Origin of the sequence: Rhizobium sp. P44RR-XXIV (assembly GCF_001999485.2) — a bacterium.
Lineage (GTDB): Bacteria > Pseudomonadota > Alphaproteobacteria > Rhizobiales > Rhizobiaceae > Rhizobium.
Map to the genome: position 1 here is coordinate 690,461 of NZ_MPVZ02000029.1, position 230,686 is coordinate 921,146.

Sequence of the window (230,686 nt, forward strand, 5' to 3'; positions counted from 1 at the left end):
CACGCAAGCACATGATGCGTTGCCGCTGCGGCTCGGTCTTCCGCTTCGAGCAGGATACGGTCTATGCACCCGGCGGCGAGCCGCGCCGTTAAGGCAATTATGCCTGAAAACAAAAAAGCCTCGCATCGGCGAGGCTAAGCTTGTGCCGCTCCGGGGAAATCGGAAGCGACGCGGCGTTTTTTAATCGCGGTCATTCATTCCGACTAGGTCAGTTTTGGCGATAACGGTACGCTTTCATAAAAAATGGCCGCAAATTTACCACCACCGCCTTCGTCTCTTCGAAGGTTGTGTAGGGCACCGATATATTTTCCATGGTTGCGCGAACAACGCAATTAAAAACATCGTAACGTGCATATGTGTTCAGCTACCGTTCATTTTCGTGAAGGCAAAAGGCATCTGCCGCAACGCCTTGCGGTCCTCGAGGCCCGGCTTCCGATTGGCTTGCCAATCTGATCGTCGGGCCTCGTAGATATTGAAAGAGCTTGGAAATTCCCATGCGGCTGCTTCTCGCCTTCATCGATTGGATTCAGCGTCGCCGTCGACAGCGGCTTGAGGCCGAGACGATTCAATATTCGGCCGATGACCCCTGGGTTTTGCAGCAGATCGAAAAGTTCGAGCGTGAGTTGAAGCGGTAAGGGATCGTGGAGATCCGGCTTGCGTGCCTAGCGGCCAGGCGACAGCAGGCGCGGCTGTGGGCGGATGAAACTCTGCCTGCCATTCTTCCAGCCAGCGATCGGTTGGCGAATCTCGCGAACCAGCGACAATGGATCGGCCGCATCCACCACCACGATGTCCGCAGTTGCACCCGGTTCCAGCCGATAGTCGCGCCGCATCAGTCGCGCGGCATTGATCGTCACCATGTCGAACGCCCGCGCAATGTCATCGTCACGCGACAGCTGCGCCAGATTCGCGAATAAATTGGCCATGCGCGCAAGTGAAGCGTCGCCGTAAGGGGTGAACGGGTTAAGGACATTGTTTGTTGCGGCGGTCACGTTGACGCCATGGTCCATCAGCAGCATTGCCGGCGCCAGGCCACGCGGGATCAGATGATCAGCACCACGGCCGAGCAGGAAGATGTCCGTCGCCGGCAAAGTCGTCACGGCTACCCCAGCATCGGCGAGGCGCCTGGCAAATTCGCTGACCGTTGGCGTCGGCATGGCGGAGAGCTTCGTGGCGTGGCCGATCGAAACACGGCCACCATAGCCACGCCGCTCGGTTTCCGCCAAGACAGCGGGGATTGCCGAGCCGGACGGGTTCAGGTCGAAATCAAGATGAAAATCGACATCGACGCCGTGACGTTCGGCAAGGTCGAATATCCGCGAGATATGGGCTTGAGGATCAGGGTCGGTGTAGGGGCAGCCGCCGATCAAATCCGCTCCGCTTTCAAGCGCATGATCCAGCATCTCTGACGTTTCAGGCTCATTGGTCAGCCCTTCCTGTGCGAAGGCGCAGATCTGGATATCGATGGCCCAGGCATAGGCGCGTCTGATCTGCTTGATCGCTTCGAACGATCGAAAACCGGCGCGCCGATCGATTTCCACGAAAGTCCGCATCGCGGTGGTGCCATTCATGATGGCATTCTCGACCACGCGGGCAGCGCGCGTATAGACGTCCTCGATCGTAAAACCGAGCTTCGCTTTGGCAGTCTCGCGAACGGCTTCCTCAAGCGTGCCTTCACATATGAGGCAACGGTCGAGAATGCAGGCCTTGTCGAGATGGATGTGGCTATCGGCAAAGCCACCGAATGCGAAGCCGCCGCACATATCGTGACGTGGCGCGTCCGTGGCCAACGTCCGTTCAATGGCGGCAATCTTGCCGCCTCTAACCCCAATTTCGAAACAACCCTCCTGTCTGGCGATGCGGACATTCGAAATCACCAGATCGAGCATGAAGCTACCGCTGTTATTGGAGGGTGGGGTGGTTGTCTTGTCTCAGCTCCGCAGAACCGCGCCATCTCTGGCGACAAGCTTGCCGGCCTTGTAGACCGAGCGTCCCTTCGGAACAGCGACGACAGCCTCCGGCACATGCTCAGCCTTCAACGTTACAAAATCGGCTTTTGCGCCGATGTGCAAGCCATAGTCTTCAAGCCAAAGCGCTCTGGCGCCGCTTTCGGTGACGATGTCGAAGGCGGCTTTCAATTCGTCATCCGTATAGAAGCCGGAACGATAACCGATCATCATCGCACGCCCCAGCATGTCACCGTCGCCATAGGGCCACCATGAGTCGCGAATATTGTCGCTGCCGCTGAAGACGGTGACGCCGGCGGAGCGGAGCAGGGCGACGGGAGGAAAAGAGTAACTGCCCGGCGCATTCGTCATGATGGCAATGCCACTTTCGGCAATCAGAGCCGCCGCACGCTTTGCCGCCTCGCTTGGGAGATCGCCGAGCCCATAGGCATGGCTGACGGCCACATGTCCGCCCATGGAGCGCGCGCGTGTGCGGGCGCAGATCTGCTCGATGGTGAACAGGCCGAGCGTGCCGCCATCATGGAGGTGGATATCGACACCGACGCCATGTTTCTCGGCGACACCGAAAACGACGTCGAGATGCCTTTCGATATCGCGATCGAAGCTTGCGGGATCGAGTCCTCCAACGAGATCGGCACCCATCGCAATCGCCTCGTCCAAAAGCTGCGGCGTTCCCGGGCTCATCAAAATGCCGCTTTGCGGGAAGGCGACGAGCTGGATATCGATCAGTCCGCGATATTCCTCGCGCACGGCCAGTATCGTCTCAAGCGATTTCAACCCGACGGAACCGTCCACCATGACATGGCTGCGCATATGCGTGCTGCCGTTGGCGATGCAGAGGTCGAGCTGGCTTCTTGCTCGCACGTCCATGGGAGCGGCCTGCGCCATGTTCTCTGCCTGAAACGCCACGCGTTCGTGAACGTCGAAGCCGTTGGTGCACGGCTTATGCGGTATCCAGGCGTCACCATAAAAGCTGGTATCGAGATGAATATGGCCCTCGACGAAACCCGGGACGACCAATGCACTCTCAAGTTCCACGATCTGGCCGGCCTCGACCGCCGATCCCGTTGGCTCGATCGCCACAATGCGGCCGTCCGTGACGCCGATATCCCTGATCGAGCCATTGGCGAGCTTGGCGCGGGTAAAAAGCGTCTCGATCACGCTCAAATGCTTCTCCTTCACTGCTGAAGCTCAATCGCTCGGGTCTGGTCCCGATATGGGTAGCCTTTAGCGCTCGAAGGCTTCTCTCAGGCCGAAGCTCTTGCGCTCGCGCAAATCGAGGTCGGCTTCGATATGCGCGATATGGTGAAGCATCAGATGGCAGGCGGTCTCGACGTCTTTGCGCTCGAGCGCATCGATAATATCGCCGTGCTCTGAATGACCGCAGCTCGAAACGCTGGATTGACCATACAGCGCGATCACAAGCGAAGAGCGCGCGACCAGCTCTTCCATGAAGCGCTGCATTATGAGGTTGCCCGATATCGAGGCCAGCATCAGGTGGAAATCACCGGATGCCTTGATTTCGGCGCGGCGGGCGGGCTGACCCCGCTCGCTCATCAAGCGGCCTTCTTCCACAAGCAGCTGCCTTAACTGCCTGAGCTGGACCGGGGTAATCCGCTCGGCCGCGGACCTCAAAATGCCCGGCTCGACCAGGCGGCGGGCTGCGAATATCTGTCCGGCCTCTTCCGGGGAAGGGTAGGCGACAAAGGCGCCCCTGTTCTTCTCGACGCTGACAAGGCCCTCATAGGAAAGAGCCTGCAAGGCAGCGCGCGCCAGCGTGCGGCTGACGTTGAACAAGTTGCCGACATCGCTTTCGGATAGCTTGGTGCCGGGCGAAAGTCTGCGCTCGACGATCGCATCGCGAATTGCGTCGCGAATCTGCTGGGCACCATTTTCCGTGGAATCGCTGGGCGCCTGAAGCGCATCTGCTGAAGAGTTCATGAAGTCGCCGACCCGGTATCTCAAGCGAATGATATCGCGGTTTTCCACGGAAGTTAAATGAAATCTGGCGCAAACATGACGTCAAATTGTATACAATTGCCTGCATATATCGAAGACAATGGCCTATTAAATGGGCAATTGATAGCTTGCCTAATAAAGGGCAAATATCTGCGGTCTCGATAAAAGTATCGGAATTACAAATATTTAGTGCAGCGCAACAAAACTGGCATGATTGATGCAGTGTCTTTCCCATACAAAAGGGGAAGATGATGTCGAAAGCGGCAGAGATAGATATAGCGTCCGTTTCGAAGGTCTACGGCACCACGACGGCCGTCCATGCGATCAGCTTGAAAATACCGGCAGGGTCCTATTGCTGCTTTCTCGGCCCTTCCGGCTGCGGCAAGACATCGACGCTGCGCATGATCGCGGGACATGAAAGCATTTCGTCGGGTGACGTCCGCCTTGGCAATATCGTCGTCACCGATTTCCCGCCCGCCAAGCGCGGCACGGCAATGATGTTTCAGTCCTATGCGTTGTTTCCGCATCTCGACCTTATCGACAACGTCGCCTTCAGCCTGAAGATGAAAGGCGTCGACAAGGAAGAGCGCCGCGCCAAGGCGCTGGAAATGCTGAAGCTCATGCAGATGGAGGCCTATGCCAACCGTCGCCCGGCGCAGCTTTCCGGCGGCCAGCAGCAGCGTGTTGCGCTCGCCCGCGCCCTGATCACCGATCCCGAGGCGCTGCTGCTGGACGAACCGCTCTCGGCACTCGACCCCTTTCTGAAGATTCGCATGCGCGCCGAACTGAAGAAGCTGCAGAAGACGCTCGGCATCACCTTTGTCCACGTCACGCATAGCCAGGAAGAGGCGATGGCGCTCGCCGATATCATCGTCATCATGAACGATGGGCGCATCGAGCAGGCTGGCTCCCCGCGCGAGGTTTTCGAGCGTCCGGCGACCGCTTTCGTCGCGCGCTTCATGGGCGATCATAACGTGCTGTCCGGGCGAGTGACGCTGAGCGAGGACGGCATCATCACCATGACGGCGCCGGAAGGGCAGAGCTTCTCCGTGCGAGGAACCGGTCGTCAGGTGGGAGAGGCGGTCGATATCGGCATCCGCACCGATCGGGTCCGCCTTTCCTCATCCGCCGGCAAGGGTCTCGGGTTCAATGGCGTCGTTTCCAATGTCGAGTACCGAGGCGCGACCGTGAAGATCACGGTCATCGGCGCCGGCAGCGACGATTTCACCGTGATCGCAAGCGACGACGACGTTTCAGCCAAATTCCTATCGGTCGGCGATGCCGTCTCCCTGAGTTGGGCTCTGGGGGATGCCATCCTCCTCGGCCGCATTTCCGCATGACTCCTAAACATCAAAAAGAGGGAACAGACATGACGAATGAAACGAAGACTACCAAGGCGACAAAGGGCATTTCCCGCCGCTCGCTGCTGAAGGGCGGAGCTGCCGCCGCCGGCGCGGTTGTGGGCTCTGGCCTCATCACCGGCTTTCCCACAGTCTGGGCGCAAACGAAAATCACGCTGCGCCAGTTCGGCACCGGCGTTTCGAACATCAATGCGATTGCCGAGAAGTGCAAGGCCGACCTCGGCATTACCCTGGAGATGACCGCGACCGATTCCGACGCCGCAGCGCAGCGCGCCGTCACCCAGCCTGATAGCTACGACATCGCCGATATCGAATACTGGATCGCCAAGAAGGTATTCCCGGCTGGCGTTCTGCAGCCGATGGACGTCAAGAAGCTCAAATATTACGACAAGATCGTGCCGCTCTTCATCAACGGCAAGCTGAAGCCGGATAGCGTCATCGCCCAGGGCACGGCGCCGCACACGGTCGGCTTCGTCGAAGCGCAGGGCTCGAAGAAATTCGCCAAGGAACCGACGCAGTGGATGACGATGGTTCCGACCATCTACAATGCCGATACGCTCGGCATTCGCCCCGACTTGACAGGCCGCCCGATCACCAGCTGGGCCGATATTCTCGATCCGGCCTTCAAGGGCAAGACCGCCATCCTCAACATCCCGTCGATCGGTATCATGGATGCCGCGATGATCATGGAAGCCGCCGGCAAGATCAAATATGCCGACAAGGGCAACATGACGAAGGCAGAAATCGACAAGACGATTGAATTCCTGATCAAGACCAAGGGCGACGGCCAGTTCCGCGCCTTCTGGAAGTCGTTCGACGAAAGCGTCAACCTGATGGCATCGGGCGAAGTCGTCATCCAGTCGATGTGGTCGCCGGCCGTCGCCGCCGTCCGCTCGAAGGGCATCGCCTGCACCTTCCAGCCGCTGAAGGAAGGCTATCGCGCCTGGGGCGGCGGTCTTGGCCTCGCCTCGCATCTGAAGGGCGCCCAGCTCGACGCCGCCTATGAATATATCAACTGGTACACGTCCGGTTGGGTTGGCGGCTACCTCAACCGCCAGGGCTACTATTCCGCCTGCATGGACACCGCCAAGAACTTCATGTCGGCCGACGAATGGGGCTACTGGATCGAAGGCAAGCCGGCACAGGGCGATATCCTGTCTCCGGAAGGCAAGGTCATGGAGAAGGCCGGCGCCGTTCGCGACGGTGGTTCCTTCGAAGCCCGCATGGGCGCTGTCGCCTGCTGGAATTCGGTCATGGACGAAGATCGCTACATGGTCCGTCGCTGGAACGAGTTCATCGCCGCCTAAGCTGCATATCCGTCATTTCCTCTCCCCGCCTATGCGGGGGGAGGCCCATCAATGGAGAGCCGGACCATGGCGACGATCGCTTCCTCGGACGCGGAGCAGGAAACACAGAAAGCTGGACGCGGAATTGGGGTGCCCGCCTGGGCCGTCGCCTATCTGCAGGCTACTCCGCTCTTTCTGATCCTCGGCTTCTTCTTCCTTTTGCCGATTGCGATGATCGGTATCGTCAGTTTCTGGGACTATGACTTCGCCAGCCTTTACCCGGCCTTCCTGACCACGAACTACACTGACACACTGGGTTCATGGGTTACGTGGAAAACCTATCTCAACACATTGAAATTCACTGTCATTGTCTGGGGGCTGACGCTCTTCATCGGCTTCTGGGTCGCCTATTTCCTCGCCTTCCACATTCGTCGCACGTCGACGCAGATGATCCTTTTTCTAGTCTGCACCGTGCCATTCATGACGTCGAACATCATCCGCATGATCTCATGGATACCGGTGCTCGGGCGCAATGGGCTGGTCAATTCGACCTTGATCGAGATGGGCATCATCCCGCAGCCGATCGAATGGCTGCTCTACTCCGATTTCGCCGTGGTACTGGCCATGGTGCATCTCTACACCCTGTTCATGGTGACGCCGATCTTCAACACGCTGATGCGAATTGACCGCTCGCTGTTCGAGGCCGCACGGGATGCGGGCGCCAGCGGGTGGCAGGTGCTCTGGAATGTGGTGCTCCCACTTGCCAAGCCCGGCATGGCGATCGGCAGCATCTTCGTCGTCACCCTCGTCATGGCGGATTTCTCCACCGTCCAGGTGATGTCCGGCGGCCAGAGCGCTTCCATCGCCTTGATGATGAAGAACCAGATGTCCCTGCTGCAATATCCGGCTGCGGCCGCCAATGCCGTGGTGCTCCTGATCGTCGTCCTGCTGATGGTCGCAGCCATCCTGCGCATCGTCGATATCCGCAAGGAGCTTTGAGATGAACCGGGAAAAGCGCAGCCTGGAATTCTATGTCCTGGCGATCTTCTTCACCATTTTCGTGCTGTTCCTCTACGGCCCTCTGTCGGCGATCGTCATCCTGTCCTTCCAGGGGCCGGACGGCGGTCTGACCTTTCCGTTGAACGGCGTGTCACTGCACTGGTTCGCCAATCTCTTCGAGAAGCAGGCGGTCGGCGATTTCGGCGCGTCGTTCCAGCGATCGCTGATCCTCGGCGTCATGGTGATGATCGTCACCGTGGTCGTCTCGCTTTTGGCGGGCCTTGCCTTTCGCCGCAGGTTCCGTGGCTCGACATTTCTGTTCTATGCTACGGTCGCCAGCCTCGTAGTGCCCTCGATCATCATTTCACTCGGGATCGGCGTCGTCTTCCAGCAGGGTGGTCTTGGGCCTGCCTGGTATTCCTCGGCCTTCGGCGCACATCTCACCTGGACCTTGCCTTTCGGCGTATTGATCATGTTCGCCGTCTTCAACCGCTTCTCGCCGGCATATGAGGAGGCGGCTCGGGATCTGGGCGCCACGTCGTGGCAAACCTTCCGTTATGTCGTGCTGCCGATGATCGCACCAAGCCTTATCGGCGTCGGCCTGTTCGGCTTCACGCTCTCCTATGACGAGTTCGCCCGCACACTGATGACCTCGGGCACCTACAACACCCTGCCGCTCGAAATCTATGGGATGACGACCAACGTCACCACGCCGGTGCTCTATGCGCTTGGAACGGTGACGACGTTGTTTTCCTTCACCATCATTCTCCTGGCACTCGGGATTATGACCATGCTTGGCCGCCGCCAGGCCAAGAAAAGCTGAGATCATGCGTTTATTGCTTATCAATCCGAATACGACGGCCTCGATGACCGAGAAGGCCGCGATAGCGGCCCGCGCAGTCGCGGCCTCCGGCACCGAGATCATCGCGGCCACGTCGCAGATGGGGCCGGCCTCGATCGAAGGCTATTACGACGGGGCTCTCGCCGTACCCGGCATGCTGCGTGAATTGAAAGAGAGGCAGGGCGTCGGTTACGATGCCGCGATCATCTGCTGTTTCGACGATACCGGTCTCGAAGCCGCCCGCATGTTCTGCGACGTGCCCGTTGTCGGGCTTTGCGAGTCGGCTGTCGCGACAGCGGGCTTTCTGGCACAGCGGTTCAGCGTGGTGACGACGCTCGAGCGTTCGCGCATCCTGATCGACAATCTCGTGCAGCGTTACGGCATGGGTGCTCGCGCCAAGGTACGTGCTTCCGATATCCCCGTGCTGGAACTTGAGAAGGCGTCTCCTAGCGCCATTGGAAAACTGCGAGCGGAAATCGAGAGAGCCCTAGTCGAAGACGGTGCGGAGGCAATCGTGCTCGGTTGTGCCGGGATGACGGATCTTGCTCGCGAGCTGCAGGATATCTACGGCGTCCCGGTGGTGGACGGCGTGGCGGCGGCGGTCAAACAGGCCGAAGCGCTGGTGTCTCTCGGCCTGTCCACCAGCAAGCGCAGTTCCTATGCTTCGCCTTTGCCCAAGCCTTTTTCCGGCGCAATGAGCGGCTTTGCTCCGATGCCGGCCTAACTGGCAAGCGCTGTCGGCGCGGCGGCGTCAATTTTTCAAACGGGGTCAGAACGTCGGCTTCGGCAGCTTCCTCTGCCGGGCTTCGCGCAGGTGCTTGTAAACGGTCGGCCGCGAAATGCCGAGCACCCGCGCAAGATAGGGGACGAGATTGCGGATGGAGAAGTAGCCCTCCTGTTCCAGCATCTCGACGAGGGCAGCATGGTCCTCCTTCGCCAGTGCAGAAGCGGCCAGCCCTCGTTCGCCGAGAAAGTCCGCGATCGCGGCATTGACGGTTTCCTGCCAGTCTGCGCGGAATAGTGCAGACGGCTGCGGACCGACATCCTGAAAAGCCGCCAGAAGACCTAACGCATCACGAGCCGCCTCGATCGGCGCAATATCGAAATTGATACAGAGCAAGCCGAATGGCTCGCCTGCCTCGTCGCGCAAAACAGCAGTGATCGACTTGAGCTGGCGACCATCGAAATTCGTCTTCCGATAGGGGCCGATGACATCGAGGCCGAGCGACCCGATATCCTTCAACTCGGCAAGGGAGGAGCCGCCGACTTCGCGCCGCGACAGGTTGTTGGCGATATGAGCAATCGTCTGCGTTCTCAGGTCGTGAAGGACGACCTCCGCATGGGGCTTGAGCAGGATTGCAATGGCATCGGCGACGGAAGCGAAGCGCAGCAAGTCCTTAGAACCGGTTGATTGGTCATTGCCTGTGCCTGTCTTTCGCGCCATAGCCTCTTTCCTTCTGATTATTTACATTCACTCTATATTTGACAATTTGTAAATGCGCTACTAATTGTCGGGCTATAGTAAGGGCCGACACGAATGCGTGGCGACCACCATTGGAGAATGTCGCCATGCCGCTGCTGCCGGATTTCAAGCTCGAGACTCATTTTTCGAAGTGGGAGTTCAGCGCCCGCTATCACATGACGGCCTCGGACGCTCAGAGCATGACGATGGCCGAACTGCTTGACATGGCGACATCGGAGCAGCGGTCCGCCTACGACAATCTCTGGCTTGGTTATACGGAGACCTTCGGCGATCCGGCCCTGCGCGACATCATCGCCGGGCTTTATCAGCAGATGCAGCGCGCTGATATTCTATGCTTCGCCGGCGCGGAGGAGGGCATCTACATCGCCATGCATGCGCTTCTCGACAAGGGCGATCATACGATCATCGTAACCCCCAACTATCAATCGTCCGAAACGATACCCCTCAGCATTTGCGACGTCTCAGCGGTGGCGCTTGATCCGGAAGACGGCTGGTCGCTCGATATCGATGCAGTCAGCAAGGCGATCAGACCCAATACCAAGCTGATCTCGATCAACTTCCCGCACAATCCCACGGGCAAGGTGCTGGAAAAGGAGAGGTTCGACGCACTGGTGGATCTCTGCCGGCGGCATGGCATCTGGCTATTCAGCGACGAAGTCTATCGCGGCCTGACCGTCGACAACAAGCCGGTATCGCAGGCCGCTGCCGATGCCTATGAGCGGGGCCTCTCGCTTGGCGTCATGTCCAAGGCCTATGGCTTGCCGGGCCTGCGCATTGGCTGGATTGCCTGCCGCGATCACGCGCTGATTTCGAAGATGGAGCGGATGAAGCATTATCTCTCCATCTGCAACTCCGGGCCGAGTGAGAGCCTGGCGAAGATCGGCTTGCTGAATGCCGACAGGATTCTCAATCGCAATAATCGGCTGATCGCTTCCAATCTCGGAAAGCTGAAGGCTTTGTTTTCAGAGTTCGAGGATCTTTTCGAGTGGTATACGCCTGATGGCGGCTGCGTCTGCTATCCACGCTACAAAGGTGTGGATGGTGTCGAGACCTTCACGCGCAATCTGGTGGAGCAGGCAGGCGTGCTGCTCTTGCCGGCCAGCCTCTATCGTTCGGAACTCACTGCAACGCCGGACGACCGCTTCCGCATAGGGTTCGGCCGCGCCAATATTGATGAGGGAATTGCGGCGATGCGCTCCCATTTGTTGCGCAATCACTCCTAGCGATTGTCTCGCCGGTTCTCTGGCACCGCGAAATCGGGACAAAAAGAGAACATATGGTGCAAATCGACGATCGACGCTAGAATATCGTCACCTCAGATCGAGAGTGACGAATTTGGCGCAGAGAACTGGCAAAGCTGACCTGCCGTTGCATGGCGGCCGCGTGCCGCGATGGCTTGGGGAGAGGATGACGCGACTGGGTGCCGTCATCACAGAGGCGATCGTGCAGCACTACGGCCGTGACGAACTGTTTCGCCGCTTGGCCAATCCATTCTGGTTCCAGTCCTTCGGCGCCGTCATGGGCATGGACTGGCATTCCTCCGGCATCACCACAAGCGTGCTCGGCGCGTTGAAGCGTGGCCTGACCCCGCTTTCGGGTGAACTCGGCATCCATGTCTGCGGCGGTCGCGGCTCGCATTCGCGTAGGACACCGGAGGAGTTGCTTCACATCGGAGATAGGGTCGGGATCGATGGAACATCGCTTGCCAGCACCAGCCGGCTGATCGCCAAGGTGGATAGTGCAGCGCTCCAGGATGGCTTCGATCTCTATCTGCATGGCTTCATCGTGGCCGATGACGGCAAATGGGTCGTCATCCAGCAGGGCATGAACGGCGACCGTCGACAGGCACGGCGCTATCACTGGTTATCCGAGGGGCTGACCAACTTCCTGGATTCGCCTCATGCCGCCATCGAGGGGCGGGAGCAGGGAGAGATCATCAATCTCGCCGATCGGCGGGCCGAACATTCCCGCAACCGCCAGCTCGATCTGCTTGCCTCGCTTGGTCCCGATAAAATCATTCGTGAATTCAATGTGCTGGAAGGACAAGCTCCAGCAATCAGGAGGGAGGATGCTCAACCGATGCTGCCATACCTCATCATGCCTGCGCATCATGATGTCCGCCAGGAAGATGTGAACATGCGCCGCCTGCATGGAAATCTCGCGGCTGCCGCCGATCGCGGCCCGGTGGATTTCGAGGGTTTGCTGCTGACGCCCGGCGTCGGCGCACGGACGGTGAAAGCTCTGGCGATGGTGGCTGAGGTCGTTCACGGCGCGCCCTGCCGCTTTTCCGATCCCGCACGCTTCTCGCTAGCCCATGGCGGCAAGGATCGGCATCCCTTTCCGGTGCCATTGAAGGTCTATGACGAGACCATCAGCGTGATGAAATCTGCGGTCAGGAAAGGGCGGCTTGGCCGAGATGAGGAGCTGTCGGCCCTGAAGCGGCTGGACGATCAGTCGAGAATTTTGGAGCGATATGTCACTGGACCTGATCTCAAGGAGATCGTCGCCGGCGAATTTGACAGATCGTTCTCCTATGGCGGCCGCAGTGTCTTCGGCTGGGAGCCTCCGGCAAATTCCGAGGACGACGCCGTGGCGGCGGAAAATAAGCCGTTGCAATAAACGGTTGCGGAACTCAAACTACAACCGGGATTTTCGCGATTTTGAAGCCGGGGGAGGCAGCAGGTAGCCCATGTTCAATCTTTTCAAGAAAAAGAAACCCATGGTCGTTGTGGCCACACTGAACGCACGCCTGCAACCGGATGATCGAGCCGACATTGAAGACGCTCTCGATGCCGCCATGGCGAAACACAAGCATGGCGTACGCGTCGTCGGCGGCGGCACCTTGATGGCCCCCGACGGCGAAGTCAGCGAATGCGATATTGAGATCGAGTTGGATGACCCATCCGATGCGACGATCGAAATGGTTATGCGCACCCTTGAGGCCATGCTGGCTCCAAAGGGCTCGCGGATGAATATCCCGGATCAGAACCGGCGGCTTGATTTCGGCCTGCAGGAAGGGTTGGCGTTATATTTGAACGGTACCGACCTGCCAGACGAGGTCTACCGTGATTCTGATGTCAATCATGTTTTTGCGGAATGCCAGCGCCTGTTGCAAGGCATTGGAGCGGTCAGCAGCCATTGGCAAGGACCGGAAGAAACCGCCTTTTACATGTACGGATCAGATTTCAAAATCATGCGCGAACGGCTTGCGCCATTCCTGAATACCTATCCGCTGTGCCAGCAATGCCGCGTTGAGCAGATCGCCTAGCCGTTTCGGCATTGACGCCCACAAGCGCTTGGGGGCGAGGCAGTCCCCCAATGCTAATTACGGCAGCGTGTAGCCGATGACATAGTCGCCGGGCTTGGTGCCAACCGAGCCATGGCCACCGGCCACCATGACGACATATTGCTTGTTGTCGCTGGCTGTATAGGTCATCGGCGTCGCCTGGCCGCCCGCGGGCAGGCGTGCCTGCCAGAGCTGCTTGCCGGTCGTGACGTCATAGGCTCGCAGATAGTCGTCGACTGCCGCACCCAGGAAGGCGACGCCGCCCTTGGTGATGATCGGGCCGCCGATGCCGGGAACGCCGACCTTGATGGGCAGCGGTAGCGGCGTCATGTCGTAGATGGTGCCGTTCTTGTGCTTGTAGGCGATCTTGCCGGTCTTCAGATCCACGCCGGCAACATAACCCCAGGGCGGTGCCTGGCAGGGAACGCCAAGCGGGCTGAGAAACGGGCCCATATAGACGCCGTAAGGGGAGCCCTCATTGCGGTTCAGACCCTGTTCGCTACCCTTGTCTCCCTCTCCCTTCGGCGGGATCTCGGCGCGAGGCACCAACCTCGAGGTGAAAGCCAGATAGGTCGGCATGCCGAACATGATCTGCGCTCCGGATCGACCGCGACGCTGCCCCAATTGAAGGTGCCGAAGTTGCCGGGATAGATGATCGAGCCACGCAGGGACGGTGGCGTGTATCGGCCGTCATATTGATGCAGATGGAAGGAGATGCGGCAGGCGAGCTGATCGAACAGCGAGACACCCCACATATCCTTTTCCTGAAGCGGCGGCGGCGAGAAGGTCAGGTCCGAGATCGGCTGCGTCGGAGAGGCGTGATCCTCCGGAATGGTGCCGCCCGGTGCCGGAATTTCCTTGAAGGGTATGATCGCGGCACCCGTGCGACGATCCAGCACGTAAAGGTCGCCCTGCTTGGTCGAGGCGACCACCGCAGGGACGACGCTGCCGTCGGCCTTGGTCAGATCGAAGAGCACGGGCTGCGCCGGCACGTCCATGTCCCAGAGGTCGTGATGGACGAACTGCTGCACCCATTTCAGCTGGCCGGTGTTGATATCAAGCGCGACCACCGAGGAGGAGAAACGCTCGACATTGGCGCTGCGTCCCATGCCGAGCTGGTCAGGCGTCTGGTTGCCGAGCGGGACATAGACCATGCCCAGCGCCTCATCGGCGCTGGAGACCGACCAGCTGTTTGGCGAATTGGTGGTGTAGGTCTGTCCGGCGGGTAGCGGCGCCGTCTGGTCGGGATTGCCTGAATCCCAGTTCCAGATGAGCGCGCCGGTTCTGGCGTCGAAGGCGCGGATGACGCCTGATTGTTCCTGGGTCGAGTAGTTGTCGTTGACAGCGCCGCCGATGATGATTTTGTCAGCCACGATCAAGGGCGGCGATGTCGAATAGTAGTAGCCGGCCGGATTGTATTTCATGCCGGTTTCGAGATGCAGCGTGCCCTGATCGGCGAAGCTGGGGCATACTTTACCATTGGCTGCGTCAAGCGCGATCAGCCGGGCGTCGGAGGTCGGAAGATAGACGCGATCGGCGCAAGGCGCGCCGGCAGCCACGGCCTTGTCGTGATAATAGGAGACTCCTCGGCAAGTCTGATGCTGGCGATTGGGGTTCATGCCGGCATTGGCGTCGTAACGCCATTTCTCCTTGCCGTCTTTCGCATCGATGGCAATCGCCAAACTATGCGGCGTGCACAGAAAGAGCGTGTCGCCGATCTTGAGCGGCGTGACCTGATAGGTGGTTTCGCCAATATCGTCAGCACGTTTCACATCACCGGTCTGGTAGCGCCAGACCTCCTTGAGATTTGCGACATTCTGCGCCGTGATCTGGTCGAGAGGCGAGTAACGCTGGCCGAAAGATGTGCGCCCATAGTGATGCCACTCGCCATCGGGCACATCGCCTCCCGTCGGCGCATTCGCCGTCACCGTTGTCGGCAGATCGCCAGATAGGTCGTGGGGATTTGTCGTCATCGAGTAAACAGCGATCAGGACGGCAATGATCAGGGTTGCTGCCAGCGGCCAAGGATTGGCGCCATAGTGGACACCATCAAGGCTGCGGAACCCGAGTGGACGCCTGATCCATGGTGTCAGCAGCCATAGACCGATCAGGATGATCAATCCGCCGCGCGGACCGAGCTGCCACCAGTCGAAACCGACTTCCCATATTGCCCAGGCAAGAGCCGCAAGCACGAAAGCCGCGTAGAGCCAGAGAGCTGCGGCCTTGCGCATGGCAAGCAGGATACCGGTCACCAGGAAGGCGAGACCGGCGAGAAGATAGAAGACGCTGCCGCCAAGCAGCACGAGCCAAAGGCCGCCACCACCGAGCGCTAGGCCAACGAGTGCCAGAATGATGGATGTTATGAGTATGGCCATGATCCGCTCCAGTCTATCCGCCGATTTGACAGTGATTGATCGCAGGCACTTAGAGCTCGGCTTCACCCCTATTGGGTCAGGCACCGAACGAAGTTGAAATACATAAAAAGTGCGTTGGCTACGACGGCCGGCGTCGTGTCCGGTGCCAATTGTATCGATACATCAGATCTCCGATCCAATTCGGAGACTGAACGCCTGGATTGCAACAATGGCGCAATCCAACCAGTCGTTCAAGTTCGATACCACGACGCCCAAATTCATTAACGGACGTAGTTAATTTTTTAACAATTGTGCGGATACTAACGGAACAAACCATGGAATCAAGGGTTTCCGTGCCAAGCCGGAGGACTAGAGATGAATTTGAAGATCGTCACTGCGCAGTCGGAAGTCGAAACCGACGACACCGGGACCTATCCAGATGGCATGGTTGAGCGCAGCCACATCGAGTTCTCCGCAAGTCACGAGCAGCAGCATCGTAAGTCTCACGAACGTGACTATGGTGCGCGCAAAGTCATGAGACCCATTCCTGTTGGTCTGGTCTGATTTGACTGGCAGCGACTGCTGATCAAGCCCGTAGGGCGGTCTCAAATATAGAGCGGCGCCATCCTGCGCCAGGCGCCGGCGCGATGCGCTCGGCCATCCCAGACATGCAAACGATGATCGATCTGTTTGCTGGCCAGGAGATGGCTCAAATGGCGGTTGTTGGCTAGAAACGGATCGGCATCGCCGATCGTCAGAACGATATCGACCTGCCGCAGCTTTTCCAAATGCCAGTCCGAGCCTAGTCCGGGCAGGAAATGCGTCGGTGTGTGGAAATAGATGTCGTCGTCGTAATAGCCGTCGAAGAGATCACTGAAGGATTCCACCTGCATCGTCAGGTCGTAGCGGCCCGAGAAGGCGACGAGTTTACGAAAGAGGTGAGGGTGGCGAAAGACCAGGCTTGCAGCCTGGAAGGCCCCGAGGCTGCAGCCATGGACGATGGTGCAATCATGCGGGTTCTTTTCCGCCATCAAGGGCAGGACTTCGTTCAGGATATATTCCTCGAAAGCCCTGTGACGGCGAATGCGCTCGGCCGGATGGCGAGCCGAACCGTAAAAGGTTTCGCCGGCGAGCCCCTCGATACAGTAAAGCTGAAGATGTCCCGCGTTCAATTTTTCCGCGAGGCTGGCCACGATCCCGATCTGCTCATATTGCCAGAAGCGCCCGTCTCTCGTCGGAAACATCAGGACTTTGGCGCCTGCATGGCCGAACACCAGCAGCTCCATGTCTCGTTCCAGCCGCGGGCTGTACCAGCGCAGATATTCTCGGTTCATGACACCTTGAAAAATTGCCCTACCTTGTCTCGCAGAATTGCGTTCTGCTCCTCCATGCCAGTGTATTCGAAATGGCCGGCGTCGAGAATGAAGATTTCGTTAAACTTCTGCGTCGCATTTGCGACGGCGAACTGACAGGGCGGCGCAACTGCAGGATCGAAAAGAGCGGGAGCAATGAGCATCGGCACCTTGATGCGGCTTGCAGCGATCGCGGCATCGAAAAAGCGCAGCGTCTCAAACACGCTTCCGTGTTCCTTCTGATAAGCTTGGACCGAGTCGGCGCTGCCAACGGTGGGCAAGGTCAGCCAAGCCTTCCGATCGCCAAAGGTTGGCACCACCAGATGGCCGCGATCGATCCGTGCATCGAAAGGAATTGCGAGGCCGCCGAGACCGCCGCCGAAGCTGATGCCACTATAGCCAATATGGCCGGCAATCCAGGGATAGAGCGTCTCCAGCGCCGAAACCGCAAGCCAGAGATCTTCGACACAGCCGCCGATGACATAGGTATCGCGGCTCTCTATACCATGGAGAACATGGCCCGGCGCATCCGCCGGAATTTCCGCAGTGGCGCTGAGGGACAGGCCGCGTGAACAGGGAAACAGCACCGCCGTCTCTTTCAGAGGAAGATCAAAGTCGGGCTGGTCCCTGCCGCCATAGCCATGCCCGACAACAAGGCCACGACTGACCTGCCCATGCCTTGGAATGAGAAGCCAGCCGTTGATTTGAATTGAATCGGTCGAGGTGTAGCTGACATCGAAGACATGCCACTTGTCATGGTGCAGTTTGCTATGGCGAAGCCTTGGCTGCGGGTCGACTGCAATGGCGGCGGTGTAGCGCTTCTGCCAGAAATCATCGAACCCATCAGGCGCTTGCGGCGGTTCGATGGCTCGCAACTGCTCCGGCTTAAGGCCATAGGTGGGATCGAAGGCGAAGGGATGGATTGTCGGTATGCTCATGGGAGAATTGTCGCGTGAATGCCTCAGCGGCGCAAGATCGTGATCGGCGGCCCGCCACTGCGTCTGCTACTTGCGGTGTCTATGGCGCCGGCCTGTCGATGCGGTATAGCACATGTGGCCGCAGAATATGTCCCGGCGGCACTGTGATATCGTCAAAATCCCCATCCTCGACGCGAACCATGCCGATCTTTTCCATCGCCTGCCGGGAGGGAAGATTGATGTCCGAGGTGTAGCCGATGAGGCAATCGGCCTCCAACTGCCGCCAGGCAAAATCAATCCAGCAACGGCTGATCTCCGTGGCGTAGCCCTGGCGCCAATAGGCGCGCCCGAGAATCCAGCCGATCTCCAGCGGGAAATCACCGGGCACTTCCGGTCCGGGACGCGACAGACCGCCGCCGCCGATCAGCGCGCCATCGACCTTCCGTTCGACGGCCAGGAAACCGTATCCGTCCTGTGCCAATTGTTCATTGGCTTCATCGATCAGCTCATCCGTCTCAGCCGCCGTCAGCAGGCTCGGATAATAGTATTTCCTCACTTCGGCATCGGCATTGATGGCGGCAAAGGGCTCGCGATCACGATCCTGCCAGGGCCTTAGAATGAGCCGGGAAGTTTCGAGAGTAAGCATGGCGACCCTTTACAGCGAATAGTTGATATAGCGGTGCTTTAAACGGCATGTTGCGCAAAGCTAAAGAGCTTCGCCGCATCTCCATCCACGAATTCGCTCTGAATGTCCACCGACGCGTGCATCCGGCCTGCCTGGACAACGCGCGAGAAGCGTCATGGGCGGCCAGGTCACAAGCAACGAAAAGATCATGCAAAATGGCTCGCTTTCTTGCCGACCAAGGTCGCATCCGCGTCCCCGTTGAGATATACTGTCGCAATGATCAGGATCTCAGCAGCACTTGTCGGAATCTCGATAGCAGGCCCGGTATTGGCGGGACAGGGTCAGGTTGTTCAATCCGGCGATAAAATCCAGGATTGCTCGAATGCCGCGGACCAGGTGCTGTCAAAAACAAAAGGGCGGCTGCTATCCGTCAAGCCGCGTGAGAACCGCTGTATCGTCACAGTAATCGTTCCGCATAGCGGCAATCGGCCAGAAAAGATTGTCGTTCCCGTCGATTTTACTGATACTGATAGTAACCAGGACAATGGGCAATAGCCGCGAGCGGTAAAGGGACCGCATGAAAATGGGCGAAATTATCCAGTTCAGGCCCTTAATGCGTTACGGTAAGCGCCCTGACGCACAGGCTCGCCTGGAAAGGGAGCTGCAAATTCCCTTTACGGCAATGCCAAAGCTCGAGGTGAGCCGTCCTCGTACAAATGTGCAGAAAATCTCGGTACCCAACGCAACATCCAGGCCGAACTTTCCGCTGAGTGGGATAGCCATCGTCGTCGGTTCGATTCTTGTCTATGCCCTGGTGATTTCGCACGTGGTCGGCCAGCCGCATTATTCGGCGCGCGCAAACCTTATGCCACAGGTTTTCGTGCAATATTAGGTCTTCGCGACGGCCGCCACTTCGAGCTTCGTAGTTTTCGCCGCGATTTGTTTCCTTCACTTAATATTCACGAGCCACCGCCAAGACCTGTTGCGAAACACAGAGTCGGTCGTGCGTGTGGGAGAAATATTTAGGTCTGTTCGTTAAGTGAAGATTCTACCAAATCTGGTGTAATCTGGGCCAGATGTTTGTTTGCGGAGTGCATTTCTTGTGGCGGCTTAAAATTCAACAGCTGCAATGGATAGGGGCAATAGCCGTTATCATGGTTTGCTTGATAATGGCTGGCTCGACGATCGCCTTCAGCTTGTCGGATTACAACAACTACAAGCGAGGTGTAACAGAGTTCAATCGGTTTCATGTCGCCTTGCACACCGCCGCCGCGATCTCGCGGGAACGTGGACCTGCAAACAGCCTTATGGGCGCATCCGACGAGCAACGGCCTCAATTTACCGCGGCACTCAACGAGAGCCGCAAAGAGACCGACCGAAATATCGCCAGCGTCGAGACACTTTTTCGGACGGAGATAGATGCGTCGCCGGAGATGCGCAGCGCGTTCATGGCGGTTAAAGCTCAATTGGGCGCCGGCAGGAGTGCTGTCGACGCGGTGGCGGCAACCCCGCGCGGCGAGCGCAGTGGTGCAAAGATAGCCGAAGCCATCCAGGCAATGTTCCGTGCTGCGGACCGTGCTCAGGACTATCGCGACGTTGCGGGACGATCGATCATCGCTTTGGCGCCCGAGACCGGTGCCGAAGTGATGTTGACCTCGATGGCCGGAACGCTAAGGGAGCGAGCCGGACGAGTGGGATCCTATGTCGTCATGATGATGACTTCGGAAGGGCAGGCGCGCTCGCATTACCGCGCCGCATTCGACAGCGAATTGAACCGGTTGTTCGAGGTGAACGCGCTTCTGAAGACCTATGCGCCCGCCACCCTTGAGTCCAAGGCCATTGCGCAATTGCTGGATCAGGTAACGGTAAACTACTTCTCCGGCTCATTGCCCTATGCCCAACGGGTTGCATTTGGATTGAATGGTAGCAATTCGCCAACGCCGGCTGAATTTACCGCGAAGTACGTTCCCGGGATGAAATCTACCGAAGTCCTGCGCGAATTGATCGAAGAGACAGCGCTCACTTCTCTCGAGACCGCGCGCGAGAAAGCCTTCAACGCCATGCTGGTTTCGACACTTCTGGCCGGCGTGGCGATATCGGTGGTCGTCGGCTTGGCCTATCTGCTCGGGCGATCGCTTTTCCGGCCGATGCTTGCGGCTATACGGCAGATCGACGATATCGCGGCCGGTAATCTCTTGCAGCCAACGCCGATGCCTCACGCAGGGCATGAAGTGCGCGAGATGTTCCAGCGGCTCGATCTGCTTCGGGAGCAACAGCGCCTCAAGAGGCATTTGGAGATGGAGCGCAAATCGATGACGGAGGAGCTTCGGCGTCTCTCGCAGACGGATGCACTCACCGGTCTCCTCAATCGCCGTGCCCTTGGTGAGGCGGTGGGGGAATTGCTGACTGTGCCGAGAGACGGTTCCCTCGGCATCGGCGTCATCATGTTCGACATCGACCATTTCAAGTCGATCAACGATCGCTATGGCCACCTTGTCGGAGACCTGGTTCTTCAAAGGGCAGCGGAGACCCTGGCCCCGTGCCTTCGCTCGCAGGATCTGTTCGCTCGCTATGGCGGCGAGGAATTCATCATCGTATTGACGGACGTGACCGAGGCATCCGCACAGGCAACTGCGGAAAGGCTGCGAGAGACATTGGCGAAAACGATCATCAACGACGAACATCAGCTGACCGTCACAGCCAGCTTCGGCGTCGACTGGCGGCCCCAATGCACATTCGACCACTGGGAAGAGTTAGCCATTGTAGCAGACAGGCGGCTCTATCAAGCCAAGCGCAATGGCCGCAATTTGGTTTGCTCTTCCGACGTGCCTGCGGAAAAGACGACGGCGCCGACCGTGGGAGGTGGCGATCATGGCTCAGGTGGCGCGGACGCAGCATGATCGAGCCGCAGGCGTTCAGCGCTGCGGAGAGCGGTGTTTAATCCGACCAGATACATCCGCCGGTCGCGATTTCAGTTCAGTAGGTCAATGTGACGACCACCGTATCGGTGTAAACGCCCGGAGATGGCGTCGTTTGCGGCGGCACACGACCATAAACCGTGAGAAGTTGAGCCGTTCCGTTTCCTGTTCCAGCGACGGTGCTCCCGGGCGTGCTGGCGTCTCCCCATGGCTGCAGCCGATTTAGATCCTTGTAGAGGCCATAAGTTACTGTCTCCGCTCCCTTCGCCATCTTCCGCGCCGTCGGCGCTGCATTCGCCGTGCCGCCGTTCAGCGAGATCGTATAGGTCGTGCCCGGCGTGCAGGTTGCAGTCACCGAGCCCGTGGCATCGACGTTGGCTCTCAAGACGCCTTGCGTGCCAAAATCGATATTCTGAATATTGATCAGGCAGTTAGCAGCAACGCTCGCATTGACCGTGAAGGGGGCCGATCCCAATGTTCCCGACGGAGCAGCGCAGGTGGTGGCACTGCTGTAGCTATAAATGAAAGCGGTGTCGGCAGCCGAGAAACTCGATGTAAACGCTCCCGTTGCTGCCGTCGGTTGATTGCCCAGAGCCGAGGCGTACACGGTAAAGCTACCCGAAGCCCCGATCAGCGAACCTCCGCTGAGCAAAGCCATCGTCAGGGCATAAGCTGGCGCACGCGATGGATAGGACCAGGTACTCGAACCCCAGACCACACTGTAGCCGGTATCGGAATAAAGCTGATAGTTCAATGGATTGGTTCCATTCAACATCTGCCGCGCGACTGCCGAAGTTGCGCCACCGCTGCCTGTGCCCATATTCGGGCAGATCAGCAGGCGTTTGCCGATATCCAGCAATCCCCCAGTGCAACTGGCGGTCAATGTCGAGGTGGTATTAACGGGGTTGTTGGACAGGGTATCGACAGCACCAAAATTTACGTTGGCGACGCTGAAACTGCAGCTTTGCGCGAAGGCCAACGACGGTAGCAACAGGAAGAGCAGAAAGGCAATCGAACGAAACACTTTTCCAGCTCCCTCTCAAAAACACCTGACATTATCGATAACAACCTGCTGTCCCCGATGCGGCTTGTAGGCAAACTGGGCGTGGCATTTCGTTCCGTCCTCCAGCGACACCTCGATGGTGTTTTGCCCATGCAGGCCGCGGATATAAGCTTGGCCGTCATAGCCGATGACGAACTCCTCATCCGCGCCCTGCAATTTGCCGCTGAGCCCCGCCCGCAGGAATGCACCGGTCTTATCCTCGATCGTGACCAATGCAGCCTGCGGCGCTTCGGCCACGCCGAACTTGACGACGACACCGCTGCGGTCCGCCGGGACGACAATTTCCTTCGTTGCCGGCACGTCGGCATCGACTGGAAGATTCTTCGGATCGATAGACACCGTGTTCGGTTCATAGGAGTTGAGGTTAGGCACCAGGATCCGGCCGCTTTGACCGGTTTTACCGACGGGCCTGTTCTGCTGTTGAACTTCAACATCTGGGGCACCGACATCGACAACAGCGAAGGCATCGTCGATGCGGTTCGTTGCAAAGACGCTTCCTCCGGCGACGGCGATGGCGCCATCCATTCGTGCCGTCGCGCGTGCATCCTTATCCTGCTGTTGAACGCCGGCCTCGAACTGGGCAAATGGCGCCCGATAGCTGACTGCCGCCTCCCGGTTGGTATCCTGACCTTCGGATGTACGCAGCCGCCAGCCGAAACTGCCATTTTCCTGCTGTAGCGACTTCGAGACATCGGCGACGACATCGAGACCGTTCGGGCCGCTCTGAACGCCGGTGTTCGCGTTGATGTTGCCGCCGAAGGGGACTGAAATACCGGCAAAGATGCCGAAATTGCTGCGGTCCTCAAGGTCGGTGAATGCAGTAGCGTAGAGCGTCATGCGCTTGAACGTCTGACTATAGGAAAGACTGGCGATATTGCTCTTGGTGCGATCGGCGCTTTCAAGCCGCGTGTAGGAAAGGTTGAGGCTGGAAAGATCGAGCGGCGTCGGTACGCTGAGGGTGACCTGATCTAAGGCACGCGGCACGCCGGCGCTGAATATCGTAAATTCTCCCGAGGTGCTGGCCGTTGGTTTGGCGGAAACGGATGCGATGTCATCGTAATCGTCGAAGGCACGCTGCATGCGCGCATAGAAAGACCATCTGGCATAGTCCAGTTCCAGCGAGGCATTCAGTAGCGCGCCGGACCGGTCGCCGCTCTTGCTTCCCGCTCCCGCGACCGATGCCACGCCCCAGGTTCCTACCGGAAAGGCGACACCCACACCGCCGTTCAGCAGATCCGTGCCGCCTTCAAAATGCCCCTCCAGTGTCAGCCAGTCGGTCAACCCGTAGCGAGCGGTGGCGACGCCCATGATCCGGCCGTCATAGTCGTCCGATTCCGTTCCGAAATTGCGCCGGGGAGTGCCGAGCTCCGCGGAGAAATCCATAAGGCCACGCCGCAAGAGCAGATTGGAAGAATAGAACGGCAATGTCTGGGTCGTTTCCCGCCCGAGGCTGTCGCGCAGCACGACGGTTGCCTGTCCTCCGCCGGAGAAGACAGGCAGGTTGGTAACCTCGAACGGTCCGGCGGGGACGTCGCCGGAATAGGTCCTGACATTCTGCGTATAGATCTCCAGCGTCGAGGGAACGGCCGCACTTCCTGCGAAAGCGGGCAGGGGTTCGGTCACCAGATCGGCGCGCAGCGCAAAATTGCGTTGGAACTGGATGCCGCCGAAATAGACCGGCCGCGTCCATGACAGGCCGCCGGTGGTCAGATCGCCGGCGCGATAGGTGACCAGATTTTTCGGGTCCGAATAGCTCCAGGTGGTATTGAGGCGCGTCACGCCGTCGAGGCTGCCGTTGGAATAGCCGGCGAGGAAAGATTGGCTGAGCGTGCCGTATGGGCTGAAGATTCGGGCATCAAATGAGCCGGATATCCCCTGGAAGATGTCTGTATCGCTTTTCAACAGACTGTTGGAGCTGGCAAAAAGCGAGTAGTTGAGCACAGCGCCGTAGCCCGATTGCGGTGTCGGGATCTTGCTCTCCTCCTGTTGCCTGACATTGATCACGTGGGGCGCACGTCCCTTGTCGGTCGCCTGGACATAGAGCCGCTGGGTTTGGTCATCGACCTGATATGACAGGCCGGGCAGGGCACCGAGTTCGATAAGCTTGTTTTCGTCGGCGTCTGCTGGGGGCTTTATGCCGACTTCGCGCAGTTCCTCGGCCGTTGCTGCGAGCGAACCATTCGGGCGCTGTTTGAAATTACCGATCATCTTCATCGAAACATTGTTGATGAATACTTCAAGGTAGACGTCACGCGTGCCGGCGGGCTGGTCGGCGGTTACAACAGCTGCCGGCAGATTTGGGACTTCCTGAGCACGCAGCACCGAAACCGAAAGAAGGATGCTTACAAGAACGGTGCCGGCCCTAACGCTTGGTAACGGCGATGTTCGCATTGAACGGCCCAAGATCGCTCTGGCCTTGCAAGGTGACAACGCTGGCGGATAAAGGCTTTGCGGTCGCGATGGGCCATTGCATCGTCGCGCCACTCAGGACGTAGCCGACTAGGCCGTTGCGGCTACCGATTTTTGCAGCTCCCTGTGCGAGTGTTACGTTCGACAGCCGGAAACGGCTGCCGCCGTTATTCTTGCCTGTCAGAACCAGGCTGTTGCCTTGCTTGCTGACGTTCCACGAGACATCGGCCGGCTTCACATCGGCCTTCTTGAAGAAAATGGGGATAGAGTGGCGCATGATCAGCGTTACCGTTCCGGCACGAGCGCGCGCTGGATCCGGCAGTTCATCAACGATGACGCGATAGGTCTCCTCCGACCGCACCGGGGCTTTGCTGGTGCGAACCACCCGCACGACATATTGGCCGTTGGCGCTCATCTTGGCCGAAGGCGGGCTGGCAACAACGTCCCTTGTCGGCTCAAGCTTCTCTACGCCGCCCGTCTGGCTCCACTTGAAGATGCGCATCTGGACATTGATGGGATGGTCCCCGTCATTGGCGAGATTGAGGACTGCGGTACCGGCCGGCGCAATAAGCTCAAGACTGGTGGGCGCCACTCTTAATGACGCAGCGTTTACGCCATAGGTACTCAGTAGCAGAAACGTAGTCGCAGCAATGCGTGGCAACCTGCGTTGCATGGTAGCCTCCTGGACCTATCGGTTTTTAGTAAGTGACGGTAATCGCCACTATGTCGGTGTAGACACCGGGAGCCGGTGTTGTCTGCGGAGGAACCCGCCCATAGACGGTAGCGTTCTTGACGCTGCCGTTACCGGTGTCCGATACCGTGTCTGTACCGATCGTCACACCCCATGGCTGCAGGTGCGCACTATCACGATAGAGACCATAATTTATCGTCGCCGACGCCGGACCCGTCATGACGCGGACGGCTGTTGTCGCGCCAGATCCTGAACCAGCGCTCAGGCCGATATTGTAGGTCTGCCCTGTTGTGCACTGGACGCCTATGGTGCTCGTCTGGTCGATGTTGGTGGCGATGACGCCATTGGTGCCAAAATCGAGATCACTGGCGGTCTGGATCACGCATTGAGCCTGAATGGTGATGCGAACATTCATATTGCCGGTCGCAGTGGCGGCCATGGCGGATGGTTCTGCGATGATCATAGCGGCACCCAAAAGAACGGCGCCACGTAGTGCTCTCAGCATTCGCAATCCCCCTAACCACATTCTCGAAAACATCAGAATATAAGAAACTAATCATATGTTATCGATTCTGGCAATGAGGTAGAAACCGAGTGTACGTGGTGAGGCAGTATCAAAGAGCCAAGGTGGCAGTATAGGCCAAATTTATTTAGCGCATACTTGTATATAAACGCTATTTTTGAGAAATATGGTTAACGTTATGTCGATTCATCAGTCTTGCGATTCAACAATTACAGCGGGAATACCTTTTTGACTTCTAGCGACCGCCGACTTTCAACAGTGATAATAAATAGAATGTGATTCCATTCGATCGCGACAAAGAGATTACGCTCTGAGCAGTATATGTCGCATATTCTCGGCGCCTTCATGGAATGAATGGGTAAACCGTAGATCTTCAGTTACTGGTCAGTCCCAACATTGCCGTATCCGATCTCTCGCGGCTGTCGCTGGAGCCGGAAAGCATCGCGTGGCTTACGGCGTCGATCATCGCATATTTCTCGGCCTGATAGTTCCAGTATTCCGATACGAACGTATGGGATAGCCAAAAGCCGCTCTTCCCGGGCGCACCTACCCAGCCGACACTGCCGAATTCGGCTGCCCGCTTGAACAGTCGCTTCAGATGCGTTCTGGAAATCATGAATTGGCTCTGCATTACCTTCATCGACAGTGGGCCGATCAGTACTTTGTCGGCGGCAAAATCGATCGAGGTTATCCGTGAAATGAGGTAATCCATGACCGCACCACCCGATGTCGCCCAATTGAACAGGCTGAACGTCACGCCAGGATTGCGAAGAATATCACTATCCATGATGCGCTTGGCGATGATGGGATGCATCCGCCAGATGACATCCGGATCTATGGCGACCTTGGCCATCCGGTTGCCGCCGTCGAGCGTGTCGAGCACGATGAGATGCGTCTGAAGCCAACGCGCCATATATTCACGGGTAAGCGCAGATGGCTCAAACAGCGTGATGCGGCGGTCCGAGCTGCGCGGCACAGGCTGAATAAACTTGTAGGCCTGCATTTCCTTGAGGAAGGCGGCTGCCGTGTTGCGGCTGGCAAGGCCATGTTTCACCGCAAAGTCGATGAAGCGGCTACTATAAAGCCCGGGTATCGGCTCATCGGGATAGCCGAGAGACAGCGAGAAGCCGGCATGCGCAAGAAGCCATCGCTGTTGAGCCGCCATAATCGAGGCTATGCGAGGATTCTCGCTGTAAATAGCCATAAGCTCATGCGCACTATGCAGTATAGCCGAAAGAAAATGTCCGTTACGACCAAGCTCATTTGCCGTTAATACCATGGGCGCCGCAGTTCATTGCCTTGAGGTTCATAAAGGAATCGTGGTCAGTCCCCAGCTCCAGCCACAGCATAATAAGATCACAAGATCATTTGCTTGTCTGCTGACACTCCCGATTAACTTTAAGGATAAAGCTTAATGATGCGATCCTGCATCAGGTGCTTGCTCGGAAATCTCGGAGAAACCGGCCGATTCCCGAATTGTATCAATGACAATTTAGAAATTGCTTCCCGACGCGCTGCCGCGATTATCGCGCTGAAGCGAAGTGAAGGCATCCCCTGTAATGTTGACGATTTTTGGTTATCGCGGGTCCATTAATGTGCGCAAGGTTCTATGGCTTTGCGCTGAACTCGGTCTGAACTACGGCACCGAAGATTGGGGCGGCGGCACACGCCCGACATCGTCTCCGGAGTTTCTGCGCCTCAATCCGGCCGGTATGGTGCCCGTCATCGATGATGGCGGTTTCATCCTTTGGGAATCGAACACGATACTGCGCTACCTTGCGGCGAGCCGCGGTCGCACGGATCTCTTGCCGGATGATCTGAAGCAGCGCGCCTCCATCGAGAAGTGGATGGACTGGCAGGTTTCCGATTTCAACAATAGTTGGCGCGTCGCCTTCCAGGCTTTGGTGCGCAAGAATCCGGCATATCAGGACAAGACCGCTATCGCTCAATCCCTGGACACATTTTCCGATCTGGTCGGCCGTGTCGCCGCGCAGATCGATCGGAGCGGTGGTTATGTCTGCGGCGGCAGTTTTACGCTTGCCGATATTCCCATAGGCCTCTCGATCCATCGCTGGCGAGCGCTGCCGGCGGCAAGGCCAGACCTCCCCATCATCGAGGATTACTACGAGCGGCTATGCTCGCGGGCGGGCTTCAGGGAATTCGGATTGAATGGCGGCCCATGAATCGTCTGTGTTGAACCGGTCAATCAGTCATTTCCATCAACATTTCTTTGCAAAAGGTCTGCAATTAGCCATGTTTCGGTAAAAGCCGCGCCACAGTTCTCGCCAAAATGGCCAGTTGAGATCTTGTCAAAAGGAGCGGTCGATGGATACGCAGCCTGTGGGATGGTGGAATGGCCAAAGCGAGGCGACCCGAAGGCTGGGCTCGGCGCTTGCGGTTTGCGGAACGGTGGTTGGTGCTCTCTATCTGATCGTTGAAACCGCCCCGACGGAGCGCGCCATGCGGTTCTTCGATGAGAGCGGTCGCATCGCAATCAGCAGCGCAAAATCCCTGCAGCATCCTGCGCCAAACGAGTTGCAGGTCGCGATCGATGCAAGCCCAGCGCGGCAATTGATGACCGTGCCGGTCCCGACCCCATCTCCATTGGCGTTGGTGAAAACTCCAGCGCCGGCGAAGCACATTGCCTCGCGTTCCGATACGGCCAAGGCCAAGGTCGCTGCTTCCGGCGATGTCGCACGGTTCGACCGTTGCCTGCCGCAGTGTGAAACACGCGACCCCTTGATTGCCGGAGGTCCGGAATATGCCCAGGCCGAGCCGCCTTTGGTGGCCAACGAACCGCCTCCGGTTGCGGAGGAAAAAGTAGGTTTTCGCCCGCTGGCCGGCGCGCGCCACCTGTTAAGCCGAGCTGTGGATGCTCCTGTCATCATGCTTCGCCGCAGCCGACAGGCGCTTGACGATGTCGCGAACGCAGACTGGTAAATCGACAACTTCGGAAACAGATATCAGCACCCGTTGCCGTATTTGAACGGCAACGGGTGCTTTTATTTCTGCCATAACCAGCCGTGTCCATGGGATGGCGATTACAGTCCACCAGCACTCGCGGTGCTGCGCAGCAGCCGGCAAAGGCTGACAAGGCCAGAGTCAAAATTGCCAGAGGCCGTCACCTGACGACAGGCAATCAGCATGCGCTTCTGCTCGGCGCTCGACATCGTGTGGAAAGCGGTCAGGGTGCGGGTGCTTGAGCCCGTACTTCCTGAGCCGAGCCCGAAGCCGCCCGTGCCGTTCGTTCCGCCAGTTGTCACTCCAGTACCACTGCCCGAACCAGTACCAGTGCCTGAACCAGTGCCTGTGCCAGTCCCTCCAGTACCGCTACCTGAGCCACCGACTCCCACACCGACCCCGACGCCAACTCCGGATCCGCCGAGCGAAACGCCAGCACCGGCATTGACGCCGCTGGACCCACCGACAGAGGCTCCGAGGCCTGCGTTGACACCGGCAGTATTGGCCGATGCGCCGACGCCGGCATTAATGCCGTTGGATCCGCCGACGGATGCACCGACACCCGCATTGACGCCACTTGTTCCGGATACCGAGGCACCCAAGCCGGCATTGACGCCATTCGCGCCGCCAACGGAAGCGCCGGCACCGACACCAAGCCCCTTGGAGCCTAGGCCGGCACCCAGGCCCGCATTGATCCCACCAATGGAGACGCCAAGACCCGCGCCGAGCCCACCACTGCTTCCGGACCGGCCGCCACCGTGATCCGTTCCGCCGCCGGGCTCTGCATAAGCAGTCGAAGTCAACAGAAGAAATGCGGATGCGACAATCGCTATCCGTGAAGATCCTACTCTCATGACTAAACTCCGTTTCAGTTTTGGCTGCTTGAATAGCCAGTTTCTGATATTCGGAGCGCGCGCGCCGTAGAGTTGGAATGAATGGACAAACTTATTGTTCTTTCCTCCCAAGACCAACCTGCAGTATAATCTAATTTAGTAATGCTGCAATAACATTTTACACGAATGCCTTGCACAATGACAACGCTACCAACCTCCAACCGGTAGAGATGCCTTATTTTGCAACAGGGCTATTATGCTTGAGTATTAAAAACGAAATCTATTCTGAAGGAGCGAGCGACTATGCGCGCTCCGCCCAGATCTTTGCCAATTCAACAAGCGTCTTGACCGACTTTTCCATATCCTGCCGACTAACCCATTCAAGCGGTGAGTGAAAGGCATGGCCGCCGGCGAAAAGATTGGCGCATGGAAGCCCCATGAAGGAGAGTCTTGAACCGTCAGTACCGCCGCGAATACTGCCGCGCACCGGCGTCATGCCGGCGCGCCTGATTGCCTCTACGGCATAATCGGCGATCTGCGGATGGCGATCGAGGATCACCTTCATGTTGCGGTACTGATGCCTGACTGTGAATGTGTAGGAAGAGCCGGGATAAGCAGTCATGACGTCCTTGACGATCTGCTCCAGTATCGCCTCCTTGACGGCGAGCCCTGCGTCATCGAAGTCACGAATGATGAGGCCGAGCGAGGCCTTTTCCATTGAACCGCTGACACCGGTCGGATGAATGAAGCCATCTCGGCCAGCCGTCGTTTCGGGAGCCAGGTCCTTCGGCAACCTGTCTATGATCGCGCCGGCAATCTTGATGGCGTTTTCCATCTTTCCCAAGGCGAAACCTGGATGGATGGCTACACCCTGGATCACGATTTCGACGCCATCCGCCGAAAAAGTCTCATCCTCGATATGCCCGGCAGTTTCGCCATCGACCGTGTAGGCGAATTCCGCGCCGAGCTTTTTCAGATCCACCTTGTCGACACCGCGGCCGATCTCTTCATCAGTCGTGAACAGGAGCTTGATCGTGCCGTGGCGGATGTCGGGATTGTCGACGAGATACTGAGCCGCCGTCACGATTTCGGCGAGGCCCGCCTTGTCGTCGGCACCCAGCAGCGTAGTGCCGTCCGAGGTGATGATGTCGTTGCCGAGCTGGTCGCGCAGGGCAGGGTGCTCATCGACGCGAATGATTTGCTGAGGGTCGCCCGTGAGCCTGATGTCGCCGCCGCCATAGTTTCGCAGGACCTGCGGCTTGACGTTCGTGCCCGTGAAATCTGGCGCGGTATCCATATGAGAGCAGAAGCAGATCACCGGAACCGGCTTGTCGACATTGGATGGAATGGTCGCGTAGACATAACCGTGCTCGTCCAGATGCGCATCCTTCAAGCCGATCGCCAGCAATTCTTCGACCAGAATCCGCCCGAGGTTCTTCTGCTTTTCCGTGGACGGCTGTGTGGTCGAAGACGCATCGGACTGCGTGTCCACGACGACGTAACGAAGGAAACGATCGGCGACGGTATCGGTCATAGGGTTTGGCTCCGGTATGGTTTTGGCCTTGCGCTGACAGCTATAGCCGCCGAAGACGTAGGCGTGAATCCATTATTGTAAAAGAAAATCGACGATCCTGGGGACGATGCAGATATCCGCCGACGGCCACTGCGAAACAGCGACGCCAGCCAAATGAAAAGGCCGCCCCGTCTTGTAACGGGGCGGCCTTATATTCATCCGGCTGTAAAACCTTACTCGGTCGCGGTCAGCGTTACCGAGGTGCCGGTCGCTGCGACGTTGAGGCCGAGCTGACCCGTCACGCTCACGGTCTGAAGCTGGATGGAACCAGCCGTGCCACCGACGAGGATGTTCGTGCCGACGCCGGCACCCACGGTCGCTTCAACGGTTGCACCTTGATAGAGGCCACTCAGAGAGCCGCGATGATAGCCGGCTGTCGGTGCGAAGACGAGCCAGACAAGCCGGCTGCGAGTCGTAAAGCCCAGATCGACGCCCATCTTCCTGATCGCGCCGGTGTAATGATCAACGCGTGCGCGTCCGACCGTCGAATGGAAGGTGCAATCCACTTCCTTCGCCGAGCCGAGGACGTAGCCGACACCGCCACCGATTTCGCAATCGAGGTAGCCGATCTTGACGCCGTTGCGCTGGTCGGTATCGTCCTCGCGGTAGGTCTGCAGGTCCGCCGCGCGTGCCACTGCCGTGCCGGCGACAATCAACGATGCGGCTGAAAACGCCAGTGTCAGAATTTTTCTCATCTGTTTTCTCCTTGTCAGAGTATTTATGGGTGGCGGGCACCCTCGGGTCGAGCCGATAGAATCAACCTCTACCTAACGCTTGTAATCGCAGAACGATCCCAAAAATAAGGCGGCTATCGTCATGATCCCTCAAACAATATAGGGAGCGGCGGCTGCAGTGGCAGCCCCTTGCCTTTCACGTTTTGCAACCGACTGAATCGCGCCGCGTCAAATCGGCCACGCAAGACAGACGAGTCCCTATTTTTCCTTGATCACGCTTCCTGCAGCAGCTTCTCTTTGGCTGTGAAAGCAAAAACGTCGACCGGTTCGCCAAGACCCTTGAGCGGGAAGGCGCCCAGGCTTTCCATATCGCGCTGGCAGCCAGCCATTTCGACGAAGGCCTTGGACAGCAACACCGGCCGTTTCACTTCCTTGGTCAGCGTTTCCAGGCGCGAAGCGATGTTCACGGCTGGACCGATGACGGTGAAGTCGAGACGGGTGCGCGAACCGATATTACCGTACATCACGTCACCGACATGAACGCCGACGCCATAGCGAAGCACTTCGCGACCGTTCTTACGATTTTCCTCGTTTAATGCCGTGACCGCCGCCTGCGCCTCGCTGATGGAAAGGAGCAGATTGTGGCAGGCATCAGGGTTGCTAAGCGGAAAGATGGCGAGCAAGCCGTCGCCCATGAATTTCAGGATTTCGCCGCCATGCTTTTCGATGGGGTCGACCATCGCGTCGAAATAGCCGTTGAGCAACTCGATGACGTCGTCGCGCGGCCACATATCAGAGATGGTGGTAAAGTCGCGAAGATCGCAGATCAGGATGGCCGCGCCGACGGTGGCGCCGCTGCCACGCGTCGTTGCGCCGGCAAGGATCTGTTCGCTGGCATGCGGCCCGACATAGGTGCGCAATAGTGTGCGCGCCATGATGTTCTTCAACCTGATTTCGGTCACCATCGTCAGGGCCGGGAGCAAATCCTTCAGGACAGTGATGTGCGCTTCTGTAAAGCCGCCGGGCGCATCCGAGGAGAAGGTGACGATATGACGCTTGCCAAGCGTGTGGTAAATCGGCCAGGCGATGTAGTCGGTCAATCCTTCCGCATGCAGTTCCCTGTAGAGCGGATAGGCAAATTGCTCCCCATTTGGAACCTCGAGATTTTTCCGGACTTCGGTTGCGCCATTGAAGATTTCATTGATGGGGCTTGCCAGAAACTGCGGCGTCTTGTCGACGCCGTGGCTGAATGTGGCGATATCGCCTTCCTTCATGCCTGTCCGCCAGAGGATCCGCGCGCCGAGCCACTGCGGATGCAGCGTCCTGAAATGCATGCTCGATCGTGCAACGGGGATTCCGGCAGCCACGAGCTTCTCGCACAGCTCTACGAGAATATTGTCTATGAAACGCTGATCGCGAACATCATTCATCAGCCAATCGAGGATCTTGTTCTGTTTCGTCGGCCAGCAGCCATGATCGTCTTTTTCCAAGCTAGCCACTGCTTCACTAGAAGATTGCATTTCCTTTACCCCACAAATTTCTTCGCCTGCCATCGGCTGTCTTAACGCCCCGGTTCAAGGTGTGAACATACGCCCCTTGTGATTTGCCGGGAACGGCACTTGCCCCGATTTCGCAATTTTGTCAGCCGTGCGCTCGACTATGGCGCGAAAACGCTGAATCGGTCATATGCCTCATATGGTTCTGCAGCTTCCGCGCTGCAACGGTCTGTCGGAAAGGCAAAAAGCATTGAGAGCATATTTGGCAGGTCCGGAGGTTTTCCTCCCCAATGCGAGGGAAATGCTGGACCGCAAGATTGCCCTGGCGCGCAGCTATGGTTTCACTCCGGTGTCACCCGGCGATCTGACCATCCCGGAAACGGAAACGAGGTATCAGCACGGCCTCGCCATCAGCGCCATCAACGAAAGCCTGATGTCGAGCGCCGATCTGATCATCGCCAATCTGACACCGTTTCGCGGCATATCGGCCGATGTCGGCACGGTCTTCGAGCTTGGCTTCATGTGTGCCCGCGGCTGTCCAGCCTTTGCTTTCTCCAATTGCGCGGAAAACCATTTCAAGCGGGTGAGCAGTCTCCATGGCGGCGACGTGCAGCTCGGTCCCGACGGGCGCCACCGCGGACCGGACGGATTGTCGCTGGAAAATTTCGACATGATCGACAATCTGATGCTCGATGGAAGCATCGCGGCGCGCAACGGCACCATAATCACCCGCAAGGTGGCGCCGGATCAGTTGTTCCTCGACCTGACAGCGTTTGAAGAGTGCCTGAATCTGGCGGCGCAAAGACTGCTGAAGACGACCGCCCGAGCCTGAATCGAGCCTCGGGCCGATTTGCCGCAAATGCTGATAGGCTTAGGATGCAAGATGCGCAGCACCCAGCGAAAACGCCAGCGCCTCAAGTTCCTCATAAAGAGATTCCGCGAAGCTGCGCAGTACCGTCAGCTCGAAGTCTTCGGCGCCGGTGCGTGCCAACTGTATTGAGATATGGCCGAAGAGGGTCATGGCCGCGTGTCCCTCAGGAAAAGCCGAAGCATGAAGATCGACGGCTGTGCCCCTGCTCAGCAATTCGGTGGCAAGGGGGCCTGAAACGCCGATCCGGATGCGGCCATGGCTCTGGTCGGAGACAAAGGCGGTGCCGGCGAGGGCGCTGGAAAGCTGGTTTACAATCGCATTGGGAAGCACGTCTTTGCCGGCGACGAACCATTGCCGGTATCCGGCCGGCCGTACGGAACTTTCCTTGATGCCCACTGCGGAAAGATGCGCCTCAAGCCCGTCGGCCGTGAGCGCTCCCATCACATGCAGCATATGCCCCTCCGGCAAAGCTTCGAGCCGGATGCTCGGCCCATGCAGAGCGGCCTTGCCAGCGAGGACGGGTTTTCTTTCGAGGAGATCAGGCATGGAGCTTCTCGTTTTCGGGATCGATGAAGACGGGGCTGCAGAGCTGCCCTTCGGTGAATTCGTTACGCAGTCCGTTCCAGATCAGGACCTTCTCGCCAATCCGCTCGGGTCCGTTCTTGACCAGTGCGAGGCCGATCGTATGGCCGAGGCTCGGTGAGAAGGCGCTGGAGGTCACATAACCCTGATCGTTTTCGAGCGTCGCTGCCGCGCCCTCCGCCAGAATATGGGCGCCAGTGCGGAAGCTTGTTGCCGGATCCAGCGGCTTGACGCCGACGAGGCGAGGGCGGTCAGCGGCCTGAAGGCCCTTGCGCGCAAGCATCGCCTTGCCGATGAAATCAGCCTTTTTTGAGGAGACCATGCGGGCAAAGCCGAGATCGCCTGGTGTCACCGTGCCGTTGATCTCGGCATGAGTGACATGGCCCTTCTCGATGCGCATGACGCCGAGCGCTTCGGCGCCATAGGGGCAAATTCCATGCTTCTGTCCTGCGTGCATGATGGCATCGGCGACGGACTCACCATAGGCCGCGGGTACACCGAGTTCATAGGCAAGCTCACCCGAAAACGAGATGCGAAACAGCCGTCCCTCGAGCTTGCCGCCGAACAGCGTCACCGTGCGTGCGCTCATGAAAGGGAAAGCCGCGTCCGAAATGTCGTCATCGACGATCTCGGCCAGGATGGCGCGGGCTTTCGGCCCCGCGACCGCCATCTGTGCCCATTGATCGGTCGATGAGGCGAAATAGACCTCGAGCTCGGGCCAAAGCGTCTGGGCGCAGAATTCGAGGTGTGTCAGCACACCGGCGGCAAGCGCCGTCGTCGTGGTCATGAAGAAATGATCTTCGCTCAAGCGGCTGGTGGTGCCATCGTCATAGATCATGCCGTCTTCACGCAGCATGATGCCGTAACGCGCCTTGCCGACCGGAAGCTTCGCAAAACCGTTGCAGTAGATGCGGTCGAGGAAGGTCGCCGCGTCCTTGCCGAAGATCTCGATCTTGCCGAGCGTCGAGACATCGCAGATGCCGGCATTCCTGCGGATGTTGAGAACTTCCCGATCGACGCTTTCGCGCCACGTTTTTTCTCCTTTGCGCGGGAACCAGGAGGAGCGATACCAGAGGCCGGTTTCGACAAAGACCGCGCCATTCTTCTTCGCCCAGCCATGCAGCGGGGATTTGCGGGCTGGCTGGAAATGCTTGCCGCGCGACGAACCGGTGAGGGCGCCGAAAGAAACCGGCGTGTAGAAGGGCCGGAATGTCGTGGTGCCGACCTCCGCAGGCGAGACACCGCGCGCCTCGGCGAGAATGCCGATGGCGTTGATATTGGAGAGCTTGCCCTGATCGGTCGCCATGCCATTCGTCGTATAGCGCTTGGCAAGCTCGACATGACCGTAGCCTTCGCGCACGGCAAGACCGAGATCCTTGAGGTGCACATCGTTCTGGTAATCGACAAAGGCCTTGCCCTTGCCTCCCTTGACGGACCAAAGCGGCGTGGCGGATGACTGGGTATCGTCTCCGGGAGCAAAGGCCGGTTCCGCCTTGGCGAATCCTATCTCCTTGAGCGCTTCCGCTGCCTTGCCCGCTCCATCGCCAAGGCACGCTTCCGTCGAATCAAGACCGGCTGCAGAGCCCGCGACGAACAGCCCCTCCTGCCTTTCCTGCGCGAGGAAGGCTGCATTCCTGTCGGACCAGACGGGCTTTCCTCCGCGATGGCAGGCGAGGTGAATGATCGGGCTCCAGCCGCCTGACATGGCAAGCGCATCGGCCTCGATCTTTTGCGTGCCCGAAGCACTCGCGATGCTCACGCCGCGCACATGCTTGCCGCCATGCGCATCGACGATGCAAGCACCTGTCAACACTCGGGCCTTACCCGCCCACGCATCGCTTCCGCCGGAGCGGCTATCGATGATGGCGGCAACCTCGACGCCGGCGGCTTCGAGATCGGCCGCTGTCTGATAACCGGATTGATTGGTGGTGAACACAATGGTCCGCTTCCCGGGGGCGACAGCCTGACGGTTCAGGTAGCTGCGCATGGCACCTGCCATCATGACGCCCGGAATATCGTTGCCGCCGAAGACGAGCGGCCGCTCTTCCGCACCAGTAGCGAGAATGGCTTGCCTTGCGATGATGCGCCAAAGACGCTCAACCGGCCGGCGTGTGTCGGGTGCCGCCACATGCTTCTGCACGCGCTCCACGGCGCCGAAGACGTTGTCATCGTACCAGCCGATAACAGTCGTGCGCGGCAGGCACTGGACGTTCGGCAGGCCTTCGAGTTCCTTCAAGATATCACCGAGTGGCGACTCGCGTTCTGCAAGCAGACCGCCACCAAAGGCAAAACCCTCGTCGGCAAGCAGGACTCGTGCGCCTGCACGCCCCGCCGTCAATGCGGCGGCAAGCCCTGCCGGCCCTGCGCCGATGACGAGCAGATCGCAATGCGCCCAGCATTTTTCATAGGAGTCGGGATCGGGTTCGTAGGATGCCTTGCCGAGACCGGCAGCCTTGCGGATGATCGGTTCGTAGACTTTCTCCCAGAAGCCGGTCGGCCACATGAAGGTCTTGTAGTAGAAGCCGGCGCTGAGGAAGGGGGAGAGCAGGCTGTTCACGGCGCCGACATCGAAGCCGAGCGAGGGCCAGCGGTTCTGGCTGCGCGCGATCAGCCTGTCATAAAGCTCGATCATCGTGGCGCGACTGTTGGCTTCCGTTCGCCCGCCTACGCCAGTCGTGACAAGAGCGTTGGGCTCGGCGGCTCCCGCCGTCAGGATGCCGCGCGGCCGATGATATTTGAAACTGCGGCCGACGAGTTGGATACCGTTTGCGAGCAGGGCAGAGGCTAGCGTATCGCCAGGGTGGCCCTGAAGGTCGCGACCATCGAAACTGAAGCTGAGGGTCTTGGAACGATCGATCCGGCCACCGGAAGAAAGGCGAGAACTGGTCATCCCTGGCCTCCGAGCTTGGCAAGCGCTGCGTCGCTCACACCATGGACCTTATGGGTGACCGTATCGCGCTCGACGACCAGCCAACGCCGGCAGCCGGAGGAATGGTGCCAATATTCCTTGTGTCGACCCCTCGGATTGTCGCGCAGATAGACATAATCATACCAGACGTCGGAACCGGCATCCGGCGCGGGACGAACAAGGTTCGCGTCCCCCTTGATGGTGAATTCCTCTTTCGGGCGAAGACCGCAGTGAGGGCAGGAAATCAGGCTTGCCATGTCGTCATGTCCTCAATGCAGGTTCGGCTGCGCGCCGACACCTTTTTCATCGATCTGATAGCCGCGCCGGAAACGGTCGATGCGCAGTTGCGTGGCCGTTTCGTGCGGCTCGTTGCGAGCGATCAGATGGGCGTAGCAGTAGCCGGACGCGGGCGTGGCCTTGAAGCCGCCATAGCACCAGCCGGCGTTCAGATAGAGATTGTCGATGTGGGTGCGATCGATAATCGGCGAGCCGTCCATGCTCATATCCATCACGCCACCCCAGCTGCGCAGGTAGCGCACGCGGGTCAGCGACGGGATCAAGGCGACACCTGCTTCGGCAACATGCTCGACCGTCGCGAGATTGCCGCGCTGCGCATAGGAATTATAGCCGTCGATATCGCCGCCGAAGACGAGGCCGCCCTTGTCCGACTGCGAAACGTAGAAATGCCCGGCACCGAAGGTAACGACGCAATCAATGAAAGGCTTCAAGCCTTCGGAAACGAAAGCCTGAAGCACATGGCTCTCGATCGGCAAACGTAGCCCGGCCATGTCGGCGACAACGGTGGAGTTCCCGGCTGCCGCAAGCGCCAGCTTGCCGCAGCCGATGAAGCCCTTCGTCGTCTCGACGCCGGTCACCCGGCCATTCTCACTGCGAATGCCTGTGACTTCGCAGCCAGTGATGATATCGACGCCGCGGCTGTCGGCGCCGCGCGCATAGCCCCAGGCAACGGCGTCGTGGCGCACCGTACCACCGCGTGGCTGCAACAAGCCGCCCATGATGGGAAAGCGGGCATTATCGAAATCGAGGAAGGGCAGCTTCTGGCGAACCATTTCCCGGTCGAGAAATTCGGCATCGACGCCATGCAGACGCATGGCGTTACCGCGCCTCGTATAAGCGTCTCGCTGTGCATCCGAGTGAAAGAGGTTGATCACGCCGCGCTGCGAGACCATGGCGTTGAAATTGAAGTCCTGCTCCAGCCCCTCCCAGAGCTTCATCGAGAGCTCGTAGAACGGGTTGTTGCCGGGCAGGAGGTAGTTGGACCGGATGATCGTCGTGTTGCGGCCGATATTGCCGGAGCCGAGATAGCCCTTTTCCAGAACGGCAACGTTAGTGATGCCGAAGGTCTTCGCAAGATAATACGCCGTCGCCAATCCATGGCCGCCGCCGCCAACGATGATGACATCGTAATGCGGCTTCGGCTCGGGTTGGCGCCAGGCAGGAGCCCAGCCGGCATTGCCGCGGAGACCGTTGAGGAGAATGGAGAGAGCGGAATAGCGCATGGATTGATCCAGGTGGAATTGCGCTGATGATGACAGAGCAGGAAATGTCGACTTGCCTATTCAGGACATATTTCGATAGAAAAGGGACATGTCTTCGATCGATGCGAAAAACCTCCAGCATATCGGTTTCATCCTGATCCCGGGATTCGCGCTGATGTCCTATGCTTCGGCGAGCGAGCCGCTACGCGCCGCCAATTTGCTGGCCGGGCGGGAGATCTACCGACTGTCGACCTTCTCGCCGGATGGTGCATCAGCCCTGTCCTCCGGCGGTGTACCCGTTCCGGCAGCCCCGCTTCCGGGGCGAGGTTCCGGCCTTGGCACGGTGTTCGTGTGCGCAGGCGGATCGCCACGCGACTGGCACTATCCGGCGGTGCTGGCCTGCCTCAGGCAATTGGCGCGCGAGGGGGTGCGCAGCGGCCGCATCTCAGGCGGCCCCTATCTGCTTGCCGCCGCCGGTCTTTTGGCCGACCGTGATTTCACCATCCATTGGGAACATGCGCCGGCACTCCTCGAGTCGTTTCCAGCCCTTTCGCCACGCCAGGCCCGTTTCGTCGTCGACGGCAACCGCATCACCTGCGGCGGCGGCATTGCGCCGCTCGACATGATGCATGCGCTGATCTCCGAGCGCATGGGACCCGATTTCGCCCGCCGCGTCAGCGACTGGTATCTGCACACAGAGGTCGGCGAACCGACCGCCCCTCAACGCGGCTCGCTTGCCGAGCGCTACGGCGTACACCATCCCGGCCTGTTGAGTGTGCTGGAGAAGATGGAAGAGACGATCGAGATGCCGCTCGATCGCACCGCCATGGCGCGGATCGCCGGCGTTACGCCACGCCATCTCGACCGGCTGTTTGCCGCGCATCTCGGTTCGACATTCCTCGACCAATATCGCCGCATCCGGCTGCAACATGCCCGGCGGCTCCTCGAACAGAGCCCGCTGTCGATTTCTGAAATCGCTGTTGCCACCGGCTTTTCGAGCGGCGCGCATTTCTCCCGTGCCTATCGCAACCTTTACGATATGGCGCCGAGCGAAACGCGCAGGACGTAGTTTTCGTCTTAGTTGAGAAAATTTCACCGTGAGGATAGGATGGCCATGACAATAAATGGCCGTAAGGATTTATGAATGAAGAGCAAGCCGGGGAAGACATTGATCGAAGAGCATCCGCATGGCGGACGGCCGGCTTTCTCCCAGGATCCGCACGCAGTGCGCGAGCCGAAAGAAAACAATCTCGAAATGGCGATCGGCCACGAGGTGCGCGCCTATCGCAAAAAGCTCGGCATCACGGTGACGGACCTTGCGGCGGCGACCGGAATTTCACTCGGGATGCTCTCGAAGATCGAAAACGGCAATATCTCGCCGTCCCTGACAACGCTGCAATCGCTCTCTCGCGCGCTTGGCGTGCCGCTCACCGCCTTCTTCCGCCGCTATGAAGAGCCGCGCAACGCCGTTTTCGTCAAGGCTGGCCAGGGTGTGGAGCTCGAACGGCGCGGCACGCGAGCCGGCCATCAATATAATCTGCTCGGCCATATCGACAACAATTCAAGCGGCGTCATCGTTGAACCCTATCTGATCACGCTGACAGTCGATTCCGACGTCTTCCCGACCTTTCAGCATGAGGGGATGGAGTTTCTCTATATGATCGAAGGCGAAGTGGTCTATCGCCATGGCGACCAGCTTTTCCCCATGCAACCCGGCGACAGCCTGTTCTTCGATGCGGACGCGCCGCATGGCCCGGAAGTGCTGGTAAAACTGCCGGCAAAATACCTCTCGATCATCAGTTACCCACAACGCGGCAAGATCGACTGACTTGCCTTAAAAGAAAAAATTATTCTTTCCAGTTGAAATTCGAAAACGGACCTGATAGCCATTTTGCAGACGCGAAATGGAGGGTCTGATCATGTGCGGAATTGTGGGTCTCTTCCTGAAAGACAAAAGCCTTGAGCCAAAGCTCGGCGCGCTTCTTTCGTCCATGCTTGTCACGATGACTGACCGGGGTCCGGACAGTGCCGGCATCGCGATTTACGGTGGCACTGACGGCAAAAATGCCAAAATCACTATCCAGTCAGCCAATCCCAAAAAGGACTTTGACGGTCTTGAGCACGATTTGAGACGCGCACTGGATGCGCCGGTTTCGGTCGAAGTCAAAAGCACGCATGCCGTCATCACGCTCGCCAGCGACAAGCTGGATGAAGGTAGGGCGGCGATTACGGCTCTACGTCCCGACGTTCGTGTCATGAGCAGCGGCGACGCCATCGAGATCTACAAGGAAACGGGCCTTCCGAAGGACGTCATCTCCCGTTTCGGCGTCACCTCCATGTCCGGAACGCATGGCATCGGCCACACCCGCATGGCAACGGAATCGGCAGTCACCACGCTCGGCGCCCATCCATTCTCGACCGGCTCCGATCAATGCCTTGTCCATAACGGCTCCCTGTCGAACCACAACAATCTTCGTCGGGAACTCGTGCGGGAAGGCATGACCTTCGAAACGCAGAATGACTCGGAAGTCGCGGCCGCCTATCTGACGGCCGAAATGGCAAAGGGCAAGGATCTCGGCGAGGCTTTGACCGGCGCGCTCAGCGATCTCGATGGCTTCTTCACCTTCGTCGTCGGCACGAAGTCAGGCTTCGGCGTCGTTCGTGACCCCATCGCCTGCAAGCCAGCCGTCATGGCCGAAACCGATCAATATGTCGCTTTCGGTTCCGAGTACCGCGCGCTCGTCAGCCTGCCGGGTATCGAAGATGCCCGCATCTGGGAGCCGGAGCCGGCCACCGTCTATTTCTGGGATCACGAAAAGGCCGCCTAGTTCAGTCCTGGTGCAATCGAGAAAGTTCTTTCATGCCAGTTTTCGATCTATCCGTTACTTCGCTGCGCGAATTTAACAGCATACTTCACAGCCTTTCGGCCGGCGCCAACGACACCGCCTTTGAAGTCGTCAATCCGCGTGGCCATCATGCCGTCGCCGTCGGCATCGACACGCCGGTCACCGTCGATATCAGAGGATCGGTCGGCTATTATTGTGCCGGCATGAACGATGGCGGCACGGTCACCGTGCATGGTTCGGCAGGACCGGGTGTCGCGGAAAACATGATGTCGGGCACCGTCGTTATCGAGGGTGATGCCAGCCAATATGCCGGGGCAACCGGCCAGGGTGGCCTTCTGGTCATCAAAGGCAATGCGGCTTCGCGTTGCGGCATTTCGATGAAAGGTATCGATATCGTCGTGCACGGCAATATCGGCCACATGTCCGCCTTCATGGGGCAATCCGGCCATCTGGTGGTGCTCGGCGATGCCGGCGATGCCTTGGGCGACAGCCTCTATGAGGCAAAGCTCTTCGTCCGCGGCTCGGTGCAGAGCCTGGGTTCGGATTGCATCGAGAAGGAGATGCGGCCGGAGCATATCGCCAAGCTCTCCGAACTTCTTGAAAAGGCAGGTGTCAAGGATGTCAGGCCGGAAGAGTTCAAGCGTTATGGATCGGCGCGCAAGCTCTACAATTTCAATATCGACAATGCCGACGCGTACTGAGGCGAAAGGGACATCATGAGCTATCACAACCCGCTGACGCCGCCCCGCAAATCCGCAACCTTCGACGATCATACGCTGGCAGAAATCCGCCGGGCGGCAGCAACGGGGATCTACGATATCCGTGGCGCCGGTACAAAGCGCAAGGTGCCGCATTTCGACGATCTTCTCTTCCTCGGCGCGTCGATCTCGCGCTATCCGCTCGAAGGCTATCGCGAGAAGTGCGACACAACAGTCGTCCTCGGCAGCCGCTTTGCCAAGAAGCCCATCACGCTCAAGACCCCGATCACCATCGCCGGCATGAGCTTCGGCGCCCTGTCGGGTAATGCCAAGGAAGCGCTCGGTCGCGGCGCCACGATTGCGGGCACATCTACCACGACCGGCGACGGCGGCATGACCGACGAGGAGCGCGGCCATTCGCAGACCCTCGTCTATCAGTATCTCCCCTCGCGCTATGGCATGAACCCAAAGGATCTGCGTCGCGCGGACGCGATCGAGGTCGTCGTGGGGCAGGGTGCCAAACCGGGCGGCGGCGGCATGCTGCTCGGCCAGAAGATCTCCGATCGCGTCGCTCATATGCGTAATCTGCCGAAAGGCATCGACCAGCGCTCGGCCTGCCGCCATCCGGACTGGACCGGGCCGGACGATCTTGAAATCAAGATCATGGAACTGCGCGAAATCACCGATTGGGAAAAGCCGATCTACGTCAAGGTCGGCGGCGCGCGTCCCTATTACGATACGGCCCTCGCGGTAAAGGCCGGCGCGGACGTCGTCGTGCTCGACGGCATGCAGGGCGGCACGGCCGCGACGCAGGACGTCTTCATCGAAAATGTCGGCATACCGACCCTCGCCTGCATCCGTCCCGCCGTTCAGGCGCTGCAGGATCTGGGTATGCACCGCAAGGTGCAGCTGATCATCTCCGGCGGCATTCGCTCCGGCGCCGACGTTGCCAAGGCGCTGGCGCTGGGTGCCGATGCCGTTGCCATCGGTACGGCGGCGCTTGTTGCGCTCGGCGACAACGATCCGCGCTGGGAGGAAGAGTATCAAAAGCTCGGCACGACGGCCGGCGCCTATGATGACTGGCACGAGGGCAAGGACCCTGCCGGCATTACCACGCAGGACCCGGAACTTGCCGCGCGGCTCGATCCGGTCGCTGCTGGCCGACGCCTCGCCAACTATCTTAAGGTGATGACGCTCGAAGCACAGACGATTGCGCGTGCTTGCGGCAAGAATCATCTGCATAATCTCGAACCGGAGGACCTGTGCGCGCTGACGATGGAGGCCGCGGCCATGGCGCAGATCCCGCTTGCCGGCACCAACTGGTATCCGGGCAAGGGAGGCTACTAATCAAGTGACTTTTCCGATCGGGCCGAAGAGCCCGGCGGCTGCATGCATACATCGAAGTGTCTCGAAGAAATCCAAAGGGGAACGAGAATGACACTGGATCTTGCTGCTTTTGCGAAAGACAAAGGCATCAAATATTTCATGATCAGCTACACCGATCTTTTTTCCGGTCAGCGCGCCAAGCTGGTGCCGGCCCAGGCGATTGCCGGAATGCAGGAGGATGGCGCGGGCTTTGCCGGTTTTGCCACCTGGCTCGACATGACGCCTGCCCATCCCGACCTCTTTGCCGTGCCGGACCCATCCTCTGTCATCCAGCTCCCATGGAAGAAAGAGGTTGCCTGGGTTGCCGCCGATTTGATGATGGATGGCGAGATCGTCGCCCAGGCGCCTCGCAACGTGCTGAAGAAGCTGGTCAAACAGGCCGAAGCGGAAGGCAAGCGGGTCAAGACCGGCGTAGAAGCCGAGTTTTTCCTGATTACCGCCGATGGCGGCAAGATTTCGGATGAATACGACACGGCCGAAAAGCCCTGCTACGATCAGCAGGCCGTGATGCGCCGCTACGATGTCATCGCCGAGATCTGCGACTATATGCTTGAACTCGGCTGGGGCGCCTACCAGAACGACCACGAGGACGCCAACGGCCAGTTCGAAATGAACTGGGAGTTTGACGACGCTCTTCAGACGGCAGACAAACATTCCTTCTTCAAGTTCATGGTCAAGTCCATTGCCGAGAAGCATGGCTTGCGCGCGACCTTCATGCCGAAGCCCTTCAAGGGTCTGACGGGCAATGGCTGCCATTGCCATATCTCCGTCTGGAGCAATGACGGCAGGACCAATGTCTTTGCTGACAGGGAAGCCGAATTCGGTCTTTCGGCCGAAGGCAGGCACTTCCTCGGCGGCATCATGAAGCATGCCTCATCGCTGGCGGCGATCACCAATCCGACTGTGAATTCCTACAAGCGCATCAATGCGCCGCGCACGACGTCGGGCGCCACCTGGTCGCCGAATACGGTAACATGGACCGGCAACAACCGCACCCATATGGTTCGCGTGCCGGGTCCCGGTCGCTTCGAACTGCGCCTGCCTGACGGTGCGGTCAATCCCTATCTGCTCCAGGCGATCATCATCGCTGCCGGCCTCGACGGCTTGCGCAACAAGGCCGATCCCGGTCCGCATCACGATATCGACATGTATGCGCAAGGGCATCTGGTGAAGAATGCGCCGCGCCTGCCGCTCAACCTGCTTGATGCGCTGAGAGCCTATGACGAGGACGAGGGCCTGAAGGAGGCCATCGGCTCGGAATTCTCCGCGGCCTACCTGAAACTCAAGCATCAGGAATGGAACGCCTACTGCTCGCATTTCACGCAGTGGGAGCGCGACAGCACGCTCGATATCTGAGCGCGGAGCGGACGATTGCCCGGATAAGCGCGTGTGCCGGAGTTTTATGCTCCGGCGCGGCGCAGCTTTGGCCTAAGACGGCGGAGGAAGATCATCATGAAGAGCTATGTACTGACAGTTGCGTGCAAGTCGACACGCGGGATCGTGGCGGCGATATCGAACTATCTGGCCGAGCAAGGCTGCAACATCGTCGATTCCAGCCAGTTCGACGATCTCGACACCGGCATGTTCTTCATGCGCGTCTCCTTCATCTCCGAGGAGGGCATCGGTGAACCAGCGCTGGTCGAAGGCTTCAAGCCGATCGCCACCAAGTTCGACATGGCTTCAGAGTTCCACGATGCCAAGAAGCGCATGAAGGTGCTGCTGATGGTCTCGCGCTTCGGCCATTGCCTGAACGACCTGCTCTACCGCTGGAAGATCGGCGCGCTGCCGATCGATATCGTCGGCGTCATCTCCAACCATTTCGACTATCAGAAGGTCGTGGTCAACCACGACATCCCCTTCCACCATATTCCGGTGACCAAGGCCAACAAGCCGGAGGCGGAAGCCCGGATCATGGATGTTGTCGAGCAGACCGGCACGGAACTGATCGTGCTTGCCCGCTACATGCAGATCCTGTCGGATTCGATGTGCCAGAAGATGTCTGGCCGCATCATCAACATCCACCATTCCTTCCTGCCGTCCTTCAAGGGGGCAAACCCTTACAAGCAGGCCTATGAGCGCGGCGTGAAGCTGATCGGGGCGACGGCGCATTACGTCACCGCCGATCTCGACGAAGGTCCGATCATCGAGCAGGACACGGCGCGCATCACGCATGCGCAGTCGGCCGATGATTACGTCTCGATCGGCCGCGATGTGGAGAGCCAGGTGCTGGCGCGCGCCATCCATGCGCATATCCATCACCGCAATTTCATCAACGGCAACCGCACCGTCGTCTTCCCGGCAAGCCCGGGCTCATATGCTTCCGAGCGGATGGGCTGAGCCATGGCTGTCGCGACAGTGATCGACGGCAAGGTTGCAGCGGCTTCGGTGATCGAGGCTGTGAAGGTGGCGGCGGCAGGGCTTGAGACGGAGACCGGTGTGAAGACCGGACTTGCGGTCGTCATCGTCGGCGACGATCCGGCCAGCCACGCCTATGTGAACTCCAAGAGCAAGATGGCCAAGGAATGCGGCTTCAAGTCGGTCCAGCACACGCTGCCCGCCGAGACGACGCAGGAAGCGCTCGCAAGCCTCGTGGCATCGCTGAACGAAGATCCGTCCATCCACGGCATTCTGGTGCAGCTGCCGCTGCCGAAGCATCTGGATGCCGATCCGATCATCCAGTCGATCCGGCCGGACAAGGACGTCGATGGTCTGCATGTCGTGAATGCCGGCAAGCTGGCAACCGGCGATCTTGAAACAGGGCTGATCTCCTGCACGCCGGCCGGCGCCATGCTTCTGGTGCGGCGTATTCACGGCGACGACCTGTCGGGGCTGAATGCCGTCGTCATCGGCCGTTCCAACCTGTTCGGCAAGCCGATGGCGCAATTGCTGCTCAATGCCAATGCGACTGTGACGACGGCGCATTCGAGGACGAAGGATCTGGCCTCGGTCTCACGCGGTGCCGATATTCTGGTTGCCGCCGTCGGCCGCCCGGAGATGGTCAAGGCTGACTGGATCAAGCCGGGCGCAACGGTCATCGATGTCGGCATCAACCGGATTGCGGCACCCGAGCGGGGCGAGGGCAAGAGCCGTCTGGTGGGCGATGTCGCCTATGCGGAAGCGTCCGATGTCGCCGCTGCCATCACGCCGGTTCCGGGCGGTGTCGGGCCGATGACGATTGCCATGCTGATGGCCAATACCGTCATTGCAGCTCATCGCACCGCGGGAAAACAGCCGCCGAAGTTTTGAACAAAATGCCGTCCGGGCGATGACAAAAAACCACTCGGATCGGCTTGCCAAGGCATGAAAGACGACTATAGTCAGGAAATAATTATTCCATAGAAGAAAATGAGGGAACGAAATGGCATTATCATGGCGTTTCTCCGCCTTGGCGGACCGGCACCGTGCTCTCGGATCGAAACTCGAAGACTGGAGCGGCATGGGAACCGCCTGGACCTACGAGAAGGACATGTCGGACGAACATGTCGCGATCCGCACCAAGGCCGGGCTGATGGACGTTTCCGGCCTCAAGAAGGTGCATCTGGTCGGCCCGCACGCCATCGCCGTGCTCGACCATATCACCACCCGTGACATGTCGAAGATCTATCCCGGCCGCTCGGTCTACGCCGCGATGCTGAATGATCGCGGCTACTTCACCGACGACTGCATCGTCTACCGTACCGGCCCGAATTCCTGGATGCTGGTGCATGGTTCTGGCTCCGGCCACGAGGAACTCGTCAAGCAGGCAGCCGGCCGCAACTGCGCCGTCCTATTCGACGACGATCTGCACGACCTCTCATTGCAAGGCCCGGTCGCCGTCGATTATCTCGCCAAATACGTGCCTGGGATCCGCGATCTCAAATATTTCCATCACATGCAGACGACGCTATTCGGCGCCCCTGTGATGATCTCGCGCACCGGCTATACCGGTGAGCGCGGCTATGAAATCTTCGTACGCGGCCAGGATGCCGCGATGGTCTGGGATCGCATCGTCGCTGAGGGCAAGGAGATGGGGATCATTCCCTGCTGCTTCAGCGTCCTCGACATGCTGCGCGTCGAAAGCTATCTGCTCTTCTACCCCTATGATAACTCGCAGATGTATCCTTTCGCCGATCAGCCACCCGGCGACAGCCTCTGGGAACTCGGCCTCGACTTTACAGTCAGCCCCGGCAAGACCGGCTTCCGCGGTGCCGAGGAACATGCCCGCCTCAAGGGCAAGGAGCGTTTCAAGATTTTCGGCATGCTGATCGATGCCGACGGCCCGGCCGATCTCGGCGACGAAGTCTTTGCCGACGGCAAAAAGGTCGGCGTCATCACCTGCCCCTGCTATTCTGCGCTGACGAAGAAATCGATGGCAATCGCCCGTCTCGATGTCGACAAGGCGGTACAGGGCACCAAGCTTGAGGTGCGTGGCAAGAGCTTGAAGGCAAGCGCCATCGCGCATACGCTGCCTTTCGACGATCCGGAAAAGAAGAAGAGGACGGCCATCGGCTAAGGAGGCGCTCATGCTTGTCGAAGGCATCAAGAGCCGACCGGTTTACCGTGGTCTCGCAATCCAGCCGCATGCTCGTCGGCACCTCTTCGTTCTCGAAGGGGAGGGCGCCAACGCCCTTCTCGATAACAGGCCAACACTTGACGAAACGATCCTGTCGCGCAGCGAAATCCTCTATGTCGCGCGCGGCTCACAGGGCAAGGGTCATGACGAGACCCTGCGTAACCTCGGCGCCGACATGTTCTTCACCGCGCCGACCATTGCAACGCTGCTCTTTCGTCTGAAAGGGTCGCTTGCATCAGCCCATATGGGGACGCGTCTTTATATTGCCGGCACGGAAGGCTTCATCGGCCAGGCGATGATGGTGGCGCTCGACTACGGCATGGACCACGCCTCGATCATCTCGGAGCATCGCGGTTCGCTGGCGCGCCGCGTCCAATGCGTCCACTGCAAGGGCATCACCGAGGATGTCACCCATAGTCCGTTCAGCTGCAGCCATTGCGGGCTTCCGCTTCTGGTGCGCGATCACTATTCGCGCCGCCTCGGCGCTTTCCAGGGCGTCAATATCGACGCGGAAGAGCCCGGCAGCGCGCCCGATCCAGAGGAGTTGTTCCTATGAGCGGTGGTACGGAAATCCCGGTCCGCGTTGCGAAGGTCACTCCCATTGCCGAGCGCATCAAACGCTTCCGCTTCGAGCGTCTCGACGGCAAGCCGATGCCTTATTTCTCCGGCGGCGCCCATGTGATCGTTTCGATGAATGACGAAGGGCATATGCGCCGCAATGCCTATTCGCTGATGTCGCCGCCGCATGATTGCTCGGCCTATGAGATCAGCGTGCTGCGCGTCGAGGATTCGCGTGGCGGTTCGGCCTTTATGCATGAGAAAGTGCGCGAAGGTGACCAACTCAAAGTCAGCTATCCCGTCAATCTCTTTCAGCCGGATTGGCGCGGCCGCAAGCACCTACTCATCGCCGGCGGCATCGGCATCACGCCCTTCATTGCAATGATGCAGCAGTTTACCCGCGAGGGCGCCAATTTCGAGCTGCATTATGCCGTACGCTCGCTGGATCGCGGCGCTTATTGCCGCGAGCTGGTCGAGCAATACGGGGCGCAGCGGGTGAAGATCTATTGCGATGCCGACCGTAATTTCATCCCCGTCGCCCGCCTTCTCGAAAGCCAACCGCTCGGCACGCATCTCTATGTCTGCGGCCCGTCGGGCATGATCGACGGTGTGCTGAAAACGGGCATCGAGGCCGGTTGGCCGGAGCAGAACCTGCACTCCGAGCGCTTTCTATCCTCGCAGCCGGGCAAGCCTTTCTCGATCGAGCTGACACGCTCCGGCAAGACTGTGCATGTCGGCCATCACGAGAGCATGCTGGAGGCGATCGAAGCCGCCGGCGTCGACGCGCCATTTCTCTGTCGCGGCGGCGCCTGCGGACAATGCGAGACTAGCGTTGCCGCCTGCGACGGCAAGCTTCTGCACAATGACGTCTATCTGACCGACGAAGAAAAGGCTTCCGGCCGAAAGGTGATGATCTGCGTTTCCCGTTTCGAGGGAAGCGCACTGCATCTCGACCTTTAGGCATCCCGCCGATACCCAGGAGAACGGACATGGCAATCGCTTTCAAGCACGAAACGTTCCGGGACGATTTCAGCTATCGCAACAGTCCGGAAAACATCCGGCGCTTTCCGTTCCCCTTCGATCGAGACGAATACATGTATTCCGTCAATATGGAACCGCATGTGAAGGGGCAGAAGAACACCGTCTACGAAAGCCTGATCGACGTCGACGAGCATTATGTCGCCGAGATGCGCGACCGGGCGCTGGTATTAAAGGAAGATCCGCTGCGCTATCAGGCGCTGCCGCACATGATGTCCGCGCAATGGGATACGCTGGAACTGCTGATGGAAGAGCAGGCAGCCGGCTATCCCGAGCACTTCACGCTTACCAAGAACGGCGATCAATGGCGCTGGATCAACCGGCCGCTCGGTATCGATGACACCTTTACCTTCGGCGATGCATCGACGCTGCCCTATGAACCCTTCGAATACATCACCCGCCAGGCGCAGGGCGATTTTTGCATCGTAGACCAGCGGGACAGCAACCTCTGGATGGATGCCGGCATGGTGACGACCCAGGCCGATTGGTCGCTCGACTTCGACATCGGCATGAATTTCATGGAATGGCACGGCCCGGTGCCGCTCGCCCACCAGATCGGCGTCTTCGACCGTGCGTTGAAGTTCCTGTTGAACCTGCAGCAGGGCAAGCCGACGCGCCGCTTCAACTGGACGATGACGATCAATCCACGTCTCGACACCAGCCCTGAGAACTATCCGAAGTGGGGTCCAGACCGCACCACGGTGACGCCTGACAATGTCGGCGAGAAGGTGCATTTGCGCGTGGAATTGCAGAGCCTGTGGCGTCTGCCGCGCTCGAACGCCATCCTCTTCGTTATCCGCTGCTATCTGATGAACATGGACGAGCTGGTGACCGTGCCGAAATGGGCGCGCCGCTTTCCGCGCGTGCTGCGTACCCTGCCGCCGGAGCTCATTGACTATAAGGGCCTGACGCGTTTCCGCGAGATGACGATCGACTGGCTTTCAAAATATGATGACGGGGCAGCAACCAGCGCCGGCACCTTCCCGGATTGACGCCAACGACGCGCCAAGACGACCGCATGCGATAAGAATTTCGATACAATCGAGAAGGGGAATGCTTCATGACAAGAGTTGCCGTTATCGGTGCCGGGCCCTCGGGACTGGCTCAGTTGCGGGCCTTCCAATCGGCAGCGCAGAAGGGTGCCGAGATTCCGGAAGTCGTCTGCTACGAGAAGCAGTCCGATTGGGGCGGGCTTTGGAACTACACCTGGCGCACCGGCCTCGACGAATATGGCGAGCCTGTCCACGGCAGCATGTATCGATACCTCTGGTCGAACGGACCGAAAGAATGCCTTGAATTTGCTGACTATTCATTCGAGGAGCATTTTGGCAAGCCGATCGCATCCTATCCGCCACGCGCCGTGCTTTGGGATTATATCAAGGGTCGTGTCGACAAGGCTGATGTGCGCAAGTGGGTTCGTTTCAGCACGCCGGTGCGCATGGTGCGGTTCGACGAGGAAACGAAGAAATTCACCGTGACGGCACATGACCGCGCCCAGGACCGCATGTATGATGAGGAGTTCGACTATGTCGTGGTCGCGAGCGGCCACTTCTCGACGCCGAACGTTCCCTATTTCGAAGGGGTGAAAACCTTCAATGGCCGCGTCCTGCACGCCCATGATTTCCGCGACGCACTGGAATTCAAGGGTAAGGATGTCTTGCTCGTCGGCCGCAGCTATTCGGCCGAGGATATCGGTTCGCAATGCTGGAAATACGGCGCGAAATCGGTGACGACAAGCTATCGCTCCAAGCCGATGGGCTTTAAATGGCCATCGAATTTCGAAGAGCGGCCGCTGCTCACCCGGCTGGAAAACAAGACCGCGCACTTCCTCGACGGCTCATCCAAGGAGGTCGATGCGCTGATCCTCTGCACCGGCTACCAGCATCATTTCCCATTCCTGCCGGACGAGCTTCGGCTGAAGACCGCAAACCGCCTTTGGGCCGATCATCTCTACAAGGGCGTAGTCTTCGACAGCAATCCGCAGCTCTTCTACATCGGCATGCAGGACCAGTTCTACACCTTCAACATGTTCGACGTGCAGGCCTGGTGGGCACGCGATGTCATGATGGGCCGCATCAAGCTGCCGCCGGAAGAGGAGTTGCAGGCCAACTTCGACAAGTGGCGCGCCGCGAGGAAACGCTTGAAGATGCCGAGCAGATGATCTGGTACCAGGGCGACTATGTGAAGGAACTGCTCGCCGAGACCGACTATCCAAGCTTCGATATCGAAGGCACGAACAAGACCTTCATGGAATGGGAGCACCACAAGGCCGAGAACATCATGGGCTTCCGTGACCATGCCTATCGCTCTCTGATGACCGGTAATATGTCGCCGAAACATCATACGCCATGGGTCGAAGCGCTTGATGACTCGATGGAAGAATATCTGCGCAACTGATGTGGCGCACATTTTCGCGTAAGCCGGCAGGGGAGGCTGAAGCCGATCCCTGCCGGCTCTGTTTGAGTTGAGACGAAGCAATTTGATCAGCAACTTTTTCTTCGGATACCGCCTTCATGGATTTTCAAAGCAGCGTACTGAGCCGCATGAGCGGCTTTCTCTATCGTTGTCGTGCTGACGAGAATTATACGATGCTAGAGATGACCGACGGCGTCGAACGCATCTTCGGTTATCCTGTCGACGAGATCGTCGGCAATCGCACGCGCACCTTCACCTCCATTATGTTCGAGGAGGATGTTCCACTCATGGACGAGGTTGTCGGCAGGGCGCTGGAGAGCCGTACCGACTGGACGATGGAATATCGCATCCGCCATCGCGACGGCCATCTCGTCTGGGTGACGGAGACGGGCGGCGGCGTCTGGGACGAGACAGGAGAATTGCTCTATCTCGAGGGCAGCATCATCAACATCGAGTCGCTCTACCAGCGCATCGACGAACAGACCTCGGGCATGCGGGTCACGGCCTCCAAGACCAACGAAATCCTGCAGTCGCTGCGTTACCTGAAACTGCTCGCAGTCAATGCCGGCATCGAGGCCGCAAGAGCCGGAACGGCAGGGTCGGGCTTTGCAGTGCTGGCGGCAGAAATGCGCACGCTTGCCAATTCCTCCGAAGAGGCGGCACGGGCGATCTCCAATGCGCAGCGCAAGGCAGATTAGGCGGTTCTTCCGCAATTTCGGTGCAACTCAACTTCCAATAATGCATGAGTAAAGGAGTCTGATCGCAGCTCCCCGGCAGAGCCGGGTTGCTTTGCGATAACCTTCAAGGAGGACGGGCGGAGGTGGCTCATGGTTCGAAAATCACGGCCACGCCCAGTCGACGCGATCGGACGCTACTTATGATGACCTGAAACACCTGGCATGCTCTTCGCCTGCTCCAGACCCGCCTGCTGGGGAGTAAGCTCGTCCGCCAACGCGACCCATAGGCACTGCAGGGTTCCACTGCCATTCAGGTTCTGAATGTAGGTTGCATTGCCATTGGCGGCATAGGAATTTGTATGTCCTGCTTGAAGATGGACATTTTGCCAATTGTTGACGTTGACTATCGTCAGATTGTACGTCGATGCATTTGGACCACGGTTATAGACGTGCAAAATTCCGGGTACTCTCCCCAGCGAATATATATGCCCATCTGGTGGTATATTGACGACTGCCATTTTCAGCTCCTCCTGTTGAATATCGTATCCATGTCCTGCGCGAAGGAGCCCAGTGTCCTCCTCGCCTGAAGACAGCCGCATAATGAAGGTCGCTGCCTCAACGATATGTGCGGAACCTCACAGACAGAACGGAATATCACTGCGCGAAAACTGCGACATGCGGCGCGATAAGCTTATTTGCGCTGGGAGTCGCTTACCGTCCGTCGCCGTCGGTGAATGGGACGACAACACCTGGAGTGGGCGGCGTATGAGATCACACTCGCCCGCCAGCGATATGATGTCGAGCCAGATAATTGGCCACTAGCGTTGCCCTTAAGGTGCGAGAGCCGGAAAGACTCTAGGAGCGCGGTCGCGTCTTCTGCGGATCGTAGTGAGACAGCGGCACTATTACGGCCGGAAGCCGCTTCTGATGGCCGTCGAGCTTACCGATCTCGACTTTGGTGCCGACACTGGCATGCAGGACATCGACACGGGCAAGCGCAATCGTCTTGCCGAGGATCGGCGATCGGGTCGCGCTGGTGATCACGCCGACCTGGGCGCGGCCGATATGGATACAGTCGCCATGTCCCACCGCTTCATTGGCCTCGATATCGAGCCCGACCATTAGATGACGCGGGTTTTCCTTTCGCCGGATCAGCGCCTCGCGGCCGATGAAATCATCCTGCTTGGACTTCAACGGCACGGTGAAACCGATACCGGCCTCGAAAGGATCGGTCTGATCGGTGAATTCATGATGGGCGAAGATCAGCCCCGCCTCGATGCGCACCATGTCCAGCGCTTCCAGACCCATGGGCTTCAAGCCATAGGGTTCGCCGGCCTTCCAAACCGCATCAAAGACGGTTGCGGCGTCCTTCGGATGGCAGAAGATTTCATAGCCGAGTTCGCCGGTATAGCCGGTGCGTGAGACAACGACCGGAGCGCCTTCGAAGTGGCCGATGCGGCCCACTGCGAAACGGAACCATTCGAGTTCGCCGATGGTCGGCTGGCGCGGCGCCGTCCAGATGATCTCCTTCAGGATGTCGCGGCTTTTCGGACCTTGCAGCGCGATATTGTGCATCTGATCCGTGGACGAGCGGACCCAGGCTTTGAAGCCTTTCTTCTCCGCCTGCTCGCGCAACCAGATACCGCTGTAGTCATCGCCGCCGATCCAGCGGAAATTCTTGTCGCCGAGGCGGAAGAGCGTCCCATCGTCGATCATGCCGCCATTTTCGTAGCACATGGCGGAATACACGACCTGGCCGGTCGACAGCTTGCGGACATCGCGGGTCAGGCAATATTGCAGCAGTTCTTCCGCATCCGGTCCCGTCACCTCGAATTTGCGCAGCGGCGAGAGGTCGATGACCACGGCCCTTTCGCGGCAGGCCCAATATTCCTCGACCGGTCCCTCCGAAGAGAAGCGGTTCGGCAGCCAGAAGCCGCGATATTCGGTGTAGTCCCGCGTCAATGCGGAGAGGCGGGGGTGGAATGCGGTTTCCCGCGTGAGTTCGGCGTCAGCGTCAGGGGTCATGCGATAGGCTACCGCTCTTGTGAATTTCTCTTTGCCGGAAAAGGTGCGGACATGAATGTCGGTCGGGTCCCAGCCATTGGCCGCGTCGATATCGTCGGGACAAGATGAGGAGACGCAGACAAGATCGGTCAACGCCCGCATCAGCACATAGTCACCCGGCCGCGACCAGGGTTCGTCGAGATAGAGCTGATTATTGTGGTCGATATTGGTGTTGTAGAAGTAGTTCAGCGCTTCCCAGCCCTTGCGCGCGGGGACGCCGTAGGGTGCGAGCGCCGCATTGAAATTGTCCGTGCAATTCACATGGCCCGGATAGCCCATATCGTCGTAATAGCGTGAATTGCAGGCCGTGGCGAAAGCATCGTGGCGGCCAACCGTATCCTGAACGATTTCCACCAGCGGCTCGAAATCGCGATCGAAGGCCTTGGAGGGCAGGCCGGGTATCGGATAGCTGCGGCTGAGCAGGGTGCGCGTGACGGTGGAATCAAGCGCAAGATCAAGCCCCTTGTCCACCTTGCGGGCGGAGAAGGCCTGGAAGTCGGTGCACTGCCGGCCATAGACATCGATGATCTGGATGAATTCGCCGGCACGCACGAAATAGGCTGACGCCGTGGCCGCCTTGATACGGATATCCTCGATGGGGTCGGCTAGCGGTTCGGGCAGGGCGGAAGCATAGTCGCGGATGATCGCGGTGCGGCGTATCCGGACTTCTATCGGTGTCGCCGTATCCTGTGCTTCCGGCGACATGGCCGCACCCGGAGCGCAGGCGATCAACAGGCCCTTGAGAGCAATGGTGAATTCAGCCGCGCTGCCGGGCGATGAAGTTTCGCCGAAGATTCTGAGCGCGCCGGCCGAGGCGAGATCGGCGCCGCGTCGTTGCAGCGCGGTGCGCACACGCGACGCGCTCTCCTCATCGGAGGACAGAATGGACTTCAGTCCTTCCGCAGCACTGGTGAAGGCAGTTCCCAATCCGGCGGATTGAAACCGACCTTTCTCATCGAGAAAAGAGAGTTCGCAAACCTGGCCGCCTTCGCTGTCGGTGAGCGTGACCATGTCACCCGCCTCGACACGCAAAACGAGCGTTCCGCCGCCCTTGCAGCGATAGCGTTCCGTATCGTGCGGCAATGCAGGGATGCCCGGATAACGGACAATACTCGCCGAAACGGGCCGCACTCCGGCGATCGACGGATGGAGTTCTCGCATATGGCCCTCTCGGGAAAACGAGGTGCGTCAAGGCACCGGATTCATGCTGACAAAATGCCGTGGGAAAGTAAAGTGATGTTGACTAAAAAGAAAATATCTTCACTATGCATAAAGGGCTTGCCACTGGAAATCCGCGCATAGACGCGGCTCGCGAAAACCTCCAGCAAGCCTGAAATGCCATGGGAGGCACGTTCAGGGAGACGTACGAGAGATACGTCCGGAACAAAGATGGGGAATTTCACCAATGACAGATGTTGTGGAGGCCGGCGTTTCCGCCGGCACGGAAGGTAAGCTTATACGCGCGCTTGATTGGAAGGGCGCGTTCTGGGTGGCTGCGGGCGTGCCGCCGCTTGTTCTCTTCTCCATCGGCGGTATCGCCGGTACGACAGGCAAGCTCGCCTTCGTCGTCTGGATCATCTCGATGATCATGGGGTTTCTGCAGTCGTTCACCTACGCTGAAATCGCCGGCATGTTTGCCAACAAGTCGGGCGGCGCCTCGGTTTACGGTGCGACCGCCTGGTTACGCTATTCGAAGTTCATCGCGCCGCTTTCGGTCTGGTGCAACTGGTTTGCCTGGTCGCCGGTGCTATCGCTCGGCTGCGCCATCGCTGCCGGCTATATCCTTAATGCCTTCTACCCGATTCCCGCCGCGGATTCGCAGGCCGTGCTCAGCTGGATCAGCGCGCATGCAACGTCCATTGCGGCCGATAGCCCCCGGGTTGCCGAATATATCGCGGCTCACGCCGGCACATCGCCGCAAGATGCCGTGACCGCATTGCTCAGTGCCGATGGCGTGGCGGCACTAACACCCGCTATCCGCAACTGGTCCGTCATCAGCTTCACCATTCCCTTCCTCGCGACCGCCAACATCAATGCCACCTTCTTCATCGGCGGTATCCTGATGCTGATCATCTTCGCGATCCAGCATCGCGGTATCTCCGAGACGGCGAGCGTGCAGAAGTGGCTGGCGATTATCGTTCTCGTGCCACTGCTCATCATCGGTCTCTATCCGATCGTCAGCGGCCAGATCATCGCCTCCAACGTTACCGGCCTTGTACCGCCCACCGCGGCCTATGCCGGAACGGATGGCACCTGGAGCAATGGTGGCTGGACGCTCTTCCTCGGCGGCCTCTATATCGCGGCATGGTCGACCTACGGCTTCGAAACCGCAGTGTGCTATACCCGTGAGCTCAAAAATCCGAAGACGGATACGTTCAAGGCAATCTTCTATTCCGGCCTTGCCTGCTGCGTCTTCTTCTTCCTCGTGCCCTTCGCGTTCCAGGGCGTGCTTGGACATGCCGGCATGCTGGCACCCGGCATTGTCGACGGCACCGGCGTCGCAGAAGCGCTGGGAGGCCTGATCGGTGCCGGCCGCATCGTCACGCAGCTGCTCGTCATATTGATGATCATGGCGCTATTCCTTGCGATCATGACCGCCATGGCCGGTTCTTCGCGCACCCTCTACCAGGGCTCGAAGGACGGCTGGCTGCCGAAATATCTCGACCATGTGAACGAGAACGGCGCGCCCACCAGGGCGATGTGGACGGACTTCGCCTTCAACCTCTGCCTGCTCGCAATCGCTTCGGACACCAGCGGCTATTTCTTCGTGCTCGCCGTTTCCAATGTCGGATACATCATCTTCAACTTCCTGAACCTCAATTCGGGATGGATCCACCGCATGGATTCCGGTCATGTCGAGCGCCCCTGGAAAGCGCCCACCTGGCTCATCGGCCTCAACACCATCCTCGCCTTCGTCAATGCGCTTTTCCTCGGTGCCGGTGCCAAGGTCTGGGGCTATGCGAATGCGCTCTGGATCGGTTTTGCCTTCGCTGCATTGATCCTGCCCGTCTTCGCCTACAGGCATTATGTACGCGACGGCGGCAAGTTCCCGGCAGGCGCCATGGATGATCTCGGTCTTGTCGGTCAGGATCTCGGCGTGAAGAAAGCCGGAATTCTGCCCTATGTTGCTCTGCTGGGTGGCCTCGCCATCGTGCTGATCGGCAACTGGGCTTTCCAATTGCCGGCCTAAAGAAGCCCAGGCATGTGAAACGACAATCCCCGCCGCGGCGCTGCCGGGCGGGGATTGTTTTTATGGTGTGCGGAAAGAGGCGGGCTTACCATGCCCCTCCAAGAGCATGATCAACAGCCCTGGCTCTGGCCGGAAGTTGATCATAGGCAGCCAGATCTGGCTCGGCAAAGGCCGCTAGGCCAAGCGAGCCCAGGATATCGCGTCCGCTAGGGTCCTGATGCATGCTCAAAAGCGCGCCCTTCAGCGCCGTGATCATTTCGGCAGGCTGCCCTCTGGCCGCAACGAGAAGCGGGAAGGGCGCAGGCCTTGTCGTTCCGACCACACGCAGCGGCGCGATCATCTCCGGCTCATGCATCTCCATCAGCTGAAAGGCATAGGCGTCGATAGCGCCGACATCTATCGCACCTGTATGGATCGCCTCGACCACGCCGCGCGGATTGAGGAGTGGGCCAACAGTGTTGCGCACCGAACGCCCGTTGGCAAGCTCGGCGACGAACTCCCGAGGGGCATTGTAACCAGACTGCGAGTCCCGGACAGTCCAGCCCCAACGCACCGCCGCAAGGTCGGCGTCAGCAAGCGGCCTGTCACGTGCAGCCACGATATGGCTTGCATAGACTGGCTGTCCGCCTGCCCATTCCGCCGTGGAAACCGGGGCGGCCAAGGCTATCGGACGCTCATCGGCTGCCAATCTCGAAAACGGAAAGCCGCACATGAAGACCGCGCCCATGTCCGGCCGTGCCCACAGCTCCGACAGCGGCGCAGGCGCCGCATGGGGAATGACCTCGAGATCCACACCCGATTGGCCGGAGAGCCAATGAAAGAGCCGATCCCAATGCTCCGATATTCTCGGGCTGAGATTGTACATTCGGGAGCAGGCGATGGCAGGCGAGATGGGCGTCGTCATGGTGGTCACGCAAAACGAAGACGTTGGCCGATGTTCATCCGCCTGGCCTTATCGACCATCGCAGCACCCAGCGCCACGTCCGTGGTGCTGAGCCCGCGGTGCCAGAAGAGAATGGTCTCGTCGTCGCTCTCGCGGCCGGGCTTCGCCCCGCAGACGATCTGGCCGATCTCGGCATGCAGCGTTTCGGCCGTCACCTTGCCTTCGTCGACATGGCGGCGCAGCGCGCCGAACGGCCGGCCGGGACCGCACTGACCCCAATCGTCAACCACGACCTTGTCCATGATGTCGGTCAGGTCGAATTCGAGTGCGCTCATCGTGCCATAGGGAACGACGAAGGCACCTTTCTTGACCCAGGCGGTCTTGAACAGCGGCGTCGGCTCCGGCAGACGGCTGGCCTCGATCATGATATCCGCACCCTTGAGGCAGTCTTCCCAATTGTCGGTGACGATAATCTTCTTGCCGAGGTCCTTCTCCAGCCGTGCGGCGAAGGCATCGCGGCTTTCCGGGCGGCGCGAATGTACGCGGATTTCGTCGAAATCGAAAATGTGGTCGAGCAAGCGGACGTTCCAATAGGATGTGCCGCGTGCGCCGATATGGCCGAGTATCTTGCTATCCTTGCGGGCAAGATGACGGGCGCCGATGGCGGTGACGGCGCCGGTGCGCATGTCGGTGATGGCAGTCGCATCGACAATTGCCTTCGGTACGCCGGTGTGGGGATCAAACAGGTTGAGCACGGCGAGTTCCGAGGGCAGACCCTGCTTGTAGTTGTCGACGAAATCGCCAACCACTTTGACGCCAGCATAATCCAATGGTTTCACATAGCCACGCAACACATTGAAATGACCCTTGTCCGAGCTTTCGGGCACAAGATGGACGCGAGGCTCAATCACCGTCTCGCCGCGCCCCTGGGCATCGAGCGCCTTGGTCACCGCATCGAGAATTTCATCGTTGGAAAGTGCCAATGCCTTCGCATCAAGGGCGTTCAGATAGTCGATCCAGATTTCCTGCATTGCCATTCTCCAGGCCTGTTCCGGCTGCGCCGGTTTCTCGTTGGGTGCAGACCACATGCGGCCTGCCGGAAAGTTTCGGTCGGGTAAGGCGATGGGCTCACGGCCTCACCATCCCCGATCTCGTCATGAATGATGGTCGGGCTCGCTGCTCCAGGAAGTGTTCCCTATGAATTCCGATAGTCTCTGGAAGTCCGCCCCCTGCGCACGGTCCTCCTCGAGCGGCGGCACGAGGGTGCGAACCCGCCGATAGGCCTGCTCCGTACCCGTGCCAAGCTCGCCCTGCACGCCGCGAAGCTCGACGGCCTGCGCCGATGCGACGAGTTCGATGGCAACGAGATAGCGCAGCCGCTCAATGATCGCCTCGGTCTTCGTTAGAACGCTCGGCGCCATCGATGCCTGATCCTCGATACCATCGGCAACGGGAATGGGCGTGAGCGAGATCGGCGCCGCGAAATGCCGTATCTCGGCTTCGAGTGCCGAGACGGTTTTTTGCACCGTCGCAAAGCCACTTCGGCTCTGGCCAAGTGGCGTGAGAAACCGCGGCAGTTCGGACATGGCGGCCGACATAATCTTCATAGTACGGTAAGCGGTCGCCGCCGCGCAATGCGCCAGCGCCTGGCCGAGGCGTTCCCAGGCAAGCACGAATGCCGTCATGTCGAAATTGCCGTGCGAGAGAATGAGGCCTTCCTCGGTCAGCACGACAGGATTGTCGCCGGAGCTGGCGATTTCGATCTCCGTTATCGCCCGCGCCTCGGCTATCGCGTGATGGAGGGCGCCCCAGACTTGCGGCGCGCAGCGGTAACTCAGCGGGTCCTGCAATCGCCGGGCTGCTCCCTCGGCCAACAGCGAGCTTCCGGAAAGCAGATCGCGGAGCCTAGCGGCGGCCTCGCGCTGGCCGAAGGCCGGTCTTGCCGCCAATGCGCGGTCGTCAAAAGCGGATACGTTGGCGCGGAAGGCCTCGAAATTCAGCGCGATTGCCGCGAGCGACCAGTCGAACAGCCGCTCGAGATCTTCCAGACAAAGACAGGCCTTGCCGACCGACAGGCTGTTTGCCACCACAAGAACGTGACCGTCCTTCGGCCCGATCGGCAACGGCTTCAAACCTGCCTTTTCAAGTGCGTCTGCCGCCGCCGTCACAGTGCCGCCCACTTCGGCCTCGCCATCCCCCAGCAAAGCCCGTCCCATATGCGCAAGCGGTGCAAGATCGGCGGCGCCGATCGACCCGAGTGACGGTACGACAGGATGAAAGCCGGCGTTGAGCGCTGCCACCAAACCTGAGAATACCGGCAGCGACACGCCGGAACCGCCAGCTGCCATGCCGGCGACACGCGCGCCATCATCGCCCGCACAACGTCGCGCGGCAGCGCTGCACCGACGCCGACCGCGCGCGCCTGCGGCACACGCATCTGGAACGCGACGAGATCGTCCGAACCAAGCCTGGTATCGACGCCGGCGCCCAGCGCGGTCGTCAAACCGTAGACCGGCTTGTCATCGGCCAGGTAGCGTTCCACGACAGCGCGGGCGGCAACGATCTTTCCTTCGACCTCCGGTGAAATCTCGATCCGGGCGTGGCGCCGGGCGATCGCAGCGATATCGCTCACCGTTGGGGCTGCTCCAGTGAAGGATACGATCTTGCCCGCCTTGCTCATTCCTGCTTGCCTCCAAGACACGCGATCGCTTTGCTGCAATCTTCGCCGCTGCGCTCTTCCAGCCGATCTCTGCCGCCAGAATAGGTAGGCACCACGCATATCACGGCACAGGGGCTGCAACAGTCATATCGATTGAAGAACACTGCTATCTCATTACGACAAAATCGTCCGAGTAGAGAAAAAGCCAAGCGCGCCGCGCCGCCCGTTCCGGGAACTGAACGTAAGAAAACGGCGATAGCAATAATCCGCTACCGCCGCTTTATTTTGAGCAAACCCGGGATTCTCGGTGGTGTCAGCCGCCGATCATGAGCTTGACGACTTCCTCATGATTGGTGTCGGCGATGTTTCGTTCGCCGGCGACGATGCCGCGCCGCAGGACGACGATGCGATCCGAGACTGCGAAAATATCCTGCAGATTGTGCGAGATGAAGATGACGCCGCGCCCCTGTGCCTTCAACGACTTGATCAGGGCCACGACCTTGCGCTGCTCGGGCACGCCGAGCGCTGCCGTCGGCTCGTCCATGACCAGGATGCGGGCATTCCAATAGACGGCACGACCGATGGCGACGGCCTGACGCTGGCCGCCCGAGAAGTTGCTGACGGGAGCGTCGAGCCTCTTCACATGGAAGTCGAGTTCCGCCATCGTCTTGCGCGCCGCTTCCGCCATCGCCTTGCGATCGAGAACCGGCAGGAAACCGAACAGCTTCTTCATCGGCTCGCGACCCAGGAAGATATTAGCGCCGATGGTCAGGTTGTCGGCGAGAGCCAGGTCCTGATAGATCGTCTCTATTCCCTTTTCGCGCGCGTCCTGTGGCGAAGAAAAGGTGACGGGCTTGCCTTCGATCAGGATTTCGCCCGATGTCGGCGGGTAGACACCGGAAATCGCCTTGATCATCGTGGTCTTGCCGGCGCCGTTGTCACCGGCGAGGGCGACGACTTCGCCGGGGCGGACCACAAGCGAGCAATCGTCCAGCGCACGCACGGCACCGAAATAACGCGAGAGATTGCGGACTTCGAGGAGGGGAGTTGCGCTATTCATCCTGTTTCGCTCCGCTGAACCGGCGCTGCGCCTGGTCGATGAGCACCGAAATGATGATGACGACACCGACGGCGATGAACTGCCAGAACGGCTCGACATTCATGAAGACGAGGCCATATTGAATGACGGCGATGACAAGCGCTCCGGCGACAGTGCCGATGATCGTTCCTGAGCCGCCGAAGAGGCTCGCTCCGCCGATGACGACGGCGGCCACGCTATCGAGCAGCAGCGGCTCACCCGCCTGCGCCGCACCGGCAGTAAAGCGAGCGGCGTAGAGCGCGCCACCAAGGCCGGCGCAAACGGCAGACAACATATACAGCCGCAACAGGTGAGACTTGATGTTGATGCCAGCGCGGCGTGCAGCCTGCGCATTCGCGCCGATGGCATAATTGTGCTGGCCGAAACGGGTCTGGCTCAGGAGATAGTGCATGATCAATACGAAGACGAGCGTGACGATGACGAGATAGGGCACGCCAAAGAAGCGTCCGTTGCCAAGCTCGGCAAAATAGGAGTTCTTGACCGGCACCGTCGTTCCGCCGGCAAGCAGGAAGGCCGTTCCGCGAGCAACGCCGAACATACCGAGCGTCCCGATGAACGGCGGAACCTTGAGGCGGGAGATCAAAAGACCATTGATGAAGCCCGGCACGGCAGCGGCCAGCATGGCAACGAGGATGCCGAGCACCATCGCGATCGGAAGAGGCATGTAGAGACCGGAAATACTGGCGACATGCGCGGCGACAACGGCCGCAAGCCCCATGATGAAGCCGGTCGATAGATCGATACCACCTGAGATGATGACGAAGGTTTGCCCGACCGCCAACAGCAACGGCGCCACCGCGAAGATTGCCACGGATTGCCAGTTGAAGCTCGAGCCGACAAATGTGCCGCCGAAATCGATCTGCGCCCAGATCTCGAAAGTCACGATCAGCGCGGCAAGGAAAAGCCAGGCGCGCAATTGCGCGATGCGGCCAAGGATGGTCTTTGCCTGATCGCCGTGGTCCGCCTGAGGCGCCACATGTTGATCCGCCTTGCGGACCTCTAGATTGTCAATTGTCATGATCGGTCCAAACTGGAGCCTGATGGCGCAACGAATGCGGCGCCGTTCGCTCTATCATCGTTGGAAGTGTGCCTCGCTCATCAGCGAGGCACAGGCTGCATCCGATTAATCGGAATAGATGAACTTCGCGACTTTCTTGTCGCCGACATTCGACTTGTCGATAACAGTGAAGCCGGTGCCAATCGCGGTCGGGATCGAATTCCCGGTCAGATGCGCATAGGCCGCCATCACGCCAAAATAGCCGATTTCCGCCGGATGCTGCGCAATCGCCAGATCGACGAGGCCGGAGTTGATGTTGTCGACGATCGATGTCGGTGCATCGAAGGCGACCACACGGATCTTGCCCGTCTGGCCGGCCTGCTGCACGCCGTTGGCAGCGCCAAGGGCGGAGAACAGGTTGGCGCCGAAGACACCATCGAGATCCGAGTTGCGGGCATAGACGGCCTGAAGCTGAGACGCGGCCTTGTTGGCATCGTCGTCATTGTATTGCGTGTCCAGAACGGTGATGTTCGGATACTTCTTCATCTCTTCCTTGAAGCCCTGCTCGCGCTGGTCCGTTGTGGAGACGCCGGGCTTCACGTTGGAAACGTAGACCTTGCCCTTTTCACCAACAGCCTTTGCAAGCGCGCGCGCAGCGATCGCACCGCCGAGCAGATTATCGGAAGCAATGTAAGCCAGCGGGAAATCCGCATCGCCATTGCCGGTCTGGTAGACGCCGGTGCCGATGAAGGTATCGACGGTGATGATCGGGATGCCCGCGTCGGCAGCCTTTTTCAGAGGCTGGATCAGCTGATCCTTGTCGGTCGGTGCGATGAGAATGAAATCCGGCTTCTTGGCAATCACCGCATCAAGCACCGGCACCTGCGTGACAGGGTTGAAGTCGGGGCCGCCCTGAAACACGAGCGTCGCGCCAACTGCCTTGGCGGCGGCTTCGGCACCCTTGCGCATGGTGATGTAGAAAGCATCGGTGGTCAGCCCCGGAATGAGGGCAATGGTAAACTTCTTGTCTGCTGCTTTAACGGTGCCGGCAACTGCCGCGACGCCAGTCGCGAGCGATGCCACGGCCGAAGCCTTTAGAAATGAGCGGCGCTCCATAATTTTTTCCTCCTCTTGAAGCCGAACCTCCCCTGTCCGGTAAAGCGATCATTAGTGGGATAGTTGCGCACGTCAAGTAATTTTTTTCCGCAATGAATTTCAATTATCCATTTGATATTATTGGATAACTCTCGATTGAGCACGACATCGTGAGCCGCCGGGAGACATTGTGTCACTCGGCGATGCAGGATTAGTCCGAGCTCATTGCGCTCGTCAGGGCAGTCGTTTTGTCACCGACGATCGAACACTTGCGAAACCCAGGCCAGTATGGCTTCCATGTCGAGCTCTTTCGTCTGGTCGACGGTCATCACCGCGCCGCACCCCATGGGCTCGGCCCGATCGGCAAGCGCTATCAGTTCCGGCACGTATTCGACGCCGGGATGGCCCGGCAACCGATCCTTAAGACGGCCGGCATAACGTTCTCCGGCGATACTACCGGGCACCTTGCACCAGAGCTCGGCAACACTCCCGATCCTTGTGTCGTGAAGATAGGATTCGAGCTGTGCCTTCGGCTGAAAGCCGAACCAGGCATCGACGATAAAGGTCGAGCCGGCCGGGGCGTCGGCAATGATGGACCAGATGGCCTGATAGCTCGCCTTGCCCAAGGTTCGATTGAAGTCGCGGTCGACGGGGCCAATATGCTGCAGGAACGGATTTTTGATGCCATCGAGCGAAAGGATCGACCAGCCGGTGCGCTCCGACAGCGCCTTGGCAAGCCGGCTTTTTCCCGAGGCCGGCACGCCATTGACCAGCACGACATGTTTTCCGGCCGGCTCCGACACATCGCCGAAATTTGCAAGGCCGGCGCCGATCACCCCGGCATCATCCGCGAGCTTGGCTGGCAATATGGCCGGGCAAAACCAAGGTGCGACCGCCGGAAGGTCGGCAAGTGCGCGCGCTGCGTCACAGCCGAGGCCGCCTCCGAGCAAGATGACTTCTGGGTCCATCGTCGCCGCGATATTGTCGAGAGCCGCTCGCAGGGGCACCGCCCATTGATGCAGCACGCGTCGAGCTGCTTCATTTCCGCTGGCTACCATCTCGAAAACATCGCCAATCGTCGCCGCCGTCAAACCGGCTTCGGCAATATGGCGGCGCAACGCAGTTCCGGAGCTGAAGGTTTCAACGCAGCCGCGCCTGCCGCAAGCGCATGGCGGCCCATCCTGTGACACGCAGATATGGCCGAGCTGCCCGGCAGCCCTGTGGCCGTGATAGATGCTGCCGGCATGGGCGACGGCGCCGCCGATGCCTGTTCCGATCGTCAGCATGGCGACGTTCTTATAGCCCTTGGCGCCACCGATCCGCATCTCGGCGATCAGAGCCATGCTGCAGTCATTCTCGATGACGACGCTCTTGCCGAGTGCCGCTTCAAGCCGATCCACAAAGTTGAGCCCGGCAAGATTGACGATGCCGCCGGACAGGATCTCACGGCTCGCTATATCCACCCGGCCGGGGATTCCGACACCGATGCCGCGAACCTCCGGTCGGTCGAGCTGACGCGACATGGCGATCACGCGGTCGAGTACTTGTTCTGGATCGGTTGGTGTTCGCTCCGATAATTTCGTCAGGATCTCGCCACGACCGGAGACGAGAGCGGCGCGAATATTCGTGCCGCCAATGTCGACGCCGATGGCGATATCAACCATTGGCGCGTTTTCCGGCTTGAGCGCTCTGCAAGCCCGCGCCCTTGAAATGCGTGGCGATAACTGCCTGGATCTCGCGAAGCCTGGGCACTGCGACGTTCTCCAGTCGATCTTTCGTTACGCTACGATCAAGCGAAATGCAGTCCTTCCAGAGTGAGCGCCCGGCAATGACGCCCGATGCGCCGTTGCGCATGGCGTCTTCGACTTGCGAGAGGAACGTTGCATGGTCGACGCCGGCGGACAGAACCGCCCAAGGCACATCGCCAGCCAGTCGCGTCACCTCCGCACAGGCCTCGGATGAACCTGGATAGGGAATTTTCAGAACCTTGGCATTGCAATCCAGGCAAATCCTGCTGCCGCCGACGATCAGAGATGGAATCTTTGCCTTGTATTCGGCCTCGTCCTCATCGTCGAACTTGTAGGTCAGGAACTCGACGACGAGCAGCAGGTCCTCGCGGGCGAAGTCTTCGATGCATGTTCGCATAAGCTCGATATTATGAGCATTCGCTTCTTCGCGATCGGAACGAAGATAGACCATGATCTTGCCGCCGGTCGCGCCCAACTGACGCACGCGACGGGCGGAAATGCCCGGAACCAGCTTCGACAGACGATAGCCCTCGGAAGACGTATCCCAGCCGGAAGCATCGAGGCCGATCAGCAGCGCGGTATCGCGCTGAAGAACACGATCGTCGACGAGTGCCGGCACCGCGCAGATCGGGTCGACCAATACGCAGGATGCCTTGCTGGCGAGGAAACGGGCGATGTCGGCCTTGGTATCCCCCAGTACCTTGTCCGAGATTGCCGCCTGATCGGCCGGCTCTTTGGCCAGCAAACTGCGCATGCCGCCGCGCTGGTCGCAGGCAATCACCATCATGGCACCATCGCTGCCGCAAATCTGCTGGTAGCCGCGCATTTCCGCTGTCGTCAACTTCGTCATATGAACCTTCCTCCGGCCGCGCGAAGCGGCGATGATGCAGGCTTGCCTTCCCCACTCCCAGGAGAGGGCAAATCTCTGGTATTGAGGGTGCGCAGTCGCCGCCGCATGGACATTGCGAAACCGGCTGTTTTGAGCGATAACTCCTCAAGTGAGATAGGTGTAACACATTGCAGAAAGGAATTTCAACCTGAATTCGTCTCAGTCGCAGGAGGCCGCGGCAAATCGTGCTTTGCTGCACACGGTCGCCAAGCTGCACTACCAGTCCGACATGTCCCAGGTCGACATTGCGAAGAAGCTGGGCCTGTCGACGGCCACGGTCTCGCGGTTGCTTCAGCGGGCCCGTTCCGTCGGGATCGTCAGGATCGAGGTGATCGATCACTTCCCGTCGGAGGATCTGAGCGCTGCGCTGATCGATGGGTTGAAATTGCGCTCGGCCGCGGTGATCGATACGCCGTCGTCCAATGTGTTGAGCGCGCTTGCCGCGCCGGTCGGCTCGCTTCTGCAGCAAGCTGGTCTACATTCGGGCTCAGCGCTCGGCATCGGCTGGGGAAGGGCAGTGCGCGAGGTGACGCTGGCAGGTCTGCCGCAACTGCCAGGCATCGTCACCGTGGCTCTCAATGGCGGCATGCCGCAAGCGGCGTTACATTTCCAGATTAATGAATTCGTTCGCCAGGCAGCCGCGCAGATGAATGGAACACCGCATTTCCTGCACGCGCCCTATATCTCGTCGACTGAGCTTAGAGATGCGTTCCTTGCCGATCCGACAGTCCAGCAGGTGACCTCACTCTGGGACAGGCTGGACGCAGCGATTGTCGGCGTGGGCCTGACGCATGCCGCAAACCCATCCGAGGCGGCGCTCCCAGGCGAAAAGGCGCTGAGCCACGCGGCTGGCGATGTGCTTCGCCACTATGTCACCGAGGCCGGCGAAATCCTGCATTGGGATGGCGAGGAGGGGATGATCGCGGCTTCGCCGGACCAATTGCGGAAGGTGCCTCTCTGTATCGCCGTTGCGGCCACCACCGGCAAGGCAGCCGGCATCATAGGAGCGGCGCGGTCAGGAATGATCAACGCACTGGTTACCGACGCCAACACCGCCCAGGCGATTCTTGACCGGCTTTCATCCAGCCAGAAAACCGAGGATCAACCCTGATGCTCTTCGACGGACGCTCCTTCGGCGCCTTCCTGTTCGACATGGATGGAACAGTGCTGAATTCGATCGCTGTTGCCGAACGCGTCTGGACGGCATGGGCGGAGCGACAGGGTCTCGATGCTGCAAGCCTGCTTGCCACCGTTCACGGCAGAAAGGCGATAGAAACCATTACCCGGCTCGGCCTGTCGGGGATCGATCCGGCCGAAGAGGTAAGGCTTCTCACACAGGCCGAGATCGACGATGTCGCTGGTGTCGAGGCTATTGCCGGCGCTGTCGACTTCCTGAAGCGATTGCCCAGGGATCGTTGGGCGATCGTCACATCTGCCCCACGGGAGCTGGCCAGAGTTCGCCTTGAGGCTGCCGGGCTTCCCTGGCCGCCGGTCCTCATTGCCGGTGAAGACGTGCAGAACGGTAAACCTGCACCGGACTGCTTCGTGTTGGCTGCGAGCATATTGGGACAACCCATTGAGGAATGTCTTGTTTTTGAAGACGCGCCTGCCGGTATCGAGGCAGGCGACGCATCGGGCGCTTCCGTGCTCGTCGTCAGCGCAACACATAGTGTCCCGCTATCGACGCCGCATCTGAGCATCGAAAACTATGACCATCTGGCGCTGGATGTCAGCCCAAACGGCGCTCTTCGCCTATCCAAAAAGATGGACTGAGACGTAGTGGACTTTACGCCCGCACCGCGGAATCGATGGCATTCGCATAGATGTCGAGCACGCGGGAAACGCTGGCGATAAGCAGGGCACGGGCCTCGGGTCTCACCGATCCGTCAGCAACCGCGGGCTCCAGATGGCCCAGATATTGGCTGATCAGCGGGCGAGGGATTTTATGTCCGTCCAGAGCAGACAGCAGCTTCTCGACGGCAGCTTGCGCGTCAGGCAACGCCCAATAATAGCGAATGCGGTCGCTGAAAGAATAATGCCGTTGGATGAACTGCTCGTGGGCATCACCGGGATAATATTTCTGCCAGTGCGCTGGTGAGGCGAGCATGATCCGTTCCATGACAGCTGAGAGGGCCTCTCCTGTTCCGCTCGGTGCAACCACACCGGCAATGGCGCCCAAGCCGTAGAGGCTTTCGCGGAGGGCGAAAGTCAGCCATGGGCCGACCTTCAGGATCGCAAAGCCATCGCTGACGAGATCGCGAAGCGCTTCGGCGCTCTGATAGTCCGTGGAATGCGCCTCAAACACGAATTGCGGCATGTCTTTCAAGGACGCAGCCAGCTTGACGGCCGCTGGTCGCTGGTAACCGATAACGTCGGCATTGCCGAATTCGACGCCTGGCTGGACGACGACGCCGATTGCGCGATCGAATGCAGCCTCTAGGCCGAGGCGGGTAAAGGCCTGTCGATGCAGCTCCACGGTTGCGCGCGCGTCATCCGGCGTCGTGACATGCATATGATCGAGCGCTTCGACTGCACCGCCGGGAACGGGAACTTCAGTACCGATGATGTAGCTTGGAGCAAGCAGCTCTAAGTGGCGCATCCGGGCTTCTGATACGTCAGCCAATTGCGCCGCCCTGGCTGCAATAGTTACATCCAAGAGGGCCTGCGGGTCGTCCGAGCAGGCCATGCTGGTATCGAGATGCAGCTTGGCAAAGCCGGCAGCGGCGAAAGCACCGATCATCACCTTCGCCTTTGACATCGCCTCTTCGGCACGCAGGTGTTTCCAAGGGTTCGGACCGAGATGATCGCCGCCCAGAATGAGCCTATCTCGATGAAAGCCAACCTTCGTGGCAATCGCTTCGACGAAACGCCGGAAATCGGCCGGCGTCATTCCGGTGTAGCCGCCATCCTGATTAACCTGATTGCAGGTCGCCTCGATGAGCACATCGGCATCTCTGGCTTTGCCATGCCGCAATGCTGCCTCGATAACAAGCGGATGCGCCGAACACACGGAGGTGACGCCGGATGGCAATCCTTTGGCCCTTTTCTGCGGCATGGCAGCAAGGCGTTGCGCCGCACTCACGATGCTACCTCCTGCGGGGCACGAGCAAGAAACGCCTGAACCTCGGCAAGCGTTGCAATCCCTTCCATCGGCCCCTTGCGTGTGACGGCAAGCGCGCCGCAGCCGCAGGCAATTCGAAGCGCGTTCTCGGGCCGCTCTCCACGAAGCCAAAGAGAAACAAATCCCGCGCCAAAACAATCACCTGCGCCGGTTGGATCGACCTCCACCACAGGAAAGCCCCCGACCGTCGCTTGGCTGTTCCTGTCGTAGTAGGCAGCACCTGCGGAGCCTTTCTTGACGATCACGGCGGACATGCCTCGCCCGAGCATTTCAGCTACGGCTGCAGCCTCATCGGTAGCCTCGGTGAAGATGAATAGCTCCTCGCCGCTCGGCAGGAAAATATCCGTCAGCGTCAGGACCTTGGTCAGCGCCTCCCGCATGCCGGGCAGGTCGATCATCTCCTTTCGGATGTTGGGATCGAAGGAGACTGTACCTCCCTTACGCTTGACCTTCTCGATAGCCGCAAGGATGACGGATGTGGCCCTCTCGGAAAACAGCGAGGAACCCATGACGTGAAAATGATCGGCGCCGTCCAGAAGTGTGGCGGCCCGTTGATCCATCTCGATCGACCCGGCCGCGCTGTTCTTTATATTGAACACGAAATGGCGGCTTCCGTCGGCACGATAAGAAACAAAGGCGGAGCCCGTTGCCTGCTCTTTGTGCACGGCAATGGCCGAGACATCCGCGCCCCAATCCCGCAATCGATTAATGTTGAGATGGCCGAAATCGTCATCGCCCACAGCACTGAGGAGACCGGCCGGCTGCCCAAGGCGGGCGGCCTGCGCGATGAAGATTGCCGGCGCTCCAGACGGGAAGGGGCCGTGCAACAGTCCGGGTTCCGCAAGGCTTTGATCGACGCGATCCGCCATGATTTCGACGACGATCTCTCCGGCGCTGACGAGCTTCTTCATGGCGGTTGAGCTTACTCCTCGAATTGAACCTGGCAGCTTCCCGCGCGATCGGCGAGCTCGCTGCAACCAGCTTCGTTCTATGGATTGCTCTTTTTCACGTCAACTAATAAGTTATCGCACGTAATATTTTAAGCGTCATAAAACTCGGAAAATTTTTACGGGAATTTTGTCATCGCTTGCACTTCTTCTCACGAATTCGCATAAGGCAGATGGCAGATAATTGCGCAGCGAGAATGGTCGGTTTCGATGGAAAAAATGACGCACAAAACAATGGAGGATTTTGCCAGGTCCTGCGGCGTTTCCCGACCGACGCTTTCGAAATATTTCGATGATCCCACAAGCGTAAAGCCGGCGACGCGCTCATTGATCGAGGCAGCCCTGCGCTCCTCGGATTATCAGCCGAACATTTATGCCCGGAATCTCAATCGCAAGCGCACCCGCAATATCGGCATCCTCGTTCCGACCCTGACGGATCCATTCTACGCGGAAATTGTCAATCGCCTGGAGCTTCGGCTGCGCAACGAGGGCTACTGGCCAATCGTGTTTTCCTCGCATGGCTTGCCTGAACTCGAGGCGGACGCGATCAATACCATTCTCTCCCTGAAGGTCGCCGGCGCCCTTGTCGCACCATTGGGACAGATATCCGATCCAAAGGCGTTCGGGCGGCTGGCTCAGAATGTGCCGGTCGTGTGCTTCGACACTTATATCGAGGGGAATACGCCTTTCATCGGCAACGATAACAGCCAGAGCGTCGCGACGATGGTCGAATATCTCTGCCGGTCCGGCGAGGCACCCGCCTATCTCGATGGACCGCACGTCAATCACAACTCGCCGGAAAGACTGGCGAGCTATGTCGCCACCATGGAAGCGTCGGGTCACGAACCTTTGGTGATCAAGACAATATCGCCCTATACGTGGGAATTCGAGCGTGTCGGCTACGAGCAGATGGACGATATGCTGAAGACGAATACTCTGCCGCGCCAGACGATCCTTTGCGCCAACGATCGCCTGGCCTTCGGTGTCATGGCGGCTGCTTTTGCGCATGGGCTTAAGGTCGGTCGTAAGAGTGGCGATGATCTGCGGATCGCTGCACATGACGACCATCCGCTCAGCCGCTACGCTTGCCCGCCCTTGACAACGATGGCCCAGGATTTCGCCGCCATGACGGCCAAGAGCGTCGAGGCGCTGATGTCACTATTAGGTGACGTCGATACATCGGACAGAACGATCGCCTCCATCATTCGCCCGCATGGCACGCTGGTCATGCGGCAATCGGCCTGACACCTTTCCAGCCGAACGTCAGGAAAGATCATGGCTCTTCGGTGGCTTTGGAAATGGTAACGCCGGAGCCTGCGGAAGGAGGGCCCGCAGGCTCCGGCATTTCCCGCCATCAACAACCAGTTAAGGCCGGCGGCGGGGGGAGAACCAAATAAGGCATATGGAGCGCGATGCGCCTTTGACAAGAGACGGCTCAGGGCATTGCCTGTGGGGTGATTTTGATGAAAAACCCTCACATCTGCGGCGCAGCTTGTGTGAATACATCCGCCTTGCAATGAAATAGCCCGGTGCACACAAGTCGTCGGCATATCCGCTAGCAAAAGCACGGAATTCATGGTGAGACCTTCGCAGCGGTACGGGAGGCACCATGCAAAATATGCTCATCTTTCAATCGCTCTGGGCCATGGAGCGGCGCAGCGCGAGATATCCGGAGCTCACGCTCGAGGAGAATGTAAAAAAAATCGCAGCGGCCGGCTTCGATGGCGTCAGCACGCATTGGCATGATCGCGACGCTGTTCGACGGGTCGCAGCCTTGCTCAAACATCATGGCCTGCAGGCGGAAGGGCAGTGTTTTCCCAAGACCGTCGACGATCTTAAGCCCGTGCTGGAAATCGCCGCTGAATACAATGTCCACCACATCTGCCTTCAGCCTGATGTGAGGCTGCGCCGCCTGGAGGACTGCATTCCCTTGCTAGAAGGCTGGCAAGCCCTGGCGGAGGAGGCAGGCATCGATGTGTTGATCGAGACGCATCGGGACCGCATGACAACCGATCTATTCTTCACGCTCGACCTGCTCGATCGCCTGCCGAATCTGAGATTGCTCGGCGACATCTCGCATTTCCTCGTCGGGCGTGAATTCGCCTGGCCGGTATCAGACGAAAATCATGCGCTCATGCACCGGATACTCGATAGTTCATGGGCCTTCCACGGCCGCGTCGCCTCGCGCGAGCAGGTCCAGATCGAAATCTCCTTCCCGCATCATCGCCCTTGGGTCGATCTCTTTCTTGACTGGTGGGAGTATGGATTCAAGAGTTGGCGAAAGCGCGCCGGCGCAGATGCCACTCTCGCTTTCACTTGCGAGCTGGGGCCGAAGCCCTATGCGATCACCGGGAGGGATGGCGAAGATTCCACGGATCGCTGGGAAGAGTCCCTGCTGCTACGGCAGGAGATACGCGACCTTTGGGACAGAGCTGCCGGCTGACAATACAGCGACCCTCGGCAACGGACGACCCGCAGAAAATTTATTGGCCTCCCAAACGACGGATAAGCTCAAGCCGACCGTTCAAGTAGACCGTCGAGCATTGAAAACGCCCGATGGCACGAACAGGAAGAGCCTTTCAGGCAAGAGGATATGCCAATGACCAGTAAGCTTCTGAGTGTAGCTGCAGCCGCCCTATTGACCGTGTGTTCGACAACCGCTGTCTTCGCGCAAGCAGCAACACCTTCGACGACGACGCCGGCAGCTGCCACCACTCCATCGGCCTCCACGCCATCCGCCACCATGATGCCATCGAAAGCCGATATCAAGACAGCACGGCAAGCCTGCCAGCAGGACGCGACGGGGCAGGCGCTGAAAGGCCAGGCACGCAAAGACTCTGTAAAAAGCTGCCTGCAGCAGAAATATCCGGTCCTGGCAAAACGTCAGACCTGCCATGATCAGGGAACAGCCAAGGGCCTGGAGAAGAAGGCGCTTCATGCCTTCGTCAAACAGTGCATCGCGGCGGGTTGACCCGGTGAAACAAGCCGCCTGAACGGACTATCGTCCTTCAGGCAACATAGCCCGCCTCCATTGAGCGCGGGCTATGCTGACTCGGTGTGAATGACGTGACCACCCACAAGCCGCAGCCCCACCCTTTTTCCCAGGCGCAATCGTCCTTATCTCCTTGCCAAGGCAATATGTTCCGGGACGCGACGTGTTTTTCCATCCAGATCGACTTTCATTCGGCATAGTCCTGCCGGCGCAAACAAGAACCCATGCCGACGTGGATTTTGATGCTCAGTTGAGCATCGCAAGACATGCCGACGAGCTGGGTTTCGATGCGTTGTGGGTGAGGGACGTTCCCCTCAACAGCGAGAGCTATCCCGACCCGATCGGCCATGCCGATCCGTGGGTTTTCCTCGGGGCGCTGGCCGCATCCACGTCCAATATAGCCCTGGCGACAGGCGCGATCGTTCTTCCCCTGCGACATCCTCTCCATATAGCCAAGGCGACGCTTTCGCTAAGGGCGCTGTCGAAAGGGCGGTTCGTGCTGGGTCTGGGTTCCGGCGACAGGCCGACGGAATATGAGGTCTTCGGACGAGATATCGAGAACCGGAAGGCGCTCTTTCAGGCGGAGTGGGAACGTCTTGCCGCCGCACTTGCCCCGGATCAGAAGATCATCGACGACAGCGGTCATGCGCGAAGCGAGTTCGCCATAAGGCCGGCACTGCAACAGCCCAGCATTCCGATGATAGCTGTCGGCTCTTCATCGCAATCGCTCGAGTGGATCGCCCGGCATGCGTCGGCCTGGATGACCTATTACCGCCCACTCTCCGTTCAAAAGGACCGTCTGGCGCTTTGGCACAATGCGCGAACGAAAGTGACCACGGAGTTCCGGGGCTTCGGCCAATCCATGGTTTTGGATTTGCTCGACAATCCAGACGCGCCCTATGAGGAAATAAATCTCGGCGGAAGGACGGGCAGGCGAGGCCTGATCGGCGCGCTATCGGCAATGCGCGAAGCTGGCATCCATCACGTCGCCTTCAGCCTTACGTCGGCGGGCAGGCCAACCCGCGACGTGATGGAGGAGATTGCTCACGACGTAATACCGGCGGTCGAATAAGGCGGGACCTGAGGAGACATCGGCGGAAATCACGGGGAGAAGCTGGCTTTTACTGTTCTTGCAACCTATCTTTGTGCTCAACACAAAAAGGGCCGGCTTTGCTTCTCGAAATTTCAATCGTCATCGTTCTCACCATTCTCAACGGCGTTCTTGCCATGTCGGAACTGGCGATCGTGTCGTCACGACCCGCGCGCCTGAAGGTTCTCTCCGATCAGGGAAGCCGAGGGGCCGCAATGGCAATCCGGCTTGCCGAAGAACCGGGCCGCTTTCTCTCGACCGTACAGATCGGCATCACGCTCGTCGGCGTTCTCTCGGGCGCCTTTTCCGGAGCGACGCTTGGCGCAAGATTATCGGGCTGGCTCGCCACCAAGGGCTTGTCCATCGCGGCCGCTGACGCCATCGGCGTCGGCTCGGTCGTCGTCGCCATCACCTATCTCTCGTTGATCATCGGCGAGCTGGTGCCGAAACAGGTCGCTCTGCGCGCGCCGGAAGCCGTGGCGAGCAAGGTTGCTCCGGCCATGGTATTTCTCTCTCGCGTGGCGGCACCGCTGGTCTGGCTTCTGGATTTCTCGGGACGATTTGTGCTCCGGGCACTCGGTCAATCCGGGAAAGCGGCCGATGGCGTCAGCGACGAGGAGATCAAGACGATCCTGGCGGAGGCTCAGAGTGCGGGCGTTATTGCAAACGAAGAGTCCGCCATGATTTCAGGCGTCATGCGTCTGGCGGATCGAAATGCCAGAGCGCTGATGACCCCGCGCCGCGATGTGGAAGTCATCGATATCGAAGACAGTTTCGAAGAAGTCCGCGACCAGTTACGCCGCAGTGAAAAAGCACGTTTGCCGCTGCGCAAGGACAGTTCTGACGAGATTGTCGGCGTGCTGGTGACCAGGGATTTCTTCGATGCAGTAGCGTCGGGCCGCGAAGTCGATATCCTGGCGCTGGCGAAACAGGTGCCGATCGTTTCCGATCTGTCGAGCGCGTTGGATGTCGTCAAGGCATTGCGCAAATCTCTATCGCACATGGTTCTCGTCTATGATGAATATGGCCACTTCGAAGGCGTGATAACATCAGGCGACATTCTGGATGCGATCCTGGGAGCCGTTCAGGACGAACCCGATTCCGCTGGCGAACAGGCGATCGTTCGGCGACACGATGGCAGCTATCTCGTCTCCGGCTGGATGCCCATCGACGAATTCTCTGATTTCATGAGCTTCCCTGTCGAGGACGATCGCGACTATCAGACCGTCGCAGGCTTCGTCCTCCAGGAATTGCGTCACCTTCCGGAAGTAGGCGAGTGTTTTTCGAAAAACGGCTGGCAGTTCGAGGTCGTGGATCTCGACGGGCGCAGGATCGACAAGCTGCTGGTAACCGCGGATGACACAAGCAGCATTCGAGCACGGAATCCGGACTCATAAAGGGGGCAAGACCTCTGGTCTTGCCCCAGGTTTTCGCTACCTGCGCCCTTCAACCAGGTTGATTTGGCCAAAGTCAGCTTAGTGAGCGCCGGCTCCGCCACCAGGCGCGGGCTTGCGCGCGAAGAGGACGGCGACCGCCGCTGTTGCCAGCAGAATGCCGATCACGGCAAAGGTATCGCTAAAGCCCATGATCAGCGCCTGCCGCTTGATGATGTTGCCGAGAGCAACCGTTGCTTTCTGGGTGGCAAGGGCGTGATCCGAGACGCCATGCGACACGAAGTAATTGGTCACCTGCGTCAGCCGCTCGCGCACCTCGTCACGGGATAGGGTCACCGACTGTCCAATGATATTGGAATGGAACTGCTCGCGCTTGGTGAGCACCGTGCCGAGCGTAGCCGTCCCGACGGCGCCTCCGAGGTTTCGCAGCATGTTGGTGAGACCCGATGCGGCGGCGGCATCGGCAGCGGCGATACCGGCGGTCGTGATGGCCGTGATCGGCGTGATGACCATGGCCTGGCCGATGGCGCGCACGATGTTCGGGATCCAGAACTGGTCGCCGGCGGTATCGGCCGAAAGCGTCACGTTCATGAAGCAGCTGATCGCGAAGATGGCGATGCCGAGAAACCCGATATAGCGGACGTCGAAGCGCTTCATCATCATCGGCACCAGCGGGATGAGGATGAGCTGCGGCAGACCTGTCCACGCAAGCACGTTGCCGATCTGCTCGGCATTGTAGCGTTGCACCTGACCGAGATATTGCGGCAAGATATAGACCGAGCCGAACAGGGCGAAGCCGACCAGGACGTTGACGAGAACACCGATGCCGAAATTGCGCTGCGTCAGCAGCCGCAGCTTCACCAGCGGGTTCTTGACCGTCAGCTCTATCCAGATGAAGGCGCTGAGCGAGATGACGGCAATGGCACTGAGCTTCAGGATGAAGGGCGACGAGAACCAGTCGTCCTTGTTGCCTTCTTCAAGCACGGTCTGCAGCGCCGAAAGTCCGATCGCCATCGTCGCAATCCCCGCCCAGTCACCTTCTTTCAGAAGACCAAGCCGCATCGGGCCTTTTTCGAGCGTCAGCGCAAGGGCGATCGCCATGATGGCGCTCGGCAGGGCGTTGATGAAGAAGATCGTCTGCCAGCCGTAATTTTCCGTAAGGTAACCACCGATAGTCGGGCCGATCGCCGGAGCGACCGTGACCGAAAGCGCGAAAAGGGCCAGCCCTGTCGGCTGCTGCGACTTCGGCAGCTTGGTGAGGATCATGGTGAAGGCCATCGGGATCAGCACGCCGCCGGCAAAGCCCTGCAATCCCCGCAATACGATCATCGTCCCGAGATCATGCGCGAAGGCGCAAGCGATCGAAAACAGCGGAAACAGAATCGAATTCACGAGAATATAGCGGCGAAACGAGAAGACGTTGCTGAAAAAAGCCGTCAACGGAATGACGACGATCTCGCCGATCAGATAGGAGGTCGAAATCCAGGCGCCGTTGTCGACGCCCGTGCCGATACCGCCTTCGATATCAAGAAGCGACGCATTGGTGATCTGAATGTTGAGGATCGCCATGAAGGCGCCGATCATGCCGGCAAGCACGGCGATCCATTCTCTGGTGCTGGCCTTGGCGCTCGGCTGCGGCACGGCGGTGGCTGCGATGGTGGACATGGCTCAATACTCCTCATCCCCCACCGGTCAGGCCCCAGGGCCCTGATCGACCGTCTTGATGTCGATGCTCGGCTGTACCGACATGCCAGGGCGCAGATCGCCCGACGTGGCGCTGTCGCGATCGAGAACGATCTTGACGGGGATGCGCTGCACGACCTTGGTGAAATTGCCCGTGGCGTTATCCGGCGGCAGCAGAGCGAATTCCTGACCGCTGGCGGGCGCGAGACTATCGACGTGGCCGTGATAGACCCGGCCGGGGAACATGTCGACCTCGATGTCGACAGGCTGACCGGCATGCACGTCGGTCAACTGGGTCTCCTTGTAATTGGCGATGATATAGGCAGCCGACGTCGGCACGACAGACATCAACTGCGTGCCCGCTTGCACATACTGGCCGACGCGCAGCGTGCGGTTGCCGACGACGCCGTCGAGCGGCGCTGTGATCGCCGTGTAGGAGAGGTTGAGTTCCGCCTGGCTCTGGACGGCCTGGTCATGGGCAAGTGTTGCCTTGGCCTGCGCCAATTGAGCCTTCAGCAGGTCAACCTGCTTGGTGGTGGCGGCGAGCGATGCCGTATCGCGGTCGATTGCAGCGCGAGCAGCAGCGATCTGCGAGGCGGCCTGCTGTGCCGTTTGCACGGCGGCATAGCCGTTGACCGAAAGGCTGGCATAACGCTTGTCGTTCTGCTCGGCAAAAGTCTCGTTGGCCTTGTCGACATCGACGGTCGCCTGGGCAGCCAGGATCAGCGATTGCTGCATCTCGAGAGATGCCTGCTTGGCTTCGACATCGGCCTGAGCGGCAGCAACATCGGCCTTGGCCTGATCCAATGCCGTCTTGAAGTCGCGATCATCGATGCGGGCGAGCACCTGGCCAGCCTTGACCGTCTGGTTGTCGTTGACGAGAACATTGGTGATGTAGCCGGAAATCTTCGGCGCGATCGCACTGTTGTCGGCTTGCACATAGGCATCGTCTGTGGAGACCTGGAAGCGCCCGACCGTCCAGTAGTTGTGACCGTAATAAGCGGCGGCAGCGATGACCACAAGCGCGGTGGCTCCGAGCAGGAACGACTTGCCACGCTTCGGTGCCGGCTTTTCCTCGCCAGAAACCTTCGTCGGCTCTACCGAGATGCCCGGCTTGCCGGCGTCCATGGTCGGCGCCGGTGCTTCAGCTGATGGCGCCTGCTTGTTGGCGTTCAATACATGAACCTTGTTTTCCACTGTTGCTTCTCCGAATGGGCCGATCGCTTGGGGTGCGAAAAATTCGGCCTGCTATTTAGGAAACTTGATGTTTTCCAAAATATGCACTATAGAATGGATGTCAACAGGAATTTGGAAAATAGAAATGGTCGAAATTCAATTAATTGAGAAGAGGTCGAGGGGCCGTCCCCAAATCCGCTGCGACGATGACACGAAGGGCCTGATCATCGAGGCTGCGGATGTTCAATTCCGGGAGAATGGCTATGCGGCCACGAGCATCAATGTGATCGCACAGGCAGCCGGGGTGTCGACGAAGACGCTTTACCGGCTTTTCCCGGCCAAGGATGATCTGCTATCGAGCATCATCTCCGATCGAATCAATCGGTTTTTTCTGGCCCTCGACCAATCGACGCTCGCCACTATGGACCTGCGGGAAGGGCTGGAGCGGCTGCTGACGGCCTACGGCATGCTGACGATGTCGCCGGACACGATCGACATGATGCGTCTCATCATTGCGGAATCAGACCGTTTTCCCGAGATCGCCACGGACTTCTATCAGACCGCTATCATCGGCTCCAATGCCGTCATGGAGAAATGGCTGACGAAGCAGGCCGAGCGTGGGCTGATCAGGCTGGAGGACCCGCACATGGCCTCCGGCATGCTGCGCGGCATGATGATCATGGAGCCTCAACGCGCCGCCATCCTGCGCCAGGAGAAGCCGCCGGGCATCGAGGAGATCACCCAGCGCGCACGGATTTGCGCCGATATCTTTCTGAGGGGCTGTCAGGTCTGACTGATTGCGCGTCTGGTGAACCCGCGCGCATCACAGTTCAACGCCAGGCGCAAATCTTTGCCTTGTCGTTGACCCAGCATCCGCCATTTCTATGAAGCTTGCCCAGATCTTCGTGTGCATGCGTACCGCCCGCCGTTCCATTCCAAAAACCGGTCGCCTCGTTGGGAGCACTGGTCGCCAAATAGGCGAAATACTTCCCGCCGGGATCATCGGTTCCAATGGAAAACGAGCCATTGGGGTCTGGGACATAGGTACAACGGCCCTGAAGGTAAATCTGGCCTTCCACTTCGAGGAAGCAGATAACCTGCGCTGCATGCGCTGTGCTTGAAATCGCAAGAAGTGCAATCGCGACTATCGCCCTGGCTATCAAGATCCACCTCCCTCTATCCCGTAATCCGCTGACGCCAGTGATCGAGGATTTCGCCTTCACTAGCGGCTCGCCCGATCATACGATCCCTTGCGCAAAAGTCGAACGCGGAAAAACGTGATCGGCCGAGGGGAGGCGGCGTGTTCCTGGAGATAAAAGGCTACCAAGCGCCAGCCAGGGAATTGCCGATGAGCGGCACAAGATTGGTTTTGCCGCCGCGATCCTGAACGGTGATCGACGCCTGCATTTTCTTCGGAGACTTCCGAAACCAGTTCGTTGCGACAATCGCGAGATCTCCGATCATCGGATGCTTGCGCCAGTCCGCGAAACGCCGGCTCGTTGCGTCGGGCTCGGAATGATAGAAGAAATCGCCGCTCTGAGCGAGATCGTTGATGGACGCGGCCATTGCGGAGAGCGGACGCTGAAACATCTTAGACGGTATCAGCAAATCCGGCGCACTCTGCGAGAATGCCGGGGCCATGAAATCAATTGCCCAATCGTCCGCTTCAATCCAGCAGTGGAAATTTTCGCGGCGCCGGAGACATGGCCATCTTCACGCTGGTCCGCGAAAAGGATGTGCTTTCCGCCAAGATTATAGGCCGCTAGACCGCCTTTCGGCTTTGCCTTGACCTTGAAATGATGTTCGAGAATGAAGGCTCCGAAGGTGCTGAAATACATCGAAGCCGTGGCGGGATTGGCGTTCTCGTTGATCAGCAGGCTATTGATGACCCGGTAGATCCGATGGTAGTCGCTTTGCGTGATCAACATGATCCTTCACCCTAAACCCATGACTTATGCCATCCCGTAAGTGATGGCGGCCGCGATGTAAACGACACACCGCGGCATGGATGCATGCCATGTCGTCTCGGAGCCTGGTAGCAGTTGGTTTTTCCGGATCAGGATGGCCGCCCTGTTTGACGGGCGGCCACAACCGTTTGAGGGTCACTTCTGGGCTGTAGCAGCAGCGTCCAGGATCATTTCGCTCGGCGCCATTTTGGCGTTGCGCTGCAGGAGATAGTAGGCAACCGCAGTCACAATGAGGCCGACGGCCCAAGAAATGTCGGCGTCGTTGAGCATGATTGCAATCGGCCCCTCATAGAGCGGCTGATTGAGAAGCGGTATCTGAACCACCACACCCAGAATGTAGCATCCCAGCGCAGTCCAATTATACGCACCGTAACGGCCGTTTGGATCGTAGAGGGCGGGAATATCCACCTTCTCCTTCGAGATGAGATAGTAGTCGACGAGATTGATTGCGCTCCACGGGACGAACACCGCCAGAAGCATCAGGACGAAGTTCTTGAATGCCGAGAGAAAATCCGAGCTTGCCAGCACGGCGATCAGCACCGACAAAGCAACGAATCCGATAATGTAGGCCGCCCTGGCGCCCTTGGAGATACGGGTCTGATTGCTGAACGAGGTGAAGGTCGTGAGGATCGCCATGAACCCGCCATAGGCGTTCAGGCAATTGATCGTGAGCTTTCCGCAGACGATGACGACGTAAACGAGAATTGCGCCTTCGCCCGCCAGCGTTCCAAGGAAACCGACCTGGTTTGAAAGGAATTTCGCGCCGAGAGCAGCGACAAGCACGCCAAACGTCATGGCAAGTTGCGAGGCGAGCGCCGAGCCGAACAGCGTATAGAAGAACGCTTTGCCATCAGCCGTTGAGGACGGAAGATAGCGGGAGTAATCGGCAACATAGGGCGCATAGGTAAGCTGCCATCCGGCAGACAGCGAAACGGCGAGCAGGAAGGTCGCGACCGTTGCCGGTTTTTGCCCGAAGGCCGAGTGAATGTCGTACTGATGAAACAGCTGGTAGGATAGGTATGCAAAACCGATGATGCTGATGACCGTGGCAATCCGTCCCATTATATGGATGACCTTGTAGCCGACGAGCGCGATTACGCAGGTGAGCACCCCGAAGACGATCATGCCGACGGCTGGATTGGATGAGCCAAGCAGAAGGTTCAGGGCTTGGCCAGCAAGGACGGTGCCCGTTGCGGCAAAGCCCAGATACATAAGGATGACCAGAAGCAAGGGGAGGGTCGCGCCTTTGACGCCGAACTGCGCCCGGCTGCTGATCATCTGGGGCAGCCCCAGGCGAGGACCCTGCGCCGAGTGAAGCGCCATCACGATCCCGCCAAGGATATTGCCGATGGCCAGCCCGATGATTGCAGTCATCGCCTCCGCTCCGAAGACGACAGCCAATGCGCCATCGAGTACCGCCGTGATCTGCAGGTTTGCTCCGAACCAGAGCGTAAACTGGTCCCGTGGGGAACCATGCCGCTCGGCCTCCGGTATTCTGTCGATGGTTCTGCGTTCAGCGAGCCCATCGCTCGTTTTGACACCACTCATTATGCGCTCCTCCTGGGGGAATTCGAAACTCACAACCCGTTTTATATAAATGAAGAAGACATTTTGTATATACATTTTGGCTTGGCAGGCATCCTCGATCCCAGCCCTTTGTGTGCAAATTCTTCGAGAGCTTTCGTTCAGACAGCGCTAGCATGCGGACCATCGCGGCTGTCACCGCATTCTCTTGCCGTACGGTTGAGCTGCGTCGAGGTCAGCACGATTCTGGACAGCTCATGGGTGGGGAGCACTCCTTTACATGCTCCTAGTAGGGGGTACCTCAAGGTTTTCCCGCCAATGCACCTTTCCTCGGACATATCGAGAACACGGGCATCCCAAGATGCCTGGTGGGAGTCGGCTTCGGGAGGGGGCGGAATCGTACGCCAAGGTCGAATAGAAGCACGACCATCATAAGGGTGGAACAAAACAAAATCCGCTAAGAGCCAACAGAAGGTAAGCTTGCGTCGCGCATGACCCCACCAGATGCGTCCAACTGAACGCAATCGATCATCGGACGGCCGTCAACGTGCTGGGGAATGAGCGCTTACTATAAAGCCAAAAGCACGCAGAATTCGGCATGCCAATTCGATGAGCACACAATATCCGTAACCAAACATCAGCCCGTAGACAATTATCGGTAGGGTAGAATCAAGTGATATAAGCAAATCCGGATTGGAACGACGATTCCAAAATTGCTGCAAGTACGAACCGACGAGTGCGAATAGAATAAAAATAAGCGGCGCTAACCACACAACCCTCTGAACTTGCTCAATAGAATGAATTCTCCAGAGATAAACAAACGAGATCGCAACAAAAAACAGATACTCGACGCCGGAGAGCATGAGGAAAATAAAAAGAATTGAAAAAAAGCGACTTTGGAAAAACACTAAAGAAAGAACAGGTAAAATAAGTGGGAGAACCAGTGCAATCCGATAGAAGGTCTTGAAAGACATATCATTCCTCTGATGCAGTGTTTTTGCGGCAATCACCTCGAATAATTTTGCCACTCGTCAGATGCCAGCATACCCAAAACGCTAGCCCCGATAGGGCGCCAATCAACCCATAGATTAGAAGACTATCGATCGCGTATGCGGCCGGATATGACACCGCTACGAGAGTTGTAGCTCCTGCCAAAGCCCCACCGATGAAACATGTCCACCATCTCACCAGATTGAGCCAAACAGCGAAAAGACAAAGCGGCAGTCCAAATAGAACTGTGAACATCACTGAGAATGGAGACGTGACCAACATTGTCCCGACAATCGAGACTACATCTTGTTTGCCGGAAAGCGGGGAGGTCACGGAAAAAATTATCGGCGGCACGAATGATGAGACCAGCAACCCAAGTGCCGCACCTCTTAAATTGATAGGATTTCCATGACGCATGATTTTCAATCCTATTGAGAAGACTGGCCGTCCCACTTGGGGTCGGTTCCGGGAGAGGGCGGAATCGTACGTTAGCGCATATCGGCGGAGGCAAGCGAGCGCGCCAGACTATGCTGTGTCAAAATCAGCCCCGCTTCCCATATACCCGGATAAATTTGGCTCGTGTTTCATCTTTGTCTTGCGCCAAGCTTCCTGCTCAGCGTTGATGATAGCCAACTCCCAAACGCAAGCGATTACTGGTCGCTTCATAGTATCCATCGGCTCGGCGGCGCCATATAGCTTACGATAGATATGCTGACAAAGTACGGATCCTTGTATCCACCAGTGCGCGAGAATGGAAACACCCATTTCACCCGGATGAATGATAACGAAACCCATGCCATTGTCGTCACCTTCATCACGAACGCGCGGCAAAACCTCTTCCTGTACGATGGTTTCCGCAAGCGCGATCAATGTATCGGCAATGTTTTTTCCGTCTGCGGCAAGACCATATATTTTCAGGTGGAGGCCTCCAACCTCCCAATGCCCCAGATTCGTGACACCGCGTGGCCGACGGATGTCATCACCGAGTGCTGGGATGATGTCGATCACACAGTTGCGTCGATCAACGCCGGCACCGTGGCGCCATCGGCGATCCTCAAGAAGCTTGCCGCCTACTGTCGCCAGAATCGGCTCGATCTGGCGCTTCGGGAAGTCGGCCGGATCGAGCGCAGCCTGTTCCTCCTGGACTGGCTCGAGGATGCGGATCTGCGGCGCCGCTGTCGTGCCGGCCTCAACAAGGGAGAGGCCCGCCACTCCCTGGCTCAGGCAATCTACACCCAGCGTCAAGGCCGCATCACGGACCGTACCCTGCTCAACCAGAGCTTCCGCGCCTCGGGCCTCAATCTAATGATCGCGGCGATCGTCTATTGGAACACGATCTATATGGACAGGGCTGTGCAGCATCTGCGTGCGACAGGAATTCCAGTGCCCAACCAGGTGCTGTCCCATGTCGCACCACTCGGCTGGAATCACATCAGCCTGACCGGCGACTATCTTTGGCAGCAGGCGACGGAGATCCCGCTCGATTACTGGCCGCTCCGCCTCAAGGATGACATCTTTGCAGCCGCCGGTTGAGGGCGTTCACAGTCCGAGAAAAGGTGCATTAGCGGGAAAACCTTGATGGGTCCCCTAGTACACGGCAGGTGCAAAGCAAGAACCGGCCACACGCGGGTGTAGCGGGCTCGAATAGCTTCAACGCGATTATCAGCCAAAAGGCAGCTATCAGCGAAGATCTACTATGCGCATCATTTGTGCTTGATGATCGCGGCGGGTCGCCAGGTGCCGATCGCGGAAGTCCGGGCGATCAGGCCTTGGCAGATAAGTCGCGCTATCCTTGTCAACAATTTCCGCATGCCGCTCTCTCCTCGACTCAGGCTGTCGGATTGGCGGCGTGAACGTAGTTCCGCCACCCGCCGAATTCGGTAATCTCCCGAGCGCCGGTGATGGCGTGGACCTCGCAGAGAAAACCAGAAATACCGCTTCCATCGTCGAGCGTGATCATGCCCACGCCGAGGGGTGCCGGAATATTCTGGACGAAACGAGCGAATGCCGCAGGGGGGAGGGCCCAGACCTCGACCTCCACGCCCTTGCCCGCAAAACCCGGATCGCGCACCAGACCCGGCTTGGGTGGCGTGGTGTCAGGAAGCGCGAAGAGACGATAACTGCCGTCCGTTCGGCAAATCTTCACTCGATATCCGCCTGGCTCCGTCAGTTGATGATTGAGTGGCATGTCCGAGAGATGTGCGCCGACGACAACGATCGGCACGAAGTCGTCACTTGCTGGCGCTACGCGACTTGCCTCCGGCAATTTGGCTGTGCGGTCCTTGCCCATGCCCGCACTCAAGGCGCGATGCATGGCGTCGGCGAAGGGAGCCAGTGCCTCATCGGTGAAGGCAGAGCCGACAAGCATCACGCCGGCGGGCAGATGACCGTTGGCGTCAAAGCCTGCGGGTATGGCGATCGCCGCGCAGTCGAGCAGATTGGCGAAATTGGTATAGCGGCCGAAATGGCCGTTCTTGACGATTGGATCCGCCTGCATTTCCTCCACAGTGTAGGTAGTGGGGGAGGTCGGCAGCATCAGGAAATCCACTTTCTCCCATTCTGCCTTCGTCCTTTGCCGCAAAGCTTCCAGCCTGTAACGGCCCTCGAAGGCGGCGACGGCGTCATAGACCTTTGCTCCTTCGATGATGGTCCGCACCGTCGGGTCGAAATCACCGGCATTCGTCGCCAGAAAACCCTTCACCGCCGCCAGCCGCTCGGCGACCCACGGGCCGTTATAGAGCAATTCGGCAGCCTGCCTGAAAGGCGCATAGTCGAAGGGTACAATAGTGGCGCCCAGCGACTTCGCCCGCTCGATAGCGGCGTCATAGAGAGCCTCGACTTCCTTATTCCCATAGAACTCCCGTTCGGCGCCATCGAGCACGCCGATGCGTGGACCCGACGACGGCAGGCTGGCCGGTACGGCATGGCGCGAAAACGGATCTCTGATGTCATAACCTTCCATGATCCGCCGCACGGCAATGCCGTCCCCGACAGTCGCGGCAAACACGGTCACGACATCGACGCTGCGGCAGGCCGGCACCACCCCGACATTCGGCACCAACCCCGGCGTCGGCTTGATGCCGACGAGATTGTTGAACGCGGCCGGTACACGGCCCGAGCCCGCCGTGTCGGTGCCGAGCGAGAAGCTTGCCAATCCGCTTGCAACGGCAACGGCTGAGCCGGAGCTGGAGCCGCCGGAGACGTAATTGCGGTCGAATACCGAGCGCGGCGCACCATGCGGCGAGCGCGTGCCGTTGAGGCCGGTTGCGAATTGATCGAGGTTGGTCTTGCCGATGACGATGGCACCGGCCGCCTTCAGCCGCGCGACCACCGTTGCATCCTCTTCAGGGTGATAGGCGAAGGCCGGGCAACCCGCTGTTGTCGGCAGGCCGGCAACGTCGATATTGTCCTTGACCGCGAAGGGGATTCCCCAAAGCGGCAGGCTGTTGACTTCGGGTGCTTTTGCCAAAAGCTCGCGGGCTGCCGCGCGCAGATCATCGTCCTGCGTCATGGTGATGAAGATCGCCGGATCGTCCGATGCCTTAAGTCTGGCGATGATCTCCTCCACCAGATCGAGGGGCGACAGACCGGTCGCGTAGGCCTCTTTCAGCGAAGCAAGATCGAGAATGGTGGGAAGCATCAGATTTCCTCCAGTATGACGAGCACGTCGCCAGCCTTGACGTTATGTCCCGGGCCGGCGCGCAGATCGCGGACACGCCCGGCGGCGTGTGCCGTGACGTTGATTTCCATTTTCATGGATTCGATGATGGCCAATGTATCGCCGGCCGCAACCGGTTGGCCTTCTTCGACGAGTATTTTCCAAACGTTGCCGGGTACGGCACTTTCGATGCCGAAGCAGCCTTCGGGTATGTCGCCGCCCAATCCGGGACCGGCGCCTTCGTCGACCGTAAAGCTGTCGAGGCCGAGCTCCTTCCAGCGCTGGCGCTCCGCTTCGAACGCCGCCTGTTGCCTGGACTTGAAAGCGCCGATGGTGGCAGCGTCGCGGGCGAGCCCTGCTTCATAGGCACCGTAGGAAAACTCGGTCTCCTCGATTTTAACCGGATAGCCGCCATGCGGGAAGGAAGCGCGGGCCTCTTTCAGCTCCTTATGACTGACGGGAAAGAAACGAACCTGATCGAAGAAGTTCAGCAGCCACGGTTTGCCCTCTGAAAAGACCGGCGTCTGCCGCCAGCTGTTCCAGACCTGGATGGTGCGGCCGAAAAGCTGGTAGCCGCCCGGTCCCTCCATGCCATAGATGCACATATAGGCGCCGCCGATGCCGACGGCATTTTCCGGCGTCCAGGTGCGGGCCGGATTGTACTTCGTCGTCACCAGCCGATGGCGCGGATCGACGGGGGTTGCGACCGGCGCGCCAAGATAGACATCCCCGAGGCCGAGCACCAGATAGCTGGCATCGAAGACGATGTCGCGAACGGCCTGCTCGTCGGCAGGTCGTTGATGCGGCGAATGAACTCGATATTGGACGGGCACCAGGGCGCGTTCGGGCGCACGAGTTCCTGATATTTGTGCATTGCGAGCTCGGCGTCCGGATCATTCCAGGAGAGCGGCAGATGAACGATGCGGCTCGGGACCTTGACCTGCTGCGCGGCCGGCAGGCTTGCCTCGATCTCAGCCAGCAGGCCGAGCAGCCGCGTTCGCGTGAGCCCGGTGCCGTCATAATGGATCTGCAGCGATCGGATGCCGGGAGTTAGGTCGATGATGCCGGGTAAACGGGCCTCGATGATCGCCTGCATCAGCAGGTGCACTCGCAGGCGCAGCGCGATGTCGAGGGTCATCGCGCCATATTCGACCAACAGATTGTCGTCACCCTGGCGTCGATAGACGACGGGTACCGGGCCGCTCTCGCTTTGGCCGATGATTGCCGACCCCGCTTCATCGCCGATGCGCCGCACAACCGGACCGGCAATGGGATCTTGCGCACGTGCGGCCGGATGAAAGCGGATTTTGTCGCCCGGCTTGAACTGCCCCATCTTCCATTGCTCGTCGCGGGCTATGACGGCAGGGCAGACGAAACCGCCTAGGCTTGGGCCATCCGGGCCGAGAATGATCGGCATGTCGCCGGTAAAGTCGATGGCTCCCACAGCATAGGCATTGTCGTGGAGATTGGAGGGATGAAGCCCTGCTTCTCCGCCATCGCTACGCGCCCATTTCGGTGCAGGGCCGATCAGGCGTACGCCGGTACGGGCGCTGTTGAAATGCACCTCGTATTCCGTCGAGAAAAGCGTCTCGATATCGTCTTCCAGAAAGAAATCGGGCGCGCCATGCGGCCCGTAGAGAACGCCAACCTGCCAACTGCGGCTCAGCGGTGCAGGAGTATCTGCCGCCTTGGCCCGCAGTTGCGCTGCACGTGCCAGTCGCAGCACATGGCCGGTCTGGAGCGTGCCGGTGGCGTGTCCTCCAAATTTCCCGAGGCCGAAGGTCGCTCTCGATCCGAGCATGACGGGGGCTGCAAACCCACCTGCTACGGCAAGATAGGCTCGCTGGCCCGCACCCTCTATCGCACCGATCGCAAGCGTCTGACCTGCCTTGATGCTGACGGCTTCGTCATGCGGCAGCGGTACGCCGTCGAGTTTCATCGGCATGCGCGCGCCTGCGAGCGCGATGGTGATGTCCGAGAAGATCCTGAGTACCGGGCCAGACACGGTAAGTTCCACCGCCGCCGTCTCATCAGCGTTGCCGACGAGCCTGTTGGCGTGGCGGAACGAGCGCTCGTCCATCGGGCCGCTTGGCGGCACGCCGACATGCCAGAGGCCGAGCCTGCCGGGCAGCTCCTGAATGCTCGACTGCGCACCCGGCGCCACCACCTCGATGATATCGGGCACGAAGGCGAAATCCTTGAGCGCGGTCGTCGCAACATCGCCGCTCGACAGCAGATCCGATCCCGCGATCGCCTTGAGGTATTCGAGATTGGTTTCGATGCCGGCGATGGAACTCTCGGCAAGCGCATGTTGCAGCTTCTCGATTGCGGCCGGCCGGTCTTCGGCCGCGACGATCACCTTGGCAAGCATGGGATCATAAAAAGGCGTGACTTCCGTGCCGGTCTCGATCCAGCCGTCCACGCGCGCATTCGCCGGGAAGATAACTTCCGTCAACAGGCCGGCGCTCGGCCGGAAGCCGGCATGTGGCATCTCGGCATAGATGCGGGCTTCGATCGCAGCGCCGCTTGGCTTCAGATCCTCATTGCCCGATATCACATCCTCGCCAGCCGCTTGGCGGATCATCCATCCGACGAGGTCGATGCCGTAGACGGCCTCTGTGACCGGATGTTCGACCTGCAGGCGGGTATTGACCTCCAGAAAGTAGAATTCCTCGCGCAGCGGATCGTAGATGAATTCCACCGTCCCGGCGGATTGATAGCGCGCGGAGGTGCCGAGTGCCACGGCCGCGGCATGCAGGCGCTCTCGTACGGCCCGCGAAAGACCGGGGGCGGGGGTTTCCTCGATCACCTTCTGGTTCCGGCGCTGAAGCGAGCAGTCGCGCTCGCCAAGCGCGATCACCCGTCCTTCGCCGTCGCCGAAGATCTGTACCTCGACGTGCCGGGCCTTGGAGACGAAGCGCTCGAGAAAGACGCGCGCGTCGCCGAAGCTTGCCTTGGCGGTGCGCTGCACGCTTTCGAAGGCAGACTTCAGACTATCGGCATCTTCGCAAAGCTGCATGCCGATACCGCCGCCGCCCGCTGTCGATTTCAGCATGATTGGGTAATCGATCTCCATAGCGGCTGCGAGCGCCGCGTCGCTCGTCTCCACAAGACCGCTGCCGGGAAGCAGCGGCACGCCGCTCGCTCGCGCCAGCTCGCGCGCCGTGTGCTTCAGCCCGAAAGCAGCAATGTTTTCCGGCGTTGGGCCGATGAAGACGATGCCTTCCGCGGCCAACCGCTCGGCAAAGCCGATGTTCTCCGACAGGAAACCATAACCCGGGTGCACGGCTTCGGCGCCCGTTGCCTTGCAGGCGGCGATGACGGCCTCGACGTTGAGATAGCTCTCGGATGCCGGTGCGGGGCCTAGTCTTATGGCCTCATCGGCCATGAGCGACGCCTTGGAAAACCGGTCGGCGTCCGAATAGACGACGACGGAGGCGATACCCATGCGTTTCAATGTCCGGATGATCCGAACGGCGATTTCGCCTCGGTTGGCGATCAATATCTTCTTGAACATCTCAGGCCTCACCATCCCAGACGAGAACCCGGATCGGCGTCGGATCGAAGCCGTTGCAGGGATTGTTGATCTGCGGGCAATTGGAGATGACGAGCAGCACGTCCATCTCGGCCTTCAGCTCGACATAGTCTCCCGGCGCTGAAATGCCGTCGACGATCGTCATCTCACCTGATGGTTCGATCGGCACGTTCATGAAGAAATTGATGTTGGGCACGACATCGCGTTTGCCCATGCCGTGCCTGGAGACCTCCAGAACGAAATTGTCGCGGCAGGCATGCAGATATTTCGTGCCGTGGCCGAAGCGCACGGTATTGCTCTCGCAGGAGCATGCGCCGGCCGAGGTGTCGTGGCGCCCGCAACTGTCGGCGCTCATGGTCAGCATCACCCGGCCTTCGTTGGAGATAATCCGGGTGCCCGTGGTGATATAGGCTGCGCTCTGTTCGCGCATGGTGTCCTGGCTGGAATAGCGCTCGGAATGATCCTCGGCATTGTAGAACAGCGTATCGATTGCCTGCTGGCCGTAACTATCCTCGATGCGCAAGGTCTGGCCCTTGCGAATGATGGTCGAGAAGGGTGCTTCGGCAGCGATCGAGTGATCCTGCGCCGCGTTCTCGATTGTGCGGCTGGATGCGGTCTGGATGAAAGTGGTCATGATATCGCTCCTCGCTCAGATCGCCGCCAGCGCGTTGTTTTCAAAGCCGCGCGCGGCTTCGGCGGTTGCCGTCCGGCAAAGGTCGTCGGCGATCGGTTCGAGCGCGCCGATGCGGGTGACCGTAACCAGGTTGGGCCGGTAGTCGGGGTTCGGATCGAGCGGATGTGGGCAATTGGAGAGGCCGACAATCATGTCCATCTCGGCGCGAAGCTCGATATAGTCGCCCTCATGCAGCAGGTCGGGTTTCCACACGAACTTGCCGTCCTGGTCGACGCGGACCGGAGCAAAGAGCGAAAGCGCCGCCGGGATATCCCGCCTGTCGAGCCCCGCCTTGGTTGTGAGCAGAACGAGGTTGTCGCGGGTGTTGCGCGTGCCCTCGCCATATCTCGCGAGATTGGACGCGGCCGTGGAGCCGCCCATCAGGCAATCATGGGCGCCGGACGAATCTTCCGTCACGGAAAACATCACCCGGCCCATGTCGGAGAAGATCACCCGGCCTTTCGACAGAGCGGTGGTCCACTGCATCTTCACCGTATCGGGCAGGTTCAGCCGCTCGCTGGTATCTGCCGCATTCCAGGCGACGAGCGAGACGGTCGAAAAACCCTGCTGCAGGGCGATGCGCAATGTCTCGCCGCTTTTGATCCGGGTCGACCAACACCAGCCGCCGGGTATGATCTCCTCGTGAACGATCAACGCCGTGTCGATCGGCGGGGCGGGAAGGGGGCTTGGAGCCGGTAGTGCCTTCGGTGCGAATTCGAGGCCTTTCCTCTGGTGTTCCTCATAGCGCGCGCGATTGGCGGCGATTTCTTCCGGCGAACGTTTGATGTGCTGCATGACTAAATGTCTCCCAATGGTGCCAGGTCGTCCCGGCTATGCCCCAGGGAAGTGACCGGGCCGTCCCGGTCGGGGCTGAAGATCGAGGCTGCGCCAGCAATGCGCGGCGGCCAGATGGAAATGTCCTTGGTAATGGTCGCGCCGTAGCGCTCCTTTTCTTCCGGCCGGTCGCGGCGGCGCTCGAAGGCGACGACACGGGTGGCGAGCGTGAAAGCCTCGCGCATGTCATGGGTCACCATGACCACGGTCATCTGCGTTTCATGCCACAGCCGCTTCATCAGCATATGGATTTCGGCGCGAATGCCGGGATCGAGCGCGCCGAAGGGCTCGTCGAGCAGCAGCACCTTCGGGCCGCATGATCAGCGCCTGGGCGAGCGCGAGGCGCTGCTGCATGCCGCCGGAGAGCTGGGCCGGGTACTTGTTCTCCGCGCCGGCAAGGCCGACCTCGGCGATCAATTGACGGGCTTCCTCGAGGGCGCTCCGGCGCGCCGCACCGAAGAGCCTCGCCTTGTAACGCGAAGCGATGAGCTCTTTACCGAGCAGCACGTTGCCGAGCACGGTCAAATGTGGAAAGACCGAATAGCGTTGAAAGACGACACCGCGGTCGGCACCGGGTTCTGACGGGAGCGCCACGCCGTCGAGAAGGATGTTGCCCCTGGTCGGTTGTTCCTGTCCCAAGAGCATGCGCAGGAAGGTCGACTTACCGCAACCGGAGGGACCAACCAGCGCAACGAAGGCGCGGGAATCCACGGTCAGCGACACGTCCTCGAGCACGATCTGGTCGCCATATTCCTTCCAGACTCTTTCGATCCTGAGCTCGCTCATGCCTGCCTCTCCAATTCCGACCAGGGGAAGACGGCGATGCGGATGCGATCGAGCAGATAGTTCATGAGCACGGCGAGCAGCGTGATCCAGACGACATAGGGAAAGATCACGTCCATCGACAAATATCGGCGGACGAGGAAGATGCGGTAGCCAAGGCCCGCATCCGAGGAGATCGCCTCGGCGGCAATCAGGAACAGCCAGGCCGGACCAAGCTGCAGTTTCAGGCAGGTGATCAGCCGTGGCAGGATCTGCGGCAGCACGACGCGAAGGGCGATCTGCCAGGAAGAGCCGCCGAGCGTTTCGGCCTTGACGATCTGCTCGCGCGGCAGTTCCAGAGCCTTCAGGGCCAGATCGCGTATCATCGTCGGCGTGACGCCGATGACGATCAGCGCGATCTTCGATGTCTCGCCCAGGCCCATGGCGATGAAGAGGATCGGCAGAAGCGCCAAAGGCGGCACCATCGAGATGACGGCGACAAACGGCGAAAGCAGGGCCCTGAGATAGGGCAGCATGCCAATGAGCATGCCGATGCAAAGTGCGATCGCCGTCGATATGCCGAGACCGGATAGCAGCCGCACCAGGCTAGCCCCCGTATCCGACCACAGCAGATAGTCTCCCGTGCGCGGATCGGCGATGAAGGCCATGCGGTTGATGGCGTCGGCAAAGCCGGAGAGGCTGGGCAGCAGCTTGTCGTTGGCATTTACGGCAAGTCGCTCAGCCGAGCCGATGGTGTAGGCGATAATCAGCAGCGCGAAGGGCAGCAGCGTCAAGGCAAGCTGCGCGCCCGGGCTCGGCCTGGTGTTGATCCAACGCATGGGAGTGCTCCGAAGATGAAGGAACGGGGCGGCGCCATCGCGCCGCCGGTGGGCCTTTTGCTCAGAGCGAACCGTCGGCGGCGGCCTTCATGTAGGTCTCGGTAAAACGAAGCTTGATGTTGTTGCCATCACCGAGAACCTTGTCGTCCGGCATTTCTATGCCGATGACATCGGCAGAAGCAGCGCCACTGCCAAGCAGGCCCTTCTGGAACAGGAAGTTACGGACGAGATCCATCGTCTTGGGCAGGCTCGGCGATGCGGTGAAGGCAACGGCGTCAGCCGGCTTGTCGAAGAGCTTGGTGGCAGCCAGCTGCGCCTCGAAGCCCTTGAGATCGGTACCTGAAGCTGCGCCCATCGCCTCGCGGGCGGCCTTGCCTTCCGGCGTGTCGGCCTTCATCAGCGCTGCCGTTTCGTACCAGATGCCGGCGAGAGCCTTGCCGAAATTCGGGTTGTCCTTGAGCACGCTGCTGTTGGCGACCATCAGATCGATGATCTCGCCCGGCACTTGTGAACTGTCGAACACCTTCTTGGCGGTGGGGTCTTCCAGGATCGTCGAGACCAGCGGGTTCCAGGTGACGACGGCGGAGACATCCGGTGTCTTGTAGGCCGCGACCATGTCGGCATCCGAGGTGTTGACCACCTTCACGTCGCGTTCGGTCAGCTTGATGCTGTCGAGCGCGCGGGCGAGCAGGTAATGCGAGACGGAATATTGTACGAGATTGACGTTCTGGCCCTTGATATCGGCAAGGCTGGTCTTGTCCTTGAGGATGACCGCGTCATTGCCGTTGGAGAAGTCGCCGACGATGACGGCTGTGGTGTCGACGCCGCCCGCCGCCGGGATCGACAAGCCGTCCATGTTGGTGAGCGTCACGGCATCGAAGGCGCCTGCCGTGTACTGGTTCATCGACTCGACATAGTCGTTGAACTGGGTGACCTCGATGTTGATGCCGTATTTATCGGCCCATTTCTTGACGATGCCGTGATCGGCGGCATAGCCCCAGGGCATCCAGCCGACATAGATCGACCAGGCCACCTTGAAGCTGGTCTTGGGTGCGGCGCTGGCGGCGGAACCAAGGCCGAGAGCCAGCGACATCGAAAGAGCGGTTACGGAAAGGATCTTCGAAAAAGTCTGCATTGAAATTCCCCTTTTGCTTTTCATCAAAAAGGGATCGGCAAAGACCATCGCGCCGCCAATCCCTTGGCTTACGAGGTCTCCCGGGCTTTTATCCCGCCGTGCACCCGGTGGGATTTCTCCCCCAACCGGTGGCAGCTCTCGGACCAGTCACGCCCCCTTACGGAAGCGCCGGAACCCTAGCCACCAACTCAGCGGATAAGAAGCAAGCAGCATGCCAAACTGTAACGCATTGATTTTATTTGACTGCCCATTGACCCGGCGCCTGCTGAAAGCGAGGATGGGCCCAGTTGCGCGAAAATTATGCAGCCCATGATGAGCAAATCATCAGCGACGTGCCACAGGCGCTGCGCCAAAGACAGCAAGACATTGCCGTATTCCAGAGTGAGTTTGGATTGCCGAAATCGTCAATGGGAGGCCAATATGGACGATCGAACCTTGCGGATAGCGTTGGAACGCCATTGGGATGCTTCCGATGCGAACGATTTCGAAATCGAGCATGACATCTACCGCGAGGATGCGGTGCTCCACTATCCTCAATCAGACGAGTGGATCCGCGGCAGGCGCAACATTCAGGAAAGCCGATTCCTCCAACCCAATAAAAAGCGCTTCACAGTGCAAAGGATTATCGGCAGCGGCGATTTCTGGGTCACCGAATTCGTGCTTTCCTATGACGGCGTTCCATCCTACGCGGTAAGCATCATGGAATTCAGCAACGGACTGGTGGTGAACGAGACACAATATTTCGCTGATCGCTTTGACGCCGCACCGTCGCGTGCCCATCTTGTTGACAGGGCAGGTGAGACCTGACCGTCTTGGCTGCATCCGCAGAGGAGAATGCTGAGGGCGGCTGGGAATGGTGCTCAACCCGACAGCGTGTTGGACGCTCGAAGAAGCCAGCCTCTAGCGTCCCCTTCGCCTCTCTCGTAGACTTCATTCAGGCAACAGCAGGACAATATCCATGACCAAAGGCTCCGATCTTTTAGTTGCGGCGCTGGAGAACGAAGGTGTCGACCGCATTTTCGGCATTCCCGGTGAGGAAAACCTTGATGTGGTTGAATCGATCCGCAAGTCGTCGATCGAACTGGTCCTCACGCGGCACGAACAGGCAGCGGCCTTCATGGCGGCGGCCTATGGCCGGCTGACGGGAAAGCCCGGCGTTTGCCTGGCGACGCTCGGGCCGGGCGCGCTGAACCTCTCGACGGGTGCCGCCTATGCGCTGCTGGGCGCCATGCCTATGGTGATGATCACCGGCCAGAAGGGAATTCTTTCTTCCCAGCAGGCGCGTTTTCAGGTTGTCGATGTCGTGGCGTCGATGAAGCCGCTTACCAAGTCGTCCCGGCAGATCGTGTCGCCGCTATTGATCCCGACCATGGTCAGGGAGGCATTCCGCATCGCCATGGAGGAGCGGCCCGGACCCGTACATCTCGAGCTGCCGGAAGATATCGCAGCGGAAGAATGCCGGGAAGTGCCGGTTATTGCTCCGCACCAGCTTGAACTGCCAACTGCAAGCGACGCGGCGCTGGACAGGGCTGCAGAGCTTATCATCGCGGCCAAGCGGCCGCTGCTGATGTTCGGTGCGGCCGCCTCGCGCCCGCGTTCGACGTCCGATATCGGCCAGTTCGTGATCCGCACGCGGATTCCATTCTTTACCACTCAGATGGGTAAGGGAACGGTCCCGGGTGGAACGGAGCTGTACATGGGAACCGCCGCTCTATCCGAGCGCGACTATGTCCACGAGGCCATAGGGCAGGCAGACCTTATCGTTACGATCGGCCACGATACGGTCGAGAAGCCGCCATTCATCATGGGCAAGGGCGGACCGAAAGTTGTGCACATCAGCTATCAGCCGGCGACCGTCGAGCAGGTTTACTTCCCGCAATTCGAGGTAATCGGCGATATCGGTCCGTCGCTCAGTGCGTTGGCGGATCGGCTCGAAGGCAAGTTGCCGAATGCCCAGGCTCTCGTTCATCTGCGCCAGCGTATTCTCGACCGCATTGGTACGAGAGCGACCGAAGACCGCTTTACACCGCAGCGCATCGTCCACGACATTCGGGAAGTGATGCCGCACGACGGCATCCTGGCGCTCGACAATGGCATGTACAAGATCTGGTTCGCACGAAACTATCGGACGCAGATGGCGAACACGCTGCTGCTCGACAATGCTCTTGCAACCATGGGAGCGGGCCTGCCGTCGGCGCTGGTTGCATCGATGATATATCCGGGACGGCGCGTTATGGCGATCTGTGGCGATGGCGGCTTCATGATGAACTCGCAAGAGCTGGAAACCGCCGTACGGCTGAAGCTGAACCTCGTTGTCCTCGTCATCGAGGATAACGCCTATGGAATGATCCGCTGGAAACAGGCCATCGACAAATTCCCTGACTTCGGAATGACGTTCGGGAATCCCGATTTTGTAAAATATGCTGAATCATACGGCGCCAGGGGCACAAGGGTCGATGATATCGGCCAATTCAAACAGACCCTCGAAAAGGCATTCTCGGACGGAGGCGTCCATCTGGTGAATATTCCCGTCGACTATTCGGAGAACGAACGCGTTCTGGTGAACGAGCTTCGCGAGCGCCTCCCGATGATATTGGAGGACTGAACGATTGTTCAGCACGCCAGCCTGCCGCTAGGACGTGGAGCCTATGGGCATATGCTGCTGGTGAAGTCCGGCGTAGTTTGGCACTTGGAGTTCAGGAGGTCGTCGACGGGCCAACGAATAGTTCCATAACATAGATTATCTGATTTTCTGTAGCGGGGTGAGTTCAAGGATGAAGTGCGACTTGCGAATGATACCAATGGGTTGTCACTCGCAAGGAACACGCAATGAAACGCACCTACTCGCATATCGACGCGATGCGGAGTTTAGCGACTTCAGTGAGGAGGATAGCATCGATGTAAGAACCTCAATCTGCGATACCAATACATCACCGCAGAAAGGTGTTATCGAGAACGCCAACAAGCGCACCGGATCGTCATGATTGGTCACACCGATCTCATCAGCGTCACCAAACAATACCCGCTAGACCTGGCGCATCATCTGAACTCGCAACGACGCAGATGCCTTGGCTACTCGGCGCCCGCCGAAATTTTTACCACGTATCTGCTTAGAAGTGGCTAACCCCCTGCCCTCAAAAATAGCAGCGATACATCTGGTTCAGATTGCCCAGATTACGTCTAATCTCGATGCCAAACGGTACGATTAACGTAGTCAACATAACTAAGGACAATTCTCAAAATTTTCTTCGAAACGATGCCAGCCTCGTAGTCGGCGACTATGCTGAATATCCGTCCTTCATAGTCATGCTGAGCCGTTACTATTTCCACGGCCTCTTGAACGCGGGAGCTGCGCAGACCACTCATTACGAGGGTGCCGACATCCATTCCCTCCGGCCGTTCATGTGCATTACGCAGCGTTATTGCGGGAATATTCAGGAGAGATGCCTCCTCCGTAATAGTGCCGCTGTCGGATAGCACACAGAATGCAGACATCTGCAGATGGATATAATCGAAGAAGCCAAAAGGCTTCATAAAGTGAAGCAGCGGATGTTCTGTCGACTGGCCCAATGCGTCAAGTCGCTTGCGCGTGCGCGGATGAGTTGAAATGAGTATCGGGTATCCGTAACGATCCGCCAAATTCTTTAAAGTCTGAAGAAGGTCTCTAAGGTTTTCAGGCGTATCGACATTTTCCTCCCGATGAATGCTAACGACGAAGTATTTGCCTTTCTCGAGTTGCATGCGGCTAAGAACATCCGAAGCGGCAATCTTGGGCATGTAATAGTCGAGAACTTCTTGCATATGCGATCCGCTTTTGATGATCGTCTCAGGCTTAATGCCCTCGGCAATCAAGTAACGGCGGGCATGCTCTGTCAGGACGAGATTAACGTCGCTGAGATGATCGAGCACCTTGCGGTTCAATTCTTCCGGCACACGCTGGTCGAAGCACCGGTTACCGGCTTCCATGTGAAAGACCGGAATCTTTCGGCGTTTCGCAGCGATCACGGCGAGGCAGGTATTGGTGTCGCCGTAAAGCATCAATGCATCCGGCTTTTCCTGCTCGAAGACCTCGTCGGACCGGGCAATGACGTCTGCGATGGTCTTTGCAGCGGTTTCGCCGGCCGCTCCGAGGAAGTAATCAGGCTTGCGAATGCCCAAATCGTCGAAAAATACCTGGTTCAGTTCATAATCATAATTCTGGCCGGAGTGAACCAGAACATGGTTCACATGCGCATCAAACTCCGCAATGACGCGGCTCATCTTAATGAGTTCAGGCCGTGTACCGACCAGAGTCATGATCTTCAACATTGCACTTCCCGTCGTTAATTGGAACACAAGTGAGCAGCCATCGATCAGGAGGCAAGTTCCTCATTTATGTAGTCTAGTGTCAGAAGCAGCTTCTTCACGCCTTCAACGTCGAGGCGCTCTGTATTGTGCGACGTGTAGTCTTCAAACTCGGAGATCTTTTGCTCGCCTTCGACAAAGAACTTATTGTAGTTCAGGTCGCGATTGTCGGCAGGAATGCGATAATAGCGATCTTGGTCGTCGGCCTTCGCCATTTCCTCGCGCGCTACCAACGTTTCGTAGAGCTTTTCCCCATGCCGGGTCCCAATGACCTTGATGGGGTTAGTGGCATTGAAGAGATCCTTTAGCGCGAGCGCCAAATCTTCCAGTGTCGAGGCCGGCGCTTTTTGTACAAAGATGTCGCCCTGCGCCCCATTTTCATAAGCATGGATAACGAGGTCGACAGAATCTTCAAGCGACATCAGGAAGCGAGTCATCGACGGATCGGTGATCGTGAGTGGAAGACCAGCTTTGATCTGCTTTATGAAGAGCGGAATGACGGAGCCACGCGATGCCATGACATTGCCGTAGCGAGTGGCACACAGAATTGGACCACCGTTCATCATTCGGGACTTTGCTACAACGACTTTTTCCGCCATTGCTTTGGAAATGCCCATGGCATTGATGGGATAGACGGCCTTATCAGTGCTGAGGAATATCAATCGCTTCACTGATCTTTCAGCGGCTGCGGTCATCACATTTTCAGTACCGAGAACATTGGTGCGTAAGGCCTCCATTGGGTAGAATTCGCAGGATGGGACCTGTTTCAGAGCTGCAGCGTGAAAAACGTAATCGACGCCCGTCATTGCGTCGCGTACGCTATTATAATTGCGGACGTCGCCTATGAAGAATTTCAGCTTGTCATTGTTAAGCGCGATGCGCATGTCTTCTTGCTTCTTCTCGTCGCGGCTGAAGATACGGATTTCACGGACATCTGTATTGAGAAAGCGGCGAAGGACCGCGTTACCGAATGAACCGGTGCCGCCGGTGATGAGCAGGGTCGTGTTGTTAAACATTCATTTATCTCCGCGAAAATCAGTCTCGTACATGCGTTTGATCAGTTCGTGCCAATCAGGAGCAACATAGCCACTCGCTGCCGAAAAGCGGGCCGAGACCAATGAGCGGTCGATGGCAAACTGGTCGTCCGGGACGATGTTTATGTCCTTTTTATATTCAACTGCGATCAATCGCAGAAGCTCATATTTCGAGATCGGCTTTGCTGAAACGTGATAGAGGCCCCTCAGGGCGGTGTTGGGAATGACCACGTCGCGGATGATTGTCGCGAGCTCGGATGTTGGCAAACCTGAAAAAATCGCCTTCGTAAAGCCTTTGACTTCCCCTTTTTGCGCCAAGAACCAATCAACTAGCGAGTTCGTGGATTTCAACTCGCGCCCGATGATCGAGGTCCGAAGGGTAATCGAGTTCTCATAATCTACAAGCTCGCCGAGATGCTTGGATACGCCATAGAGATCAGTTGCGTCCGCTTTGCTTTCCTCAGTGTAATTTCCCGTCGCGCCACTAAAGACACAGTCTGTGCTGACATGGACGACACGTATTCCCGAAAGCATGGCGAGACGCGCCAGCTTGTGTGGAAAAAGTGCGTTCAACGGCAACGCCACCAATGGATCTTTCGCCGATGGAAGCTGCTTTATAAGACCGACGCAGTTGATGATTACGTTTGGCTTTGTCCTGTTTAGCAACGAGACCAGAGCATCGTTATCCAGAACATCAATATCGCTGATAATATCAGGCTGCTGCTCCGGGGTGAAATATTTAATAGACGAAGGGCTCCTCACGGTAGCAACTATCGATTGGCCTGGTCTTCCATGAAATGCACGTAATACCGCGCTTCCCAGCATGCCACTCGCGCCTAGAACGAGCGTTCTATTGTTTGTCATCCTAGCGAACTCCCATTCTGGTCTCGAGAATTGCAATTAGCCTTCTCGCCATGCCGCGTGCTTCGAAATTGGCTTCGAAATAACGTTGCCCTGCCAATCCCATTGCTTCCAGCTTACTGACGGGCATGGTCGACAAGGTCAAGATCGAATCTGCCAATCCCGCACTATCCTCCGCTGCAACCACCAGCCCGCTACCCGTCGCCTCAATGATGCGAGCACCTTCGCCGTTGAGAGCGCCGATGATCGGCTTGCCCGCCTGCATATATGCCTGAATCTTGCTTGGCACCACCTTCCCCAATATCGGCTCGTTTTTCAATGTCACCAGAAGTGCGCCGGCGCGACGAAATAGGGATGGCATCCATCTACGTTCAACAAGTCCCGTAAGCACGATATTGTCGAGACCGCGCTCGGAAATCATCGTCTGCATATGACTCGCTTCACTGCCAGTGCCAACAACAACCAAACGGATCTGCGGTTGATCGCGCAACTGCCGTGCCGCCTCCACGATCGTCTCCACGGCCTGCGCCCGCCCAAGGTTTCCGGCGAACATAATTGAAAAGCAATCGGAGAACACCGCTTCCAATTCAGGCGGCAGTGGCTCTTCTGTGAACTCCTCCAACGGCGCTGGATTTGGGAAATAAACCAGCTTTCGAACGTCGGAAGAGATAGCAACTGGTTCCCAGAACGCTTCAGATTGCAGCAGCAGCGTATCGGCGCGACTATATATGGCGCGCATCATCAGGCTCACCATTCCAAGCGCGAGCCGGTTGGTTACCATCCCGGTCGCGGACAGACTGTCAGGCCAAAGATCCTGGATCCAATAAGCAAGGTGCGCTTTCTTGCGCCATGCGAGAAACGCCGCAGGAATCGCCGCCGTCATGGGGGAAACACCGAAAAATAGGACCGTATCAAAGGACCGGTTTCTAACCAACCGAGGGAAATGCAGCAATCCGGAAACGACAAAAGATAGGTAATTTAGAGCCAATCCCAACGCCCCCGCACGCCCCCGAGGGCGAAGAGGGACTCGGAAGACCTCTATGTTGTCGTTAAAGATTTCCCGTGATGTACCGGCTTGCCCATAGCCAGGCCATATCCGCCCAGTCGGATAGTTTGGTTTGCCTGTCACCACGGTGACTGAGTGTCCTTCGAGCACAAGTGACCGGGCGAAGTCGTTGATAATAAAGGATTCCGGCCAGAAATACTGGGAAACAACGAGAATACGCATGAATTTATCTCCGATCAACCCAGCCGGGTGATGCCTTCTCAGGTTGAGATATCCATCTGTAAGTCTCGGCATATTGCTCTGCGATGGCGTCCCAGCCGAACCGTTGTCCAGCATAGATTTGCGCTTTCTTTCGCATAGCTGAAAGCATCGACGCATCAAGGTTGATTGCTGCTTGCAGTGCATCGCGCAGCTGCCCCACATCATTATCCACGACCCAGCCCAGTCCTTCGCTCGAAAGCTCACCCCAGGGCGTTGCATGGGTGGTTATTACCGGCAAACCTGCAGTTAACGCTTCGGCAACGGTAATCCCGAAATTTTCCGAATAGCTCGGGAGTACATAGACTGATGCTTTCGTGAAGACGTCCCAACGTGCGCCTCCGAAAACGGGCGGCATAAGTGCAATGTCACCACTATTGCAAGCCTCAATTCGCTGCTCTATTTTCTCCGTATAGGCCATATCTCCGTGACCATGAATGTGCAGGCGAAAACCTTTACGGTTATCGACGGCTGACCATGCGTCAATAAGGTCGAGTACCCCCTTCTTCGGTACCAATCGGGAAAAGAACAGTACTATCCGCTCACGCTCGGCGCCGTTTCGTGGAAAGCCTTGAAGATCGACACCATTGGGAATAATGGCAATCGGCGGCGTTAGACCGAGGTCTCTTAGCCTTTCCATTTCTTGCGTGGAGTTGACAACCAGAAGGTCGGCACCCTGCAAAATACGTTTCTGGTAAAGCCACCAGGCTACTTGCTTTTTCACACGCTTGTGACGAAAGGCCCACGGTTCTAGCGCGCCATGTGGGCTTATCACAACAAGGGCGCCTCGCCGACGCGCTTCTCGGAAAGCGCGATATTCAAAAGGCGTCCAGATCCCATGAATATGGACCAACGGTTGAACCGCATTTTTCTTTAAGCTTGCAAACCCTTGCCCATTTAGCCCAACGACCTGTGTATTCGGTATGTTTTCAAAGGGGATGTTGCCGCTTATGAAATGAGCTTCTGCGCCAAGTGCGAGCAAACGCGTATGCAGTGGCCGTGCAACATTTACGATCCCTCCGCCTAGACGGCTGGAATCGTGAACGATAGTGGTAATACAAACACTCACTATGCGCCCTCGTACATGCTTACCGGTGTATCAGTGCTGAGATTTTTCGAAAGATGCGCAATAGGAACATACTGCGAATTTCCTTAACCTCGGCCTTTGTCGAGATTATCTCAGACAACGCGGTCGCAAGCTGGGCCTTGCATGCCTCTAGTTCGTTAGCAAGACTTTGAACCGAACTGTCAAGAAGCGATACACGCGATTGAAGCTGTTTAACGGAAGTCGACGTATCGATTATGATGCGCTCCTGCAACGCGGGCTGCCAGGGCGCAAAAGGAAATTTCAGGATGTCCGCCACCTTCGGTGAGTGATCGCGAGTTAAGATGCAGACGATCGAGTTGGCAAATTCCATTTTCTCGGGAGAGGTATCAGTAACGCCTATCATATCTTCAAAGAAGAATTCCGCGTCGTCATATCGCGCGAAACTGCTTTCATCGATAAAATGAACCTTGTGGTGAATGTTACCCTCCGGTTCCCTATACGGCACATTGATCATAATGCGTCGTGAGAAATCAAATTGGCGTGCTAATTCGAGCCCATTCTCAATATGTTCCAACGCATGGCGCGATACGACGTAGTCAAATACCTCACGCTGCTGAAGGAAGGCTTCCGCATCGGCATTCACGTACGAAATGTTCTCGGCTAGGTAGTTCGAACGTGCGTATTCAATCGATTCCCGGGATGGGTCGATGCCGACAATCTCTACGTTCGGCAAGCTCGCTAGCGCAAATGTGCCATGACCTACTCCACAACCAAGGTCCAAAATTCGCAAAGTTTTCCCCGGAGCGCGCTTTATATCGGCTTCGATGATATTTTGAAAGAAACGGTAACTGCTTTTGTGGCGTACTATTTCTGCAAGATCGTGCGATTCGCCGGGAATAAGACGCTCGCCATCATTGAATATCGCATTATATTGATCGGAATGCATATATCTTCCTTGGTCTGGACTGCACGATTGCCTGCCCATCGTCTCTAAAGTGGAATCAACTCAATTTCCACCATAGGAATTCCGATTAGAACACCTGTTTCAACCGTTGTGTGTGCGGAAAAGACTAAGCCTTCATGCAACCAATGATGTTGAACGTGATCTTTTACAGTTCCACTCGCCACTGCCAGGGCAATGCTGTATGTGCCTGCTGCTAATCTTGGCATGCGGAAGCGAAATCGAGCGGTCAATGTGCCGCCAGCACAGATACTAATCGGATTTTCAGCGGTCGTCGAAAATGTGTTGTCGCCAAAAATATACTGCCCGAGGCGGTCCTTGACTACAAAGCCGGCAATGATGGAGCTCAAATCCTTCGACGCTCGGACTACAACTTTCAAGTCTAATAGCTCCTCGCCATAAGTGGCGTGAACAGCGCTTCCATTTTCGTCCGTAAGCGAACAAGCAAAAATTTCCGCTGCGCCATCGCCGAAACCACGCTTATTTGCGGGCTCGACCATTCCCCCCGGTTGAGAATGCGAAACGACTGCGCCTTCTTTTTTGATCCCGCCGTCACTAGGCAGCGAGGATCGCTCTTGCAGAGTGCCCGTGTGCTGCTCGTATAGGTTGGCTAAGTATTCCTCGCAGACCTCCTTTGGGTCACCCTGCGCTCGGATTGAACCGTGATGGAGCCAGATGACCCGATCACAAAAACTCATCATTGCTCCGGTATCGTGGCTTACGAAGAAAATGGATCCACGCTCTTGGAAACTCCGCAGGAAGCGCATGCATTTCTGCTGGAAGTAAGCATCTCCCACAGCCAAAGCCTCATCAATGATGAGGATATCTGCGTCAACATTGGCAATCACACTAAAGGCAAGGCGGACGAACATACCGCTTGAGTAGGTCTTTACCGGCTGGTCTATATGTTCGCCAATTTCTGCAAAGTCTATGATCGCCGACATACGCTCGTCAATTTCAGCTGTCGTCAATCCATAGATTGTAGCATTAAGATAGACGTTTTCTCGCCCTGTGAAATCCGGGTTGAAGCCGGCGCCAAGCTCCAGCAGAGCCGCAACCCTCCCCTGGCTGCGGGCGGTTCCGCTCGATGGGGTGAGCGTACCGCAGATGATCTGAAGTAATGTCGATTTACCGGATCCGTTTTGGCCAATGATACCGAGCGTTTCGTGCGGCTTAAGGCTGACGGAAACGTCGCGCAGCGCCCAGAATTCGCGATAACGTGGCGCCTCCCTCCGCAAGCGCGGTACAATTCTCCCAAAAAGTGGCGCAGCCAGCCGCTTAAGCTTCGGTACCAGCATCTGCTTGAGGCGGTCTTCGGGCCTGTTGTAGAGCCGGTAGATTTTACTAATATTTTCGGCCTCGATCACCGCGTTAAAGTACATCGGCAAACCCTTTTCGCGTTGCCTGAAACCAGGCTAAACCGGCAAGAAAGACAATGCAGGCGACTAACAGATAAGCGATCAGCATAGTCCAGTCGGGCATGGTGCCTAGGATTGCGACACCACGTAATTGTTCTACGATCAACGTTAGGGGATTAGCATATAAAAAAGGGCGATACGCTACCGGTACATTTTCAAGCGGAAACAATACCGGTGACGCAAACATCGCCACTGTAGAAAGAATCCCAACTATGTGCGCTAGGTCGCGCACAAATACACCCGTGGCGCTAAGAAAATATGTGAGGCCAAGGATGAGCAATGCATATGGCGCAATGATGATTGGCAGGAAAACAATCGTTAACGGTACGCTACCTTGTAGATAGAATAGTAGAATCGCGATCAACAACATCCCAATGACAAGATTGATAAGGGCACCTAATAGAGGCACCAGTGGCAGCAACTCCAACGGAAATACCACCTTCTTAACATAAGAGGGGTTGCTCGCGATAAGCAGTGGTGCGCGATTAACGAATTCTGCAAAGAAACCGTGCACGACAAGCCCGGTGAACAAGAGAATAACGAAATTGCCCCTGGTATCTGGTCCCGCGCCCCATCGCATCTTAAAGACGAAAACAAAGACGAACGAGTAAAGTGTAAGCATCATCAGCGGGTTGAGTAGTGCCCAAGCTGCGCCCAATAATCCGTTCCTGTAGCGCATGGAAAAATCACGTTTCCACAGCTGGACAAGCAAATTCCTATTGGTCCAAAAGCTCCCCAACATCGCGGCCGTAGAGGGCGGCCTGTTGACATTATTCAGTGTCATGGGGTCTCGTTAACCTTTCATCCGGCACAAATCTCTTGGGACAGATTGCAGCCTCGTCATCACTGGTATTCACGTCGATCGCGTAATTATAGCTCGGGGAGCGCGGCGTCAACGAGATCAATATGATCTTGAGACACCAGCCAGCTACGAGCCGACGGCTGTTTCTGCGCATCAAAGATTACGGTCAGACGCAGCGATATTAAGCGGGCGGCAGCCGCTGCTAGCGCGATCCTGCCGACATCCTCGTCCGAAACGACGAGCCGCTCAAATCCTTCCTGAAGCACGAACCTCGAGAGCGATGTGATTATCTTAGGTGGAAGTGAGGCATAAATACCCGCCCAATCATCGCCGGGCCTAATGTCGAAATTTACCAGCGATGGCGCTTGCGCATAGTTGACAGCGCCAACGGTAAAATGGGTTTGGCGGTCATCCAGCGCTAGGTTTTCTCCGCCGTGCTCGGTGAATATCGGCTTCAGATCATCCAGAAAACTTGTCAAGACAAGCGTCTGGGTATCGGGATAAAGGGTTGAAATCATTTGCGGCGCAGCGACCGAAGCGGAAACCCTAGCAATTAATCGGTGTTGAGCAACCTCGTTATTCGGGTCGACGGAAGACCTGGCTTGCATGACGTTCAGTCGTGTATTTTCATATTCAAGCCGCGCGATTTGTCGCTTCAAACTGGCTTTCTCTGCGTAAAGGGCGTGCATTTCGTGATGGAGACTGCGCATACGCGGGACCTTCAGCACTAGTCGCCGCAGGAGGCCTTTCATCTTAACCCGAAAATGAGCTCGCCGCCGGCGAATCGCTGAACCCACCGTTCGCGCAAGCCAAATCGACGACGTATAGCGTTCTGATTTTGCAAGTTGGGCTGCAACGAAGTTCGCAGCGCCCCTTTCGTCGGCATGATTTTGTAGACGTGCACTATCTGTATCTTCAACTGTAGAAGCGCCAATGAAGGCATTGAAAGCACGTTCCATTGACTCCAGGGTGAAGTCTTTGAGAAACGCAGCGTGTGCATTCAATGCCATCGATCGATAGCCGTCCGGATTGGAAATGAGCCTCTCCAATTCGTTATATATGGCACTAGCATTTAGCTTCTCAGCCACGAGGCCACATTGTCTGCTCTTTATATAGTGAGCGGGAGCCGAGTAAGCCGGTCCATGAAATACGATAGGGCGGCCTGCGGCGAGATAAAGCACCAGCTTGCTAGGGAAGCTATACAGCGACACTTCCTTCATTCCTGGATCGAAGGGGTAGGGACAGTAAAGGAGATCGCATTGCGACAAAACAGACGCTGCGTCCGGCTGGGATTTCCAACCGAGGAAAGAAATATGCGCGTCAACGCCGCCCGGGGGACGTTGGGGACCCAGCACAACAATACGGACCGGCCTGCCGGCTATTGTCCAACCGGAAGACTGCATAGCCCGAAGTAATTGCAACCATTCACCGGCCGCGTAAAACTGGCCAGCCATACCGATCAAAATGGGCCTGCGTTTATCTTCCACAACCTCCGAGAAATGGGCCATAGATCGAGCGTGGCTCGAAATGACTGGCACCGCATTCACCTTGAACCGGTCTCGATAGAGTTGCGCCATAGGCTCCGATGCCGTTGCAATGCATCGGCTGTTTTGAATGGCTTGATCGAATAACGACTGAACGCGACGAGAGGTCAGTCCGTCAATACGATTAGCTTTGGCCCACCAACTGAACGGATCCCATACATGAGTATGAAGCGGAACACCCAATTTGTCCGCCACCGACTGCGCCATGCGGATTGTCGTCTGCCCTTGTAGTACGGCCCAAACGCGATCGACGTTTTGTTCACGGCCGAATGCAACGGCCTTATCGATCAGGGACCGAACGGCCGTCCTTTCTATAAAGAATTCCCCGGCAAGCGACACAAGGGAAGACACCTTACGGATGAAACGCCGCTTTGGCAGCCAAGACCAGTTCTCGTTAGGCTTGGCATGGATTTCGGTCGGTATATTTGCAAACTCCGACGTGGTTCGAATATCAAGCCCTGCATTTACAACAGCGAAACAGCAAATGCCATCGCGTGGCACGAAACGCACCATTGCCGACAGCACAAGTCCCGCTGTGTAATTATCGCAAGGCGGGATATCAGAGAGCAAAAGTATCTTCATAGCTGCATTTCTGCACAATCACCCGATTTTTCTTGGGATAAAACACGCTTGTAGAGTTGCGCAGTCAAAAGCGCCTGGTCGCGAATATCGTAATGTTTTTCCGCTAACATGCGAGAAAGCTCTCCCCGCTTCTCACACTCAGCTGGATCCCGCACCAACCGCTCAATCGCGCGAGCCAGCTCACTAACATCACCATGCGGAACAGATAAGCCAGCGCGAGGGGCGAAGGTGACCTGTGGAAGCGATGTCCCTTCAAAAGATAGAACTGGTCGAGCGCAAGCCATAGCCTCGATTGCCATGAGACCGAAAGCCTCTGCTGTGGAAGGCATGGCGAAAAAATCACAAGCCGCGTAGGCGTCCTGCAGCAGCTCTTCATCGTTCGACCAGCCAAACTCGATAATCTGATGTTTCCCGATAAAGCGATCGAAGTGACCGGGTTCCTGCAAGGAGATAATGCAAAGCCTAAGATCGGGGCTCAGCTGCTCAAGAGCCGCTACAAACTGGGCAAGTCCCTTGAACTGAGTTGAAGACGACCGCAAAAATATAACGGAGCGATCGGGGAATATTCCGAGCTTGTTTCGTGCCAACATCCTATCTGCTGGCCTGTATTTCTGAAGATCGAGACCGAATGGAATTACATTAAAATTAAAGTGCTTTGCCAGTGGAGAGGTCGAAGCCATTTCGCGCATCCACTCCGATGCAACCACGACCTCTGCTTTAACTTTTTTATAGATTTTGTTTTTCCAGGCAAATTGTTCTGCCGTCTTGTCGTGCCGCATGGCGAACGGAATATTGAGGTCCGGACAGGAGCCGCAACCCTGCCTCCAGCGCGTACAGTGCAAGGGATAGATACAATGGCCAGTCATAGGCCATGGGTCATGCCAGGTCCACACAGTTGGCTTGCGCCGAGTGAGAAATGGCAGAGCCGAGAAACTGAAATAGCCATCGTGAATGATATGCAGATGCGCGATGTCGGCCTCGCGAACTTTTGCGTGATAAGGCAACGTCCATGAATGTGGTTGCAGGCGCGCGTGGAGCGAAAGCCGATTCTCGATTTGCATTAAACCACGCGTAACGATACGGCTGCCTGGATAATCAAAGGCTTTAGACACAAAATCCGCGTCCGATTGTTTATTCCAATAGACAAGTTGCGAAGTCGCGATCCCGTGTGTTTGCAGATATGGCCTAAGATCAAAACCATTAAACCGTCGGCCAATCAGATCCCCAGAGTTGATTTGCACCGCCTTAATCGTCATAGCGACTCCGCATATATTAAAACTTCATCACCTTCATACGCCGGTATCAGTTAGCCGATCGTCGTGTAAAGTGTGGTCGTCGCCTCCGCGAGCCAATACACCATGTGAAAATGCCCGAATACACATATTCGGCGTGTGCCAACACACAAAAGTGTTCAAAGAAAGATTTTAGGGGCGCAGACCAAACTCGAAGACGCTCTTAGGCAAATCAAAGCCGATCGTGGTTATTTCCATCGGAAGGATGCGTCCCATCAGAAACCCAGTCTCGGGCAGCGCCCTGCCTCAATGCCCATCCCGCGGGACGGCATCCTTGGGTATGGTGTCGGTGAGGTTCTTCCGGTGGAAGATGAAGAGGCCGGCGAGCACGATGACGACCGATCCGACGATGATCTGAGCGTCTGGAATATCGCCGAAGAAGAGAAAACCCAGCGCGATCGCCCAGATCAGCAGGCTGTATTGCAGCGGCGCAAGCAGCGATGCGGGCGCGAGCTTCAACGATCGGGTGATCATCATATGGGCACTGCCCGCAACGACGCCGAGTGCAAGCATGGCGGCGTAATCGAGTGTCGATGCCGAACGCCAGTTGCCGATGCTCAGCACAATGCCCGTAGCGAGAGCGGCAACCGTCTGCCATGCAACGAGTGTCGCGTCGCTGGTCTGCCGGAGCCGCCGGCTCAGGACCAGAGTCAGCGCGAAGGCGAGACTGCGCCAAGGCCGAAAATCGATGGCCAGGAGAGCATTGCCGCTGAAGGTCTCAAGGCGATCAGCACACCGACAAAGCCGACCAGAACCGCCAGCCAGCGCCGCCAGCCTATCCGTTCACCCAGGAAGAAATGCGAAATCGCGGCAACGTAGATGGGGCCTGCCATGTAGAAGGTCATGACATCGGCAAGCGGGAGATAGGCGACTGCAGCATAGAAAAGAGCGACATCGGCGGTCGTCATGACGACCCGCAGGATCTGCAATGGCGGCCGCTCCAGCCGAAACAGAGCATCGCTTCCCTGCCTCGCGATCATCGGCGCGAGGATGATGAAGGAACCGAACGAGCGTATCACCAGGATTTGGCCGACTGAAAAACTAGCAACCAGCCATTTGCCCATGGCATCGTTCAGCGAAAACATGAAATCGCCGAAAAGCATGAGAAGCACGCCGGCAAGCACGAGATTGCCGCTCGTGCCGGCTTTGCGAACGTTCATGATATTTCCTTTTGCGATTCCCGGCTTCTCTCTTGCCCGGCTTTAGCCGGTTTTACCCCCGGCACGCAAGGCGCGCTTCAACCATCACGGTACGCCTCAATCGTTGTAAACCTTTGCCTATGAGCGTTAAAATGGCTCTGAGCTTTCATGCTTGCATAACTGCTTGCCGATATTGTCTGTCTGCCAAGTGAGAGAACATTGATGATGCAGCAGCCGGGTAAATCGTCGAAATCAACAGACGTGGATCCGAACGGTGAGAACCGGCATGTTCGGGAGTTGTTCGAATTGCTCCAGGCTCAGTATCTAGCGCTGAGCGAGCGATATGAATGGCTCGAGGCGATGATCAACTATGTCCCTGATTTCATCTACGCCAAGGATAGAGAGGGCCGTTTCCTCTTCGCCAATCAGGCCATCGTCGCGAATAACGGCTTTCTGGATGTCGAAGAGCTGATTGGCCTCACGGACGCGGAAATTCACCCGATGGCCGATGCTGAAAAGATCGACGCAGTCGAGCAACGTGTCATGGAGACGGGCAAGCCCGATCTAGGCGTCGAAGAACGGCGCATGAAGGGCGAAGGATGGCTGATGATGTCCCGCGTGCCGCTGCGGGACCGAAACGGTATTATCATCGGCGTGGTGGGAGCATCCCGCGATATCACCGCCCGCAAGCGGGCAGAGGAGCTGATGAGCGCGCAGACCAAGCTTCTGCAGGATGTCGCCAGAGGAGTCGAGCTTTCCTCTTTTCTCAAGGACGCTCAGATGCTCCTTGAGCGGCTGCTGGACGGGAGGCACGTCAGCTTCGCCGTCGATGGCGGCCAAACGGAATCTATTGCAGAAGGCGCCATGGAATTCCCGATCTTTTCGCGGGATGGCGGCAGGCACGGAACCCTGGTCGCCGAGAGAGCCAATGGCGACGAAAAGGGCCTCATGGAATTTCTTGCCGGTGTGGCTCAGACGGTGGGAATCGCCATTGATCGACATCAGGATATCGCTCATATCGCCTATCTTGCCGAACATGATGCACTGACCGGCCTGCCAAACCGCACCCGGCTCGATCGCAAACTTGCCGAATTGCTGGAAAAGGCCGCGCAGGAACAAAAGTGCGTAGCCGTCGCCTTTGTCGATCTGGATAATTTCAAGCTGGTCAACGACAATCTCGGACATGCGGCTGGCGATGAGTTGTTGAAAGTCGTCGCCCAGCGAATATCAGCCCGGATCGGAAACAGTGGCATCGTATCGAGGATCGGCGGTGATGAATTCATAATTGTCCTGACGGAGAATCTCGACCCCGTTTCTCGAAGGTTGCGTGCCATTCTCGAAGGCATCTCTGAGCCGCTGACCATCGATGGCGTCGAAATTCGGGTCACTTGCAGCATGGGCGTGGCATGCTCCACTGAACATGGTGACACAGCGTCCGAACTCTTCGCCAATGCCGATATGGCGCTCTATCGCGCAAAGGAATCTGGCCGCAATGGCATTCAGATGTTCAATGCCGCCATGGGGGAAGAGGCTCGCAACAAGCTGACCCGCATCGACGAACTACGGCGCGCGGTGGAGCGGGACGAGTTCGTACTCCACTATCAGCCGCAGAAAGACATCCGCACCGGAAATGTGATCGGTGTCGAGGCGCTGGTGCGATGGCAGCACCCGGTCGAAGGCTTGCTGCTGCCGGGTGCTTTCATACCTCTGGCTGAGGAAACCGGGCTCATCGTTGCGATCGGCGATATCGTGCTGCGGAAAGCTTGTCAGCAAGCCCAGGTCTGGCAGGACCGAGGCCTTGCGGCACTGCGAGTGGCTGTGAACGTATCCGCACGCCAGTTTCTGGAGAAGTCCTTGACACATCAGGTGGCCTCCGCGCTGAAATCTGCCGGGCTTGATCCACAATGGCTTGAACTTGAGCTGACGGAGAGCCTGATCATGCATGACGTGGAAGGCGCCATAGAGCGCATGCACGAGCTGAAGCAGCTCGGCGTCAGCCTTGCGATCGATGATTTCGGCACGGGATATTCGAGCCTGAGTACCCTTCGACGCTTTCCTCTGTCCCGCCTGAAGATCGACAGATCGTTCATTGCCGATATTCCGAGCAAGACCGGTGACATGGCGATCACCTCCGCCATTGTGTCGCTTGGCAGAACGCTTGAGCTGGAAGTCGTCGCCGAAGGTGTGGAAACCGAAGAACAGGCGCATTTCCTGGCCGGCGCCGGATGCGAGATGTTCCAGGGTTACCTGTTTGCCAGACCCCTGCCCGCTTCCGAGGTCGAGGAGTTGATCGCCGGGATGGCTATTCTGACAGATCGCGGCTGAGCTGCCCCGGTGGTACAGGATCGCGCGGCCGGGTCAGGGAAACGCTACGATTTCGATCCAGTTCGCACCGGCACTGACCGGATATCGTCCGGCGGGAGTCAAAACACCGTCGGTCGGGTCAATGGCGTAGACGGATAGTCTGTCGGATTTTTCGCCCGATGCCACCAGGAACCGGCCCGACGGTTCGATGCGGATACCGCGAGGTTGCTGCTCCGTCGGGTAATTGGTGACATAGGTCAGCCTGCCGTCGGGCTCCCCCACGCGAAGGAGTGCGATCGTGCTGGTCGTCCGCTCGGTCGTATAGAGGAATTTGCCGTTTGGCGTGATGCCGATATCCGCCGCCCAGACCCTCGGCTTGCCGTCCTCCACAGGAGCCGTGATGGGCGTCGCAAAGTTGGATGAGGCTGGTGCCGTTGGTGCAATGCCGGGAGATAGTCCGGCATCGACCGGAACGGAGGCGATGCTTTCGACCTCGGTCAATGTTCCCCGGACGGCATCCAGCGCGTAGTGAATGACATGGCCGGTCAGCTCGGTCAGGACATAGATCGACTTATTGTCCGGAGACACGACGATGTGGCGCGGACCAAAGCCGGCCCTGGTGGCGACCTGCGGCGGGTCGTTCGCGGTCAGCAAGCCGGTTTCGGCATTGAGGATGAATTGCAGCACGGCATTGGAACCGAGATTGGTCGCAAAGACGTATTTGCCGCTCCTGTCGCTCACAATCGAATGTGCGTTACGACCCGTCGGGATCACTTGCCCCGCGTCTTCACTGACGAGCCCATCCCTGCCGATTGAAAGGGCGGCGATCTTGTTGCCGCCATATGATGCGGCAAGCAGCAGCTTGCCGGATGGATCGGTGGAGATGTAGGCCATGTTGTCGGGCAAGACGGCAACGCCTTGTTGGGTCAGCCCGCCCGCCGTGCGGTCGATCGCCAGTGTCAACACCCGGTAGGGCTCTGCACGGATGACAGCGTAGAGATGCGTTCTGTCCGGACTGACGGCCATTGGCATGACCATTTTGCCGGCTTCGAAGGCCGAAACCGGCTTCAGCGCGCCAGTCGCCTCATCCATCTCATAGATATCGATCGTCCCGGCGGTCGCCGCCGCGACATAGACCAAGGTCCGGGCCGGTCCTGCGGCCGAAGCTTCAATCATGGGTCACCTCACCAGAACATCGACTGCCGACTCCGCCGGCAGCCATAGGAGTCTTCTAGCAAATATCACGCGGCGACGGCGATGATCTTTTCCAGCGCGGCCAACTCGTCCGCTGTCAGGTCGGTCAAAGGCGGCCTCACCGGGCCTGGATCCTTGCCGAGAACATGGAGCCCCGCCTTGATGATCGACACGGCATAGCCCTTCTTGCGATTACGCAAGGTTACGAGCGGGAAGAAGAAGCGCTTGAGGATATCGTCTACCACTGCCTGATCGCCGCGGCGCAGAGCTGTATAGAAGCGCTGTGCCAGCGCGGGCACGAAGTTGAAAACCGCCGAAGAATAGGTCGTCACGCCGGCACCAAAATAGGCCTGGGCATAGACTTCGTGAGTCGGCATGCCGCCGACATAGACCAGGCGATCCCTAAGGGTCGTGGTGATCTCGATGACCTTGTCGACATCGCCGACACCATCCTTGAAGCCGATGAGGTTCGGGCATTCGTCAGCAAGCCGCTTCAGGCTTTCGGCAGTGAGTACGGCATTGTCACGGTTGTAGACGATAACGCCGATGCCGACGGCCTGGCAGACCGCCTTCACATGCGCGATGAGACCGGCCTGCTCGGCAAACATCAGATAGGGCGGCAAAAGCAGCAGCCCGTCGGCGCCCGCTTTCTCGGCCGACTTGGCGATTTCGACGGCAAGCGAGGTGCCGTAACCTGTTCCGGAAATGATCGGTGTATTGCCGGCAGAAGCCTTGGCGGCACGCACCACCTGGGGGGTCTCGGAAGGGTTAAGAGAGAAGAATTCGCCGGTGCCGCCGGCTGCAAAAAGTGCTGCCGCATCATAGCCCGCCAGCCACTCGACATGGCTGCGATATTTGGCCTCGTCGAATGTCAGGTCCTGCTTAAAATGCGTGACGGGAAAAGACAGCAAACCGCTGCCAACCGCCTGCTTCAATTCATTCGGGTTCATGGCGAAATCCTTCTGTGGATCAATAGGCTGAGAATGTCTCAGGCCTGTTCGAGCGATTGAACGAGGGCGGCGATGTAGCCGTAGCAAAAGGCAAAGGCGACGCCGGTGGGGTCGCGGCCGCTGATCGTTGGAACGTGATCGGGCATCAGCATGTAGCGATAGCTGACTTCCTTGTAGATCCGGGCAGAGCGAACCATGTCCATGTCGCCCTCCTCCGGGAACGTCTCCATGAAGGACAGCTTGCCGCCCCGGATGTTGCGGAAGTGGACGTTGAAGATCTTGTCGCGCGTGCCGAACCAGCGGATGACGTCGTCGATCTCTTCACGCGGATTGTCGAGCATCTCGCCAATCGAGCCCTGGCAGAAGTTCAGCCCGTGATAGGGGCTTTCGCGCATGAGCACGAACTTCTTTAGCCCCTCCACCGTGCCGAGAACACGCGTAACACCACGATAGCCCGGCGGCGTATAGGGATCGTGCGGATGGCAGGCGAGACGGACGCGATTGCTTTCCGCTACAGGGACTACGCGCTCCAGAAAATAGTCGATCCGCTCCCAGTTCTCGTCTTCCGACAGCACACCAGCTAGGCCGGGGGGCGCCTGATGGTCGGCCTTCTCCCAGCGGAAGCTGGCATTCATCGAGCCCCCTCGCCCCGGCTCGTCCGGCGTGCGCGGAATGCCGATGAGGTTGAGATTATACTTCACGGAGGGAATGCCGGCGCTAGCGGCATCCTCGATCAGCTTGCAGACGGCGTCGATCTGCCGGTCGCGATCTGGTCCGGCAAGCAGAATATCGGGGTAGGAAGCCTTCTCGATCGGCTGCGATGGCAACGGAAGCTGGATCATATCCAGGATCAGGCCGAAACTTTCGATCTTGTCGCGATGGCGCTTGAGGTCAGACAAAGTCCAGCTGTCAGGCTTCCCCGGCGGATCAGCGCAGATACGCTTCAGCCCCAACTGTCTGAAAACCCGATAGTCGTCATCGTCCCGTGCTTCGACCTGCGTTCCTACATACACCTGCCGCATCTCCCCTGAGATTTATATCATATGACATAATATGACTTGTGTTGCGAGTCGAGCCTTATTGCTGCTGTTCGGCAAGGAAACGATAGCGCCGCTGGCTTGCCATCATATGAGCCCGCATCGCCTGGCGCGCGCGCTCCGGGTCCTGATCTGCAATCCCGGCCAGGATCTCCGCGTGCTCCGCATGAACCTTCTCCAGATAGGTCCGATCATTGGCTTCGGGCAGGGTTGGGAACTGGCCGCGCGGGATGGTGCGTGCCCCGAAATGCCGGAGAACATCGACGTAGAAACGGTTGTTGGTGGCGATGGCAACAGCCAGGTGGAATTCGTAATCCGCCTCCACGGTCGGAAGCCCCTGCTCGATCAGCGTCGCCATTTTGCGATTGGCGGCGGCGATCGCGGCCTCCTGCTCGGCCGTCCTGCGATAGGCCGCAATCGCCGCCGCCTCACCTTCGGCGGCCATGCGAAATTCCAGCAATTCCAGGGTTTCCGGAATGCTTCGGATCTCAACCGGGGTCAACATCAATCCTGGACGAGCTGTCGCCTCGGCAACGAACACGCCCTTGCCCTGCATCGGCTTGACGAGCCCGGCGGCGCGGAGATCAGCGATCGCCTCGCGCACGACCGTGCGGCTGACCCCGTAAGTCGCCTCCAACTGAGGCTCGGTCGGAAGCTGGTCGCCTACCCGAAGATGACCCGCTTCAATCTGCGCACGCAACTTGTCAATGACTTGCTGCGCCAATCTCTGCCGGCCACCGCTGACTGATGTCATTCCCTACCTCTCAATCACTTGCCCAAAGGCGACCATTCCGCCGGTCAGTCAAACGATCCAAAAACTCATAATATGACATCAACCTATCATAGTGAAGCGCCTTCCAACAGGGCCTCCGTGCACTGGAAACACAGCAGATAGCACCATCCCGCGAGAGCGCTTTGTCGATTTCAAAATCACCATATTGACATTTGTCGAAAGCATCTCGAATATTGTCAACATTGGTGCTGAGAGACGATAATCGGCTTCGGCCGGCCATTCGGCGCAGCATCGGGAGTGCGGAGGGGAACGTGGAATTCCTGCTTGAAGTAGAGGGGCTGAAGAAGTCCTTTGGCGGTGTCGCCGCGTTGCGAGATGGGCGCTTTCAGTTGCGCGCCGGCTCGGTCCACGCCTTGTGCGGCGGCAACGGCGCGGGCAAGTCGACGTTCCTGAAGATCCTCATGGGCATTCACAAGCGCGATGCCGGCTCCATTCGCCGCCGCGGCAAGGACGTGGATTACGCCAGCCCCGCCGAAGCGCTCGCCGCCGGTATTGCCATCATCGAGCAGGAACTCAGCCCGATCCCTCATATGACGGTTGCGGAGAACATCTATCTCGGCCGCGAGCCGTCGGCCCGTTTCGGCGGCATCGATTTCAAGACGATGAACCGCAACGCCCAGGCGCTACTCGACCGGCTGCAATTCAATATCCGCGCCACGCAATTCATGATGAACCTCTCTGTGGCACAGGTTCAGCTCGTCGAGATCGCCAAGGCGCTCAGTCACGATGCCGAAGTGATCTTCATGGACGAGCCGACATCGGCCATCGGCGAGAAGGAAGCGCAGCAGCTGTTTGCGACCATCGAGCGGCTGAAGGCCGAGGGCAAGGGCATCGTCTATGTCTCGCACCGGCTTTCGGAAATCTTCCAGATCGCCGATTCCTACACGGCCTTCCGCGATGGCTCCTATGTTGGCAGCGGTGCGCTCGCCGATATCGACCGGCCCGGCCTTATCCGCATGATCGTCGGCCGCGAGCTCGGCGAGGAATATATCAAGACCAACGTGCCGACAGACACGCCCGGACTGGAAGTCTCGGATCTGACGGCCGCAGGCAAGGTGAACGATATCTCCTTCACGGCCCACAAGGGCGAGATATTCGGCATTTACGGGCTGATGGGCTCGGGTCGCACCGAGATCTTCAACTGCATCTTCGGTCTCGATGCCACCGGCTCCGGAAACATAAAGCTCGGTGGACAGCCGATCACTGTGCGCAAGCCGGCGGAGGCCATGCAGCACGGCATCGCCTTCGTGACCGAGGACCGTAAGTTGACCGGGCTCAATCTCATCGACAGCGTGCGCAATAACATCTGCCTGGCGAGCCTGCCGGAAATGAGCCCGCGTTTCTCGATGGATCGGCGAGCCGAGGCGGAGGCCAGCCAGGAGATGATCAAACATTTCGGCATCAAGGCGGCGCGCGACAGCATGCCGGTCTCGGGTCTCTCTGGCGGCAACCAGCAGAAGGTCGTGCTCGGCAAGTGGTTCCTGCGCAAGCCGAAGGTACTCCTTTTGGATGAACCGACGCGCGGCGTCGATGTCGGCGCCAAGCGCGAAATCTATCGCATCATCTGCGACTTCGCTGCCGAAGGCGGCACGGTCATCATGATCTCATCGGAAATAGACGAAGTGCTCGGCATGTCCGATCGCATCCTGGTGATGCGTCAGGGCCGCTCCGCGGGAATTCTCAAGAGGGAGGAGGCCGACGCGCAATCGCTCGTGCATCTGTCGACCTGAATACGGCAGGCATGAAGCTCAAAAGAATGCGTCCGGCAACAAAAGGTATTCGCAATGTCTGCCACTGAAAACAGCAAGTCCAATTCCTGGTTCGGCTCCGACCGGCGCCGATTGATCATCCAGGAATATGGAATCTTTCTCGCCTTCCTTCTGCTCGCGATCGTCCTCTCATTTTCGAATGAGTACTTCCTGACGGCCGGCAACATCTCCAACGTGTTGCTGCAGACCTCGATCAACGGCGTTCTGGCGATCGGCATGACATTCGTCATTCTGACACGCGGCATCGATCTTTCCGTCGGCTCGGTCGTTGCGCTGACCGGCATCGTCAGCGCCAGTTTCGCCACGACCTCTGCAACCGCTGGCATCCTCGGCGCGCCATATCCGCCTTATGTCGCCCTGTCTGTGGGAATACTGGTCGGCGTTGCCTGCGGCGCTGTCGTCGGCCTCATCGTTTCGCGCTTCGCCGTCCCCGCCTTCGTCGCAACGCTCGGCATGCTCTCGGCGGCGCGCGGCCTGACACTGATCTATGGTGGCGGCAAGCCGGTTCCGGCTCTCACGCCAGATTTCCGCTGGATCGGCACTGGCAATGTCTTGTCCATTCCGATGCCGGTCATCCTGCTGGCCATCGTCTTCATCGTCGCCTGGTGGGTCCTCAATCGCACCCGCTTTGGCCGGTATATCTATGCCGTTGGTGGCAATCCGCACGCCGCCATTACCTCGGGCATCAATGTCAGCAAGCTGCGCTTCCTCGTTTATGTCATCTCGGGTGGCCTTTCCGGGCTGGCTGGCATGCTGCTTGCTGCCCGCACCGGTTCGGCCTTGCCCCAGGCGGGGATCGCCTACGAACTCGACGCGATCGCCGCTGTCGTCATCGGCGGAACCAGCCTTTCCGGCGGCGTCGGACGCATCACCGGCACGCTCATCGGCGCCCTGATCATCGGTGTGATGAACAACGGTCTCGATCTGATGGGGATCCAATCCTACTACCAGCAGGTCCTGAAGGGCGCCCTCATCGTCGGCGCCGTCATGCTCGACCAAAAGCGAAATCTGGGCGGCTAAGCCCGAAGACATCCTGGTGCTGCGCACCCGGAAACCAAACGGCGCGTCATGACGGCCGCCGGACTTTTCAACGGAGGAGAATTATAATGAAGAAATTACTGATTGCTCTTGCTGCGGCCACCGCACTTCTGGCCTCGCCGACCCTCGCTCAGGAAAAGAAGCTGAAGATCGGCGCAGCGCCTTACGGCCTCAATGCCGAATTCATGCAGATCTGGTCGGCTGCGCTGAAGGAACACCCCGCCGTCAAGAACGGCGATGTCGATCTCACCATCTTCGACGGCCGCTACGATGCTCTCGTCCAGCAGGAGCAGGTCAACACGATGATCACGCAGAAGTTCGATGCGATCATCTTCGTGCCGATCGATATCGAAGCTGCTGCTACCGCGGTTCAGGCTGCCCATGATGCCGGCATCCCGGTCGTCGGCTCCAATACCCGCGTCAATTCCGATCTCCTGACCTCCTATGTCGGCTCCGACGATACGATTTCCGGCTACATGGAAGCCAAGACCGTCCTCGACAAGCTCGGCTGCAAGGGCAATGTCGTTATCCTCGAAGGCCCGGTCGGCCAGTCCGCACAGATCTCGCGCCTGGAAGGCAACAAGAAGGCGCTGGCAGAGTGCCCGAATGTGAAGGTGCTGGAAGACCAGACGGCAAACTGGTCGCGTGCCGAAGCCCAGACGCTGATGGAAAACTGGCTGACGTCGCATCCGGGCCAGATCAACGGCGTCATCGGCCAGAATGACGAGATGGCACTCGGCGCGATCGAGGCGATCAAGGCTGCCAAGCTCAACGTTAAGGATTTCGCCATTGCCGGTATCGACGGCATCACCGATGCACTCCATGCCGTCAAGCAGGGTACGATGACCTCCATCCTGCAGGATGCCAGCGCACAGGCACAGGGCGCGCTCGATCTTGCGATCTTCGCCGCCAAGAAGGGCAACTACAAGCCGGAATCGAAGATCTGGACGCAGTATCCGGACATGCCTTTCAATGATGGCAAGGACAAGAACTACAATGTTCCGTGGACCCCGGTAACGGTCGACAACGTCGACAAGCTGCTTGAGACCCGCAAGTAAAATCAATGCGGGTGGGGCGAAGACCTCGCCCCACCCAATTCCCAGCTAGAGGCTTGAACAAGATGACCGAGACATCTCCAGACATTGATTTGAACTTCCCGCTGTCGGGCAAGATCGCCCTCGTCACCGGCGGCGGATCCGGCATCGGCGCCGCGGTCGCAACGGCATTTGCATCCAAGGGCGCAAGGGTCGCCGTTCTCGATATCAATGTCGATATGGCAAAGGCCAAGGCAACCGAAATTGGTGGCGGCGCTGAAGCGTTCGTCTGCGACGTTTCCGATCCCGCCTCGGTCAACAAGGCAGTCAGCGATGTCGTCGGGCACTTCGGCGGCATCGATATTGCTGTCAACAGCGCCGGTGTCGTCTTCCTCGCACCGGCTGAAGATCTGCCGCTAGACTATTGGGATAAAACGATAAACATCAATCTCAAGGGTACATTCCTCGTAACGCAGGCCGTCGGTCGCGCCATGATCGCCGCCGGCAAGGGCGGCAAGATCGTCAACCTCGCCTCGCAGGCCGGCACGGTCGCCATCGAAGAGCATGTCGCCTATTGCGCCTCCAAGTTCGGCGTCATCGGCATGTCCAAGACCTTTGCGGCCGAGTGGGGCAAGCACGGTATCTGCGTCAACACCATTTCACCGACCATCGTTCTGACCGAACTCGGCAAGAAGGCCTGGGCCGGCGAGAAGGGCGAGGCGGCAAAGAAGCGCATCCCGACCGGCCGCTTCGCCTTCCCGCAGGAGATCGCAGCCGCGGCTGTTTTCCTCTCGTCTGCAGGTGCGGACATGATCAACGGCGCCGATCTTCTGATCGATGGCGGCTACACAATTCTTTGAGCGCACGCGCTCGGCAATTCGACAGGAGAGACCATGCAGCGGTTCATCAACAACCCCGATGAAGTCGTTGAAGATACTGTAAAAGGCTTCATCAAAGCGCATTCGGATATCGTCCGTCTGGCCGAAAACCCACGCGTGGTCGTCGCCAAGGATGCACCCCACGCCGGGAAGGTCGGTGTGATCACCGGCGGCGGCTCCGGCCACGAACCGGCCTTCATCGGCTATGCCGGCAAGAACATGCTGGATGCGGTCGCAGTCGGCGAGCTCTTTTCTTCCCCTACGGCCAAGAGTTTTTACGATGCCGTCCGCGAAGCCAATGGCGGCCGCGGCGTGATCTGCCTTTACGGCAACTACGCCGGCGACAACATGAACGTGAAGATGGCGATCAAGCTCGCGGCAAAAGACGGCATCGAAGTCGCGACCGTGGTCGCGAACGATGATGTCTGCTCCGCACCGCCCGAGGAGCGCGAAAAGCGCCGCGGCGTGGCGGGTGAGATCTTCATGTGGAAGGTCGGAGGCGCCAAGGCAGCGACCGGCGCGAGCCTCGAAGAGGTACGCCTTGTCTCGCAGAAGGCGATCGACAGCTGCCGCTCCGTCGGCATCGGTCTTGGCCCGTGCACCCTGCCCGCAGTCGGCCATCCGAACTTCCAGATCGAGCCTGGCACCATGGAAGTCGGCATCGGTCACCACGGTGAGCCCGGCGTTCGTGTCGAGCCTTTGAAGACTGCGGCTGAGATTGCCGAGGACATGTGCCAGATCGTTCTCGACGACCACAATCTGGCCGCCGGAACGGAAGTTGCCGTCCTTGTCTCCGGTCTCGGTGCGACACCGGTCAATGAACTCTACATTTTGAACGACACGATCGAGGCGAAGATCTCCGAACGCGGCCTCAAGATCTACAAGACCTATGTCGGCAATTACTTCACGTCGCTTGAAATGGTCGGCGCAACGCTGACCGTGATGGCGCTCGACGATGAGCTGAAAGAGCTTCTGGATGTCGAGGTTCAATGCACGACATTGCTCTGAAGGGGGACATACATATGCAGACATTCAACAATGCAGCGGCCGGAGACATCGTGCTCGCGATGGCTGAGCGCATCGTCGAGAACCGTGCCTATCTGAGCGAGATCGACGGCAAGATCGGCGATGGCGATCACGGCGTGAACATGGCCAAGGGTTTCGGCATGGCTGCGGAGCGGCTGAAGGGCAAGAACCAATCGCTGGCGGCTTCGCTCGACACGCTGGGCACTGTCCTGATGACCGAGATCGGCGGCTCCATGGGCCCGCTCTATGGCGTCATGTTCACTGAATTTGCCGAGAAGCTTGAAGGCGTCGACGCAATCGACGGCGCCACCTATAGCCGGATGCTGCATGCTGGGCTTGAGGGCATACAGTCGATCGGTTCGGCCAAGCTGGGCGATAAAACGCTGCTCGATACGCTAATCCCGGCCATCGAAGCTTTCGATGCTGCCGATGCCGCCGGCAAATCCTTCGCAGAAGCGCTCGATGCGCTGGTGACAGCCGCCGAGGCCGGACGCGACTCCACGCTCAATCTGGTCGCAAAAATCGGCCGCGCCAGCCGGCTGGGCGAACGTTCGCTTGGCGTGCTGGATGCCGGCGCGACATCCTGCGCCATCATCCTGAAGGAGCTTTCCTCGGGCGCGCGCTCGAGGCTGCAATAGACAGGAACCTCTCATCTCCCAAGGCTGCGCGATCCCGTGACCCTGCACGGGGTCGCGCGCCGCCCGTCCCTCGAAGAAGCGATTGCAAAGATGCGCCATTGCTTTCATCTTCGCGCGGAACAGGGGAACCGTGAATCGTCATGACAGGCAAGGCATCTTCGGTCAGCAAAACGGGTGGAAGCAAGGCGAGCGTGCCGGACGCGCTTGACGCCATGCCGCTGCGCTATGGCGATGACCCCTATGTATGGGCCTGCTGGCTCTATTATGAGGATGGCAAGACGCAGGGCGATATCGCCGAGATCATGGGCATTTCGCGGGCGACCGTGAACAGCTATCTGGCCGATGCCCGCAGCCGCGGCATCGTCAACATCTCGCTCGAGCCTTCGCGCCTGAGTTCGCTTTCCATCGCGCAGGAACTCAAGCGCCATTTCGGACTGCATGACTGTCTCGTCGTGCCGAGCGATGATGGAACACGCCCGCTGATCGATCGTCTCGGCACGGCTGGTGCGCAGGCGATCGCAAAGTTGCTGAAATCCGGCGACACGCTCACTGTTGCCTGGGGCCGAACGGTTCTGGCTATTGCCGAGCAGTCTAACGTTCCGAACTTGCAAGATGTCACCATCGTTCAGGCGACCGGAGGCACTCGGGCGCGCTTTGCCTATACGCCTGAGCTCTGTGCAGCCGCCTTCGCCAATGCCGTCAGCGGCAAGCTGATCAATATTACAGCTCCGGCCATCGTCTCAACCGCCGAAGTACGCGATATGCTGCTGCGCGAACCGCTGATCGAAGATCAGTTTTCAACGCTCGCCAGAGCCAACAAGGCGCTCTTCGGCATATCGTCGCTACGGCCGAACTCGACGATCCATAGCAGTGGCTTCTTCGAATCCGTTTCGCTGCAGGACTATCTCGCCAAGAACGCGGTTGGTGTCGTCGCCGGCCGCTTCATCGATCCGAAAGGCCGGCCGATCGCCGGTCCGCTTGATGATAGAACCATCGGCATCTCCCTCGACATGCTGAAATCGATCGGCATGCGCATCGCGGTCGCCGGCGGCTTTGATAAGGTGCCGGCTATTCTTGCGGCATTGCGCGGCGGCTATATCAACGTCCTCATCACCGACGCGGCGACCGGTCGGGGCATTCTGAACGCTGACGGCGTGACCGAGTTCGACCCGAAGGCAACACAGCGGCCAAGAACGGACAATAGTGTAGCCCTGCCCAGCAGCTATCGCACGCATATCAAGAAATTCCTGAACAATCCCGATGATGTCGTTGACGAAATGCTCGACGGCGTCGTCAAGGCGCACGCGTCATATCTTGCGCCGATCAAGGGCTCGAACCGTGCGTTGGTCGCGCGCAACGGTCCGAGGTCAGGCAAGGTCGGCCTGGTCATCGGTGGCGGCACCGGCCACGAGCCGGGCTTTCTGGGCTATGTCGGCAAGGGCCTGGCCGACGCAGTCGCTGTCGGAAACATCTTTTCGTCGCCACCGCCGACGCCGATCCTCGAATGCACCAAGGCCGCTTCCGGCGGAGAAGGCGTGCTCTTCGTCTATGGCAATTATGCCGGAGATGTCATGAACTTCGAAATGGCTGCCGAATTGGCGCAGGAACAGCAGATCGAGGTCCGCACCGTTCTGACGACCGACGACATCGCATCATCCCCCATAGAGGACAAAGAGGGACGGCGCGGCGTCGCCGGCAATTTCTTCATCTTCAAGATTGCGGGGGCGGCCTGCGATAGAGGCCTGTCGCTCGATGCCTGTGAGGCCGCGACGCGCAGGGCCAATGACAGGACGTTCACCATGGGCGTCGCACTGGAACCCTGCTCCCTGCCGCAGACGCGCCGCCACAATTTCGAGATTGGCCCTGATGATATCGAGTTCGGCATGGGCATTCACGGCGAACGCGGCGTCACCCGCGAGAGAATGATGACCGCCGACGAGATCACGGACCGCGTCATGGACCGTATTTTTACCGAGATGAGACCCGCGGCAGGAGATCGAGTGGCGGTTTTGATCAATTCCTTCGGCGCGACACCGCTGATGGAGCTTTATATATTGTTCCGGCGTGTCGAGCAGAGACTGAGCGCCAAGGATATCAAGATCGAGGCGAATTGGGTGGGACACTACTGCACGTCGCTCGACATGGTCGGTGCATCCATATCCATATTGCATCTCGACCAGGAGCTGACGGAGCTGTTGCACCATCCCTGCGACACCTTCGCTCTGAGGGTCGGATGATCGTATAAGAATGTGCCTGGCGGCGTCCGAGACTGCTGGGACCGGGAGGAAGACGATGTCGGAACAAGCCGCACGATGCCTTGGCAATATGTTTCAGCGCATATCCATCGCGATCAATGCCGAGAAGGATCACCTTTCGGAGCTGGATGGCGCGATCGGTGATGCCGACCACGGGATCACCATGTCGCTGGGCTTTATGGCGGTGAATGCTGAGCTGGCAAAACTCGATGCCAGCCAGGCCCTACCCTCCGAAATTTTCGCCGTTGCGGCCTCGGCCTTTCTGGATGCCGTCGGCGCTTCGACCGGACCTCTCTATGCCACCGCCTTCCGCAAGGCTTCGCAAGCGATGAAATCCGATGAATCGCTCTCACCGACCTGCCAGGCAATGATCATCGACGAAATGAGGGCCGGCATTCAACAACGTGGCAAGGGACAGCGCGGCGACAAGACCATGCTGGATGCCTGGATCCCCGCTGCGGAAGCCGCCAGCGATGCCCTATCGCGCTCGCTTGACGTCGCTCCCATGTGGAAAGCCATTCTGGATGCAGCCGAAACCGGCGCAAATTCGACAAGCTCCATGGTCGCTGCCCGTGGCAGGGCAGCCCGCCTCGGCGAACGATCCCTCGGGCACATCGATCCGGGAGCGGCATCGGCGGTGATCATATTGCGCGCCATGCGGGATACGTTTGTTGACGCTGGAGCGGGTGTGCGTCCGTGACCGTAGAAAAATCACAGGTCAAAATCTGCTATTTATGAGCGTTGTCTGAGATAGACATATTCCCGGCAGGATAGTATCTCTTTCGCCGCAATGGTTTGACCGCCCCCAATCAACCAAGAGGCTATATGATGACGCTTACAAGAGTAGGTTTTGCGTTCGCGCTTGCAGTTCTTTCGGCTTCTCCGGCGCTGGCAGATGCCTGTGCGGATCACTATGAGAGCAGCGGCGTTCCGTTGGTCACAGCCATTACCTACAAAACCTGGATGGTTTTCCCATCAGTCAATCCCAATGCCGCCTTCGACAAGGTTTCCCGCGCCGTTCTGGCCGAGGGTTTTGTCGACGTAAATGCGGAGAAGAAGCTCGGCACCTTGACTGCTCAGCAGGAAACCAGCGGATCCGGACGGCCACAGACCTTGCGTGTCGTTGTCCGCAAAAATGGCAAGGGCAGCCGCATCGACGCACTTTTCATGGTGCAGGCAGGACAAGTCGCCCCAGGTGTCAGCAAGAACCTTTGCCGGATCGCCAACGCGGCCGGCGAATAAACGCACCCCGACGCTCTCGATCGAATCGCAAGGATAAACCGAGCCTATCTCTGTCCCCGGCGTAGCCTTACCGTATCAGAAGGCATCTCACCGAAGGACAGGTGATAGAGGGCTGCGAAACGCCCCATATGGGAGAACCCCCAATCGCGCGCGACTTCGGCGACCGATCTCGAACATCCGGGATCGGTCAAGCTGTTCCGCACGCCCTTCAGACGGATCGTGCGCAGATAGTTCAGAGGCGTCGTTTCCTTGAATTGCTGAAATACCGCCTGCAGCGTCCGCACACTCACGCCGGCTTCCCGCGCAATATCCGCGATACCGATGTTCGATCCAGGGTTGGCATGCATATAATCAACGGCCCGTTTGAGGGTTTTGGGGACCGCGGGTGACGCCGGCCTGAGCAATCGCATCGAATAATTGTTAGGAACTACCTCAAGCAACGCGATCATCATTGCCTGCAAAAGCCGCTCGCTGAAAAGCGAGGAGGACCGCTCGGCATCGTCTGCCGTCAAGCTCTCCCAGATGAGACGGCCAAGGCTTGCAATCTGGAGGCCCTCTGCGACCGATAGGTCGATTGTGCCGGTAAACTCCAGCCCGTCGACCACGGGTGCGTCCAGCAATTCGCTCAATTGCCGGGTCACCATGGATTTCTCGAACGCAATGCCGATGTGGCTGCGCTGCTCATGCAATATGAGCCTCTCGAAAGACGACATGTTTCCCATCAGGCCCCTGCCCGGCTCGGACTCCAATCTCTTGCCGCCGATGTCAACGGCCATCTTTCCCGAGGATGGAAGGTAAAGCACATAGGCATCAGGGCCGCCGGACAATGTAACCCTCATCCCCGAACGGCATTTCCCATTCCAGACGCTGAAGTCGCCCAGGGTGTAATGGCGGTCTTCCACGGATACGAGCGCACCCGGATGCAGGGGTTCCACCACCGCCGGAAACAGGGTCCTTTCGTAGTGCGCCGTCATCTCTTCGGCTTCCGCACCCTCTATCTCGAAGACCGATTGAGTAACGTACCTCAAATACTATCCTCTTGTGGAATCCGACCTGGTTTCTGAGGCATTTCTTAAGTTATGATAAAATAATATTTCTGTTAAAAATACAGATATGTCGCTAGTTTAGCGGATTTATGGCCGAGATGCACGAGATGAAATAAATACACTCATGCGTCCAAGCAGTACACTTGCATTGGTATTACGAATTAAATTTACTCAATACCAACTTCTGCGACCAGACATCTGATCGAGTCCGGAATTTATTTAAACTATAAAGAAATCCATGGTTGTCTTTGCATGAAAAATTTCTCGCCAAAAACGGAAACCCGCTATTTGGATGATGCCATCATCGCGGCACTTGACGAGATGTTATCGATAACATAGCCTCTTCCCATCGAAGCTTTGGGAGGAGCCAAATGGACGACAGGAAGCTGCTCGAGTTTTGCGACATCACCAAGGAATTTGGTGGCACGCGCGCATTGGCGAACGTTTCGCTTGATTTGAAGCAGGGAGAAATTCTCGCGCTTCTCGGCGAGAACGGTGCTGGCAAATCGACTTTGATCAAGACATTGGCGGGCATCTACAAGCCGGACGGCGGCGAGATCCTGTTTCGCGGCAAGCCTTATCAGCACCGTCCGCCGCAACCCAATCAACGCCAGCCGGTCGCCTTCATTCATCAGGACCTCGGCCTGATCGAATGGATGACGGTGGGCGAAAACGTTGGTCTTGCGCAGGGTTACTCCCTGCGCGCCCGGTTGATCGACTGGCGGGCGACCGAACGACGAACTGCGGAAGCGCTGAAGCTCGTCGGCTGCGACTTCGATCCCTCGACCCGCGTCCAGGAATTGACCCGAACGGAAAAATCGCTGGTAGCGATCGCTCGCGCGCTCGCTGTCGAGGCGGACGTGCTGGTTCTCGACGAGCCCACGGCCAGCCTGCCGGCCGATGAAGTCGAGAAACTGTTCGCAGCCATTCGCCCGCTCAAGGAGCGCGGCGTGGCGATGATCTATGTTTCTCACCGGCTCGATGAGATCTTTCGCATCGCCGATCGTGTTGCTGTGCTGCGCGACGGGCAGTTGGTGGGGCAGAAGCCGGTTTCGGAGACCACATCCGATGAATTGATCCGCATGATCGTCGGACGCAAGGCCGATCAGCTGTTCGTCAAAGCGGAGCGCACGGTCGGCCCCGCTATTGTCTCCGTCCAGGATCTGTCTTGCCGTGGCGCCGGGCCGGTGTCCTTCGATATCAGGGAGGGCGAGCTTCTCGGCCTCGTCGGTCTGCGCGGCGCCGGCCAGGAGCTGATCGGACGAGCGCTGTTCGGCTGCGAGCCATCGAACGGTACAGTGCGCCTCAACGATGCCGAGCCCGATCTTTCGAGCCCGGTCGCCGCCATGGCGTCCGGCATCGGCCTGATTGCTCGGGACCGCACCGAGGAATCCGTCGCCATGTCGCTCAGCCTGCGTGAAAATACCTTTCTGAACCCGGGCGCTTCCGGCCGCAGTCTGTTCTCGTTCCTGTCGCCGCGCCGCGAAGCCGAGCAGGCCTATTCGCTCGGCAGTCAGGTCGGCCTCAGGCCCAACGACCAGAGCCTTGCCATCGAAGCTCTGTCGGGCGGCAACCAGCAGAAAGTCGTCGTGGGACGATGGCTGGCAACCGGCCGGAAGCTGCTGATCGCCGAGGACCCGACCGCCGGCGTCGATGTTGGCGCCAAGGCCGATATCTACCGGCTGATTGCCGAGGCGGTCGAAGGCGGTCTGGCCGTCCTCGTTGTATCAACCGATTTCGAGGAAATCGCCCATATCTGCCATCGTGCCCTTGTGTTCTCGCGCGGCCGGATCGTGCGCGAATTGAGTGGTACGGATCTCACAACGCCGGCGGTCATCGCCGCCGCATCTGCATCCGAAGCGGCCTGAACCGGAGAGGAAACCCATGCAATCGATCGAATCCAATGCGCTCGAGCCCACTCGCTCCGAGCTGTCTGCCATGAGCTTCGGACAGAAAATCCAGCGCCTCCTGCCGGTCTACGGCCTCGTCATCCTGACGGCTCTGCTGATCCTGTTGTTTTCCATTATGCTGCCGCAGACCTTCCCGACGATGCTCAATCTGCGCTCGATCGTGTCAGACAAGACCATCATCGCCATCCTGTCGCTGGCAGCGATGATCCCGATGGCGGCAGGACGCATCGACCTGACCATCGGCTATGGCATCGTGCTCTGGCATGTCCTCGCAATCAGCCTGCAGACGATGTTCGGCCTGCCCTGGCCCATCGCCGTGCTGATCGTCATCCTGCTCGGTGCCTTCACCGGATTTCTGAACGGCCTTCTGGTTGAGATCGCCAAGATCGACAGCTTCATCGCCACGCTCGGCACCGGCACCGTTCTCTACGCGATAGCGCTCTGGCACACCGGAGGCCGGCAGGTGGTCGGCATGCTGCCGCAGGGTTTCTATGCGCTGAACGGCACCATGGTCTTCGGCCTGCCGATCACCGGCATCTACGTTCTGGCGCTTGCCTTCGTGATGTGGATCGTCCTCGAATATCTGCCGATCGGCCGTTACATCTATGCCATCGGCGCCAACCCGAAGGCCGCTGCCTTGAACGGTATCCCCGTCCGTCGCTTCGTCATCGGCGCTTTCGTCACCTCAGGCACGCTTGCCGCCATCGCCGGCGTCCTGCTCGCCTCCAAGCTTCGCATCGGTCAGGCGAGCGTCGGGCTTGAATATCTTCTGCCGGCGCTGGTCGGCGCGTTCCTCGGCTCCACCACCATCAAGCCCGGCCGCGTCAACGTATGGGGCACGATGATCGGCGTCATCATCCTGGCGGTCGGCATTGCCGGCATCCAGCAATTCGGCGGCTCCTTCTATGTCGAGCCGCTGTTCAACGGCGTCACCCTGCTCGTTGCCATCGGCATCGCCGGCTATGCGCAACGACGCCGCAGCCACGCAGGGCGCATGGCCCCGGTGCAGGCGCCGCAATTGTCAGCCAAGCCGACGGAAAAGTGAAAATCATCTTAGTTTGAATGTCCAAAGGGAGAAGACAACATGAAACGCAGACAATTCCTGCACACTACGACCGCGGTGCTCGTATTATGCGCCAGCCAGGCCTATGCCGATCCGATGACGGATGCGAAAGCCGTCGTCGATAAATATGCGACGCCGGTCACCAAGTGGGACGGTCCGACGACCGGACCCAAGGCGCAGACGGGCAAGACGATCGTCGTTTTGGCCGGCGATCTCAAGAATGGCGGCATTCTCGGCGTCAGCAACGGCGTCGAGGAAGCGGCAAAGACGATCGGCTGGCAGGTGAAGGTGCTCGACGGTGCCGGCTCTATCGGTGGACGCACGGCCGCCTTCGGTCAGGCCATGGCACTGAAGCCGGACGGCATAATCATCGATGGCTTCGATGCGGTCGAGCAGGCGCCGGCACTGGAAGAGGCAAAAGCGGCCAAGATCCCGCTCGTTGCCTGGCATGCCGGCCCCACCATCGGCCCAGACGACAAGAACGGCCTTTTCGCCAATGTCAGCACGGATGCCATGGAAGTCTCCAAGGCTGCGGCCGATTGGGCCTTTGTCGATGCGAAGGGCAAGCCTGGCGTCATCATCTTTACCGACTCCACCTACGCGATCGCCATCGCCAAGGCCGACAGGATGAAGCAGGAGATCGAGCGTTTGGGCGGCAAGGTGCTCGAATATGTCGACACCCCGATTGCGGAGACTTCGCAGCGCATGCCGCAGCTGACGACCTCTCTTCTGCAGAAGTACGGTGACAGCTGGACGCATTCGCTCGCCATCAACGACCTCTATTTCGACTTCATGGGTCCCTCCCTCGCCTCCGCCGGCAAGGGTGGCACGGACGCGCCGATCAACGTTGCCGCTGGCGACGGCTCGCAATCGGCCTATGAGCGCATCCGCGCCGGTCGATATCAGAAGGTAACCGTTGCCGAGCCCCTCAATCTCCAGGGCTGGCAGCTCGTCGATGAGCTCAATCGTGCTTTCTCCGGCGAGAAGTGGTCCGGATACCTCTCACCGTTGCATGTGGTAACATCGGACAACATTCAGTCCGACGGCGGCCCGAACAACAGCTTCGATCCGGACAACGGTTACCGGAACGAGTACAAAAAGCTCTGGACCAAGTGATCCGAGCTTGAAACGAAAATGGCGCGGTCTCGGATCGCGCCATTTTACAAAGGAGAGTCAGTCGCTATCGCCGGCTGCTTTCACGCACGATCAGCTGCGGCGAAATGCCGACATCGCCGGCCGGCTGGATATCGTCCAATATATCGAGGATCAATTGTGCAGTCCGCACGCCTATTTCCCGGGCAAAAACATTGATCGTCGTCAGCGTCGGCACACAGACCTCGCCGATCTCATAATTACCGAAGCCGCCGATGAAAAACCGCTCCGGCACGGGAACGCCGAGGCGGCGGCATTCCGTGAGCGCGCCATAAGCGGCAAGATCCGAGACGCAAACGACGGCTTCGGTATCTGGATAGAGATCGATCAGCTTCGCCATGGCATTGGCGCCTTCGCGCATCGAAATCGGCGGTGAGCCGGCAGCGATCAACCTGGTCGCATCCAGCCCATGCGCCTGCATCGCCGCGACAAAACCAAGTCGGCGTTCGCTGCCGCGTGAATCCCTTGCGACATCGCCCCCGATAAAGGCAATGCGGCGACAGCCGAGAGATACGAAGTGATCCACCATGTCGCGCATGACAGCCCTGTTGGAGAACCCGACATAATGGCCGATGGGATCGGCGGGGATGTCCCATGTCTCGATCACCGGGATCGCCACCGTCTGCAAAAGCCGGCGCGCGCGCTCGGTATGAGTCCCGCCGGTTACGACGATCGCCTGCGGTTTGCGGCGCAAAAGCTGCTCGATCAGCCGCTCCTCTTCATCGATATCGTAGTTCGTGTAGCCGAGCAGGATCTGCATATCCCGCTTGGCGAGCGTATCGGAGAGACCACCGACCGTATCGGCAAAATTGGCGTTGTTGATGGAGGGAATGGTGACAGCGACAAAGCCGGATTTTTGCGAGCGCAGATTGGCAGCCGTGCTGTCGAAGACATAACCCAGCTCTTCCGCCGCCTTCAAAATGGCTTCTCGGGTCTCCGGGCTCACAAGGCTGTCGGCCTTGAAGGCGCGCGACACAGTCATCGGCGAAACGCCCAGGACGCGGGCTATGTCTGCCATAGTGGGTGTTTTGCGATCGTTACTCATCAATGGCCTATGTTATCGTTACCATAAGAGTAGTATGCCTCATCCCTGAATGGCAAGAGCTGCCCTCCATGCATCTCTCTATATGAGCACGGAGCCTCACGGCTCCGTGTCGAGAAGAAATGGGAGGAAGACCGCTCAGAGCTCGAACTCATGAGCGAGAGTGACATGATGATGGATCCGCCCCTCGAAAAAGCGCGAGAGTACGGCTTCCGTCGCCGCCCGGGCCTCGGTGCGGACGGGACTGGCGAGAGCCGTCTCAACTGCCGCCATATCCGGATAATTGACGGCCAGAATCATCGGAAATTCCGGGGCGCCTTCATCGCGCGCTTCGCCAAATGTCACACGCACATCGAGCGCGCCTGGAAACTGTTTCCATTTCGGCAGGATCGTCTCCATGACAGCGGTGCGAAAGGCCTCGGCCTCCCCATCCCTGACCTTGCCTTCGAATAGTGCATAGCGGGTAATCATCCGGCGATCTCCTTGTTCGGACCCTTGAAGAATTCCATCAATGCCGCCTGATCCTCGCCGCCGAGGCCGGCGGCCGTCAGCATGCGATGGATCTCGGCGCAGGCAGCCGTCAGCGGCATGGCCGTATTGGTGCGCCGGGCAAGATCCTGGGCGCCGTTCAGATCCTTGACCATGTTGTCGATCCGGCCGGTACGCCGATAATCCTTGGTGACATAACGCGGCATATATTCCTGAAGGATGGCGCTATCGGCCCGCCCTCCCTTCAGTGCCTGCGGAATCTTTGCCGCATCGACCCCCGCATCGAGCGCCAGTTGCGTCGCTTCGGCGACCGCAAGGAAATTCAATGCGCAGAGAACCTGGTTGATGAGCTTTGTCGTCTGGCCTGCGCCGACAGGCCCCATGTGGGTGTAGTTCGAAGCGACATGCTGCAACACCTGATGCGCGTCCGCGACATCCTGCTCGTTACCGCCAGCCATCAGCGTCAGCTGCCCGATCAGCGCCTTTGGCGCGCCGCCCGAAAGCGGACTGTCCACCCAGCGCAATCCCTTTTCCGCGGCGTCCGCCGCCAGTGCCTTGGTCGCATCGGGATCGATCGACGACATGTCGATGATCAAGGTGCCCGGCTTTGCCCCCTCAGCAACACCACGCGGGCCGAAAACCGCCGCACGGACGATCCCGGGAGAATTCAGGCTCAGGATGACGAAATCCGATGCCGCGGCGGCCGCGGCGGCTGTGTCGGCAGCACTCGCCCCCTTGCCGGTGAGCGCTGCCACCTTTTCCCTATCGAGATCGAAAACCGTCAAGCTGTTGCCGGTCTCCACCAAACGGGTGCCGATGGCTCCGCCCATCGCGCCGGCGCCGATCAGCGCCACTCTGTTGCTCATGATTATTTCTCCTCCAATGCGGCGATGATCGCAGCCACGATCGCATCCAGCGGCTGGTCGATATCGACGGTAATTGCCCACTCGTCGGAACCGGGTGGTTCAAGCGCTGCAAACTGACTGTCCAGCAGTGCCGGTGGCATGAAATGATCCTGCCGCGCCTCCATACGTCGCAAGATGATCTCTTTTGTGCCGGCAAGATGAATGAAGAAAACCGGCGCGCCGACCGCTGCGCGGATCCGATCGCGATAGACGCGCTTCAATGCCGAACATCCGATCAACGCGGTATCGTCTGCCAGTGCCAGACACGCACCAACCTTATCGAGCCAGGGCCAGCGATCGCCATCGGTCAATGGGATGCCGACGCGCATCTTGGCGACGTTAGCGGCCGGGTGCAAATCGTCGCCGTCGACATAGATGCCGGCAAGATGGGCGGCCAGTATCGCGCCGACTGAAGACTTGCCACAGCCGCTGACGCCCATGACGACGAAACGGTGTGATGGCCGTTCGTCAGAGCGAGGCAGTAATGCCACCATCGACATAAAGGACATGTCCGTTGACAAAGGAGGATGCATCGGATGCAAGAAAGATGCAGGCGCCGACGAGTTCTTCGACCTGCCCCCAGCGGCCGGCCGGCGTGCGCTTTTCCAGCCACGCCGAGAAATCGGCGTCAGCGACAAGCGCCGCATTCAATGGCGTATCGAAATAACCGGGCGCGATGGCATTGCATTGCAGCCCATGCTTCGCCCAATCCGTCGCCATGCCCTTGGTGAGATTGCCGACGGCACCCTTGGTCGCGGTATAGGGAGCGATCGAGGGACGCGCCAGCGCCGTCTGCACGCTGGCAATGTTGATGATCTTGCCGGCCTTTCGCTTGATCATGTGCCGTGCCACCGCCTGCCCGACATTGAAGACGCTCGATACGTTCGTGCGCAGCAACCGTTCGAAGGCATCGGCGGGAAAATCCTCCAGCGGCGTGCGGAACTGCATGCCGGCATTGTTCACCAGAATATCGATCGCGCCCGTATCCGCCTCGAAAGCGTCGACGGCGCGGCGCACGGCCTCATGATCCGTGGCGTCGAATGGCAGGATATGGGCCTTGCCTTCGAAACCTTCAGCCGCCTTGGCAAGCTTCTCCTCGTCGCGACCATTGAGCACCAGTTCGGCACCGGCGGCCGCCAGTCCCCTTGCGAGCGCAAGCCCGATGCCTTGCGATGAACCCGTAACAAGGGCGAGCCGCCCTTTCAGATCGAAGAGGCCAAGAGACACCGTTTCCTCCGTTTTTTATCTCGACAAGCACTGTTGGTCTTGTTTATGTTATCGATAACATTCGATGTCAAGGGAAGATGCGAAAGATGAGCAAGCCATCAGTCCTGCAGGTCGGGCCCTATCCGCAATGGGATCAGGAACCGCTCGATGCAGCATTTCAGGTCCATCGTTACTTCGAGGCCATCGACAAGGCCAAAATGCTAGCCGAAATCGGGCCGTCGATCAAAGCAATCGCCACGCGCGGCGAGCTCGGCGCAAACCGCGCCATGATCGAGGCCTGCCCCAATCTGGAGCTCATTTCGGTCTATGGCGTTGGCTTCGATGCCGTGGATCTGCAGGCTTGCCGCGAGCGCGGCATCCGGGTGACGAATACCCCCGACGTGCTCACCAATGACGTCGCCGACCTTGGAATCGCGATGATGCTCTGCCAGTCACGCGGCATGCTCGGCGCCGAAACCTGGGTGCGTGACGGCAGCTGGGCTGAAAAAGGTCTCTACCCCCTCAAGCGCCGCGTCTGGGGGCGGCGTGCCGGCGTGCTCGGCCTTGGCCGCATCGGTTTCGAAGTTGCTAAGCGCTTGAAGGGCTTCGATATGCAGATTGCTTACTCCGATGTCGAGGCAAAATCCTTTGCATCCGACATGACCTTCGTGGCCGATCCAATTGAATTAGCAAAGCAATCGGACTTCCTGTTCGTGACACTCGCAGCATCGGCTGTGACTCGCCACATCGTCGGGCGGCAGGTGATTGAGGCGCTCGGTCGGGAAGGCATGTTGATCAACATTTCCCGCGCATCAAACATCGATGAGGAAGCGCTGCTGGAGGCGCTGGAAGCCGGCAAACTCGGATCAGCTGCGCTCGATGTCTTCGAAGGCGAGCCGAAGCTCAATCCGCGCTTCCTGGCGCTCGACAACGTGCTGCTTCAGCCGCATCATGCCTCCGGCACCATTGAGACACGCAAGGCCATGGGTCAGCTCGTCCGCGACAATCTCACCGCCCATTTCGCCGGGCAGGCATTGCCGACACCCGTTCTTTGAGGAGAAAGACATGAAGGCCATCGTCGCTCACGCCGCCAAGGATCTGCGGATCGAGGATTATCCGGAGGAAGAGCCGGGTACGGGAGAAGTCAAGCTGAAGCTTGCCACCGGTGGGGTCTGCGGCAGCGACCTGCATTACTACCATCACGGCGGCTTCGGCGCCGTGCGCTTGAAGGAGCCGATGATCCTGGGCCACGAGGTCAGCGCGACCGTGATTGCGCTCGGGTCCGGCGTTCAAGGCCTCGAGATCGGCCAACTCGTCGCCGTTTCCCCTTCGCGCCCTTGCGGAGCGTGCCGCTACTGTCTGCAGGGATTGCCCAACCAATGCCTAAACATGCGCTTTTATGGCAGCGCCATGCCCTTCCCGCATATTCAAGGCGCGTTTCGCGAGACGCTCGTCGCCGATGCCATTCAATGCGTGCCGGCTGATGGCCTGACGCCCGGCGAAGCTGCCATGGCTGAACCGCTGGCCGTTACGCTGCATGCGACCAGACGCGCCGGCGAGATGCTCGGCAAGCGCGTTCTGGTCACGGGGTGCGGCCCGATCGGCGTCCTGTCGATCCTCGCCGCACGCCGCGCCGGCGCGGCTGAGATCGTTGCCACCGACCTTTCGGATTTCACCCTGTCACTCGCCAAGGAAGCGGGAGCCGACAGGATCATCAATACCAGGGACGATCCTGAAGCGCTTGCCGCCTACTCAGCGGACAAGGGCACTTTCGACGTGCTCTATGAATGCTCGGGCGCTGCCGCCGCTCTTGTCGGCGGCATTGCGGCGCTCAGACCGCGCGGCATCATCGTGCAGCTCGGCATCGGCGGCGACATGAGCCTGCCGATGCTTGCAATCACTGCCAAGGAGCTGGAGTTGCGCGGGTCCTTCCGCTTCCATGAGGAGTTTGCGGTCGGTGTTGACCTGATGCGCAAGCGTCTCATCGACGTGCGCCCACTCATCACCCATTCGGTGCCGCTCGCCGATGCGATCAGCGCGTTCGAGATCGCCTCGGACCGCAGCAAGGCCATGAAGGCGCAGATCGTTTTTGCCTGATCTGCAAGGAATAGCATGAGATCCGTCTGGGAAAGGCGGATCTCATATAACGGATTTAACTATTCGAGATCAGCGCCGATCGCCTTAAGGGCAGCAAGTGCCACCTGTTCGTCCTGTTCGCCGGAGCCTGATCCAACCCCGATACCGCCCAAGAGCACACCGGCAATACGGATGGGCAAGCCGCCGCGCAAACCCGTCATCTCGCCATGCGTGGCGATCGCCAGTGGCACCCTCGCATGTTCCGGCAGGGAATTGCTCGGCGCACCGATCGAGGCAGCCGTCTGCGCCTTGGCAAGCGCGCTTTTCAGCGACTGGAAGCGCGAGCCGCGCATGCGGAAAGAACCGAGCGTCACGCCGCTCTGATCGACGATGACGATGCATTGCGGCTGCCCCATCGCGTTGGCGGCCGAAATGGCCGATGTCAGCAACGTCATCACACCCTCGTCGCTCAAGACACTCGACGTCAGAATATGGCTCATGCACTATTCTCCCAGCTTGCGGACTCATTTGGATATGTTATCGATAACACATCGATCATGCGATGTAACATTATGGGAGGTATTGTCACAATGTCGTTCTTCGAGATCATGGATCCCGCTTTCGGGAAATTTGTCCTCGGCAACGCTCCCGTCAAGCAGATTGCCACGGGGTTCGACTGGGTCGAGGGACCGGTCTGGTTCGGGGATCTGAACTGCCTGCTCTTCTCCGACATTCCCAACAATCGTATCATGCGTTGGATACCTGGCATCGGTACCAGCATATTCCGCGAGCCATCGAACTTCTCGAACGGCCATACGCGCGACCGGCAGGGCCGCCTCGTCAGCTGCGAGCACGGCGGCAGGCGCGTGACGCGTACCGAATATGATGGATCGATCACCGTGATTGCCGATAGTTATCAGGGCAAGCGGCTGAATTCGCCGAATGACGTCATCGTCGCTTCCGACGGCGCCATCTGGTTCAGCGACCCTCACTACGGCATCGCCACCGATTATGAGGGTCACAGAAGTGAGCAGGAGCTGCCCTGCAATGTTTATCGTGTCGACCCATCCGGCACCATGCAGGCGGTGCTGACGGACTTCAATTGCCCGAATGGGCTCGCATTCAGCCCGGACGAAAAGAAACTCTATGTCGCCGATACCGGCCGCATGCATATCAGTGATCCCCAGCACATTCGCGTCTTCAATGTCGGCGAGAACTGGCGCCTGTCTGGCGGAGAGGTATTCCATGTGATTTCGCCGGGCTGTGCCGATGGCATGCGGCTCGATAGCGATGGCAATCTCTGGTCATCGGCGGCCGATGGTGTTCATTGTATCGCGCCTGACGGTCATTTGATGGGCAAGATCCTGGTGCCGGAGACGGTTTCCAACCTCTGCTTCGGAGGTCGTGGCAAACACAAGCTCTTCATGACCGCAACCACCAGTGTATACGCGATTTCGCTCAACCGGAGTGGCGCACTTTGACAACGAACCGGCCGATGAACCGTCGGCCGGTTTCTCCTTTATGGAGGTGCACTGGGAGATGGCAGCAACCAAACTAGCGCAAATCGATCTGAGTGTTGGTCCGCGTCGATGTCTTGGCGATCGACGCGCGGCCAGCCGACAAGGAGAGCCCTTGCGCGAGCTGTTGCCTGTGCGCAGCGTCCTGCAACAGATTTGCCATGCCGGCAACAGAGATGCGATCCGCCCGCATGACCTGCCGGATCAAGGGGTCTTTAAGAACTTGGGCGATCGTCAGGTCCCTATGGGTCATCGTTATCTCCTGTTCGTTACTAAGGAAGATAAGCGGTTTAATTTGCAGTGCGATGTCAAAAGCCGGACAAAAACAAGGCAGTTCGTTCGATTTTGTTACAGAATAATTGCAAAACGGCTGCTTCACATATTCACAAATCACAATACGACCCTACTTGTCGATTGACGAAGGGTTGATCAATGCCGATCTGCCTGAGTGGGAGGACTGGTTGCCCCGCGAGGAGCGCAGCATATTGCAAATAATTCCGAACATAATTTTGCAACTTTTGCGTTTTTTATCGCGTGACATCTGACCTTCGAAGGTCAACAGCTTTCGCTATAAACGACGGACCGCGTCATGTACTCAGATCAAACTACAGAAGACGAGCGTCTCACATATCACGCAGATCTTCTCAGCCAGCTTGCCAATCCGAAACGCCTGGAAGTTTGCATCTACTTGTCCGGGCACGAGGAAGACGTAAACAGCCTGGCTAAAAAGCTAGGAATATCTCAGTCTGCACTGAGCCAACATTTGACGCGACTTTATCATTCCGGAATTGTCAAAGTGCGCCGTCAGGCGCAGTTTAGATATTATACTTGCGACCATCCGGGCGTGCAGCAGATCCTGAAAACGTTGTCGGAAATCTTCGATGGCGACGTGAATCACACAACGAGCGAGGCCTCGGATCGTTCCGAGCAAGACTAATCCTGACGAGATTGAGCGCTCGTTGCGCGAGCGATCCAGGAAGCGTCAGGCTGTTGCCTCGCCATAGCAATCGTGGCGGCGAGGCAACGTAATGGACCGTGGCCGATTACTGGATCTCCGCGAGCAGAGCCTCGGCGCCTTTCCGAATGCCGACCTTCGAGGCTTCCAGCGATGAGAAGCTCGCGCCGATATTGAGCGCGTTCGGATATTGCTTGGTCACGTAAGCGAGCAGTAGGCGGTTAGTCGAGGCATCGTAGAGTTCCACTGCGTAATTGACGGAGCCCGTCATGGAGCCTTCGCGGCCGCGAGCCGACTGTACGGTGTTGTAGACCCCGCCCCCGACGTCGATATGCGTGAATGGGCCGAGCACCGGCGTTGTGGTCTTGGCGCCGGTCAGCGTCAAATGAAGCCGAAGTGTGCCGGGACCTGGAATAGTCGCGATTGCAAAGCGGGTTCTAAGCTTCTCGACAAATTGTTGCTGCATGTAGGCTGCAAGCAGCGACTTGTCCGCATCCGCGATCTTGACGAACTGACTGTCCGGACCGCCATAGACGGAAACTGGATCGACGATGATCTTGCTATAGGATCGCCAGTCGACGGGCCCTTTATATCGATAGGGTGTGCGACCTGTCTGATCCTGGGTGTTGGGTCGGAGTTGTGGCGCTGAGGCCAAGCCTGAATAGACGGTCGGGTCGGCTGTCGTGCAGCCGGCAACAGCCAAACAGAGGGCAATCAGCGTGCCGCTGGCGAAAGAGGGTCTGAGCAATGATTTGGCTCCTGGAGGAATGTGAATGGATTTTGCCAGGGCCAGCTCTATTGCTTCGCCGGATTGCGGTGTTTTCTTTAATGTGCGGAAATGTTCGCGGGTCTTGCATCCGCGCGCCAGCAAGCCGCCTGCCCGCAAGCATGGGGACTGATAGGCCCAAAGCGTTAGGCTACCTGCGTGATGCGCCGGCCAGCCTAACCTCGCTTTGCTCCCGCCCGGAGGGAAGATTGATTTCGACGATCAGGCCGTGGGGCTTGCGATCGCTCAATGTCATCCGTCCGCCATGTCCTTTCCGAACAATTCCTTCGGCGGTCGGCAGGCCGAGGCCGAAACCACCGCCTGTACCCGTCGTGCGGGCCTTGTCGACCTTGAAAAACGGCTCCAGCGCGCGCGCCTTTAGTTCGTCGCTCAAGCCCGGCCCGTTGTCACTGACCCTGATCAGCACACCACCTTCAGCCGCGCTCTGCAATTCGATCTCAATGTGATTTGCGTAGCGCGAGGCGTTTTCGACCAGATTGTTCACTGCCCGTGTGATGGATTCCGGCCTGCATATACAGGTGAGCCGCCGAGGCCCGCTGAAGCTCACATCAATGCCCGTCTCGGAAAAATCGGTCGCGATCGTCTGGAGCAGGCTTGAGATATCGACCTTGCGGGATGGCACGCTGTGATAGGCATTCGTCAGGAATGCCAGGCTTTCGTCGATCATATTGCCGAGAGTGGTGATGTCGGCGAGCATCTGACGCTGCAGATCTGGCTGTGCGCAATGCTCGGCCCGCATCCGCAGCCTGGTCAACGGCGTCCTCAGATCATGGCTGATCGAGCTCAGCATTCGAGTCCGGCTGTCGACCATCTCCAGGATGCGGCTGCGCATGATGTTCAGCGAGGTGGCAAGACTCCTGATCTCCGCGGCGCCTTCGGTAGCGAAAGGTTTCTCCAGATTGTCGTCCATGCTCGCCTCCTCGGCGGCAGCCGCGAAGCGGGCAACTGGGTGGGTGATCAGCCGGCTGCTGAAATAGGCCAAAAGCGCAAGCGGAATGACGATCTTCAAAACCCCGCTCGCCACGGCCGGCAAAAGCCAGAGATAAGGCGAAAAGACCGGCATGTGAAAGACGAGTGCGCGCGTGGCATCCACTTTCAGCAGGAGCACATGGGATTGCGACGCGCCGGCAAGCAGCCACTCGATAGTTTGGAAAAAGCCACCCTCAAGCAAAGCACGCACGCGTATTAGGATATCGCCCGGTTTATCCGCACTATCTGCGTCCCGTACTTGTTCGGGAGATGCCTTTTCCACCTGAATGCCCAGAGTCGCTGCAGACGAGAGAACCGCTGCTTCCTCTTCCTCCGTGCGAGTGCGCCGGAACTGGTCCATGACCAACTCGATCCTGCCGGCGAGCAAGCCAATCTGGATGCCCTTGTCATGGCGACCGTAGATATACGGCTCGGAGAGCGTGGCAACGACGGAAACGAGGACTGTCAACAGCGTCGCAAGTACGAGGATCTGCGTGCGTATGGAGGCTGTACGAAAGTTGATCATGCCAGCCGCTCCACCTTGGATGCAAAGAGATAGCCGCCGAGCCGCACCGTCTTGATGAAGGACGGCTCCTTGAGATTTGGCTCGATCTTCTGGCGCACGCGGCTGATATGGGCATCGATGCTGCGCTCCACCGGCCCGGCCGAACCGGCATGCGTCATCGACAGAAGCTGCTCGCGCGTCAATATCCGGTTGGGATTGCGGCAGAAAGCGAGAAGCAGATCGAACTCGGCTGTTGTCATGGAAACTTCCGCGCCGTCGGAATCGAATAGCTGCCGGCTCTTGGGGTCGATGCGCCAACCGGAAAAGGACATGGGCATAAGGCTGTCATCCGGTTGCTGAGCATAGGAAGCTCTTCGCAGAATGCTTTTAATACGAGCCATTAACTCCCTGGAATTGAAAGGCTTCGTCACATAGTCGTCCGCGCCGAGTTCGAGGCCCAGAATCCGATCGATGTCTTCTTGTAGAGCTGTCAGCATGAGGATCGGAATGGTTTTATCCGCACGCAGACGCCGGCAGATGCTGAAGCCGTCTTCTCCGGGCAGCATAGCATCGAGCACGATGAGATCGAAACTTTGCCGCACCAGCATACGATCCATTTCCGCACCGTTCGGCGCGGAAACAGCCCTGAAGCCATTGCTGCGCACGAGTTCGACCAGCATCCCCGCTATATCGGCATCGTCCTCGACGATGAGAATATGAGATTGATCTGTTGTCGCCATGTCGCGCTCGCTGCTTTCGCTGGTATGCCGGATACGCGAACCATCGCGCGCAAAACTATCTCACCGGACCGCGCATCTGTCACGCACGCGCCTGCGATGCCGCTCCGGGGAGGAATAGCAGGCGCTTCATGTAGCTGTATTCGAAAATATTGAGTTATGTTGCGACCGTCGCGACATCAAGCTGGCAATAAGGCTCGGTTCACGCTCAGACGCCGCGTCTGTTACCCCAGATGAGCACATGCAGCTGCGGGAGAACCCGCGCCTCGAACCATCTGTCATCACAAACCTTGTCCACCAGCCAGCGCATCCGGTCCATGACACCCTCTATGTCGACAACCGCATCCTCTTCATCCGGCGGCGGCGGTGTATGGTTGCCGGGCTGCAGATAGAGCGGCAGATGCGGATAGCGGGAAGCGGCTTCCTGTGCATAAGCATAGTCCGCGTCATCGAACACAACGATCTTCAGCGCGATCTGCGGTCCATTCTCAGCCATGCGCAGACAGTCGTCGAAAGCGGCCCAATCCGTCACCATGCCGCTCGATGGCGGCTTCGGGCTCAAGACCAGCGTATCGAGCTCGGCAAACCACTCTTTAGCGACACTTCCCTGCGTTTCCAACGCGAAGCGATAGCCTTCGGCATGACCATGCGCGATCAATGGGCCAAGCGGCTGGATTGCCGGATTGCCGCCCGAAAGCGATATCGTCAGCGGCTTGCCACCGGAAAGGCGCGTCACCTCTTGCCAGATTTCGTCAACCGACATCGGCCGCCATTGGTCGCGGTATTCGCTATCGACCGCATGCAGCGTATCGCACCACGAACAGCGGTAGTCGCAGCCGCCGGTGCGCACAAAAACCGTCGGAAGGCCAATCAGGATGCCCTCGCCCTGGATCGTCGGCCCGAATATCTCGCTGACGCGAATGCGCGACGCGCTCATGGCCGATATTCCGCCCAGGTTTTTGGCGTCTCGCTGACACGCACTGCGGAGGTCTCCGGCAGTCGAACCTTGCACCAGTCGTAGAAATGCTTGGCCAGATACTCCGACGTGATGCGATCATGGCCGAGGACATCGTTGAGATGGCGATGGTCGAATTCATCGTCGATATAGCGCTTCAGCGGCTGAAGCTCGTGATAATCGCGCACGAAGCCGTTGGCATCCAGTTCACCGGCCGAAAGCTCCACAACGACGATATAATTATGCCCATGCAGCCGCGCGCACTGGTGATCGTCGGGCAAATGCGAGAGCTGATGCGACGCAGAGAAGTGAAATTCCTTGGTAATACGGAACATCACTTCACCTCTTCAGCTGAAAAGCCTGATGTCGCCGACACCCAGAAATCCGGATCTTCGTAGTCGGTCGGATCCGCGATGCCCGCGAGATGAAAGGCCTCGCGCCGTTCGACGCAGGTGCCGCAGCGCCCGCAATGACGCTCGCCGCCTTTGTAGCAGGACCAGGTTTCGGCAAAGGGCGTCTGATGTCGCGCGCCATCTGTGACGATATCGGCCTTCGAGACGGTCACGAAAGGCGCATAGAGCGAGACGCTGGCATAGCCGTCCAGCGCATGGTTCTGCATCTGCTGGAACGCATCGATGAAACCGGGCCGACAATCCGGATAGATGAAATGATCGCCGCCATGAACCGCAACGGCGACCGCATCCGCCTTCTGCGCAGCCGCGAGCCCGAAGGCGATCGCGAGCATGATGGCGTTGCGGTTCGGGACCACGGTCGTCTTCATGCTCTCTTCGGCATAGTGGCCGTCCGGCACGTCAATGTCGTCGGTGAGAGCCGATCCGGTCAAGTGTTTGCCGATGGCCGTGATGTCGATGATCTCATGCGGCACGCCGAGGCGTTTTGCGCAGGCCGCGGCGAATTCTACTTCCTTGCGATGCCGTTGACCATAGTCGAAGGAGACGAGGCCGATAAGCTGATGTTCGGCTGCGACCTTATGGGCGAGCGAAACAGAGTCCAGTCCGCCGGAGCAGACGACGATAGTCTTCATAATTCAGGATCCCTTGTTTTGACCGGGTGGGCTGCGACCGGATTTTATGGCTCCCTGAAGCCACGGCGGGCTCAGTAGCAGCAGAAGTCGGAGGAAACAAGGCACCCCTGCATTATGACGGGTTTTGCGCCGGCATTGCTACCGACGCAAACCAATTCCCTACACGCAACGTCAGCTAACGCCCGCAAACTTCCCCGAAATATTCAGATCCGGATAGTAACCGACCGGCTTGTCGCCGACCGTTTGGCCGCCGGTCATCGCTCCCTGGATTTCCGATCCAAAGAAGGAATAGGGGAAGGTTGGCTGCAGGGCACTGACGTCATCGAGCCGTTGACGCAACTCCGCCGGGATCTGGAAGTCCAAGGCGCCGAGATTGTCTTTCAGCTGCTCGAGCTTGGTGGCGCCGATGATGATCGAGGCCAGGCCCGGCTGGGTCATCGCCCAGTTGACCGCCACCTGGGCCATGCTGCGGCCAAGCTCGGCCGACACCTTTTCCAGCTCCGCAACGATAGCCCAGTTGCGCTCGTTGAACTTCTGAAAGCCGGGATTTGTGGTGCCGCGCACTGTTTCAAGCCGGCCATCCGTCTGTTGCGTAGCGCTTGGACGATATTTGCCGCTCAAAAGACCGCTCGCCAGCGGGCTCCACGCCATTATGCCGGCTCCATAGCGTGTGCCGAAGGGTACGAACTCGTTTTCGATATTGCGCTCGGCCAGCGAATATTCCAGCTGCAGAGCCGATATCGGCTCGTAGCCGCGGTATTCGGCGACAGCCTGGGCTCGGCTGGCGTACCAGGCCGGCACGTCGGATAGACCGACATGAAGCACTTTTCCCGCGCGGACAAGATCGTCGAAGGTACGCATCACCTCTTCCGGCGGGGTCAGGCGGTCCCAGCAATGCATCAGATAGAGATCGATATGGTCGGTGTTCAGCCGCTTCAGCGAGGCTTCGACGGCCCGCAATATGTTCTTGCGACCATTGCCGGCTGCGTTGGGTGTTTGAGCCGAGAGGTTCATGGTGAACTTCGTCGAGATCACGGCGTCGTCGCGCAGTCCCCGTTCGGCAATGAACTCGCCAAGCCAAGTTTCCGATGTTCCGCCGGTATAGGCATCGGCCGTATCGAAGAAATTGCCGCCGGCATCGACATAGGCGTTGAAGATGGCGCGAGCCGCTTCCTTGTCCGATCCCCAACCCCATTCGGTGCCGAAGGTCATGGTGCCGAGTGCAAGCCGTGTCACCTTCAGGCCGCTATTGCCGAGTGTATAGAATTCCATGCTCATGGATGTACTCCTCGTTGGGTGCCCGGACTCACCGGTTCTTTTAGAGTCGGGCGATTTGATGGAGGCAAGTTCGCTGGTTTCCGGCCCTTCGATAAGGTAGTTTAATTTGCATGTATTATGCGATATTGCTCAGCAATGGATCGCGATCTGCTGACACATCTGCCCGTCATTGTCGCCGTAGCTCGCCGCGGTGGTTTCGCGGCCGCCGCCAATGAACTCGGCATGAGCGCGTCTGCGGTCAGCCACGCCGTCCGGCTGGTAGAGGAACGGCTCGGCCAGCCGCTCTTTGCCCGCACGACGCGCAGCGTGGCGCTGACCGAGGCGGGCCGGAACCTCATTGCCACGGTGGCACCGGCCTTGCAGGACATTCACGAGCGGATGGAACGCATCCGCGCGGTCAAGGGAAGGCCGAGCGGCCTACTGCGCATCAACGCCTCCCGCATCAGCCTGCCGCTTGCGCTCACGCGCCTGGTCGCAGCCATGAGCGAGCGCTATCCCGAAGTGGAAGTCGAGATCTTTTCCGACGAGAGGCTGACCGATATCGTCGCGGAAGGCTTCGATGCAGGCATACGGATCGGCGAGATGATCGATCAGGATATGGTTGCCGTCCGCCTCACCCCACCTTTCCGGTCGATCGTCGTCGCCTCACCCGGCTATGTCGGGCGTTTCGGCCGCCCCATGACGCTCGGCGAGCTCTCCAACCACAATTGCATCGGCTATCGCCTCATCCGTTCCGGTGGCCTCTATCAATGGGAATTCGTCGAAGACGGGCAGGATGTGGCGGTCACGGTTCGAGGCCAGGCGATCGTCACGGAGTCACATTCGGCAATCGAGCTGGCCTTGGCCGGTGTCGGGCTCGCCTATGTCTTCGAACCCCTGGTGCAGGCGGATATCGCAGCGGGCCGATTGATCGAACTCCTGGGCGATCACGCTGTCACGGAAGCAGGCCTCTTTCTCTATTTCCCCCGTCGCGCAGAGCTCGCACCGAAACTCAGAGCCTTCATCGATACCGTCCGGCAGATCGCTCGCGAATCGGTCGCCGGCTAGGTCAGGACGTCACCAAGCGGGCACTTACCCACCACCTATCCCCTTCGGAAAAGTTCAGATAGCGCGACCATTGTCCCGAATGCGCATGAAACGAACGGGCGGGATGGCCAGGCGCATCGATTGACATTGCGGATTCATGTCAGGCCCGGCAGTCCTTAGTAGCGGGCCCAGCTGACATGATGTCTAGGGGCCTCGCTATCACCGCTCATCGACGCCTCATGGCTCGATGGGCGGCTCTATCGTCTGAAAGAGGGGTCAGTGCGAGATATTTCCAACAATAAATCACCGAGTCCGATCGATGTCGAAGTCGGCAGGCGCATCCGCCTGCAGCGGCACGCATTGGGAATTAGTCAATCAACGCTTGCAAAGGGGTTGAATGTGACATTCCAGCAGGTTCAGAAATACGAAAGGGGCACCAACCGCGTCGGCGCAAGCCGCCTGCAGCGCGTTGCCGAATGTCTGGGCGTGCCGATTTCGCATTTTTTCGACAGGCCGAGCGACCAATCCATTATTTCCACGGATCAGACGATCAGCGCGGGAAATGATCTGGTTTGTTTCTTGTCTTCCGAAGAAGGCACCGAACTCAACCGCGCCTTTGCTAACATCAAGGATGCCAAGACGCGGCAGAAGATCGTGGGCTTGGTCAAGTCGCTGGCCGCAATTTAGAGCGCTGCCGATGTTTTCGCTGCGGGATCGGGCGGGAGCCCGTGATGACGAACGCGATCTCCTCTGAAGAGCGCGTGGTTAGCCTGTGAGCCGTGGCGTGCGAATAACTTTCAGGAACAGCGCATTCATCGCGTCGTTAATCCCCTGCGTCGGGCTGACTTCGAAATAAAGCCCTGGCGATGCGCAGTTTTGCAGATCGGTACCGATCTGCGATTGGAACGGCGCGATCCAGGTGTTGTACCAGGCGTTCTGCGGCAGCGGCAGATAGGTCGTGTAGAGAATAGCGATCTTGATATTCTGATTCTTCAGCGGCTGACAGAAGGATATATCGAGCGGCTCCTGGCAGCGACCGCCCGTCGTCGGCTTGGTGCATGTGTTCGGCTTCGCGCTGTCACCCACGCCATCAGTCACGAAGAACAGCACCTTCGCCCGGTCCGCGCTGGTGGTTCCGCCACCACCGGTGCCGATGATCGGTTTGATCTGCGTCAGCACCGTATCGAAGCTTGTATCCTGGTCACTATTATAATTCTGACTGGGAGTGGTCATCAGGTCGACGGTGCTCGTCGATGCCTTGACCTGCGTCATATCCGACGAAAGTGCTGATACATCGGTCAAACCCGCCGCTTCGGCCTTGGTTCCGAACGTGTAGACAGCCATCCGATACTGGTCGGGTGTTTGGCGGTTTGTCGTCGCAGTATCTGTCAGCGATTGTGTCGCCTGCCGTACGACATCGATGCGCATATTAATTTTGAGGCTCTTCGCCAAGTTGTAGTAGTTGTTTGTCGTATCCAGATTGTGGCAGGCAAAGGCGCAGGTGTCAGTTGTATGCGTCTGCAGCATAGTAATATCGTCCGCCGTCGCGCCGACGCCCATGGACGGCGTATTGTCCAACAGCATGTAGAAATCAATGAAGCTTGCCGTCTGATATTGAGCCGAAGCCGTACCGCTGACCGGGATCGAGGTTTTCCCCAGGACCTGCATCAGGGTCGTTGGCACGGTGGCAGAGAAATTGACGCTGGACGATACGACGTTCGCAGCTCGCGTCACCGCGATATTCACGTTGACAGGCATGTTCTGCAGATCGCTCGATGCCTGGCCGAAGAATAGCTTGTTAGCGTCATCCTGACCAACGGTTACTGTCCCGTCATTGGTCATGGCCATAGCGGCCGCAACGGCAGGCGAAGATGTCGCGATGGCGCCCACTGCTGCTGCATCGGCTGCGCTATAAAGCTCGCTTCTGACCACAAGGGCATTGGTAACATCGATGGCGAGACCGGCAGCCGCAATCAGGGGGACGGCAAGCAATACCGTCATCGTCGCAAAATTGCCTGACCTGTCGGCGGCCAATTTTCGCGAAATCTTATATATGGAATGAAAGGCTTTAGCGCCGACCTTCAATACCTTCACCAGCAAACTCTCTATAGTAGAAATTGCAAGAACAAATGTTGCATATATTGATTGCAGTAGTATTTTAAGATATACTCACAAATATTATCGGTTATAAATATTGATATTCAGATAATGACTATGATTCTATTTTAGATTTCATGAATTTAATGAATATTTACCTAGAAACGAAAATATACTTTTATAGCCGCAGAATTATTCGGCGAAAACAAAGTCACAGGCTAGATCAACGCTAATTGACGCTGGCAATTGATCTTTCCGCGAAAAAGGCAGCGCGCTCGCGGCTAAGTAGCGACCAGAAAATCGGCGCGGAGCTTCGTTTTCGCGCTATTTTGAACGAGGCGTCTTTACCCGATTTTCAGTGTTTACCCGTGAAAGCACTGAGCCATTGATCCAGGCTGGCGGCCGCGATATTGCAATGCCATAGAGCTTGGTGACCAAATTCGGGATTCTCTGCGTGCGCGTCCTTTCATGCATCGTTACAGAACATAATCTGTGGCTCGTTCTTCTTGCGGCATTTGTCTGCGTCAGCGGCGGATGGATAACGCTCAATCTGTTGCGACGAGCCGAGAATACGCATGGCGTTCAGCGCGGCGGCTGGATCTTCCTCACCGGGGTAGCCGCCGGGTCATCGATCTGGTGCACGCACTTTGTCGCCATGCTGGCCTATGAAGTCGGTGCGCCCGTTGCTTTCGATCCGATCCTTACGATGGCTTCCTTTCTGCTGGCGATAGCCGGATGTGCCGCGGGCTTTGCAGTCACGCTATCGCGCCTGCCGCGATTGGCGCCGGAATTGGGCGGAGCCCTGGTCGGGATCGCCGTTGCGGGCATGCATTACACCGGCATGATGGCTTATCACGTCGACGGCATCGTCGAGTGGGACATGGGCTACGTCATCGCCTCGGTCATATTGTCGGTAGCATTCGCCGCGTTCGCCCTCAATCAGGCAATCCGTCGGCCCTGGCGCTTCGCGTCACAGGCCGCACTCATCTTTTTCGTCTTTGCCGTGGTCCTGCTTCATTTCACTGCAATGACGGCAGTCTCGGTCACGCCGCTGGCAACCGGCGCCGGGATTATCGATACCTATGCGTTGAAAGCCATGGCGGTCGCGGTTGCTGGCGGCGGATTGCTTATCATTGGCACGGGCGTTGCCAGCTATATGATCGACGAGCGCGCCTCGCGCGAATCCATCGAGAAACTCCAGCACATGGCGTTGAATGACCTGCTGACGGGCCTGCCCAACCGCGGCAGCTTCAGCGACTACCTCGATAACGAAATCGGCCATGCCAAAGAAGACGGGCTCAAGCTCGCGGTCATAGGCATAGACCTTGATCGCTTTAAGGAAATCAACGACCTGCGCGGCCATAAGGCAGGCGATCAGGCGTTGAAGGCGATCGGGCGTCGGCTTCTGCGTCTGGTCAAGGATGGCGAGTTTGTTGCGCGTGTCGGCGGTGATGAATTCGCGGCAGCCAAGCGGTTCCAGACCCAGAGCGAACTACTGGATTTCGTGGCTCGACTGGAAAAGACTCTGTTCGAACCCATCCGCATCGACGACTTCGAAACAGCGACCGGCGCCAGCATAGGCGTCGCCGTCTATCCCGATGATGGCACCGACCAGGAACGCCTCATCAGCAATGCCGATCTCGCAATGTATCGCGCCAAAGCCGATGTCGGCCGTGCCGTCTGCTTTTATGAATCCAAGATGGACGAGGCTGCGCGTGCGCGCCACACGCTTGCACAGGATCTGCGTCGTGCCGTTGAATTGGATCAGCTCGACCTGCACTATCAGGTGCAGACCTCCGTGCGCACAGGAAACATCTGCGGCTACGAGGTTCTGCTTCGCTGGCACCATCCGGAACGAGGCGCGGTGCCCCCTTCGGAATTTATTCCCATCGCCGAGGAAAGCGGTACGATCCTCATCATCGGCGAATGGGTGTTGCGGACGGCATGCCGAGAGGCAGCCTCCTGGGACAAGCCATACAAGATCGCCGTCAATCTCTCGCCCGTACAATTTGCTCACGCGGATCTCGCCAAGCTTGTCCATTCGATCCTGCTGGAAACCGGCCTTTCACCGGACAGGCTCGAGCTGGAAATTACCGAGTCGACAATCATCGCCGACAAGACGCGGACACTGCATGTGCTGCGACAGATCAGGGCGCTTGGCGTGACGATTGCCATCGACGATTTCGGAACGGGCTATTCCTCGCTCGACACGCTGCGCTCGTTTCCCTTCGACAAGATCAAGCTCGATCGCTCCTTCATGAGCGAGGTCGACAACAGCATTCAGGCAAAGGCGATCGTCCGTGCCGTCTTGACCCTTGGCAAGAGCCTCGAAATTCCAGTTCTGGCAGAGGGCGTGGAAACCAACCATCAGCTGGAAATCCTCCGCGTCGAGGGCTGCGACGAGGCACAAGGTTTCTTTTTGGGAAGACCCCAGCCCATCGGACAGATCTTTCAAACGGAAGAGATGGCAAGCGAAGATCAAGCTTCCCCATTTTCCGGTCGTGTTCCGCCACATCGCATGCGCCGCCGCTGAAACCGGTCACACGCTGAAGATGCTCGCCTTGGCGAGCATGTCTTTGTCATCTCATCATCAATTGCTTGGCGCAACTCGCCGCGATCAGTGGCGATTGCAACTTTTGCTGAGCCTATCCGCTGCGCGAGGCCGTGGCCATTATGCGCACCAATGTTGCGTCGCAGCCAAAGATATCAGGTCAATTTAATAAATATTTACCCGCAGGAATGCTTGGCTCCCGGGCATCAATACGATGCTTTTGATCACGTTATAATTAATCGGAGCGGCATAGAATGCGTATCAATATTAGATTTACATTATTCAGTCTTTTCGGCAGCTTGGCCGCGGTATCCATCGGTCAAGGCGTCGTCGCGCTTCATTCTCTTTCTGCCATCAGCGCGGCCACGCATTCCATCTCGGAAGACACCGTGCCATCCGTCCTGGCTCTCGGGCAGCTCAATTCCGATTATGGCGATCTGCGGGTCGAGCATTTGGGATACATGCTTGCATCCCCGGAAGCGCAACAGAAGATCCTATCGGAAATTGCGCAAACGCAGTCTCAAATCGACAAAGACCTGAAAGGCTCTCAGTCGACGCTCAGCAACGATGCCGAGCGCGCAATCTATCAAAAATATGCCGAAGCCGATGCCGCCTACCGACAGGTATGGGAACAGGCCAAGTCTCTCAAAGAGAATGGCAAGAATGGCGAAGCTATTGCTCTGCTGCTCGGTGACGGCAAGACGCTCTACGACAAGGCAGGCGAGTTCATTCAACAGGCGGTCGACCAGAACGTTGCGGACAACACGCAAAATCTGGAAACCACGAACTCCGCCGTCGAATTCAGCATTCTGTCGGTTTTTACGGCACTTGGGCTCGCCATCATCATTGGCGCCAGCGCGATGCTCTTGACCCTGCTCAGGGTGATCAGGCCGCTATCGCGCATGACAGCCTACATGACTCTCCTGAGCACGGGCGACACCACGAAAACCGTGCCCGAAAGCGGCCGCAAAGACGAGATCGGCGAAATGGCCGGCGCCGTCGAGACTTTTCGGCAAGCTGCCATTGAGAATAAGCGTTTGGAAGCCGATGCGGAGGCCAGCCGGCAGCGCGCCGAGCAGGACCGGCTTGCAGTGCAGCAGCAGGCGGAAGCCGATGCCGCCGAGCGGCTGCAGTTGGCGACATCCGGATTGGCTGCCGGCCTCAAGCGACTGGCATCGGGTGATCTGGCCTTCCAGCTGAACGAGGCGTTTTCCGTTGATTTCGAAGCTCTGCGGCATGATTTCAACAGCTCGATCCAGCAGCTGAGCACAACCCTCTCCGCAATTTCAAATGCCACAGTGACCATTGATAGCGGGACGCAGGAAATCAGCCATGGCGCAAGCGATCTTTCCAGACGCACCGAGCAGCAAGCGGCCTCACTGGAGGAAACAGCGGCCGCACTTGACCAGATAACCGCCAATGTCGGCAGTTCATCGAAGCGGGCCGAGGAAGCCCGGCAGGTGGCCAACCAAGCGAACGTGAACGCCATAAAATCGGGGGAAGTCGTCGCCCGCGCCGTCGATGCAATGACCCGGATCGAACAATCGTCAAACCAGATATCCAACATCATCGGCGTCATTGACGAGATTGCATTCCAGACGAACCTTCTTGCGCTCAACGCCGGTGTTGAAGCTGCAAGGGCGGGTGACGCGGGCAAGGGCTTTGCGGTGGTGGCGCAGGAAGTGCGCGAATTGGCGCAGCGCTCCGCGCAAGCTGCGAAAGAGATCAAGGCCCTCATCCGGTCGTCTTCGGCCGAGGTCGGCAATGGCGTTAAACTCGTCAGCGAGACCGGTGCGGTACTGAAGACGATCGAGGCCCAGGTGCTGACCATCAACCATCACATGGAAGAGATAGCGACATCGGCACGGGAGCAATCGGTCGGGCTGAGCGAGGTCAATACCGCCGTCAATCAGATGGATCAGGTTACCCAGAAGAATGCGGCCATGGTGGAGGAGACGACGGCTGCCAGCACTTCGCTGGCAAACGAGGCCGCCAATCTCGCACGCTTGATCGCCCGCTTCAAACTCGATGCCGGCCCGTCATCAACACTCCCGGCCTTGGTTGCTGGCCAACAGATGACCTCGCCTGCCCGCGCACTCGGACAGAAGTTAAGCCGCGCCTTTGGCGGCAAGACAGCAACAGCTGCCGCGATGAAGGAATGGTCGGAGTTCTAACAACAGCGCCGAAGCCGAAAGCCTGTCGAAAACTGACGATGCCCGGCAAAATCGCGCATCGTCAGTTTATCCGCGGCTCATGGATGGTTGTTCCACGAATTCAGATCGAGCGATCCGTAGTCTCGCCGATCCATTCCCTCCCAAGCTCGATTGTGACCGCCGAGCGGATGTCCGCAGCATTGGCGGCCACCAGCAATTCATAGCGACCGGCAGTGGCACGGAATGCTTTCGTCTCCTCATCGAAATAGCTGAGGTCGCGTGGGCGAACGAGCAGCGAGGCTGTGCCGGGTTCACCCGCCGCAAGCTGGAGCTTGGCAAAAGCCCGCAACTCCTTGTCCGGCCGCTCGATTGTGGAACCGAGCGGGCGCACATAAAGCTGAACAAGCTCAGATCCTCTTCTCCCGCCGATATTGGTGATGTCGACCGTGACGGTGATACCATCCGGAGCCATCTGTGTTGTCGACGTTTGCGCCCTGCCCCAGGAAAAGCTCGTATAGCCGAGCCCGAAGCCGAAGGGGAACAAGGGTTCTATGCCGCGCGTGTCATGATGGCGATAGCCGACAAAGACGCCCTCGGCATAGCGCACATGCCCATCCTTGCCAGGATAGACGGAAGGGTCACCGGTTATCGCGGAATTATCAGAGAGGCGCTTCGGAAAAGTCTGCGGCAAGCGGCCACCGGGTTCGGCATCGCCGAAGAGAACATCGGCAACTGCATGACCGAGCTCCTGGCCCGGATACCACATCTGCAGCACGGCCTTGACCTTGCCGAGCCACGGCATCTCGACGGGACCTCCGGTCTGTAGCACGACCACGGTGTTGGCGTTGACCGCCGCTACCCTTTCGATCAGTTCCTCCTGTCGGCCAGGCAGCCGCATATCGGGCAGATCGAGCCCTTCGGTATCCCATTGCCCATCGCGACCAACGAAGAGCAATGCCACATCCGCCTTGTGTGCCGTTTCGACAGCCTCTGCCATATCCGCCTCACCCAGAGGCTTTTCCACGCCGAAGCGCACGGCCGTCAGGTTGATGCCTTCCTCTGTCGTCGCCGGAGAACAGTATTCGACCACGATGCGCGATCTCTGGCCGGCCTCGAGATGGATGCCCTGACGCTGTTCGACATTGGCAGTGCCGAAATAATTGTCGCCGCGGCTCCAGCCGTCTGAGCCGTTGACCACCAGCCTGCCATCGACATAGAGCTTGGCAAGGCCCGCATTGGTCATACCGAAGACGTGTTCGCCGCTTTCGAGCGGCGTATAGAAAGCCGTCATCCGCGCCGAAAAGTCACTGGGATCGAGCTCAGGAGATGGCAAATCGAACCAGAAGAATTCACCCTTGTTCGCCGGCTCCGCCGCCACCGGCGAGCCTGCCAGGGTCCGGCCCCGGAAATACTCGACGCGCATCTCGCCGGAAAAGACATTGATGAGCCTATTGTTGCGGCAACCGGCGGCATATCGAATGCTGTTGGCATTCGACAAAGCCTCACGGATCCCCTCCAGCGGGCTGATCCTGTAATGCGCGGCGATCTGGGCGCTACCGCCGCCCATGACGCGAGCTTCCGCAGCGTTCGGTCCGATGACCGCGACATGTCCTAGCCCTGTCTTCTGCAGCGGCAAGATGCCGTCATTCTTCAGAAGAACCGCACCTTCCGAACCAAGCTCGCGGATCAGAGCCCGATCCTCGGGCAAGTCCACCGCATGCTCGGTCAGATCAGGCGCCCTCTCGAAGGCTCCGACACGCTCCAGCAATGTCAGGATGCGCCCGGCGGCAGCACGGATGGTCTCAGGCTTGACCTCGCCATCGCGCACCGCCTGCACGAGCTTTTCGCCGCGGTCGCGCGTCGGCCCCGGCATCTCCAGATCGAGGCCGGCATTGACGGTTGCCGCCGTCGAATGCGAGCCGAACCAATGGGACATGACGATGCCGCCAAATCCCCATTCCTCGCGCAGGACCGTCGTCAACAGCCATGGGTGTTCGCTGGTATAGGTGCCGTTCAGCCTGTTATAGGAGGACATGACCGCCATCACGCCGGCCCTTTTGACAGCCTGCTCGAATGGCGGCAGATAAATTTCCCGAAGCGCCCGCTCATCGATGTTAGAGGACATCGTTTGCCGTTCGATTTCGGATTCGTTGCCGGCGAAATGCTTGATCGTCGCGGCAATACCCTGGCTCTGTACACCCTGAATATAGGCGACGGCGAGTTCGGCGGTCAGCATCGGATCTTCCGAATAACATTCGAAGTTGCGTCCGTTCAGGCCGGAGCGATGGATATTGACGGTCGGTGCCAACAGGACGGAGGCACCTTTGCTCTTGGCCTGGCCGGCGAGCGCAACGCCCATGCGCTCGACGAGCGCAGGATTCCAGGTTGCACCGAGCGCAATGGCGACGGGAAAGCAGGCTGCATTGACGCCAGCGACCAGTGAGCCTGCACCCCGTGCACCGTTCGGACCATCGGTGACCTTGATCTTCGGAATACCGAGCCGCTCAACCGGCACCGTGGTCCAGAAATCAGCACCGGCAAGCAGCGAAACCTGCTCCTCAAGCGTCATCTGGTCAAGAATATGGTCGATCATAAAGCGTCCCTTAATGTTCCCTGGTCGCTCTCCGTCCACTCGGTGCCGGAGATTCGTATTTGAAGTAAGCAAATCATAAACGCGTTCGAAACACTTCAGCAATCATGATATGTCGATGAAATAACATATCTTTTTCCAGTAACAGAGCTTAGCAGCGCCAAGATCCCCTAGTCTCTATCCAGGTGAAATCGCAAATACGGCGCCTAATCTGGTGCGCGAAGCATGCCTGGCCTCCGAAAAACGCCGCTTCGCTAAAATGCGAATAATCTTGTTCCGAATAAATTTGACCGCATCGGATTTCATGGCCTCAGTTCATGGAGCCGAGTATGCGTTCGTTTCTAGTCGCTGCAAGCTTTCTCTTCGTTGCCGGTCTGTTGTTCTCGACCGCGACAACTGCAAAACCCGTGGCCAACGTGGCCGCAACGAATGCACATCAATTCGCGAGCGTCATCACGGATGCGAGCGTGCCCGTCGGCTGGGCCGGCTTCTGTGCTGCTCAACCCGCCGAATGCGCGACCGGACCGAAGAGCGCCGAAAGCGTCACCATCGACCGGGAGCACTGGACGCAACTGCAGCAGATCAACGGCCTGGTCAATCACGAGATCCAGGGCATCAGCGACAATGACCATTATGGCATCTACAAAATGGGTATCATCAATTGGTGGACCTACCCCGACGATGGCGCCGGCAACTGCAACGACTATGTCCTTTTGAAAAGAAAGCTGCTGGTCGAGGCTGGTTGGTCCCCTTCCGCATTGCTGCTGACGGTGGTTCTCGACAAGCACAATGAGGGGCATCTGGTGCTGATGGCCCGCACGAACGACGGCGATCTCATCCTCGATAATCTCACCGACACGATTAAAGCCTGGGACGCGACCGGCTACACCTTCATCAAGCGCCAGTCTGCCGACAATCCGAACAGCTGGGTTCGCCTCGAATCGGGCCGCACACCTGAAGAACTCGCCATGATCAGCAAGGCGCTTGCCGCTCATTCACAGTGATTGGCTGACCAATAGCTGTCGACAAGACTTCTGCCATCCTGATCCAACACGGCAAAATTGCCAGGTATGATGACGAAGAAGCGCTGACCGTCATCTCCTGTAGAAGGCGTGTCAACGCGACCGCAGACGACGAAACCCGGCATGCGTTCGCTCGGCTTGGCTGCCAGGATATGGATGGCGGATGCCGGCACCTCGACCCGTCGCTCGACCGCGGCCTTGGCCAAGGCCGGTACATCGGCCATCGTCGGCAGAGCCTCGCCCGGGGCGGCTGCAAGTAAGACACTTCCTGCCACAACAAGATGTTTCAACGGCACCCTCACGACAGTGAACACGGCAAACTCAAACCCGCCGCGGCGGTATCGCCATGCGTCTTTGCAGCCGCAGGCTGTCTTGGACCAAGTTTATTGTGATTCGCCGGGCAGAAGAAGCACCAGCCCTTGCCTTTGCAGGCCGATCGATTAAGAAGATCGTCCCCGTGCCGGGGAATATTTTTGAGAGTTAACTTGCGAATGCGTACAAGCCTGTCGAAAATTCCGGCATTCACTCTTCTTGCTGCCCTTGCATTGACAAGCGCCTGCCTTGGGCGTGAACTGGTGCGCGTGCCTCCTGGAAATCGCAATAGCGAGCAGCCGCCGATACCCAACACATCGGCATTGCGGGCCAAGGCGTTCAACACGACCTATGAAGAAAAGTATCAGAAGATCGTCGGCGTGCTTCGCGACGACAAGGATCTGATGGCGTCGATCAAGAAGGCCGCGCAAGCCTATCAGATCGATCCCATCCATATCGTTGGCGCCCTGGTCGGTGAACACACCTACAACATCACCATCGTCAACAGGGTGAAATCCTATTACGTCAAGGCGCTGGCCTATTCGCAGTCAGACTTCAAGTTCAGCTACAAGGACGTTACCGTTCAGTCCTTCCTGAAGAAACCGGAATTCGCCCATTGCGACGCCTTCACGGGCAGCGCGGAATTGTGGGAATGCCGCGACGAGACCTGGGACAAGAGCTTCCGCGGCAAGGTCATCGATGGCGTCACCTATGAGAACATGACGTTCCAGCGCGCCTTCTTCCAACCTTTCTTCGCTGGCCAGACCTTTGGTCTTGGTCAGATCAGCCCGCTAACGGCGCTCGAAGTGACCGATCTGGTCCATTCCACCAGCGGGCTGGCGAAGCTCTCGGCCGATGACCCGCAGGCAATCTATCGCGACATCATGGATCCCGACCGCAGCGTTATCTACATCGCAGCGATCGTTAAGGACGCAATGAACGTCTATAAAGCCCAGGGCTTCGACATTTCCGACAATCCTGGCCTGACCGCGACGCTTTATAATGTCGGGCAGCCACGACGCCGAGCGCTTGCCTTGCGGCAGATGGCGGATGCTGCCGGCGGCAAGAAATTGCCTGAGGAAAATTATTACGGCTGGCTGGTCAATGACAAGCTGACTGAGTTGCGCGGCCTGCTGGGAGAGTAACGAGGCAAGCAGCGGGCATGCTTATAGGTCGGCTGGCCTATGTTCTAAGCTTTAAGCGATCATCTCGATACGGCCGTCCGCCAGCCTGCTCTCGACCCAAGCGCGCTCATTCTGCCAATCATGTCGCTTCCAGCCCTGCCAGCCAAAGCCGCATAGTTTGATATCCCAATCGGGCGCTGGAAAATTTGCCAACGCGTAACAGATGCCGAGGAAGCCGGTACTTGGAAAAACCTTGTGCATCCGCGGCCCGGAAATGCCGAGTTCGGCGCAGCCGTCTGCGTAAAACTGCGGCGGCAGGATGCGGATTTCCTTGCCGGCATGCCCCATGAGTTCAATCGTGTGCATGGTCCAATCGGCACGCCCCCCTCGCAAACGCTGAAAAATATTCGGTCGAGGGTGATATTTGCGAATGATCTCGGGATGATAGGCGAGCATCAGCACGTTCGTGGATTTGAGTGCGGCATTCTCCAGAAAAGAAGGATCGATCATCCGGCGATGCAAGGTCTTGCTCGAAGCAGCCACCATCAGCATGTCCGTGCGCGAACCACTCATCTCATCAGCGAGATTGGGTTCGTTGAAGCGCATGACGAATTGCCCGCTCTCCACGATGGCGGAGATATCGCGCTCGAGTTTTCCATTGCCGATAATAATAGCAGTCTTGCGCGCCACTTTCGGTCGTCCAGCAAACTCTGACGGTGAACTATCAATGCCTTCTGACAATGCGCTGAACCGATGATGAAGCGGAACTGAAATCCGGTTGCCTGTCCGGGGGAGACAAGGCAGTCTTCGAGCGGCTGGCTATGCCCGCCCCTTCACATTGTCGCGGGGGGTTGAGAGGACCTTGCTCATCAAAATGCGCGCCGATTAAGGCCGCTATGTTACAAAAAGTAACGGAACTTGAACGGCAGGAGCGCGGCGCCGGTGGCAGCAGCATCCCCTTTCACTTCGCTGAGAAGCAGTTGCGCCTCCGCCGGCGCCACGCCATAGCGGTGACGACGCCTTGAGGGCATGCTTGTGCGCGATATCATCATCCGTCCAAGCTCCGCCGGCAATTGTCCCCCGAACACGATGGCCTGCGGATCGAGCACGCCGATCAAGGTGGCGATCAATCGATCGAGCATCGGCTTGGTTTCATCCAGCCAGTCTTGCACGCCCGGCCAGGACGGATCGAAGTTCTGGCGCAGGTCTCCGATCGAAGCTATGGGGATGCCATTCTCTCGCAAGCTTGTGATCAGGTATTGCAGGGCCGGTCTCCGCGGCGACTCGTCAGGATTATAGATGACGCTGAATTCCCCGGCATTGCCGTGGAAACCGAGATAGGGCCTGCCCTCCAGCACAAGGCCGCCGCCAAATCCATAATTGAAAGAGAGATAGGCAAAGGTCTGGCACCGGCGCCCGACGCCACGCAGGCTCTCGCCGATCGCCCCGGTCGTCGCATTGTTTTCCAGCCAGACGGGCAGTTGGAAGATTTCCTCCAGTTCCGGGCGCAGATCGATCAACGACCAGTCCCGTAGGGGTTCGGGGGCGTTGAAGACATGATTGTCCAACACAAAAAAGCCCGACATGGCAAAGCCGAGCCCGGCAAGGCGCTCGCGCGCTATGCCATGCCTTTCCAGGAGGGACTGAAGCGCTCGAGAAAGCGCGGCAAGCGTTGCCAGGCGATCGCTCGGGACCATCTCCAACGCCTCTTGCGCAATGATATTGCAGCCGAAGTCGGCAAGAGACAGGATTGCGGAGTCGGTGTTGATGGAAATGCCGACGGAACAGGCCGATTCCTTTACCAGCTCGATCGTCGGGCTGGGTTGACCGCGTGTGCCCTTGAGCGGTGCCGCGGCGCGAAGCAAACCGCGTGATATGAGCGCCTCGATCAGACGATGGACCGATTGCTGTGCGAGATTGGTATGTCCGGTAATCGCCGCCCGTGCGATCGGCTCGTGGCGGCGAACGATATCAAGGATGAGCCGTTCGTTTTCACTCGCCATTGGAGATGTTTCAAAGGCACTCATCGATACAATCCCGGTCTTTCCGCTCGCGCTTTAGCCGCTTGCGCGCCTGCCTGCAATCCAACAGCATTGCAATTTCATAGGAGCCGTCATAAATACTACACTTTGTGTGTATTAATGGAAGCACGCTGGCGGCGCCTGCGAGCAACGAGTCGGCGCCAGAACCGTTCGCTTTGCCTCCCTCAACCACCAGACATTCAATTCGCCCCAGAAAGCCATATCATGCCCAGCCAGACTGCCACCCTCCCATCGTCCCGCCCTTCCGATGTCTACGAGCTTCTGTCGCGCGGCAACCCAGACATTCTTGCCATCGCGCATCGCGGCGTTTGGTCGGCCGCACCTGAGAATTCGCTCACCTCAATCCGGGCCGCAGCCGAACTTGGCGTCGAATTCGTCGAACTCGACACACAGGCAACGTCCGATGGGCATCTCGTCCTCATGCACGACAGCACCCTCGATCGCACCACTTCGGGCAAGGGTGTCGTTGGCGCAAGCAGCTTCGCGGCGGTTCGTGATGCGCGCCTTCGCGCAGGTGCAGGCGGCGAAACCGCGGCCTTGACGGATGAGCGCGTACCAACACTCGAGGAAGCCCTGGAAGAGGCGCGCGGACGCGTCTTCGTCAATATCGACACGAAGTTTCCGCATGAACTGCCGCTGGTGATTGCAACGGTGCGCCGGCTTGGCGTGGAAGACAATGTCATCATCAAATCGGATATCGAGCCGCAGAGCGGCAGCTTTGCCGTGCGCGATGCCGATTGGTTCGGCTCGATCCCTTACATGCCGATGTTCCGCGTCAGGCCCGGTAAGTTCGCCGAAGACCTCCGGCTGATCGAGCCGCTGCACGTGCCGATGGTCGAGGTGAAATTCATCGATATCGCCGATCTGGCGGCCGGGCGCGAGGAGCTTGAGCGTCAGAACATCCGACTGTGGATCAACACGCTCGATGTCTCTCACAACCTCGATTTCAACGACAGCCGCGCGCTCAAGGACCCGGAGGCTGTGTGGGGAGCGCTAGTCTCAGCCGGCGTCGGCGCCATCCAGACGGACACCAATGTCGAGTTCAAGCAATGGCTTGCGGGCCGCGCGGGAAGATAACCGGCGCGCATCCAGAGCGTTTTTCTACGCATTCCGGACGGAAAACCGCTGCGCACTTTTCTTGGAAATGCTTTAGCCACCAGATACAGACAAGCCCGGCCGAGATGATCGACCGGGCTTGCTGCGTCTTGGGAGACTGGCCTTAGCGAGCGTTATACTTCGCGTCGACCTCGTTGATGGCCTTGACGTTACCAGCGGACCGGCCCTTCTCGTCGAAGGTCTGGGCCAGGAAAGCGTCCGCAATGGCCTTGGCAAGCTCGGTGCCGATAACGCGGGCGCCCATGGTGATGATCTGGGCGTTGTTCGACAGCGCAGCGCGCTCGGCCGAATAGGTGTCGTGGGTCAGGGCCGCACGAATGCCCGGCACCTTATTGGCGGAAATGCTCACGCCGATACCAGTGCCGCAGACGAGGATCGCCTTGTCATAGGTGCCGTCGATGACACCGGAGGCGACACGGTCGGCAAGGTTGGCATAGAAGTCATCCGGGCCGTCCTCGGTGCGCGACACTTCGCTCACTTCGAAGCGGTCCTTGAGGTGATCGGCGAGAACCTTGGCGAGGCCTTCGCCGGCGCTGTCTCCAGCAATTGCAAGCTTCATGGTAGTCTCCTTAGAGTTTGGCCGCGCACTTCGCGAGAATGTCGAGATAGCCTTCGACGTTCCAGGCTGAGCGCCCGATGAAAAGCCCGTCTACATTCGGGCAGGAAATGAGTTCTTCACAATTCTGCGGATTGACCGATCCGCCGTAGAGGCATGGAATCTTCCGGCCGAGCACCTTCTGCGCGACCGCGATGATCTCGGCCTGGCGGGCATCAGCATAGGACGGTTCGGCCGGGATTCCCTTTTCGCCGATCGCCCAGACCGGCTCATAGGCCAGCAGGATCTGCGCCTGCTTCTGCTGCGCAGAAAGCTTCGAGAGCGCTCCGATCACCTGCTCGCTCAGGATCTCCGTCGCACGCCCACTTTCGCGATCGTTCAACGTCTCGCCGATGCAGATGAGCGGGATCAGGCCATGGCGAACGGCCGCCTCGGTCTTCAAGCCCACCGTCTCGTTGGTCTCGCCGAAATGCTCCCTGCGTTCGGAATGGCCGAGTTCGACGATGTCGAGATTGCAATCCCTCAGCATCAATGGCGAGATCTCACCCGTCCATGCGCCCTGGTCAGCCCAATGCATGTTCTGGGCGCCGACCTTGACCGAGCTTTCCGAGAGAATGGTCTTGACCTCGCGCACGGCGGTAAACGGCGGAATGATGAAGCGCTGGATGCGCTCATCCCTTAGCGCATCGGCGCCGCGCAGAGCCTCGGCAAAGGCGCGTGCTTCCGCCAGCTTCTTGTTCATCTTCCAGCTCGTGCCGATCCAATAGCGGGGTGTCTCTGTCATGTCATATCCTGGTTGGAAGCAATGGTAAGCGTGATGCCGTCACGGCGGAATTGCTCGAGAATGGCGGCATCAGGCGCGTGATCTGTTATCACCGCGTCGAAATCGGCAAGATCGGCCATCACATGCAGGGCGGTGTGCCCTATGCGCTGATGGCTGACGAGCAGGCAGCTCTTGGCGGCCGACGCGATCATCGCCCGCTTCGTGCGCACGACATTGTCGTCCATATGATAGGCGAGTCTACCCGATATGGCCGGCGTCGACAGGAAGGCGATATCGGCGCGCAGCCGCGACAGCGCCTCCTCGGTGACGACGCCCAGAAAAGCGTTGAACTTGGCGGAATAGATACCGCCGAGTGCGATCAGCGTGATGCCGCTTTCGTTTCTCATGCGATCTATGATCGCGGCATTGTTGGTGATCAGTGTCAGCGGACGCTTCTGCAGCAGCATCTCGCCCAGAACGGCCGCCATCGACCCATCATTGACCATGACAGTCATGCCCGGCTCGACCAGTTCCAGCGCGCAATGCGCCATGCTGAGCTTTTCGTCGTGCCCTTGCCGCTCTCGAAACCGAAAATCGCTCTCGAACTGCGTGCCGGCGTCGATGGTCGCACCGCCGCGAACCTTGCGCAGCACGCCCGCCTGCTCGAGATCGTCCAGGTCGCGATGAATGGTCATCTTGGACACGGTGAAGCGATCGGCCAGATCATCGAGATCGACGGTCTTGTGCTCGATGAGCAGATTGATAATCGCTTGCTGGCGCTCTTCCCGTTTCACCTTGCCCTCCGGCCATTGGCCCGAATGGTAATGAACAAGATATAACATTAAAATCTCTCAATTCAACATTTCAATTGTGATATTGAGATGAAATTATGTTGTTTTAGCTGAAGCCAGGCTAGGTCTTCAGCAGGGCTCTCGCTGTTCTTTCGTCCGTGATCAAGCCATAAAGACAGCGGCTCTTCAGAACCGCCCGGATAGCCTCCACCTTCGGCAGGCCGCCCGAGAGCGCCACCAGCCGCTCCTTCTTCGAACGCGGCAGCGATGCCGACAGCGTTCGCGCCGTCAGTGTCGTCTCGATGATATTGCCATCGGCATCGAAGAAGTGGCCGAGGATTTCGCCGACGCCGCCAGCTGCGGTGACTTCCTTGATCTCGCGTGGTTCCACCATGCCCGAGAGCACGAGCTGAGCATCCGTATCGACCGTGCCCAAACCGACGAGTTTCAGCTCGGCGCCGTTTGCAAGCTCGAAGACTTCCTTGACGCCGCGTTGCGCCAGCAGCACATCGCGATCCTCGTGCGTGTTGGCAAAGAACGGCACCGGCATCACATGCGCCTGCATGCCCGTCTTCTCTGCGATACGATGCATCACGTCATAGGGGTTGGCGGCGTAGTTTCTCGTCAGTCCGCCGAGCAGCGAGACGAAGCGCAGGTCCTTGGCATTGACGCGAGACAGATGATGGACGGCAGACGACAACGTACGGCCATGGCCGAGGCCGATGACCTTGTTGTTGCCGCTCTCGATCTCACGCCGCAAAAAGCCGGCGCCCGCCTGCCCAAGGGCGCGGAATTCGAAGCCTTCCTCGCCGAGGTCGGGCGCCACCTCGCAATATTGCAGGCCGAAACGTGCCGCGAGTTCCGTTTCAAGCTCAACGCATTCGACAATGTCGCCGTCGATCGTCACCTTGACGACACCTTCGGCAACCGCGCGTGCGATCAGCCGATGCGCCTTGACCGAGGGAACGCCAAGGCGCTTGGCCACCTCGGACTGCGTCAATCCCCCGGCATAGTGCAACCAGGCCGCCCGCACGGCCAGCGAAGCGTCAGCATCCGTCATCGACCGTTCCTCTTCGTTTCGTTGCGCATATCACTCCACCCGCTTGCGTCAGATCCCGACTTGTTTCCTCCGACATCACCTCATCACTGATTTGACTGCAGAATCGGGACTCAGTTGCTTCTGCGGCTAGATATGCAAGTCACTGACGCCCGTGTCGATATGAGGGGCCCAGAAGGCGATACTTTCGGCGATCTGCGAGATGACCTCACGATCGTTGGGCTCGCGCTCCTTGAACGACAATTCCAGGCAGATCTCGTTGTCCTTGGCGCCACCCTTGGCGAAAGCTTCCAGCAGCGGCGCCGGCTGGATACGGCCCTTGGCGTTGAACTCGGCAGTAAAGGGCCGATGGCCGCCTTTGTCCATCAAGCTCTGCTTGATATGGATGATCGGCGACACTTTGGGAACGGCGCGCGCCCAGGCATAGGGATCGTAATCGTCTGGATTGGCCGAGGTCACGTCGCCATGGTCGATATCGGCCATCATCCGCATCGGCACGGCAAGCTGCGCCTTCGTCAGCCGATCCTGCAGCGCCAGGCAGGATTCGATGGTCTCGCCGAATTCGCGGCCGATGCTCATCGGTTCCCAGAATACGTAGGAGAGGCCGGCGGCCCGCGCATGCTCTGCCACCTCGCCCCAGCAGTCGATGGCAATCTTGATCAGTTCTTCGCGGCGTGCCGGATCGTCGTAATCCTTATAGGTGAAGATCGCGAATTGCGTGCCGACCGAATGGCCGCCGAGATCAGCCGTAATATCGGCAAAGGTCTTGAACCAATCGACATAGTAGCGCCGCACATCCTGATCCGGATGGCCGAAATGGTTGAGACGGCCATAGGGACCGGTCATGCCCGAGGTGACGCGAACGCCGGTGCGTCTCAGAGCTGCCTGCATATCGCGCGTCAAACGGCGAATAATCGGAGCCTGCCAACTGGGATTGATGAATTCATGAGTCAGTTGCAGATCGCGGATGCGCAAATCCCGCGCAACCGTTTCGATCAGGTCGGCGGGTTCCGCAAAGCGGTTTACCAGCGGGTTCGTATTGAGTGAAAGCGTCAAGGGCATGGATATCGGTTCCCGGCAATGATCGAATGGGTCAGGCGGCCAGCGCCAGTTCGGCGTCGAACCAGGCGGAGAACGCCGCCTTCTCCTCAGCCGTCATGCGCAGCGCCTCCTTGGTACGGCGCCTGATGACATCTTCTGCCGTCTGCGCCCATTCCGAAGCAGCGAGATAACGGGCTTCCGCCTCGTAGAGATTGCCGCCGAAATGCCGGCCGAGCCCTTCCAGCGAGGCTGCGTCGCCGACGATCTGTTTGGTGCGAGCGCCATAGAGATGTCCGTAATGGTTCATCAGCTCGCGTGGCATCCAAGGATAGGCGGAACGCAAGGATTCGGCAAAAGCCACATAGTCGGCGTTCGGAATGTCGCCACCCGGAAGCTTGGCATCGCGCGTCCAGTCACCGCCCATCTTCGGAAAGAACTTGGCGAGCTTCTGCATCGCATGTTCGGAGAGCTTACGGAATGTGGTGATCTTGCCGCCGAAGACATTGAGGAGCGGCGCACCGCCCGTCTCGTCGAGGTCGAAGACATAATCGCGCGTCACGGCCGAAGGATTGCCCTTGCCATCATCGAATAGCGGGCGAACGCCGGAGAAGCTTTCCAGCACGTCGGAGCGACGCAGCTTTTCCTTGAAATAGCGATTGACGGCGGTGATCAGATAACCGATTTCCGTCTCGTCGGCCTTCACCTCTTCAGGCTTGCCCTCATAGGGAATATCGGTGGTGCCGATCAGCGCCTTGTCGCCCTCGTAGGGGTTGATGAAGATCACGCGCTTGTCATGGTTCTGCACCAGATAGGCGTGCGGCCCGTTCCAGAATTTCGGAACGATGATATGGCTGCCCTTGACCAGGCGAACGCTGCGTCGGCTGTTGGAACCGGCAACGCGGTTGATGATATCGTTGACCCAGGGGCCCGACGCATTCACCAGAACCTTGGCGCGCACCGTGCGGACTTCGCCGGAATGCGCGTCGCGGATCTGGACGGTCCAGTTGCCCTCTTCGCGGCGCGCGCTGATGCAGGCCGTGCGCGTCAGGATCTGCGCGCCCTTGGCGGCAGCATCGAGCGCATTGAGAACGACAAGCCGGGCGTCATCAACCCAACAGTCGGAATATTCGAACCCCTTGGAGTATTGATCAAGAATCGGCGCTCCCTCGGGATCGCGATGCAGATCGAGCGACCGTGTGCCGGGCAGCTTCTTGCGGCCGCCGAGATGGTCATAGAGGAAGAGACCGAGGCGCACGAGCCAGGCCGGGCGATCCGTGGGGCTATGCGGCAGCACGAAGCGCATCGGCCAGATGATATGACTTGCCGAGTTCAGCAGCACTTCACGCTCAATCAGAGCCTCCCGCACCAGACGGAATTCGTAATATTCGAGGTAACGCAGGCCGCCATGGACCAGTTTTCCGGAGCGAGACGACGTTCCTTCAGCCAGATCTCCCTTTTCGCACATCATGACCGAAAGGCCCCGGCCGGCCGCATCGCGGGCGATACCGGCGCCATTGATGCCGCCGCCGATCACGAAAAGATCCAAGATTTCCGGTTCAGTCATGTCATGCTCCTTCGGATGCCTCAGGCATCATCAAATCAAACTTCACGGGCGGCGCCGGCCTAGTGCTGCGCCAGCTTGTCCCAGGCGGGCGCAATCGCTTCCCGTACGTCCTTGTAGGCGTCGAACAGCCGGTCGTAGCGCGCGGCATCCTCGGCATTCGGTGCCTCGGCTTCGCCAAGCAACGGCGTCACCCATTCGGCGATGCAGCTGTCCATGTCCGCATAAGCGCCAATCGCAACGGCGGCCATCATCGCAACCCCGGCGGCACCCGCTTCTTCGCGGTCGGAAATCCTCACGGGTGCATTGACGGCTGCCGATAGAGAGCCGCGCAGAGCGCGTGAGCGGGCCGCGCCGCCGGTAATGCGCAGTTCCGAGGGCATATCGCCCATGGCCGCATAACAATCGCGCGTCGCCATGCCGAGGCCCTCGACGACGGCGCGCAGCATGTCGGCAAAGCCATGACGGGTCGAAAGCCCTGTGAAGCCGGCGCGCGCATGCGCATTGACGAAGGGGCCACGCTCCCCGGCTTCCGAGATATATGGATGATAGAGAAGATTGGTCGGGCGGCTTTCGGCAAACCAGGCATCGATGCGCGGAATGAGGTCCGAATAGGACACTTCACGCCCACCTTCGGACATCAGATCGGCGGCAATTCTCAAGATCCAGTCGACGTTGATCGTCGCGCCCATATTGGTCTGAACCTGCGTAACGATACCCGGAATCGGCAATGCGATGACATAGCCGGTTCCCTCGACATTGAGCTGAACGTCGGGCACGGCCTTCGCCCGCATGTGGACGCCCGTCGAACCGATCGTCGAGCAGGCTGCATTCTGGCCGCCTGTTCGCACGCCGGCGCCGAGTGCGGTCATGACCATGTCCACGTAGCCGAGGCAGACCGGCGTTCCCGCAAGCAATCCCGCTGCCTTGGCGGCTTCTGCGGTCAACGGATGACTGGTCTCGGTGCCGTCGATGATTTCGGGAAGAAGCGAACGCCGGCGTGCAAGGCCGAGCGCATCGATCACAGTCGAATCATATTGACGGTTGCGGAAGTTGCCGAAGGTAAAGCTTGCCTCGGACGGATCGGTCGCGCGCACGCCGGTCAGGTTCAGATAGAGCCAGTCCTTGCAATGCAGCGACGCCTCTGCCCGATCGAGAAGCTCCGGCATGAAGCGATCCATATGGGCAAGCTGTGCGCCTTGCTGGCAGGTATTGAGGCCGGTTCCGGTCGCTTCAAAACGCGCGCGGTTACCAGATCCCGCGCTAAGCCGCGTCACGGTTGGTGCCGCGCGGGCATCAAGCCAGAGCCAGGCATCACCAACCGGCCTATCGCCTGAACCGACAAGCCAGGTGCCGTCGCCCTGCCCCGTTACCGCAATAGCGGCGGTTCGAGCGGCGAGATCCGCCACCTTCTCTCCGAGACCACGCAAGGCGCTGACGCAATCCGACCAGGTTTGACCCAGCGACTGCGTCACCGAACCGTCGTCGCCTGTTTCATAACGATTTCGCGCCGAGGCCGACGCGATCTGCCGTCCGGACAATTCGAAGGCCACAGCCTTGAGAACGGATGTTCCCGCATCGATCCCGATGATGATCCCATCACCCTTAGGCATTGCGTGCCAACTCCAACATCACGCACCCAACGATAGGCGCATTCGATTTCGCCAAAAGCATTTTCTTTCCTCCCGGCACGCCCCTCGGCACAAGCCACGCCCCGAGTCGCCTGCCTCACGACTCGACAAGGACGTTTACTAGTGGAGCATCAGCCATATCCGAAACCAACCGCATCACCGGATTGCGCGCAACGGTAATCCGCTACAGCGATCACAGATATATAACACAGACATACCATATTGGCAGTAAAATTTTTCTGGTGTTGTAATTTTTTTCATATAAAATGGGTGATGTCAATTCCCGTATGGCGCTGAAGAGGAGACGTCGCGGCGAATTGGGGAAGAGAATGGCGAGGACAACCACCACTGAAAACGAATATCGGCTGCAGCCCGGCAGGCTCGCCGCAGTGTTGAATTTTATTGTATTTTACCAGATAGTTACGTCCGCATCCTCGTAGTGAATGAACCCAAACGTTACGGCCGACGGCGATTGTTAAGCTAGATTGCCGAACCGAAGCCGCAGATCACCCGGCACGAGAAGCACTCGCTTGCAGAATGACCCGCATCACACAGAAGTCAGCAAATGGCGATTGACACACTCTGAAATTTATAACATATGAATTACGGTTATTAACATACTTATATCACAATAGTCGCATGAATGACCACTTGTGAAACCGAGCCGGCGACCAGGGGAGACAGTCGCCTGCATGATGAGGAGGCTCCTGATGTTGAACTCTCTTTCCGGTAATGGCTTGAAGCAAAGCCGAGCGGAACGTCCGCAGGTCCGAATGCGCAGGCCCGGCCTCCGCTAGATCTTTGCCAGGATTGCAGCACCTTTCTCCCTCTCCATCAGGCAATCCGGCTGATATGCCGAAGGTCGTTTGAACATGAATACGCAAACTCAATACGCAACTGCCAAGCCGACCGGCTCCAAGCTCAAGATCGCAGTGGGCATCGCCGCCGTCGTGATCGTGATTGGCGCCATCGCCGCCGATACCAAGGTGGTCCAGATCGGCTCTGCCCATGATGTGCGCGAACAGGGCTTCCAGCCGGAGACCTATGGCGCCCAGGAATTTCCGAAGGTCCTGGCCGATGTCTCGCAGCGCGCTGTCGATGCAGTGACGCTCGCCAATGCCGTGCTTGCCGACAAGAAGGCCGCCGGCGAGAAATACGGCGTCGCCACCAGCACCGGCCCCGTGGTCCCCGTCACACTGACCGGCACGTTTGGTGACCGCAAGGCCAATCTGAACGACTTCAAGGTCGAGGGAATGCCCGACGGCGTAACCGTTCGTGTCCAGACAGGCCCGGCAGTCAACGGCACCGATCTGCGCGATGCCACCGGCAAGATCGCATTCGGCCAGTTCACCAATCAGATCGAATATCAGGATGCCGGCTCGGCCATCAACAACGAGATGAAGAAGACGACGCTCGCCAGCCTCGACCCGGAAAAACTGACCGGCAAGACAGCAACCGTCGTCGGCGTATTCAAGCTCATCAACCCCAAGAACTGGCTCGTCACTCCTGTAAAGGTCGATGTGAAATGAGCCAGACACAAGAGAAAGACGCCGGCACGGGCGAAGTCGTTCTCGCCGCCCGCAATATCGCAAAGTCCTATGGCAATGTTCACGCACTGAAGGGTGTGAACTTCGACATTCGCCGCGGCGAAGTCACGACGCTGTTCGGCGAAAACGGCGCCGGCAAGTCGACGCTGATGAAGATCCTCTCCGGCGTGATTCAGCCGACATCAGGCGAAATCATCCTCGACGGCACCCCGATCTCGTTTGCCTCCTCGACACATGCCCGCTCCTGCGGCATTTCCATCATTCACCAGGAATTGAGCCTCGCGCCCAATCTCAGCGTCCGTGACAATATTTTCATGGGTCGGGAGATCATGAAGGGCGGCGCAGTCGATTTCGCCGAGGAAGAGCGCCAGACCCGGGCGCTGATGGAAGAACTGGAAGAGCATATCGACCCGCTGACGCCAGTCGAGGATCTGCGCCTCGGCCAGCAGCAGATCGTCGAAATCGCCCGCGCGCTTTCGGTCAACTCGCGCATCCTGATCATGGACGAGCCGACATCGGCGCTCAGCGCCACGGAAGTCGAGGTTCTGTTCAAGGTCATTCGCGACCTGACGGCCCGTGGCGTATCCATCGTCTATATCTCGCACCACCTCGAAGAGGCGCTGCAGATCACCAACCATGCTGTCGTTCTGCGCGACGGTGCCATGACGGCCTATGCCGAGCGCAAGGACATCGATCTCGAATGGATCGTGCGCAACATGGTCGGCGAGAATTTCGATCTCGGAAGCCCGCCGAGCGGTTACACGATGGGCGACGTCGCGTTGACGATCGACAATCTCACCGTTCCCGGCCCGTCCGGCGCTGCCTATAATGCCGTCGACCGGATGTCGCTGCAGGTTCGCGCCGGCGAGATCGTCTGCATTTACGGGCTGATGGGCGCCGGCCGCACGGAACTGCTCGAATGCGTCGCAGGACGGCTGAAATCAAGCGGCGGCCGTGTATTGCTCGGCAAGAACGATCTCGCAATCTCAGCATCGCCGGCCGCATTGGCCAGGGTCTGGTTCTGGTGCCGGAAGACCGGCAGCGCGACGGTCTGGTCCAGACGATGACCGTTGGCTCGAACCTGTCGCTCGCCAGCATCGGCGCTTTCACCAAGGGCCTCTTTACGTCAAGCGGGCGCGAGCGGACGTTGGTCAACGAGTCCATCCGCAAGGTTCATATCAAGACCGACGGTGGCGACGCTGCGATCGGCTCGCTTTCGGGCGGCAATCAGCAGAAGGTAGTCATCGGCAAGATGCTGGCGACGCAGCCCAAGGTGATCCTGCTCGACGAGCCGAGCCGGGGCATCGACATCGGTGCCAAGGCCGAAGTCTTCAAGCTGCTGGCCGAGCGCGCCAAGGAAGGCCTGGCGGTGATCTATTCGACCTCGGAAGTCGCCGAGTGCCTCAGCATCGCCCATCGCATCATCGTCATGCACCGCGGCAAGATTTCAGCCGAATTCGGTCCCGACGTCCCCAAAGAGAAGATCATGGCCGCCTCGGGCGAAGCAGTGGTCGCGCACTAGCCGCATTCATGGAGCACTGATTATGTCAGTCACGAATATCACAGATAAAAAGCCAGTTTCCAACGGACAGCGGCGGAATTTCAGTCTCGTCCGCCTGATCCTCGAGGGGCGCGCCTTCTTCGCGCTGATCGTCATCATCGCGGTCTTCTCCTTCCTGTCGCCCTATTATTTCTCGCTCAGCAACTTCCTGACCATGGCCTCGCATGTGGCCATCTTCGGCATCCTGGCCATCGGCATGTTGCTCGTCATTCTCAACGGCGGCATCGACCTCTCGGTCGGCTCGACGCTTGGTCTTGCCGGCTGTATCGCCGGCTTCCTGATGCAGGGCGTCACGCTTTCGAGCTTCGGCGTAATCCTTTATCCGCCCGTCTGGGCCGTGGTGATCATCACCTGCGTGCTGGGCGGTGTCGTCGGCGCAGTCAACGGCGTGCTTATCGCCTATTTGCGCGTCCCGGCCTTCGTCGCTTCGCTCGGTGTGCTCTACGTCGCTCGCGGTATCGCATTGCTGATGACCAACGGCCTTACCTATAACAATCTCGGCGGCAATCCCGATCTCGGCAATACCGGTTTCAACTGGCTGGGATTCAACCGCCTCGCCGGCGTGCCGATCGGTGTCATCGTGCTCGCAGCGCTCGCCATCATCTGCGGCATCGTTCTCAGCCGCACAGCCTTCGGACGCTGGCTCTACGCCTCGGGCGGCAACGAGCGCGCCGCCGATCTTTCCGGCGTTCCGGTCAAGCAGGTCAAGATTGCCGTCTATATTCTCTCAGGCGTCTGCGCCGCCATTGCCGGCCTCGTGCTGTCGTCGCAGCTGACATCGGCCGGTCCGAACGCCGGGACCAGCTATGAGCTGACCGCGATTGCTGCTGTCGTCATCGGCGGCGCCGCATTGACAGGCGGCCGCGGCACGGTGCGCGGCACCATGCTCGGCGCCTTCGTCATCGGCTTCCTGGCGGATGGCCTGGTGATCATCGGAGTGTCGGCCTACTGGCAGACGGTCTTTACCGGCGCGGTCATCGTGCTCGCCGTGCTCATGAACAGCATCCAATACGGACGTCGGACCAAATCCAGCTGACGTCTTGCATGAACTTATCACCGACCGGTGAAAATAACCGGTCGGAGAAAGAACCGCCGGTTCGCCGGTATCATCTGAGCTCATCAAAGGGAGAGAGACTAATGTTTAAAAAAGGTTTGCGCATTGTCATGGCAGCGGTCGCCGTCGCACCGCTTCTGACGGGAGCAGCATGGGCCGCCGGCCAAATGACGATCATCGTCAACGACCCGTCGAACCCCTACTGGCTGACGGAAGGCAATATCGCCAAGGCGACGGCCGAAAAGCTCGGCTACACCGCGACGGTCGGCGCTCACAAGGGCGATACCAACACCGAAAGCAACCTGATCGACACGGCCATCACCAACAAGTCGGTCGCCATCATCCTCGACCCGGCTAACGCTGACGGTTCCGTCGGTGCGGTCAAGAAGGCCGTTGCTGCTGGCATCCCGGTTTTCCTGGTCAATGCTGAAATCAACCAGGAAGGCCTCGCCAAGGCACAGCTCGTCTCGAACAACGCACAGGGTGCCGCCGTCGGTGCGCAGCAGTGGGTCGAAGCTGTTGGCGACAAGGGCAAGTATGCCGAACTGTTCGGCTCGCCTTCCGACAACAATGCCGCTACCCGTTCGAACGGCTATGAAACCGTTCTGACGCAGTACCCGGACCTGCAGAAGGTTGCCAAGGAAGTTGCCAACTGGGACCGCACCCAGGGCCACAACAAGATGCAGTCCATGCTGCAGGCTCATCCGGATATCATCGGCGTGATCTCCGGCAACGACGAAATGGCGCTCGGTGCGATTGCCGCTCTCAAGGAAGCCGGCAAGCTAGCCAACGTCAAGGTCGGCGGCTTCGACGGTTCGCCTGATGCTGTTGCGGCCATCAAGGCTGGCGAACTGCAGTACACCGTTCTGCAGCCGGTTGCCGTGTTCTCCGAACAGGCGGTCAAGCAGGCTGACAGCTTCATCAAGACCGGCAAAACCGGCGCTTCGAGCGAAAAGCAGCTTTTCGATTGCATCCTGATCACCAAGGACAATGTCGATAAGTACACCGCACCGTTCGTTCTGTCTGAATAATGATATCGGGGGCGCCGGAAACGGCGTCCCCATCCCTAAGCCCGATGGCGGCACACAGACCGAACATCAGGTGTAGCGTTCAGAAATACCGATAGCGAACTGTTATTTCTATTTTTTCCTAACATGACATTCGCTGCGGCAGATACAATCCGCAAGGCTCAGCGTCAGAGGCCAACGTGACAGACAAGACAAGCCCCGTATCCTTCCTGCAAGACGAACTGCCGAGCGACAGCCGGCATTCGCGTCAGCTCGCCCGGCGCCAGATGATCGCCGAAGCCGTCATGGCGGAAGGCTCGATGCGCATCGAGGATTTGACGGAGCGCTTTGGCGTCAGCCTGATGACCGCCCATCGCGACGTCGATGAACTGGTCAGCCGCGGCCTCTTTCGCAAGACGCGCGGCATTGTCACGGCAGCGGCCACCAGCCTGATAGAATCCAGCGACGTCTATCGCGCCAACCGTCAGGCCAGCGAAAAGAAGATGATCGCCGCCGCGGCCATGCAATTCGTCGAGCCGGGTCAGGCGATCTTCCTGGACGATTCCACCACCGTTCTCCAGATGGCCTCGCATCTGCCCGCCAAGGTGCCGCTGACGGCGATTACCAATTCGCTGACGCTGATGAATGCGTTGAAGGACATGCACGACGTCAATCTGCTGGCGCTCGGCGGGCAGTATTACAATTGGTGCAACGCCTTCATGGGGCGGATGACCATCAACGAGATCAATCGCTTGCGGGCCGATGTTGCATTCATTTCCATGTCGGCGATCATCGATGACGCGGTATTTCATCAATCACCCGAGATAGTGGATATCAAGCGGGCAATGTTCGACAGCGCCGCCAAACGCATCCTGCTCATGGATCATACGAAGTTCGAACGGCGCGCGCTTCACAATTTCGCGGCCCTCAGCGAGTTCGACGTCGTCATCGTCGACGAGAAGACACCCGCCGCTCATCTCGAGCGCATGCAAAGCAAGAACATCAATGTGGTCGTCGCGAGAGGCGACAAGGAACGATCCTGATGGCTTAGCCCCGTGCGGGCAGCCCGAGATCGTTCACCATCGGGAGTAACAGGAATGCCGAGTCTGCTCGGAATTGACAGCGGTCTCACCGTCACCAAGGCGGTGATCTTCGACATCGACGGGACGCCGATTGCTGTCGCGCGCCGCCGCGTGACGCAGTTCATGCCCAAGGCCCGTCATGTCGAGCGCGACATGGACGAACTCTGGTCCCAGACAGCCGATGCCATCGCCGAAGCGATCAGCCTCAGCAATCGTCCGGCAAGCGATATCAAGGCGATCGCCGCCACCGCACATGGCGACGGCATCTATCTGCTCGACAAGTCGAAGAAGCCGCTGGGACGCGCCATTCTCTCGCTCGACAGCCGCGCCGGATCGATCGTGGACCAATGGTTGAAAAGCTCCGTTGCCGACGCAGCCCTGGCACTAACAGGACAGTTGCCGCACGTATCCGCGCCCTCGGCGCTGCTTGCCTGGATCAAGGCCAACGAGCCGGCGCGGTTCGCCGAGATCGGCCACATTCTGAGCTGCAAGGACTGGCTGCGTTTCTGCCTGACTGACGTTGTCGGAACCGACCGGACCGAGGCCAGCACCTCCTTTACCGATGTCTCCACCCAGGATTACTCGCAGGATGCCCTGAAACTTTTCGGCGTGGTCGAATTGGCGGGCGCGCTGCCGCAGGCTTCACGATCTGACGAGGTCGTGGGCCACGTAACGGAAGCCGTTGCCAAGCGCACCGGCCTTGCCGAGGGAACGCCGGTCGTCGCCGGACTGCATGATGTGACGGCTTCCGCGCTCGGTGCCGGCGGCTATGCCGATGGTGTCGTTGCCGTCATCGCCGGCACCTATTCGATCAACGAGACGCTGTCATCCGAGCCGCGCGTCGACCGCCGCTGGTTCTGCCGCAACGCCATTGCGCCGGGGCAGTGGAACAACATGTCGATCTCGCCGGCCTCGTCGGCGAATTATGAGTGGTTTCTGGACAAGCTGTGCGCCAGCGAGATTGCGAGCGCAGAGGCTTCGGGTCAGTCCATCCACGCCTTGCTGGCTCCCGAGATAGAGGCGGCCTTTAATCGCCCATCGAGCGCGCTTTTCCATCCCTATCTGTTCGGCTCTCCCTATGGCGCCGATGCCAGCGCCAGCTTCTTCGGGCTTGGCGGATGGCACGACCGCGGCGACATGCTGCGGGCAGTGCTCGAAGGCATCGCCTTCAACCACAGGATTCACGTCGATGCTTTAAGTGACGGTTTTTCCTTCGATCAGGCAAGGCTGGCCGGCGGCGTGTCGCGCAACCCGATCGTCGTGCAGATGTTTGCCGATGTCCTCGGAATTCCGGTTACCGTGACGGAGACCGACGAGGCAGCCGCCTGGGGCGCCGCGCTTTGTGCCGGCGCCGGCATCGGCTTTTATGCCGATCCGCAGAGCGATCCCCGAGACGTCGACAAGATCGCCAAGACCTATCGCCCGGATACCGCCCGCAGCGCCGAATATCGGATCCGCTACCAGCTCTTCAAGGATATCGCCGAAGCCATGACGCCGCTCTGGCCGCGGATCGGCGATCTCGTAGTTCAACACTCCCAAGACTAGACCGCCAAATGCGCTGCGCGGGCACACGCCTTCGCGGCAATTCAGCAGGACGATAATGCTATGACCGATATGGCTGCCGATCTGAAACAACGCTTCTCGCAACTTCAAGACGGAGATGTCGACGTCGTCATCATCGGCGCGGGCGTCAATGGCGCGGGGCTGTTTCGCGACCTCTGTGCGCAAGGCGTCAACTGCCTGATCGTCGACAAGTCCGATTTCGGCTCGGGGACGAGCGCGGCTCCGTCGCGGCTCATTCATGGCGGCCTGAAATATCTGGAAACCGGCGAATTCGGGCTGGTCGCGCAGTCAGCGCTGGAGCGCAATCTGCTGCTGAAGAACGCGCCACATTGCGTCGAGCCGCTGCCGACATTCGTGCCGATCTTCTCCTGGACGCGCGGCATCTGGGCCGCTCTTCGGACCCTGACGGGCTCGACAACGGCGCCCCGCAGCCGCGGCGCCCTGCTCGTTAAGATCGGGCTGGCGCTCTATGATTTCTTCGGGTCGCGCAATCGGGTCATGCCGCGCCACAGGTTCCTGCTCAAGCGCCGCGCGCTCAAGGAAATGCCATATGTGACGCCTGATATCGTTGCCGGCGGCATCTACTACGACGCCAAAATCAGCCGGCCGGAGCGGCTGGTCTACGAGCTGGTCAGCGACGGATTGCTGACTAACAACAAATCGTTGGCAGCAAATGCTACGAGTTTGGTGTCTGCAACCGATGGCGAGCTCACCTTCCAGCGCTCGGACGGATACGCTTTTTCGATCAAGCCGAAACTCGTCATCAACGCCGCGGGCCCCTGGATAGACCATGTCAACGCGGCGCTCGGCGCACCCTCGCATATGATCGGCGGAACCAAGGGATCGCATATCCTGCTCGACCATCCGGAGCTGGTGCGCAGCCTTAACGGCCACATGATCTATTTCGAGGCCGATGACGGCCGCATCTGCCTGGTCTACGGCTATCTCGGTCAGGCGCTTGTGGGCTCGACGGACATTCCCTGTGACGACCCTGACAACGTGCGCTGCGAGGAGTCGGAAATCGAATATTTCCTTGATAGTGTCCGCTCGCTGTTGCCGGGCCTGCGCTTCGAGCGGGAACAGGTGACCTACAGCTATAGCGGCATACGCCCCCTGCCCGCCTCGGACGCCTCGTCGCCAGGCCTGATCAGCCGTGATCATTCCGCACCGGTCGTCGAAGCAGAGGCCGGACGTCCCTTCCCCGTCATTTCCCTTGTCGGCGGCAAGTGGACGACCTTCCGCGGCTTTGCCGAGGAAGTCGCCGATACCGTGCTGAAGCGTCTTCAGCGTACGCGCAAGACCTCCACCGAGCGGCTTGCCATCGGCGGGGGGCAGGATTTCCCGATAACGTCAAATGAACGGGCAAGCTGGATTCGTTCCATCGCGGCGAAGACCGGTGCCGAGGCAAGCAGGGTCGACGAGCTGCTTGGCCGATACGGTACCACCGCGGCGGCGATCCTCGCCCATCATTCAGACTATGCAGACAGCGCACGTATTAGCGGAGCGCCGCGCCACAGTACTCTGGAGATCGATTGGATCGCCCGTCAGGAGCTGGTCGTGCATCTGTCCGATATCGTCTTCCGCCGCACGACCTTGGCGATCGAGGGGCTTCTAACCATGCAGGGACTGCATGAGATCGGTGCGATTGCCGCCAAAGCCCTGCAATGGGATGGACAGCGACTGGCCAAGGAAATCGATGATGTCGTTACATCATTGTCGAAATTCCACGGCCAGACCTTGACCGAAGAAAGCGCACGCCGAGCAGCAAGCCCGGCGTCGCGCTAATCTTTCGATCTTAAGAGAAAATGGGATCCAGCGAGCCGGACTTGTAGCGCTTTGCCATTTCGGCGACGGAAAGCGGCTTGATCGCCGGGGCATGACCGGCGGTGCCGAACTGCTCGAAACGCTCCTTGCAGAGCTTCGTCAGCGCAGCCATGGCCGGCTTCATGTATTTGCGCGGATCGAACTCGCTAGGGTCCTCCTGCAGTACGCGGCGGATCTGGCCGGTCATCGCCATGCGGCCATCGGTGTCGATGTTGATCTTGCGCACGCCATTCTTGATGCCACGCTGGATCTCTTCGACCGGCACGCCCCAGGTCGGCTTCATCTGGCCGCCATAGCGGTTGATGATCTCCTGCAATTCCTCTGGAACAGACGACGAGCCGTGCATGACGAGATGGGTGTTGGGCAGCTTGCGATGGATCTCCTCGATCACGTTCATCGCCAGCACAGAACCATCCGGCTTACGGGTGAACTTATAGGCGCCGTGCGAGGTGCCCATGGCGATCGCCAGCGCGTCGACCTTGGTTTCGCGAACGAACTTCACCGCCTCGTCCGGATTGGTGAGCAGCTGGTCGTGTGAAAGCTTGCCTTCCGCACCGTGTCCATCCTCGACCTCGCCCATGCCGGTTTCGAGTGAACCTAGCACGCCGAGCTCTCGCTCGACGGAAATGCCGCCAAGATGCGCCATGTCGGTGACCGTCCTGGTCACGCCGACGTTGTAATCCCAGTCGGCTGGCGTCTTCGCGTCTGCCTTCAGCGAACCATCCATCATTACGGAGGTAAAGCCGGCCTGAATGGCCGTCATACAGCTCGAGGGATCGTTGCCATGATCAAGGTGCACGCAGACCGGAATATGCGGATAGATCTCGACGACGGCATCCATCATGTGCTTCAGCATGATGTCGTTGGCATAGGCTCTGGCGCCCCTCGATGCCTGCATGATCACCGGTGCCGCAACCGCATCTGCCGCCTCCATGATGGCGAGCGCCTGCTCCATATTGTTGATGTTGAAAGCCGGAACGCCGTAGCCGTTTTCAGCGGCATGATCGAGCAACTGCCTCAAGGTGATACGTGCCATTCAATTCTCCTGGGTCGTGATGGGTGGCTAGGATTGTTCGGATGATGCCCCAGCGATACGTGGCGCAAGGCCACCGGAAGGCGACGCTTCGTCATGGAAAATTCGTTGATATTCGGAGAATGTCGGACGCCGTCCATTTCATAGGCGAAGTTTCTCCTGGGGCGACGCATCATCGTCCGCATTTATAACAAATAATAACAACAAAATCACATTTTTTGTGACATTTTCTTGTGATTTCCATGAAACTTTTGCCATCACCATTGGCGCCATATGGCACGGCAACCCACGAAGCTCTGGTTGGGTCCGGCTGAAAATGCTTGACGTCAAAGCATGAAATGTTTTCTATAGATAAAAAACATTCATCGGAAGGAACGATCGATGTCGGCGTCTCAGGTTAGTGGCCGAAGCTCCACCCTATACCTTGTATGCGCAAGAGGCTTGGCGTGATGTCCCGCATCATCCAGTTCGGCACGAGCAGGTTCCTGCAGGCGCATGCAGCCCTATTTGTTCATGAGGCCAGGCAATCGGGTCAGAATGCCGGTCCGATCGCCGTCGTGCAGATTTCCGGGGAGAGCAGCAGAAGCGGACGCGTCAGCGCCTTCGGCAATCAGCATGGCTATCCAGTCATCATCCGTGGCATATCGGGCGGACAACCAGTCGATCGCACTGTGCAAGTCACCAGCGTCGATCGCGGCCTCTCCGCCGTCGCCCATTGGGAAGAGCTTTCGCAGCTTTTCGCGCAAGAGGCCGAATTCGTCATCTCCAATACCGGCGATACCGGCTATAAAACATGGCCGGACGAGGATCGGTTTGGCGCAGACGGCCAAATTCCGCGTTCGTTTCCGGCCAAACTGGCAGCCCTTCTCGTCAAGCGCTGGCAAGCAACCGGCCGGCCATTGGTGATCCTTCCGTGCGAGCTGATAACCGGCAACGGGCGAATCCTGAAACAGGTCGTTGTCGACTGCATCAGGCAAAACAGCGTGGCGCCCGATTTTCTTGCCTGGCTGGACAAGCATGTCGCCTTCGCCGAGACGCTGGTCGACCGGATCGTCTCGGAACCCATCGAGCCCATTGGCGCCGTCGCTGAGCCCTATGCGCTCTGGGCAATCAAGCGCGCACCGGGCGTCCGGCCTCCATGCACGCATGAGAGCATCGTACTCACCGACGACCTCGAACCCTACGAGCGCCTCAAGCTGCACATTCTCAATCTCGGCCATACCTTCCTTGCCGAGATCTGGCAGCAAGAAGGTCGCCCGGCCGACGAAACCGTTCGCGCCATCCTTGCCGACGCCGATATTCGCGCAAGACTGGATGAACTCTATCGAAGTGAGGTCTTGCCCGGCTTTGCCACCAACGGCATGGACGGCGAGGCGGAGACCTACGTCGCAACGACGCTCGACCGCTTCCTCAATCCGTTCCTCGACCATCGCCTTGCCGACATCGCCCAGCATCATCGCGAAAAGGTTGGGCGGCGCATTGGCGCATTCCTGCATTGGGCCGAACAGGCGGGCAGCGTCTCGAAAGCGCCTATCCTAAGGCAAATCGTAGAGCGATATACTCTGAGCGAGGCAGGGCCGTGAAGCTGCCGGAGCCTCGGATACCAAGATCCAGACATGCTTCGGCGGGACGCCTGATCAGCAAATGCGGATGCCGTCAGACCGCCGCACCCTGCGCTGCCGATTTCCAACAGTTACCTCAGCCTCATTAGGCGCTTCGAAAGCCACCATGATGAAAACATTGATCTGCAACGAACCCGGCAAGCTCTCGCTGATCGAGCGCGACGTGCCCAACCCTGCCGAAGGCGAAGTGCTTGTGCGCATCAAGCGCGTCGGAATTTGCGGCACGGATTTTCACATCTATCAGGGTAAGCACCCCTTTCTCGAGTATCCGCGCGTCATGGGCCATGAGCTCTCCGGCACGGTCGAGGATGCCAATGGTTCGAGCCGCCTGAAAAACGGAGAGAATATCTATATCGTTCCCTACCTCTCCTGCGGCAAATGCATTGCCTGCCGCCGTGGCGTGACCAATGCCTGCCAAAACATTGCGGTCCTCGGCGTGCATCGCGACGGCGGCATGACCGAATTCCTCTGCGTACCCGAGCAGAATGTCATCTCCGTCGGCAAGGCCTCGCTCGACGAAGCTGCCATGATCGAATTCCTGGCCATCGGCGCACATGGCGTCAAGCGCGGCGGCATTACCGCCACCGACCGCGTCCTTGTCGTCGGCGCCGGCCCAATCGGCATGTCAGCCATCATCTTCGCCAAGGCGCGCGGCGCCGACGTTACCGTCATGGACATGCGAGAGGACCGTCTCGATTTCACGGTAACCTCCCTCAGTGCCGACCGAACCCTGCTTGCCAACGCTGAGGCTGAAGCCCACGCGAAACAGTTTACGGACGGCGATTTCTTCGATGTCGTCATAGATGCAACGGGCAACGCCAAGGCCATGCAACGCGGCTTCGGCTTCGTCGCCCATGGCGGCCGCTACGTCCTCGTCAGCGTCGTGCGCGACGACATTACCTTTTCAGACCCGGAGTTTCACAAACGCGAAACCACCCTCTTCGCCAGCCGCAACGCACAGCCGGATGATTTTGCCGAGGTGGTGACGCAGATGGGAAACGGCCGGGTTCCGACCGCAGCGCTGAACACGCATCGGGGTTCATTGGACGATGCCCCTGCGCTGTTTGGAAAGTGGCTGAGGCCAGAGGCGGGGGTTATCAAGGCTATCCTGGAGGTCGGGCCGTCATAAGGGCCGCCTTCAATCCTGAGGGCGCTTGGTAAAAAGCGAGCTTGCTCGTATCAAAAGCTCGCGGCAGAATATCTCACTCGAACATGTCAGTCTGTGCCAACAATGGCTGTAGCTGGTCCTTCTGGGAGAGCGTCAGGACATCGCCGACGCTCCAGTCGATCGCAATTTGCGGGTCGTCCCAGCGAATGCCGCGATCGCTTTGCGGTGCATAATATTCGGTCGTCTTGTACAGAAACTCGACATGGTCGCTCAGCGTCAGGAAGCCGTGGGCAAACCCTTCCGGAATCCAGAGCTGTCGCTTGTTGTCTGCCGACAGGAGTACACCGACCCATTGTCCGAATGTCGGCGACGACTTCCTGATATCGACGGCGACATCGTAGACTTCGCCAACCACGACGCGCACCAGCTTGGCCTGGGCATGCGGCGGCAATTGATAGTGCAGGCCGCGCAGAACTCCCTTGCCCGATCGGCTGTGATTGTCCTGCACGAAATCGGCGCTTCGCCCGATGGCCGCCTCGAACTTCACCTTGCTGAAGCTTTCGAAGAAGAAGCCGCGGTCGTCGGCAAACACCGTCGGCTCGATGATCTTGACGTCCGCGATGGCCGTATCGATGGCTTTCATTCGTCTTCCCGTTAAGCTGTTCTTGGGGACCGCGGATGCGTCGGTCGGCTTAGAATATCTGTTCGCTTAGCATCCGTAGGAGATATTGCCCATAGCCGTTCTTCCTAAGTGGACGCGCCAGCGCCTCGACATCGGATGCATTGATCCAGCCGCTGCGGTAGGCCACTTCCTCGGGGCAAGCAACCTTTAGTCCCTGTCGATTCTCAATGGTGGCGATGTAGTGGCTCGCTTCCAGCATCGATTCATGCGTACCGGTATCAAGCCATGCATAGCCGCGGCCCATGGTCTGCACGTCAAGCCGCCCGGCATTGAGGTAATGCACGTTGACGTCGGTTATCTCCAGCTCGCCGCGCGGCGACGGCTGGATGGATTTTGCCACATCGACGACGCTCTCATCGTAGAAGTAGAGCCCGGTGACGGCATAATTGCTCTTCGGCTGTTTCGGCTTTTCCTCCAGGCTGATTGCCCGGCCCGCACTATCGAATTCGACGACGCCATAGCGATGCGGATCCTGCACGTGATAGGCAAAGATGGTGGCGCCGCTCGCCTTGCCGCTCGCCTCGTGGAGCAGTCGGGTAAAGTCATGTCCGTAAAAGACATTGTCTCCCAGCACGAGTGCGGACGGGGCGCCATCCAGGAATTCCTCGCCGATCAGAAAAGCCTGTGCGAGTCCGTCCGGCTTCGGCTGGACCGCATAGTCGAGCTTGATCCCCCACTGGCTGCCATCACCGAGCAATTGCTCGAAGCGCGGCGTGTCCTGTGGTGTCGAGATGACCAATATCTCGCGGATGCCAGCGAGCATCAGTGTCGTCAGGGGGTAGTAGATCATCGGTTTGTCGTAGATCGGCAAAAGTTGCTTGCTGACGGCAAGCGTCACCGGATAAAGGCGCGTTCCCGATCCGCCAGCAAGTATGATGCCTTTGCGTGCTTTCGTCATGGTCCACCGTCTCGTTTTTCATTTCGGCTATGGCAGTCAGCCTGCCGCCAGTGACTGGCAATGCGAGCCATCACAGGATCTTGCCGCTTCAATTCGTTGCAGGTTCTAGCCTCGCCACGACATCATCCACGCCCGCCTGCCAGGCGGGAAGAGCGATATCGAAACGTTCCATAAGCTTTGTGCAGTCCAGCCTTGAATTGGCCGGGCGCTTCGCTGGCGTCGGATATTCTGCTGTCGAAATCGGCTTCAGCGCATTAGCTGCAAGCGCAAGCTTGAAGTTTCCCTCCGATGCCCTGCGAACGATATGCGTCGCATAGCCGTGCCATGAGGTGCTGCCCTGTGCCGCAAGGTGATACGTCCCCGACACGGTGCCGGATGATTGCGAACCGGCGACATGCTCGACGATGGTGCGGGTGACATCGGCAATCAAGGCAGCCGATGTCGGCGCCCCCACCTGGTCGGCGACGATATTCAGGGTCTCGCGTTCCTGTGCCAGCCGAAGAATGGTCTTCAGGAAATTGCTGCCGTGATGGCCGTAGACCCAGCTTGTCCGCAGGATGACATGGTGAGAACCGGATGCGCGGATCGCTTCCTCGCCCAGCCACTTGCTTTCGCCGTAGACGGACTGAGGGTTGACCGCATCAGTCTCGATATAAGGTTCCGTCTTCGTGCCGTCGAAAACATAATCGGTGGAATAATGCACCATCAGAGCGCCGTTGTCGGCTGCCCAGCGCGCGATGATACCGGGTGCTGCGGCATTGACCGCCATTGCCTGCTCCGCATCGCCCTCTGCACGATCAACCGCGGTATAGGCTGCCGGATTGACGATGATCTTGGGCTTGTGCTCGTTGAGAGCAGTCAGGATGCTTGCCTCGCGCGCCAGATCCATCTCTGCGCGGGTCACGGCCGCTACGCTTCCCAGCGAGCCAAGCGAGCGCTGCAATTCGAAACCGACCTGCCCGTTGGCGCCGGTAACCAGGATGCTACTCAAGACTGCCCCTCATATTGCTTGCCGAGCCACTCGCGATAGGCGCCGCTGGTCACGTTTCGTACCCAGTCCTGATTGGCCAGATACCATGCGATCGTCTTGCGGATGCCCGTCTCGAAAGTCTCCTCAGGCTTCCAGCCCAGTTCGCGTTCGAGCTTGCGTGCATCGATGGCATAGCGACGATCGTGGCCGGGGCGGTCCTTTACGAAGGCGATCTGGTCGCTGTAATGGCCGCCATCAGCCTTCGGCTTCAACTCATCAAGGATCGAGCAGATCGTCTGCACGACCTCCAGATTGGGCTTCTCGTTCCAACCGCCGACATTGTAGGTTTCGCCGATCTCGCCCGCCTCCAGCACGCGGCGAATGGCCCCGCAATGATCCCGGACATAGAGCCAATCGCGGATCTGCTGGCCGTCGCCATAGATCGGCAGGCTTTTGCCCGACAGCGCATTCAGGATCACCAGCGGGATCAGCTTTTCCGGAAAGTGATAAGGGCCGTAATTGTTGCTGCAATTCGTCGTCAGCACCGGCAGGCCATAGGTATGATGCCAGGCGCGAACCAGATGATCGGACGCCGCCTTGCTGGCCGAATAGGGGCTGTTCGGCTCATAGCGATTGAGCTCATTAAATGGCGCGTCATCGGCCGAAAGCGTGCCGTAGACTTCGTCAGTCGAGACATGCAGGAACCGGAAGGCCTGCCTTTCTCCATCAGGCAAGCCGTCCCAATAGTCGCGAACCGCCTCCAGCAGATTGAAGGTACCGACGATGTTCGTCTGGATAAAATCACCAGGTCCATGGATCGACCGGTCGACGTGGCTTTCGGCCGCAAAATTGAGGATAGCCCGTGGCCGATGCAAGGACAGCAGATCCGCAACCAAGCCACGATCACCGATATCACCATGCACGAACACATGACGATTGTTTCCCTTCAATCCTCGCAGCGTATCCAGATTGCCGGCATAGGTCAGCTTGTCGAGATTGATAACCGTTTCATCGCATCGCTCAAGCCAATCAAGAACGAAATTCCCGCCGATAAACCCTGCTCCACCCGAAACCAATATCGTCATCGAAAATCCATTCACGCCCTACGTCGTACAACCAAGCAGAAGCCGCAGGAGCTATATCTCAAAAAAGCACGATCGTGGAGAAACTTTCTCGTTCACGAAGATGTAACAAAGTCCGACAGCAGAAGGCATTTTTAGTTGGCGAAGTGTTAACCTAAACGTTAAGGCCCTTCAATCCGTTGCAACCCCAAATTCACTTGCCACGGTGGAAAATTCTATCAGCACATTCATCACAGCAATCGATTGTCCACAAAATACCATTGCTCAGGGCGTTCGCGAACAATGGGTTCGATCACTGCATTCAAGGTGCGAACATCTTCTGCAAGCGGATCTTCTGATCCCGCTGGGGCGGCCAGCCTGAAAGGCTCCAACGCCTGTAGGGTGAAGTTCGCTCCGTTATCGCGGGTTATAAACAGTGGATAGATCAGCGCATCCGTCTTGCGCGCCATACGCGCGACAACCGCGTAATTCCCCTCCAGATGAGCCGGTCGGCCGAAAAATGGTGCTCGAATGCGGCCATTGAAGCCTTCATCGCAGAACATCAGCAGATTGCCGCCGTTTTCCAGAATGCGGAGAGCCGGGCGTGCGAAGCTGCGCCCGGGCTTGAGGATGCCGAGGCCGGCGCCCATGCGCAGGCGATTGACGATGTAGTGGCGGGATCGGCGCTTCGGAGGATCGTAGTTCATGGTCACGGCCAGCCCCATGTCGAGCAGACAATGCCAAAGCACCTCCCAGTTGCTCACATGCGGCGCGATGAAAATCACAGGCCCTTCAGCGCAACGCTCGACCACGCTTGCGGTGCCAATCATCCGGACATGATGTCGCGCAAGCCGCGGCACCACGGAATATTCGGCCATCTGACGGCCCTGTGAATCGGCGTAGCGCTCCAAACGTATCTCAAGCTCGGCATCGCTGAGATCCGGTCTAATCGCCTTCAGGTTTGCAGCGGCACGGGCATAGGCACTTCTGTGGAAACGCGGCGCCAGAAACCGTCCGAGCCAGCCGCCAATTGCGGAACATGCCTGTGCCGGTAAAAGCATGAAGGCAAAGTAGAAGAAGAGATCTATGGCGTTGTCGATATTCTCGTAGAGCCAATAGCGCAGGAACACCCGGCGCCGTTCGCCACCAACCACGAAATCAGCGATAGGCGGGGCTTTTGGCGGCTCATAGGTCCACGCCTTGCGTTTCCCGCTGGCGGGTTGTTTGCCCTCTTCATTGTCAGCGGACATCGGATCAGCGCCTATGCAGGGTGACCGGCATGCCGCCGCGAGGGCGCAGGGTCAGGCGGCATTGCGGCTGGACATTATGGCCGTCCTTAACTCGTACGCGAAAGCGTTGAGCGAGTATCGCCAGGCAAAGGATCGCTTCTGTGAGGCCGAACTGCAAACCCGGGCAAACACGAGGGCCGGCGGCAAAAGGGATGTAGCTATAGGGGGTCGGGCGTGTCTCACCCAAGAAGCGCTCCGGATGAAAGCGATGCGGCTCGGAGAAAAGCGAGTCTGTGCGGTGCAAAATCCATGGGACGATCAGGACGAGCGCAGCCTTGCGCACTTTTACATCGCCGATCTGATCCGCTTCGGCTGCCTGTCGTGCCAAAATCGGCACGGGTGGGTAAAGCCTTAGCGTTTCCTCGATCACGGCTCGACACCAGTCAAGCTTGGCAACGTCATCAATCGACGGCACACGTTCGCCGCAGACGGCATCGATTTCCGCGTGAATAGCCTCTGCCACCCAAGGCGCACCGGCTAGCAGATACCATGCCCAGGTCAAAGTTGCGGCCGTCGTCTCATGTCCGGCCATGAAAATCGTCGCGGCTTCGTTCCTGAGCGCCACGACATCGAGCTTCAGCTCGGGATTTCGCTTCTGGCGGCGTATCAGCAGCTCGACCATCGAGCTGTTATCGCCCTTGCCGGCCAGATGATCTTCGATCACCTGATCGATGATCCGATGGATGCGCTTGACCGACCGGCGCAGGCTCGGTGTCTTGACGATTGGCAACCCCTCGTCGAAGCCGAGGAAGTAGCCGAGATTGATGGAGTCCACCAAGGCCTGGTAACTGGCAAATCCCTCGGTCACGGCATTGGCGCTTTCCTCGCCGAGATCATTGCCGAAGACGCTGCGCGAGATGATCTCCGCCGTCAGCCCAGCCATCTCGAACAGCGCGTTGACCTCCGCCCCCTCGCCAAGGCTCTGCCAACGGTCGGCAAGTTCGCTTGCCGTGGTCTGCATGATCGCCCCGAAGGCTGGAACGCGGTTCTTGTGCACGATGTCGGCAACCAGCGGCCGCCGTTGCTTCCAGGTCTCCTTGTCCGAGATGAACAGGCCGTCACCCAGCAGATGTTCCAGCGCGCGGCGCATCTGCGGCGTCTTGCGCTCGAAATTCTCATGGCGCTTGGCGACCACGTAACGGATCGCCTCCGGCGAATTGACGATGACGAGTTGGCGTCCGAATAGCTTGAATTCGGCGACATGTTCCCGATAATCCGCTTGCCGCCAGATGGACAGAAAGTCACTGCGCGCCTGCAGCAGCAGTTTCAGCGGCTGGCAAGGCTTGCCGCTGTAATAAGCGGAGTGCGCAGGCTCGAAAAATTGCGCCGCCTGATCCGCGTGTTCGACGATTTCGGTTCTCTGATCAAGCCAGGCCAGCATATCGGTGCAGAACTTTCGCGCCTTGCGGCTGGTGACAAAGGAACAAGAACCGGGCCTCACGACGCCCGGTGGTGCCCACTATATTCATTTCGCAACCGCGGAAAAGCCCCCGCGCCAACCACGGAATGGTTGCCGGATCTTGCCAGCACCATTCGATGCGCCGTGCCCGAAAGCCGAAGCACCTGTTTAGAGATCTTCCAGGGCCAACAGCTCGTCAAAAGTCTGGCGCCGGCGGATCAATCGATGCGTTGCGCCATCGATGAGCACCTCCGGGGCATAGAGCCGGCTGTTGTAGTTCGACGACATCGTCGCGCCATAGGCGCCGGCACCGTGGAAAACGAGATAATCGCCGACATGCGCCTCAGGAAGATCGCGTTGCTGGACTACGCCTGATTCCGTCTGGGTGAAGACATCGCCCGATTCGCAAAGGGGGCCGGCGACCACCGTCGGGAAGATAGCAGCCCCCGCGCTGCGAGGCGTCTTTCCCGGAATAACCGAGATGTGGTGATAGCTGCCATACATAGCCGGCCGGGCAAGATCGCTGAAGCCGGCATCGACGAGCACGAAGCGGTTGCGACCCATGTTTTTGACGGCTCGCACCTCCGCGAGCAGTACGCCGGAATCCGCGGTCAGAAAGCGCCCAGGTTCGATCTCCAGCCGGATCGGATGACCAAAATGCGCCTCAACCTCACGCCGCGCCGCGTCCCAGAGCGAAAAATAATGCGAGGGGTCAATCTCTTCCTCGCCTTCCTTGTAGGGGATGGAAAGGCCGCCGCCGGCTGAAATCGCCTCGATATCGACCGAAAGCTCGCGGCAGAAGCCGACCATTGCGCCGCAGACACGCTGCAGGTGGCTGTAGTCGACGCCCGAGCCGATATGCATGTGCAGGCCGACCAGCGTCAGCGAATATTTTTGCGTCAGCGCCACGGCTTCCTGCAACTGCTCGAACCAGATGCCATGCTTGCTGTTCTCGCCGCCGGTATTGGTCTTGTTGCTGTGGCCGTGACCGAAACCCGGATTGATCCGCAACCATACCCTGTGGCCCGGCGAACGCTCGCCGAGCTGGTGTAGCATATCGATCGAACCGATATTGACTTCGATCTTGTCGGCAATGACCCGCTCCAGCGTCTGCCGGTCGAAGACATCGGCGGTGAAGACGATTTCCGCAAGTTCGGATGTGCTGCCCGCAGCAAAGCCCGCGCGCATTGCCCGTTCGATCTCGCCAAGCGATACGGCGTCGATCTGCACACCGGCCTTGCGCATTTCCCGCAGGATGTGAATGTTCGAACAAGCCTTCTGCGCAAAGCGCACGACGTCGAAGGCGGACAATTGCTCGATGCGACGGCGCATCGCGGCAACGTCGTAGATCCAGAGCGGCGTCCCATATTCGCTTGCAAGCGAGCTCAGCATTTCGTTGGAAGGAATGGTCATTTTTTCTCGGTCAGCACGGGGCGGGAATGAAATCAACAATGGATAATAGTATGGGCGGGGTGGTAGTGCCACTCCGCCCATATGGCAATATGAAACGTTGACGCGACCTACCGTTTTGACGCCAGCAGTGCCTGTTCCAGATCCGCTATGATGGCCGTTGCCGCGTGAAGCCCGACATTCAGGCGAATGGTGCGGTCGCTGACGCCAAATCGTGCAAAGACATTGGTTTCGGGCGAGATGCTGAGCGCCGCCTTTGCCGGAACGACCAGGCTCTCCGGACCGCCCCAGCTGACACCGATGCGGATGAGACCCAGCGCATCGACGAAGCCTGCAACGTCGATGCGATCGGAAACCTCGAAAGAGAAAAGCCCGCCGAAACCGCTGAAGGTCCGCTTGCCGGGATGTTCGCAGAAGGCCGGATGCATGACGTTGGTCACGTCCTCATGCGCCTTCAGCCATGATGCGACCTCAAGGCCGGCTTCGTGGTGATGACGCAGCCTGAACGGCAGGGTCTCCAGGTTGCGAAGCACCAGCCACGCCTCGAACGGCGCCAGCTTCGCACCCGTGTAGGGATAGATTTCGCTGTTGATCCGATCGATATGCGCCTTGGAGCCGGCGACAAGGCCCGCCACCGTATCGCTCTGACCGCCAAGATATTTCGAAGCGGCATGGATGACGATATCGATGCCGAGAGCAAGCGGGTTCTGATAGAGCGGCGTTGCCCAGGAGTTGTCGACGATCGTCACGGCGCCGTGGCGACGCGCCGCTTCGGCAATGGCAGGCAGATCCTGCAGCTCGAACACCATGGAGGTGGGGTTTTCGAGATAGGCGAGCTTGGCGCCGGGAAGGGCCGCAATCATGGCCTCGGTATCGGTGCCGTCGATATAGTCGACAAGGACACCGAAACGCTTCAGGACTTTTTCGAAGAATCGGAAAGCATCGCTATAGACGTGCCGCACGGTGACGATGCGATCTCCTGGGCCGACGAAGGCGAGGACTGCGGCAGCAATGGCGCCCATGCCGCTTGCAAAGGCGCGTGCCGCCTCGGCTCCTTCCATCTCGGCGATCCTGCTCTCCAGCAGCTGCACTGTCGGATTGTCGCCACGCGAATAGATTGGCTTCTTCGAGCGGCCAGCGAAGACATCTTCCAGCTCCTTGTAGCTATCGAACAAGAACAGCGATGTCTGATAGATCGGCGGTACGGCCGCGTCGAACGGGTCGTTACGTTGGGGCAGCAGCGGGTCGGGAATGGCGTGCCGATAGGCATCGAATCTCGGTGTCTCGTTCATGACGTTCCTCTGGTCAGGTGTGAAGTGTCGATTGGCCGGCCAATTGGGCCGGCTGTTGCGTAGGCAGAATCGTGAGCCATTCGCGTCGCGCGACGAAAAGGCCGAGCATGGCGGCAAGAATTGCCGCGACTGCCGGTGCGACGGAGAGACCCGCAAAGCCCGTCCATAGCGGCAGCAGGAGGAGAAGCGGGATCAGCAGATAGCCTTGTGGAGCCAGCCCCACGAGAGCAGACATGCCTGCCCGGCCTCGAGACTGCAGCATCACGAGCAGCACGGACTGGAAGGCCGCCAGCGGAAAGACCGGAAACAGCGCGCGCAGCCACACCACTGCCTCATCAACGACCTGCGGGCTGTCGGTGAACAGGCGCACTATCGATTCGGCCGCAACAAGCAGCAGCATGGAGTAGACCGACGCGACGGGTATGGTTATCGCCAGCATGAAGCGGATTACGGCCTTCAACCGTTGCGAATCGCCGGCACCGAAGGCGTGGCTCACGACGCTCTGCGCACCAAGGCAGAAGCCGAAAATGGGAAGTTGACCCAAAGTCATCAGCCGCACCGCAATGGCGGTGGCTGCTACCCCTGTGTCGCCACCATGGACAGCAGCTTCGCGCATCAAAATTAGAAGGCCAAAACCGGTCATGATACTCGCGGCTGCAGCAGGAACGCCGATCCTCGCCATCGGGCGCAGCAGGTGCCATCGCACCAAACCGGCTGTCACGCTGACCGTGCCCCACCTGCGGGCGAAATAGACGACATAGCAGCCAAGCGCCGCCACCGAGGAAAGAATGGTGGCCGCTGCCGCACCCGATGCGCCAAGCTTGAAGAAAAAGATGAAGATAGGATCAAGTACGGCGTTCAGCGCAAAGCTTGCGATCAGTACGATCATCGAAAAGCGCGAATTGCCCTCGGCAATCGCAATGAAATCGCAAACCGCCTGCAGCAGACCAAGCGTCACGCCGAAGGCAAGCAGCCGCCCATAATCGAGGCCGGGCACTAACAGGCTGTCGCTCGCCCCCAGCGCACCGACAAAGTCAGGCAGCCCGAGATAGATCAGCACCGACAGACCGATACCGAGCGGAACCGTGGCCACGAGCGCCGTGGTGGCAACGGATGAGGCGGCCATAGGGTTACCCTCGCCGAGATGGCGCGCCAAAAGCGTGGCAAGCCCGATACCAAGTCCCTGCCCGGCTGCCGCAACCAGCAGGAACAGTGGCATGACGAGGCTGATGCCGGCCAATATATTGGGGCCGAGAGCACCGAGAAAGATCGCGTTGATCGCATGGTGCCCGGCGCTCGCGGCCAAGCCGGCCACCGCCGGGAGTGCGACCGTCAGAACGAGCCGCATGATGCGCGGGTCGTTCATGTCGACGGCTGTTTTCATCATGCGGCGCCTCGCGGGAGCGAACCGAGCGCGGGCAGACCATCCTCATCCATCAGACCGGAAAGGTCGGGCGACAGCAGCCGATCCATGAAGAAGCGTTCACGCAGCAGCATGACCAGGAGCGCCTTTTTGTGCGGGAACTGAATATGCTTGACCTTGGCGAAGCCGGAGCGATCGAGGTTGCGGATCTGCTGGGCGTGGTGATGGATCGGTTCGCCGACGATACGCCGGGTGCGCGGATCTGCCAGGAACATGTAGTGCATCAGCGACGGCAGCCACGCACTGACAAAGGCCTTGCCGCGGAAATCATCCTCGCCGATCGCAACATGCCAGCCGCGATCGAAGCCATCGGCCTCATAGTGCGGCCCGATCCGATCTTCCTTGGCCCAATAGAGTTCGAAATAGCCGAACGGAACACCGCCGAAGGTTCCGATCAGCGGCAGAGTCCGAGGATCTGCAAGACGACCGGCAATAAGATCGCGGTGATAGGAGAGATCGCCGCTGTCTTCCCATATGGCCGACACCCGTGGATCGTTCATCCAGCGATGGAAATGCGGGAGATCGGCTTCGATATCGGCGACGTGGAATCCAAGCTGCGTGTTCAGCCAGGGAATGAAGCGATTATAGACGCGACCCGTCGGCTTCGGCGGTCGCTGCGGGTGAAGCGCGCCGTTGGTCATGACGGGTACTTCCGGATAGTTGCTCGGAATGCCGCCGAGCCAGAGCTTCGCTTGCTGAAACAAGAATTCTGGGCGAGCAATGAGGCGATCTCCACGCTGCTCGATTGCGCCGGCGCTTAACAAACGCCTTGCAAGGGCTTCATCGGCGAGTTCGATTTCGAAGCAATTCAGTGCCGGATTGCACGCCAGAACGGCCTCAGACACGGCATTGACGATATCTTCAGCGGCAACGGCGGAGGTGGCTGCTGATAGGGTATCGAAGACCAACAGATTGGCGGCCGGACCCGACAGATAACCGGAGCCAACTTCCACTCCGTGATACGCGACACGAAAGCTGCCCGGTTCTCGCCCCGAGCACACGACGAGCGGCTGACCGCAAGCAAGCGCGTGGCTGACAAACCCTGCCGATGGCAGGCGCAGATCCAATGGCTGCACCGCCGCCTTTTCACTCCTGATCGCTACGGAGGCATCCATGATTCTTCTCCATTTTTGAAACTGGGCGCCATCGGGATCGTTAGATCATGCGCACCGCTAGTTCCGCAGTGACGAATGGCGCCCACTCAAATTCAAAATAATTTTCAAAAATAATTTTTGAGATTCTTCTGAATTTCCATCACCCCCGTTCGTCATGCAAATGCTTCGACGTAATTACAGGATGACCTGAATTATACGACGCTAGAAATGCAGCATTATTGGGATGATTAAGCCAATATCTATTATGGATATTGGTTTTAATATTTTATTCCATTTCGAAACTCCGGAATAATACTGCTATATCTTCGAGGAGATTTGCGAGGAAATGACAATTCACGACCGGAATGCTACAGCAGCAAACGACTCCGATCTTGTCGCGAAATGCTCGCTATCACCTGCGCAATCGCGAATCTGGCTTCTATCGGAGACGGGCAATGAGGTCGTCTATGGGCGCCAAATCCTTGGCTTCGCCTTCCCTTCGGTCTCGCTCGCCACAGCGCGCCAGAGCCTGTCATCGCTTTCGCGACTACATCCGCTCGTCACGTCGGAATTTGAGGCACGAGCCGGCGGAGCCGTGCAGCAGATCCTGAGACATGGCCGCCAAGTCGAAGTTATCGAGGCAGATTTGCCGACCGGGGAAGATCTCGACGAAGCGCTGGCAGCAGCCGCTTCTGCGGAACGACAACGCCCGATGGATCTTGGTGGAGGCAATCCGGCCCGATTCATTCTCCTGTCGAGAAACGGACAAGCGATCGGCATCCTGCTGTCCCTCCACGCTATCCTGGCGGACGCGGCGACACTCGATCTTCTCGCCACGCATTTCCTTCGCGGCCTCCACAACGAGGCCGAGGCCACGCTCGAAATTGCCGAAACAGCACTGCCTGATGCTCTCGCCTGGATGGCCAGCAATGGTGCGTCGCGCAATCCGGCACCGGAACTGGTCGACTTCTGGTTCCAGCGGCTGACGGCACAGGAAAACATCGCTTCGCTCATCCCACAGATTTCGACCGGAAAAGAGCTCGTCGATGAAGCGTGGTTCGAGCATGCGCTTGAGGTATCGATGCCTCAGGGCCAAGCACAGCCCACCGCCGACGCGTCCAGGGATATTCTCGCCGCACTGGGCGTGACTTTGCGCCGCCATTCCGGCCATGGCACCCAGAGGATCGGCCTTGTCACCCGACCTGAGACGCAACTAATTGCTGCCCGTAGCGAAGATGTGCTGATCCTGACATCGGAATTGAACGGCGCCATGACGCTTGCGGATGTCCGCAATACCTTCATTGAGGACATCGAAGCCGCTTCGCGTCGATCCTGGCCGTTTGAAGCTCTCGCAGATGCCTTGCTGCGGCGGGACGAACTCTTCGACACGACCGGGCTGGTGAAGACGCTTCTCGATGTGAGGCCAATTCAGCGGCTCAAGGACGCGGCCAAACATATAAGCAGCCTCTCCCAACCCCAGTCACGCCGCGACGCAGAGTTCGTTATCACCGTTTCCCAAACATCCGGGAATAAGCTTCATATCGGCTTAGGCTTTGATCCTCAAAAGCACGACAGAAAGCAGATCGCCCGCTTCGCCGACGACCTTGCCATCGCACTTGCCCGCCTGGGCAGCCATCCCGGCGAACAGATCAAGCATATTCCCTTCGTATCGCCGGCAGAACTGGACAGGCTGTCCGCGCCCTACCCCGACGCGCCCCAGCCGGACGATGGCACGCCGATCCATGAGGTTATCGCTGCGCAGGCCAGACGGCGCCCGGACGCGTTCGCCGTGACGCAGGGCGAAAAATCTGTGACGCATGGCGAACTGGAGGCAGCGGCCAATCGGCTGGCGCATCGGCTGATTGCCATGGGTGTCGGACCGGAAAAGCGCGTCGCCATCGCGCTCGAAAAATCGATCGACGCCATCATCGCCATTCTCGCCGTACTGAAATCGGGTGGCGCGTTTACACCGGTCGAGCCGGATCATCCCGAAGCCCGCAATCGCCACATCCTGACGGCACCCGGCCTCTCGCTCGTCATCTCCCGCGCGAAGCATATCGCAAACCTGCCGAGCGATGTTGCGACGCCCTTCCTTAATCTCGACACGACGAACATTTCCTCCGAGAGCAGCGAAGCGCCAGCCACGGCGATAGCTCCGCAGCAGCTCGCCTATGTGATCTACACTTCCGGCTCGACCGGCGTGCCCAAGGGCGTCGCCGTCGAGCACGGTCCATTGGCGCATCATTGCAAGGCGACCCTGCGCATCTACGAGATGAGCGAAGACTCCTGCGAATACCCGGTCCTGCCCTTCACCTCCGATGGCGGGCATGAGCGTTGGATGGTACCGCTGATGGCGGGCGGCGGCGTGGTACTGACGCAAGACAAGCTCGCGACCCCCGAAGACGCCTTCGCCCAGATGAAGCGGCATGGCGTCAACAATGCCAGCCTGCCGACAAGCTATGTGCGCGGCCTTGCCGAATATGCCGGCGAGAACAACGCAGTGCCGCGCCTGCGGCTCTACTCCTTCGGCGGCGAGGCGCTGTCACAGGCGGTGTTCGACATGATCACCGAAAACCTCAAAGCACAGCTGCTGATCAACGGCTACGGGCCGACCGAAACGATCATGACGCCGATGATCTGGAAGATCCCGGCGGGAACCCGCTTCGAGGGGACGGTCGCTCCGATCGGCCGCGGTGTGGGCGATCGACGCATCTATGTGCTCGATGCCGGCCTTGCACCGGTTCCGGTCGGCGTGATCGGCGAAATCTATATCGGCGGCAGCGGCCTGGCGCGTGGCTATCTTGGCCAGCCGGAACTGACGGCGGACCGCTTCATCCTCGACCCGTTCTCGCAGGGCGGACGGCTCTATAAATCGGGCGATCTCGGCCGCTGGCGGGAAGATGGCATCGTCGAATTCGCCGGCCGCGTCGATCATCAGATCAAGCTACGCGGTTTCCGCATCGAGCCCGGCGAGATCGAAGCCGTGCTGCGGTCGGACCAGCGCGTCGCCGAGGCGGTCGTGCTGCTGCACAATGACGGCGGGCGCAGCTCACTCGTCGCCTATGTGGTTCCGCGTGAAGGAGAAGCCTTAAGCGTTACCGAGCTGCGCCGCGCGGCCATGACCGCCCTTCCCGATTATATGGTCCCGCAGACGATCATGATCATCGACAGGCTGCCGATGGGGCCGAACAGCAAGCTCGACCGCGCCGCCCTGCCGGCACCTCGCATAGAGCGCGAAATGGTCGCGCCGGCCAATGACAAGGAAAAGGCGATCCTGGACGCCTGGAGAGACATTCTCGACATCGGCGATATCGGCGTTACTGAGAATTTCTTCGATATCGGCGGACAATCGCTTGCTGCAGTACGCATCGTCTCGCGCCTGAAAATGCGCCATCCCGAATGGCCGCTGTCGATTGCCGACATGTTCAATCACCCGACCATCCGCGACCTGGCACTCGCCATCGAGGGCAGCCGCGACGAAGCCGGCGTCGATGTCGTCTATCTCCGCCGCAACGGCGACCGGCCGGTTCTCTATTGCTTCCCCGGCCTCCTCGTCAGCACGCGCGAGTATATGCGCCTGGTCGACTACCTCGGCCCGGACCAGCCGGCGACCGGCTTCATCTGCTATTCGCTCACCGAAACGAAGACACTCAGCACCCGTGTCGAAGATATCACCGCACGCTATGCGGAAGCTGTACGCAAAAAGGCCAAGGGTCGCCCCTGCGCCTTCCTTGGCTGGTCATGGGGTGGACTGCTTGCCTACGAAGCAGCCAAACAGCTGGGCAACGACATCGACCTGCGCATGATCGGCATGGTCGACGTCTGCGATATGGACGAGGAATTCACCGTCGGCATCATGCCGCGCTTCGAGGATGGCGTCCGGGACCGAACCCACGCAGCCGTACAAAACTGGCTTTTGACGACGCCGATGCGCGAGGATTGGGAGAGGCTGTTTGCGGCGATGAACGCGGAGGTCTACGAACAGTTCCTCCACCATATCGTCAAGCACAATGTCAAGCTGCCGACGGACGGTCCGGATATCGGCTCGGAAGAGCATACATTCTGGATTCTGATCGACAACGGAATGATCTTCCGAAACTACCGCCTCGAGCCTTCGGATTTCCGCATCCACGCCTTTGCTGCCGAAGATTCCCTTACGCGCGCGCTTAACGTTATCGATTGGCGCCGCTACTCGCCGAATGCCACCGCTTCGGAGATCGTCACGGGTACCAACCATCTGACGATCATCGGCAAGACACCGTTCCATCAGCGTTTCGCCCGACGGCTGGACCACGCCTTCGCGCCGACGACCATCCTGCCCACGGGCAAGAACAACTAACCTGCATCATCCTGGAGCTGCATCATGACATCGCACGTGCTCGACCTCGCCGGGGCCGGAATTGGTCCGTTCAACCTCAGCCTTGCCGCCCAGCTCGATTCCGTACCGCAACTGTCGGTCCGCTTCTTCGAACGGCGGTCTGCCTTCGCGTGGCATCCCGGAATGATGCTGCCGGGCGCAGAGATGCAGACCTCCATCCTCAAGGACCTGGTGACCGCGACCAACCCGACCAGCCCCTGGAGCTTTCTCTCCTATCTTGTTGAACATAAACGCTTCTATCAGTTCCTTAATGCGGAATATGAAGCGGTTCCCCGCAAGGAGTTCGCCGATTACCTCGGATGGGTCGCACGCGGCCTGACATCGCTTCGCTTCGGCACGAGCATGCGCGAAGTCCATGCGAATGATGGTCTTTTCTCCATTGCCACGGATGATGGCCCGACCAGTGCCCGCAATCTTTCCGTTGGCGTCGGCAAGCTGCCGGCTCGCCCGGCCTGGGCCGAGCAACTGCCGAAATCAATGACCTTTCATAGCAGCGAGGCGGCCCATCGTATCGGTGATGTCAAGGCACCGCGCATCGCCGTCATCGGTGGCGGCCAGAGTGGGGCGGAGATCGTCGACGCTTTGCTTGATCTGAATGCCGTCTCTTCTGTCCATTGGATCAGCCGCCGGCCGAATTTCGAGCCGCTGGACGCGACGCCCTTCACTAACGAGCTGTTCACGCCAAGCTACATGGAGCGCTTCCATGGACTTCCCGAGGAACTGCGCCTCATCCATACGCGCCGGCAGGTATTGGCAAGCGACGGCGTTTCCGCCTCGACCTTGAAGAAACTCTACCGCCGTCTCTATGAAAGAAAGCTGGAAGCCGGCGGCAGCACCGATCACGGCATATCGCTGCGCCCCTTCCGCGATGTCATCTCAGCCGAACAGGACGGTCCGGAAATCGCGCTGACCATGCGCAACGGTTTCGACAACAGCATCGAGACGCTGGCCGTCGACATGGTCGTGCTTGCCACGGGCTATCGCTTCGTCCTTCCTGAATTTCTGCATTCCCTGGAAAATCGGATCGAGCTGAACTCCATCGGCGAGCCGGTTCTCGAAAGTGATTTCTCGCTTGCCTGGGATGGCCCGCGCGAGAATCGCATCTTCGTGCTCAATGCCGGGCGGCACAGCCACGGGATTGCGGAACCACAGCTCAGCCTTGCCGCATGGCGCAGCGCCGTGATCGCCAACGCCTTGCTCGGCCGCGAACATTTCAAACTCGGTCAGCTCGATCCCATCGTTCAATGGGAAACCCAGGAACACTCACCGGCGCTTTCTTCACATCTGGGGCAGGCTGCTGAATAAGGTGAGTGCCCTTGAGACGGGCGAAGAGATCGCGCAGATCGAGCTTCACAGCCTGCATCTGCGCGACGGTCTTCACATCCCGGAGCAATTGTTAAGTGAAGCGGAAAGGCAACGCGCGGCCGCGTTTCGCTCAATGGAGGCGCGACGCCTGTTCGTCGCCGGGCGAGCTCTTTGCCGCGGCATTGTCGGTGCCATTGCTGGCTGCGCGCCGCAGGCACTCTCCATTGCGATTACGCCGGCCGGTCGGCCCTTTCTTCCCGAATATCCCGAGATCGACTTCAATCTCTCCCATACGAGAAACACGGTGGCGCTCGCGATCTGTCGCGGCGGCCATGTCGGCATAGATATCGAACGGCTCGATGCATTTTCCGAAGCTGAAGCCCGCGAGATCATGCCGCTGATTCTTTCCGGGCGCGAGCTTGACGATATTCACCAACTGGCCTTCGAGCAGCGCCACATGACATTTCTGTCCTATTGGGTTCGCAAGGAGGCGGCTCTCAAGTGCCTTGGCGATGGTTTTCTCACTGACCCGCAGCACGTGATACTCGGCGCCGACGATACAATCATAGATATCAAGAGCCAATCATCAGCAAAGCCAACTTCCATCTGGTCTGGCCAATATTGCGGTGGAGAAACCATCCGTTTTCAATGGGCTACAGCCGTTTCGCAAACCACTACGGAACCCATTTGGCAACACCATGCAGACTTAAATTCCTTCATGAAGTTTCTTTAAAATTAAAATAAAATCATGGAGATAAATGGCTGAAGCGAAGAAGAGCCGCTTTCTTTCGATTCTATCTTGACTATCATTATCATGTTTTATAGGGTCCCCGAAAAAGAGGGGCACATCGAAATGCAACTTTGGATTTCAGCGAGAGCCCGACATGATTGCCAACCATTCGCAGTCGACTTCCAATGAGCAACTCCAAACCGCACTTCACGCCTACCCGAAGCTCCTCTCCGTCGCGCGCAGGATCACGGGTTGCATGAGCTTGGCCGAAGATGTCGTGCAGGAAGTCCTTCTGCAACTGGTCTCAAAGCCGCTCAGGCAGGATATAGCGGCGCCCACGCCCTATCTGATGCGCATGGTACGCAATCTGGCGACCGACCATATGCGACGCCTGCGATATGAGAGGGGCCTCTTCGTCGAAGAGGAAGTTGGCGACAGCACCTCCGCCTATGGAAGTCCCGAGGAACACCTGCGCGAGGCTGAAGCTTATAAGGCTTTCCGTTGCACGGTCGAGGCGATGCCGGCCAGGACCCGCAAGTTTTATGAGGAGCATTATTTCGATGATGTTCCCCAAAATATCATCGCCAAGGAGGCGGGCGTATCCTGTGCCCTTGTTTGCGGCCTTCTGCGAGAAGCGCACTCGCGCTGCCTGGCAGCGATTGCGCTAGAGGCCGATCAGGCCATGGCTTCGGGTCGCGGTCACAAGCGCGATCGGTCTTTGCGCGCCGGGGAGTTGCGTGCCTGATAGCGATGCGGCTCCATCTTCGGCAAACCGTTGCCAGCAAGAGAAAGAATAGATGCAGGAAGCAGTTGAGATAACCGAATGCAAGGGCGAAATCTGTCGTGACATCATGTCGGAATTGACGGATTGGTTTACGGAGCCCGCTGTCATCGACGCCTGCGCTCATGCGGTGGAAACCCTCCCGATGTTCGGTTGCATCGAGAAGGATAATGTCGCCGGCTTCGTTGCCGTGAGACCGCATCCCCCATCTGCCATGGAAATCCTGGTGATCGCCACGCGGCGGCGATATCACGGCGGCGGCATCGGCAAGCGTTTGCTGACCGCTGCCGAACGATTTGCCCGCTCCGCCGATTGCAAGCTTCTGACGGTGAAGACGTTGGCTCCCCGAGGCAGGAACGAGCCGCAATATGATGCGACGCGCACCTTCTACGACAGAAACGGTTTCATCCGCGCGGAAATCTTCCCCACCCTCTGGCAGGAAGACAATCCGTGCCTGTTCTTCGTCAAGCCATTGATGGCAATGCACTAATACCGCCCGTTTGCAGATACGCGATATATGACCAAACCATATGCTTCCCGAGAGACAACCATGAAAGCCCAACCCATTGCCCAGGTCGACCCTGAGCCGCACCCTGTCTTCACGACGGAGAGCCTGCGCTTCGATGTCGATGGCAAGACCATTCTTCATCCGCTCGATCTGACCTTCAATGCCGGCGAGATCTCCGGCCTGATCGGGCACAACGGCTCCGGCAAGTCCACCCTGATCAAATTGCTCGCGCGACAGATCCAGCCGACGGGCGGACGGATCGTCTTTGATGGCGTCTCGGTAAATTCCTATGACATGCGCGCCTTTGCCCGCGCCGTCGCCTATCTGCCGCAGGATACAACATCCGCGGCCGGAATGACCGTCGAGGAACTTGTCGCCTGCGGCCGCTACCCCTGGCATGGAGCTCTCGGCCGTTTTACCGATGCCGATCGCGAGAAGGTCGAGACGGCGATGCGGCTCACTCATGTGGATACGCTGAAAAGCCGGATGGTGGACACGCTTTCGGGCGGCGAGCGCCAGCGGGTGTGGATAGCCATGCTGGTCGCCCAGGACAGCCGCTGCCTCCTTCTGGACGAGCCGACCTCGGCGCTCGACATTGCGCACCAGATGGAAATCCTCGGCCTTGTGCGGGAGCTCTGCCACACCAAGGGTTTGAGCGTCATCCTCGTGCTGCATGACATCAACGTCGCCGCGCATTTCTGCGATCATCTGCATGCGTTGAAGCAAGGCCATCTGATCGCCGCCGGCCCCTCGTCCAGCCTGATGACGGCGGAAACGCTGCATACGATCTACGGCACGAATATGGGTGTGACGGCCCACCCGGTGCATGGAACGCCCCTTGCCTATGTCATCTGAACCACGCTTTGAAAGCCTGAAGCTTTCACGCCGCCAGATGCTTCTTGCCGCGGCGCTCTTTGCCGCTCCCGGAATGGCCCAAGCGACCGAAACAATATCCGGCCCGATCGTTTCGCTCGACTATGGGCTGGCATCGACCCTCCTGGCCCTCGGAGTCACACCTGCGGCGATCGCGTCGCTTGCCGATTGGGACATATGGGTCATCGAGCCGAAAATGCCGGCCGGCGTTGTCGATCTCGGCACCACCAGCGAGATCAATCTCGAGGTTCTCGCAAGCCTGAAGCCGGCATTGATCCTGACCACGCCCTATCTCGCCCCCCTGAAGCCTCGCCTGGAAGCAATCTCGCCGGTGCTGGAGCTGACGATATATGCCGAAGGCGGCGAGGCTCTGCAACGCTCCATCGAAGCCACGCGGCTCCTCGGCGCGGCCATCGGTCGGCAACGGCAGGCGGACGACTTTCTGGCTCGATCCGAGCAATTTTTCGACGATTGCGCCCGCCGCGTAAGCAAGCTTCAGCCGCCGCCGCTGGCACTGATCAATTTCGTCGACGACCGTCACGCCCGTATCTATTGCGGCGCCGGCCTCTATCAGAATGTCATGAGCAGGATCGGTCTCAAGAATGCCTGGACAGGTTCGGGTGATTATTGGGGCTTCGAAACGATCGGGCTGGAGCAATTGGCGACGCTCGATCCAAGCCTGCGCCTGATCGCCTTCGAACCCCTTCTCCCGCCCAACATACTCGACAAACTGCAGGATAGCCCCTTGTGGACCAGCCTGCCCTTCGTAAAGGCCGAACGCGTCTCGGTGCTTCCAGGGACGCTTATGTTCGGCATGGTACAGGAAGCGGAGCGCTTCGCGCGCATCCTGCTCGATCATCTGGAAAAAATCGCATGAGCCGCACCGAGGTAAACAATATTCTCGGCGCCCCCGCCGTGGCGCTGACGCTATTGGCGCTGGCTGGCCTGCTCGCCTGGCATCAGGTGGCTCCAGACTTTCCGCGGCTGCTGGTACAAGAGGCGGCCTACGATCCTCAACGCCTTTTGTTGCTCTATTCAACGCTGCCGCGGATCGCCACCGCACTTCTTGCCGGTGCTGCCCTTTCACTTTCGGGAAGCCTTTTGCAGCAAGTGCTGCGCAATCCGCTGGCCTCGCCCGAGACCCTCGGCATTTCCGCCGGTGCGAACCTCGCGCTCGTCGCCGTCATGCTCGCCTTTCCGGCATTACAGGGCCTTGGCCGCGATGTCGTTGCGTTGTTTGGAAGTGCTGCCGCCGCTGGAGTCGTTTTCCTGATTGGCGCGAGACGGGGTTTCTCTCCGTTTGCCCTGGTACTATCCGGCTTGATCGTCAGTGTCTGGAGCGGCGCGCTTGCCGCCATTCTCGTGCTGATGAACGACCGCTATCTCTCCGGTCTCTTCATCTGGGGGGCGGGATCACTGGCACAGCAAAGCTGGACCATTCCGCTTTCCCTCCTGCCGAAGACCGTCATTCTCGCGGCTGCCGCCTTTCTGATGGCACGGCCGCTATCGCTGATGGAACTCGGCGACGGTGGCGCCAGCGGGCTCGGCCTCTCGGTCAAGCGGACACGCATTGCCGCTGTTTGCCTTGCCATCGTACTCGCCGCGATCGTCACCAGCGCCGTCGGCGTCATCGGCTTCATTGGCCTGATCGCTCCGCGTGTCGCCCATCTCGCCGGTGCGCGACACATGAAGAGCCAACTCATCTGGTCGCCGCTCATCGGCGCCGGCTTGCTGCTTTTGACCGATCAAGCGCTGATGCTCCTTTCCGGCGCGTCATCGACATTCCTGCCCACAGGCGCCATCACCGCTTTGCTCGGGGCGCCGCTCCTGCTCTTGATGTTGCCGCGCTTCAAGGCAATACAGCGCAGCGTGCCCGCCCTATCGCATGGCTCCAAGCGGGCGGCGCATACCTCGCGAAGGCTTCTGCTCGTGACGATCGGCGGGCTTGTTATCCTCCTTCTGGGCGCAATTTTCTTCGGACGCGCCCCAGATGGCGCCTGGACAATTCTCGCCTATCTGCAATGGCCCGATGTGCTGCCCTATCGGTTGCCGCGCGTTGTCGCCGCCTTTGCTGCCGGCACGATGCTCGGCGTTGTCGGTGCGATCCTGCAGCGGCTCAGCGGCAATGAAATGGCGAGCCCGGAAGTGCTGGGGATCTCTGCCGGCGCAACGATCGGTGTCACCGCCGCCCTCTTTATCCTGCCCGCTCCCGGCATGGCAGCCCAACTCGGCTTCGGTGGCCTCGGCGCGTTCGCCGTTCTGCTAGCCATTTTCATTTTCGGCATCCGTTCCGGTTTTGCGCCGGAACGTGTCCTGCTGACAGGCATTGCCCTTGGCGCCATGCTCGATGCCTTCATCAGCGTGCTCGCCGCCAGCGGCGATCCACGTGCCATGATCGTCATGCAGTGGATGAGCGGGTCTACCTATCTCGTTGATATACCGAAAGCGACAGCGGCGACCGCCGCTGCTTTCGCGGGCCTGGTGCTAGCCTTCCTCGCGCATCGCTGGCTCGATCTTCTGCCACTCGGCCCGCAGGCGGCGCAGGCCATTGGCATCCGCGTCAACGTTGCCCGCGGCTGCCTGTTTGCTTTGGCTGCCGCCATGACCGCAGCCGCCACACTCGTCGTCGGCCCCTTGAGCTTCATCGGCCTCATGGGTCCGCATCTGGCGCGAGAGCTGGGATTGCGGCGAGCAACGCCTCAGCTTGCCGGCGCAGCCCTTGCCGGTGGTGGTCTGATGGTACTTGCGGACTGGTTTGGCAGAATGATCGCCTTCCCTTATCAGATCCCCGCAGGACTGGTTTCCGCCCTCGTCGGCGCCCCACTGCTGCTGATCCTGCTGATGAAGCGGCGCAGGACGGCATAATCTTAAGAATAAAGCGTTGTTGCGGAACCACGTCCGCAGCTGAAGTTGGGTCAAAACGCCGGCGTAGATCAGACGCGATCCAGGAACTCAAGCACTCGGCTCGTCAGCAGCGCGGTTGCACCAGCATCATATGATGGGAGCGAGTTGTCGGCGAAGTAGTGCTGATCGCCGGGATAAAGGAAAAGCTCTGCATCCTCGACCTTGGCCACGATCTCACGGGCGGCATCGATATCACCCTCGCCGGCGAAGATCGGGTCGTTTTCCATCCCATGAATCTGAACCGGGACGCCGTCCGGCCAGGGTCCGAAGGCCCATTCGCCACTGATCGGCAGGCAGGAATGGAAGAAGAGAGCGCCTCGGGCTCCGTGCCGTGTCTGCGCCAGTTTTTGCGCCGGCAATACACCGAACGAGAACCCGGCATAGACGAGCGCGGAAGGCAGTTCATCGGCGACGCGGGCGCCGCGCTCCCGCATGTCGTCGAATCCGATCTCGCCGATATAGGCGAGCCCCTCCTCGATGCTCTGGAACGTGCGCCCGTCGAATAGATCCGGCGTATGCACGATGTGACCGGCAGCCCGCAACCCGTCAGCAAAGCCACACACACCCGGGGTCAATCCCTGTGCATGGTGGAACAACAAGACCTCGGCCACACGAAGCCTCCGGATGGGATGATCGGGCATACTTTCAGCCAAGCTACAGCCTCATCGCCGAAGCAGCAAGGATGAGGACACCTTATGAAACAGGCTTAGGCTGCAAAATAGCCTTCCTGATGGGAAGACCGGGTTCAGCCAACGAAAGGCGGCCATCGGGATGAAAGCGGGCGCCGGGAAAAATCGGCGCCCGCAGGAAGTTTACCACCGATACTTCAACGACGCCGTGATGTTACGGCCCTGTCCGAGATAGCAATAGCCGCTATTGCACACCGTCAGGCGGCGATTGGCGATGTTGCGGATGTCGAAAGAGGCCGTCAGACCTTTGTATTTCTGGTCGATCGCGCCAAAATCGTAGGAGAGCGCCGCATCGAGATAGATACTGGCATCGTTCTTGGCGGTGTTGGCCGTGCTTGTGTAGTTCTCACCCGTGTAGCGAATGCCAGCGCCGACCTTCAGGCCATTGGCCACCGTGTCTTCCTGGAAACTGTAGTTCGACCACAGGCTGGCGATATTCTTCGGCGTCACGGCGGGCGCATTGCCCGAGTCATCACCACGCGTGATTTCCGAATGATTGTAGGAATAGGATGCGATCACATCCCAAGCGTCGGTTACGTTCGCCTTGGCTTCCAGCTCGATCCCCTTGTTGGTGACTTCGCCGAGCGAGGCATAAACGAGCGTCACCGGGTCGACCAGAACAGGCTTGTTCTTCTCGACAAGGTGATAGGCAACGGCCGACAGCAAAATGTCAGTGCCTGGCGGCTGATATTTCACGCCCAGTTCGTATTGTTCGCCCTTCGTCGGATCAAGAATGCTGCCGGAGGCGGAGCGTTGCGTGACCGGATTGAAGGAGGTCGAATAGCTGGTGAAAGGCGCTATGCCGTTGTCAAAGAGATAGAGCGCCCCGACCTGGTAGGAAAAAGCATTCTTGTTGAGGCTGTCGTCGGTGGTCGTTCCTGAAGAAACGAAATTGGTATCGGTCGACTGCTTGACCCAGGTCTGGCGTCCGCCGAGTGTGAAGCGCCATTTGTCGAGTTCGATCTGATCGAGGGCATAGGCGCCGAACTGCTGCAGGCTGCCCTTGACCCGGCTGAAATTATAATCCGGAGTCGGGCCCGACACACCATAGGTCGGGTTATCAATATCGAAGTCGTAGGCAGGGTTGCTGGTTGCATCCATCCCATATGCAAAGGAATCGTTCATATGTGTGTAGTCTAGGCCGAACAGCATCGTATGGGCGGCCGGACCGGTATCGAACTTGGACTCGAGCTGGTTATCGACCTGGAAGACGTTCATGGTATCGCTGATTGCACTCGCACCACGATGGGCGACGTTGCCCGTCCAGCTATAGACGCTGAGATAGCGCGCTTTCAGATCCAGATGAGAGTAGCGCAGGTTCTGACGGAAGGTGAAGCCGCCGTCGAACTCGTGCTCGAACTGGTAGCCGAGCTGCTGCTGCCGGGTCTTCTGATAGTCGTAGTCGGGGTCGCTCTCGCGCAAATTAAGCACGTTTCCATCCGGGCCGGTCAGTGCGCCGACATTGGCATCGGTTTCCGTGGACTGGGCCGAGCCGTAAACGGTAAATTTCGTCGCGTCATCGGGCTTCCAGGTGAAGGACGGCTGTATGAAATAGCGATCGTCGGCGATATCGAAATTGGTATCGCCCTTTCGCGCCAGACCGACGATCCGGTACAGCATGCTGTCATCGTCTTGATTGACCCGGCCGCCGAAGTCGAACATCGTCTGGGCGCGGTCGGATGTTCCGTAGAGGACCCCAACCTCCCGGATGGTCTCGTCCGTCGGCAGTTTCGAGATCTTGTTGACGATGCCGCCCGGCGAACCCGCGCCATAAAGAACGGATACAGGACCCTTGATCACCTCTACCCGGTCCAGCGAATAGGGATCGGTGCGGAACATCCCGTAATTCATATAGGGCTGCCGCAGCCCGTCGCGATAATCGCCGTCGGTCGTAATGTCATTGCCGCGGACGATGACCTGATCAAAGCGTGGATCAAAGCCGTAGGAGCCGGTCTGGACGCCGGCGGAGTAACGCACCGCCTCGATGACATCCTGTGCACCGCGCTCTTCCAGCTCCTTCCTGGTGATCACCGAAACGGATCGCGGCGTCTCGACCAGAGGCGTATTGATCTTGGTGGCGCCGCGGCTCTTCTTTGCCGCTACCGTTGTATTGTCGCTGGCATCGCTCGACTGACCGCTGACAATGATCGGCGCGAGCTGGGTCGCATTGCCGCTGTTCGCGTTGGTAGCGGAATCCTGCGCAAAGGCATTTCCGCTTAATGCAAACAGGGTGACGAGGGCCGTGGCACTACGCGAAAGACCGATTTTAGTGTCCGTCAAATAATTGATATAATTAAGTGATCCCTGCGTCATGGTCTCTTGTGCCCACCCGTTTCTGAAAAAGATGGCGCAAACTAGTTTGCAGTTGCGGCTGCCGTCAAGAATACATGATTATAATAGTCATCTTTTTTTGAGATTCGGGGCGATCGTGATATTTTCGTGGGCGGAAACGGCGTGTGCAATCAGAACAATACAATCAAAGATTACATCCGAGCTGCATTTGAATAGCTTGCCAGATCCTGAATCACATAATATGACGAATATTATCATCTTTTAAGAAGCGGTCACAGATCTGCCGATCAACCGCGTTTCGATCACTCGGGGAAACCATGTCCCAATTGCCACCAAACAGCACGGCAACGCCGCCGCTGCCGGTTACTCTTGCCGGTGCGACCTATGTCGACCTGAAATTCGACAACGCCGATCAGCCGCACCGGATACTTATCTACCGTCCCGACAAACCGGCGCCGCCGGAGGGGTGGCCTATCCTTTATCTGACCGATGGGAATGCCTGTTTCGCTACGGCAGTCGACGCCCTCAAGGTCCAATCTTCCTATCCGAATGGAACCAATGTTCAGGAAGGCGTCATCGTCGCCATCGGTTATCCCACGGATGGACCCTACGATCCGCTCCGGCGCTCGTGGGACCTGAGCCCGCCGCCCGGGCGGGTCTATCCGCCATTCTATCCCGATACACCTGACGTCCGCACTGGCGGCGGCGCTCGTTTTCTGAAAATGATCGAAGACGAGCTCAAGCCCTGGATAGAACAACAAGTGCCAATCGACCGATCGCGCCAGACGCTTTTCGGTCACTCGTTCGGCGGTCTTTTCACGCTCTTTGCGCTGTTTGCGAAACCGATCGCCTTCGACCGCTGGATCTCTGCAAGCCCGTCGATCTATTGGGAAGACGGCAACATTCTCGTACGGGAAAAGGAATTTCTAGCCAGCCTCGACGCCCCTCTCGACATAGAGCTTCATCTTTCCGCCGGGGAATATGAAGGAGAGAAGCTTGCGCCATTCCACAAGGGCGCGGCCGATGAGCATAAAAGGCAGCAGGGCGCCAAGGAAACGCGCACCATCGAACTGGCACGAGAAATGGCTCAGCGATGGTCAGCGTTAGCCTTGTTCACGGGAACCGTCACATTCGAAGAATATGCCGGCGAGAACCACATGTCGCTCCTGCCAGTTGCCCTTAACAGAGCGGTGCAGGTCGCATTCCGCAGAGCGAAATAGCATCTGGCTGCCAAAGAAATTGTGGGGCGGCGGCTATAACCGCCCCTCCGCATTGCGGTTCAAACGATTGCTCATGACAATCGAAACCCGCACTGTCCAATACTCCTGCATGGGACAACGACCCCAGCGTTAACACTCGGTTAACCATAATCCTGCTTATTCGTCTTATCAAATACAAGGGTTTGATTCCCAACCCTGCCGCGTAATTCAGCGGACGATATAACGCAGAACAACTTTGTCGCGATCCAGAAACATGCACCTTTTGAAGACGATAACCCTGATGACGTTGGCCGGCTTGACCGCCGGCTGCTCGACGACGGGGCATGTTCGGCAATCCATCGGGGTGGAGACGGTTACGAACGACAAGGCCCTGGCTTTTCCGCCACCTGGTGGCCCGGCGATCGTCAATGTCGTCGAGAACAGGCATGGCAAGGACGTGGATCAGACGATTTCGCTCGCGACTTCTTCTTCAGTTCCTGGCCAGAACTTCCTCAAGGTGCAGTTTCTCGGGATAACGGGATCAAATCCGGCGCTCGGTAGCAGGCCGTTCAATACCATCAACGATCGGACCATCGCTCGCGAAATGGCCGCGGCGGTTCCGGGCGTGCGCCTCGCCCGCTCGGCGATCTTCGTTCAGAACAGCTACGGCCCCTTTGGCTATGCATCCGGCCAAAGTCGGGCTGGAGATACCTGCCTTTATGCCTGGCAGCAGGTTCAAGCGGGCTTCGCGCCGCCGCAGGAGCAGCGTAATTTCGGCACGGTTCAAGTTAGGGTCAGGCTCTGCGATGCGCATGCAACAGAGCGCCAGCTTCTGAGCACGGTCTACGGCTATACGATCGCCGGACGTTTCGATGGCGCTGCATTGAACCCCTTCGGCGCACCGCGCGGAGCCGATGCCGTCCTTGGCAAGCCCGGCGAAATGGTCTATCCGGACGCAGCGCCATACCGTACGGCGCCGATCACCATGGCTATCAGCCCGGCCGGCGCCAACCGTCATAGTCCGCCCCGTCGTGACGCGGCGGCCTCCCGTCGTGCAGCCGCAACCCGCGCCGGCTCTGCCGCCGATGATCGGGCCCCGCGTGCCGCTTCCGGATGGGCAAGGCGACCAAACACAAACAGCTCCCGCCAATGGCTCATCTTCCCTGACCGGACAGCAATTACCTGCAATCGCGGGACGTAATATTCTCGTGCCTTTACCGGACTGTAACGGACAAGCTGGCATATCTGAGACATGCCGCCGCTAGGCGGAGTAATCTCGGGGCGCCAGGATGGCGCTTGGCAATGCCTTTGAAGGAACACCGATGCAGACAGCACGCAGCATCTTGATATGGGCCGTGATAGCGCTCTGCGGGGTCGTGCTGATCACGCTACCCGTCAACCTTCAAACCCAGTTGATCGCCAGTACCGTCGTCGTCACCATGATGGCGATCATCAAGATCCTCAAGCGCCAGGGCACCTGGCGGCTGGTCGCCCTTGCCTTCGGCACAGCCATCGTGCTGCGCTATGTGTACTGGCGCACCACCAGCACGCTGCCGCCCGTCAACCAGCTCGAAAACTTCATCCCGGGCCTGCTGCTCTATCTCGCCGAAATGTACAACGTCGCGATGCTGATGCTCAGCCTGTTCATCGTCGCAACGCCCCTGCCTCCACGCACGGCACGCCCATCCAAGACGCAGAACCTGCCCTCGGTGGACGTTTTCGTACCGTCTTATAATGAAGACACCAATCTTCTGGCCAATACGCTCGCCTCCGCCAAGGCGATGGATTATCCGGCTGACAAGCTCAGGGTCTGGCTGCTCGACGATGGCGGCACGGAGCAGAAGCGAAACTCCACCAAGGTTCTGGAAGCTCAGGTGGCAATCGCCCGCCATGATGAGCTGAAACAGCTCTGTGCGGATCTCGATGTCGAATATCTGACCCGCGCACGCAACGAACACGCCAAGGCCGGCAACCTCAATAACGGGCTGGAACATTCCGACGGCGAACTGATCGCCGTCTTCGACGCCGACCACGCGCCGGCACGCGATTTCCTGCGCGAGACGGTCGGCTATTTCGAAGACGATCCGAAGCTGTTTCTGGTGCAGACGCCGCATTTCTTCATCAATCCGGATCCGCTCGAACGCAACCTGCGCACCTTCGACACCATGCCGAGCGAGAACGAAATGTTCTACGGCATCATTCAGCGCGGTCTCGACAAATGGAATGCAGCCTTCTTCTGCGGCTCTGCCGCAGTCCTCAGCCGCAAGGCGCTGGAATCGCAAAGCGGCTTCAGCGGCATCAGCATCACCGAGGACTGCGAAACGGCCCTTGCGCTTCACGGCGCAGGCTGGAACAGCATCTATGTCGACAAGCCGTTGATTGCCGGCCTGCAGCCGGCGACTTTCGCCAGCTTCATCGGCCAGCGCAGCCGCTGGGCGCAGGGCATGATGCAGATCCTGCGTTTCCGCTTCCCGCTATTGAAGCGCGGCCTGACTTTGCCGCAGCGCCTCTGTTACATGTCCTCGACACTCTTCTGGCTTTTCCCCTTCCCGCGCGTCATCTTCCTGTTCGCGCCGCTTTTCTATCTCTTCTTCGATCTCGAGATCTTCACTGCATCCGGTAGCGAATTCCTTGCCTATACGCTTGCCTATATGCTCGTGAACCTGATGATGCAGAACTATCTCTATGGCTCGTTCCGCTGGCCATGGATTTCCGAGCTCTACGAATATGTCCAGACGGTGCATCTGCTGCCCGCCGTCATCTCGGTCATGCTCAATCCGCGCAAGCCGACTTTCAAGGTCACGGCGAAGGACGAGTCGATATCCGTCAGCCGTCTTTCCGAGATCAGCCGCCCGTTCTTCGTTATTTTTGCCGTGCAGATCATCGCACTGGCGGTAACAATATACCGCATTTATGCGGAGCCCTATAAGGCAGACGTCACACTTGTCGTCGGTGGCTGGAATATTCTCAACCTCATCCTCTCCGGCTGCGCGCTGGGTGTCGTCTCCGAGCGCGGTGAGCGTGCCTCATCCCGGCGCGTTCGCGTCGATCGCCGCAGCGAATTCGGTGCCGGCGACAGATGGAATTCCGCCTCGATTGAGGACGTCTCCGTTCATGGTGCCAGACTGAACGTATTCAACAAGGATCTCGGACCAGTCAAGGTCGGGTCCGAAGGCACCATCCGCTTTCAGCCGTATAATGGTGCCGAGATGGTGACGCTGTCGGTCATCATCCGCAATATCGAGCAGATGGGAGACATTACTGCTATCGGATGCCAATATGTGCCGAGGGGTGCCGCCGATCATCGCCTGATCGCCGACCTGGTCTTTGCCAATTCGGATCAATGGACGAAGTTCCAGCAGGCGCGGCGGCGCAACCCCGGCATCATCCGTGGAACGATCTGGTTCCTTGGCCTTTCGCTCTATCAGACCAGCCGCGGCCTGCTTTATCTGTTCAAGGGTGTTGGAGCCGAGCGCACGACGCAACGGCAGGACGCGAAGGCGAAAAGCTGATGAACCGCATCCTTCCCATTCTCATCTTTCTCGTCGGCGCTACGGCCGCCCAGGCGCAATCGACACCCTTTGACATGACGGGCGAACGTCCAAAGGGCGAACCAGCCGTCACGCCGCGGATCGTCGCTCCGCAGGCGACAACACCACAGGCAGAACCGCCCAAGACAATTACTGCTCCGACAACAGTGCCTCAGGTCGCCACCCCTCAGGTGAGCCCACCCCTGGTGTTGACGCCGCCCGCTACAACGCCGCAGACTGCCGCTCCGCAGGCTGTAGCGCCCGGTGCCGCAGCCCAGGTGCCATCACAGACGGTACCGAAGGTGCAGCAGGCAGTCTCGCCGACGTCGGACTTCCGCCGCTATGTCGTTCCCTATGCGAAACTGCGTCTCGAGGGCGAGAATGATCGCAAATCCTGGTCTATCTATCTCACTCCCGAACAGGCGGCAGCACCTGCGAAGCTCAACTTTTCCTATCAGAACGCAGTCGTCGTCGCCCCTGAAGCCTCCCAACTGACCGTTCTTCTCAACGACCGTGTGGTGCACCAGCAGCAGATCGGCTCCTCGGACAATCCATCCGACGTCAATTTCGACATACCACGCGGCCTGTTGCAGCCCGGCGCAAATCTGCTGACCTTCGAAGCGACGCAGCGACATCGCACCGATTGCACCATCCCCTCGACCTATGAACTCTGGTCCGATATCGACCCGGCAAAGACCTATCTGACCTTCGCCGGACGCGAAGCCGAAAAACTTTCGACCACAGACGCGATACGCGCTATCGGCGTCGACGAAGTGGGCAAGACCCAGTTCAATGTGGTGGTGCCGGCGCTGGCGCAACCCAATACCACCAAACCCATATTGCGGCTCGCGCAGGGTCTGTCGCTGCTGGCAGGAATGCCAAACGAAATCTTCTCGTTCGGCACGGATGCATTGCCGCCATCGGGTCCGGGCAAGATGACCGTTATCGTCGGCACGCCCGCTGAATTGCAGCCGCTGTTTGCAGTGCCCGCCGCGGCCCAGAACGGAGCGCTGGCAACATTTGCGACCGATCCGCGCACCGGACAGCAGCTTCTGCTCATCAGCGGTCCATCCTGGCAGGCAATCTCCTCCGCCATCGACATGGTGGTTGCGCCGACAGACCGCGACCCGAGCACCCGTCGCGACCTGCTGGTAACCCAGCGATGGACTGCACCGGACGCGCCCATCATCTATTCGGGGACCAGCCTCTCCTTCGAACAATTGGGCGTCAGAACGACGGAATTCTCCGGGCGGCGCTTCCACACGAGTTTCAACGTAGCAATCCCATCCGATTTCTATGCGAATGCCTATGGCGAAGCGACTATTCTGCTCGACGCCGCCTATGCGAAGGATGTCCGGCCGGGCAGCCATATCGACATCTATGTCAATGGCAGCATCGCCACGACGAAACCGATCACGGCGACCGGCGGCGGCATTTTCCGGCAATTGCCCATCCGCATCACGATGCGTCATTTCAAGCCGGGCCTGAATACGGTGACGCTCGAAACCCTGGTGATGGCGGACGAGGATTCGACCTGTGCGCCTGCCGCCACATCCAGCACGACGCCACGCTTTGCGCTGTTCGACACCAGTCAGTTCCGCATGCCGGATTTCGCAAGGGTCGAACAACGTCCGAACCTCGCGGCGCTTGCCGGCACTGGCTATCCCTATAACCGCGATGGCGAATCCACCGCCTTGTTCCTCGATCGTGTCGACGCCGAGATGTTGTCAACGACGGCGACCATCCTCGGCCAGATGGCGCTCGTTGCCGGGCATCCGATCGCGGTGGAGCCGACGGCATCCCCGGGCGCAGTCGGCAGCCGAAACGCGATCTTCATCGGCTCCATCTCGCAATTGCCGTCAACGGTGCTTTCGCAGCTGAATATTGCCGCAACCAGCCAGGTGGCCTGGCGCCCGGCCGCTCCCGGACAGGGGACCGCCCAGGATTCCTCCGTCACGATTGCCGATTGGCGGTCGCGCATCAGCGGTGGCGTGTTGCAGGGACAGCTCGATCGCTTCCAGCAATGGATGCATCGCAATTTCGATATCTCGCTGAGCTCGCTGCGCTTCATTCCGGGCTCCGAGCAGGTGTTCACGCCGTCGAATGCGAATACGTTCCTGATCGCGCAGGAGGCAAACCCCACCAACGACGCCACCTGGACCATGATTACAGCGCCGAGCGCGGGTGATTTGCGGGCAGGCGCGGAAGCGATGACCGCGCAGTTCAACTGGTCGCAGATCGACGGTCGCATCACCGCCTATTCCGGCAAGACGGGCAAGATCGACACCGCGCCGGTCAGCCGCTTCGACTTCGTGATGACACAACCCTGGTCGCTGACCAATTATCGCCTGATCGCCGCCAATTGGCTCTCCAGCAACATTCTTTCCTATGCGTTCCTGCTGGTCATCGGTTCGCTGCTGCTTGGCATCGCCACGGCAAGCATCCTCTCCAGGATCGGCAGGCACGAATGAAACGCTGGCGCTCCATCCTTGCAATCTGCGGCGTCGCCATCCTGGCGGTCGCCCAACCGGTCGCGGCTCAACGTGCCGCCATCGATGCGCAAGCATGGACCGCCTACAAGGCAAAGTTTCTCGATCCGAATGGCCGTATCATCGACGATGGCAACGGCGGCATCAGCCATAGCGAAGGGCAAGGCTATGGCCTGCTGCTCGCCTATCTTGCCAACAGCCCGGCTGATTTCGAACAGATCTGGTACTTCACGCGCACGGAGCTTCTGTTGCGCGATGACGGTCTGGCCGCCTGGAAATGGGACCCGTCCGTTACGCCGCACGTGACGGATACCAACAATGCCTCGGATGGCGATTTGCTGATCGCCTATGCACTGGCGCTTGCGGGCTCCGCCTGGAACAAGAAGGACTATTTGCAGTCCGCAGCGACCATGGCAAAAGCGCTTCTCTCCCATGTGGTGATCAGTACCGGTGGCCGAACGTTGCTCATTCCCGGCGTCGACGGTTATCGAGCTCCAGGACGGAAAGACGGGCCGATCATCAATCCATCCTACTGGGTTTACGAAGCAATCCCCGTCATGGCGCTACTTGCGCCATCAGATCGATGGCAGAAGCTGACGGATGACGGCCTTGCCCTGTTGCGCTCGATGCAGTTTGGCCCACGCAAGCTGCCTGCCGATTGGGTCAGCCTGCGGGCGAAGCCTGTGCCTGCCGAGGGCTTCGAGGCAGAGTTCGGCTACAATGCTATCAGAATCCCGCTTTACCTGGCTCGCGCCGGCATAGACGACAAAAACCTGCTGACACGACTGCAGCAAGGCATGACTGTCGAAGGCGACGAGCCGGGCACGATCGACCTGACGACGGGCAAGCCGAAAGAGCTGCTCGGCGACCCCGGTTATAGGATTGTTAACGATGTTGTGGCGTGTGTGGTGAGCGGAACAAAACTACCCGCTTCGGTTCGCCAATTCGCTCCGTCGCTCTATTATCCGTCTACCTTGCAACTGCTAAGTCTGGCTTTCGTCTCGGAGAAACACCCAGAGTGTTTATAAAATCCACCCTGATCATGGCTTTTATGGCCGTCGCCGTGGCGGGATTTACGCTCGCGACAAAGGATCACGATTCGCCGGAAGACAAGATCAAGCTGGCAAAGTCGCATCGTATCGATCCTTCCGTGACGCTCGTCGCAGATGCGAAATCTCTCGGCGCGCAGGAGCAGCCTGTCGATCTGCAGGCGATCGCCGATCACATACAGGCGACCGCGCCATCCTCGGTTATCTCCGAGCCATCAAGTGCGCCGCAGATCGAGACAGCAAAACCTGACGCCGTAGCACAGGTAGCACCGCAGCCTGCTCAGCAGCAGCCGTCACAGCCACAACCCGCGCCGACCCAGGCAAAGCCCGACAATACGCCCAAGGTCGATGAAAGCGCGTTGCGCTATTTCGCCAGCCGCGGCGACAAGGCGCGGCTTCAGGCCGAAATTTCGCGACTGCAGACGCTTTATCCTAATTGGACGCCGCCAGCCGACCCATTGGCCATTCCACAGAACAGCGACAAGCAGCTGGAAGCCATGTGGCAGCTCTATTCGGAGGGCCGCTATGCGGAGGTGCGCAAGGCAATCGCCGACCGCCAGGCCGCAGAAACGACATGGCAGCCGCCTTCCGACCTGCTCGATCGCCTTGAGGTCGCTGAGGCGCGCACGCGGCTCGTCAATGCCTCCGATCTCAAGCAATATGCTACGGTCATCGATATCGGCTCCAAGAACCCGAGCCTGCTGACATGCAGCGACATCGATGTCCTCTGGCGCGTCGCCGAGGCTTTCATCAGCACGGACCGGGCAAAGCGTGGCCAGGATGCTTACAGCTACATTTTGAAGACCTGCACCAATCCGCAGGAGCGGCTCGCGACTATCCAGAAGGCGTCCGCGCTGCTGCCCTATCAGCCGATGCAGGACTTGCTTGCGCTTGAGAAGCCGGACGGCAATGGCGGACGGGAATTCGACAGCATAAGAACCGACCTGGCCCGGCGCTTCGTGGCTCAGGGCAATGACGACCCGAAACTCACGGTATCGCCGGACTATCTCTCTCAGGTCGAACGCGTTGCGCGCAGCCAGGGCCTGGCATCCGACGACGCTCTCCTCGGCTGGTACTATCTGCGCCGCAGCAACTACACAGACGCCGAACAATGGTTCAAGGCGGCCCATGAGAAGGAAGATTCCGCGACCATCTCTCAGGGCCTGGCCTTGGTTCTGATCGCCGATCACAAGCCGCAGGAAGCCGAAGACGCCATGTACAAGTGGCGCAACGAATCCAAGGATGCGATGGCGACCTATCTCGCGGCAACTGCAAACCTGATGGCCCTTCAGCCGCCCGCCAACCTGACCGAAGAGGTCCTTGGTCGCGTTGCAGCCGAGACGGTGAAGCAGAAATATGTGCCGACCGCGCAGCAGTTCGGTTGGTACGCCCGCACGCTGAACCAGCCCCAGGCCGCCGCACGCTGGTTCGAAACAGCGCTGCGCTGGAAGCCCGATGATGAGCCCTCGGCCTATGGTCTCGCGATCACCCGCGATCAGCTGAACGACCGGCAAGGCGTCGCCGAAGTCCAGCGGCTCTGGGCCGGTCGCTCGCAGCGCATAGCCGTTCTCGGCGAACCCGCACCGCAGACACCCGTCTACACACCATTGCCGTCTCCGAACCAGGTTTCGCAGGCAGCACCTCAAATCACACCGCAGACCGTGCCTCAAGTCACCCCGCAGGGCACGCTGACAAGCGCACCACTGACAGCGCCTCAAGCGCTGCCGCAGGCTCCCCTCGCACAGCCCTATGGAAACGTACAGGCGAATGTTCAGCGGGTGACGCCCGTTCGTCGTGCGCCCCCCGTCGACTATGTCGAGCCGGAAACACGCGTCAGAACAGTCGCGCGTACAGTTCGTCGCCAGGGAGGCTGCACCACCACGACGAATGCGGAGCTATTGACACCGGCCAGCGCCTTGTCTCGCGGCTGGTGCCTCATGAACCTCAACCGCCCGATGGAAGCCGTCGAAGCCTTTGGCGTCGCGCTCGACAAAAGCGATGCGAAATCTCGCGAAGAGGCGGCCTACGGACAGAGCCTTGCCTATCTCCGAGCCGGCCTTGCCAACAATGCCGCTGTCGCCGCCACAAAGGCGCCGATGAATCATCAACGCGCCGCCGAATTACAAGTAGCTATCCTGTCGGATCGCGCCCTCTCCGCTTTCACGGGCAAGCGCTATCACGAGGCGCTTCTCTATCTCGACCAACGATCGCAGCTCCAGCAGGAGCGTGTCGACCTGATGGTGCTGCGCGGTTACTGCTATCTCAATCTGAAAATGTATGACGACGCCCAGCGCATCTTCACCGCGGTCGCCGCGACCGGCAACCGCGATGGCAGCCGAGGCCTGAGGGATCTCAGGCTCGCTACCCATCCGGAACCTGGCGCCGGCTAAAACATTTCCGCTTTTCTTCGAATCGCGAAAACGCTCTATCTTTTTTGTTTCTTGACGCATTCCGGACGGAAAACCGCTACGCACTTTTCCTGGAAGTGCTCTAAACCCGTCGGCGTCCCGGCAGCAAAGCACCAGACGAAACCCTCACGGCACCTGCACACCCGTCGCCGCCGTATAGACGCGATAAAGCGACTTCGTGGCGGTGATGAACAACTGGTTGCGACGGGGGCCACCGAAGGTGAGATTGGCGACCGTCTGCGGGATCTTGATCTTGCCGATCAAGGCGCCATCGGGGGCAAAGCAGTGCACCCCGTCACCGGCGCTCGTCCAGATGTTGCCGTCTATATCGGCACGGAAGCCATCCGGAATGCCGGCGTCAATGCTGCAGAAGACCCGGCCATTGGCGAGCTTTCGCCCGTCGACGACGTCGAACACGCGGATGTGCCGCGGAAGGCTGGCATCATGGCTCGCGGCAGAGTCGGCGACGTAGAGCTTCGTCTCATCGGGTGAGAAGGCCAAGCCGTTCGGCTGGCGGAAATCGTCGACGACGATTTGCAGGTCTCCAGTCGTGGGATCGAGCCTGTAGACGTTGCGCGTCGCCTGTTCCGGCTCGGCCCTGTAGCCTTCGTAATCCGACATGATGCCGTAGGTCGGATCGGTGAACCAGACTGATCCGTCCGAGCGGACCACAACGTCGTTGGGGGAGTTCAGCCGCTTGCCCTGGTAGCTGTCGGCAAGGACAGTGATCGAGCCGTCAATTTCAGTGCGCGTCACCCGGCGGGCGCCGTGTTCACACGAAACCAATCGCCCCTGGCGGTCACGCGTATTGCCATTGGCGAAATTCGAGGGCGCGCGAAAGATCGACACATTGCCGCCAGGTACCCAGCGCAGCATGCGCTCGTTCGGGATATCGCTCCAGATCAGGCATCCGGTGTCTGCGAACCAGACCGGTCCTTCGGCCCAACGGCAATCGGAATAGAGTTCTTCCAGGCCGGCGCTCGGAACCACAAGGTTGCGGAAACGCATGTCGTAGATTTCGAAAACGGACGGGGCGTCGTTTGGCATTGCTATTGTCCTGTAAAAACTGCTGGGGATCAGTGTCAGCGCCCGCCGACGGGACGGCCGCCAGCGACGAGAATGACGGCTATGATGATGAAGCCGGTGAGAATGAGCCTCGGGCCGGCGCCGAAACCGTATGTGTTCAGCATCGAGACGACGAGGAACATAAAGAGGGACGCACCCCATATGCCGGGCACGTTTGAATCTCCGCCGGCGACCGCCGTGCCGCCGATGATGACAACAGCGATCGACATGAGCAGGTATTCCGCACCCATATTGAGGGCAGCACCACCGGAGAAGCTGGCGAGAAGGTAGCCGCAGATCGAGGCAAGGACGGCGCAGAGCACATATGTAGCAAGCCGCGTTCCATCGACGGGGATGCCGGCCATGCGCGCGGCAAACATGCTCTGCCCGATCGCCGAGATCCAGCGGCCGTAGATCGTCTTTTCGAGCAGCAGCCAGGCAAGCGCCGATAACAACAAGGCGACAAGGGCGATGTTCGGAATGCCGAGCACGCCTGACGTTGTGAAGTCGGCCAATTGCTCCGGCGGCTTGATGCGCAGCCCGCGATTGCTCCAGATGGCGGCCGACTGGATGATGAAACTCATCGACAGGGTCGCGATGATAGGCGGAATGCGCAGCAGCTTGATGAGCGCATAATTACCGACGCCAATGCCGAGACCGATCAGGATCGAGACCAGAAGGCCGGGCACAATCATGCTGTCCTCGACATTCATGAGCTTCAGCGCAATCGTGCCTGCAAGCGTCATTGTGGCAGGCACGGAAAGATCGATATTGCCGGGACCAAGCGTGATGACGAACATCTGCCCGATGCCGACGATGACGGAGAAAGCGGCAAAGGTGAGCGCGGCCTGCGACAAGCCGACCGAGCTGGCACCGCCGGTGAAAAGCACGGTAACGATCCACACGAGGATGGCGGCGATGAAGGACCAGATCCAAGGCTTCCGGCCGAGCGCGCGAAGAGCGATCATGATTGTTTCTCCCGCTTTTCGACACGGTTGAGCAAGAGCCGCAGGGCAAGCACGATGATCAGGATCGCGCCCTGCGCGCCGATCTGCCAGTCCGGCGAGATCCGCAGGAACGACAGGAAGGAGCCCGCCAAGGTCAGCGTCAGCGCGCCGATAACCGCGCCAATCGGCGAGATGCGGCCGCCGGTGAACTCGCCACCGCCGAGGATGACGCCGGCAATCGACAGCAATGTATAGCGCAGCGCAATATTCGCATCCGCCGAGGTTGTGAGCCCGACGAGCGCAATCCCGGCCAGCACTGCGAAAAGGCCTGCCAATGCATAGGCTGCGGCCCGCAAGCCAACAACCGACCAACCCGCCCGCTGCAGCGATCGTTGATTACCGCCGACGCCGCGGATCAACACGCCGAAGGACGAGCGCATGACGATCAGATGGGAAATCAGCGCGATGACGACGCTCGCGACGATCGCCATGGGAACGAGCGGCGGTTTGGAGGTCATCAGCCAGCGCGCCCAATCGGGTGCGGTGCCCCCGGGAGCGGGCAGCAGCAGAACCGCCAAACCGCCCCAGACGAAGCTCATGCCAAGCGTCACGACGATTGAGGGCAGATCCCTGATGTAGATGACGACGCCGATCACGGCGTAGACGGCAATCGCCACCAAAAGGATGAGGATGCCAATGAGCGGGGAGGACTGCAGATAGGTCGCCGCTACACAGGCGGTGAAGCTGACAAAGGTTCCCATCGACAGATCGAGATCGTTGACCGACATGATCATCATCTGCGCGATGGTCGCCAGCGCAATCGGCACGGCGAGGTTGAAAAGCAGATTGAGGCCGATATAGCTCATGGCGCGCGGCTGCAGATAAAAGACCGCAATGAGCAGAACGGCCAGCGAGAGCGCCGGGATGAGCAGACGCAAGGTAGCGGCGGAGGGGCGGTTCATGCGCCCTCTCCCGCAAAAGAAGCGGCCAGCACATTTTCCTCCGTGATTTGCTCACCGACCAGCTCCGCGACGATGGCGCCGTCCCGGAAGACATAGGCGCGATCGCAAAGCCGGATCTCATCCATCTCGGTCGAATACCAGATGAAGGTGCGGCCTGCCGCTGCTTCATCGTTCAGGATTCTGTAGACTTCCTGCTTGGTGCCGATATCGACGCCGCGCATGGGATCGTCCATCAGCACGATCGGCGCTGTCGTGGCCAGCGCACGGGCAAACAGAACCTTCTGCTGGTTACCGCCCGAGAGGGACAGGATGCCGTTTTCCATCGTTGGCGTGCGGATTTCGATCCGCGCCTTCCAATCAGCCCCCAGACCATCCTCACGCCGCCTGTTGACGAGGTATTTCTCCGAGAGATCACCGAGCGATGCGATGCTGAGGTTCTTCAAAATACTCCACAACGGAAAGGTGCCGTTCAGGCTTCTGTCGCCGGCGACGAAGGTGATCTTGTTTTGCTTGCCTGGCAGCCAGTTGTTCGACAGGGAGCGATGCAGATCGAGCAGCATGTCCGTCTGGCCGTGGCCCGCGAGACCGGCAAGGCCGATCACCTCGCCCTTGCGGGCCTCGAAGGCAAGCCCCTTGCCGCCTCGCGCAGGCAGCGCCAGGATGGACGCTGCCGCGACACTCTCCCCGCCACCGCTCTTGCGATCCTGTTCCTTGACGACGCTGCCCATCGCCTGGACGAGGCTGTGCACACTGAAATCCTGAGCGGCGCGATCGGCGACGACACGGCCATCTTTCATGACGAGGATGCGGCTCGCGGTCGACAGGATCTCGCCGAGAATATGCGAGATCAGCATCACGGCGCCGCCGGTTTGGACGAAGGTCCTGACATAAGTCATCAGTTGCGCGGCAAGCCCGGCATCGAGCGAGGACGTGGGTTCGTCCAGAATGACCAGCTTCGGCTTTTCGCCGACGGCGCAAAAGGTGATCGCGATCTCCACCATCTGCCGCTCGGCGATGGAAAGCTCGCCAACGGTGCGCATCACATCGATCTTGTGACCGGCGAAAATCTCGTCGAGCTTGGCGCGGATGACCGTGGCCGCCTGCCAGCGCCAGCTCCAGCCGGCAAGGCCGCGATGAACGACCCGCATGTTCTCGACAACGGTGAGGTTCGGCGCCAGCGACAGTTCCTGGAATACGCAGCGAATACCATGCGCACGGGCAGCGTTGATGCCATGCACCTTGTCGTCGCCTTCATAGGCGATCGAGCCCTCATGCGGACTGAGGCCGCCATTGATGACATTGACGATCGTCGACTTGCCGGCGCCATTATGACCGACGAGCCCGATACATTCTCCGGCATGGACCGTCAAGTCGGCACCATCGAGTGCCTTGACGGCGCCGAAATGCACCTTGACGCCACGCGCGGAAACCACTGCCGGCTGCACAGGGTCCTGCTTTATCGAAGAGTTGTCTTTGGCTGCAATCATGGATCGTCCGGTCGGGCGTTGCGTATGGCCGGCACCGCCTCTCATCGGTGGTGCCGGCCTTTAATCGCTTGGGAATATCGATCACTTCGCCGTGGCGATGACCTTCTTCGCATCGTCAAGGGAGTATTCGACGTTGGCAACGCCGCCAGCCTGCGTGGTGGCAAGGTTGGTTTCGAGATTGTCCTGATCGATGCGCAGGAACGGCACGACCAGATCCTTCTTCACGTCCTGGCCATCGAGGATCTGCTGGGCGACCCAGAAGGCGAGCGTCGAGACGCCGGGCGCGATCGAGACGGACATGGTCTCATAGCCGCTCGCGTCCTTCTCCTTCTTCCACCAGGCAAGTTCATCCTGACGGTTGCCCATGACGATGGTCGGCATGGTACGCTTTGCCGCTGCGAAGGCCTGCGCAGCGCCATAGCCGTCACCGCCCTGGGTCACGACCGCAGCGATATCGGGAAGGCTCGGCAGGATGCCGGCGACGGCGCGCTGGGCAACATCCTGCGCCCAATCGCCATGGACCGAGCCGACGATCTTGAACTGCGGATATTTCGCGGCCGCATCGTGAATACCGGCCGAAATCTCGTCGTCTACCGAAACGCCGGCAAGCCCGCGGATTTCGAGGATGTTGCCACCTTTCGGCATCTTCTTGGCGAGATATTCGACCTGGCTTGCGCCCATGCCCTTGAAATCGACGGCAATGCGCCACGCACAGGGTTCAGTAACGATGCCGTCGAAGGAAACGACGACGATCTTGGCGTCGCAGGCTTCCTTGATCGCGCCGTTCAGCGCGGTCGGAGACGCGGCATCGATGACGATCGCATCATAGCCCTGCAGGATCATGTTCTGGATCTGGGCGGCCTGCTCGGTCGCCTGGTTCTCGGCCGTCGTGAACGGATCGGCGGCGGCAACGACGCCTGCTTTCACAGCTTCGCCGGTCACCTTCTGCCAGCTGGTGAGCATGGCCTGGCGCCAGGAATTGCCGGCATAGTTATTCGACAGGGCAATTTTTTTGGATGACGTATCTGCAAAGGCAGCACCCGGCGCGGCAACGCATGCGATGACGGCGGATGCCAGAAGCATCTTGGTAATATTCATTTTTTCCTCCCAAAGAGCCTGTACTTCCCGTTCCAGGCCAAGATTTTCGAACGCGCTCCTCAACGATCGGTCGAAAATAATATTTGCACTGAAGGTTCCCCTGTCAGTACAAACAGGATGTCGGAGATTGTGACGCTTGTACAGGCGCTTAAAGGGCAAGGCCTTGCGGGATCCCGCAGAAAAAATGCGCAAGTCCGCAAGACGAACCGCATTGATCGGCGCTTAATAGAGTCGGAAATTTGCATGCTGCGTTGGCCGGAGGAGTATAGGTCGGCGCAATGCCTGGGAGGGCGTAACTTGCGCGATCTGGCGCCACAATCGGTTTTCGACCATTACCTTAACATTTCAAGGCTTCTCGCCGGGCGATTGGAATTTCACTCCGTCATCCAGGCGGTCGCGGCAGAGATTAGCCATGTCATTCCGCATGATCATCTCGACGTCTGCATCATCCTGGTGGATGAGAAATTCCATACAGCCTATGAAAGCGGACTGGAGACAGACTGGGGCAAGCGTTTCCCCGCGCCCGTCAACAACAGCCCCATTCGCTCGCTTCTCTGGGGTGAAACCGACTATCTGCTGACCGATGACGCCTGGAGCGATCCGCAATTTCATTTTCAGGGCGCGTTCTCGCACCCGATCTTCCATCAATCGCTGCACAGCCGCCTGCATGTTCCCCTAAAAGTGCAGGGCCATGTCATCGGTGCGCTTTCCTGCTCCAGCCACCAGATGGCTTTCTACGACATGCGGGACGTCGAAAGCGCGCGCGAGATCGCCGATCTGCTGGCACCGCATTTCTTCGCCATCCGCGCTGCCGACCAGGCAAAGCGGGCTGCCATCGTCGAGGCGGAGGCACGCGCCCGTGAAGAGGGTCTGCGGCTCGGCGCACTGAAGCTGACGGAAGCGCTTGAGGCGGAGCGCCAGCGCATCGGCATGGATCTGCATGACCAGATTCTCGCCGACCTCACCCGCCTTTCGCGGCGGCTGGAACGGCTGGCCCGCCAACCTGACGTCACCGGTGAAGCGCTTGAGCCGCTGTTCAGAGGTCTGCAGCACAGCATGCACGACCTTCGCCAGATCATCGAGGAAGCGAAGCCCTCGGTGTTGCAGCTCTTCGGCTTCGCCCAAGCGGTGGAAAACCACCTTGAGCGCTCGATCCAGGAAAGCGGAGCAACACTGGCATGGACCCTGAACGACGAGACCGCCGGCGCCATCGATTGTCTCGAACAGCCCGTCACCATCGCACTCTTCCGCATCGCGCAGGAGGCCATCAACAATGCCATACGTCATGCGCAGGCGGGGAACATCATGGTTCACCTGAAAGCCGCCGAGGGCGCCGTTACCATAGAGGTCGTCGACGACGGCCTGGGACTGGGTAATGCCCGCAGGCCATCCGGCGGCGGCATCGAAAACATGAAGACCAGGGCGCGTCTGATCTCGGCGCGCTTCGGCGTCAAGGCCGCGAGTGCATCGGGAGGCACGCTCGTCAGTGTCAGCCTCCCCGCGAAGCCGCAAGCGGCCGGAGGAGCAGCAGCATGAAGGTCCTGATCATCGAGGACGATCCCCTGCATCGCTCTTATCTGAACGAGGCCGTCCGCGCCGCCCTGCCCGAATGCGACGGCGTGCTGGAAGCTGAAAACGGCAATGCCGGCGAACGGCTGGCGCGCGACTGCAAGTCGGCCCATGTCGTCATGGATCTGCAGATGAGCGAGCGCAACGGCATTGAGGCCGCCCGTACCATCTGGAAGGAGCGGCCGGAGACGCGGATCCTGTTCTGGTCCAACTATTCCGACGAAGCCTATGTGCGTGGTGTGTCGCGCATCGTGCCGATGGGTGCCGTCTACGGCTACGTCCTGAAGTCGGCCTCCGACGACCGGCTGAAGCTCGCGCTTCGCAGCATCTTCATCGAGAGCCAATGCGTGATCGACCGCGAAGTCCGCGGCATGCAGCAAAAGAGCCTCGGCAACATTAACGGCTTCACCGAGGCCGAATATGAGATCCTTGTCGACATCGCACTTGGCCTTACCGATCGGGCAATTGCGCAGAGACGCAATCTCTCGGTTCGCAGCGTGCAGAACCGGCTACAGCAGCTCTACGTCAAGCTCGGCGTCTATCAGCCACTCGGCGGCCAGAGCGATGATGGCCGGTTCAATCTGCGGGCCCGAGCAGTCGCGGTGGCGCTCCTGCGAAAGCTGCTCAACCACAGCGCACTCGAGCGGGCAGAGGCGGATCTTACCGCATGGCTCGCCCGCCAGCCGCACAACTGATGGATAGAACTTAGCCACAAGTGCCAATCGTGCTTGACGCCTTCCCTCGAATAATTGTCTATTGCTAGCAATAGACAATTATTCCAACCTCACGGAATCGCTCATGTCAGCCGCCGTTTCACCTGTCATCCTCCTCAACTCCATTGACGACGTCGCCGTTGCCCGCGCCATGATCCGCGCCGGAAACCCGACAGGCATCGAGGGATTGACCGCCGTCGATCAGATCCCGCGCGGACACAAGGTAGCTGTACGCGATATCCCAGCCGGTCAGGAAATCCGCAAGTTCGGCCAGCCGATCGGCGTGGCAACGCAGTTCATTCCGGCGGGCGGCCACGTGCATCTGCAGAATCTCGCCGTAATCGAATCCGACCATCCCTACCAGTTCAGCGTCGACATCGAAGAGCCGGGCATGCTGCCGAGCCAGGACTGTCGCACATTCATGGGGTTCGATCGCGGCGCCGGCGGCGTCGGTACTCGCAATTTCATCGGCATCATCACCACGGTCAACTGCTCAGCCACCGTGTCGAAATACATCGCCGAACACTTTAACCGCACGGGCGGCCTCGAAGGCTTCGACAATGTCGACGGCGTCGTCGCGCTCACCCATGGCGGCGGCTGCGCGATCAACACCAATTCCGAGGGCTATCGCTACCTGGCGCGGACCCTGCAGGGCTATGCCCGCCATCCAAACTTCGGCGGCATCCTTATGATCGGCCTTGGCTGCGAAACCAACCAGATCGCGCCCAT

The 230,686-nt window shown here is 58.9% G+C and carries 189 protein-coding genes, 10 pseudogenes and 1 riboswitch (2 of these 200 cut by a window edge); of the genes and pseudogenes, 92 read left to right on the top strand and 107 right to left on the bottom strand.

All coding sequences use genetic code 11. From position 1 onward, the window contains the following. Positions 1-92, top strand: partial view of a hypothetical protein gene (locus BSK43_RS29240; RefSeq protein ID WP_068392571.1) — the 3' end only. The gene continues 163 nt to the left of window position 1, outside the view; only the last 92 of its 255 coding nucleotides appear in the window; the start codon falls outside the window, past its left edge; the stop codon is at positions 90-92. Positions 93-494: 402 nt separating this feature from the next. Next, a complete protein-coding gene (locus BSK43_RS35270; protein WP_169055480.1) occupies positions 495-635 on the top strand; it encodes a hypothetical protein in 141 nt (46 codons plus the stop codon). A gap of 27 nt (positions 636-662) precedes the next feature. Here BSK43_RS35270 and BSK43_RS29245 read toward each other — a convergent pair whose 3' ends face one another. From BSK43_RS29245 to BSK43_RS29255, 3 genes are read right to left on the bottom strand one after another with little or no spacing between them, the layout of a single operon-like run. Beyond that, the gene (locus BSK43_RS29245) at positions 663-1,889 is read right to left on the bottom strand and encodes an amidohydrolase family protein (RefSeq protein ID WP_077468217.1); all 1,227 of its coding nucleotides are present in this window, start codon (positions 1,887-1,889) and stop codon (positions 663-665) included. Positions 1,890-1,931: 42 nt separating this feature from the next. Beyond that, the gene (locus tag BSK43_RS29250) at positions 1,932-3,134 is read right to left on the bottom strand and encodes an amidohydrolase family protein (protein WP_205910673.1); all 1,203 of its coding nucleotides are present in this window, start codon (positions 3,132-3,134) and stop codon (positions 1,932-1,934) included. A 60-nt stretch (positions 3,135-3,194) separates the two neighbouring features. Continuing rightward, positions 3,195-3,908, bottom strand: coding sequence for a GntR family transcriptional regulator (locus tag BSK43_RS29255; RefSeq protein ID WP_068392568.1), 714 nt, complete (start codon positions 3,906-3,908; stop codon positions 3,195-3,197). Positions 3,909-4,177: 269 nt separating this feature from the next. On the opposite strand from BSK43_RS29255, the gene BSK43_RS29260 reads away from it, so the two are divergent. The 5 genes from BSK43_RS29260 (at position 4,178) to BSK43_RS29280 (ending at position 9,137) form a co-directional block, all read left to right on the top strand. Beyond that, positions 4,178-5,266, top strand: coding sequence for an ABC transporter ATP-binding protein (locus BSK43_RS29260; RefSeq protein ID WP_077468218.1), 1,089 nt, complete (start codon positions 4,178-4,180; stop codon positions 5,264-5,266). Between the two features lie 29 nt (positions 5,267-5,295). Further along, the gene (locus BSK43_RS29265; protein WP_068392566.1) at positions 5,296-6,594 is read left to right on the top strand and encodes a PotD/PotF family extracellular solute-binding protein; all 1,299 of its coding nucleotides are present in this window, start codon (positions 5,296-5,298) and stop codon (positions 6,592-6,594) included. A 66-nt stretch (positions 6,595-6,660) separates the two neighbouring features. Continuing rightward, a complete protein-coding gene (locus tag BSK43_RS29270; protein WP_077468219.1) occupies positions 6,661-7,572 on the top strand; it encodes an ABC transporter permease in 912 nt (303 codons plus the stop codon). A 1-nt stretch (position 7,573) separates the two neighbouring features. Then, positions 7,574-8,395, top strand: a complete 822-nt coding sequence (locus BSK43_RS29275; RefSeq protein ID WP_077468220.1) for an ABC transporter permease — start codon at positions 7,574-7,576, stop codon at positions 8,393-8,395. A 4-nt stretch (positions 8,396-8,399) separates the two neighbouring features. Then, positions 8,400-9,137: an aspartate/glutamate racemase family protein gene (locus tag BSK43_RS29280; RefSeq protein ID WP_077468221.1), complete on the top strand. Its 738-nt coding sequence runs from the start codon at positions 8,400-8,402 to the stop codon at positions 9,135-9,137. Positions 9,138-9,182: 45 nt separating this feature from the next. On the opposite strand, the gene BSK43_RS29285 is transcribed toward BSK43_RS29280, so the two are convergent. Then, positions 9,183-9,857, bottom strand: coding sequence for a PAS domain-containing protein (locus BSK43_RS29285; protein WP_077468222.1), 675 nt, complete (start codon positions 9,855-9,857; stop codon positions 9,183-9,185). Positions 9,858-9,982: 125 nt separating this feature from the next. Between BSK43_RS29285 and BSK43_RS29290 the strand changes: the two genes are divergently transcribed. The 3 genes from BSK43_RS29290 (at position 9,983) to BSK43_RS29300 (ending at position 13,164) form a co-directional block, all read left to right on the top strand. Then, a complete protein-coding gene (locus BSK43_RS29290; protein WP_077468223.1) occupies positions 9,983-11,119 on the top strand; it encodes an aminotransferase class I/II-fold pyridoxal phosphate-dependent enzyme in 1,137 nt (378 codons plus the stop codon). Positions 11,120-11,231: 112 nt separating this feature from the next. Further along, entirely contained in the window at positions 11,232-12,515 is a 1,284-nt protein-coding gene (locus BSK43_RS29295) for a DUF763 domain-containing protein (protein WP_077468224.1), read from the top strand. 70 nt (positions 12,516-12,585) lie between these two features. Further along, positions 12,586-13,164: a mitochondrial large ribosomal subunit protein uL15m gene (locus BSK43_RS29300; RefSeq protein ID WP_077468225.1), complete on the top strand. Its 579-nt coding sequence runs from the start codon at positions 12,586-12,588 to the stop codon at positions 13,162-13,164. Between the two features lie 57 nt (positions 13,165-13,221). Here BSK43_RS29300 and BSK43_RS29305 read toward each other — a convergent pair. Next, positions 13,222-15,557 (bottom strand): annotated as a pseudogene (locus BSK43_RS29305) (glucose/quinate/shikimate family membrane-bound PQQ-dependent dehydrogenase). Positions 15,558-15,911: 354 nt separating this feature from the next. Here BSK43_RS29305 and BSK43_RS29310 point away from each other — a divergent pair. Beyond that, positions 15,912-16,100: a hypothetical protein gene (locus BSK43_RS29310; RefSeq protein WP_068392552.1), complete on the top strand. Its 189-nt coding sequence runs from the start codon at positions 15,912-15,914 to the stop codon at positions 16,098-16,100. A 41-nt stretch (positions 16,101-16,141) separates the two neighbouring features. Here the strand turns inward: BSK43_RS29310 and BSK43_RS29315 are convergent, their stop codons facing one another. The 3 genes from BSK43_RS29315 to BSK43_RS29325 all read right to left on the bottom strand — a co-directional run bounded on the left by BSK43_RS29315 (position 16,142) and on the right by BSK43_RS29325 (position 18,451). Beyond that, the gene (locus tag BSK43_RS29315; RefSeq protein ID WP_068392551.1) at positions 16,142-16,870 is read right to left on the bottom strand and encodes an alpha/beta hydrolase-fold protein; all 729 of its coding nucleotides are present in this window, start codon (positions 16,868-16,870) and stop codon (positions 16,142-16,144) included. Beyond that, a complete protein-coding gene (locus BSK43_RS29320) occupies positions 16,867-17,826 on the bottom strand; it encodes an acetylxylan esterase (RefSeq protein ID WP_077468226.1) in 960 nt (319 codons plus the stop codon). Before BSK43_RS29320 ends, BSK43_RS29315 begins: the two co-directional genes overlap by 4 nt. Positions 17,827-17,905: 79 nt before the next feature. Then, a complete protein-coding gene (locus BSK43_RS29325) occupies positions 17,906-18,451 on the bottom strand; it encodes a GNAT family N-acetyltransferase (RefSeq protein ID WP_077468227.1) in 546 nt (181 codons plus the stop codon). A gap of 556 nt (positions 18,452-19,007) precedes the next feature. Between BSK43_RS29325 and BSK43_RS29330 the strand changes: the two genes are divergently transcribed. Together BSK43_RS29330 and BSK43_RS29335 are read left to right on the top strand one after the other, a co-directional pair. Beyond that, positions 19,008-19,322, top strand: coding sequence for a hypothetical protein (locus BSK43_RS29330; RefSeq protein ID WP_136687334.1), 315 nt, complete (start codon positions 19,008-19,010; stop codon positions 19,320-19,322). A gap of 277 nt (positions 19,323-19,599) precedes the next feature. Beyond that, positions 19,600-21,330, top strand: coding sequence for a diguanylate cyclase (locus tag BSK43_RS29335; RefSeq protein ID WP_169055481.1), 1,731 nt, complete (start codon positions 19,600-19,602; stop codon positions 21,328-21,330). A gap of 76 nt (positions 21,331-21,406) precedes the next feature. On the opposite strand, the gene BSK43_RS29340 is transcribed toward BSK43_RS29335, so the two are convergent. From BSK43_RS29340 to BSK43_RS29360, 5 genes are all read right to left on the bottom strand, one after another. Continuing rightward, positions 21,407-22,372 carry a spore coat protein U domain-containing protein gene (locus BSK43_RS29340; RefSeq protein WP_077468231.1) on the bottom strand — a complete coding sequence of 322 codons (966 nt, stop codon included), beginning with the start codon at positions 22,370-22,372 and terminating at the stop codon, positions 21,407-21,409. 15 nt (positions 22,373-22,387) lie between these two features. Beyond that, positions 22,388-24,802 (bottom strand): fimbria/pilus outer membrane usher protein, encoded by a 2,415-nt coding sequence (locus BSK43_RS29345; protein ID WP_077468232.1) that lies wholly within the window; start codon positions 24,800-24,802, stop codon positions 22,388-22,390. Next, on the bottom strand, positions 24,774-25,493 hold the full coding sequence (locus BSK43_RS29350) for a molecular chaperone (RefSeq protein ID WP_077468233.1): 720 nt from the start codon (positions 25,491-25,493) through the stop codon (positions 24,774-24,776). Before BSK43_RS29350 ends, BSK43_RS29345 begins: the two co-directional genes overlap by 29 nt. 25 nt (positions 25,494-25,518) lie before the next feature. Further along, positions 25,519-26,016 carry a spore coat U domain-containing protein gene (locus tag BSK43_RS29355; RefSeq protein ID WP_077468234.1) on the bottom strand — a complete coding sequence of 166 codons (498 nt, stop codon included), beginning with the start codon at positions 26,014-26,016 and terminating at the stop codon, positions 25,519-25,521. A 391-nt stretch (positions 26,017-26,407) separates the two neighbouring features. Continuing rightward, positions 26,408-27,313: a hypothetical protein gene (locus tag BSK43_RS29360; protein ID WP_077468235.1), complete on the bottom strand. Its 906-nt coding sequence runs from the start codon at positions 27,311-27,313 to the stop codon at positions 26,408-26,410. A 280-nt stretch (positions 27,314-27,593) separates the two neighbouring features. Here BSK43_RS29360 and BSK43_RS29365 point away from each other — a divergent pair, with 280 nt between their 5' ends. Together BSK43_RS29365 and BSK43_RS29370 are read left to right on the top strand one after the other, a co-directional pair. Then, positions 27,594-28,217: a glutathione S-transferase family protein gene (locus BSK43_RS29365; protein ID WP_077468236.1), complete on the top strand. Its 624-nt coding sequence runs from the start codon at positions 27,594-27,596 to the stop codon at positions 28,215-28,217. A 142-nt stretch (positions 28,218-28,359) separates the two neighbouring features. Then, complete coding sequence (locus tag BSK43_RS29370; protein ID WP_077468237.1) at positions 28,360-28,974, top strand: hypothetical protein; 615 nt, start codon at positions 28,360-28,362, stop codon at positions 28,972-28,974. A gap of 101 nt (positions 28,975-29,075) precedes the next feature. Here the strand turns inward: BSK43_RS29370 and BSK43_RS29375 are convergent, their stop codons facing one another. From BSK43_RS29375 to BSK43_RS29390, 4 genes are all read right to left on the bottom strand, one after another. Further along, complete coding sequence (locus BSK43_RS29375) at positions 29,076-29,849, bottom strand: hypothetical protein (protein WP_077468238.1); 774 nt, start codon at positions 29,847-29,849, stop codon at positions 29,076-29,078. Between the two features lie 280 nt (positions 29,850-30,129). Beyond that, positions 30,130-31,362 carry a peptidase T gene (gene pepT / locus BSK43_RS29380; RefSeq protein ID WP_077468239.1) on the bottom strand — a complete coding sequence of 411 codons (1,233 nt, stop codon included), beginning with the start codon at positions 31,360-31,362 and terminating at the stop codon, positions 30,130-30,132. A gap of 212 nt (positions 31,363-31,574) precedes the next feature. Beyond that, a complete protein-coding gene (locus BSK43_RS29385) occupies positions 31,575-32,096 on the bottom strand; it encodes a DUF992 domain-containing protein (RefSeq protein ID WP_077468240.1) in 522 nt (173 codons plus the stop codon). Positions 32,097-32,347: 251 nt separating this feature from the next. Then, complete coding sequence (locus tag BSK43_RS29390; RefSeq protein WP_077468241.1) at positions 32,348-33,595, bottom strand: adenylate/guanylate cyclase domain-containing protein; 1,248 nt, start codon at positions 33,593-33,595, stop codon at positions 32,348-32,350. 277 nt (positions 33,596-33,872) lie between these two features. Here BSK43_RS29390 and BSK43_RS29395 point away from each other — a divergent pair, with 277 nt between their 5' ends. Further along, complete coding sequence (locus tag BSK43_RS29395) at positions 33,873-34,403, top strand: nucleoside 2-deoxyribosyltransferase (protein WP_246662724.1); 531 nt, start codon at positions 33,873-33,875, stop codon at positions 34,401-34,403. A 39-nt stretch (positions 34,404-34,442) separates the two neighbouring features. On the opposite strand, the gene BSK43_RS29400 is transcribed toward BSK43_RS29395, so the two are convergent. From BSK43_RS29400 to BSK43_RS29415, 4 genes are read right to left on the bottom strand one after another with little or no spacing between them, the layout of a single operon-like run. Further along, entirely contained in the window at positions 34,443-34,988 is a 546-nt protein-coding gene (locus BSK43_RS29400) for a sarcosine oxidase subunit gamma family protein (protein WP_077468242.1), read from the bottom strand. Beyond that, the gene (locus BSK43_RS29405; protein WP_077468243.1) at positions 34,981-37,914 is read right to left on the bottom strand and encodes a sarcosine oxidase subunit alpha family protein; all 2,934 of its coding nucleotides are present in this window, start codon (positions 37,912-37,914) and stop codon (positions 34,981-34,983) included. Before BSK43_RS29405 ends, BSK43_RS29400 begins: the two co-directional genes overlap by 8 nt. Further along, positions 37,911-38,189, bottom strand: a complete 279-nt coding sequence (locus BSK43_RS29410; RefSeq protein ID WP_077468244.1) for a sarcosine oxidase subunit delta — start codon at positions 38,187-38,189, stop codon at positions 37,911-37,913. Before BSK43_RS29410 ends, BSK43_RS29405 begins: the two co-directional genes overlap by 4 nt. Before the next feature lie 12 nt (positions 38,190-38,201). Beyond that, complete coding sequence (locus BSK43_RS29415) at positions 38,202-39,452, bottom strand: sarcosine oxidase subunit beta family protein (protein WP_077468245.1); 1,251 nt, start codon at positions 39,450-39,452, stop codon at positions 38,202-38,204. A gap of 88 nt (positions 39,453-39,540) precedes the next feature. Between BSK43_RS29415 and BSK43_RS29420 the strand changes: the two genes are divergently transcribed. The 14 genes and pseudogenes from BSK43_RS29420 to BSK43_RS36065 all read left to right on the top strand — a co-directional run bounded on the left by BSK43_RS29420 (position 39,541) and on the right by BSK43_RS36065 (position 53,622). Further along, on the top strand, positions 39,541-40,500 hold the full coding sequence (locus BSK43_RS29420; protein WP_136687336.1) for a GlxA family transcriptional regulator: 960 nt from the start codon (positions 39,541-39,543) through the stop codon (positions 40,498-40,500). Between the two features lie 75 nt (positions 40,501-40,575). Further along, positions 40,576-41,259: a helix-turn-helix domain-containing protein gene (locus BSK43_RS29425; protein WP_077468247.1), complete on the top strand. Its 684-nt coding sequence runs from the start codon at positions 40,576-40,578 to the stop codon at positions 41,257-41,259. 91 nt (positions 41,260-41,350) lie between these two features. Further along, positions 41,351-42,259 carry a glutamine amidotransferase family protein gene (locus tag BSK43_RS29430; RefSeq protein ID WP_077468302.1) on the top strand — a complete coding sequence of 303 codons (909 nt, stop codon included), beginning with the start codon at positions 41,351-41,353 and terminating at the stop codon, positions 42,257-42,259. 32 nt (positions 42,260-42,291) lie between these two features. Further along, on the top strand, positions 42,292-42,978 hold the full coding sequence (locus tag BSK43_RS29435) for a GXGXG domain-containing protein (protein WP_077468248.1): 687 nt from the start codon (positions 42,292-42,294) through the stop codon (positions 42,976-42,978). Positions 42,979-42,993: 15 nt separating this feature from the next. Continuing rightward, positions 42,994-44,322: an FMN-binding glutamate synthase family protein gene (locus BSK43_RS29440; protein WP_136687338.1), complete on the top strand. Its 1,329-nt coding sequence runs from the start codon at positions 42,994-42,996 to the stop codon at positions 44,320-44,322. An 87-nt stretch (positions 44,323-44,409) separates the two neighbouring features. Further along, positions 44,410-45,717, top strand: coding sequence for a type III glutamate--ammonia ligase (glnT, locus tag BSK43_RS29445; RefSeq protein WP_068392489.1), 1,308 nt, complete (start codon positions 44,410-44,412; stop codon positions 45,715-45,717). A 96-nt stretch (positions 45,718-45,813) separates the two neighbouring features. After that, positions 45,814-46,698 carry a formyltetrahydrofolate deformylase gene (gene purU / locus BSK43_RS29450; RefSeq protein WP_077468402.1) on the top strand — a complete coding sequence of 295 codons (885 nt, stop codon included), beginning with the start codon at positions 45,814-45,816 and terminating at the stop codon, positions 46,696-46,698. A 3-nt stretch (positions 46,699-46,701) separates the two neighbouring features. Continuing rightward, complete coding sequence (gene folD / locus BSK43_RS29455; protein WP_136687340.1) at positions 46,702-47,607, top strand: bifunctional methylenetetrahydrofolate dehydrogenase/methenyltetrahydrofolate cyclohydrolase FolD; 906 nt, start codon at positions 46,702-46,704, stop codon at positions 47,605-47,607. Between the two features lie 112 nt (positions 47,608-47,719). Beyond that, a complete protein-coding gene (locus BSK43_RS29460; RefSeq protein WP_077467099.1) occupies positions 47,720-48,853 on the top strand; it encodes an aminomethyltransferase family protein in 1,134 nt (377 codons plus the stop codon). Between the two features lie 10 nt (positions 48,854-48,863). Beyond that, positions 48,864-49,469 carry a dimethylamine monooxygenase subunit DmmA family protein gene (locus BSK43_RS29465; RefSeq protein WP_077467100.1) on the top strand — a complete coding sequence of 202 codons (606 nt, stop codon included), beginning with the start codon at positions 48,864-48,866 and terminating at the stop codon, positions 49,467-49,469. After that, entirely contained in the window at positions 49,466-50,431 is a 966-nt protein-coding gene (locus BSK43_RS29470; protein WP_077467101.1) for a PDR/VanB family oxidoreductase, read from the top strand. Before BSK43_RS29465 ends, BSK43_RS29470 begins: the two co-directional genes overlap by 4 nt. Before the next feature lie 29 nt (positions 50,432-50,460). Next, on the top strand, positions 50,461-51,501 hold the full coding sequence (locus tag BSK43_RS29475) for a DUF3445 domain-containing protein (RefSeq protein WP_077467102.1): 1,041 nt from the start codon (positions 50,461-50,463) through the stop codon (positions 51,499-51,501). Positions 51,502-51,569: 68 nt separating this feature from the next. Then, positions 51,570-52,906: pseudogene (locus tag BSK43_RS29480) on the top strand (NAD(P)/FAD-dependent oxidoreductase). A gap of 116 nt (positions 52,907-53,022) precedes the next feature. After that, positions 53,023-53,622 (top strand): PAS domain-containing protein, encoded by a 600-nt coding sequence (locus BSK43_RS36065; protein WP_077467103.1) that lies wholly within the window; start codon positions 53,023-53,025, stop codon positions 53,620-53,622. 173 nt (positions 53,623-53,795) lie between these two features. Here the strand turns inward: BSK43_RS36065 and BSK43_RS29490 are convergent, their stop codons facing one another. Further along, positions 53,796-54,119 (bottom strand): hypothetical protein, encoded by a 324-nt coding sequence (locus BSK43_RS29490; protein ID WP_136687342.1) that lies wholly within the window; start codon positions 54,117-54,119, stop codon positions 53,796-53,798. 337 nt (positions 54,120-54,456) lie between these two features. Next, positions 54,457-56,826 carry a DUF1989 domain-containing protein gene (locus BSK43_RS29495; RefSeq protein WP_077467105.1) on the bottom strand — a complete coding sequence of 790 codons (2,370 nt, stop codon included), beginning with the start codon at positions 56,824-56,826 and terminating at the stop codon, positions 54,457-54,459. Between the two features lie 244 nt (positions 56,827-57,070). Here BSK43_RS29495 and BSK43_RS29500 point away from each other — a divergent pair, with 244 nt between their 5' ends. Beyond that, on the top strand, positions 57,071-58,855 hold the full coding sequence (locus BSK43_RS29500; protein ID WP_077467106.1) for an APC family permease: 1,785 nt from the start codon (positions 57,071-57,073) through the stop codon (positions 58,853-58,855). An 85-nt stretch (positions 58,856-58,940) separates the two neighbouring features. Here the strand turns inward: BSK43_RS29500 and BSK43_RS29505 are convergent, their stop codons facing one another. The 8 genes and pseudogenes from BSK43_RS29505 to BSK43_RS29540 form a co-directional block, all read right to left on the bottom strand. After that, positions 58,941-59,759, bottom strand: a complete 819-nt coding sequence (locus BSK43_RS29505; RefSeq protein WP_246662725.1) for a PhnD/SsuA/transferrin family substrate-binding protein — start codon at positions 59,757-59,759, stop codon at positions 58,941-58,943. A 5-nt stretch (positions 59,760-59,764) separates the two neighbouring features. After that, positions 59,765-60,769, bottom strand: a complete 1,005-nt coding sequence (locus BSK43_RS29510) for an ornithine cyclodeaminase family protein (RefSeq protein ID WP_077467107.1) — start codon at positions 60,767-60,769, stop codon at positions 59,765-59,767. Positions 60,770-60,892: 123 nt separating this feature from the next. Beyond that, positions 60,893-62,517, bottom strand: a pseudogene (locus BSK43_RS29515) (aromatic amino acid lyase). A gap of 193 nt (positions 62,518-62,710) precedes the next feature. Continuing rightward, positions 62,711-63,457: an ATP-binding cassette domain-containing protein gene (locus tag BSK43_RS29520; RefSeq protein ID WP_068392439.1), complete on the bottom strand. Its 747-nt coding sequence runs from the start codon at positions 63,455-63,457 to the stop codon at positions 62,711-62,713. Next, a complete protein-coding gene (locus BSK43_RS29525; RefSeq protein ID WP_068392436.1) occupies positions 63,450-64,514 on the bottom strand; it encodes a ribose ABC transporter in 1,065 nt (354 codons plus the stop codon). The genes BSK43_RS29520 and BSK43_RS29525 overlap by 8 nt, the downstream gene beginning before the upstream one ends. A gap of 105 nt (positions 64,515-64,619) precedes the next feature. After that, positions 64,620-65,609, bottom strand: coding sequence for a substrate-binding domain-containing protein (locus BSK43_RS29530; RefSeq protein WP_077467109.1), 990 nt, complete (start codon positions 65,607-65,609; stop codon positions 64,620-64,622). Between the two features lie 230 nt (positions 65,610-65,839). Continuing rightward, the gene (locus tag BSK43_RS29535; protein ID WP_077467110.1) at positions 65,840-67,252 is read right to left on the bottom strand and encodes an ROK family protein; all 1,413 of its coding nucleotides are present in this window, start codon (positions 67,250-67,252) and stop codon (positions 65,840-65,842) included. Beyond that, complete coding sequence (locus BSK43_RS29540) at positions 67,245-68,186, bottom strand: tagatose-bisphosphate aldolase (protein ID WP_077467111.1); 942 nt, start codon at positions 68,184-68,186, stop codon at positions 67,245-67,247. Before BSK43_RS29540 ends, BSK43_RS29535 begins: the two co-directional genes overlap by 8 nt. Before the next feature lie 229 nt (positions 68,187-68,415). On the opposite strand from BSK43_RS29540, the gene BSK43_RS29545 reads away from it, so the two are divergent. Together BSK43_RS29545 and BSK43_RS29550 are read left to right on the top strand one after the other, a co-directional pair. Further along, positions 68,416-69,336 carry a sugar-binding domain-containing protein gene (locus BSK43_RS29545; RefSeq protein WP_205910674.1) on the top strand — a complete coding sequence of 307 codons (921 nt, stop codon included), beginning with the start codon at positions 68,416-68,418 and terminating at the stop codon, positions 69,334-69,336. Next, positions 69,336-69,998, top strand: coding sequence for an HAD-IA family hydrolase (locus BSK43_RS29550; RefSeq protein ID WP_077467112.1), 663 nt, complete (start codon positions 69,336-69,338; stop codon positions 69,996-69,998). Before BSK43_RS29545 ends, BSK43_RS29550 begins: the two co-directional genes overlap by 1 nt. A gap of 13 nt (positions 69,999-70,011) precedes the next feature. On the opposite strand, the gene BSK43_RS29555 is transcribed toward BSK43_RS29550, so the two are convergent. Continuing rightward, entirely contained in the window at positions 70,012-71,307 is a 1,296-nt protein-coding gene (locus BSK43_RS29555; RefSeq protein WP_246662726.1) for a D-tagatose-bisphosphate aldolase, class II, non-catalytic subunit, read from the bottom strand. Next, positions 71,304-72,257: a sugar kinase gene (locus BSK43_RS29560; protein ID WP_077467113.1), complete on the bottom strand. Its 954-nt coding sequence runs from the start codon at positions 72,255-72,257 to the stop codon at positions 71,304-71,306. Before BSK43_RS29560 ends, BSK43_RS29555 begins: the two co-directional genes overlap by 4 nt. Before the next feature lie 246 nt (positions 72,258-72,503). Here BSK43_RS29560 and BSK43_RS29565 point away from each other — a divergent pair, with 246 nt between their 5' ends. The 5 genes from BSK43_RS29565 (at position 72,504) to BSK43_RS29585 (ending at position 77,772) form a co-directional block, all read left to right on the top strand. Then, a complete protein-coding gene (locus tag BSK43_RS29565; protein WP_077467114.1) occupies positions 72,504-73,538 on the top strand; it encodes a LacI family DNA-binding transcriptional regulator in 1,035 nt (344 codons plus the stop codon). A 364-nt stretch (positions 73,539-73,902) separates the two neighbouring features. Then, positions 73,903-74,736, top strand: coding sequence for a TIM barrel protein (locus BSK43_RS29570; protein ID WP_077467115.1), 834 nt, complete (start codon positions 73,903-73,905; stop codon positions 74,734-74,736). A 156-nt stretch (positions 74,737-74,892) separates the two neighbouring features. Then, a complete protein-coding gene (locus tag BSK43_RS29575; protein WP_077467116.1) occupies positions 74,893-75,264 on the top strand; it encodes a PsiF family protein in 372 nt (123 codons plus the stop codon). 184 nt (positions 75,265-75,448) lie between these two features. Beyond that, complete coding sequence (locus tag BSK43_RS29580; RefSeq protein ID WP_077467117.1) at positions 75,449-76,357, top strand: TIGR03571 family LLM class oxidoreductase; 909 nt, start codon at positions 75,449-75,451, stop codon at positions 76,355-76,357. A gap of 98 nt (positions 76,358-76,455) precedes the next feature. Continuing rightward, complete coding sequence (locus BSK43_RS29585; RefSeq protein WP_077467118.1) at positions 76,456-77,772, top strand: hemolysin family protein; 1,317 nt, start codon at positions 76,456-76,458, stop codon at positions 77,770-77,772. Positions 77,773-77,850: 78 nt separating this feature from the next. Here BSK43_RS29585 and BSK43_RS29590 read toward each other — a convergent pair whose 3' ends face one another. After that, the gene (locus tag BSK43_RS29590) at positions 77,851-79,434 is read right to left on the bottom strand and encodes a DHA2 family efflux MFS transporter permease subunit (RefSeq protein ID WP_077467119.1); all 1,584 of its coding nucleotides are present in this window, start codon (positions 79,432-79,434) and stop codon (positions 77,851-77,853) included. A gap of 27 nt (positions 79,435-79,461) precedes the next feature. Then, positions 79,462-80,649: an HlyD family secretion protein gene (locus tag BSK43_RS29595; protein ID WP_077467120.1), complete on the bottom strand. Its 1,188-nt coding sequence runs from the start codon at positions 80,647-80,649 to the stop codon at positions 79,462-79,464. Between the two features lie 124 nt (positions 80,650-80,773). Here BSK43_RS29595 and BSK43_RS29600 point away from each other — a divergent pair, with 124 nt between their 5' ends. Continuing rightward, complete coding sequence (locus BSK43_RS29600) at positions 80,774-81,421, top strand: TetR/AcrR family transcriptional regulator (protein ID WP_077467121.1); 648 nt, start codon at positions 80,774-80,776, stop codon at positions 81,419-81,421. Positions 81,422-81,458: 37 nt separating this feature from the next. Here BSK43_RS29600 and BSK43_RS29605 read toward each other — a convergent pair whose 3' ends face one another. From BSK43_RS29605 to BSK43_RS29625, 5 genes and pseudogenes are all read right to left on the bottom strand, one after another. After that, positions 81,459-81,791 (bottom strand): hypothetical protein, encoded by a 333-nt coding sequence (locus BSK43_RS29605; protein WP_077467122.1) that lies wholly within the window; start codon positions 81,789-81,791, stop codon positions 81,459-81,461. A 157-nt stretch (positions 81,792-81,948) separates the two neighbouring features. Beyond that, positions 81,949-82,556, bottom strand: a pseudogene (locus BSK43_RS29610) (DUF2026 family protein). 174 nt (positions 82,557-82,730) lie between these two features. Beyond that, positions 82,731-84,143, bottom strand: a complete 1,413-nt coding sequence (locus BSK43_RS29615) for a cytosine permease (protein ID WP_077467123.1) — start codon at positions 84,141-84,143, stop codon at positions 82,731-82,733. A 518-nt stretch (positions 84,144-84,661) separates the two neighbouring features. Next, positions 84,662-85,093, bottom strand: a complete 432-nt coding sequence (locus BSK43_RS29620; protein ID WP_077467124.1) for a hypothetical protein — start codon at positions 85,091-85,093, stop codon at positions 84,662-84,664. Positions 85,094-85,634: 541 nt separating this feature from the next. Further along, the gene (locus tag BSK43_RS29625) at positions 85,635-85,979 is read right to left on the bottom strand and encodes a hypothetical protein (RefSeq protein ID WP_246662727.1); all 345 of its coding nucleotides are present in this window, start codon (positions 85,977-85,979) and stop codon (positions 85,635-85,637) included. 102 nt (positions 85,980-86,081) lie between these two features. On the opposite strand from BSK43_RS29625, the pseudogene BSK43_RS29630 reads away from it, so the two are divergent. Then, positions 86,082-86,642, top strand: a pseudogene (locus tag BSK43_RS29630) (Tn3 family transposase); the annotation flags it as partial. Between the two features lie 295 nt (positions 86,643-86,937). Here the strand turns inward: BSK43_RS29630 and atzF are convergent. From atzF to BSK43_RS29665, 7 genes and pseudogenes are all read right to left on the bottom strand, one after another. After that, positions 86,938-88,749 (bottom strand): allophanate hydrolase, encoded by a 1,812-nt coding sequence (atzF, locus tag BSK43_RS29635; protein ID WP_077467126.1) that lies wholly within the window; start codon positions 88,747-88,749, stop codon positions 86,938-86,940. Continuing rightward, positions 88,749-92,284, bottom strand: a pseudogene (gene uca / locus BSK43_RS29640) (urea carboxylase). The gene atzF and the pseudogene uca overlap by 1 nt, the downstream one beginning before the upstream one ends. A 1-nt stretch (position 92,285) precedes the next feature. Next, positions 92,286-92,936 (bottom strand): urea amidolyase associated protein UAAP2, encoded by a 651-nt coding sequence (locus BSK43_RS29645; protein WP_077467127.1) that lies wholly within the window; start codon positions 92,934-92,936, stop codon positions 92,286-92,288. A gap of 15 nt (positions 92,937-92,951) precedes the next feature. After that, positions 92,952-93,770, bottom strand: coding sequence for an urea amidolyase associated protein UAAP1 (locus BSK43_RS29650; protein WP_077467128.1), 819 nt, complete (start codon positions 93,768-93,770; stop codon positions 92,952-92,954). Between the two features lie 2 nt (positions 93,771-93,772). Continuing rightward, a pseudogene (locus BSK43_RS29655) lies at positions 93,773-94,595 on the bottom strand (ABC transporter ATP-binding protein). Beyond that, on the bottom strand, positions 94,592-95,410 hold the full coding sequence (locus BSK43_RS29660; RefSeq protein WP_077467130.1) for an ABC transporter permease: 819 nt from the start codon (positions 95,408-95,410) through the stop codon (positions 94,592-94,594). Before BSK43_RS29660 ends, BSK43_RS29655 begins: the two are co-directional and overlap by 4 nt. Positions 95,411-95,471: 61 nt before the next feature. Continuing rightward, complete coding sequence (locus BSK43_RS29665; protein WP_077467643.1) at positions 95,472-96,545, bottom strand: putative urea ABC transporter substrate-binding protein; 1,074 nt, start codon at positions 96,543-96,545, stop codon at positions 95,472-95,474. 75 nt (positions 96,546-96,620) lie between these two features. Continuing rightward, positions 96,621-96,736, bottom strand: a riboswitch (guanidine-I (ykkC/yxkD leader). Positions 96,737-96,965: 229 nt separating this feature from the next. Here BSK43_RS29665 and BSK43_RS29670 point away from each other — a divergent pair. Beyond that, positions 96,966-97,352 carry a nuclear transport factor 2 family protein gene (locus tag BSK43_RS29670; RefSeq protein WP_077467131.1) on the top strand — a complete coding sequence of 129 codons (387 nt, stop codon included), beginning with the start codon at positions 96,966-96,968 and terminating at the stop codon, positions 97,350-97,352. Positions 97,353-97,503: 151 nt separating this feature from the next. Further along, positions 97,504-99,150, top strand: a complete 1,647-nt coding sequence (locus BSK43_RS29675) for an acetolactate synthase large subunit (RefSeq protein ID WP_077467132.1) — start codon at positions 97,504-97,506, stop codon at positions 99,148-99,150. A 575-nt stretch (positions 99,151-99,725) separates the two neighbouring features. Here the strand turns inward: BSK43_RS29675 and wecB are convergent. The 11 genes and pseudogenes from wecB to BSK43_RS29730 form a co-directional block, all read right to left on the bottom strand. Then, the gene (gene wecB, locus BSK43_RS29680; protein WP_077467133.1) at positions 99,726-100,853 is read right to left on the bottom strand and encodes a UDP-N-acetylglucosamine 2-epimerase (non-hydrolyzing); all 1,128 of its coding nucleotides are present in this window, start codon (positions 100,851-100,853) and stop codon (positions 99,726-99,728) included. Positions 100,854-100,897: 44 nt separating this feature from the next. Next, the gene (locus BSK43_RS29685) at positions 100,898-101,905 is read right to left on the bottom strand and encodes a polysaccharide biosynthesis protein (protein WP_077467134.1); all 1,008 of its coding nucleotides are present in this window, start codon (positions 101,903-101,905) and stop codon (positions 100,898-100,900) included. Next, positions 101,906-102,787 (bottom strand): SDR family oxidoreductase, encoded by an 882-nt coding sequence (locus tag BSK43_RS29690; RefSeq protein ID WP_077467135.1) that lies wholly within the window; start codon positions 102,785-102,787, stop codon positions 101,906-101,908. It lies immediately after the preceding gene. A 1-nt stretch (position 102,788) separates the two neighbouring features. Beyond that, the gene (locus BSK43_RS29695) at positions 102,789-104,012 is read right to left on the bottom strand and encodes a glycosyltransferase family 4 protein (protein WP_077467136.1); all 1,224 of its coding nucleotides are present in this window, start codon (positions 104,010-104,012) and stop codon (positions 102,789-102,791) included. A gap of 4 nt (positions 104,013-104,016) precedes the next feature. Next, positions 104,017-105,030, bottom strand: a complete 1,014-nt coding sequence (locus BSK43_RS29700) for a glycosyltransferase (RefSeq protein ID WP_136687346.1) — start codon at positions 105,028-105,030, stop codon at positions 104,017-104,019. Between the two features lie 106 nt (positions 105,031-105,136). Continuing rightward, the gene (locus BSK43_RS29705) at positions 105,137-106,042 is read right to left on the bottom strand and encodes a methyltransferase domain-containing protein (protein ID WP_077467138.1); all 906 of its coding nucleotides are present in this window, start codon (positions 106,040-106,042) and stop codon (positions 105,137-105,139) included. 44 nt (positions 106,043-106,086) lie between these two features. Further along, on the bottom strand, positions 106,087-107,439 hold the full coding sequence (locus BSK43_RS29710; RefSeq protein ID WP_077467139.1) for an ABC transporter ATP-binding protein: 1,353 nt from the start codon (positions 107,437-107,439) through the stop codon (positions 106,087-106,089). Next, on the bottom strand, positions 107,429-108,259 hold the full coding sequence (locus BSK43_RS29715; RefSeq protein WP_205910675.1) for an ABC transporter permease: 831 nt from the start codon (positions 108,257-108,259) through the stop codon (positions 107,429-107,431). Before BSK43_RS29715 ends, BSK43_RS29710 begins: the two co-directional genes overlap by 11 nt. An 86-nt stretch (positions 108,260-108,345) precedes the next feature. Further along, positions 108,346-110,403 (bottom strand): glycosyltransferase, encoded by a 2,058-nt coding sequence (locus BSK43_RS29720; RefSeq protein WP_077467140.1) that lies wholly within the window; start codon positions 110,401-110,403, stop codon positions 108,346-108,348. Beyond that, positions 110,400-111,659: a glycosyltransferase family 4 protein gene (locus BSK43_RS29725; protein WP_077467141.1), complete on the bottom strand. Its 1,260-nt coding sequence runs from the start codon at positions 111,657-111,659 to the stop codon at positions 110,400-110,402. The genes BSK43_RS29720 and BSK43_RS29725 overlap by 4 nt, the downstream gene beginning before the upstream one ends. Positions 111,660-111,941: 282 nt before the next feature. Next, positions 111,942-112,855 (bottom strand): annotated as a pseudogene (locus BSK43_RS29730) (DMT family transporter). A 201-nt stretch (positions 112,856-113,056) separates the two neighbouring features. Here BSK43_RS29730 and BSK43_RS29735 point away from each other — a divergent pair. Then, positions 113,057-115,159 carry a GGDEF and EAL domain-containing protein gene (locus tag BSK43_RS29735; protein WP_077467142.1) on the top strand — a complete coding sequence of 701 codons (2,103 nt, stop codon included), beginning with the start codon at positions 113,057-113,059 and terminating at the stop codon, positions 115,157-115,159. 33 nt (positions 115,160-115,192) lie between these two features. On the opposite strand, the gene BSK43_RS29740 is transcribed toward BSK43_RS29735, so the two are convergent. The 4 genes from BSK43_RS29740 to BSK43_RS29755 form a co-directional block, all read right to left on the bottom strand. Then, a complete protein-coding gene (locus tag BSK43_RS29740; RefSeq protein ID WP_077467143.1) occupies positions 115,193-116,314 on the bottom strand; it encodes a lactonase family protein in 1,122 nt (373 codons plus the stop codon). A gap of 65 nt (positions 116,315-116,379) precedes the next feature. After that, the gene (gene kdgD / locus BSK43_RS29745) at positions 116,380-117,282 is read right to left on the bottom strand and encodes a 5-dehydro-4-deoxyglucarate dehydratase (RefSeq protein WP_077467144.1); all 903 of its coding nucleotides are present in this window, start codon (positions 117,280-117,282) and stop codon (positions 116,380-116,382) included. A gap of 38 nt (positions 117,283-117,320) precedes the next feature. Continuing rightward, positions 117,321-118,295 carry a mannonate dehydratase gene (locus tag BSK43_RS29750; RefSeq protein WP_077467145.1) on the bottom strand — a complete coding sequence of 325 codons (975 nt, stop codon included), beginning with the start codon at positions 118,293-118,295 and terminating at the stop codon, positions 117,321-117,323. 64 nt (positions 118,296-118,359) lie between these two features. Next, positions 118,360-119,073 (bottom strand): FadR/GntR family transcriptional regulator, encoded by a 714-nt coding sequence (locus BSK43_RS29755; protein WP_077467146.1) that lies wholly within the window; start codon positions 119,071-119,073, stop codon positions 118,360-118,362. 290 nt (positions 119,074-119,363) lie between these two features. Between BSK43_RS29755 and BSK43_RS29760 the strand changes: the two genes are divergently transcribed. From BSK43_RS29760 to BSK43_RS29800, 9 genes are all read left to right on the top strand, one after another. Further along, a complete protein-coding gene (locus BSK43_RS29760; RefSeq protein WP_068392330.1) occupies positions 119,364-120,842 on the top strand; it encodes a sugar ABC transporter ATP-binding protein in 1,479 nt (492 codons plus the stop codon). Between the two features lie 54 nt (positions 120,843-120,896). Continuing rightward, positions 120,897-121,901, top strand: a complete 1,005-nt coding sequence (locus BSK43_RS29765; RefSeq protein WP_077467147.1) for a sugar ABC transporter permease — start codon at positions 120,897-120,899, stop codon at positions 121,899-121,901. A gap of 86 nt (positions 121,902-121,987) precedes the next feature. Beyond that, a complete protein-coding gene (locus tag BSK43_RS29770) occupies positions 121,988-122,977 on the top strand; it encodes a substrate-binding domain-containing protein (RefSeq protein WP_068392325.1) in 990 nt (329 codons plus the stop codon). 62 nt (positions 122,978-123,039) lie between these two features. After that, complete coding sequence (locus tag BSK43_RS29775) at positions 123,040-123,813, top strand: SDR family oxidoreductase (protein WP_077467645.1); 774 nt, start codon at positions 123,040-123,042, stop codon at positions 123,811-123,813. 33 nt (positions 123,814-123,846) lie between these two features. Beyond that, a complete protein-coding gene (locus tag BSK43_RS29780) occupies positions 123,847-124,839 on the top strand; it encodes a dihydroxyacetone kinase subunit DhaK (protein ID WP_077467148.1) in 993 nt (330 codons plus the stop codon). A 14-nt stretch (positions 124,840-124,853) separates the two neighbouring features. After that, entirely contained in the window at positions 124,854-125,495 is a 642-nt protein-coding gene (gene dhaL, locus BSK43_RS29785) for a dihydroxyacetone kinase subunit DhaL (RefSeq protein ID WP_077467646.1), read from the top strand. Between the two features lie 140 nt (positions 125,496-125,635). Next, complete coding sequence (locus tag BSK43_RS29790; RefSeq protein WP_077467149.1) at positions 125,636-127,732, top strand: bifunctional sugar-binding transcriptional regulator/dihydroxyacetone kinase subunit DhaK; 2,097 nt, start codon at positions 125,636-125,638, stop codon at positions 127,730-127,732. Between the two features lie 55 nt (positions 127,733-127,787). Next, positions 127,788-128,450 (top strand): dihydroxyacetone kinase subunit DhaL, encoded by a 663-nt coding sequence (gene dhaL / locus BSK43_RS29795; protein ID WP_077467150.1) that lies wholly within the window; start codon positions 127,788-127,790, stop codon positions 128,448-128,450. A gap of 125 nt (positions 128,451-128,575) precedes the next feature. Then, positions 128,576-128,992, top strand: coding sequence for a hypothetical protein (locus BSK43_RS29800; protein ID WP_077467151.1), 417 nt, complete (start codon positions 128,576-128,578; stop codon positions 128,990-128,992). Positions 128,993-129,036: 44 nt separating this feature from the next. On the opposite strand, the gene BSK43_RS29805 is transcribed toward BSK43_RS29800, so the two are convergent. Next, positions 129,037-130,020, bottom strand: coding sequence for an AraC family transcriptional regulator (locus tag BSK43_RS29805; protein WP_077467152.1), 984 nt, complete (start codon positions 130,018-130,020; stop codon positions 129,037-129,039). A 389-nt stretch (positions 130,021-130,409) separates the two neighbouring features. Here BSK43_RS29805 and BSK43_RS29810 point away from each other — a divergent pair, with 389 nt between their 5' ends. From BSK43_RS29810 to BSK43_RS29820, 3 genes are read left to right on the top strand one after another with little or no spacing between them, the layout of a single operon-like run. Next, the gene (locus tag BSK43_RS29810; protein WP_077467153.1) at positions 130,410-131,906 is read left to right on the top strand and encodes a sugar ABC transporter ATP-binding protein; all 1,497 of its coding nucleotides are present in this window, start codon (positions 130,410-130,412) and stop codon (positions 131,904-131,906) included. A 16-nt stretch (positions 131,907-131,922) separates the two neighbouring features. Next, a complete protein-coding gene (locus BSK43_RS29815; protein WP_077467154.1) occupies positions 131,923-132,993 on the top strand; it encodes an ABC transporter permease in 1,071 nt (356 codons plus the stop codon). 39 nt (positions 132,994-133,032) lie between these two features. Next, on the top strand, positions 133,033-134,127 hold the full coding sequence (locus BSK43_RS29820) for a substrate-binding domain-containing protein (RefSeq protein WP_077467155.1): 1,095 nt from the start codon (positions 133,033-133,035) through the stop codon (positions 134,125-134,127). Between the two features lie 64 nt (positions 134,128-134,191). Here the strand turns inward: BSK43_RS29820 and BSK43_RS29825 are convergent, their stop codons facing one another. From BSK43_RS29825 to BSK43_RS29845, 5 genes are all read right to left on the bottom strand, one after another. Continuing rightward, a complete protein-coding gene (locus BSK43_RS29825; protein WP_077467156.1) occupies positions 134,192-135,208 on the bottom strand; it encodes a LacI family DNA-binding transcriptional regulator in 1,017 nt (338 codons plus the stop codon). Positions 135,209-135,343: 135 nt separating this feature from the next. Further along, positions 135,344-135,676 (bottom strand): hypothetical protein, encoded by a 333-nt coding sequence (locus tag BSK43_RS29830; RefSeq protein WP_068392306.1) that lies wholly within the window; start codon positions 135,674-135,676, stop codon positions 135,344-135,346. Beyond that, a complete protein-coding gene (locus BSK43_RS29835) occupies positions 135,673-136,560 on the bottom strand; it encodes an NAD(P)-dependent oxidoreductase (RefSeq protein WP_077467157.1) in 888 nt (295 codons plus the stop codon). The genes BSK43_RS29830 and BSK43_RS29835 overlap by 4 nt, the downstream gene beginning before the upstream one ends. Before the next feature lie 2 nt (positions 136,561-136,562). Continuing rightward, complete coding sequence (locus BSK43_RS29840; RefSeq protein WP_077467647.1) at positions 136,563-137,093, bottom strand: gluconokinase; 531 nt, start codon at positions 137,091-137,093, stop codon at positions 136,563-136,565. Next, positions 137,068-137,826: an SDR family oxidoreductase gene (locus BSK43_RS29845; protein ID WP_077467158.1), complete on the bottom strand. Its 759-nt coding sequence runs from the start codon at positions 137,824-137,826 to the stop codon at positions 137,068-137,070. The genes BSK43_RS29840 and BSK43_RS29845 overlap by 26 nt, the downstream gene beginning before the upstream one ends. 86 nt (positions 137,827-137,912) lie before the next feature. Between BSK43_RS29845 and BSK43_RS29850 the strand changes: the two genes are divergently transcribed. Both BSK43_RS29850 and BSK43_RS29855 read left to right on the top strand, forming a co-directional pair. Then, entirely contained in the window at positions 137,913-138,860 is a 948-nt protein-coding gene (locus BSK43_RS29850; protein WP_077467159.1) for a 2-hydroxyacid dehydrogenase, read from the top strand. A 10-nt stretch (positions 138,861-138,870) separates the two neighbouring features. Continuing rightward, complete coding sequence (locus tag BSK43_RS29855; RefSeq protein ID WP_077467160.1) at positions 138,871-139,902, top strand: L-idonate 5-dehydrogenase; 1,032 nt, start codon at positions 138,871-138,873, stop codon at positions 139,900-139,902. A 59-nt stretch (positions 139,903-139,961) separates the two neighbouring features. On the opposite strand, the gene BSK43_RS29860 is transcribed toward BSK43_RS29855, so the two are convergent. Further along, complete coding sequence (locus BSK43_RS29860) at positions 139,962-140,381, bottom strand: heme-binding protein (RefSeq protein WP_077467161.1); 420 nt, start codon at positions 140,379-140,381, stop codon at positions 139,962-139,964. 90 nt (positions 140,382-140,471) lie between these two features. Between BSK43_RS29860 and BSK43_RS29865 the strand changes: the two genes are divergently transcribed. Continuing rightward, positions 140,472-141,362 (top strand): SMP-30/gluconolactonase/LRE family protein, encoded by an 891-nt coding sequence (locus BSK43_RS29865; protein ID WP_077467162.1) that lies wholly within the window; start codon positions 140,472-140,474, stop codon positions 141,360-141,362. Positions 141,363-141,435: 73 nt separating this feature from the next. Here BSK43_RS29865 and BSK43_RS29870 read toward each other — a convergent pair whose 3' ends face one another. Beyond that, positions 141,436-141,651: a hypothetical protein gene (locus tag BSK43_RS29870; protein ID WP_077467163.1), complete on the bottom strand. Its 216-nt coding sequence runs from the start codon at positions 141,649-141,651 to the stop codon at positions 141,436-141,438. Positions 141,652-141,987: 336 nt separating this feature from the next. Here BSK43_RS29870 and BSK43_RS29875 point away from each other — a divergent pair, with 336 nt between their 5' ends. Beyond that, positions 141,988-142,335: a metalloregulator ArsR/SmtB family transcription factor gene (locus BSK43_RS29875; protein ID WP_068392279.1), complete on the top strand. Its 348-nt coding sequence runs from the start codon at positions 141,988-141,990 to the stop codon at positions 142,333-142,335. Positions 142,336-142,441: 106 nt separating this feature from the next. Here the strand turns inward: BSK43_RS29875 and BSK43_RS29880 are convergent, their stop codons facing one another. From BSK43_RS29880 to BSK43_RS29910, 7 genes are all read right to left on the bottom strand, one after another. Beyond that, a complete protein-coding gene (locus tag BSK43_RS29880; RefSeq protein WP_077467164.1) occupies positions 142,442-143,101 on the bottom strand; it encodes a DUF3313 domain-containing protein in 660 nt (219 codons plus the stop codon). A gap of 169 nt (positions 143,102-143,270) precedes the next feature. Then, entirely contained in the window at positions 143,271-144,635 is a 1,365-nt protein-coding gene (locus tag BSK43_RS29885) for an ATP-binding protein (protein WP_077467165.1), read from the bottom strand. Continuing rightward, the gene (locus BSK43_RS29890) at positions 144,632-145,354 is read right to left on the bottom strand and encodes a response regulator transcription factor (protein ID WP_077467166.1); all 723 of its coding nucleotides are present in this window, start codon (positions 145,352-145,354) and stop codon (positions 144,632-144,634) included. The genes BSK43_RS29885 and BSK43_RS29890 overlap by 4 nt, the downstream gene beginning before the upstream one ends. Before the next feature lie 205 nt (positions 145,355-145,559). Next, a complete protein-coding gene (gene queE / locus BSK43_RS29895) occupies positions 145,560-146,288 on the bottom strand; it encodes a 7-carboxy-7-deazaguanine synthase QueE (protein WP_077467167.1) in 729 nt (242 codons plus the stop codon). Then, a complete protein-coding gene (gene queD, locus BSK43_RS29900; protein ID WP_077467168.1) occupies positions 146,285-146,641 on the bottom strand; it encodes a 6-carboxytetrahydropterin synthase QueD in 357 nt (118 codons plus the stop codon). Before queD ends, queE begins: the two co-directional genes overlap by 4 nt. Then, positions 146,641-147,351 (bottom strand): 7-cyano-7-deazaguanine synthase QueC, encoded by a 711-nt coding sequence (gene queC, locus BSK43_RS29905; RefSeq protein WP_077467169.1) that lies wholly within the window; start codon positions 147,349-147,351, stop codon positions 146,641-146,643. Before queC ends, queD begins: the two co-directional genes overlap by 1 nt. Before the next feature lie 171 nt (positions 147,352-147,522). Further along, entirely contained in the window at positions 147,523-148,629 is a 1,107-nt protein-coding gene (locus tag BSK43_RS29910; protein WP_077467170.1) for an aldo/keto reductase, read from the bottom strand. 135 nt (positions 148,630-148,764) lie between these two features. Between BSK43_RS29910 and BSK43_RS29915 the strand changes: the two genes are divergently transcribed. Next, positions 148,765-149,676: a LysR family transcriptional regulator gene (locus BSK43_RS29915; protein WP_077467171.1), complete on the top strand. Its 912-nt coding sequence runs from the start codon at positions 148,765-148,767 to the stop codon at positions 149,674-149,676. A gap of 258 nt (positions 149,677-149,934) precedes the next feature. After that, positions 149,935-150,342, top strand: a complete 408-nt coding sequence (locus BSK43_RS29920) for a helix-turn-helix domain-containing protein (protein WP_077467172.1) — start codon at positions 149,935-149,937, stop codon at positions 150,340-150,342. Positions 150,343-150,420: 78 nt separating this feature from the next. Here BSK43_RS29920 and BSK43_RS29925 read toward each other — a convergent pair whose 3' ends face one another. Beyond that, on the bottom strand, positions 150,421-151,710 hold the full coding sequence (locus tag BSK43_RS29925) for a pilus assembly protein TadG-related protein (protein WP_281406673.1): 1,290 nt from the start codon (positions 151,708-151,710) through the stop codon (positions 150,421-150,423). Between the two features lie 496 nt (positions 151,711-152,206). Here BSK43_RS29925 and BSK43_RS29930 point away from each other — a divergent pair, with 496 nt between their 5' ends. Together BSK43_RS29930 and BSK43_RS29935 are read left to right on the top strand one after the other, a co-directional pair. Continuing rightward, positions 152,207-154,285, top strand: a complete 2,079-nt coding sequence (locus BSK43_RS29930; RefSeq protein WP_136687348.1) for a bifunctional diguanylate cyclase/phosphodiesterase — start codon at positions 152,207-152,209, stop codon at positions 154,283-154,285. Positions 154,286-154,557: 272 nt separating this feature from the next. After that, on the top strand, positions 154,558-156,477 hold the full coding sequence (locus tag BSK43_RS29935; RefSeq protein ID WP_077467173.1) for a methyl-accepting chemotaxis protein: 1,920 nt from the start codon (positions 154,558-154,560) through the stop codon (positions 156,475-156,477). Positions 156,478-156,577: 100 nt separating this feature from the next. Here the strand turns inward: BSK43_RS29935 and BSK43_RS29940 are convergent, their stop codons facing one another. Then, positions 156,578-159,049, bottom strand: coding sequence for a glycoside hydrolase family 3 C-terminal domain-containing protein (locus BSK43_RS29940; RefSeq protein WP_077467174.1), 2,472 nt, complete (start codon positions 159,047-159,049; stop codon positions 156,578-156,580). 326 nt (positions 159,050-159,375) lie between these two features. On the opposite strand from BSK43_RS29940, the gene BSK43_RS29945 reads away from it, so the two are divergent. Continuing rightward, a complete protein-coding gene (locus tag BSK43_RS29945; RefSeq protein WP_077467175.1) occupies positions 159,376-160,050 on the top strand; it encodes a transglutaminase-like cysteine peptidase in 675 nt (224 codons plus the stop codon). Here the strand turns inward: BSK43_RS29945 and BSK43_RS29950 are convergent. Then, entirely contained in the window at positions 160,038-160,364 is a 327-nt protein-coding gene (locus tag BSK43_RS29950; protein WP_246662794.1) for a hypothetical protein, read from the bottom strand. The two genes, BSK43_RS29945 and BSK43_RS29950, sit on opposite strands and share 13 nt — an antisense overlap. A 195-nt stretch (positions 160,365-160,559) precedes the next feature. Between BSK43_RS29950 and BSK43_RS29955 the strand changes: the two genes are divergently transcribed. Continuing rightward, the gene (locus BSK43_RS29955; RefSeq protein ID WP_077467177.1) at positions 160,560-161,525 is read left to right on the top strand and encodes a DUF1402 family protein; all 966 of its coding nucleotides are present in this window, start codon (positions 160,560-160,562) and stop codon (positions 161,523-161,525) included. 51 nt (positions 161,526-161,576) lie between these two features. Here BSK43_RS29955 and BSK43_RS29960 read toward each other — a convergent pair whose 3' ends face one another. Together BSK43_RS29960 and BSK43_RS29965 are read right to left on the bottom strand one after the other, a co-directional pair. Next, a complete protein-coding gene (locus BSK43_RS29960; RefSeq protein ID WP_077467178.1) occupies positions 161,577-162,194 on the bottom strand; it encodes a hypothetical protein in 618 nt (205 codons plus the stop codon). Between the two features lie 209 nt (positions 162,195-162,403). Then, positions 162,404-163,531 carry an ROK family protein gene (locus BSK43_RS29965; RefSeq protein WP_077467179.1) on the bottom strand — a complete coding sequence of 376 codons (1,128 nt, stop codon included), beginning with the start codon at positions 163,529-163,531 and terminating at the stop codon, positions 162,404-162,406. Positions 163,532-163,750: 219 nt separating this feature from the next. Here BSK43_RS29965 and BSK43_RS29970 point away from each other — a divergent pair, with 219 nt between their 5' ends. Continuing rightward, complete coding sequence (locus tag BSK43_RS29970; protein ID WP_077467180.1) at positions 163,751-164,623, top strand: glycerophosphodiester phosphodiesterase family protein; 873 nt, start codon at positions 163,751-163,753, stop codon at positions 164,621-164,623. A gap of 142 nt (positions 164,624-164,765) precedes the next feature. On the opposite strand, the gene BSK43_RS29975 is transcribed toward BSK43_RS29970, so the two are convergent. From BSK43_RS29975 to BSK43_RS30005, 7 genes are all read right to left on the bottom strand, one after another. Next, positions 164,766-165,221, bottom strand: coding sequence for an RpiB/LacA/LacB family sugar-phosphate isomerase (locus BSK43_RS29975; RefSeq protein ID WP_068392225.1), 456 nt, complete (start codon positions 165,219-165,221; stop codon positions 164,766-164,768). A 10-nt stretch (positions 165,222-165,231) separates the two neighbouring features. Continuing rightward, the gene (locus BSK43_RS29980; protein ID WP_077467181.1) at positions 165,232-166,002 is read right to left on the bottom strand and encodes a triose-phosphate isomerase; all 771 of its coding nucleotides are present in this window, start codon (positions 166,000-166,002) and stop codon (positions 165,232-165,234) included. Next, positions 165,999-166,775 carry a DeoR/GlpR family DNA-binding transcription regulator gene (locus BSK43_RS29985; RefSeq protein ID WP_077467649.1) on the bottom strand — a complete coding sequence of 259 codons (777 nt, stop codon included), beginning with the start codon at positions 166,773-166,775 and terminating at the stop codon, positions 165,999-166,001. The genes BSK43_RS29980 and BSK43_RS29985 overlap by 4 nt, the downstream gene beginning before the upstream one ends. A gap of 118 nt (positions 166,776-166,893) precedes the next feature. Continuing rightward, a complete protein-coding gene (locus tag BSK43_RS29990; RefSeq protein ID WP_068392219.1) occupies positions 166,894-167,832 on the bottom strand; it encodes a sugar-binding transcriptional regulator in 939 nt (312 codons plus the stop codon). 126 nt (positions 167,833-167,958) lie between these two features. Continuing rightward, positions 167,959-168,891 (bottom strand): TIM barrel protein, encoded by a 933-nt coding sequence (locus BSK43_RS29995; protein ID WP_068392216.1) that lies wholly within the window; start codon positions 168,889-168,891, stop codon positions 167,959-167,961. Between the two features lie 31 nt (positions 168,892-168,922). Next, the gene (locus tag BSK43_RS30000; protein ID WP_077467182.1) at positions 168,923-170,434 is read right to left on the bottom strand and encodes a glycerol-3-phosphate dehydrogenase; all 1,512 of its coding nucleotides are present in this window, start codon (positions 170,432-170,434) and stop codon (positions 168,923-168,925) included. A 59-nt stretch (positions 170,435-170,493) separates the two neighbouring features. Beyond that, positions 170,494-172,044, bottom strand: coding sequence for an FGGY-family carbohydrate kinase (locus BSK43_RS30005; RefSeq protein WP_077467183.1), 1,551 nt, complete (start codon positions 172,042-172,044; stop codon positions 170,494-170,496). 890 nt (positions 172,045-172,934) lie between these two features. On the opposite strand from BSK43_RS30005, the gene BSK43_RS30010 reads away from it, so the two are divergent. The 7 genes and pseudogenes from BSK43_RS30010 (at position 172,935) to BSK43_RS30040 (ending at position 181,661) form a co-directional block, all read left to right on the top strand. Continuing rightward, positions 172,935-173,591 (top strand): DUF2291 domain-containing protein, encoded by a 657-nt coding sequence (locus BSK43_RS30010; protein WP_077467184.1) that lies wholly within the window; start codon positions 172,935-172,937, stop codon positions 173,589-173,591. Further along, a pseudogene (locus BSK43_RS30015) lies at positions 173,588-175,131 on the top strand (sugar ABC transporter ATP-binding protein). The gene BSK43_RS30010 and the pseudogene BSK43_RS30015 overlap by 4 nt, the downstream one beginning before the upstream one ends. 22 nt (positions 175,132-175,153) lie before the next feature. Continuing rightward, entirely contained in the window at positions 175,154-176,206 is a 1,053-nt protein-coding gene (locus BSK43_RS30020; protein WP_136687350.1) for an ABC transporter permease, read from the top strand. Positions 176,207-176,307: 101 nt separating this feature from the next. Then, a complete protein-coding gene (locus BSK43_RS30025; RefSeq protein WP_068392200.1) occupies positions 176,308-177,255 on the top strand; it encodes a D-ribose ABC transporter substrate-binding protein in 948 nt (315 codons plus the stop codon). A gap of 263 nt (positions 177,256-177,518) precedes the next feature. Then, entirely contained in the window at positions 177,519-178,274 is a 756-nt protein-coding gene (locus BSK43_RS30030; RefSeq protein ID WP_348641772.1) for a DeoR/GlpR family DNA-binding transcription regulator, read from the top strand. A gap of 54 nt (positions 178,275-178,328) precedes the next feature. Further along, positions 178,329-179,858 (top strand): FGGY-family carbohydrate kinase, encoded by a 1,530-nt coding sequence (locus BSK43_RS30035; protein ID WP_077467186.1) that lies wholly within the window; start codon positions 178,329-178,331, stop codon positions 179,856-179,858. Between the two features lie 60 nt (positions 179,859-179,918). Further along, positions 179,919-181,661 (top strand): glycerol-3-phosphate dehydrogenase/oxidase, encoded by a 1,743-nt coding sequence (locus BSK43_RS30040; RefSeq protein ID WP_077467187.1) that lies wholly within the window; start codon positions 179,919-179,921, stop codon positions 181,659-181,661. Positions 181,662-181,671: 10 nt separating this feature from the next. Here the strand turns inward: BSK43_RS30040 and fba are convergent, their stop codons facing one another. Then, positions 181,672-182,736: a class II fructose-bisphosphate aldolase gene (gene fba / locus BSK43_RS30045; protein ID WP_077467188.1), complete on the bottom strand. Its 1,065-nt coding sequence runs from the start codon at positions 182,734-182,736 to the stop codon at positions 181,672-181,674. A gap of 443 nt (positions 182,737-183,179) precedes the next feature. On the opposite strand from fba, the gene BSK43_RS30050 reads away from it, so the two are divergent. Together BSK43_RS30050 and BSK43_RS30055 are read left to right on the top strand one after the other, a co-directional pair. After that, complete coding sequence (locus BSK43_RS30050) at positions 183,180-184,316, top strand: mannitol dehydrogenase family protein (RefSeq protein WP_136687352.1); 1,137 nt, start codon at positions 183,180-183,182, stop codon at positions 184,314-184,316. Positions 184,317-184,464: 148 nt separating this feature from the next. Beyond that, positions 184,465-185,484 carry a zinc-binding alcohol dehydrogenase family protein gene (locus tag BSK43_RS30055; RefSeq protein ID WP_077467651.1) on the top strand — a complete coding sequence of 340 codons (1,020 nt, stop codon included), beginning with the start codon at positions 184,465-184,467 and terminating at the stop codon, positions 185,482-185,484. Positions 185,485-185,557: 73 nt separating this feature from the next. Here BSK43_RS30055 and rfbC read toward each other — a convergent pair whose 3' ends face one another. The 10 genes from rfbC to BSK43_RS30105 form a co-directional block, all read right to left on the bottom strand. After that, positions 185,558-186,106 (bottom strand): dTDP-4-dehydrorhamnose 3,5-epimerase, encoded by a 549-nt coding sequence (gene rfbC, locus BSK43_RS30060; RefSeq protein ID WP_077467189.1) that lies wholly within the window; start codon positions 186,104-186,106, stop codon positions 185,558-185,560. Positions 186,107-186,155: 49 nt separating this feature from the next. Next, on the bottom strand, positions 186,156-187,043 hold the full coding sequence (gene rfbA, locus BSK43_RS30065; protein WP_077467190.1) for a glucose-1-phosphate thymidylyltransferase RfbA: 888 nt from the start codon (positions 187,041-187,043) through the stop codon (positions 186,156-186,158). A gap of 88 nt (positions 187,044-187,131) precedes the next feature. Beyond that, complete coding sequence (rfbD, locus tag BSK43_RS30070; protein ID WP_077467191.1) at positions 187,132-188,034, bottom strand: dTDP-4-dehydrorhamnose reductase; 903 nt, start codon at positions 188,032-188,034, stop codon at positions 187,132-187,134. Further along, complete coding sequence (rfbB, locus tag BSK43_RS30075) at positions 188,031-189,098, bottom strand: dTDP-glucose 4,6-dehydratase (RefSeq protein WP_077467192.1); 1,068 nt, start codon at positions 189,096-189,098, stop codon at positions 188,031-188,033. The genes rfbD and rfbB overlap by 4 nt, the downstream gene beginning before the upstream one ends. Positions 189,099-189,325: 227 nt before the next feature. Next, on the bottom strand, positions 189,326-190,324 hold the full coding sequence (locus BSK43_RS30080; protein ID WP_077467193.1) for a lipid A biosynthesis lauroyl acyltransferase: 999 nt from the start codon (positions 190,322-190,324) through the stop codon (positions 189,326-189,328). 4 nt (positions 190,325-190,328) lie between these two features. Next, the gene (locus tag BSK43_RS30085; RefSeq protein ID WP_077467194.1) at positions 190,329-191,744 is read right to left on the bottom strand and encodes a cytochrome P450; all 1,416 of its coding nucleotides are present in this window, start codon (positions 191,742-191,744) and stop codon (positions 190,329-190,331) included. Between the two features lie 186 nt (positions 191,745-191,930). Continuing rightward, complete coding sequence (gene lysA, locus BSK43_RS30090) at positions 191,931-193,175, bottom strand: diaminopimelate decarboxylase (RefSeq protein WP_077467195.1); 1,245 nt, start codon at positions 193,173-193,175, stop codon at positions 191,931-191,933. A gap of 107 nt (positions 193,176-193,282) precedes the next feature. After that, positions 193,283-194,464 (bottom strand): PLP-dependent transferase, encoded by a 1,182-nt coding sequence (locus BSK43_RS30095; RefSeq protein WP_077467196.1) that lies wholly within the window; start codon positions 194,462-194,464, stop codon positions 193,283-193,285. Between the two features lie 13 nt (positions 194,465-194,477). Continuing rightward, on the bottom strand, positions 194,478-195,851 hold the full coding sequence (locus BSK43_RS30100; RefSeq protein ID WP_246662728.1) for an MATE family efflux transporter: 1,374 nt from the start codon (positions 195,849-195,851) through the stop codon (positions 194,478-194,480). After that, positions 195,848-197,002: a GNAT family N-acetyltransferase gene (locus BSK43_RS30105; protein ID WP_077467197.1), complete on the bottom strand. Its 1,155-nt coding sequence runs from the start codon at positions 197,000-197,002 to the stop codon at positions 195,848-195,850. Before BSK43_RS30105 ends, BSK43_RS30100 begins: the two co-directional genes overlap by 4 nt. A 325-nt stretch (positions 197,003-197,327) precedes the next feature. On the opposite strand from BSK43_RS30105, the gene BSK43_RS30110 reads away from it, so the two are divergent. The 8 genes from BSK43_RS30110 (at position 197,328) to fhuB (ending at position 208,421) form a co-directional block, all read left to right on the top strand. After that, positions 197,328-201,320: a non-ribosomal peptide synthetase gene (locus tag BSK43_RS30110; RefSeq protein WP_077467198.1), complete on the top strand. Its 3,993-nt coding sequence runs from the start codon at positions 197,328-197,330 to the stop codon at positions 201,318-201,320. Positions 201,321-201,344: 24 nt separating this feature from the next. Further along, positions 201,345-202,664 carry a lysine N(6)-hydroxylase/L-ornithine N(5)-oxygenase family protein gene (locus BSK43_RS30115; RefSeq protein ID WP_077467199.1) on the top strand — a complete coding sequence of 440 codons (1,320 nt, stop codon included), beginning with the start codon at positions 201,345-201,347 and terminating at the stop codon, positions 202,662-202,664. A gap of 391 nt (positions 202,665-203,055) precedes the next feature. Next, positions 203,056-203,397 (top strand): 4'-phosphopantetheinyl transferase superfamily protein, encoded by a 342-nt coding sequence (locus tag BSK43_RS35880; RefSeq protein ID WP_246662795.1) that lies wholly within the window; start codon positions 203,056-203,058, stop codon positions 203,395-203,397. Positions 203,398-203,548: 151 nt separating this feature from the next. Then, positions 203,549-204,139 carry a sigma-70 family RNA polymerase sigma factor gene (locus BSK43_RS30125; RefSeq protein WP_077467201.1) on the top strand — a complete coding sequence of 197 codons (591 nt, stop codon included), beginning with the start codon at positions 203,549-203,551 and terminating at the stop codon, positions 204,137-204,139. A gap of 52 nt (positions 204,140-204,191) precedes the next feature. Beyond that, a complete protein-coding gene (locus tag BSK43_RS30130) occupies positions 204,192-204,665 on the top strand; it encodes a GNAT family N-acetyltransferase (RefSeq protein WP_077467202.1) in 474 nt (157 codons plus the stop codon). 60 nt (positions 204,666-204,725) lie between these two features. Beyond that, the gene (locus tag BSK43_RS30135; protein WP_077467203.1) at positions 204,726-205,538 is read left to right on the top strand and encodes an ATP-binding cassette domain-containing protein; all 813 of its coding nucleotides are present in this window, start codon (positions 204,726-204,728) and stop codon (positions 205,536-205,538) included. Then, the gene (locus BSK43_RS30140) at positions 205,528-206,433 is read left to right on the top strand and encodes an iron-siderophore ABC transporter substrate-binding protein (RefSeq protein ID WP_077467204.1); all 906 of its coding nucleotides are present in this window, start codon (positions 205,528-205,530) and stop codon (positions 206,431-206,433) included. The genes BSK43_RS30135 and BSK43_RS30140 overlap by 11 nt, the downstream gene beginning before the upstream one ends. Then, entirely contained in the window at positions 206,430-208,421 is a 1,992-nt protein-coding gene (gene fhuB, locus BSK43_RS30145) for a Fe(3+)-hydroxamate ABC transporter permease FhuB (protein ID WP_077467205.1), read from the top strand. Before BSK43_RS30140 ends, fhuB begins: the two co-directional genes overlap by 4 nt. Positions 208,422-208,489: 68 nt before the next feature. Here the strand turns inward: fhuB and BSK43_RS30150 are convergent, their stop codons facing one another. Together BSK43_RS30150 and BSK43_RS30155 are read right to left on the bottom strand one after the other, a co-directional pair. Next, positions 208,490-209,071 (bottom strand): dienelactone hydrolase family protein, encoded by a 582-nt coding sequence (locus BSK43_RS30150; RefSeq protein WP_077467653.1) that lies wholly within the window; start codon positions 209,069-209,071, stop codon positions 208,490-208,492. Positions 209,072-209,272: 201 nt separating this feature from the next. Continuing rightward, on the bottom strand, positions 209,273-211,462 hold the full coding sequence (locus tag BSK43_RS30155) for a TonB-dependent siderophore receptor (RefSeq protein WP_077467206.1): 2,190 nt from the start codon (positions 211,460-211,462) through the stop codon (positions 209,273-209,275). Positions 211,463-211,758: 296 nt separating this feature from the next. On the opposite strand from BSK43_RS30155, the gene BSK43_RS30160 reads away from it, so the two are divergent. The 6 genes and pseudogenes from BSK43_RS30160 to BSK43_RS30185 all read left to right on the top strand — a co-directional run bounded on the left by BSK43_RS30160 (position 211,759) and on the right by BSK43_RS30185 (position 222,098). After that, positions 211,759-212,661, top strand: coding sequence for an alpha/beta hydrolase-fold protein (locus BSK43_RS30160; protein WP_136687354.1), 903 nt, complete (start codon positions 211,759-211,761; stop codon positions 212,659-212,661). 253 nt (positions 212,662-212,914) lie between these two features. After that, positions 212,915-213,905: pseudogene (gene bcsN, locus BSK43_RS30165) on the top strand (cellulose biosynthesis protein BcsN). A 57-nt stretch (positions 213,906-213,962) separates the two neighbouring features. After that, positions 213,963-216,152, top strand: a complete 2,190-nt coding sequence (bcsA, locus tag BSK43_RS30170; RefSeq protein WP_077467655.1) for a UDP-forming cellulose synthase catalytic subunit — start codon at positions 213,963-213,965, stop codon at positions 216,150-216,152. Next, on the top strand, positions 216,152-218,641 hold the full coding sequence (locus BSK43_RS30175; protein WP_136687356.1) for a cellulose biosynthesis cyclic di-GMP-binding regulatory protein BcsB: 2,490 nt from the start codon (positions 216,152-216,154) through the stop codon (positions 218,639-218,641). The genes bcsA and BSK43_RS30175 overlap by 1 nt, the downstream gene beginning before the upstream one ends. Next, positions 218,638-219,687: a glycosyl hydrolase family 8 gene (locus tag BSK43_RS30180; protein WP_077467207.1), complete on the top strand. Its 1,050-nt coding sequence runs from the start codon at positions 218,638-218,640 to the stop codon at positions 219,685-219,687. Before BSK43_RS30175 ends, BSK43_RS30180 begins: the two co-directional genes overlap by 4 nt. Beyond that, entirely contained in the window at positions 219,684-222,098 is a 2,415-nt protein-coding gene (locus tag BSK43_RS30185; RefSeq protein WP_077467657.1) for a cellulose synthase, read from the top strand. Before BSK43_RS30180 ends, BSK43_RS30185 begins: the two co-directional genes overlap by 4 nt. A 144-nt stretch (positions 222,099-222,242) precedes the next feature. Here BSK43_RS30185 and BSK43_RS30190 read toward each other — a convergent pair whose 3' ends face one another. The 5 genes from BSK43_RS30190 to BSK43_RS30210 form a co-directional block, all read right to left on the bottom strand. Further along, a complete protein-coding gene (locus BSK43_RS30190) occupies positions 222,243-223,163 on the bottom strand; it encodes an SMP-30/gluconolactonase/LRE family protein (protein WP_077467208.1) in 921 nt (306 codons plus the stop codon). Positions 223,164-223,198: 35 nt separating this feature from the next. After that, positions 223,199-224,149, bottom strand: a complete 951-nt coding sequence (locus BSK43_RS30195) for an ABC transporter permease (protein WP_077467209.1) — start codon at positions 224,147-224,149, stop codon at positions 223,199-223,201. After that, positions 224,146-225,090, bottom strand: a complete 945-nt coding sequence (locus BSK43_RS30200; protein WP_077467210.1) for an ABC transporter permease — start codon at positions 225,088-225,090, stop codon at positions 224,146-224,148. The genes BSK43_RS30195 and BSK43_RS30200 overlap by 4 nt, the downstream gene beginning before the upstream one ends. After that, positions 225,087-226,577 (bottom strand): sugar ABC transporter ATP-binding protein, encoded by a 1,491-nt coding sequence (locus BSK43_RS30205; RefSeq protein ID WP_077467658.1) that lies wholly within the window; start codon positions 226,575-226,577, stop codon positions 225,087-225,089. The genes BSK43_RS30200 and BSK43_RS30205 overlap by 4 nt, the downstream gene beginning before the upstream one ends. Positions 226,578-226,658: 81 nt before the next feature. Then, a complete protein-coding gene (locus tag BSK43_RS30210) occupies positions 226,659-227,675 on the bottom strand; it encodes an ABC transporter substrate-binding protein (RefSeq protein WP_068393917.1) in 1,017 nt (338 codons plus the stop codon). Positions 227,676-227,972: 297 nt separating this feature from the next. On the opposite strand from BSK43_RS30210, the gene BSK43_RS30215 reads away from it, so the two are divergent. The 3 genes from BSK43_RS30215 to BSK43_RS30225 all read left to right on the top strand — a co-directional run. After that, positions 227,973-229,211 carry a sensor histidine kinase gene (locus BSK43_RS30215; protein WP_068392108.1) on the top strand — a complete coding sequence of 413 codons (1,239 nt, stop codon included), beginning with the start codon at positions 227,973-227,975 and terminating at the stop codon, positions 229,209-229,211. After that, a complete protein-coding gene (locus tag BSK43_RS30220; protein WP_077467211.1) occupies positions 229,208-229,939 on the top strand; it encodes a response regulator transcription factor in 732 nt (243 codons plus the stop codon). The genes BSK43_RS30215 and BSK43_RS30220 overlap by 4 nt, the downstream gene beginning before the upstream one ends. Positions 229,940-230,042: 103 nt before the next feature. Then, on the top strand, positions 230,043-230,686 hold the 5' portion of the coding sequence (locus BSK43_RS30225) for an altronate dehydratase family protein (RefSeq protein ID WP_077467212.1). It continues 889 nt past the right edge of the window; 644 of the gene's 1,533 nt are visible here — the first part of the coding sequence; its start codon is at positions 230,043-230,045; its stop codon lies beyond the right edge, outside the window.

Bases quoted from the DNA above. Each gene is read 5' to 3' on its own strand.
- BSK43_RS29830 (WP_068392306.1), bottom strand. From the start codon at position 135,676: ATGATTACCCGCTATGCACTATTCGAAGGCAAGGTCAGGGATGGGGAG.
- BSK43_RS29690 (WP_077467135.1), bottom strand. From the start codon at position 102,787: ATGACAAACAATAGAACGCTCGTTCTAGGCGCGAGTGGCATGCTGGGA.
- BSK43_RS29275 (WP_077468220.1), top strand. From the start codon at position 7,574: ATGAACCGGGAAAAGCGCAGCCTGGAATTCTATGTCCTGGCGATCTTC.
- BSK43_RS29430 (WP_077468302.1), top strand. From the start codon at position 41,351: ATGTGCGGAATTGTGGGTCTCTTCCTGAAAGACAAAAGCCTTGAGCCA.
- BSK43_RS29660 (WP_077467130.1), bottom strand. From the start codon at position 95,410: ATGCGTTGGATCAACACCAGGCCGAGCCCGGGCGCGCAGCTTGCCTTG.
- BSK43_RS29410 (WP_077468244.1), bottom strand. From the start codon at position 38,189: ATGGCAAGCCTGATTTCCTGCCCTCACTGCGGTCTTCGCCCGAAAGAG.
- BSK43_RS30160 (WP_136687354.1), top strand. From the start codon at position 211,759: ATGTCCCAATTGCCACCAAACAGCACGGCAACGCCGCCGCTGCCGGTT.
- BSK43_RS30100 (WP_246662728.1), bottom strand. From the start codon at position 195,851: ATGATGAAAACAGCCGTCGACATGAACGACCCGCGCATCATGCGGCTC.
- BSK43_RS29255 (WP_068392568.1), bottom strand. From the start codon at position 3,908: ATGAACTCTTCAGCAGATGCGCTTCAGGCGCCCAGCGATTCCACGGAA.
- BSK43_RS29375 (WP_077468238.1), bottom strand. From the start codon at position 29,849: ATGAGAGTAGGATCTTCACGGATAGCGATTGTCGCATCCGCATTTCTT.
- BSK43_RS29575 (WP_077467116.1), top strand. From the start codon at position 74,893: ATGACCAGTAAGCTTCTGAGTGTAGCTGCAGCCGCCCTATTGACCGTG.
- BSK43_RS29350 (WP_077468233.1), bottom strand. From the start codon at position 25,493: ATGCAACGCAGGTTGCCACGCATTGCTGCGACTACGTTTCTGCTACTG.
- BSK43_RS29800 (WP_077467151.1), top strand. From the start codon at position 128,576: ATGATGACGCTTACAAGAGTAGGTTTTGCGTTCGCGCTTGCAGTTCTT.
- BSK43_RS30005 (WP_077467183.1), bottom strand. From the start codon at position 172,044: ATGCCTAAGGGTGATGGGATCATCATCGGGATCGATGCGGGAACATCC.
- BSK43_RS29705 (WP_077467138.1), bottom strand. From the start codon at position 106,042: ATGCATTCCGATCAATATAATGCGATATTCAATGATGGCGAGCGTCTT.
- BSK43_RS30140 (WP_077467204.1), top strand. From the start codon at position 205,528: ATGTCATCTGAACCACGCTTTGAAAGCCTGAAGCTTTCACGCCGCCAG.
- lysA (WP_077467195.1), bottom strand. From the start codon at position 193,175: ATGACCATTCCTTCCAACGAAATGCTGAGCTCGCTTGCAAGCGAATAT.
- BSK43_RS29500 (WP_077467106.1), top strand. From the start codon at position 57,071: ATGACAGATGTTGTGGAGGCCGGCGTTTCCGCCGGCACGGAAGGTAAG.
- BSK43_RS29840 (WP_077467647.1), bottom strand. From the start codon at position 137,093: ATGGTGGCATTACTGCCTCGCTCTGACGAACGGCCATCACACCGTTTC.
- BSK43_RS29490 (WP_136687342.1), bottom strand. From the start codon at position 54,119: ATGGCAGTCGTCAATATACCACCAGATGGGCATATATATTCGCTGGGG.
- wecB (WP_077467133.1), bottom strand. From the start codon at position 100,853: ATGTTGAAGATCATGACTCTGGTCGGTACACGGCCTGAACTCATTAAG.
- BSK43_RS29400 (WP_077468242.1), bottom strand. From the start codon at position 34,988: ATGCCTGATCTCCTCGAAAGAAAACCCGTCCTCGCTGGCAAGGCCGCT.
- BSK43_RS30000 (WP_077467182.1), bottom strand. From the start codon at position 170,434: ATGACTGAACCGGAAATCTTGGATCTTTTCGTGATCGGCGGCGGCATC.
- BSK43_RS35270 (WP_169055480.1), top strand. From the start codon at position 495: ATGCGGCTGCTTCTCGCCTTCATCGATTGGATTCAGCGTCGCCGTCGA.
- fhuB (WP_077467205.1), top strand. From the start codon at position 206,430: ATGAGCCGCACCGAGGTAAACAATATTCTCGGCGCCCCCGCCGTGGCG.
- purU (WP_077468402.1), top strand. From the start codon at position 45,814: ATGAAGAGCTATGTACTGACAGTTGCGTGCAAGTCGACACGCGGGATC.
- BSK43_RS29790 (WP_077467149.1), top strand. From the start codon at position 125,636: ATGACAGGCAAGGCATCTTCGGTCAGCAAAACGGGTGGAAGCAAGGCG.
- BSK43_RS29740 (WP_077467143.1), bottom strand. From the start codon at position 116,314: ATGATTGAAGCTTCGGCCGCAGGACCGGCCCGGACCTTGGTCTATGTC.
- BSK43_RS29365 (WP_077468236.1), top strand. From the start codon at position 27,594: ATGTTGACGATTTTTGGTTATCGCGGGTCCATTAATGTGCGCAAGGTT.
- BSK43_RS29860 (WP_077467161.1), bottom strand. From the start codon at position 140,381: ATGAGCCATATTCTGACGTCGAGTGTCTTGAGCGACGAGGGTGTGATG.
- BSK43_RS29335 (WP_169055481.1), top strand. From the start codon at position 19,600: ATGGCTGGCTCGACGATCGCCTTCAGCTTGTCGGATTACAACAACTAC.
- BSK43_RS29600 (WP_077467121.1), top strand. From the start codon at position 80,774: ATGGTCGAAATTCAATTAATTGAGAAGAGGTCGAGGGGCCGTCCCCAA.
- BSK43_RS29465 (WP_077467100.1), top strand. From the start codon at position 48,864: ATGCTTGTCGAAGGCATCAAGAGCCGACCGGTTTACCGTGGTCTCGCA.
- queC (WP_077467169.1), bottom strand. From the start codon at position 147,351: ATGAAGACTATCGTCGTCTGCTCCGGCGGACTGGACTCTGTTTCGCTC.
- dhaL (WP_077467646.1), top strand. From the start codon at position 124,854: ATGCAGACATTCAACAATGCAGCGGCCGGAGACATCGTGCTCGCGATG.
- BSK43_RS30130 (WP_077467202.1), top strand. From the start codon at position 204,192: ATGCAGGAAGCAGTTGAGATAACCGAATGCAAGGGCGAAATCTGTCGT.
- glnT (WP_068392489.1), top strand. From the start codon at position 44,410: ATGACACTGGATCTTGCTGCTTTTGCGAAAGACAAAGGCATCAAATAT.
- BSK43_RS30125 (WP_077467201.1), top strand. From the start codon at position 203,549: ATGATTGCCAACCATTCGCAGTCGACTTCCAATGAGCAACTCCAAACC.
- BSK43_RS29435 (WP_077468248.1), top strand. From the start codon at position 42,292: ATGCCAGTTTTCGATCTATCCGTTACTTCGCTGCGCGAATTTAACAGC.
- BSK43_RS30175 (WP_136687356.1), top strand. From the start codon at position 216,152: ATGAACCGCATCCTTCCCATTCTCATCTTTCTCGTCGGCGCTACGGCC.
- BSK43_RS29505 (WP_246662725.1), bottom strand. From the start codon at position 59,759: ATGACGACGCCCATCTCGCCTGCCATCGCCTGCTCCCGAATGTACAAT.
- BSK43_RS29420 (WP_136687336.1), top strand. From the start codon at position 39,541: ATGTCTTCGATCGATGCGAAAAACCTCCAGCATATCGGTTTCATCCTG.
- BSK43_RS29315 (WP_068392551.1), bottom strand. From the start codon at position 16,870: ATGAACCGAGAATATCTGCGCTGGTACAGCCCGCGGCTGGAACGAGAC.
- BSK43_RS29355 (WP_077468234.1), bottom strand. From the start codon at position 26,016: ATGCTGAGAGCACTACGTGGCGCCGTTCTTTTGGGTGCCGCTATGATC.
- BSK43_RS29670 (WP_077467131.1), top strand. From the start codon at position 96,966: ATGGACGATCGAACCTTGCGGATAGCGTTGGAACGCCATTGGGATGCT.
- BSK43_RS30080 (WP_077467193.1), bottom strand. From the start codon at position 190,324: ATGTCCGCTGACAATGAAGAGGGCAAACAACCCGCCAGCGGGAAACGC.
- BSK43_RS29270 (WP_077468219.1), top strand. From the start codon at position 6,661: ATGGCGACGATCGCTTCCTCGGACGCGGAGCAGGAAACACAGAAAGCT.
- BSK43_RS29710 (WP_077467139.1), bottom strand. From the start codon at position 107,439: ATGTACTTTAACGCGGTGATCGAGGCCGAAAATATTAGTAAAATCTAC.
- BSK43_RS29870 (WP_077467163.1), bottom strand. From the start codon at position 141,651: ATGACCCATAGGGACCTGACGATCGCCCAAGTTCTTAAAGACCCCTTG.
- BSK43_RS29360 (WP_077468235.1), bottom strand. From the start codon at position 27,313: ATGGTATTAACGGCAAATGAGCTTGGTCGTAACGGACATTTTCTTTCG.
- BSK43_RS29940 (WP_077467174.1), bottom strand. From the start codon at position 159,049: ATGATCGACCATATTCTTGACCAGATGACGCTTGAGGAGCAGGTTTCG.
- BSK43_RS29825 (WP_077467156.1), bottom strand. From the start codon at position 135,208: ATGAGTAACGATCGCAAAACACCCACTATGGCAGACATAGCCCGCGTC.
- BSK43_RS29810 (WP_077467153.1), top strand. From the start codon at position 130,410: ATGGACGACAGGAAGCTGCTCGAGTTTTGCGACATCACCAAGGAATTT.
- BSK43_RS29645 (WP_077467127.1), bottom strand. From the start codon at position 92,936: ATGACCACTTTCATCCAGACCGCATCCAGCCGCACAATCGAGAACGCG.
- BSK43_RS35880 (WP_246662795.1), top strand. From the start codon at position 203,056: ATGCCGCTGATTCTTTCCGGGCGCGAGCTTGACGATATTCACCAACTG.
- queD (WP_077467168.1), bottom strand. From the start codon at position 146,641: ATGTTCCGTATTACCAAGGAATTTCACTTCTCTGCGTCGCATCAGCTC.
- BSK43_RS29650 (WP_077467128.1), bottom strand. From the start codon at position 93,770: ATGCAGCACATCAAACGTTCGCCGGAAGAAATCGCCGCCAATCGCGCG.
- kdgD (WP_077467144.1), bottom strand. From the start codon at position 117,282: ATGAACCCGAATGAATTGAAGCAGGCGGTTGGCAGCGGTTTGCTGTCT.
- BSK43_RS29245 (WP_077468217.1), bottom strand. From the start codon at position 1,889: ATGCTCGATCTGGTGATTTCGAATGTCCGCATCGCCAGACAGGAGGGT.
- BSK43_RS30085 (WP_077467194.1), bottom strand. From the start codon at position 191,744: ATGCTGGCCTGGCTTGATCAGAGAACCGAAATCGTCGAACACGCGGAT.
- BSK43_RS29590 (WP_077467119.1), bottom strand. From the start codon at position 79,434: ATGTCCACCATCGCAGCCACCGCCGTGCCGCAGCCGAGCGCCAAGGCC.
- BSK43_RS29770 (WP_068392325.1), top strand. From the start codon at position 121,988: ATGAAGAAATTACTGATTGCTCTTGCTGCGGCCACCGCACTTCTGGCC.
- BSK43_RS30110 (WP_077467198.1), top strand. From the start codon at position 197,328: ATGACAATTCACGACCGGAATGCTACAGCAGCAAACGACTCCGATCTT.
- BSK43_RS30195 (WP_077467209.1), bottom strand. From the start codon at position 224,149: ATGATCGCTCTTCGCGCGCTCGGCCGGAAGCCTTGGATCTGGTCCTTC.
- BSK43_RS30025 (WP_068392200.1), top strand. From the start codon at position 176,308: ATGTTTAAAAAAGGTTTGCGCATTGTCATGGCAGCGGTCGCCGTCGCA.
- BSK43_RS29510 (WP_077467107.1), bottom strand. From the start codon at position 60,769: ATGCAGGAAATCTGGATCGACTATCTGAACGCCCTTGATGCGAAGGCA.
- BSK43_RS29835 (WP_077467157.1), bottom strand. From the start codon at position 136,560: ATGAGCAACAGAGTGGCGCTGATCGGCGCCGGCGCGATGGGCGGAGCC.
- BSK43_RS30055 (WP_077467651.1), top strand. From the start codon at position 184,465: ATGAAAACATTGATCTGCAACGAACCCGGCAAGCTCTCGCTGATCGAG.
- BSK43_RS30010 (WP_077467184.1), top strand. From the start codon at position 172,935: ATGAATACGCAAACTCAATACGCAACTGCCAAGCCGACCGGCTCCAAG.
- BSK43_RS30210 (WP_068393917.1), bottom strand. From the start codon at position 227,675: ATGAATATTACCAAGATGCTTCTGGCATCCGCCGTCATCGCATGCGTT.
- BSK43_RS30035 (WP_077467186.1), top strand. From the start codon at position 178,329: ATGCCGAGTCTGCTCGGAATTGACAGCGGTCTCACCGTCACCAAGGCG.
- BSK43_RS29520 (WP_068392439.1), bottom strand. From the start codon at position 63,457: ATGAATAGCGCAACTCCCCTCCTCGAAGTCCGCAATCTCTCGCGTTAT.
- BSK43_RS30020 (WP_136687350.1), top strand. From the start codon at position 175,154: ATGTCAGTCACGAATATCACAGATAAAAAGCCAGTTTCCAACGGACAG.
- BSK43_RS29910 (WP_077467170.1), bottom strand. From the start codon at position 148,629: ATGAGCATGGAATTCTATACACTCGGCAATAGCGGCCTGAAGGTGACA.
- BSK43_RS29570 (WP_077467115.1), top strand. From the start codon at position 73,903: ATGCAAAATATGCTCATCTTTCAATCGCTCTGGGCCATGGAGCGGCGC.
- BSK43_RS29675 (WP_077467132.1), top strand. From the start codon at position 97,504: ATGACCAAAGGCTCCGATCTTTTAGTTGCGGCGCTGGAGAACGAAGGT.
- BSK43_RS29665 (WP_077467643.1), bottom strand. From the start codon at position 96,545: ATGCAGACTTTTTCGAAGATCCTTTCCGTAACCGCTCTTTCGATGTCG.
- BSK43_RS29345 (WP_077468232.1), bottom strand. From the start codon at position 24,802: ATGCGAACATCGCCGTTACCAAGCGTTAGGGCCGGCACCGTTCTTGTA.
- BSK43_RS29260 (WP_077468218.1), top strand. From the start codon at position 4,178: ATGTCGAAAGCGGCAGAGATAGATATAGCGTCCGTTTCGAAGGTCTAC.
- BSK43_RS30115 (WP_077467199.1), top strand. From the start codon at position 201,345: ATGACATCGCACGTGCTCGACCTCGCCGGGGCCGGAATTGGTCCGTTC.
- BSK43_RS29865 (WP_077467162.1), top strand. From the start codon at position 140,472: ATGTCGTTCTTCGAGATCATGGATCCCGCTTTCGGGAAATTTGTCCTC.
- BSK43_RS29470 (WP_077467101.1), top strand. From the start codon at position 49,466: ATGAGCGGTGGTACGGAAATCCCGGTCCGCGTTGCGAAGGTCACTCCC.
- BSK43_RS29990 (WP_068392219.1), bottom strand. From the start codon at position 167,832: ATGACGGATGCTGACGCTTCGCTGGCCGTGCGGGCGGCCTGGTTGCAC.
- BSK43_RS29395 (WP_246662724.1), top strand. From the start codon at position 33,873: ATGCTGGACCGCAAGATTGCCCTGGCGCGCAGCTATGGTTTCACTCCG.
- BSK43_RS29385 (WP_077468240.1), bottom strand. From the start codon at position 32,096: ATGAGAAAAATTCTGACACTGGCGTTTTCAGCCGCATCGTTGATTGTC.
- BSK43_RS29495 (WP_077467105.1), bottom strand. From the start codon at position 56,826: ATGCGAGAACTCCATCCGTCGATCGCCGGAGTGCGGCCCGTTTCGGCG.
- BSK43_RS29885 (WP_077467165.1), bottom strand. From the start codon at position 144,635: ATGATCAACTTTCGTACAGCCTCCATACGCACGCAGATCCTCGTACTT.
- BSK43_RS29310 (WP_068392552.1), top strand. From the start codon at position 15,912: ATGAATTTGAAGATCGTCACTGCGCAGTCGGAAGTCGAAACCGACGAC.
- fba (WP_077467188.1), bottom strand. From the start codon at position 182,736: ATGGCACGTATCACCTTGAGGCAGTTGCTCGATCATGCCGCTGAAAAC.
- BSK43_RS29890 (WP_077467166.1), bottom strand. From the start codon at position 145,354: ATGGCGACAACAGATCAATCTCATATTCTCATCGTCGAGGACGATGCC.
- rfbC (WP_077467189.1), bottom strand. From the start codon at position 186,106: ATGAAAGCCATCGATACGGCCATCGCGGACGTCAAGATCATCGAGCCG.
- BSK43_RS30180 (WP_077467207.1), top strand. From the start codon at position 218,638: ATGAAACGCTGGCGCTCCATCCTTGCAATCTGCGGCGTCGCCATCCTG.
- BSK43_RS29850 (WP_077467159.1), top strand. From the start codon at position 137,913: ATGAGCAAGCCATCAGTCCTGCAGGTCGGGCCCTATCCGCAATGGGAT.
- BSK43_RS29390 (WP_077468241.1), bottom strand. From the start codon at position 33,595: ATGCAATCTTCTAGTGAAGCAGTGGCTAGCTTGGAAAAAGACGATCAT.
- BSK43_RS29935 (WP_077467173.1), top strand. From the start codon at position 154,558: ATGCGTATCAATATTAGATTTACATTATTCAGTCTTTTCGGCAGCTTG.
- pepT (WP_077468239.1), bottom strand. From the start codon at position 31,362: ATGACCGATACCGTCGCCGATCGTTTCCTTCGTTACGTCGTCGTGGAC.
- BSK43_RS29720 (WP_077467140.1), bottom strand. From the start codon at position 110,403: ATGAAGATACTTTTGCTCTCTGATATCCCGCCTTGCGATAATTACACA.
- BSK43_RS30205 (WP_077467658.1), bottom strand. From the start codon at position 226,577: ATGATTGCAGCCAAAGACAACTCTTCGATAAAGCAGGACCCTGTGCAG.
- BSK43_RS29300 (WP_077468225.1), top strand. From the start codon at position 12,586: ATGTTCAATCTTTTCAAGAAAAAGAAACCCATGGTCGTTGTGGCCACA.
- BSK43_RS29540 (WP_077467111.1), bottom strand. From the start codon at position 68,186: ATGACGAAGTTGACGACAGCGGAAATGCGCGGCTACCAGCAGATTTGC.
- BSK43_RS29530 (WP_077467109.1), bottom strand. From the start codon at position 65,609: ATGGAGCGCCGCTCATTTCTAAAGGCTTCGGCCGTGGCATCGCTCGCG.
- BSK43_RS30105 (WP_077467197.1), bottom strand. From the start codon at position 197,002: ATGGATGCCTCCGTAGCGATCAGGAGTGAAAAGGCGGCGGTGCAGCCA.
- BSK43_RS29995 (WP_068392216.1), bottom strand. From the start codon at position 168,891: ATGCCCTTGACGCTTTCACTCAATACGAACCCGCTGGTAAACCGCTTT.
- BSK43_RS29725 (WP_077467141.1), bottom strand. From the start codon at position 111,659: ATGACGATTAAGGCGGTGCAAATCAACTCTGGGGATCTGATTGGCCGA.
- BSK43_RS29320 (WP_077468226.1), bottom strand. From the start codon at position 17,826: ATGAGCATACCGACAATCCATCCCTTCGCCTTCGATCCCACCTATGGC.
- BSK43_RS29975 (WP_068392225.1), bottom strand. From the start codon at position 165,221: ATGAAGCTTGCAATTGCTGGAGACAGCGCCGGCGAAGGCCTCGCCAAG.
- BSK43_RS30040 (WP_077467187.1), top strand. From the start codon at position 179,919: ATGACCGATATGGCTGCCGATCTGAAACAACGCTTCTCGCAACTTCAA.
- BSK43_RS30095 (WP_077467196.1), bottom strand. From the start codon at position 194,464: ATGAACGAGACACCGAGATTCGATGCCTATCGGCACGCCATTCCCGAC.
- BSK43_RS29615 (WP_077467123.1), bottom strand. From the start codon at position 84,143: ATGAGTGGTGTCAAAACGAGCGATGGGCTCGCTGAACGCAGAACCATC.
- BSK43_RS30220 (WP_077467211.1), top strand. From the start codon at position 229,208: ATGAAGGTCCTGATCATCGAGGACGATCCCCTGCATCGCTCTTATCTG.
- folD (WP_136687340.1), top strand. From the start codon at position 46,702: ATGGCTGTCGCGACAGTGATCGACGGCAAGGTTGCAGCGGCTTCGGTG.
- rfbB (WP_077467192.1), bottom strand. From the start codon at position 189,098: ATGACGATATTGGTTTCGGGTGGAGCAGGGTTTATCGGCGGGAATTTC.
- BSK43_RS29715 (WP_205910675.1), bottom strand. From the start codon at position 108,259: ATGACACTGAATAATGTCAACAGGCCGCCCTCTACGGCCGCGATGTTG.
- BSK43_RS29980 (WP_077467181.1), bottom strand. From the start codon at position 166,002: ATGACAGAGACACCCCGCTATTGGATCGGCACGAGCTGGAAGATGAAC.
- BSK43_RS29755 (WP_077467146.1), bottom strand. From the start codon at position 119,073: ATGACATCAGTCAGCGGTGGCCGGCAGAGATTGGCGCAGCAAGTCATT.
- BSK43_RS29265 (WP_068392566.1), top strand. From the start codon at position 5,296: ATGACGAATGAAACGAAGACTACCAAGGCGACAAAGGGCATTTCCCGC.
- BSK43_RS30200 (WP_077467210.1), bottom strand. From the start codon at position 225,090: ATGAACCGCCCCTCCGCCGCTACCTTGCGTCTGCTCATCCCGGCGCTC.
- BSK43_RS29775 (WP_077467645.1), top strand. From the start codon at position 123,040: ATGACCGAGACATCTCCAGACATTGATTTGAACTTCCCGCTGTCGGGC.
- BSK43_RS29460 (WP_077467099.1), top strand. From the start codon at position 47,720: ATGGCATTATCATGGCGTTTCTCCGCCTTGGCGGACCGGCACCGTGCT.
- BSK43_RS29415 (WP_077468245.1), bottom strand. From the start codon at position 39,452: ATGCGCTATTCCGCTCTCTCCATTCTCCTCAACGGTCTCCGCGGCAAT.
- BSK43_RS29875 (WP_068392279.1), top strand. From the start codon at position 141,988: ATGTACTCAGATCAAACTACAGAAGACGAGCGTCTCACATATCACGCA.
- BSK43_RS29815 (WP_077467154.1), top strand. From the start codon at position 131,923: ATGCAATCGATCGAATCCAATGCGCTCGAGCCCACTCGCTCCGAGCTG.
- BSK43_RS29285 (WP_077468222.1), bottom strand. From the start codon at position 9,857: ATGGCGCGAAAGACAGGCACAGGCAATGACCAATCAACCGGTTCTAAG.
- BSK43_RS29765 (WP_077467147.1), top strand. From the start codon at position 120,897: ATGTCTGCCACTGAAAACAGCAAGTCCAATTCCTGGTTCGGCTCCGAC.
- rfbA (WP_077467190.1), bottom strand. From the start codon at position 187,043: ATGACGAAAGCACGCAAAGGCATCATACTTGCTGGCGGATCGGGAACG.
- BSK43_RS29405 (WP_077468243.1), bottom strand. From the start codon at position 37,914: ATGACCAGTTCTCGCCTTTCTTCCGGTGGCCGGATCGATCGTTCCAAG.
- BSK43_RS29735 (WP_077467142.1), top strand. From the start codon at position 113,057: ATGATGCAGCAGCCGGGTAAATCGTCGAAATCAACAGACGTGGATCCG.
- BSK43_RS29370 (WP_077468237.1), top strand. From the start codon at position 28,360: ATGGATACGCAGCCTGTGGGATGGTGGAATGGCCAAAGCGAGGCGACC.
- BSK43_RS36065 (WP_077467103.1), top strand. From the start codon at position 53,023: ATGGATTTTCAAAGCAGCGTACTGAGCCGCATGAGCGGCTTTCTCTAT.
- BSK43_RS29475 (WP_077467102.1), top strand. From the start codon at position 50,461: ATGGCAATCGCTTTCAAGCACGAAACGTTCCGGGACGATTTCAGCTAT.
- BSK43_RS29955 (WP_077467177.1), top strand. From the start codon at position 160,560: ATGCGTACAAGCCTGTCGAAAATTCCGGCATTCACTCTTCTTGCTGCC.
- BSK43_RS29535 (WP_077467110.1), bottom strand. From the start codon at position 67,252: ATGGTTGATATCGCCATCGGCGTCGACATTGGCGGCACGAATATTCGC.
- BSK43_RS30190 (WP_077467208.1), bottom strand. From the start codon at position 223,163: ATGCCAAACGACGCCCCGTCCGTTTTCGAAATCTACGACATGCGTTTC.
- BSK43_RS29780 (WP_077467148.1), top strand. From the start codon at position 123,847: ATGCAGCGGTTCATCAACAACCCCGATGAAGTCGTTGAAGATACTGTA.
- BSK43_RS29280 (WP_077468221.1), top strand. From the start codon at position 8,400: ATGCGTTTATTGCTTATCAATCCGAATACGACGGCCTCGATGACCGAG.
- BSK43_RS29330 (WP_136687334.1), top strand. From the start codon at position 19,008: ATGAAAATGGGCGAAATTATCCAGTTCAGGCCCTTAATGCGTTACGGT.
- BSK43_RS30030 (WP_348641772.1), top strand. From the start codon at position 177,519: ATGATCGCCGAAGCCGTCATGGCGGAAGGCTCGATGCGCATCGAGGAT.
- queE (WP_077467167.1), bottom strand. From the start codon at position 146,288: ATGAGCGCGTCGCGCATTCGCGTCAGCGAGATATTCGGGCCGACGATC.
- BSK43_RS29915 (WP_077467171.1), top strand. From the start codon at position 148,765: ATGGATCGCGATCTGCTGACACATCTGCCCGTCATTGTCGCCGTAGCT.
- BSK43_RS29970 (WP_077467180.1), top strand. From the start codon at position 163,751: ATGCCCAGCCAGACTGCCACCCTCCCATCGTCCCGCCCTTCCGATGTC.
- BSK43_RS29945 (WP_077467175.1), top strand. From the start codon at position 159,376: ATGCGTTCGTTTCTAGTCGCTGCAAGCTTTCTCTTCGTTGCCGGTCTG.
- BSK43_RS29560 (WP_077467113.1), bottom strand. From the start codon at position 72,257: ATGAAGAAGCTCGTCAGCGCCGGAGAGATCGTCGTCGAAATCATGGCG.
- BSK43_RS29565 (WP_077467114.1), top strand. From the start codon at position 72,504: ATGGAAAAAATGACGCACAAAACAATGGAGGATTTTGCCAGGTCCTGC.
- dhaL (WP_077467150.1), top strand. From the start codon at position 127,788: ATGTCGGAACAAGCCGCACGATGCCTTGGCAATATGTTTCAGCGCATA.
- BSK43_RS29965 (WP_077467179.1), bottom strand. From the start codon at position 163,531: ATGAGTGCCTTTGAAACATCTCCAATGGCGAGTGAAAACGAACGGCTC.
- bcsA (WP_077467655.1), top strand. From the start codon at position 213,963: ATGCAGACAGCACGCAGCATCTTGATATGGGCCGTGATAGCGCTCTGC.
- BSK43_RS29685 (WP_077467134.1), bottom strand. From the start codon at position 101,905: ATGTTTAACAACACGACCCTGCTCATCACCGGCGGCACCGGTTCATTC.
- atzF (WP_077467126.1), bottom strand. From the start codon at position 88,749: ATGCTTCCCACCATTCTCGATCTTGCTTCGCTGAAAGAGGCCTACGCG.
- BSK43_RS29855 (WP_077467160.1), top strand. From the start codon at position 138,871: ATGAAGGCCATCGTCGCTCACGCCGCCAAGGATCTGCGGATCGAGGAT.
- BSK43_RS29820 (WP_077467155.1), top strand. From the start codon at position 133,033: ATGAAACGCAGACAATTCCTGCACACTACGACCGCGGTGCTCGTATTA.
- BSK43_RS29620 (WP_077467124.1), bottom strand. From the start codon at position 85,093: ATGTCTTTCAAGACCTTCTATCGGATTGCACTGGTTCTCCCACTTATT.
- BSK43_RS29440 (WP_136687338.1), top strand. From the start codon at position 42,994: ATGAGCTATCACAACCCGCTGACGCCGCCCCGCAAATCCGCAACCTTC.
- BSK43_RS30155 (WP_077467206.1), bottom strand. From the start codon at position 211,462: ATGACGCAGGGATCACTTAATTATATCAATTATTTGACGGACACTAAA.
- BSK43_RS30135 (WP_077467203.1), top strand. From the start codon at position 204,726: ATGAAAGCCCAACCCATTGCCCAGGTCGACCCTGAGCCGCACCCTGTC.
- BSK43_RS29695 (WP_077467136.1), bottom strand. From the start codon at position 104,012: ATGCGTATTCTCGTTGTTTCCCAGTATTTCTGGCCGGAATCCTTTATT.
- BSK43_RS29325 (WP_077468227.1), bottom strand. From the start codon at position 18,451: ATGCTTACTCTCGAAACTTCCCGGCTCATTCTAAGGCCCTGGCAGGAT.
- BSK43_RS29290 (WP_077468223.1), top strand. From the start codon at position 9,983: ATGCCGCTGCTGCCGGATTTCAAGCTCGAGACTCATTTTTCGAAGTGG.
- BSK43_RS29550 (WP_077467112.1), top strand. From the start codon at position 69,336: ATGCTCTTCGACGGACGCTCCTTCGGCGCCTTCCTGTTCGACATGGAT.
- BSK43_RS29525 (WP_068392436.1), bottom strand. From the start codon at position 64,514: ATGACAATTGACAATCTAGAGGTCCGCAAGGCGGATCAACATGTGGCG.
- BSK43_RS29425 (WP_077468247.1), top strand. From the start codon at position 40,576: ATGAAGAGCAAGCCGGGGAAGACATTGATCGAAGAGCATCCGCATGGC.